This is a genomic window from Zoogloea dura, assembly GCF_012927165.1.
Taxonomy (GTDB): domain Bacteria; phylum Pseudomonadota; class Gammaproteobacteria; order Burkholderiales; family Rhodocyclaceae; genus Zoogloea; species Zoogloea dura.
This window is the reverse complement of sequence record NZ_JABBGA010000001.1, coordinates 341180-568452: the sequence shown is the minus strand read 5'-3', so window position 1 is coordinate 568452 and position 227273 is coordinate 341180. Positions and strand designations below refer to the sequence as shown.

The 227273-nt window shown below is 64.2% G+C and carries 200 protein-coding genes, 2 tRNA genes and 3 riboswitches (2 of these 205 running past the window's edge); of the genes, 123 read left to right on the top strand and 79 right to left on the bottom strand.

Features of this window, described 5'->3' with window-relative positions; all coding sequences use genetic code 11:
• The 4 genes from HHL15_RS02505 to HHL15_RS02490 all read right to left on the bottom strand — a co-directional run.
• Nucleotides 1–175, bottom strand: the 5' end (the start) of a protein-coding gene (locus HHL15_RS02505; protein ID WP_169144215.1) for an ArnT family glycosyltransferase. It extends 1472 nt beyond the left edge of the window; the window shows 175 of its 1647 coding nt (coding positions 1–175); the start codon lies at nt 173–175; the stop codon falls past the left edge of the window.
• A gap of 82 nt (nt 176–257) precedes the next feature.
• Nucleotides 258–476 carry a 50S ribosomal protein L31 gene (rpmE, locus tag HHL15_RS02500; protein WP_169144214.1) on the bottom strand — a complete coding sequence of 73 codons (219 nt, stop codon included), beginning with the start codon at nt 474–476 and terminating at the stop codon, nt 258–260.
• A 97-nt stretch (nt 477–573) separates the two neighbouring features.
• On the bottom strand, nt 574–1845 hold the full coding sequence (locus tag HHL15_RS02495; protein ID WP_169144213.1) for a peptidase U32 family protein: 1272 nt from the start codon (nt 1843–1845) through the stop codon (nt 574–576).
• A 37-nt stretch (nt 1846–1882) separates the two neighbouring features.
• A complete protein-coding gene (locus HHL15_RS02490; RefSeq protein ID WP_169144212.1) occupies nt 1883–2887 on the bottom strand; it encodes a DnaJ C-terminal domain-containing protein in 1005 nt (334 codons plus the stop codon).
• A gap of 50 nt (nt 2888–2937) precedes the next feature.
• Between HHL15_RS02490 and HHL15_RS02485 the strand changes: the two genes are divergently transcribed.
• Nucleotides 2938–4116, top strand: coding sequence for a right-handed parallel beta-helix repeat-containing protein (locus HHL15_RS02485; RefSeq protein WP_206198540.1), 1179 nt, complete (start codon nt 2938–2940; stop codon nt 4114–4116).
• Here the strand turns inward: HHL15_RS02485 and HHL15_RS02480 are convergent.
• The 3 genes from HHL15_RS02480 to HHL15_RS02470 all read right to left on the bottom strand — a co-directional run bounded on the left by HHL15_RS02480 (nt 4113) and on the right by HHL15_RS02470 (nt 8902).
• On the bottom strand, nt 4113–5648 hold the full coding sequence (locus HHL15_RS02480) for a SpoVR family protein (protein WP_169144211.1): 1536 nt from the start codon (nt 5646–5648) through the stop codon (nt 4113–4115). The two genes, HHL15_RS02485 and HHL15_RS02480, sit on opposite strands and share 4 nt — an antisense overlap.
• Nucleotides 5645–6913: a YeaH/YhbH family protein gene (locus tag HHL15_RS02475; protein WP_169144210.1), complete on the bottom strand. Its 1269-nt coding sequence runs from the start codon at nt 6911–6913 to the stop codon at nt 5645–5647. Before HHL15_RS02475 ends, HHL15_RS02480 begins: the two co-directional genes overlap by 4 nt.
• 66 nt (nt 6914–6979) lie before the next feature.
• On the bottom strand, nt 6980–8902 hold the full coding sequence (locus HHL15_RS02470) for a PrkA family serine protein kinase (RefSeq protein WP_169144209.1): 1923 nt from the start codon (nt 8900–8902) through the stop codon (nt 6980–6982).
• A gap of 394 nt (nt 8903–9296) precedes the next feature.
• Here HHL15_RS02470 and tig point away from each other — a divergent pair, with 394 nt between their 5' ends.
• The 13 genes from tig (at nt 9297) to HHL15_RS02405 (ending at nt 26780) form a co-directional block, all read left to right on the top strand.
• Nucleotides 9297–10598 (top strand): trigger factor, encoded by a 1302-nt coding sequence (tig, locus tag HHL15_RS02465; protein WP_169144208.1) that lies wholly within the window; start codon nt 9297–9299, stop codon nt 10596–10598.
• A 21-nt stretch (nt 10599–10619) separates the two neighbouring features.
• Nucleotides 10620–11264, top strand: coding sequence for an ATP-dependent Clp endopeptidase proteolytic subunit ClpP (clpP, locus tag HHL15_RS02460; protein WP_169144207.1), 645 nt, complete (start codon nt 10620–10622; stop codon nt 11262–11264).
• A gap of 43 nt (nt 11265–11307) precedes the next feature.
• Nucleotides 11308–12579, top strand: coding sequence for an ATP-dependent Clp protease ATP-binding subunit ClpX (gene clpX / locus HHL15_RS02455; protein ID WP_169144206.1), 1272 nt, complete (start codon nt 11308–11310; stop codon nt 12577–12579).
• Between the two features lie 86 nt (nt 12580–12665).
• Complete coding sequence (lon, locus tag HHL15_RS02450; RefSeq protein ID WP_169144205.1) at nt 12666–15086, top strand: endopeptidase La; 2421 nt, start codon at nt 12666–12668, stop codon at nt 15084–15086.
• A gap of 102 nt (nt 15087–15188) precedes the next feature.
• Nucleotides 15189–15263: transfer RNA gene (locus HHL15_RS02445), tRNA-Arg, on the top strand.
• Nucleotides 15264–15462: 199 nt separating this feature from the next.
• The gene (locus HHL15_RS02440; protein ID WP_169144204.1) at nt 15463–16704 is read left to right on the top strand and encodes a tyrosine-type recombinase/integrase; all 1242 of its coding nucleotides are present in this window, start codon (nt 15463–15465) and stop codon (nt 16702–16704) included.
• Between the two features lie 113 nt (nt 16705–16817).
• Nucleotides 16818–17669 carry a hypothetical protein gene (locus HHL15_RS02435; protein ID WP_169144203.1) on the top strand — a complete coding sequence of 284 codons (852 nt, stop codon included), beginning with the start codon at nt 16818–16820 and terminating at the stop codon, nt 17667–17669.
• A 121-nt stretch (nt 17670–17790) separates the two neighbouring features.
• Complete coding sequence (locus HHL15_RS02430) at nt 17791–18021, top strand: hypothetical protein (RefSeq protein WP_235943174.1); 231 nt, start codon at nt 17791–17793, stop codon at nt 18019–18021.
• 274 nt (nt 18022–18295) lie between these two features.
• Entirely contained in the window at nt 18296–18631 is a 336-nt protein-coding gene (locus HHL15_RS02425) for a hypothetical protein (RefSeq protein ID WP_169144202.1), read from the top strand.
• Nucleotides 18631–21696, top strand: coding sequence for a DUF927 domain-containing protein (locus HHL15_RS02420; protein ID WP_169144201.1), 3066 nt, complete (start codon nt 18631–18633; stop codon nt 21694–21696). The genes HHL15_RS02425 and HHL15_RS02420 overlap by 1 nt, the downstream gene beginning before the upstream one ends.
• Before the next feature lie 565 nt (nt 21697–22261).
• Nucleotides 22262–22816 carry a hypothetical protein gene (locus HHL15_RS02415; protein WP_169144200.1) on the top strand — a complete coding sequence of 185 codons (555 nt, stop codon included), beginning with the start codon at nt 22262–22264 and terminating at the stop codon, nt 22814–22816.
• A gap of 210 nt (nt 22817–23026) precedes the next feature.
• Entirely contained in the window at nt 23027–23284 is a 258-nt protein-coding gene (locus tag HHL15_RS02410; protein WP_169144199.1) for a hypothetical protein, read from the top strand.
• Nucleotides 23285–23345: 61 nt separating this feature from the next.
• The gene (locus tag HHL15_RS02405) at nt 23346–26780 is read left to right on the top strand and encodes a tape measure protein (RefSeq protein ID WP_169144198.1); all 3435 of its coding nucleotides are present in this window, start codon (nt 23346–23348) and stop codon (nt 26778–26780) included.
• Nucleotides 26781–26800: 20 nt separating this feature from the next.
• Here the strand turns inward: HHL15_RS02405 and HHL15_RS02400 are convergent, their stop codons facing one another.
• Nucleotides 26801–27193: a hypothetical protein gene (locus HHL15_RS02400; protein WP_169144197.1), complete on the bottom strand. Its 393-nt coding sequence runs from the start codon at nt 27191–27193 to the stop codon at nt 26801–26803.
• 345 nt (nt 27194–27538) lie between these two features.
• On the opposite strand from HHL15_RS02400, the gene HHL15_RS02395 reads away from it, so the two are divergent.
• The 9 genes from HHL15_RS02395 (at nt 27539) to HHL15_RS02355 (ending at nt 35680) form a co-directional block, all read left to right on the top strand.
• Nucleotides 27539–27970 (top strand): DUF3077 domain-containing protein, encoded by a 432-nt coding sequence (locus tag HHL15_RS02395; protein WP_169144196.1) that lies wholly within the window; start codon nt 27539–27541, stop codon nt 27968–27970.
• A 2-nt stretch (nt 27971–27972) separates the two neighbouring features.
• Nucleotides 27973–28221 carry a hypothetical protein gene (locus HHL15_RS02390; protein WP_169144195.1) on the top strand — a complete coding sequence of 83 codons (249 nt, stop codon included), beginning with the start codon at nt 27973–27975 and terminating at the stop codon, nt 28219–28221.
• A gap of 298 nt (nt 28222–28519) precedes the next feature.
• Nucleotides 28520–28852: a hypothetical protein gene (locus HHL15_RS02385; RefSeq protein WP_169144194.1), complete on the top strand. Its 333-nt coding sequence runs from the start codon at nt 28520–28522 to the stop codon at nt 28850–28852.
• 85 nt (nt 28853–28937) lie between these two features.
• On the top strand, nt 28938–29345 hold the full coding sequence (locus HHL15_RS02380) for a hypothetical protein (protein WP_169144193.1): 408 nt from the start codon (nt 28938–28940) through the stop codon (nt 29343–29345).
• Complete coding sequence (locus HHL15_RS02375; RefSeq protein WP_169144192.1) at nt 29342–30922, top strand: YfjI family protein; 1581 nt, start codon at nt 29342–29344, stop codon at nt 30920–30922. Before HHL15_RS02380 ends, HHL15_RS02375 begins: the two co-directional genes overlap by 4 nt.
• Nucleotides 30923–31072: 150 nt before the next feature.
• The gene (locus HHL15_RS02370; protein WP_408065712.1) at nt 31073–31543 is read left to right on the top strand and encodes a Mu transposase domain-containing protein; all 471 of its coding nucleotides are present in this window, start codon (nt 31073–31075) and stop codon (nt 31541–31543) included.
• Nucleotides 31544–31598: 55 nt separating this feature from the next.
• Complete coding sequence (locus HHL15_RS02365; protein ID WP_169144191.1) at nt 31599–32684, top strand: AAA family ATPase; 1086 nt, start codon at nt 31599–31601, stop codon at nt 32682–32684.
• Nucleotides 32677–34926, top strand: a complete 2250-nt coding sequence (locus HHL15_RS02360) for a S8 family serine peptidase (protein WP_169144190.1) — start codon at nt 32677–32679, stop codon at nt 34924–34926. The genes HHL15_RS02365 and HHL15_RS02360 overlap by 8 nt, the downstream gene beginning before the upstream one ends.
• Before the next feature lie 190 nt (nt 34927–35116).
• On the top strand, nt 35117–35680 hold the full coding sequence (locus HHL15_RS02355; RefSeq protein WP_169144189.1) for a recombinase family protein: 564 nt from the start codon (nt 35117–35119) through the stop codon (nt 35678–35680).
• A gap of 963 nt (nt 35681–36643) precedes the next feature.
• Here the strand turns inward: HHL15_RS02355 and HHL15_RS26750 are convergent.
• From HHL15_RS26750 to hemP, 3 genes are all read right to left on the bottom strand, one after another.
• Nucleotides 36644–36769, bottom strand: a complete 126-nt coding sequence (locus tag HHL15_RS26750; protein WP_268967069.1) for a hypothetical protein — start codon at nt 36767–36769, stop codon at nt 36644–36646.
• A 260-nt stretch (nt 36770–37029) separates the two neighbouring features.
• Complete coding sequence (locus tag HHL15_RS02350; protein WP_169144188.1) at nt 37030–37260, bottom strand: (2Fe-2S)-binding protein; 231 nt, start codon at nt 37258–37260, stop codon at nt 37030–37032.
• A gap of 85 nt (nt 37261–37345) precedes the next feature.
• The gene (gene hemP, locus HHL15_RS26995; RefSeq protein ID WP_408065716.1) at nt 37346–37420 is read right to left on the bottom strand and encodes a hemin uptake protein HemP; all 75 of its coding nucleotides are present in this window, start codon (nt 37418–37420) and stop codon (nt 37346–37348) included.
• A 353-nt stretch (nt 37421–37773) separates the two neighbouring features.
• On the opposite strand from hemP, the gene HHL15_RS02340 reads away from it, so the two are divergent.
• Nucleotides 37774–39678: an ATP-binding cassette domain-containing protein gene (locus HHL15_RS02340; protein WP_169144187.1), complete on the top strand. Its 1905-nt coding sequence runs from the start codon at nt 37774–37776 to the stop codon at nt 39676–39678.
• A gap of 13 nt (nt 39679–39691) precedes the next feature.
• Here HHL15_RS02340 and HHL15_RS02335 read toward each other — a convergent pair whose 3' ends face one another.
• Complete coding sequence (locus tag HHL15_RS02335; protein WP_169144186.1) at nt 39692–40603, bottom strand: HDOD domain-containing protein; 912 nt, start codon at nt 40601–40603, stop codon at nt 39692–39694.
• A gap of 168 nt (nt 40604–40771) precedes the next feature.
• On the opposite strand from HHL15_RS02335, the gene HHL15_RS02330 reads away from it, so the two are divergent.
• The 3 genes from HHL15_RS02330 (at nt 40772) to HHL15_RS02320 (ending at nt 44933) form a co-directional block, all read left to right on the top strand.
• Nucleotides 40772–41767, top strand: a complete 996-nt coding sequence (locus tag HHL15_RS02330; protein WP_169144334.1) for an oxidoreductase — start codon at nt 40772–40774, stop codon at nt 41765–41767.
• A gap of 23 nt (nt 41768–41790) precedes the next feature.
• Nucleotides 41791–42972 carry a GGDEF domain-containing response regulator gene (locus HHL15_RS02325; protein ID WP_169144185.1) on the top strand — a complete coding sequence of 394 codons (1182 nt, stop codon included), beginning with the start codon at nt 41791–41793 and terminating at the stop codon, nt 42970–42972.
• Between the two features lie 68 nt (nt 42973–43040).
• Nucleotides 43041–44933, top strand: a complete 1893-nt coding sequence (locus HHL15_RS02320) for a propionate--CoA ligase (protein ID WP_169144184.1) — start codon at nt 43041–43043, stop codon at nt 44931–44933.
• 118 nt (nt 44934–45051) lie between these two features.
• Here the strand turns inward: HHL15_RS02320 and moeA are convergent, their stop codons facing one another.
• Nucleotides 45052–46305, bottom strand: coding sequence for a molybdopterin molybdotransferase MoeA (gene moeA, locus HHL15_RS02315; RefSeq protein WP_169144183.1), 1254 nt, complete (start codon nt 46303–46305; stop codon nt 45052–45054).
• Between the two features lie 277 nt (nt 46306–46582).
• Here moeA and HHL15_RS02310 point away from each other — a divergent pair, with 277 nt between their 5' ends.
• The 8 genes from HHL15_RS02310 (at nt 46583) to HHL15_RS02275 (ending at nt 53134) form a co-directional block, all read left to right on the top strand.
• A complete protein-coding gene (locus HHL15_RS02310) occupies nt 46583–47056 on the top strand; it encodes a 4Fe-4S dicluster domain-containing protein (protein WP_169144182.1) in 474 nt (157 codons plus the stop codon).
• An 11-nt stretch (nt 47057–47067) separates the two neighbouring features.
• Nucleotides 47068–48915: an aldehyde ferredoxin oxidoreductase family protein gene (locus tag HHL15_RS02305; protein WP_169144181.1), complete on the top strand. Its 1848-nt coding sequence runs from the start codon at nt 47068–47070 to the stop codon at nt 48913–48915.
• Between the two features lie 69 nt (nt 48916–48984).
• Nucleotides 48985–50271, top strand: a complete 1287-nt coding sequence (locus HHL15_RS02300; RefSeq protein WP_169144180.1) for an NAD(P)/FAD-dependent oxidoreductase — start codon at nt 48985–48987, stop codon at nt 50269–50271.
• Complete coding sequence (locus HHL15_RS02295) at nt 50268–50519, top strand: MoaD/ThiS family protein (RefSeq protein WP_169144179.1); 252 nt, start codon at nt 50268–50270, stop codon at nt 50517–50519. Before HHL15_RS02300 ends, HHL15_RS02295 begins: the two co-directional genes overlap by 4 nt.
• An 83-nt stretch (nt 50520–50602) precedes the next feature.
• Nucleotides 50603–50833 (top strand): hypothetical protein, encoded by a 231-nt coding sequence (locus HHL15_RS02290; protein WP_169144178.1) that lies wholly within the window; start codon nt 50603–50605, stop codon nt 50831–50833.
• Nucleotides 50834–50890: 57 nt separating this feature from the next.
• Complete coding sequence (locus HHL15_RS02285) at nt 50891–51595, top strand: ABC transporter permease (protein WP_169144177.1); 705 nt, start codon at nt 50891–50893, stop codon at nt 51593–51595.
• Between the two features lie 10 nt (nt 51596–51605).
• Complete coding sequence (locus HHL15_RS02280; protein WP_235943172.1) at nt 51606–52337, top strand: ATP-binding cassette domain-containing protein; 732 nt, start codon at nt 51606–51608, stop codon at nt 52335–52337.
• The gene (locus HHL15_RS02275; RefSeq protein ID WP_169144176.1) at nt 52319–53134 is read left to right on the top strand and encodes a substrate-binding domain-containing protein; all 816 of its coding nucleotides are present in this window, start codon (nt 52319–52321) and stop codon (nt 53132–53134) included. The genes HHL15_RS02280 and HHL15_RS02275 overlap by 19 nt, the downstream gene beginning before the upstream one ends.
• A gap of 30 nt (nt 53135–53164) precedes the next feature.
• Here the strand turns inward: HHL15_RS02275 and xpt are convergent, their stop codons facing one another.
• On the bottom strand, nt 53165–53776 hold the full coding sequence (gene xpt, locus HHL15_RS02270; protein ID WP_169144175.1) for a xanthine phosphoribosyltransferase: 612 nt from the start codon (nt 53774–53776) through the stop codon (nt 53165–53167).
• A 77-nt stretch (nt 53777–53853) separates the two neighbouring features.
• Nucleotides 53854–55194 carry a TAXI family TRAP transporter solute-binding subunit gene (locus tag HHL15_RS02265; protein ID WP_169144174.1) on the bottom strand — a complete coding sequence of 447 codons (1341 nt, stop codon included), beginning with the start codon at nt 55192–55194 and terminating at the stop codon, nt 53854–53856.
• Between the two features lie 177 nt (nt 55195–55371).
• Between HHL15_RS02265 and HHL15_RS02260 the strand changes: the two genes are divergently transcribed.
• From HHL15_RS02260 to HHL15_RS02235, 6 genes are all read left to right on the top strand, one after another.
• Nucleotides 55372–56346, top strand: a complete 975-nt coding sequence (locus HHL15_RS02260; RefSeq protein WP_169144173.1) for a tRNA dihydrouridine synthase — start codon at nt 55372–55374, stop codon at nt 56344–56346.
• Nucleotides 56347–56355: 9 nt separating this feature from the next.
• On the top strand, nt 56356–57051 hold the full coding sequence (gene trmB, locus HHL15_RS02255) for a tRNA (guanine(46)-N(7))-methyltransferase TrmB (protein WP_169144172.1): 696 nt from the start codon (nt 56356–56358) through the stop codon (nt 57049–57051).
• Nucleotides 57048–57767, top strand: a complete 720-nt coding sequence (locus HHL15_RS02250; protein ID WP_169144171.1) for a UPF0149 family protein — start codon at nt 57048–57050, stop codon at nt 57765–57767. Before trmB ends, HHL15_RS02250 begins: the two co-directional genes overlap by 4 nt.
• A gap of 3 nt (nt 57768–57770) precedes the next feature.
• On the top strand, nt 57771–58103 hold the full coding sequence (locus tag HHL15_RS02245; RefSeq protein WP_169144170.1) for a YkgJ family cysteine cluster protein: 333 nt from the start codon (nt 57771–57773) through the stop codon (nt 58101–58103).
• 110 nt (nt 58104–58213) lie between these two features.
• Entirely contained in the window at nt 58214–58717 is a 504-nt protein-coding gene (gene lysM / locus HHL15_RS02240; RefSeq protein ID WP_169144169.1) for a peptidoglycan-binding protein LysM, read from the top strand.
• 104 nt (nt 58718–58821) lie between these two features.
• A complete protein-coding gene (locus HHL15_RS02235; protein ID WP_169144168.1) occupies nt 58822–59040 on the top strand; it encodes an RNA-binding S4 domain-containing protein in 219 nt (72 codons plus the stop codon).
• 15 nt (nt 59041–59055) lie between these two features.
• Here HHL15_RS02235 and gstA read toward each other — a convergent pair whose 3' ends face one another.
• Together gstA and HHL15_RS02225 are read right to left on the bottom strand one after the other, a co-directional pair.
• On the bottom strand, nt 59056–59667 hold the full coding sequence (gene gstA / locus HHL15_RS02230) for a glutathione transferase GstA (RefSeq protein WP_169144167.1): 612 nt from the start codon (nt 59665–59667) through the stop codon (nt 59056–59058).
• Between the two features lie 24 nt (nt 59668–59691).
• Nucleotides 59692–60111 (bottom strand): YchJ family protein, encoded by a 420-nt coding sequence (locus tag HHL15_RS02225; RefSeq protein WP_169144166.1) that lies wholly within the window; start codon nt 60109–60111, stop codon nt 59692–59694.
• Nucleotides 60112–60281: 170 nt separating this feature from the next.
• Between HHL15_RS02225 and HHL15_RS02220 the strand changes: the two genes are divergently transcribed.
• The 17 genes from HHL15_RS02220 (at nt 60282) to HHL15_RS02140 (ending at nt 83736) form a co-directional block, all read left to right on the top strand.
• Nucleotides 60282–62828, top strand: coding sequence for a sensor histidine kinase (locus HHL15_RS02220; RefSeq protein WP_169144165.1), 2547 nt, complete (start codon nt 60282–60284; stop codon nt 62826–62828).
• 14 nt (nt 62829–62842) lie between these two features.
• Nucleotides 62843–63232: a response regulator gene (locus HHL15_RS02215; protein ID WP_169144164.1), complete on the top strand. Its 390-nt coding sequence runs from the start codon at nt 62843–62845 to the stop codon at nt 63230–63232.
• Nucleotides 63233–63437: 205 nt separating this feature from the next.
• On the top strand, nt 63438–66035 hold the full coding sequence (gene acnB, locus HHL15_RS02210; RefSeq protein ID WP_169144163.1) for a bifunctional aconitate hydratase 2/2-methylisocitrate dehydratase: 2598 nt from the start codon (nt 63438–63440) through the stop codon (nt 66033–66035).
• A 168-nt stretch (nt 66036–66203) separates the two neighbouring features.
• Nucleotides 66204–66542, top strand: a complete 339-nt coding sequence (locus HHL15_RS02205; RefSeq protein ID WP_169144162.1) for a hypothetical protein — start codon at nt 66204–66206, stop codon at nt 66540–66542.
• A 24-nt stretch (nt 66543–66566) separates the two neighbouring features.
• On the top strand, nt 66567–68633 hold the full coding sequence (locus HHL15_RS02200) for a TIR domain-containing protein (protein ID WP_169144161.1): 2067 nt from the start codon (nt 66567–66569) through the stop codon (nt 68631–68633).
• Between the two features lie 10 nt (nt 68634–68643).
• Nucleotides 68644–71751 carry an nSTAND1 domain-containing NTPase gene (locus HHL15_RS02195; protein ID WP_169144160.1) on the top strand — a complete coding sequence of 1036 codons (3108 nt, stop codon included), beginning with the start codon at nt 68644–68646 and terminating at the stop codon, nt 71749–71751.
• Between the two features lie 352 nt (nt 71752–72103).
• Entirely contained in the window at nt 72104–72727 is a 624-nt protein-coding gene (locus HHL15_RS02190; protein WP_169144159.1) for a MerR family transcriptional regulator, read from the top strand.
• Nucleotides 72724–73926, top strand: a complete 1203-nt coding sequence (locus tag HHL15_RS26340; protein WP_169144158.1) for a methyl-accepting chemotaxis protein — start codon at nt 72724–72726, stop codon at nt 73924–73926. The genes HHL15_RS02190 and HHL15_RS26340 overlap by 4 nt, the downstream gene beginning before the upstream one ends.
• Before the next feature lie 11 nt (nt 73927–73937).
• Entirely contained in the window at nt 73938–74306 is a 369-nt protein-coding gene (locus HHL15_RS02180; protein ID WP_169144157.1) for a response regulator, read from the top strand.
• A 30-nt stretch (nt 74307–74336) separates the two neighbouring features.
• The gene (locus HHL15_RS02175) at nt 74337–74651 is read left to right on the top strand and encodes an STAS domain-containing protein (protein ID WP_169144156.1); all 315 of its coding nucleotides are present in this window, start codon (nt 74337–74339) and stop codon (nt 74649–74651) included.
• A 17-nt stretch (nt 74652–74668) separates the two neighbouring features.
• Complete coding sequence (locus HHL15_RS02170) at nt 74669–76888, top strand: chemotaxis protein CheA (protein WP_235943171.1); 2220 nt, start codon at nt 74669–74671, stop codon at nt 76886–76888.
• 25 nt (nt 76889–76913) lie between these two features.
• The gene (locus HHL15_RS02165) at nt 76914–78518 is read left to right on the top strand and encodes a methyl-accepting chemotaxis protein (RefSeq protein ID WP_169144155.1); all 1605 of its coding nucleotides are present in this window, start codon (nt 76914–76916) and stop codon (nt 78516–78518) included.
• 3 nt (nt 78519–78521) lie between these two features.
• On the top strand, nt 78522–79067 hold the full coding sequence (locus HHL15_RS02160) for a chemotaxis protein CheW (RefSeq protein ID WP_169144154.1): 546 nt from the start codon (nt 78522–78524) through the stop codon (nt 79065–79067).
• A gap of 56 nt (nt 79068–79123) precedes the next feature.
• A complete protein-coding gene (locus tag HHL15_RS02155) occupies nt 79124–81295 on the top strand; it encodes a methyl-accepting chemotaxis protein (RefSeq protein ID WP_169144153.1) in 2172 nt (723 codons plus the stop codon).
• A 12-nt stretch (nt 81296–81307) separates the two neighbouring features.
• Complete coding sequence (locus HHL15_RS02150; protein ID WP_328824978.1) at nt 81308–82144, top strand: CheR family methyltransferase; 837 nt, start codon at nt 81308–81310, stop codon at nt 82142–82144.
• A 3-nt stretch (nt 82145–82147) separates the two neighbouring features.
• Nucleotides 82148–82651 (top strand): chemotaxis protein CheD, encoded by a 504-nt coding sequence (locus HHL15_RS02145; RefSeq protein ID WP_169144152.1) that lies wholly within the window; start codon nt 82148–82150, stop codon nt 82649–82651.
• Between the two features lie 14 nt (nt 82652–82665).
• Nucleotides 82666–83736: a protein-glutamate methylesterase/protein-glutamine glutaminase gene (locus HHL15_RS02140; RefSeq protein WP_169144151.1), complete on the top strand. Its 1071-nt coding sequence runs from the start codon at nt 82666–82668 to the stop codon at nt 83734–83736.
• A 192-nt stretch (nt 83737–83928) separates the two neighbouring features.
• Here the strand turns inward: HHL15_RS02140 and HHL15_RS02135 are convergent, their stop codons facing one another.
• From HHL15_RS02135 to HHL15_RS02125, 3 genes are all read right to left on the bottom strand, one after another.
• Complete coding sequence (locus tag HHL15_RS02135) at nt 83929–84891, bottom strand: alpha/beta hydrolase (protein ID WP_206198537.1); 963 nt, start codon at nt 84889–84891, stop codon at nt 83929–83931.
• Nucleotides 84888–85922: a zinc-binding dehydrogenase gene (locus HHL15_RS02130; protein WP_169144150.1), complete on the bottom strand. Its 1035-nt coding sequence runs from the start codon at nt 85920–85922 to the stop codon at nt 84888–84890. The genes HHL15_RS02135 and HHL15_RS02130 overlap by 4 nt, the downstream gene beginning before the upstream one ends.
• Before the next feature lie 180 nt (nt 85923–86102).
• The gene (locus HHL15_RS02125) at nt 86103–88985 is read right to left on the bottom strand and encodes an adenosylcobalamin-dependent ribonucleoside-diphosphate reductase (RefSeq protein ID WP_169144149.1); all 2883 of its coding nucleotides are present in this window, start codon (nt 88983–88985) and stop codon (nt 86103–86105) included.
• A gap of 458 nt (nt 88986–89443) precedes the next feature.
• Here HHL15_RS02125 and HHL15_RS02120 point away from each other — a divergent pair, with 458 nt between their 5' ends.
• Both HHL15_RS02120 and HHL15_RS02115 read left to right on the top strand, forming a co-directional pair.
• Nucleotides 89444–91057, top strand: a complete 1614-nt coding sequence (locus HHL15_RS02120) for a methyl-accepting chemotaxis protein (RefSeq protein ID WP_169144148.1) — start codon at nt 89444–89446, stop codon at nt 91055–91057.
• Between the two features lie 129 nt (nt 91058–91186).
• Entirely contained in the window at nt 91187–93808 is a 2622-nt protein-coding gene (locus tag HHL15_RS02115; RefSeq protein ID WP_169144147.1) for a sensor domain-containing diguanylate cyclase, read from the top strand.
• 31 nt (nt 93809–93839) lie between these two features.
• Here the strand turns inward: HHL15_RS02115 and HHL15_RS02110 are convergent, their stop codons facing one another.
• From HHL15_RS02110 to HHL15_RS02095, 4 genes are read right to left on the bottom strand one after another with little or no spacing between them, the layout of a single operon-like run.
• Complete coding sequence (locus HHL15_RS02110; protein ID WP_169144146.1) at nt 93840–94409, bottom strand: DUF3299 domain-containing protein; 570 nt, start codon at nt 94407–94409, stop codon at nt 93840–93842.
• A gap of 2 nt (nt 94410–94411) precedes the next feature.
• On the bottom strand, nt 94412–95698 hold the full coding sequence (locus HHL15_RS02105; RefSeq protein ID WP_169144145.1) for an ABC transporter permease: 1287 nt from the start codon (nt 95696–95698) through the stop codon (nt 94412–94414).
• The gene (locus tag HHL15_RS02100; protein WP_169144144.1) at nt 95695–96429 is read right to left on the bottom strand and encodes an ABC transporter ATP-binding protein; all 735 of its coding nucleotides are present in this window, start codon (nt 96427–96429) and stop codon (nt 95695–95697) included. The genes HHL15_RS02105 and HHL15_RS02100 overlap by 4 nt, the downstream gene beginning before the upstream one ends.
• Before the next feature lie 5 nt (nt 96430–96434).
• Nucleotides 96435–97766, bottom strand: coding sequence for a dihydroorotase (locus HHL15_RS02095; protein ID WP_169144143.1), 1332 nt, complete (start codon nt 97764–97766; stop codon nt 96435–96437).
• On the opposite strand from HHL15_RS02095, the gene HHL15_RS02090 reads away from it, so the two are divergent.
• A complete protein-coding gene (locus HHL15_RS02090) occupies nt 97761–97916 on the top strand; it encodes a hypothetical protein (protein WP_169144142.1) in 156 nt (51 codons plus the stop codon). The two genes, HHL15_RS02095 and HHL15_RS02090, sit on opposite strands and share 6 nt — an antisense overlap.
• Here the strand turns inward: HHL15_RS02090 and thrS are convergent.
• From thrS to hisI, 4 genes are read right to left on the bottom strand one after another with little or no spacing between them, the layout of a single operon-like run.
• A complete protein-coding gene (thrS, locus tag HHL15_RS02085) occupies nt 97909–99840 on the bottom strand; it encodes a threonine--tRNA ligase (RefSeq protein ID WP_169144141.1) in 1932 nt (643 codons plus the stop codon). The two genes, HHL15_RS02090 and thrS, sit on opposite strands and share 8 nt — an antisense overlap.
• 2 nt (nt 99841–99842) lie before the next feature.
• On the bottom strand, nt 99843–100949 hold the full coding sequence (locus HHL15_RS02080; protein ID WP_169144140.1) for a CobW family GTP-binding protein: 1107 nt from the start codon (nt 100947–100949) through the stop codon (nt 99843–99845).
• Nucleotides 100946–102181 carry a zinc metallochaperone GTPase ZigA gene (gene zigA / locus HHL15_RS02075; RefSeq protein ID WP_206198536.1) on the bottom strand — a complete coding sequence of 412 codons (1236 nt, stop codon included), beginning with the start codon at nt 102179–102181 and terminating at the stop codon, nt 100946–100948. The genes HHL15_RS02080 and zigA overlap by 4 nt, the downstream gene beginning before the upstream one ends.
• Complete coding sequence (gene hisI / locus HHL15_RS02070) at nt 102178–102639, bottom strand: phosphoribosyl-AMP cyclohydrolase (protein ID WP_169144138.1); 462 nt, start codon at nt 102637–102639, stop codon at nt 102178–102180. Before hisI ends, zigA begins: the two co-directional genes overlap by 4 nt.
• A gap of 71 nt (nt 102640–102710) precedes the next feature.
• On the opposite strand from hisI, the gene HHL15_RS02065 reads away from it, so the two are divergent.
• Nucleotides 102711–103196 (top strand): Fur family transcriptional regulator, encoded by a 486-nt coding sequence (locus HHL15_RS02065; protein WP_169144137.1) that lies wholly within the window; start codon nt 102711–102713, stop codon nt 103194–103196.
• A 174-nt stretch (nt 103197–103370) separates the two neighbouring features.
• Here HHL15_RS02065 and HHL15_RS02060 read toward each other — a convergent pair whose 3' ends face one another.
• Nucleotides 103371–104036: a hypothetical protein gene (locus tag HHL15_RS02060; RefSeq protein WP_235943170.1), complete on the bottom strand. Its 666-nt coding sequence runs from the start codon at nt 104034–104036 to the stop codon at nt 103371–103373.
• Nucleotides 104037–104271: 235 nt separating this feature from the next.
• On the opposite strand from HHL15_RS02060, the gene HHL15_RS02055 reads away from it, so the two are divergent.
• The 10 genes from HHL15_RS02055 to HHL15_RS02010 all read left to right on the top strand — a co-directional run bounded on the left by HHL15_RS02055 (nt 104272) and on the right by HHL15_RS02010 (nt 111661).
• Nucleotides 104272–104775: a hypothetical protein gene (locus tag HHL15_RS02055; protein ID WP_169144136.1), complete on the top strand. Its 504-nt coding sequence runs from the start codon at nt 104272–104274 to the stop codon at nt 104773–104775.
• Between the two features lie 34 nt (nt 104776–104809).
• The gene (locus tag HHL15_RS02050) at nt 104810–106495 is read left to right on the top strand and encodes an ABC transporter ATP-binding protein/permease (protein WP_169144135.1); all 1686 of its coding nucleotides are present in this window, start codon (nt 104810–104812) and stop codon (nt 106493–106495) included.
• A 163-nt stretch (nt 106496–106658) separates the two neighbouring features.
• Nucleotides 106659–107222 carry a lipid-binding SYLF domain-containing protein gene (locus tag HHL15_RS02045; protein ID WP_169144134.1) on the top strand — a complete coding sequence of 188 codons (564 nt, stop codon included), beginning with the start codon at nt 106659–106661 and terminating at the stop codon, nt 107220–107222.
• Between the two features lie 36 nt (nt 107223–107258).
• Nucleotides 107259–107474 (top strand): glycine zipper 2TM domain-containing protein, encoded by a 216-nt coding sequence (locus HHL15_RS02040; protein WP_169144133.1) that lies wholly within the window; start codon nt 107259–107261, stop codon nt 107472–107474.
• Between the two features lie 78 nt (nt 107475–107552).
• Nucleotides 107553–108632 (top strand): flavodoxin family protein, encoded by a 1080-nt coding sequence (locus tag HHL15_RS02035; protein ID WP_169144132.1) that lies wholly within the window; start codon nt 107553–107555, stop codon nt 108630–108632.
• Nucleotides 108633–108687: 55 nt separating this feature from the next.
• Nucleotides 108688–109260, top strand: coding sequence for a hypothetical protein (locus tag HHL15_RS02030; RefSeq protein ID WP_169144131.1), 573 nt, complete (start codon nt 108688–108690; stop codon nt 109258–109260).
• A gap of 141 nt (nt 109261–109401) precedes the next feature.
• A complete protein-coding gene (locus tag HHL15_RS02025; protein ID WP_169144130.1) occupies nt 109402–109833 on the top strand; it encodes a PRC-barrel domain-containing protein in 432 nt (143 codons plus the stop codon).
• A 99-nt stretch (nt 109834–109932) separates the two neighbouring features.
• Nucleotides 109933–110493 carry a sterol desaturase family protein gene (locus HHL15_RS02020; protein ID WP_169144129.1) on the top strand — a complete coding sequence of 187 codons (561 nt, stop codon included), beginning with the start codon at nt 109933–109935 and terminating at the stop codon, nt 110491–110493.
• A 97-nt stretch (nt 110494–110590) separates the two neighbouring features.
• Complete coding sequence (locus HHL15_RS02015; RefSeq protein WP_169144128.1) at nt 110591–110878, top strand: hypothetical protein; 288 nt, start codon at nt 110591–110593, stop codon at nt 110876–110878.
• A 72-nt stretch (nt 110879–110950) separates the two neighbouring features.
• Nucleotides 110951–111661: an alpha/beta fold hydrolase gene (locus tag HHL15_RS02010; protein ID WP_169144127.1), complete on the top strand. Its 711-nt coding sequence runs from the start codon at nt 110951–110953 to the stop codon at nt 111659–111661.
• A 47-nt stretch (nt 111662–111708) separates the two neighbouring features.
• Here the strand turns inward: HHL15_RS02010 and HHL15_RS02005 are convergent, their stop codons facing one another.
• The gene (locus HHL15_RS02005; RefSeq protein ID WP_206198535.1) at nt 111709–113451 is read right to left on the bottom strand and encodes a PHA/PHB synthase family protein; all 1743 of its coding nucleotides are present in this window, start codon (nt 113449–113451) and stop codon (nt 111709–111711) included.
• Here HHL15_RS02005 and HHL15_RS26740 point away from each other — a divergent pair.
• The 17 genes from HHL15_RS26740 (at nt 113443) to HHL15_RS01925 (ending at nt 129934) form a co-directional block, all read left to right on the top strand.
• Entirely contained in the window at nt 113443–113568 is a 126-nt protein-coding gene (locus HHL15_RS26740) for a hypothetical protein (protein ID WP_268967068.1), read from the top strand. The genes HHL15_RS02005 and HHL15_RS26740 overlap by 9 nt on opposite strands.
• A gap of 168 nt (nt 113569–113736) precedes the next feature.
• Nucleotides 113737–114381 (top strand): PAQR family membrane homeostasis protein TrhA, encoded by a 645-nt coding sequence (gene trhA / locus HHL15_RS02000; RefSeq protein ID WP_206198534.1) that lies wholly within the window; start codon nt 113737–113739, stop codon nt 114379–114381.
• Nucleotides 114382–114394: 13 nt separating this feature from the next.
• Complete coding sequence (locus HHL15_RS01995; protein WP_235943169.1) at nt 114395–116554, top strand: sensor domain-containing protein; 2160 nt, start codon at nt 114395–114397, stop codon at nt 116552–116554.
• A 195-nt stretch (nt 116555–116749) separates the two neighbouring features.
• A complete protein-coding gene (locus tag HHL15_RS01990; protein ID WP_169144123.1) occupies nt 116750–117430 on the top strand; it encodes a substrate-binding periplasmic protein in 681 nt (226 codons plus the stop codon).
• A gap of 125 nt (nt 117431–117555) precedes the next feature.
• Nucleotides 117556–118557, top strand: coding sequence for a hypothetical protein (locus HHL15_RS01985; protein WP_169143775.1), 1002 nt, complete (start codon nt 117556–117558; stop codon nt 118555–118557).
• 79 nt (nt 118558–118636) lie between these two features.
• On the top strand, nt 118637–119152 hold the full coding sequence (locus HHL15_RS01980) for a DUF2799 domain-containing protein (protein ID WP_169144122.1): 516 nt from the start codon (nt 118637–118639) through the stop codon (nt 119150–119152).
• Between the two features lie 96 nt (nt 119153–119248).
• Nucleotides 119249–120004, top strand: coding sequence for a glycosyltransferase (locus HHL15_RS01975; RefSeq protein ID WP_169144121.1), 756 nt, complete (start codon nt 119249–119251; stop codon nt 120002–120004).
• Nucleotides 120005–120021: 17 nt separating this feature from the next.
• Nucleotides 120022–121017: a UDP-glucuronic acid decarboxylase family protein gene (locus HHL15_RS01970; RefSeq protein WP_235943167.1), complete on the top strand. Its 996-nt coding sequence runs from the start codon at nt 120022–120024 to the stop codon at nt 121015–121017.
• Nucleotides 121018–121217: 200 nt separating this feature from the next.
• Entirely contained in the window at nt 121218–122660 is a 1443-nt protein-coding gene (gene atzF, locus HHL15_RS01965; protein ID WP_206198533.1) for an allophanate hydrolase, read from the top strand.
• Nucleotides 122661–122737: 77 nt separating this feature from the next.
• Complete coding sequence (locus tag HHL15_RS01960) at nt 122738–123862, top strand: BMP family ABC transporter substrate-binding protein (protein WP_169144119.1); 1125 nt, start codon at nt 122738–122740, stop codon at nt 123860–123862.
• A gap of 15 nt (nt 123863–123877) precedes the next feature.
• On the top strand, nt 123878–124912 hold the full coding sequence (locus tag HHL15_RS01955; RefSeq protein WP_169144118.1) for an ABC transporter permease: 1035 nt from the start codon (nt 123878–123880) through the stop codon (nt 124910–124912).
• Entirely contained in the window at nt 124905–125840 is a 936-nt protein-coding gene (locus HHL15_RS01950) for an ABC transporter permease (RefSeq protein WP_169144117.1), read from the top strand. Before HHL15_RS01955 ends, HHL15_RS01950 begins: the two co-directional genes overlap by 8 nt.
• Before the next feature lie 37 nt (nt 125841–125877).
• Nucleotides 125878–126561, top strand: coding sequence for a biuret amidohydrolase (gene biuH, locus HHL15_RS01945; RefSeq protein ID WP_169144116.1), 684 nt, complete (start codon nt 125878–125880; stop codon nt 126559–126561).
• Between the two features lie 4 nt (nt 126562–126565).
• A complete protein-coding gene (locus HHL15_RS01940) occupies nt 126566–128146 on the top strand; it encodes an ABC transporter ATP-binding protein (protein WP_169144115.1) in 1581 nt (526 codons plus the stop codon).
• Between the two features lie 7 nt (nt 128147–128153).
• A complete protein-coding gene (locus tag HHL15_RS01935) occupies nt 128154–128819 on the top strand; it encodes a cysteine hydrolase family protein (RefSeq protein WP_169144114.1) in 666 nt (221 codons plus the stop codon).
• Between the two features lie 10 nt (nt 128820–128829).
• The gene (gene hpxZ, locus HHL15_RS01930) at nt 128830–129216 is read left to right on the top strand and encodes an oxalurate catabolism protein HpxZ (protein ID WP_169144113.1); all 387 of its coding nucleotides are present in this window, start codon (nt 128830–128832) and stop codon (nt 129214–129216) included.
• A gap of 4 nt (nt 129217–129220) precedes the next feature.
• A complete protein-coding gene (locus HHL15_RS01925; protein ID WP_169144112.1) occupies nt 129221–129934 on the top strand; it encodes a GntR family transcriptional regulator in 714 nt (237 codons plus the stop codon).
• A 32-nt stretch (nt 129935–129966) separates the two neighbouring features.
• Here the strand turns inward: HHL15_RS01925 and HHL15_RS01920 are convergent, their stop codons facing one another.
• From HHL15_RS01920 to HHL15_RS01910, 3 genes are all read right to left on the bottom strand, one after another.
• A complete protein-coding gene (locus tag HHL15_RS01920) occupies nt 129967–130542 on the bottom strand; it encodes a TMEM165/GDT1 family protein (protein WP_169144111.1) in 576 nt (191 codons plus the stop codon).
• Between the two features lie 5 nt (nt 130543–130547).
• Nucleotides 130548–130722: riboswitch (yybP-ykoY riboswitch) on the bottom strand.
• Nucleotides 130723–130779: 57 nt separating this feature from the next.
• The gene (locus HHL15_RS01915; protein ID WP_169144110.1) at nt 130780–131478 is read right to left on the bottom strand and encodes a M24 family metallopeptidase; all 699 of its coding nucleotides are present in this window, start codon (nt 131476–131478) and stop codon (nt 130780–130782) included.
• 37 nt (nt 131479–131515) lie between these two features.
• Nucleotides 131516–132589, bottom strand: a complete 1074-nt coding sequence (locus HHL15_RS01910) for a flavin reductase family protein (RefSeq protein ID WP_169144109.1) — start codon at nt 132587–132589, stop codon at nt 131516–131518.
• Between the two features lie 115 nt (nt 132590–132704).
• Between HHL15_RS01910 and pdxR the strand changes: the two genes are divergently transcribed.
• The 12 genes from pdxR to kdpE all read left to right on the top strand — a co-directional run bounded on the left by pdxR (nt 132705) and on the right by kdpE (nt 146910).
• The gene (gene pdxR / locus HHL15_RS01905) at nt 132705–134183 is read left to right on the top strand and encodes a MocR-like pyridoxine biosynthesis transcription factor PdxR (protein WP_169144108.1); all 1479 of its coding nucleotides are present in this window, start codon (nt 132705–132707) and stop codon (nt 134181–134183) included.
• A gap of 238 nt (nt 134184–134421) precedes the next feature.
• Nucleotides 134422–134514, top strand: a complete 93-nt coding sequence (gene kdpF / locus HHL15_RS01900; protein ID WP_169144107.1) for a K(+)-transporting ATPase subunit F — start codon at nt 134422–134424, stop codon at nt 134512–134514.
• Complete coding sequence (kdpA, locus tag HHL15_RS01895; RefSeq protein WP_169144106.1) at nt 134511–136307, top strand: potassium-transporting ATPase subunit KdpA; 1797 nt, start codon at nt 134511–134513, stop codon at nt 136305–136307. The genes kdpF and kdpA overlap by 4 nt, the downstream gene beginning before the upstream one ends.
• 10 nt (nt 136308–136317) lie before the next feature.
• A complete protein-coding gene (gene kdpB, locus HHL15_RS01890; RefSeq protein WP_169144105.1) occupies nt 136318–138396 on the top strand; it encodes a potassium-transporting ATPase subunit KdpB in 2079 nt (692 codons plus the stop codon).
• A 16-nt stretch (nt 138397–138412) separates the two neighbouring features.
• Nucleotides 138413–138988 carry a potassium-transporting ATPase subunit KdpC gene (kdpC, locus tag HHL15_RS01885; protein ID WP_169144104.1) on the top strand — a complete coding sequence of 192 codons (576 nt, stop codon included), beginning with the start codon at nt 138413–138415 and terminating at the stop codon, nt 138986–138988.
• Nucleotides 138989–139014: 26 nt separating this feature from the next.
• Nucleotides 139015–139905, top strand: a complete 891-nt coding sequence (locus HHL15_RS01880; RefSeq protein ID WP_169144103.1) for a TorF family putative porin — start codon at nt 139015–139017, stop codon at nt 139903–139905.
• Between the two features lie 25 nt (nt 139906–139930).
• Nucleotides 139931–140395 (top strand): PTS sugar transporter subunit IIA, encoded by a 465-nt coding sequence (locus HHL15_RS01875; protein WP_169144102.1) that lies wholly within the window; start codon nt 139931–139933, stop codon nt 140393–140395.
• Nucleotides 140396–140400: 5 nt separating this feature from the next.
• Nucleotides 140401–141231, top strand: coding sequence for an acetylglutamate kinase (gene argB / locus HHL15_RS01870; RefSeq protein WP_169144101.1), 831 nt, complete (start codon nt 140401–140403; stop codon nt 141229–141231).
• Nucleotides 141218–141520 carry a hypothetical protein gene (locus tag HHL15_RS01865; protein WP_169144100.1) on the top strand — a complete coding sequence of 101 codons (303 nt, stop codon included), beginning with the start codon at nt 141218–141220 and terminating at the stop codon, nt 141518–141520. The genes argB and HHL15_RS01865 overlap by 14 nt, the downstream gene beginning before the upstream one ends.
• Before the next feature lie 320 nt (nt 141521–141840).
• Nucleotides 141841–143478, top strand: a complete 1638-nt coding sequence (locus HHL15_RS01860) for a CorA family divalent cation transporter (RefSeq protein WP_169144099.1) — start codon at nt 141841–141843, stop codon at nt 143476–143478.
• Nucleotides 143475–146216 carry a two-component system sensor histidine kinase KdpD gene (kdpD, locus tag HHL15_RS01855; protein WP_169144098.1) on the top strand — a complete coding sequence of 914 codons (2742 nt, stop codon included), beginning with the start codon at nt 143475–143477 and terminating at the stop codon, nt 146214–146216. Before HHL15_RS01860 ends, kdpD begins: the two co-directional genes overlap by 4 nt.
• Complete coding sequence (kdpE, locus tag HHL15_RS01850; RefSeq protein WP_169144097.1) at nt 146209–146910, top strand: two-component system response regulator KdpE; 702 nt, start codon at nt 146209–146211, stop codon at nt 146908–146910. Before kdpD ends, kdpE begins: the two co-directional genes overlap by 8 nt.
• 19 nt (nt 146911–146929) lie before the next feature.
• Here the strand turns inward: kdpE and HHL15_RS01845 are convergent, their stop codons facing one another.
• From HHL15_RS01845 to HHL15_RS01835, 3 genes are all read right to left on the bottom strand, one after another.
• The gene (locus tag HHL15_RS01845; protein WP_169144096.1) at nt 146930–148153 is read right to left on the bottom strand and encodes a type II toxin-antitoxin system HipA family toxin; all 1224 of its coding nucleotides are present in this window, start codon (nt 148151–148153) and stop codon (nt 146930–146932) included.
• Nucleotides 148143–148478, bottom strand: a complete 336-nt coding sequence (locus HHL15_RS01840) for a helix-turn-helix domain-containing protein (RefSeq protein ID WP_169144095.1) — start codon at nt 148476–148478, stop codon at nt 148143–148145. The genes HHL15_RS01845 and HHL15_RS01840 overlap by 11 nt, the downstream gene beginning before the upstream one ends.
• Before the next feature lie 122 nt (nt 148479–148600).
• Entirely contained in the window at nt 148601–149725 is a 1125-nt protein-coding gene (locus HHL15_RS01835) for a helix-turn-helix transcriptional regulator (protein ID WP_169144094.1), read from the bottom strand.
• Between the two features lie 308 nt (nt 149726–150033).
• Here HHL15_RS01835 and HHL15_RS01830 point away from each other — a divergent pair, with 308 nt between their 5' ends.
• Nucleotides 150034–151299, top strand: a complete 1266-nt coding sequence (locus HHL15_RS01830; RefSeq protein ID WP_169144093.1) for a hypothetical protein — start codon at nt 150034–150036, stop codon at nt 151297–151299.
• Between the two features lie 509 nt (nt 151300–151808).
• On the opposite strand, the gene HHL15_RS01825 is transcribed toward HHL15_RS01830, so the two are convergent.
• The 17 genes from HHL15_RS01825 to HHL15_RS01750 all read right to left on the bottom strand — a co-directional run bounded on the left by HHL15_RS01825 (nt 151809) and on the right by HHL15_RS01750 (nt 171328).
• Nucleotides 151809–153938 (bottom strand): TonB-dependent receptor, encoded by a 2130-nt coding sequence (locus HHL15_RS01825; RefSeq protein WP_169144092.1) that lies wholly within the window; start codon nt 153936–153938, stop codon nt 151809–151811.
• 3 nt (nt 153939–153941) lie between these two features.
• Complete coding sequence (locus tag HHL15_RS01820; protein WP_169144091.1) at nt 153942–154301, bottom strand: (2Fe-2S) ferredoxin domain-containing protein; 360 nt, start codon at nt 154299–154301, stop codon at nt 153942–153944.
• Nucleotides 154298–155296, bottom strand: coding sequence for a precorrin-3B C(17)-methyltransferase (gene cobJ, locus HHL15_RS01815; protein WP_235943166.1), 999 nt, complete (start codon nt 155294–155296; stop codon nt 154298–154300). The genes HHL15_RS01820 and cobJ overlap by 4 nt, the downstream gene beginning before the upstream one ends.
• Nucleotides 155293–155763 (bottom strand): cobalamin biosynthesis protein, encoded by a 471-nt coding sequence (locus tag HHL15_RS26195; protein WP_206198532.1) that lies wholly within the window; start codon nt 155761–155763, stop codon nt 155293–155295. The genes cobJ and HHL15_RS26195 overlap by 4 nt, the downstream gene beginning before the upstream one ends.
• On the bottom strand, nt 155760–156530 hold the full coding sequence (locus HHL15_RS26190; RefSeq protein ID WP_206198531.1) for a cobalamin biosynthesis central domain-containing protein: 771 nt from the start codon (nt 156528–156530) through the stop codon (nt 155760–155762). Before HHL15_RS26190 ends, HHL15_RS26195 begins: the two co-directional genes overlap by 4 nt.
• A 745-nt stretch (nt 156531–157275) precedes the next feature.
• Nucleotides 157276–158040, bottom strand: a complete 765-nt coding sequence (cobI, locus tag HHL15_RS01805; protein WP_408065711.1) for a precorrin-2 C(20)-methyltransferase — start codon at nt 158038–158040, stop codon at nt 157276–157278.
• A gap of 12 nt (nt 158041–158052) precedes the next feature.
• Complete coding sequence (gene cbiE / locus HHL15_RS01800; protein ID WP_169144090.1) at nt 158053–159366, bottom strand: precorrin-6y C5,15-methyltransferase (decarboxylating) subunit CbiE; 1314 nt, start codon at nt 159364–159366, stop codon at nt 158053–158055.
• The gene (locus HHL15_RS01795; RefSeq protein WP_169144089.1) at nt 159353–160504 is read right to left on the bottom strand and encodes a cobalt-precorrin-5B (C(1))-methyltransferase; all 1152 of its coding nucleotides are present in this window, start codon (nt 160502–160504) and stop codon (nt 159353–159355) included. The genes cbiE and HHL15_RS01795 overlap by 14 nt, the downstream gene beginning before the upstream one ends.
• An 8-nt stretch (nt 160505–160512) precedes the next feature.
• A complete protein-coding gene (locus HHL15_RS01790) occupies nt 160513–161190 on the bottom strand; it encodes a precorrin-8X methylmutase (RefSeq protein WP_169144088.1) in 678 nt (225 codons plus the stop codon).
• Between the two features lie 10 nt (nt 161191–161200).
• Nucleotides 161201–162052 (bottom strand): sirohydrochlorin chelatase, encoded by an 852-nt coding sequence (locus HHL15_RS01785; RefSeq protein ID WP_169144087.1) that lies wholly within the window; start codon nt 162050–162052, stop codon nt 161201–161203.
• Complete coding sequence (gene cobM / locus HHL15_RS01780) at nt 162049–162855, bottom strand: precorrin-4 C(11)-methyltransferase (protein WP_169144086.1); 807 nt, start codon at nt 162853–162855, stop codon at nt 162049–162051. Before cobM ends, HHL15_RS01785 begins: the two co-directional genes overlap by 4 nt.
• A gap of 3 nt (nt 162856–162858) precedes the next feature.
• Complete coding sequence (locus HHL15_RS01775; RefSeq protein WP_169144085.1) at nt 162859–163485, bottom strand: energy-coupling factor ABC transporter permease; 627 nt, start codon at nt 163483–163485, stop codon at nt 162859–162861.
• A gap of 223 nt (nt 163486–163708) precedes the next feature.
• A riboswitch (cobalamin riboswitch) is annotated at nt 163709–163929 on the bottom strand.
• A gap of 55 nt (nt 163930–163984) precedes the next feature.
• Nucleotides 163985–164332, bottom strand: a complete 348-nt coding sequence (locus HHL15_RS01770) for a hypothetical protein (RefSeq protein ID WP_206198530.1) — start codon at nt 164330–164332, stop codon at nt 163985–163987.
• Nucleotides 164329–164778, bottom strand: a complete 450-nt coding sequence (locus tag HHL15_RS01765; RefSeq protein ID WP_169144084.1) for a MotA/TolQ/ExbB proton channel family protein — start codon at nt 164776–164778, stop codon at nt 164329–164331. Before HHL15_RS01765 ends, HHL15_RS01770 begins: the two co-directional genes overlap by 4 nt.
• A 3-nt stretch (nt 164779–164781) precedes the next feature.
• Entirely contained in the window at nt 164782–169155 is a 4374-nt protein-coding gene (locus tag HHL15_RS01760; RefSeq protein ID WP_169144083.1) for a cobaltochelatase subunit CobN, read from the bottom strand.
• A gap of 132 nt (nt 169156–169287) precedes the next feature.
• Nucleotides 169288–169509: riboswitch (cobalamin riboswitch) on the bottom strand.
• A gap of 44 nt (nt 169510–169553) precedes the next feature.
• Nucleotides 169554–170456, bottom strand: coding sequence for a DNA-3-methyladenine glycosylase family protein (locus HHL15_RS01755; protein WP_169144082.1), 903 nt, complete (start codon nt 170454–170456; stop codon nt 169554–169556).
• Nucleotides 170453–171328, bottom strand: a complete 876-nt coding sequence (locus HHL15_RS01750; RefSeq protein ID WP_169144081.1) for a methylated-DNA--[protein]-cysteine S-methyltransferase — start codon at nt 171326–171328, stop codon at nt 170453–170455. Before HHL15_RS01750 ends, HHL15_RS01755 begins: the two co-directional genes overlap by 4 nt.
• A gap of 260 nt (nt 171329–171588) precedes the next feature.
• On the opposite strand from HHL15_RS01750, the gene HHL15_RS01745 reads away from it, so the two are divergent.
• On the top strand, nt 171589–173574 hold the full coding sequence (locus HHL15_RS01745; RefSeq protein ID WP_169144080.1) for a heparinase II/III family protein: 1986 nt from the start codon (nt 171589–171591) through the stop codon (nt 173572–173574).
• Between the two features lie 49 nt (nt 173575–173623).
• Here the strand turns inward: HHL15_RS01745 and HHL15_RS01740 are convergent, their stop codons facing one another.
• On the bottom strand, nt 173624–174475 hold the full coding sequence (locus tag HHL15_RS01740; protein WP_169144079.1) for an HDOD domain-containing protein: 852 nt from the start codon (nt 174473–174475) through the stop codon (nt 173624–173626).
• A gap of 260 nt (nt 174476–174735) precedes the next feature.
• Between HHL15_RS01740 and HHL15_RS01735 the strand changes: the two genes are divergently transcribed.
• The gene (locus tag HHL15_RS01735) at nt 174736–175590 is read left to right on the top strand and encodes an endonuclease/exonuclease/phosphatase family protein (protein ID WP_169144078.1); all 855 of its coding nucleotides are present in this window, start codon (nt 174736–174738) and stop codon (nt 175588–175590) included.
• A gap of 51 nt (nt 175591–175641) precedes the next feature.
• Here HHL15_RS01735 and HHL15_RS01730 read toward each other — a convergent pair whose 3' ends face one another.
• Nucleotides 175642–176163, bottom strand: coding sequence for a gamma carbonic anhydrase family protein (locus tag HHL15_RS01730; RefSeq protein ID WP_169144077.1), 522 nt, complete (start codon nt 176161–176163; stop codon nt 175642–175644).
• 206 nt (nt 176164–176369) lie between these two features.
• Here HHL15_RS01730 and HHL15_RS01725 point away from each other — a divergent pair, with 206 nt between their 5' ends.
• From HHL15_RS01725 to HHL15_RS01715, 3 genes are all read left to right on the top strand, one after another.
• Nucleotides 176370–177161: a crotonase/enoyl-CoA hydratase family protein gene (locus tag HHL15_RS01725; protein ID WP_169144076.1), complete on the top strand. Its 792-nt coding sequence runs from the start codon at nt 176370–176372 to the stop codon at nt 177159–177161.
• A gap of 3 nt (nt 177162–177164) precedes the next feature.
• Entirely contained in the window at nt 177165–177521 is a 357-nt protein-coding gene (locus HHL15_RS01720) for a nucleotide pyrophosphohydrolase (protein WP_169144075.1), read from the top strand.
• Between the two features lie 81 nt (nt 177522–177602).
• On the top strand, nt 177603–178448 hold the full coding sequence (locus HHL15_RS01715) for a 23S rRNA (adenine(2030)-N(6))-methyltransferase RlmJ (RefSeq protein ID WP_169144074.1): 846 nt from the start codon (nt 177603–177605) through the stop codon (nt 178446–178448).
• 845 nt (nt 178449–179293) lie between these two features.
• On the opposite strand, the gene HHL15_RS01710 is transcribed toward HHL15_RS01715, so the two are convergent.
• The 5 genes from HHL15_RS01710 to HHL15_RS01690 form a co-directional block, all read right to left on the bottom strand.
• On the bottom strand, nt 179294–180589 hold the full coding sequence (locus HHL15_RS01710) for an acetyl-CoA hydrolase/transferase family protein (protein WP_169144073.1): 1296 nt from the start codon (nt 180587–180589) through the stop codon (nt 179294–179296).
• A gap of 135 nt (nt 180590–180724) precedes the next feature.
• Nucleotides 180725–182020: a DUF1615 domain-containing protein gene (locus HHL15_RS01705; protein ID WP_235943165.1), complete on the bottom strand. Its 1296-nt coding sequence runs from the start codon at nt 182018–182020 to the stop codon at nt 180725–180727.
• Nucleotides 182017–182256, bottom strand: coding sequence for a hypothetical protein (locus tag HHL15_RS01700; protein ID WP_169144072.1), 240 nt, complete (start codon nt 182254–182256; stop codon nt 182017–182019). The genes HHL15_RS01705 and HHL15_RS01700 overlap by 4 nt, the downstream gene beginning before the upstream one ends.
• Nucleotides 182257–182331: 75 nt before the next feature.
• Nucleotides 182332–183339 carry an inorganic phosphate transporter gene (locus HHL15_RS01695; protein WP_169144071.1) on the bottom strand — a complete coding sequence of 336 codons (1008 nt, stop codon included), beginning with the start codon at nt 183337–183339 and terminating at the stop codon, nt 182332–182334.
• A gap of 8 nt (nt 183340–183347) precedes the next feature.
• Nucleotides 183348–183974 (bottom strand): DUF47 domain-containing protein, encoded by a 627-nt coding sequence (locus tag HHL15_RS01690; protein ID WP_169144070.1) that lies wholly within the window; start codon nt 183972–183974, stop codon nt 183348–183350.
• Between the two features lie 327 nt (nt 183975–184301).
• On the opposite strand from HHL15_RS01690, the gene HHL15_RS01685 reads away from it, so the two are divergent.
• Entirely contained in the window at nt 184302–185516 is a 1215-nt protein-coding gene (locus HHL15_RS01685) for an HD-GYP domain-containing protein (RefSeq protein WP_328824977.1), read from the top strand.
• Between the two features lie 42 nt (nt 185517–185558).
• Here the strand turns inward: HHL15_RS01685 and HHL15_RS01680 are convergent, their stop codons facing one another.
• From HHL15_RS01680 to HHL15_RS01665, 4 genes are all read right to left on the bottom strand, one after another.
• Complete coding sequence (locus HHL15_RS01680; RefSeq protein WP_169144069.1) at nt 185559–187373, bottom strand: DEAD/DEAH box helicase; 1815 nt, start codon at nt 187371–187373, stop codon at nt 185559–185561.
• Nucleotides 187374–187488: 115 nt separating this feature from the next.
• A complete protein-coding gene (locus HHL15_RS01675) occupies nt 187489–188193 on the bottom strand; it encodes a glutathione binding-like protein (RefSeq protein ID WP_169144068.1) in 705 nt (234 codons plus the stop codon).
• A gap of 36 nt (nt 188194–188229) precedes the next feature.
• A complete protein-coding gene (locus HHL15_RS01670) occupies nt 188230–188589 on the bottom strand; it encodes a ribbon-helix-helix domain-containing protein (protein ID WP_169144067.1) in 360 nt (119 codons plus the stop codon).
• Between the two features lie 105 nt (nt 188590–188694).
• On the bottom strand, nt 188695–189273 hold the full coding sequence (locus tag HHL15_RS01665; RefSeq protein ID WP_169144066.1) for a DJ-1/PfpI family protein: 579 nt from the start codon (nt 189271–189273) through the stop codon (nt 188695–188697).
• 174 nt (nt 189274–189447) lie between these two features.
• On the opposite strand from HHL15_RS01665, the gene HHL15_RS01660 reads away from it, so the two are divergent.
• Nucleotides 189448–190146, top strand: a complete 699-nt coding sequence (locus tag HHL15_RS01660; RefSeq protein WP_169144065.1) for a fumarylacetoacetate hydrolase family protein — start codon at nt 189448–189450, stop codon at nt 190144–190146.
• A gap of 13 nt (nt 190147–190159) precedes the next feature.
• Here HHL15_RS01660 and queD read toward each other — a convergent pair whose 3' ends face one another.
• Both queD and HHL15_RS01650 read right to left on the bottom strand, forming a co-directional pair.
• Complete coding sequence (gene queD, locus HHL15_RS01655; RefSeq protein ID WP_169144064.1) at nt 190160–190612, bottom strand: 6-carboxytetrahydropterin synthase QueD; 453 nt, start codon at nt 190610–190612, stop codon at nt 190160–190162.
• A gap of 142 nt (nt 190613–190754) precedes the next feature.
• Complete coding sequence (locus HHL15_RS01650; RefSeq protein ID WP_169144063.1) at nt 190755–191057, bottom strand: helix-turn-helix domain-containing protein; 303 nt, start codon at nt 191055–191057, stop codon at nt 190755–190757.
• Between the two features lie 269 nt (nt 191058–191326).
• On the opposite strand from HHL15_RS01650, the gene HHL15_RS01645 reads away from it, so the two are divergent.
• Both HHL15_RS01645 and HHL15_RS01640 read left to right on the top strand, forming a co-directional pair.
• Nucleotides 191327–192556: an aspartate kinase gene (locus tag HHL15_RS01645; RefSeq protein WP_169144062.1), complete on the top strand. Its 1230-nt coding sequence runs from the start codon at nt 191327–191329 to the stop codon at nt 192554–192556.
• Nucleotides 192557–192602: 46 nt separating this feature from the next.
• A tRNA-Ser gene (locus HHL15_RS01640) sits at nt 192603–192696 on the top strand.
• A gap of 186 nt (nt 192697–192882) precedes the next feature.
• On the opposite strand, the gene HHL15_RS01635 is transcribed toward HHL15_RS01640, so the two are convergent.
• From HHL15_RS01635 to HHL15_RS01620, 4 genes are all read right to left on the bottom strand, one after another.
• Nucleotides 192883–193815, bottom strand: a complete 933-nt coding sequence (locus HHL15_RS01635; RefSeq protein ID WP_206198529.1) for a recombination directionality factor — start codon at nt 193813–193815, stop codon at nt 192883–192885.
• A 66-nt stretch (nt 193816–193881) separates the two neighbouring features.
• Entirely contained in the window at nt 193882–194892 is a 1011-nt protein-coding gene (locus tag HHL15_RS01630; protein WP_206198528.1) for a YqaJ viral recombinase family nuclease, read from the bottom strand.
• A 540-nt stretch (nt 194893–195432) separates the two neighbouring features.
• Nucleotides 195433–195966, bottom strand: a complete 534-nt coding sequence (locus tag HHL15_RS01625; RefSeq protein WP_169144061.1) for a hypothetical protein — start codon at nt 195964–195966, stop codon at nt 195433–195435.
• 604 nt (nt 195967–196570) lie between these two features.
• On the bottom strand, nt 196571–197539 hold the full coding sequence (locus HHL15_RS01620; protein WP_169144060.1) for a DUF932 domain-containing protein: 969 nt from the start codon (nt 197537–197539) through the stop codon (nt 196571–196573).
• On the opposite strand from HHL15_RS01620, the gene HHL15_RS01615 reads away from it, so the two are divergent.
• The 6 genes from HHL15_RS01615 (at nt 197538) to HHL15_RS01590 (ending at nt 205944) form a co-directional block, all read left to right on the top strand.
• Complete coding sequence (locus tag HHL15_RS01615) at nt 197538–197933, top strand: hypothetical protein (RefSeq protein WP_169144059.1); 396 nt, start codon at nt 197538–197540, stop codon at nt 197931–197933. The two genes, HHL15_RS01620 and HHL15_RS01615, sit on opposite strands and share 2 nt — an antisense overlap.
• A gap of 608 nt (nt 197934–198541) precedes the next feature.
• Complete coding sequence (locus HHL15_RS01610; protein ID WP_169144058.1) at nt 198542–198802, top strand: helix-turn-helix transcriptional regulator; 261 nt, start codon at nt 198542–198544, stop codon at nt 198800–198802.
• A gap of 347 nt (nt 198803–199149) precedes the next feature.
• A complete protein-coding gene (locus tag HHL15_RS01605) occupies nt 199150–200202 on the top strand; it encodes a hypothetical protein (protein WP_169144057.1) in 1053 nt (350 codons plus the stop codon).
• Nucleotides 200199–201431 (top strand): YagK/YfjJ domain-containing protein, encoded by a 1233-nt coding sequence (locus tag HHL15_RS26860; RefSeq protein WP_169144056.1) that lies wholly within the window; start codon nt 200199–200201, stop codon nt 201429–201431. Before HHL15_RS01605 ends, HHL15_RS26860 begins: the two co-directional genes overlap by 4 nt.
• Nucleotides 201432–201537: 106 nt before the next feature.
• Complete coding sequence (locus HHL15_RS01595; protein ID WP_206198527.1) at nt 201538–201939, top strand: H-NS histone family protein; 402 nt, start codon at nt 201538–201540, stop codon at nt 201937–201939.
• 519 nt (nt 201940–202458) lie between these two features.
• Entirely contained in the window at nt 202459–205944 is a 3486-nt protein-coding gene (locus HHL15_RS01590; protein ID WP_169144055.1) for a PAS domain-containing hybrid sensor histidine kinase/response regulator, read from the top strand.
• Between the two features lie 42 nt (nt 205945–205986).
• Here HHL15_RS01590 and HHL15_RS01585 read toward each other — a convergent pair whose 3' ends face one another.
• Nucleotides 205987–207915 (bottom strand): sensor domain-containing diguanylate cyclase, encoded by a 1929-nt coding sequence (locus HHL15_RS01585; protein ID WP_169144054.1) that lies wholly within the window; start codon nt 207913–207915, stop codon nt 205987–205989.
• A gap of 317 nt (nt 207916–208232) precedes the next feature.
• Here HHL15_RS01585 and HHL15_RS01580 point away from each other — a divergent pair, with 317 nt between their 5' ends.
• The gene (locus HHL15_RS01580; protein ID WP_169144053.1) at nt 208233–209402 is read left to right on the top strand and encodes a methyl-accepting chemotaxis protein; all 1170 of its coding nucleotides are present in this window, start codon (nt 208233–208235) and stop codon (nt 209400–209402) included.
• 246 nt (nt 209403–209648) lie between these two features.
• The gene (locus tag HHL15_RS01575) at nt 209649–212702 is read left to right on the top strand and encodes a PAS domain S-box protein (RefSeq protein ID WP_206198526.1); all 3054 of its coding nucleotides are present in this window, start codon (nt 209649–209651) and stop codon (nt 212700–212702) included.
• 46 nt (nt 212703–212748) lie between these two features.
• Here HHL15_RS01575 and HHL15_RS01570 read toward each other — a convergent pair whose 3' ends face one another.
• The 4 genes from HHL15_RS01570 to HHL15_RS26855 all read right to left on the bottom strand — a co-directional run bounded on the left by HHL15_RS01570 (nt 212749) and on the right by HHL15_RS26855 (nt 217143).
• On the bottom strand, nt 212749–213150 hold the full coding sequence (locus HHL15_RS01570; protein WP_169144052.1) for a bacteriohemerythrin: 402 nt from the start codon (nt 213148–213150) through the stop codon (nt 212749–212751).
• A gap of 282 nt (nt 213151–213432) precedes the next feature.
• Nucleotides 213433–213585: a hypothetical protein gene (locus HHL15_RS01565; RefSeq protein ID WP_169144051.1), complete on the bottom strand. Its 153-nt coding sequence runs from the start codon at nt 213583–213585 to the stop codon at nt 213433–213435.
• A gap of 556 nt (nt 213586–214141) precedes the next feature.
• A complete protein-coding gene (locus HHL15_RS01560; RefSeq protein WP_169144050.1) occupies nt 214142–215632 on the bottom strand; it encodes a diguanylate cyclase domain-containing protein in 1491 nt (496 codons plus the stop codon).
• Between the two features lie 287 nt (nt 215633–215919).
• Entirely contained in the window at nt 215920–217143 is a 1224-nt protein-coding gene (locus tag HHL15_RS26855) for a tyrosine-type recombinase/integrase (protein ID WP_169144049.1), read from the bottom strand.
• Between the two features lie 304 nt (nt 217144–217447).
• Between HHL15_RS26855 and HHL15_RS01550 the strand changes: the two genes are divergently transcribed.
• Together HHL15_RS01550 and HHL15_RS01545 are read left to right on the top strand one after the other, a co-directional pair.
• Nucleotides 217448–219400, top strand: a complete 1953-nt coding sequence (locus HHL15_RS01550; RefSeq protein WP_169144048.1) for a helicase-related protein — start codon at nt 217448–217450, stop codon at nt 219398–219400.
• Nucleotides 219401–219417: 17 nt separating this feature from the next.
• Nucleotides 219418–220026 (top strand): 3'-5' exonuclease, encoded by a 609-nt coding sequence (locus tag HHL15_RS01545; protein WP_169144047.1) that lies wholly within the window; start codon nt 219418–219420, stop codon nt 220024–220026.
• Between the two features lie 39 nt (nt 220027–220065).
• On the opposite strand, the gene HHL15_RS01540 is transcribed toward HHL15_RS01545, so the two are convergent.
• From HHL15_RS01540 to HHL15_RS01530, 3 genes are all read right to left on the bottom strand, one after another.
• Complete coding sequence (locus HHL15_RS01540) at nt 220066–222108, bottom strand: hybrid sensor histidine kinase/response regulator (protein WP_169144046.1); 2043 nt, start codon at nt 222106–222108, stop codon at nt 220066–220068.
• A gap of 11 nt (nt 222109–222119) precedes the next feature.
• The gene (locus tag HHL15_RS01535; RefSeq protein ID WP_169144045.1) at nt 222120–222956 is read right to left on the bottom strand and encodes a phosphate/phosphite/phosphonate ABC transporter substrate-binding protein; all 837 of its coding nucleotides are present in this window, start codon (nt 222954–222956) and stop codon (nt 222120–222122) included.
• Between the two features lie 84 nt (nt 222957–223040).
• Nucleotides 223041–223712 carry a hypothetical protein gene (locus HHL15_RS01530; protein WP_169144044.1) on the bottom strand — a complete coding sequence of 224 codons (672 nt, stop codon included), beginning with the start codon at nt 223710–223712 and terminating at the stop codon, nt 223041–223043.
• Between the two features lie 125 nt (nt 223713–223837).
• Between HHL15_RS01530 and HHL15_RS01525 the strand changes: the two genes are divergently transcribed.
• On the top strand, nt 223838–224815 hold the full coding sequence (locus tag HHL15_RS01525) for a LysR family transcriptional regulator (protein ID WP_169144043.1): 978 nt from the start codon (nt 223838–223840) through the stop codon (nt 224813–224815).
• On the opposite strand, the gene HHL15_RS01520 is transcribed toward HHL15_RS01525, so the two are convergent.
• Entirely contained in the window at nt 224790–226448 is a 1659-nt protein-coding gene (locus tag HHL15_RS01520; RefSeq protein ID WP_169144042.1) for a thiamine pyrophosphate-binding protein, read from the bottom strand. The two genes, HHL15_RS01525 and HHL15_RS01520, sit on opposite strands and share 26 nt — an antisense overlap.
• Before the next feature lie 150 nt (nt 226449–226598).
• On the opposite strand from HHL15_RS01520, the gene HHL15_RS01515 reads away from it, so the two are divergent.
• Nucleotides 226599–227273: the 5' portion of an NAD-dependent succinate-semialdehyde dehydrogenase gene (locus tag HHL15_RS01515; RefSeq protein WP_235943164.1), read on the top strand. It continues 765 nt past the right edge of the window; the window shows 675 of its 1440 coding nt (coding positions 1–675); the start codon lies at nt 226599–226601; the stop codon falls past the right edge of the window.

The following is a 227273-nucleotide window of genomic DNA, read 5'->3' as shown; positions in this document are numbered from 1 at the left end:
GCCAGCCTTCCCCGCGGAGCATGGCGTGGATCGGCCCGAGGTGGGTCAGGTCGTCGCCCCGCCAGGGGAGATGCCCGGTGGTGCCGACCAGCAGGTAGACGGCCAGCAGCACTGCCAGCGGCCAGCCGGTCAGGGGCGAGGGGAGGGTGAAGCGCTTGGCTGCGTCGTTGTGCATGGCGTGGCGGGTAGGGGATTCAGGCAACAAAAAAGGCAGCCGTGGCTGCCTTTTTCGGTCGATCCCGGCGATTGCGCTGTGATCAGCCCAGACGCTGAACGGAACCGTACTTTTGACGGAAGCGCTCGACGCGACCGGCGGTGTCAACGATCTTCTGCTTGCCGGTGTAGAACGGGTGGCAGAGGGAGCACACTTCCACGTGGTACTGGGGCTTGCCCATGGTGGAGCGGGTGGTGAAGGTGCTGCCACAGGAGCAGGTCACTTGAACTTCGGTGTATTTCGGATGGGTATCGGCTTTCATCACTTTATCCTTTGGGTCCGTGGGTGGTGAATTTGGCCACCCGAGAATTCGGTATTCTGAAGTATTTCAGCGTTTTATGCAAGATTCTTCAGCCTGGTCAGGCTGCCTGGATGAAGCGCGCGACAAAGGCTCCCACGCTGTCGGCCGGCAGGGGCAGCCAGGCGCGGTGGTCGCTGCCCGGAACCCGCTGGATGGCCTGGCCTGTTGCGTCGGAAATGTGGGTGACCTGAACTTCCCGATTGCCTGCAGGGTGGATGAGTTCCAGGCGGTCCCCGACGCTGAAGGCGTTCTTCGAGGCGATCTCGGCCAGGCCGCGGGCTTCGTCGTAGCCCACCACGTCGCCGACGTAGAGGCTGCGTCCCGACTCGGAATGCCCGCGCAGGTAGTTCTGGGTTTCATGGGGCGTATGGCGTTGGTAGAAGCCGTCGGTGTAACCCCGGTTGGCCAGGCCCTCGAGCTGTCCGAGCAGGACCGGGTCCAGGCCGCGCCCGGCCACGGCGTCGTCGATGGCCTGGCGGTAGGCCTGGCAGGTTCGTGCGACGTAGTAGGGGCTCTTGGTGCGGCCTTCGATCTTGAAGGAGTCGATGCCGATCTCGACCAGCTTCTGGACATGCTCGATGGCGCGCAGATCCTTTGAATTGAGGATGTAGGTGCCATGCTCGTCCTCTTCGATCGGCATGTATTCGCCCGCACGCTTGTGGGGCTCCTCGATGAGGTGCACATCGCCGGCGCCGCAGGTTCTGGCTTCGTGAGTCTTGAAGTCCCAGCGGCAGGAATTGGTGCAGCTGCCCTGGTTGGGATCCCGGTGGTTGAAATAGCCGGAGAGCAGGCAGCGGCCGGAGTAGGCGATGCACAGGGCGCCGTGGATGAAGACTTCCAGCTCGGTGTCCGGGCAGTCTTGGCGGATGCTGCTGATCTCGTCGAGGGAGAGCTCCCGGGACAGGATCACCCGGGAGATGCCGGCCATCTTCCAGAAGCGCACGGCAGCCGCATTGACCGTGTTGGCCTGCACCGACAGGTGGATGGGCATCTCGGGGAAATTCTCCCGGATCATCAGGATGAGGCCCGGGTCCGACATGATCAGGGCGTCGGGCCGGAGGGCGATGACGGGCGCGATGTCCTTCAGAAAGGTCTTGATCTTGGCCCCGTGCGGGTAGATGTTGGCGACGACATAGAATTTCTTGCCGAGGAGGCGGGCCCGGCGGATGCCGTCGGCCAGTACCGGGATGTCGCCGAAATCGTTGTTGCGCACTCGCAGGGAGTAGCGGGGCTGGCCGGCATAGATGGCACTGGCGCCAAAGGCAAAGGCGGTGTCCAGCATGGCCAGGGAGCCGGCTGGTGCGAGGAGTTCCGGAATCTTGTGGGGCATTGCTCTGTGGGTTTTCGGATGTTCGTTGTTGTGTGGTTCAGGCGCCGGCGCGCTGCTGGTCTCGCCAGCGGGCCAGGGTCGGGCTCTGGTCGTCAAGCTGCTGGCACATGACCTGATCGGCCATTTCCAGCAGCGCTTTCTGTTCATTGGTCAGAAAACGGGGGTACTGCACCTGGAGGTGTACGACGAGATCACCCGTGCGTCGTTTTTGCCGCCCGGGAAAACCGGCGCCGGGCACCACGATGCGGGTCTCGGTGCTGCTTTCGGGGAGCAGGACGTCGATGGGCGTGCCGAGGGTGGGAACCCGGATTTCACCGCCGGCCAGGACGCGGAAGACGCTGACCGGCATGGACAGGTGCAGGTCGTGGCCCTCGAGGCGGAACAGGGGATGGGGTCGTGCCCGGAGTGCGAGATACAGGTCGCCGGGAACGCCACCATCGGGTGCCGGGCCGCCCTGGCCAGTGATTCTCAATTCTTCGCCGGGCAGCATGGCGGGAGGAAGGGTGACGGAGAGTTGCCGCTCCGCCGGGTGCCAGCCTCGCCCGTCGCATTCGCTGCAGCGGGTATCGGTGAAGTAGCCCCTTCCGTTACAGGTCGGACAGGGCTCCAGCCCTTGCGGGCTGCGGATGCGTCCGCTGCCGTGGCAGGCGCCGCACATGGTGGTGCGCCCGTAGCTGCGATGTCCGCTTCCCTCGCAGGGAGAGCAGGGTACGCGGCCGTCCACGGTCACTTCTGCAGAGCCGCCGAGGGCGGCTTCCTCCAGATCCACTTCCAGCTCCATGTGGCGGTCTTCACCCCTTGGCCTGGGCGGAGGGGCTTCATCTGCCGGAGCGTCGTCCGCCGGGGTGTCCGGTTCGGTGTAATGCGCTTCTGTCAGGCGTTCGAAGGCCTCCCGCGCAAGGCGGAATTGTTCGTGGGCGCCCGGATCCGGGTTGCGGTCTGGATGCCAGCGCATGGCCATGCGCTTGAAGGCCCGCTTGATCTCGGCGGCACTGGCGTCGGGTTTGACGCCCAGGATCTGGTGGAAATCGATTCTCGACATTTCGGTATTCTAAGCGGTGAGACCGATTCTTGGATGGAGCAGGGTAAATCATGGTGCCAGGGCGGCAGATTCTGGCGGGCCTGTGTGCTTGCCTGGCGGTGGGGCTGGCAGGCGCCGAGACCCTCAGGGTGGGGCCTGGTGAGGCGATCGCAACGATTGCCGAAGCGTCCCGCCGGGCCCGGGATGGGGATGTGGTGGAGATTGTCGCCGCGACCTACCGGGGAGATGTTGCTGTCTGGGAGCAGCGCACGCTGACGATCCGCGGCGTGTTGGGTCGTCCCCGCCTGGTGGCCGACGGCCGGATCGCCGAGGGCAAGGGCATCTGGGTGATGCGCGGTGGTGACATTCAGGTGGATAACGTGGCCTTCGAGGGCGCGCGGGGGCCCAATCTGAATGGCTCGGGCATTCGGCTGGAGGCCGGGCACCTGCAGGTGCGCAACTGCCTGTTTGTCGATAACGAAATGGGGATTCTGACGGCGAATCAGCCCGGGATGAGTCTTGAGGTGGAGGATTCGGAGTTCGCCTATGGCGTGTTGCTCGCCAGGCCGCGGATCAGTCACTTGCTGTACGCGGGACGGATAGACCGTCTCGAGGTGAGTGGCAGTTACTTCCACCATGGTCGGATCGGACATCTCTTGAAGAGCCGTGCGGCGGCAAGCCGGATCCGCTACAGCCGCTTCAGCGACGAGGTGGGCGGACAGGCCAGCTACGAGATGGATTTTCCCGAAGGGGGAGAGGTGTTGCTGCTGGGCAATGTCGTCTGGCAGGGCGCGGCCACCGAGAACAGGCGCCTGATCGCCTTTGGGGCTGAAGGCCTGCGTGGGGACAGGCATGAGCTGGTGATGGTGGCCAATACGCTGGTCGACGATCTGCCGGGGGGCGGCGAGTTCGTCGCCATCTGGGCACCTGAGCGTGTCCATGTTGTCGCAGCACACAACCTGCTGCTTGGCGGCTGTGTGGGCGGGCCTTGTCCGGATGCGGTGTTCCGCCGCGAGGAGGATGCGGGCGCCGGCTGGACCTGGCTGTCTGGCGAGGACAACCTGCAATTGCATGACGCCGCACAGGTGGCTGGGTGGATTGAACGTGGCTTGCGGCCCGGTGCCGGCGATCATGTTCCGTCGCGTCCGGCGGAGTCTGGTCCTGTGTTGCTGCCGGACCAGGAACTCATGCTGCCTGTGGGTACCCGGCCGGCAGGGCGGAGGGAGGCGCCGGGTGCCCTCGGGCCCTAGTTCTTGTCGGTGCGCCGCCGGTCCTGGCGGCATTCGTGGAGCAGTTCGATGCGCCCGTCCTCGTGGGCCACCTCCATCCGGACCACAAAGCCCCACAGCCTTGCCACGTGCTTAAGGACTTCGTCGGCCTCCCCGTTGAGAGGCCGCCTCAGGTAAGCCTGATGACGTAGCGTGAGTGAGCGGTCGCCGCGCAGATCGACGTTCCAGACCTGCAGGTTGGGCTCGCGACTGCCCAGGTTGTAGTTGTCGGACATGATCTCCCGGACCTTCCGGTAGCCCGCTTCGTCATGGATCGCCGAGACCTTGAGCTTGGCTTCCTTGTCGTCGTCGAGAATGGCGAACAGGCGGAAATCGCGCATGATCTTGGGGGACAGGAACTGGGCGATGAAGCTCTCGTCCTTGAAGTTGCGCATGGCAAAGTCGAAGGTTTCGCGCCAGTTGCTGCCGGCCATGTCGGGGAACCAGTAGCGGTCTTCGTCGGTGGGGTTCTCGCAGATGCGGCGGATGTCCTGCCACATGGCAAAACCCAGCGCATAGGGGTTGAGGCCCCGGTACCAGGGTTCGCTGTAGGCCGGCTGATAGACGACGTTGGTGTGGGAGTGCAGGAACTCCATCATGAAGCTGTCGGTCAGCAGGCCCTCGTCGTAGAGCGTGTTGATGAGGGTGTAGTGCCAGTAGGTGGCCCAGCCTTCGTTCATCACCTGGGTCTGGCGCTGGGGGAAGAAATACTGGCCGACCTTGCGGACGATGCGCACGACTTCCCGCTGCCAGGGTTCGAGCAGGGGGGCGTTCTTCTCGATGAAGTAGAGCAGGTTCTCCTGGGGTTCCGGTGGGAAGCGGCGTTCTTCCACGGTCTGGGCCTTGATCTGCTGGGCGGGCAGGGTGCGCCACAGGTCGTTGACCTGGCTTTGCAGGTATTCGGCGCGCTCCCGCTGGCGGGTCAGTTCCTTGGACAGGGACAGCTTGGCCGGGCGCTTGTAGCGGTCCACGCCGACGTTCATCAGGGCATGACAGGAGTCGAGCAGTAACTCGACCTCTTCCTCGCCGTAGCGCTCTTCACATTCGGTGAGGTAGTTACGGGCAAAGATCAGGTAGTCGATGATCGCATCGGCATTGGTCCATTGCTTGAAGAGGTAGTTGCCCTTGAAGAAGCTGTTGTGGCCATAGGCTGCGTGGGCGATGACCAGGGCCTGCATCGTCATGGTGTTTTCTTCCATGAGGTAGGCGATGCAGGGGTTGGAGTTGATGACGATCTCGTAGGCCAGGCCCATCTGGCCACGTCGGTAACCCTTTTCGGTGTGCAGGAAGCTCTTGCCGAAAGACCAGTGGTGGTAGTTGACGGGCATCCCGACCGACGAATAGGCGTCCATCATCTGCTCGGACGTGATCAGCTCGATCTGGGTGGGATAGGTGTCGAGGCCGTATTCCCTGGCCACCCGGTCGATTTCGGTGTGGTAGGCCTCGATCAGCTCAAAGGTCCATTCACCGGGAGCGGGCAGGGGGTGCCTGCGCTTCTGTTTTTTTGCGCTCATGCCAGTTTCTTTTTGAAGAGTTCACGGAAGACCGGGTAGATGTCCGGCAAGCCTTCGATGTGCTGCATGGCGAAGTTGGGGTGGGCGCCGTTGAGCTTTTCGTATTCTCTCCACAGGTTCTGGGGTTCGCCCGGGGTGATCTCGATGTAGGCGAAGTACTGCACGAAGGGCAGGATGGTGTTGGCCAGGAGTTCCCGGCAGTGCGGGGAGTCGTTCTCCCAGTTGTCGCCGTCGGAGGCCTGGGCGCCGTAGACATTCCAGGCCCCGTTGAGATAACGGGCGTGGAGGATGTCCTTCATCATCTCGAGGGCGCTCGAGACCACCGTGCCGCCGGATTCCCGGGAGTGGAAGAAGTCTTCCTCGTTCACTTCCTTGGCCACCGTGTGATGGCGGATGAACACCACCTCGATGTGCTCGTAGGTGCGCGTCAGGAAGAGGTAGAGCAGCATGAAGAAGCGCTTGGCGGTGGCCTTCTTGTCCTCGTCCATCGAGCCGGAGACGTCCATGATGCAGAACATCACGGCCTGGGTGGTGGGCTTGGGCACCTTGACCCGGTTGTTGTAGCGCAGGTCGAAGGTGTCGATGAAGGGGATGGCTTCGATCTTGGCCCGCAGGATGCCAATCTCGTCTTTCAGGCGCAGCACCTCGGGGTCGTCCGGGGGGCTGGTCTCGAGCAGGGCCTCAAGCTCCTTTTGCAACTCCCTCAGCCGGCCTTGGTAGGGTGAGGCGAGGGCGAGTCGACGCCCCAGTGCGCCGCGCAGGGAGCGCACCACGTTGATGTTGGCCGGCGTGCCGTCATTGGTGAAGCCGGCCCGCTGGCTCTTGTATTCGTGGATCCGGGCGAGCTGAGTCTTAACCAGGTTGGGCAGGGCGAGGTCGTCGAAGAAGACGTCGAGGAACTCCTCCCGCGACAGGTTGAAGACGAAATCATCCTCGCCTTCACCCTCGTTGCTGGCCTTGCCCTTGCCGGTGCCTCCACCTCCGCCGCCCTGGGGGCGATTGATCTGATCGCCGGATGAAAACTGGTCGTTGCCGGTGAATACGGTTTCCCATATGCCGCCGCGCCCATGGTGAAACTGGGGTTCGGAGAGGTCCTTGGCGGGGATGGAAACGCTTTCGCCGTTATCCAGATCCTTGATGGAGCGGCCGGATATGGCGTCGGCCACGGCCTCGCGGATCTGGTTCTTGAAACGGCGCATGAACCGCTGCCGATTGACAGCACTTTTGTTTTTGCTGTCGAACCGGCGGTCGATGATACGGACCATTCGAGCCTCCCGGGTTGTTGGCGTGCACCGGGCGGCCGACGGGGTGGTCGGCTGCCCGGCAAAGCGTCAGGACGACTTGCGGACGCGCAGATACCATTCGCAGAGCAGTCGGACCTGTTTCTCGGTGTAGCCCTTTTCGATCATGCGGTTGACGAAGTTCTGGTGCTTCTTCTGATCGTCGCCACTGGCCTTGGCATTGAAGCTGATGACCGGCAGGAGGTCTTCGGTGTTGGAGAACATCTTCTTCTCGATCACCGCCCGCAGCTTCTCGTAGCTGGTCCAGCTGGGGTTCTTGCCGTTGTTCTTGGCCCGCGCGCGCAGCACGAAGTTGACTACCTCGTTGCGGAAGTCCTTCGGGTTGCTGATGCCCGCCGGCTTCTCGATCTTCTCGAGTTCGTCGTTGAGGGCATTGCGGTCGAGGATCTCGCCGGTGTTCTGGTCACGGTATTCCTGGTCCTGGATCCAGAAGTCGGCGTAGGTAACGTAACGGTCGAAGATGTTCTGGCCGTATTCGCTATAGCTTTCCAGATAGGCGGTCTGGATCTCCTTGCCGATGAACTCGGCGTAGCGCGGCGCCAGGAATTCCTTGATGAAGGCCAGGTACTTGGCCTCATGCTCGGGCGGGTATTGCTCCTGGGCGATCTGCTGTTCGAGCACGTACATGAGGTGCACCGGGTTGGCGGCGACCTCGCGGTGATCGAAGTTGAAGACCTTGGACAGCACCTTGAAGGCAAAGCGGGTGGACAGGCCGGTCATGCCCTCATCGACGCCCGCGTAGTCGCGGTACTCCTGGTAGCTCTTGGCCTTGGGATCGGTGTCCTTCAGGTTTTCGCCGTCGTATACGCGCATCTTGGAGAAGATGCTGGAGTTCTCGGGCTCCTTGACCCGCGACAGCACAGCGAACTGGGCCATCATGCGCAAGGTGTCCGGCGCGCACGGGGCTTGCGACAGGGAACTGTTGGCGAGAAGCTTGTCGTAGATGCGGATCTCGTCGGAGACGCGCAGGCAGTAGGGCACCTTGACGGTGTAGATCCGGTCGAGGAAGGCCTCGTTGTTGCGGTTGTTGCGGAAGGCGACCCATTCGGATTCGTTCGAGTGGGCCATCACGATACCGTCGAAGGGAATTGCCCCGAAACCTTCGGTGCCCTTGTAATTGCCTTCCTGGGTCGCGGTGAGCAGCGGGTGGAGGACCTTGATCGGCGCCTTGAACATTTCGACGAACTCGAGCAGGCCGCGGTTGGCGAGGCACAGGCCGCCGGAATAGGAGTAGGCGTCGGGGTCATCCTGCGAATACTGCTCGAGCATGCGGATGTCGATCTTGCCCACCAGCGAGGAAATGTCCTGGTTGTTCTCGTCGCCCGGTTCGGTCTTCGCGACGGCAATCTGGCGGAGCACGGAGGGGCGCAGCTTGACGACCCTGAATCTTGTGATGTCACCGTTGAACTCGTGCAGGCGCTTGACCGCCCACGGGCTCATGATGGTGTTGAGGTAGCGACGGGGGATGCCGTAGTCGTCCTCGAGGATCGCCCCGTCCTCGGTGGGGCTGAAGAGCCCGAGGGGGGATTCGTGAACCGGCGACCCCTTGATGGCGTAGAAGGGAATGTTCTCGACCAGGCTCTTGAGCTTTTCGGCCAGGGAACTCTTGCCGCCGCCCACCGGACCGAGCAGGTAGAGGATTTGTTTCTTTTCCTCCAGGCCCTGTGCTGCATGTCGGAAATACGACACGATGTTCTCGATCGACTCCTCCATTCCGTAGAAGTCCCGGAAGGCCGGATAGATCTTGATCATCTTGTTGGAGAAGATGCGCGACAGGCGCGGGTCGAGCCGGGTGTCGACCAGCTCCGGTTCGCCAATGGCCTGCAGCAGACGCTCTGCCGAAGTGGCGTAAGCCATGGGATCGGTCTTGCAGAGTTCCAGGTATTCCTGGACCGACATTTCCTCTTCCCGGGCAGACTCGAAACGGGCCTGGAAGCTAGTGAAGATACTCATCTCATGTCTCCTGGGGCACATCACCCGGACCGGGGCGCCGGGCTCGCCATTGTCTGTCCGTGAACAGACGGCTCGTGACGCTGATACTTGAGCACTTCGCCCGGCCGGTCATTTCCGAAGACATGGCCGAGCATGAATCTATTTCATCCCATCTGATATCCAAAGGCTAGGGGAGTTCCACCCCCGCTGGTTCAGTTTTTCACAGATGAGGGTCGGAAGCCAAGCACTGGCGCGGGGGCTGCGAGCGGACCCAGGGCCTGTGTTAGACTAAAGGTTTTTCCGACGACTGTTCGAACAGTTTCATTAAGGGAATGCGTGGGAAGGCACATGTCTTGCTAAGCTTTTCCTGTCCTGTTCGTAAGGCGTTATTGTTAAGACCGATCAGGGAATTTTCATGAGCAACCAGGTTACCGTGAGCGCGCTGGAGCGCCGTATCGACATGTCCGTGCCGCTGGCCGAGATCGACAAGGATGTGGAAGCCCGTCTGAAGAAGATGGCCCGCACCGCCAAGATGCCGGGCTTCCGCCCTGGCAAGGTCCCGTTCCGCATGGTGGCCCAGTCCTACGGCCCGCAAGCCCGTTCCGAAGCCATCGGCGCCGCTGTCGAGAAGGCGCTCGGCGAGCAGATCCGTTCGCAGAGCCTGCGCGTGGCTGGTTACCCGAACATCGAGCCGAAGGAGTCCACCTCCACCGAGGCGCTGGAATTCACCGCCGTCTTCGAGGTCTACCCGGAGATCGTCATCGGTGACGTGAGCGGCCAGGACGTGGAGCGTCCCCAGCTTGAGGTTGGCGATGCCGAAGTCGAGAAGACCCTCGACGTGCTGCGCAAGCAACGCACCATTTTTGTGCCCGCCGAGCGTGCCGCCCAGGACGGCGACCGTGTGCTGATCGACTTCACCGGCCGCAAGGACGGTGTGGAGTTCGAGGGTGGTCAGGCGACCGACTTCCCCTTCGTGATCGGCGGCGGCCAGATGCTCAAGGATTTCGAAACCGCGGTGCTGGGTCTCAACGTGGGTGAAAGCAAGACCTTCGACATGACCTTCCCCGAGGACTACCACGCTGCTCACCTGGCCGGCCAGACCGTTCAGTTCGAAGTGGCCCTCAAGAAGGTGGAGGAGCCCAAGCTCCCCGAGATCGACGCCGAGTTCGCCAAGACCCTGGGCATCGCCGACGGCGACGTGGCCAAGATGCGTGAAGAGGTCAAGGCCAACCTGGAGCGTGAAGTGAAGCGCCGCATCCAGGCCAAGATCAAGGAACGCGTGATGAACGTGCTGATCGAGACCCACCCGATCGAAGTGCCGAAGGCGCTGGTCGAGCAGGAGTCCGCCCAGCTTGCTGAAAACGCCAAGAAGGATTTCGAGGCGCGTGGGATGCAGACCAAGAACCTGCCGATCGAGACCTCCTGGTTCGCCGAGCAGGCCGTGCGTCGCGTCAAGCTTGGCCTGATCATGTCCGAGCTGGTCAAGAGCAAGGAGCTGCACGCCAAACCCGAACAGATCCGCGCGATCATCGAAGATTTTGCAGCCAGCTACGAAGACCCGAGCGAGGTCGTGAGCTGGTACTACTCCCAGCCCCAGCGTCTGGCCCAGGCCGAGGCGCTGGTGATCGAGGACAACGTGGTGGAGTGGGTCGTCAGCAACACCAAGACGGTCGACGTCGCCACTTCTTTTGACGACTTGATGGGTAATGCGGCTTAATTCCGCGGAGAGCAACGGCAAATGAATCCACTGACACCCCCGTTTTCCCGTAGTGAATGGGATCCGGTCGGCCTCGGCCTGATCCCCATGGTTGTCGAACAGAGCGGTCGCGGTGAGCGCTCCTACGACATCTATTCACGCCTGCTCAAGGAGCGGGTGGTGTTTCTGGTAGGGCCGGTCAATGACGTGACCGCCAACCTGATCGTCGCCCAGCTGTTGTTCCTCGAGTCCGAGAACCCGGACAAGGACATCTCCTTCTACATCAACTCCCCCGGGGGCTCCGTCACGGCGGGCATGGCGATCTACGACACCATGCAGTTCATCAAGCCGAACGTGAGCACCCTGTGCATCGGGCAGGCGGCCAGCATGGGCGCCTTCCTGCTTGCCGCCGGTGAAAAGGGCAAGCGTTTCTCGTTGCCCAATTCCCGGATCATGATCCATCAGCCGCTGGGCGGCTTCCAGGGGCAGGCCTCGGATATCGAGATCCATGCCCGGGAGATCCTGTCCCTGCGCGCCAAGCTCAATGACATGCTGGCCAGGCACACCGGCCAGACCGTCGAGCAGGTTGAGCGAGATACAGACCGGGACAATTTCATGTCCTCGGAAGACGCCGTGCGCTACGGTATCGTCGACAAGGTGCTCTCCAGCCGCAGCGATGTGGGCTGATCATCTTTCGGCGAGCAATAAGTAACAGAGAGAAAGGGCTGTAATGGCGGACAAGAAAACGAGCGGCGAAAAGCTCCTGTATTGCTCGTTCTGCGGCAAGAGCCAACACGAGGTCCGCAAGCTCATCGCGGGCCCGTCCGTGTTCATCTGCGACGAGTGCATCGAGCTGTGCAACGACATCATTCGCGACGAGATTACTGCCGACACGGGCGGTGCCAAGGGCGTAAAGGGTGAATTGCCCTCGCCCAAGGAAATCAGCGCCATCCTCGACCAGTACGTGATTGGTCAGTCCCCGGCCAAGCGCATCCTGTCGGTGGCGGTTTACAACCACTACAAGCGCCTGCGCCACCTGTCCAAGACCCACGACGACGTCGAGCTGTCGAAGAGCAACATCCTGCTGGTCGGCCCCACCGGCTCCGGCAAGACGCTGCTGGCGCAGACCCTGGCCCGCCTGCTCAACGTGCCCTTCGTGATGGCCGATGCGACGACCCTCACAGAGGCTGGCTATGTGGGCGAGGACGTCGAGAACATCATCCAGAAGCTGCTCCAGAAGTGTGACTACGAAGTCGACAAGGCGCAGCAGGGGATCGTGTACATCGACGAGATCGACAAGATTTCCCGCAAGTCCGACAACCCGTCCATTACCCGCGATGTGTCCGGCGAGGGCGTGCAGCAGGCCCTGCTGAAGCTCATCGAGGGCACCATTGCCTCGGTGCCGCCCCAGGGTGGCCGCAAGCATCCGAACCAGGATTTCGTGCAGGTGGACACCACCAACATCCTGTTCGTCTGCGGTGGCGCCTTCGACGGCCTGGACAAGGTGATCCGCAACCGTACCGAGAAGTTCGGCATCGGCTTCGGGGCCGAGGTCAAGAGTCGCGAGAACAAGGACATCTCCGAGGCTCTGCGCGAAGTGGAGCCGGGCGATCTGATCAAGTTTGGCCTGATTCCCGAGCTGATCGGCCGCCTGCCGGTGGTTGCCACGCTGCAGGAACTCGACGAGGAAGGGCTCATCCAGATCCTCGTGGAGCCGAAGAATGCGCTGATCAAGCAATATCAGAAACTGTTTTCCATGGAAGGCGTCGAACTCGAAGTGCGCCCGGCGGCCCTGCAGGCAATTGCCCGCAAGGCCCTCAAGCGCAAGACGGGTGCCCGTGGCCTGCGTTCCATCCTTGAAGGAACGCTGCTCGACACCATGTATGAATTGCCGTCCATGGAAAATGTTTCCAAGGTTGTCATCGATGAAGGCATGATCGAAGGTGGCGCAAAGCCGATCCTGATCTACGCCGATCAACCTAAGGTCTCCGGCTCCAACTGACCTCAAGCAGAAGTTTTTCGCAGGACTGCTTGAATTGATGTCACTAGGGCCCCATATGGGGCCTTAGTGCCTTTAAAGGAAAAATCATGTCGAGCACGCTTGACCTCCCCGAAGAACAGATCGAACTCCCGCTGCTGCCCCTGCGCGACGTAGTCGTGTTCCCGCATATGGTGATCCCGCTCTTCGTGGGTCGCCCCAAATCCATCAAGGCGCTCGAGAACGCGATGGAGGCCGGCAAGAGCATCCTGCTGGTCGCCCAAAAGTCGGCTGCCAAGGACGAGCCTTCGGCCGAAGATCTGTACGATCTGGGGTGCATCGCCAACATTCTGCAGATGCTGAAGCTGCCCGACGGTACCGTGAAGGTGCTGGTTGAAGGCGTCCAGCGTGCCCGCGTGATATCGGTCGAAGATCTGCGCACCCTGTTCGTCGCCAAGGCGCAACCCCTGCCGCCTGCCGAAGCCCCGAACAACGAGGTCGAGGCCATGCGCCGGGCCATCATCAGCCAGTTCGACCAGTACGTTAAGCTCAACAAGAAGATTCCGCCGGAGATCCTCAGCTCCCTGTCGGGCATCGAAGAGCCGGGCCGCCTGGCTGACACCATTGCCGCTCACCTGCCGCTCAAGCTCGAGCAGAAGCAGGAAATCCTCGAGATGTTCGATGCCGGCGAGCGGCTTGAGCGTCTCCTCAACCAGCTCGAAACCGAACTGGACATCCTCCAGGTCGAGAAGCGCATCCGTGGCCGCGTCAAGCGCCAGATGGAAAAGAGCCAGCGCGAGTACTACCTGAACGAGCAGGTCAAGGCCATTCAGAAGGAACTCGGCGAGGGCGAGGACGGCGCCGACCTCGAGGAGATGGAGAAGAAGATCAAGGCTTCCGGCATGACCAAGGAAGCCATGGCCAAGGCTCAGGCCGAGCTCAAGAAGCTCCGCCTGATGTCGCCGATGTCGGCCGAAGCGACGGTGGTCCGCAACTACATCGAGACCGTCATCGGCCTGCCCTGGAAGAAGAAGTCCCGCATCAGCAAGGACCTGGCCGAGGCCGAAAAAGTCCTCGACAAGGAGCACTACGGCCTCGAGAAGGTCAAGGAGCGCATCCTCGAATATCTTGCCGTGCAACAGCGCGTGGACAAGCTCAAGGCGCCGATCCTGTGCCTGGTCGGCCCCCCGGGTGTGGGCAAGACCTCTCTCGGGCAGTCCGTGGCCCGTGCCACCAACCGCAAGTTCGTGCGCATGAGCCTGGGCGGTGTGCGCGACGAGGCCGAGATCCGTGGCCATCGCCGCACCTACATCGGCTCCATGCCGGGCAAGATCCTGCAGAACATGTCCAAGGTGGCCGTGCGCAACCCGCTGTTCCTGCTGGATGAAGTGGACAAGATGGGCCAGGACTTCCGTGGCGATCCGTCGTCTGCCCTGCTCGAAGTGCTCGATCCGGAACAGAACTCGACTTTCGTCGACCACTACATCGAAGTGGAATACGACCTGTCCGATGTGATGTTCGTGGCCACCGCCAACACCCTCAATATCCCCGCGCCGCTGCTCGACCGGATGGAGGTCATCCGCCTGTCGGGTTACACCGAGGACGAGAAGGTGAACATCGCCCAGCGTTACCTCGTGCCGAAGCAGATGAAGAACAACGGCATCCAGCGCGAGGAGTTGTCGGTCACCGAAGACGCGATCCGCGACATCGTCCGCTTCTACACCCGTGAAGCGGGTGTGCGGGGCCTCGAGCGCGAGATTTCCAAGGTCTGCCGCAAGGTGGTCAAGGCATTGGTGCTGGGCAAACGCAAGGCCAAGGTCATCGTCAATGCCAAGAACATCGACAAGTATCTGGGCGTGCGCAAGTACACCTACGGCGTGGCTGAAAAGGAAAATCAGATCGGCCAGGTGACCGGGCTCGCATGGACGGAGGTGGGCGGAGAACTGCTGACCGTCGAAGCCGTGGCACTGCCGGGCAAGGGCAAGATCATTACGACCGGCAAGCTCGGCGAAGTCATGCAGGAGTCCATCCAGGCCGCCCTGTCGGTGGTACGTCGGCGGTCCAGGTCGCTGGGGATCCAGGAAGACTTCTACCAGAAGTCCGACATCCACATCCACCTGCCGGAAGGCGCGATTCCCAAGGATGGTCCGTCCGCCGGCATCGCCATCTGCAGTGGCCTGGTTTCCGTGCTCACCGGCATCCCGGTGCGCTGCGACGTGGCCATGACCGGCGAGATCACGCTGCGGGGCGAAGTGCTGCCCATCGGCGGTCTCAAGGAGAAGCTGCTGGCGGCGGTGCGTGGGGGTATCACCACGGCGCTGATTCCTCAGGAGAACGTCAAGGATCTCACCGAGATCCCGGACAACGTCAAGAACGCCCTGGAAATCATCCCGGTGAAGTGGATCGACGAAGTTCTTGAGCACGCCCTCGAGCGCAAGCCCGAACCGCTGCCCGAAACGCCCGCCGGTGAGGTCCCCGTTGCCGCCGCAACCCCTGAAGCAGTGGAGAACGGTGGCGTCGTCAAGCATTGACGAGCAACGGGGATGAGCGCGGCTGCGTTCATCCCCGGCATGGAACCCAAAATTCGGGTGGCGCGCCCTGAGTCCAGCAGGCTAAAATGCTGGGCTGTCCACCTCTCCGTAGTTCAATGGATAGAACGGGCGCCTCCTAAGCGCCAGATACAGGTTCGATTCCTGTCGGGGGGACCACACTGCTGCATCACGCAGTGTCAGGTAGAAGCAGAAGCACACGAAGAAGCCCGCGATTGCGGGCTTTTTTGTTTTCCGGGCGTATCATCTTGAGTCAGGCGGTCGCATCCCATCGCACAGATTCTGTCGGTACACATGACGGTACTTTCAGATACCGTCGCAGCGATGCGTGTTGTGTACCGTCAAACCAGGGGATGCGATGCTCAACGACACCCAGTGCAAGCAGGCGAGGGCTGCCGAAAAGGCGCTGAAACTTGCCGATGAGAAGGGCCTGTACCTGCTCGTTTCCACTGCGGGCGCGAAGTACTGGCGCATGGACTACCGGTTTGCGGGCAAGCGGAAGACTCTAGCGCTGGGGGTCTATCCCGAGACCCCACTCAAGCTGGCCCGCCAGAAACGCGACGAAGCCCGCCGCCTCCTGGATGCCGGCACTGATCCCAGCGAAGTGCGGCGCACCGAGAAGATCGCCCGCAAGGTGGCGGCCGACTCGTCCTTTGAGGCGGTGGGCCGTGAGTGGCACGAGAAGCAGAAGGGGGAGTGGGTCGAGACCTACGCCGCCAAGGTGCTCACCTCTCTGGAGCAAGATCTCTTTCCCAGCCTCGGGCGGCGCCCGGTCGGCGAGATCAGCGCCGCGGAGATGCTGGCCACGCTGAAGAAGGTGGAGGCACGCGGCGCCCTCGAAACCCTCAAGCGGGTCCGCCAGCGGGCCAGCGATATCTTCCTCTACGCCATCGCCACCGGCCGGGCGGAGAACAACCCGGTCACCGGCCTGCACAAGGCATTGAAGACGGCCTCGGTCACACACCGACCCGCTCTGCGTTCAACTGACCTGCATGAGTTCTTCATCCGCCTCGATGCGGTCCGTGTCACGGTCATGGTGAAGCACGCCATCACTTTGCTGGCGCTGACCTTCCTTCGCCCTGGCGAGCTGCGGGGCGCCCGGTGGGAGGAGATCGACCTCGATGCCGGCGTCTGGGTCGTCCCGGCCGAGCGGGACCGTACTCGCGGCCTAGTGGGCATGAAGATGAAGGAGGACCACACCGTGTCCTTGTCCTCCCAGGCGGTGGCGGTGCTGCGAGAGATGCACAACATCACCGGCTTCCGGGATCTGGTCTTCCCCAACCGGAACGATCCGAAGCGGCCCATGAGCAACGGCACCATCAACAGCGCCCTGCGGGCCATGGGCTACGCCGGGGATGAGGTGACTGGGGCAGGGTTCCGGACCACCGCAACCGGGGCGCTCCTGGAGATGGGGTGGCGCCCGGAGGTCATCGACCGGCAACTGGCGCACCGGGAGCGGAAGGAGGTCTTCGGAGCGTACTCCCACCAGGCGGAGTACCTTGCAGAGCGCCGCAAGATGATGCAGCAGTGGGCCGACTGGCTGGACGCTGCAAAGAGTGGGGCCAAGGTCATACCCTTGCATGGGCATGCCGCCGCATGACCTGACGATTAGCCGAGCAGCACGCCGCGCCTAGGTCGGCCAACCGAAAACGGGGACACCATCCCCCCGCTGGCGCGGCACCTTATTCGATGGGTGCCGATGGAGCACGATCAATGCCTAGTGAATCAAGCTTTCTTGAATGGCTTGAAGCCGCTGACATCTTGATGGTAAGGGATTCCGAAATACGCGCAGCCGGATGGCCTAGCGCTTTCAGTTTGAATGATCTGGCGTATCTGCAGTACCCAGACACTACAGCCAACGACTTTCGCTTACGCATAAAACAACAGGACGCCCGTGATCGTTTGATCGAGGCGATGAAGGCGAGCATTGCCACGGGAGCGCTCAAGGCAGAAACCTGCAGGAAGGAAATCAAGAAGGCTGCGTTCCAAGCCCCGCAACCCTCGGCCGGCCTGGGTTCCGTGGCGTGGCAGTCACGTGATTTCGACAGGCAAGACGAACAGAGGGCCGCTCGAGCTCGCTACGACGCTCAGCCGGATGTGACCATCGTTGCTGATGAGGTGGTGACCCGCGAGGCATTCGCTGCATGGGGAGGTTTGCCCGATCAGAAGCAAAGCGAGCATGTGCGGGCTTGGATTCGCCCTCTTGGGCGGGCTGAAGAGGCGCACCAGGGAAGTGTCGAAGCAAATAAGGTGAAGCGGAAAACCAAGGGCGATCTTGTAGAGGACTGGATACGCGAATGCGAGCGCCGCGCCAAAGATATTGGAGAACTCTTCGACAGGGCAAAAATGCCCGGAACAAAGGCTGAGTTCCTCGAGCTGTTGAAGGCCCTCGACCGCGAGTTCGAGAATATGAACACAGTTTCTAGCCTGGAAACGTATCTAGATGGTCGGTACAAGTGGTCGGGAGGGCGGCCGAAGTCTGCAAAGCCACTGTACGCCCGCCTTTTCCCAGAGTCTCGCATCCTCAACCCTGGGGTAGTTTTGCCCCTACAGATGAAGCCGTAAATCATTGATTTTCAAAGAGCCGCTCTGGGGTACTCTGGGGTAGTTTGGAACCTCCCCTAGAGTACTGATTGAAAATAGATGATTAATGTTCGGGTCGTTCTCACAAAGAGGCGACACGAACATGAACCTTCGAATCATCCCGGCCGCCAGCAGTTTAGGTACCGCCGAACTCGCTGAATTGCTCCGGTCAAAGGGCTTGAACATCAAGCCCGCCAGCATCCGCCGCGCGCATTGCGTGAAAGGCGAATACCTGGGGCTAACTCCACGGAAGCTCCCCAACGGCCGTTTGCTTTGGCCGGGTGATGCAGTCCGGCGCCTGCTTTCTGAGGGTGTGCAGGAGGGGCAATCGTGAAGCTCCGCCCTGCCTCCTCTGCGATGGCGCCAGCCTCAGGCCTGCCCACCCCGGCCGATGCACCTCTCCCCGATGCACTCCGTAACTTCGATGCCCTGCCGGACTCGGCCTTTGTCCGTATTCCAGTGGTGGCGAGCCTGTTTGCCTGCTCTCCGGCCACTGTGTGGCGTCGGGTAAAAAAGTGCGCGCTGCCAACTCCTCGGCGTCTCTCTGTGGGCGTCACGGCCTGGCGCGTTGGTGAGCTCCGTGCGGCCCTCCGCGGGGAGGCGTGGCGGTGAGTCTCCTTCAACTGCAAGGCTCGGATGGCCGGGTTCATGAGGTGCTTGTCGAGTGGGACAGCTGCCGCGAGCAGTGGCACTGGGTTGGGTTGCAATTCGACTTTTGGGCTTACCCGATTGCGGGGGGCGACGATATCGACGACCTGAACGGGCCGACCACGTGCTTCCAGGCGGAGGTCAGCCGTTGGAGCGACGACAGCGGTTGCACCGTGCTCCTGACGATCACCTGCCCGCCTTCTGGCGAGCTCACCGAGGATCTCTTTGCATCCGCTTGTCTCAAGCAGCTTGGCCGCTTCTGGGATCTGTTCGGGGAACTTGAGGGCGCCGAGTGATGCTCGCAATCGATCTTGGGCAGATCCTGGCCCAGTTCCGCCAATCCGCAGAGGCCCGTGGGCTCCGTCTCCCTGACCACATCGAGGCGGATGGCAGGCTCCACCGCTGCGAGCTGCGGGACGGACCCAGCGGGAAAAAGGATGGTGCCTACCTGCTTCACCCGGATGGTGTGCCGGCCGGTGGCTTCCAGAACTTCAAGGATGGCCTGGATTGGGAGAACTGGAGGGCCGACATTGGCCGCCATCTCACCCCCGAAGAGGAGGCCGCCTACCGTGCCCGGACCGAAGCCCAGCGGGCCGCCCGTGAGGCCGAAGCCAAGGCCAAGCGGGACAAGGCCCGAAAAAGAGCGCATGCGATCTGGAACGGCGCCAAGCCGGCCCAGGACGATCATCCGTACCTGCTCCGAAAGGGTGTGCCGTCCTACGGTCTGCAGGTGGGCTCCTGGCCAAAGTGGGATGACCACTTGCGGGACTGGCGCCGCATCCCCAATGCCCTGCTGGTGCCCATGCGCAGCCCTTCGGGCACTCTGCACAGCCTGCAGGCGATCTTCGCGGACAAGGTGGACGGCCGCGACAAAGATTTCCTGCCCGGTGCCCTGAAGGCGGGCAAGTTCCACCTGGTCGGCGAAATCTCCCCGGATCTGCCCCTGTGCGTGGCCGAGGGCTACGCCACCGCGGCAAGCCTCCACCAGGTGACCGGCTGGACAGTGGCCGTGGCCTTCGACGCGGGCAGCCTCGAAGCCGCCGCCAAGGCCCTCCAGGAGGCCCATCCGCAGGCCCGGTTCATCCTGTGTGCGGATGACGATGCCTTCGGCCATTGCCAGGCCTGCGGGGCGCCTGTTCGCGTGGCAGACGGTGACGCCTGCCCGGCCTGCGGCCAGCCCCACAAGTGCCGCAACGCGGGGCAGATCCGTGCCCGGGAGGCTGCTGCTGCGGTTGGTGGCGTAGTGGCCTTGCCGGCCTTCATTGATCCGGACGGACGGTGGCAGGCCTACCAGGAGACGGGCAAGGCTCTGACCGACTTCAACGACCTGGCCAACAGCACCCATGAGGGTGAGGGGCCGGATGCCGTGCGCCGGATCCTGGAGGCTGCGCGGGCGTCGCTGCCGGCCCTCGAGGGCGACGAGCCACCGCAGCCGCAGCAGGCGGCCGCACCTGCCGCCGACATCCACGCCAAGGCGCCGGAGCCTGTACCGGCGCCGCTTGCCGAAGAAACCCCGAAGCCCACCCGAATAGCCCGCAGCAAGGCCAAGGGCAAGGCCGGTAGCGTGCAGACGCCTGCAGCCGGCGGCGAACTCTTTGAGCTGCGCGACGGGGCCGAGGGCAGGGGGGTGTATCGCCTGAAGGTGGAGCGCCGGGGCGAGGGCTGGGAGCAGGTCGAGCAGTTCGTCTGTGCGCCCCTGGAAATCACCCACATGGTGCGGGATGCCCGTGGTGAGAACTGGCAACGCCTGGCGACCTTCAACGACCACGACGGACGGCGCCGGCGGGTGCTGGTGCCCGATGAGATGCTGGAAGGCGATGGTGCTGCCCTGGCCAAGCTGCTGCGGTCGCAAGGCCTGTTCATCGGGGACAACAAAGGCGGGCTCCTGAAGATGTACGTGAACCGCTCCCGCCCGGCCACCCGGGCACGCTTGACCAGCCGTATCGGCTGGCATGAGGACGTGGAGGAGCCGGGGCGCTGGTCCTTCGTCCTGGGTGGTGATCGGGATCCGCTGGCTCCCGAGGGGGCAGAACTGTGGCTGCACCAGGCCACGGGCAGCGGTCACGCCCAGTTCAAGCAGGCAGGCACCCTTGAGGACTGGCGCGCCCATGTGGCGGCCCTGGCCGTGGGCAATTCCCGCCTCACCTTTGCCATCTCTGCGGCCTTCGCAGGGGGCCTGTGCTGGCTGCACCCGAACGTGCCCGGCGGCTTCCACTGGACCGGCGGGAGCAGCCTGGGCAAGTCCGGCCTGCTGTTCGCGGCGGCTAGCCTTTGCGGCCCCAAGGAATACCGGAAGACTTGGCTGCAGACAGGCACGGCCGTAGAGATGCTGGCCGCGGGCCACTGTGATGCCCCTTTGTTGCTGGACGAACTCAAGCAGGCTGGTAACCCCCGCGACGTGGCCCAGGCCGCCTACATGCTCGCCAGCGGGCAGGGCAAAGGACGCGGCCAGGCCGGCGGCGGCCTGCGGGAAACCGCGGCCTTCACGCAGCTCTTCATGTCCAATGGAGAGCTTGGGCTCACGGCCTTCCTCGAGGAGAACCAGGAGCGGGCCTATGCCGGACAGGAGGTGCGCTTCTGCGAGCTGCCGGCCGATGCGGGGGCCGGGTTCGGCTGCTGGGAGAATCTGCACGGCCTGCCTGATGGCGCCCGCTTCACCGAGGCCGTGCAGAAGAACGCGAGCCGACACTATGGCGGCGCCTATCCCGAGTTCATCCGCCACGTTCTGAAGAACCGCGACGCGATGCCCCACCAGTTCGAAGAACTGCGCCGGGAGTTCGAACAGCGCGTACTGACCAGCAAGGCAGGTGGCCAGGCCGTTCGGGCCGCCACGCGCTTTGCTGCGGTGGCCTATGCCGGCGAGCTTGCGACGGAGTGGGGCATTACCGGATGGAGCAAGGGGGAAGCGATCAAGGCCGCCTTCCGTCTCTTTCGCGATTGGCTGCAAGCCTTTGGCGGCGAGGAGAACCGGGAGCCTCGCCGCATGGTTGAGCAGGTCCAGGCTTGGATTCAAGCGAACTCCGGCACTCGGCTTGAGGACCACCGCCGGCCCAGCGTCACCGACACCCATGCCCCGCGGACCATGAACCGCGCCGGTTGGAAGAGGCCGACCAGGGAGACCGCAAGCCTCAACGAACCTGATCAGGTGTTCGAGTACCTGATCTATCCGGCCGTGTTCCGCTCCGAGCTCTGCAACGGATTCGACCCATCAGCGGTGGCAAAGGAGCTCGACAGACGCGGCTTGCTGGTGCGCAGCAAGGACAGCCTGATGCAGAAGTTCCGGGAGCCTGGGGCTGCCAAGCCCGGGTGGTTCTACGTCATTCCATCGGCAATTCTCGGGAGCCTGGACGATGAGCACTGACTGGGGCGCATTGATGGACGAAATCATGCCCAATCCGCCGCAAAAGGCTGGTGACGGCCGTTTGTTCCAGGAAAAACCTGGAACAAACCCCGAGGGGGTTGGAACAGATTTCCACACCCAAGGCGCTGAAAGAAAAGAGAAAAATTTTTCTGTTCCAAGTGTACCGGGTGTTCCATGCAGTTTTGAAGAGACGAGGGAGGATGTGTGTGCAAATCACGCGCCAGCGTCATATTTGAGAGCGCCGGGGGAGGTTGGTAGAGGCCCCTCTGCGCCATCGGACATCGGGTCCATTCCGGCCTGTCTCTCATGCGAACACCTCAAGCGCCCCGGCCTGTCGGACGGATTGTGCGGGGGTGACCGACTGGACCTGCCTCCGGCCTATGGTCCTGGTCATCCGCTCCGCCGCCTGCCCGGCGACGGAGGTGCCGACTGCCCGAGGTGGGTGCTGCACTGGAGTTTTCCGCGGGTCCTCCCCAGGCATTTCACTCAGGGTACGGAGAGCCCCGCCCTTTGTGTAGGTAATGGGGTGGGAAGTTAGTGAATGGCTGACCGGAGGCATGACGAGATGACAGACCCAGTCTATGGGCAACCAGGTGGGGCTTCAAAGCCGGCGGTGTCAACCTCGGCCCCGCTGGCATTCGATCCCGCCGACCTGGCCCAGGGGGTACGGGTGACCCAAGCGGACTTTGCCCGCATGACCGGGGTCAGCCGCCAGACCGTAAGCCAGTGGGTGAAGCTGGGCAAGATCAAGACGGTGTTCCCGGATGGCCGGCTGGATCCGGTGCGGGCGGCCCGAGAGGTTATCAGGAACACCAACCCGGCCAAGCTGCGCGCCAAGGTCTTCAAGGTGGCAGCCGAAGACGCCCAGGCCCTGCGGATCCGCCTGGCCGACCTGGAGCGCCGGCATGCGGAAGCCCTGCGAGTCCATCGTGGCCTGATCCAGGCGCTTGAGGACGCCGGGATGCCCGGCTTTCAGGTGGAGTACCTCCTTTGGCTGGCGCAGGAAGGGCTGCGCCACGGTGACCCCGACCCCGAGGACGAGGCGCCGGCCCCTGATGGCCTCCCGCTTTTCGATCCCGCAAGTCTAGCCCAAACCGCGGACAAGGAGCCCGACGCATGAAAGACCCCTTGGAACAGTTGGAACACCTGGAACACAAGCCGAAAAGCCGCGCCGGAACTGGCTTCCAAGGGCAACAGGGTGTTCCAGGTTATTGATTGTTAACTTGGAACACTTGGAACAGATGGGCTCCGGCCCCTTGTTTCGCAAGCTGGCGCAGCACCCCCTCCACCCGGCTTTTTTGACTTCATCTCCCCACTTGGAATGCACACCATGAACACACGCCACGACACCCCGATGACCGTCATCGACGCGACCCTGCAGGACAGCATCCGGGCCCTCGGCCTGGAGCTGACCGCCTCTCAGAACCCGCTGCGGATCGCTGTCGGACTGGTGCTTCGCTGCCATCCAGAAGCGGTGCTCGAGCACATCAAGTCCGACCTGGCCTGCGTGCGTGCTTTCAGCCCTGAGCGGGGCGAGGAGATTCTCCGCGACCTTGCAAGCGCCACCCGTCGCACCACCGGGGCGTAGCGCAATGCGCCCCCTATAGCTCCTTTCTCCCTCCCTATCCTCCCTTTCTGGAGTCATCCTCATGGCCTTACTCAGCGACGACGAAGTCAAACTCAGGCTCTCAGTCGAAACCATCGGCGCCGGTGGCGTCACCACCCTGGCGGACAAGATCGACGCGCTTGCCGCTGATGCAGGCAACGCCGCGCCGCACTTCCAGGACCTGGCCAATGAGGTCCGAGCCCTCGGCCAGCAGCAGATCCGCGTGGCCGGCCTGGAGGCGGCCATTGCCAGTGCCAAGCAGGCATGGGCGGCGGTCAGTGAGGCCCGGCATGAAGTCCAGGCCCTGGATAAAGCCCTGGCCGATGCCAAGGGCGCGGGCGCCAACAGTCAGGCCATCAGGGTTCTGCAGGCGGAGCTACGGGCCGCCAATGGTGAGCTGGCCGCCTCAGAAAAGGCCTGGAGCCGGCAGAAGGATGTTCTGGCCGAAACGCGGGCGGCGGCCGCTGGCGTGGGGGTGGATACCCGGAACCTAGCCGGGGAGCAGGCCCGCCTGTCTGGCGCCCTCGCCAGCGTCACGCAACGTGTGGAGGCACAGAAAGCCGCCCTCGAAACCGAGCGGGCTGCGCTGGAGGCGGTGCAGGTGGCCGCCCGGGCGCAGGCAAACGAAGAGGCACGGCTGGCGGAGATCGTGGAGGTCAGCAAAACCCGCCAGAAGCTGGCCGCCCAGGAACTGCTTGCTGCCGAAACCAAGGCCTATGCGGAAGCGGAAGCCGCCGCGGCCCGCGCCTCCGCTGCCCGCGAAGCGGAAGCCAAAGCCGTCGAATCCTTCTCGGCCCGGACCAAGAAAGCGCTTTCCGACGCCTTCTCGACGACGGGCACCCGGAGCACGGCGGAGATTGAGGCCGACATCCTGCAGGTGAATCAGGCGCTGCTGAAGCTCGGCGCCAATGCCAAGGTCTCGGGGGCCGACTTCGATCGGGCCTTCGAGTCCGGACAGGCACGCATTGCCGTGCTGCGTGCCGAGATGGACGGGACGGGCGCGGCCACCTCGCGCTTGAGCGCCTCCACCAAGACCCTGGCGGGGGAGTTCAAGGGCCTGGTTGCCCAGCTCGGCGGCGTCTATCTGGCCTTCCAGGCCGGCGGGATGTTCGTCACCGCCAACGCGCAGGCCGAGAGCTTCGCCCGGACCATGCAGCTCCTCACCGGATCGAGCGAGAAGGCCGCCGCCGAGATGGGCTATGTGCGTGATGCCGCCAATCGGCTGGGCATCGAGGTCAAGGAAGCATCCAAGTCCTACACTCAACTCGTTGCCGCAACCAAGGGCACCGCGCTCGAAGGCGAGGGCGCCCGGAAGGTCTTCGAGTCGGTGGCCGGTGCCATGGCAACCTTGGGCAAGAGCAGCGCCGAAACCAACGATGCGCTGCGCGCCGTCAATCAGATGGCCAGCAAGGGCACCGTGCAAATGGAAGAACTGAAGGGGCAACTGGGTGAAGCCCTTCCCGGTGCCCTGAAGGCGGCTGCCAACGGCGCGGGCCTCACCGTGGCCGAGCTGTCCAAGATGGTGGAGACCGGCGGTGTCCTGGCGGAGGACCTGCTGCCGGCCCTGGCCAAAGGCCTGGATGAGATGTACAAGACCGGCACCGCCAACAATGACACCTTCGTGGCGAACTGGGCGCGGCTGAAGAACGCCATTACTGACACCTTCCAGGTTATTGGCGATACCGGGCTGTTCCGTGCTCTAGTCGTTGTCGTCGAGCAGGTCGGGCTTGCGGTAGGGGGGCTTACCGGCGCCTTTGTACTTCTCGGAAAGATCTTCGGGATCACCGCTGGGGCTATTGCTACCTTCGATTGGAAGCATCCGATTGATTCTATGGTTCGGTGGAGGGACGCAGTTAGCCAGACTGCCGACGATATCCAGAAGAGTCTGGACAAGCAAAAGGCAGCCGCCCAAGGCGCAGCCGACAAGCAGAAAGAGGCTGCAGATGCAGTCGAAGAATCTGGGAAGAAGGCGGCCTCTGCAGCAGGAGACTGGCTGAAGATCGAGAACGCCTATACCCAGGTGGAGCAGTCCAGCAAGAAGCAGATCGACAACCTCAAGACGCTGGCGGCGGCCCGGGATTCGGAGGCTGCGTCCATGAAGGCCTATGCCGACACCTTCGGCACCCAGGTCGAGAAGCTGGACGCTGCATCCAATGCGGCCAAGGAACATGAGGGCGCGCTCGCCGCCCTGAACGCCCAGGTGCGGGCCGACCTGGAAATCTCCAGGGCCAAGCTGGCATCCCTGGAGCAGGAGCGGGACGCCGATGGCAAGCTCACCGAGAGCAAGGAGAAGCTCCGCGAGAAGCTGGAAGAGACGGTCAAGGCCAAGCAGGCGGAAGCTGATCGGACCACCCAGGCCACGGCGGCGGCGCACTCGGCCACACTGCAGGCGGAAGCCGCGGCCAGCGTCTATGCCGACCACTCCAAGCAGGTCTACGCCCTGCGGGATGCCTGGCAGGCGGCCGAGGCCGAATACCAGCGCTTGGTCGCCCTCAACGCTCAGGGCGTGAATCTTGCCGAGGAGATGAAGGCTGCCGACGAAGCCAGGGCAAAGGCCTTGCTGCTCTACCGCGACGCCTTGAGCGACGCCACCGCCGCGGCGGAACGGCACGTTGCCGCCGAGCGGCAGGCCGCCAGCCTGCAGCAATCGGCCCTGCAGAACGATCTGTACCGGGCCAATACCATCCTTGAGGTGGCCAAGCAGCGGGGCAACGAGAAGGACATTGCCGAGGCGCAGATTGCCGTGTGGCGGATTGAGCTCCAGATCAGTGAGGCTCAGGCAGCAGCTGCACGCCTGGAGGCGGAAGCCATGTTGCTGGTCGCCAAGGCAAAGCGTGTAGAACTTGAGGCCTCCGGAGAGCTGACCGAAGCCAAAAAGGCAGAGTTGGCGGTGATGGATGCCAACATCAAGGCCAAGCAGTTGGAGGCGGAAAAGTTCGATCTCATAGCGGATCGGATGAAGAGGCTGGCCTATGAAACAAAGGAGCTCAAATCCAGTATGTACGACTTGTCGGAGAGCACCGACCGGGTCGCTGACTCTGCCGATAACGCAGCAGCATCCTACGATGGCCTGACTGCCTCAATCCGCTCGGCCGGGGCCGCCAGGGACGGAATGGTGCGGGACTCTGCCGGCAATGTGCTCGAAATAATGGTGGACACCCCTAGGACCGTGGCTGAGCGGCTCAAGTCGCTCGGCGTCGATGACAAGCGCGCCAACCAAGCAGCCCGGCAGTTTTTTGACGAGTACGGCAACACGCAGAACACTTACGGTCGATTCTTGGACGATGCTATTCAAGCCGAAGCCGACCGCCTGCTGGGGCGCGGTGCCCAACAGGCCTCAACGCCCGTTGTACGAAACGTGCAGGTGTTCCAGGTGGATCTCTCGACCAATACCGGTACGTCGAGCATCAGCGTCAGCTCAGCCGACGATGCAAAGCGCCTGGTGTCTGCGCTCCAGGAATTGGCGGCACGCTCCTAGCCCCCGTGGGGCCCAAAGCCTCAAAGCCCCGGCTGGGCGCTGATGTTGGGCGTCACAATGGCATGCCAGCGCCGGTGGCAGGGCTGGCATAAATAGGATTGGGGCCAGCGCTCGGCCTCGAGCCCGAAGAGGGCAGAGGGCGCCCAATGGTGGTTCTCGGCGCCCTCGGCGCCGCAGACTACGCATTTCGGGCGCTTCGCCTGATAGGCGGGCGGGATCTCCAGAATCTCGATGCCGGCCGCCAGCGCTTCGGCAGCAGCGGCTTTATCGATGAAATCCTTTGTGCGTTCTCCGCAGTGGGCACACACAAAGAGGTGCGTCTTCTGACCGCCCAGGTTGATGCAGCGGCGGATGTTCCAGTGATCTTTCGTCCCGCAACGCTTGCAGGCTTTATCCGGCCATCTGATTGACATGATGAACACCTCCTGGCCGGCTCAACGGGCGGTCGACACCAAAGGATGACAGCGGCGTTCGTTTTTTTGATGTTCGCCCTGCTTGACACGCCCGGGGCATGGCGCCCATCATCCTGCTACCGCTGAGACAACAGCGGTACGGGCTTGGCGGCCCGGATGAAATAGGCGGACAACCGCTCCGCGCGGTTTTTTTACGTCCGCAGCATGGTGTCGCCCCTATGGGCGGGCCGTGTGGGAGGGGAAACCCTGCCGGTTCCTATTTGCCGGTCCGCCAACCTGCACGGTTCCGCCCCCCAGCTTGGCGGCTGGGAAGCGGAGTTAGAAACCGCAAATAGGAGCTTCACCATGTCACTCCCTACCCATGGTACGTCTGCAGCATCCACACGCGTTACTGCGCTTCATCACTTCTTTGGCATTTCCGGCTACGAGCTGTTTGCGGTTCGGGAAGGCGTCCTCATTGCGGATGCGCTCCAGCAAGCCGCCCATCTGATGACCTCGGCCGTCGATGCCGCCTACCGGACGGCCGACGAGGCCGGCACGCCAACCGCGTTTGCTGCGGCCTATCTGGCTGAAACGGCACTGGGCTGCGTCCGGGCCGCCGCCGATGCCATCGTCCGTGAAGATCAGGCCATTCCCAGCGATCCGGCCGGCTTCCTCCGGGAGGCCATCGAGGACAGCCGCCAGAAGGCGAGCCAGGCCAGAACGGCGAAGATGCGGACCTATCACGAAGGCCGCGTCTCCGCGTTTCAGATCGCCATCGCTGCGCTGGAGGGCTGATCATGGCTGATACAACCAAGGTGATGGCCGAAGCGCCGTCGCAGCTCGAAGAGCGCCTGGAAGATGGTCTGCGCTGCAGCTTCAGTGCGTTCCAGCAGCTTGCCACGCTGTTCTTCGTCGCCAAGAACATGGCTCCAGAGCATTCCCATTTGTGCAAACTGCTGGAACTGGGGTGGCATGTGGCGGGTGACATGGAAAACCATGTCTGCGGCATTCTCGATCAACTCTCGTCCCCGGGGGTGCCGGAATGAACGCCCGTCACCCTCACGGCGCCATGCCGCGGCCTTCGCTTCCGCTACCTGCCAGGGCTGGGCGGCCCACTGCACGTCATCCCGGCCTGATCGTCCGCGAACCGTTGGCCATTGGCGATCGCGTTTGCGACCGCCACACCGGCCGCGCGGGAACCGTGATGAAGGTTTATCCGGACGGCTCCGCGTGCGTCACTTGGGACGGCAAGCCAGCGCCGCTGAGTCTCGGGCATGAGCGCGTACCCCGATCCTTACTCATTGTCTTGGGCGCCAGCGTCAATGAGAGCGAAGGGGGTGAAGCATGAGCTGGGTTACTGACGCATTTGCGGTGCTCTTCCGCCACGCTGAAGACCGCCTGACGCTCGATGAACTGGATGAGCTGTCGAACCTCGCCGGAGTTGCTAGTGAAGAGGCTCAAAACCTCTCCCACATCTGCGAGGGGCTGGCGGGGCTCGTCCTTGCTGACGGCGGTTCAGAAGGCCCGGGGGCTGGCAATTTCCAGTCGGCTGCGAGTGTGGCCGATCTGTTGTCCCATCTCGCGCATAGTCTGGATGTCATCTCCGGAATGATCGATGCGGGTCAGGCTGCCCAGCACCGGGCGCAGGTTCTCCGTGACCAGGAGGTGCCGGAATGAACACGCTCACCCTGTACCGGCTCCTGCGCCGCTTCACGGGCCCGGCTCGGGCTTACCGCCTCACCTTTGCCAGGAGGGCTTGGCCATGACCATGCCCGACACGGCTCCCCATGCTTTCTGGCGATGCTCACCCGGTAGGCGCCTTCCTGCCCATGCTCGCGACTTGGCGGACGCCCGGGCCCGGGATCTGGTCCCGGCCCAGCGCCAGGTCGTCGTCTATCTGGACCGCTGGCCAGCGGGGCCGGTGACGGTCCTGGGGCCCGCCATCTGCTGCCCGCCGGACTTCCACCCTGGCCGCCTGGACTGGCGCTATCTGGCGGCCCTGTCGGTGCTGGTGGTGACCCAGCCGGCGCCGGACCCGGAGCGCCTGCGCCACCTCCTGGCGGAGCTGGTGGCGGCCCGGCCGAAGCGGCTCATCCTGCTCCGCCCGGGCAAGGTGCCGGCGGCCGAGTTCATCATCAGCGAGGCCCACGGGGTGGAGGTGCAGCCATGAAGGCCCCGCCGCCCTATGAGCCCGCCCGCCTCGAGGAGCGGGCGGCCCTGGCGCCGGCTCTGGGCGACCCGCGAACCTGGCCGACTGCCAGCTGGCCCGATCCCCAGCCCTTGCCCGAGGGCCTGGCGCCGGTGGCCCCCTTCGATTACGCCCTGTTGCCCGATCGCCTGCGCCCCTGGGTGCAGGACGTGGCCGATCGCATGCAGTGCCCACCGGACTTCGTTGCCGTGCCCATGGTGGCCGCCCTGGGTAACCTGATCGGCCGCCGCTGCGCCATCCGCCCGCAGGCCAGGAGCGACTGGCAGGAGTTTCCCAACCTGTGGGGCTGCATCGTGGGCAGGCCAGGGATGATGAAGAGCCCGGCCATGATGGCCGCCTTGGCCCCGCTGGTGCGCCTGGAGGCCCGTGCCCTGGAGGAATGGACCGCCGCCCAAGGGCAGTGGCGGGCCGAGTCCGAGATTGCCAAGGCCCGGGCCGAAGCCCGCAAGAGCGAAGCCACCAAGGCACTCCGAAAGAACCCCAACGCCCTGGTGGACGTGGCCAGCTTCCTCCTTCCCGATGCCGACGAAGCCCCCGTCCTGCGCCGCTACACCGTGGCCAGCGCCACCGTGGAAGCCCTGGCCGAGAAGCTCATCGAAAACCCCCGCGGGCTTCTGGTGGTGCGGGACGAACTGCCCGGCTGGCTTGCCGGCCTGGACCGGGAGGACGCCACGGAATTGCGTGCCTTCCTCATGACCGGCTGGAATGGCAAGGACGGCTGGACCTTCGACCGCATCGGGCGGGGCCACCGGCGCGTGCCGGCCGTGTGCTTGGGTGTGATCGGAGGCGCCCAGCCGGGCCCCCTGGGCGAATACCTGCGGGCCGCCATGCGCGGTGGGGCGTCGGATGATGGCATGCTCGCCCGCTTCGGCCTGCTGGTGTGGCCCGAGACCGGCGGGGCTTGGAAGAACGTTGATCGCTACCCGGACGGCCCAGCCAAGGACGCCGCCTTCCAGGTCTTCGAGGAGCTGGACGCCCTGGATCCGCAGGCCCGCGGGGCCGAGCAGGAGGCCCCGGACGGGCCGCCCTTCCTTCGCTTCGACCCGGAAGCCCTAGAGGCCTTCACCGAATGGCGCACGGGCTTTGAGGCGGAGCTGCGCACGGGGGAGATGTATCCCGCCCTGGAGTCGCACCTCGCCAAATACCGGAAGCTGGTGCCGGCCCTGGCCCTAGCCTTCCACCTGGCGGACGGACACCACGGTCCGGTGGGCTTTGCCTCCACCCTGCGGGCACTGCACTGGAGCGTGTATCTGCAGACGCATGCGCGGCGCTGCTATGGGGTCGCCCAGTCGGGCGAGGCGGACACGGCTCGGCGGATCCTGGAGCGGGTGAGAAAGGGGGATCTGGCTCGGGATGGGTTCGGGAGCCGGGACGTGTGGCGGCCGGGGTGGTCAGGGCTTGCCGATCAGAAGCGCGTGACGGAAGGGCTCGGGCTGCTGGTGGAGCTGGGGCACCTGGAGGAGTGGCAGGAGCCGACCCGGGGGAGGGTCAAGACGATGTACGTGGTCAATCCGAAGTCCATGCCTGTACGGCACTGATGGATATTTTGCCCATGCACGCCATGGGTGGAGCTGCCAAAACTGTCTTAAGGGGCTTTTGGCAGTTTTGGCAGTGCGAGCAGGACGCGTATCCGGGATTGAAGCCTGTCGTCGGATAAAGCACTGGATTGTGATTCCTGCGCCCTGCCTGTGCGAGATAGCCGCACGGGGCACCATAGGGACTGCCATGTGAGCTTCGAGTGCGGGCTCTACTCGGTGCCCTTCGCGTTGGTGGGCAAGCGGCTGTGGCTGCGCGCCACCGACAGCGTGGTCACGGTGCATCGGGACTTCCAGCCGGCGGCCATCTACGCCCGCAGCCTCCGGCCCGGCGAGCGGCGTACCGTCGTCAGCCATCTGCCGCCCGAGGCGCAGACCTTCTTCGCTCATGACCGCATCTGGTGTCTGCAGCAGGCTGCTGGCGTCGGGCCGGCCTGTGCCGGGCGCATCCGCCGTCTCCTCTCGGACCGGATCAGCGAGCGCCTGCCCGCTGCCTTGTATGTTCCTGTGCGCAACCGCAACTCAGAGAGTAACCAGCTCTCGGCTTTGAATCCGTCGATGAGTCAGCTTCCGGATGGACGGCAGTGCCTTTTCTTGCACGAGCGCTCTAGCGCCATGCTTTAAAATGGAACATAATGTTAGAAATGTTCCAACAAGTTCCATTTTGAACCATAAGACAATGAAAGAAGAGCTACGCAAGGAATGGTTTGCGCTGATGCAGGAAGGCGCCAGCGGTCACGCCACTCGCTTCAAGCTGCGCGGAATGCGGCTTGCTCAGTTGATGCGAAAGATAGCCCCGGACCTTTCAGAAGCAATTTCTGCGGGGTTGAATGCTGCTCCGAGCTCCTTGACCCGCTTTGCCCCAAATGTTGTTCCGAGATCAGATGCGCCAGAAGTGCTGATTATCGAAGAGCGCCCTGTGTTGCCACAGGAGCCCATCTGGCCCGACATGGTTGAGAGCAATTTGCATCGATTGACAGCCGAGTGGTCGTCGCTATCAATATTGCAAGAGGCCGGATTGTTGCCTGTGCGAACCGTCCTTCTGCATGGACCTCCGGGCGTTGGCAAAACACTGGCTGCACGTTGGGTCGCGCTGAAATTGGGATTGCCGCTGGCCACGTTGAACATATCCGCCACCATCAGCAGCTATCTCGGGAAGACAGGGCAGAACATCACTCAAGCTATCGAGTACGCACGGACGACGCCTTGCGTACTGTTTCTTGATGAATTCGATGCCTTGGGGAAACGCCGCGATGATCAGCAAGATGTGGGTGAGTTGAAGCGCGTCGTGAATGTGTTGCTACAAGCGGTGGATTCGTGGAGTGGCCCGTCGCTCCTGATTGCGGCTACCAACTTTGAGGACTTACTTGACCCGGCGATGTTGCGCCGCTTCGAGTTGAACATCCGGTTCCCGGCCCCTGCGCGCGACCAGATCGTTCAGATTCTCAGGGCGCTGGATGTGCCTAGTCCATTGTCGACTTCCCTTGCGCCAAAGCTCGAGGGGCGCCCGCTGTCAGATGTGACCCGCTTGGTCACGCAGGCCAGAAAGCGCGCGTTGCTGGATTGCATGAATTTCACGACGGCTTTGCAGCTGTGCGCGCAGGAACTGCAGCAGCAAAAATCAAGCAGGCAGGCCCGCCGTGAGATGGTTCGCCTGCTCCATGCCGACGGACAAAGTGCTCACCAGATTGCTCGCCAGCTGCGCACCACCCATACCACTGTCTTGCGCGATCTGAAGGAAATCCAAGGAGAGAATCATGGCTGAGCCTACGGGAAATCTGTTGATTGGCAAGGGCGAACAGCTCTTCGAAAACGGTGACTGGTCGGGATCAAGCCGGAAGAAGCCGCTGCCCTACACAATCGAGCATCAGCGCTCCCTCTTGGGGCCGACGCTGGACAAACTGGCCCAGACTGCGCTGCACCAGGATCCGAAACTTGCCCCGCGCAGAGAAATTGCCGCCAAGCTCACCATCCATCCTGAATTTCTGGCCAAGAGCTATTTTCCTGAGTCGTTGTTGAAAAACACTGGGTTGAGGCTTTTGGGGTCGCGCGCTGTCGATGTTACGCCGCGCAAGATGGTGTACGGAAAGCCACCAAAGCGTATGCCGACCGCCACGCTCATCGTGGCGGGCACCGCTGAAAACTTTGTAAGGGCATCAGCGTTGCTTGCCGACGCTGCGACACCCAAGACGGTGCAGGATGGCTTTGCTCGTTTGGAGAGCATTGATCCGTTTTTGCCGCAGGATCGTAAACAGGGGCTGGATTTCACGAAGTTTGATGGCGGAGTTGAGGTTGTGCTGCACGCCGCAGTCCACGATCCGGATATCAACCGTGCCTTCTTTGACCTCGCGCGGGGGCTGAACGCCCGCTTCGATGATCGGCGCGCCAGGACAATTGGTGGGTTGACCTTCTTGCCGTTGCAGATCGGAGCAGACGCTGCGCGGGAATTTGTCGGCGTCATCGAATCCTTCACCCATTTGCGGGCCGTTCGCAACATGCCGGTTCTGACCGATGATCCCATCGCTCCGGATCAGGGGCTAACCCGATCGCTGGCGTTCGCCCCGTCGCTTCCTGAGGCGGCGGCCATGGATGAGTCTCTCAGGGCTGTGATTTTCGACGGTGGTTTCACCCCGAAACTGTTGCCGTGGGTGAACGCGCTCAATGCACCGGATCTGGCTGCGGCCGAGCCTAGTCATTTGGAGCACGGCCAAGCGGTAACGTCGGCCTTCCTTTTTGGCGCCATTGGGCCGACGCAGCACACTATTGCGCCGCCTTACTGCAACGTCGACCATGTGCGGGTGCTTCCCAGTACCTCGGGCGACATGCAGGCTGCCGACGTTATCGACAGGATCATCAGCACCCTGCAGGCAGCGCGGGATAGCGGGTATCCCTATGCGCTTGCGAATTTGAGCCTGGGGCCTCGTGTTCCTATTCTGGATGATGATCCTCACGAGTGGACAGTGCGGCTGGACGACTTCCTGTCTTTGGGAGATCTGTTCATGACCGTGGCAGTGGGCAACGATGGTGACCAGGGCACGGATCTGGGGCGTATTCAGCCGCCCGGAGATGCTGTCAATGCCTTTGCGGTGGGCGCCAGTGATGATCACCACGGCAAGGCGGCGCGGGCTTTTTATAGTTGCGTGGGGCCAGGTCGTAGCCCCGGTTTGGTCAAACCCGACGCGGTGGCCTTCGGCGGATCAGCCACTAACCTGATGCGTATTGTCGATCCTGCTTCTCGCGTCATCCGCCATCGTGCCGGGACCAGCTATGCAGCGCCTCTGGCCTTGCGGCTGGCTGCAGGCGTACGGGCGACAGTGCATGAGCCGATCGATCCGATCATGCTACATGCCTTGCTGGTTTCACGCGCGCAGTTCAATCCGCACAGGCATGATCAGACAGAGGTCGGCTGGGGGGTGCTTCCCGCCGATATCGATGGCATTCTCTATTCGCCTGAGGACGAAGTCGTGGTCATGTATCAGGGCCTTATTGCAAAGGGAGCGCCCTTGAAGGCCAAGATTCCGCTGCCGTCAGGATTGCCGCCGGAACTCAGGATCATCATTGGGGCAACGTTTGCCTATCGGGCTCCTGTGGATCCGGCCCACCCCGTGAGCTATACCAGGGCGGGCCTCGAGATCCGTTTCCAGCCAAATGGGAAAAAGTCGAAGAGTTTTTTCAGCAAAACTAAGTTCGATGCAGAGCAGACCCTGCGGGGGGATGCACTGAAATGGGAGACTTGCAGGCATCATCAGCGCAGCATCGAGGTCAGCGAAATGACTGATCCCTGCTTCGTGATCCGTTATCAGGGGCGCGACGAGGGGGCCCCTGATGCAGACGTCTTAAAAGACGCGGATGGCGAACCGTTACCCGTCGAGCAGCAGCCGAGCGCGCTCCCCTTTGCGTTGATCGTCCGCATCAAGGTGCCCGAGGTGAATGATCTTTCCGCGCGCGTACTCAATCAATTCAATGTACTTAGCAGGGTCATGCTGCGCGCGCAAATTCAGACGTAAGTGTGCCATCGGAAGCAAGCCTGGGCGCGCAGTGGGATTTCTTACTGAGCATGTTGGATTAAGGACCAAAACCCAAACCTTTTGAGCCGCCCCAGAAGACCCCGCTGCGATATGGTTCAAAATCGTTGTTTTGGATTTTGAGCTAGGTTAATATGTGAGCCATAGATTTTGATCCACATAGGGGCCTGCCATGTCCGCCATCGTCGCCTACACCCGCGTCTCCACTGACGACCAGACCTGCGAGAACCAGCGCCGCACCATCTCGGCCCGCTACGCCGTAAGCAAGTGGTTTTCTGACGATGGGGTGTCGGGCGCTGTCGCCGCGACTCAGCGGGCCGCCCTTTCGGCGTTGCTCGCCTACGTGCGGGAGGGGGATGTGGTCGTGGTGGCTGCAATCGACCGCCTCGGCCGAAATACCCTGGATGTGTTGAGCACGGTGGAGGCCCTCAAGGACAAGGGTGCTTCGGTCGTCTCGATGCGGGAGGGCTTCGATCTGGCAACGCCTGCGGGGAAGCTCATGCTGACCATGCTGGCCGCCGTAGCGGAGCTGGAGCGGGAGAATATCAAGGCGCGGCAGATGGCAGGCTTGGAGCGAGCAAGGGCGGAAGGTCGGCCCCTAGGTCGGAAGAAGACCATTGATGATGCCGATGTTCGAGCCTGGCGGACCGAGAAGGGGGCCAGCATCAAGGCGACGGCTGAGCATTTCGGTATCTCGGCCGCAAGCGTGAAGCGCGCATGTGTGCCGGCCTGCTGAGTGTCTGTCTCGGTGGTCGTTTCTTTGAACTGCATCCTCAGCAGCCTTCAGGCGCGAATGGAGAGCGATGGGCCTTGCAGCTTCAGGCGGCCGAGAGGTCGTGGTTTAACCGTGACGGTATTTTTGACGGTACTTATCACAGATCTAATTGAAAGATCCGCATATTTAAAGGGTTTTCAGTTGCTATTGGATTCCTGTCGGGGGACCACACTGCTGTATCACGCAGTGTCAGGTAGAAGCAGAAGCACACGAAGAAGCCCGCGATTGCGGGCTTTTTTGTTGCTCAGGGGTATCTGCAGTGTCAGGAGCCCTTACCGAATCGCACGCATTCTGGGGGCCTTTCCGGGGGCCCTTGAGAGGCCCCCAGCACTGAGCGATAAAAAGGGCCCCCATGTCCCTGGCTGATACCGCCATCCGCAAGGCTCTCCCAGCCGACAAGCCCTACAGGCTGTCCGCGGAGACTTTGAGTTACATAGAGGCCTGCCGTGTCCGCCATCGTTGCCGGTTCCCGTGTCTCCACTGATGTTCAGACCTGCGAGAGCCAGCGCAGCACCATCTCGGCCTGCTACGCCGTAGGCAAGTGGCTTTCGGGTGATGGGGTGTCGGGTTCGGTCGCTGCTACCTGGCGTGAAGGTCTCGCAGCGCTTCTTGCCTACGTGCGGGACGGGACGGCTTCGATCTGTCCACGCCTGCGGGCAAGCTCGTGCTCACCATGCTGGCGGCCGTTGCCGAACTGGAACGGGGAATATCAAGGCGCGCCAGAGCGCTGGACTGAAGCGGGCGCGGGTCGAAGGCAAGCACCTCGGCCGCAGGAGAACGGGGGATGACTCGGCCGTGATGGCTTGGCGAGTTTAGAACTCCGCAAGCATCAAGGCGACGACCGAGCACCTCAAGATCTCGGTCGTGCGCGTGAAGCGTGCTTGCACGAAGGGCTGACTTGACGTCCGCCGCGAGCGGGAGAGCCTAATGGGTGATGAACGGCACGACGTCATGGGCGTGCTTTTTGGCCAGTTTAGCGGCCTTTTTTTCCTTTGGGTTCATGACGGGTTGCTTCTTCGTTTCCTTGTTGCTCTTCTTCACTTTGTTCATGACAGTACTCCTGACAGGTCCAATCAAACGCTGGACGCAAAGTCACTATAGGCTGAAGAAGGGCTGAAAACCGCTATGGGAAAAATATAGCTTGCCCATGTCGTGCATTAATGAGGGGGGCTTTGCAGCCAGCCTGCGCGAAGCAAGGCAGTTTGCTGCCCAAAGCCAGTAGGGCGGGGGAGAAGTCCGGCGGGGTCAAGGTCGGCAGGTTCGGGATGAGCCTGCGGGATGAATCCCGTCGTGAATGAGCAGCAAGGTCGTCAGGCTGCCTTTCTGAGCAGGATATAGGCCGGGCTCTGCGCTGCATTGGGGGAGTTCGGGCATACCTGACCAATCGCATCGTCGAGACATTGCTTTGCGCATTTGGCGCAGCGACCACACTCTTCCGTCACGCCCAGTTGTTCGCGGAGATCACGAAGGCGACGTGCTCCGCCGTGGACGGCGGTTTCGATGTGCTTTTCGGTCACTGCGCGGCAGACGCATACATACATTGTCGTATTTCCTTCAAACCGTACTGGGTACTGTCCGCGGCGGCTGGAGCGCTCAGTCGCGTTGGAACGGATTCGAGCGGCCCGTTTACTTGGTGAGGATCAGTTTGCCTGTTCGCGTTGCTCTCAACGCATAAACCATGCCCTCATGCTCGATGAACACGCAGGCGCGATTGTTGAAGAGTTCCTTGCTGCGGATCGGTGCATCAAGCTCTCCTGCGGGAGGCCGGGCGGGCGGCGTGGTGCCGGGCGTATCGGGGAGGGGGGCTGATCGTTCCACGGGTGTTGAAATAGAATGCGAATAATTCGTATTTAACTAGTGCTGGGGCGGCAAGTCAACAGCTTTGATGGTGGTGGGGCTTTTGTCGTACCTCGAGCCCGTGCCCGGCGCGCTGCGGGCTGGATGTGTCGGGCCAGCGAGGGGGCTGACAGCGGTCCGGTGCAGGGCGGGTGCCGCGTCGTAGGGCTTGCCGGGTACAATGCAAGGTTTTCCGCAAGCCTTCCAGCCGCTCCGAAATGCCACTTATCACTCTTGATGACGCCTGCCTTGCATTTGGACACGTAGCCTTGTTGGACAAGGCCGCCTTTCAGCTCGACCCCGGCGAGCGGGTGGCGCTGATCGGGCGTAACGGCAGCGGCAAGTCCAGCCTGCTCAAGACCCTCGCGGGCCAGGCCAGCCTGGATGATGGGCGACTCTGGCGGCAGCCCGGGGCGCGGATTGCCTATGTGCCCCAGGAGGCCGATTTTCCGCTGGAGCGGAGCGTCTTTGACACTGTTGCCGATGGTCTGGGGGAGGTCGCCTCGCTGCTGGTGGACTATCACGCGGCCATGATCGCGGTGGCCGACGATGCCAGTGAGGCTGCCCTGAGCCGCCTCGAAACCCTGCAGCACCGTGTCGAGGAGGCTCAGGCCTGGCGTATGGAGCAGCGGGTGGAGCAGGTGCTGGCGCAGCTCAAGCTCTCGGGCGAGGCCATCACCGGCAGCCTGTCGGGCGGTGGTATCAAGCGTGTCGCACTGGCCCGTGCCCTGGTGGGCGAGCCGGAGATGTTGCTGCTCGACGAGCCGACCAACCACCTCGACATCGATGGCATCCTGTGGCTGGAGGAACTGATCAGGAGCTTCCCCGGGGCGGTCGTGGTGATCACCCACGACCGGGTGTTCCTGGACAACATCACGACCCGTATCGTCGAGCTCGACCGCGGGATACTCAACAGCTATCCGGGCCGTTTCAGTGACTACCAGGCCCGCAAGGCAGAGCAGCTCGATGCGGAAGAGAAGGCCAATGCCCGCTTCGACAAGCTGCTGGCGCAGGAGGAGGTCTGGATCCGCAAGGGCGTGGAGGCCCGGCGTACCCGCAATGAAGGCCGGGTGCGCCGCCTGGAATCCCTGCGGCGCGAACGCAGTGCCCGTCGCGATCGTTTCGGGAACGTCAAGCTGGCCCTCGACCGGGGCGACGGCAGCGGGCAGATGGTGGCGGAGCTCGAGAACGTCGAAAAGCACTTTGGCGATCGTTGCATCGTGCGGGATTTTTCGACGCGCATCCTGCGTGGCGACCGGATCGGCCTGGTGGGCTCGAACGGTGCCGGCAAGACGACACTGCTCAAATTGATCCTGGGCGAGCTCGAGCCGGATGCCGGCCGGATCCGCCGGGGCACGCGCCAGACGGTAGCCTACTTCGACCAGCTGAGGGCCCAGCTCGATCCCGAGGCGCCGCTGACCGAAGTCATCAGCCCGGGCTCCGACTACGTGGAGATTGCCGGCCACCGGACTCACATCATCGGTTACCTGGGTGACTTCCTGTTCTCGCCGCAGCGCGCCCGCTCACCGGTGAAGTCCCTATCGGGCGGCGAGCGCAACCGCCTCCTGCTGGCGCGCCTGTTCGCCCGTCCGGCCAACGTGCTGGTGCTGGATGAGCCGACCAACGATCTCGACATCGAGACCCTGGACCTGCTTGAAGACTTGCTGGCCCAGTACGACGGTACGGTGTTCCTGGTCAGCCACGACCGGGCATTTCTGGACAACGTGGTGACCCAGGTGATCGCCGCCGAGGGCGACGGTTGCTGGAAGGAATACGCGGGGGGGTACGAGGACTGGCTGAGGGTCCGCCCGGCCGTAGCCACGGCGGCGCCCGCCACACCCAAGCCGGCGCCCGTGCGCAAGGAGGCCCCGGTGGCGGTGGCTGCCAAGCCGGTGAAGCTGTCCTGGAAGGAGCAGCGTGAGCTGGACGCGCTGCCGGACCGCATCGCCCAGCTGGAAGAGGAGCAAGGGGTGATCCAGGCGCGTCTCAATGATCCGGCGACCTACAAGGATGCGGGCCAGGACGTGCCAAGCATGAACGCCCGGCTGCAGGCCATCGACGACGAACTCGAGGCGGCCATGCTGCGCTGGGAAGAGCTGGAGTCGCGGGCCGCCGGCAAATAGGCCGGCGCCGCCTTCAGGCCATGGGGGGCGGCGTGGCCGTGGACAGCGGCGGCAGGGCGCCTTCTGCCTTGCCACCGGCCTGGAGCAGGGTTTCTATGGCCTCGTGGGGCGCCGCCAGGCGATGCAGCAGGTGCTCCCGGCCGATATGCAGCAGCTCCTCGATGGCCGCCAGATCGTCGGGGATCGCGGGGTTGTCCCAGCCCTGGGCCGTATGGCGGGCCAGGCTGTTGGCCAGTTGTACGGTGCGCACGCGGGGGTTCTGGATCTGCCGCTCGTCCATCATGGAGATCAGCAGCTCCGGCAGGTGCCACTCCCGGACCAGCGCCAGGTGCAACTCCTTTGCCGAGAAGTTGAACACGGCCCGCTGGGCGGCGCTGGAGCGCAGGTTCTTGTCCATGCGCTGCAGATCATAGACTTGCTGGGTCAGCTCCGGGGCGAAGCACCAGCACAGGATGTCGGTCACTTCGTGGAGCAGGGCCGCCACGGTGATCTCATCCACATCGAGGTCATGACGCACGATGGCCCAGTCGCGGGCATAGTGCGCAGCGCGGCGCGCCCGGCCGATCACCTTCAGGACACCTACCAGGGCGTGGGTGTGGCCGGAAAGCTGGCTCTCAATGGTCGGCAGATCGGAGAACTCCCGCAGAAACGGCGAGATCCCCATCATCATGATGGCGCGTTCTATCGTCGTGATGTCGTGGTTCTGGCGTGCCCGCCGGTGCTGCTCGATATGGATCAGCACCTTGAGTGTCATCATGGGATCGCTCAGCACCAGGGCCGCGACCGTTCGGCCGTTGATGCTGTCCTCCATCTCCCGCATGGCCTGCAGTTCCTTGACCGTGTGCTTGAGAACGGGGATGGCCTCCCGGCTCAGAAAGCTGTTGTAGGACTCGATACTGTCCAGCGGGCTATTGATGAGGGTCATGGTCGATGTCCGGCGGGCGATGTTTCCATTTACGGCACGGCGCCTCGTGGATTGAGCGCTGTCGGCACCTCCCGGAATCGACGGTCGGTGCCAGCGCTATAATCGGGCCACAAACAACAAGGGCGCCCCCGGGTGCCTGCTGACGAGGAGAAATGCATGTCCAGCGCAGTGTCCCCCTTCAAGGCGTTCGTGATTCGCCAGGATGAGAACCGCAAGGTCGTTTCGGCCATGGAAACCCTCGCGGTCGATGCGCTCGACGCGGGCGAGGTTCTTGTCAAGGTGGCTTACTCCAGTGTGAATTACAAGGATGCGCTGGCCGCGACCGGCGCGGGCAAGATCATCCGGCGCTTTCCCTGCGTGGGCGGGATCGACCTTTCGGGCACGGTGGTGGAGAGCAGCGACCCGCGCTTCAAGGCGGGTGACGAGGTGATCGCCACCAGTTTCGACATCGGCGTTGCCCATCACGGCGGCTACGCGGAGTACGCCCGCATCCCGGCCGGCTGGGTGGTGCCCTTGCCCGCCGGTCTCAGCCTGTTCGACGCCATGGCGCTTGGCACTGCGGGCTTCACCGCCGCGCTGGGAGTCGTGCGCATGGAGGACAACGGCCTGCGCCCCGAGAATGGCCCGGTGATCGTCACCGGCGCAAGCGGCGGTGTTGGCGGGCTGGCCATCGACATGCTGGCCGGCCTGGGCTATCACGTCGTCGCACTGACCGGCAAAGCCCATGAAGAGGACTACCTGAAGTCCCTCGGTGCGGCAGAGATCAAGCTACGCGATACCATCGACCCGGCCAAGACCCGTCCGCTGGATGCCGGCCTGTGGGCGGGGGCGGTGGATAACGTTGGCGGTGACATTCTGGCCTGGGTGCTGTCCACCATGAAACAGGCGGGCACCGTGGCGAGCATCGGCAACGCTCAGAGCATCCAGTTGCCCACCACCGTCTTCCCCTTCATTTTGCGTGGCGTCAGCCTGCTTGGCATTGATTCCGGCTACATGGGCTTCCCGACGCGTGCCCGGGTATGGGACAGGTTGGCGACGGACCTGAAGCCGCGGCATCTGGCGTCCATGACCCGCAGTGTGCCCTTTGCCGAGTTGCCTGGCGTCTTCGACGACTTCATCGCCGGCCGGGTCAAGGGGCGCACGGTGATTGCCGTTAATGGCTAGAGTCACTCTTGAGCGAGCCCAGCATGAATGAAGACAGCGATCAGGCCCTGCCGCGGGTCTTGATCATCGATGATTCCCGGATGGTGCGTGCGTCCATCATCCGGCATGTGCGGGATCGCTTCGAGGTGCGGGAAGAAGCGGATGGGGAGGCTGGCTGGCAGACCCTGATGGTGGACCCGACGATTCAGGCGGTGATCACCGACATCGGCATGCCCCGCCTGGATGGCTACGGCTTGCTGGAGCGCATCCGCACGTCCCGCATCTCCCGCATCAACACGCTGCCGGTGGTGGTGATCTCGGGCGACGACGAGCCCGAGGTGAGGGTCAAGGCCAAGAGTGCCGGGGCCACCGACTTCATCTCCAAGAGCATCGGCAACGTCGAGTTGCTCGCCCGCCTCGAGGCGCTGACCCAGCTGGCCCGAACTCAGCGGGACCTGGAGGAGAGCAGGGCGGCGCTGGCCACCGCGAGCCCGGTCGACCCCTCGTCCGGGCTGGTGACGCCGTCCTATCTGCATTACCACGCGGCCCAGGAGCTGTCCCTGGCTCAGCGCCGCCATGGCGACCTGTCGGTGATGGTCATCGAGATCGATCAGTTCGACACGCTGGTGGCCCGTTACGGTGCCCATGTGGCGCAACTGATCAACCGCAAGCTGTCGAAGATCCTGGCCACCAAGCTGCGCCAGGAAGACAGCGTGGCCGAACTGGCGCCGGCCCGCTTCGCCGTGGTATCGCCCAGCACCAACATGGAGGGGGCCTGTGCCTTCGCCATGCGCCTGCGCACGGCCATCGACCACATCGTGATGACCTACCGCGAAGAGCGGATCCGCATCCAGATCACCATCGGCCTGGCGGCCACCGAGCCCGGCAAGAACCAGACCGTCAGCCACCTCATCGGCCTGGCGGTGCAGCGCATTGCCGCGGGTCGGGCGGCAGGCGGCAACCGGGTCATGGGCGAGCAGGGTGAGATCACGCAGGACATGGTGCCCGCCGGCACCCGGTCGCCGGTCAGCATTGACCAGTATTTGCTGCAACTACGCACCGCCGGCCTGGATCCGCGGCTGCGCAAACAACTTCCGGATGCCATACGGACACTCTTGCCCCTGCTGGAATTGATAGAATCCGAGTTCTCCGCCGGTCTGCCGCTTGCCACCCTCGCACGCGTCGCAGAAGCCGTGCAGGGGAATGCAGCACCCAAAAATGAATAAAAAGGCGGGCGCCATGACGCAACGCCATCAACGGCAGTGGTTTGACTATTCAAAAAGGGAGAGGACCCATGGCTTCATACAAGGAATTTCACCAGCGCTCCATTGAAGACCGCAACGGCTTCTGGGGTGAGCAGGCCCAGCTGATCCACTGGAACAAGCAGCCCGAACAGATCTACGATTTTTCCAAGCCGCCCTTCGTCAAGTGGTTCGTCGGCGGCGAGACCAACCTCTGCTACAACGCAGTCGACCGTCACGCGGAAACCAACCCGAACGGCAAGGCGCTGGTTTACATCTCCACCGAGACCGACGAGGAGAAGATCTACTCCTTCTCCGAACTGCGCACCGAAGTCATGCGCATGGCGGCGATCTACCAGGAACTCGGCGTCAAGAAGGGTGACCGCGTCCTGATCTACATGCCGATGATCGCCGAAGCCTGCTTCGCGATGCTGGCGTGCACCCGCATCGGTGCCATCCACTCGGTGGTTTTCGGCGGCTTCGCCTCCCACTCCCTGGCCACCCGTATCGACGATGCCAAGCCCACCGTGATCGTGTCGGCCGATGCCGGCATGCGTGGCGGCCGTCCGGTGCCCTACAAGCACCTCCTGGACGAAGCCATCAGTCTGGCCGAGCACAAGCCCGCCAAGGTCCTGATGGTCAATCGTGGCCTCGACAAGGACATGGCCGTGGTCGCCGGTCGCGACGAAGACTACGCCACCCTGCGCACCAAGCACCTGGATGCCAATGTGCCCGTTACCTGGCTGGAAGCTTCCGAGCCCAGCTACATCCTGTACACCTCCGGCACCACCGGCAAGCCCAAGGGCGTGCAGCGCGACACCGGCGGCTACGCGGTGGCGCTGGCCGCGTCGATGAAGCACATCTACTGCGGCAACGCCGGCGAGACCTTCTTCTCCACCTCCGACATCGGCTGGGTGGTGGGGCACAGCTACATCATCTACGGCCCCCTGATCGCCGGCATGGCCACGATCATGTATGAAGGCACGCCGCTGCGTCCCGACGCCGGCATCTGGTGGAAGATCTGTCAGGATCAGGAAGTCACCGTGATGTTCAGCGCGCCCACCGCCATCCGCGTGCTCAAGAAGCAGGACCCGGCGTTGCTCAAGAAATACGACCTCTCCAGGCTGCGCGCCCTGTACTGCGCCGGCGAGCCGATGGATGAGACCTCCCACCAGTGGATGATGGACGAGCTGGGCATCCCGGTCATCGACCACTACTGGCAGACCGAGACCGGCTGGGCCATGCTGTCGCTGATGCCTGGTGTCGAGAAGCACGATGTACAGCTCGGCTCCCCCGGTTTCCCGGTGTATGGCTACGACGTGCGCCTGTTCCGCGACGATGGTTCGGAGTGCGGTCCCAATGAGAAGGGCATCGTCGGCGTGGTGCCGCCGCTGCCGCCCGGCTGCCTGTCCACCATCTGGGGTGATGACAAGCGCTTCGTGTCCACCTACTTCACGCTGTTCCAGGAGCCGCAGGTGTATTCCAGCTTCGACTGGGGTATCAAGGACGATGCCGGCTATTACAAGATCCTTGGCCGCACCGATGACGTGATCAACGTCGCCGGCCACCGTCTTGGCACCCGCGAGATCGAGGAGGCCGTGCAGGCCCACCCCGCGATTGCCGAAGTGGCTGTTGTGGGCGTGGCCGATCAGCTCAAGGGCCAGATGCCCATGGCCTTCGCCGTGGTCAAGGATCCGGCCAGCGTGGATACCGCCGAAAAGGTTGCTGCCCTGGAAAAGGCGGTCATGAAGCTGGTCGATGGCAGCCTCGGCGCGATTGCCCGTCCGGCCCGCGTACACTTCATCTCCGGTCTGCCCAAGACCCGCTCCGGCAAGATGCTGCGCCGCTCCATCCAGGCACTGGCGGAAGGCCGTGACCCGGGCGATCTGACCACCATCGAGGATCCGAGCACCCTCGAGCAGATCAGGGCTGCGCTGACGACCTGAGGCTTTTTACGAAGCAAGTGAAAATGGCCAACCGGGCGACCGGTTGGCCATTTTGATTTTTGGGGATCCGTGGTGTCTGCCGTATCAGCACGCGGCGTGCAGTACTCTCGTGGGGGAATCAGACCAGGCCGTCGAACAGCTGGACCTGAACCGTCTCACCGGGCACCACATCACCCCGGTGCTCGTGGAGGACGATGAAGCAGTTTGCCTCCGACATCGAGCGCAGGATCCCCGAGCCCTGGGCCGAGGCCGAACGGACCTGCCATTGGCCGTCTTCCAGGTACAGCCGGCCGCGCAGGAACTCCTTGCGGCCGGACAGCTTGCGGATCGGGCTGGTACAGCTCGCCTGCATCAAGGGGCGCTGGGGCAGCGGATCCTGGCCGGCAACGCGGAGCAGGGCGTCCATCACGAATTGGTAGTAGGTGACCATCACGGCCACCGGGTTGCCCGGCAGGCCGAACATCCAGGTGTCGCCGATCTTGCCGAAGGCCATGGGGCGGCCGGGCTTGATGTCGATCTTCCAGAAGCTCACCTCGCCGAGGCGGGCCATCAGTTCGCGAATGAAGTCCGCTTCACCGACCGATACCCCGCCGGTGGTCAGGACTACGTCCGAACAGGCGGCAGCATTGCGGAAGGCCGCCTCGAGCTCGTCGGGACGGTCCGGGATCACGCCCATGTCCACCAGCTCGCAGCCCAGGCGCGTCAGGGCTCCATGCAAGGTGTAGCGGTTGGAGTCATAGACCTCGCCGGGGGCAAGGGGGCGGCCGATGGTGGCCAGCTCATCGCCGGTCGAGAAGAACGCGACCCGCAGGCGGCGGGTGACACACACCTCGGCCAGCCCCAGGGATGCCGCCAGACCCAGTTCGGCCGGGCCCATCAGCTTGCCGCGGGGGATGGCCACGGCACCCTCCGCCAGGTCCTCACCCGCGCGGCGCACGTTCTGCCCCTTGCGGATGCCGGCCGGTACCACCACCGTGTTGCCTTCGGTGCGGACGATCTCCTGCACGACGATGGTGTCAGCACCCATCGGCATGACGCCGCCGGTCATGATGCGCACCGCCTGTCCTGCGCCAACCATGCCGGAGAAGCCGCGTCCGGCAAAGGCGGTGCCGACGACCTGCAGATGCACTTCGCCGTCGCCTGAGAGGTCTTCGGCCCGCACGGCATAGCCGTCCATGGCCGAATTGTCGTGGGCTGGCACATTGCACGGTGCGATGACGTCGGCGGCCAGGATGCGTCCCAGGGCCGCGCGGATGGCCACCTTTTCCCAGCCGGAAAGGGGCGTGACGGTACTCAGGATGATCTGCCGGGCTTCGTCCACCGACAGGGTCTTGCGGGCGCCCGGCGAGGCGCAGCCATTGTCCACACTCATGTAAGGCTCCGGATCAAGGTGAGCCCGATTAATAGCACACTCGCCGGCCCTCGCGCATTGACCTGGTCAAGGCCGTTTCGAATGACGCGGCGCGTATTGACAAGCGTTGGTTGCGGGATAAGCATCCGGAGGTGGTTTAACCATGCCCCTTTTGGCGGGGTGAGGTCGAACTGGATGGAGAATGACCCGGAGGCCGCCAGCCGCAGGCAACTGCGAGCCGATGATCCAGCAGTGATCGCGCCTACCGGTCCAGAAATCAACGAGGAGGAGTCGATCGATGTGGAAATCCCTGCACATTGACCCCAAGAAGTGCACCGGCTGCCTGCAGTGTGAAATGGCATGTTCGGTCGAGCACACCGGGGTCATCAATCCGTCCAAGTCCCGCATCAAGGTTTTCAGTTTCGAAACCGAGGGGCGCAAGGTTCCCTATACCTGTACCCAATGCACCGAGGCCTGGTGCCTCAATGCCTGTCCGGTCGATGCGATCCGTATCGACGCAGCCACTGGCGCCAAGGAGGTCCATGACGATGTCTGCGTGGGCTGCAAGGTGTGCACCATTGCCTGTCCCTTCGGAACGGTGAATTACAACCAGGACACCGGCAAGGTCCAGAAATGCGACCTGTGTGGCGGCGATCCGGCCTGTGCCACCGCCTGTCCCACCGGCGCGATCACTTATGTGGATGCCGACTGGACCGGCCTTGACCGCATGCGTGCGTGGGCCGCCCGCGCCAATACGGCCGTTTCGGAATAAGGGGAGAGACCATGGGCTGGAACAGGAAAGTACTGCGGGTCAACCTCACCGAAGGGACCTGCACGGAAGAGCCGTTGAACATGCAGTGGGCCGACGAGTATCTCGGGTCGCGGGGGCTGGCCACCAAGTACCTGGTGTCGGAGATCGACCCGAAGGTCGATCCCTTGTCGCCCGAAAACAAGATGATCATGTCCACCGGGCCGCTGACCGGCACGCCGGCCTCCACCGGCGGGCGCTACACGGTCGTCACCAAGGGGCCGCTGACCGGCGCCATTGCCTGCTCGAACTCAGGCGGCTTCTTCGGCGCCGAGATGAAATTTGCCGGCTGGGACATGATCATTCTGGAGGGGCGCTCGCCCACGCCGGTCTACCTCTACGTCGAGAACGACAAGGCCCAGCTCATCGACGCATCCGACCTGTGGGGCAAGAGCTGCTGGGAGACGGAGGAGGCCATCAAGCACCACCACCAGGATCCTCTGGTGCGCGTGTCGTCCATCGGCCTCGCCGGCGAAAACCAGGTCTTGTTCGCCTGCATCGTCAATGATCTGCACCGCGCTGCCGGCCGTTCCGGAGTGGGTGCGGTGATGGGCTCCAAGAATCTCAAGGCGGTGGCCCTGCGTGGCACGAAGGGCGTGTCCGGCATCAAGGACATGAAGGCCTTCATGAAGATCACCGCCGAGAAGAAGAAGGTGCTCGCCGACAACGCCGTCACCGGGCAGGGCCTGCCGAAGTTCGGCACCCAGGTGCTGATGAACGTGATCAACGAGATGGGCGCCTTGCCCACCCGCAACCACAAGGACGTGCAGTTCGAGGACGCTGGCAAGATCTCCGCCGAGGCGATGCACGAAAAGCGGCCCACTGACGGCAAGACCCACCTGGTGACCAACGCCGCATGCTTTGGCTGCACGATCGCCTGCGGACGCATCTCCGAGATTGACAAGGGGCACTTCACCGTGGTCAACAACCCCAAGTACTGGGGGGCGTCCGGCGGCCTGGAATACGAGGCGGCCTGGGCCCTCGGCGCGGCCAACGGGGTGGGCGACCTGGAGGCCCTGCAGTACGCCAACCTACTGTGCAACGAGCAGGGCATGGACCCGATCTCCTTCGGTGCCACCATCGGTGCGGTGATGGAGCTCTACGAGATGGGCATCCTCACCAAGGAGCAGATCGGCATCGAGGCGGAGTTCGGCTCGGCCGAGGCACTGGCCCGCCTGACCGAAATGACCGCACGGGGCGAAGGCTTCGGCAAGGAGATCGGCCAGGGCTCGCGCCGGCTGTGCACCCAGTACGGCCACCCGGAGCTGTCCATGACCGTCAAGGGGCAGGAGTTCCCGGCCTATGACGCCCGTGGCATCCAGGGCATGGGCCTGACCTACGCCACGTCCAACCGGGGCGCCTGTCACCTGCGTTCCTACACCGTGGCCTCCGAAGTGCTGGGCATCCCGGTCAAGACCGATCCGCTCACCACCGAGGGCAAGCCCGAACTGGTCAAGGCCTTCCAGGACGCCACGGCGGTCTTCGACGCGGCGGGGATCTGTGTCTTCACCTCGTTCGCGTGGACACTGGCCGACGTACAGCCGCAGATTGAAGCCGCCTGCGAAGGCGACTGGTCGATGGACAAGCTCAATGAAATGGGTGAGCGCATCTGGAACATGGAGCGCCTCTTCAACAACGCGGCTGGCCTGACCCGCAAGGACGATGACCTGCCGCCGCGTCTCAAGACCGAGCCCGCCAAGGTGGGGCCGGCCAAGGGGCTGGTCAGCGGCATCGACAAGATGCTGCCGGAGTACTACAGCATCCGTGGCTGGACGGAAGAGGGTGTTCCCACCGCCGCCACGCTGGCACGCCTGGGGCTCTGACCTGACGCTCGCCTGCCGATGCCGTCCCGCGGGGCGGCATCGGCACAATCCTGTTTCGAGGAATCACCCATGAAACACCTAATCCTGGGCAATGGCCCGGCAGGCGTGGTGGCGGCCGAGACCCTGCGCAAGGCGGCCCCCCGCGACGAGATCGTGATGGTGGGCAGCGAGGACGAGCCGTCCTATTCACGCATGGCCATCCCCTATCTGCTGGAAGGCAATATCGACGAATCGGGGACCTGGCTGCGCAAGACACCAGACCATTTTGATCGTCTCGGGGTGCGCCAGTTGCGCGGCCGTGCGGTGGCGGTCGATACGCAGCAAGGCAAGGTGCTGTTTGCCGACGGTCATTTCGAGACCTACGATCGGCTGCTCGTGGCGACGGGCTCCCATCCGGTGCGGCCACCCATTCCCGGCGTGGATCTGCCGGAAGTGCAGACCTGCTGGACCCTCGCCGATGCCCGTGCCATCGCCAGCCACGCAAAGCCTGGTGCGCGTGTGCTGCAGCTGGGGGCCGGCTTCATCGGCTGCATCATCATGGAAGCCCTGGCCAAGCGCGGTGTGTCCCTCACCGTGGTGGAGATGGGCGACCGCATGGTGCCGCGCATGATGACCCCCAAGGCAGGTGGCATGATCAAGCGCTGGGTCGAGGAAAAGGGCATCCGGGTTGTCACTTCCGCAGGCGTGGAGCGTATTGAACGTGCCGATGGCGGTGATGCCCCCCTGCTGGTGAGCCTGTCCACCGGCGACAAGCTGCCTTGCGATCTGGTCATCGTCGCTGCTGGGGTGGCGCCCAACGTGGCCTTCCTGGATGCGACTCCGGTGCATGTGGCCAAGGGCGTGCTCGTGGACGCCCGTATGGAAACCTCGGTGCCGGGCATCTTTGCGGCGGGTGACGTGGCCGAGGCTCCCGACCTGTTCACCGGTGCCCACTTGGTGTCGGCGATCCAGCCCAATGCGGCTGACCAGGCCCGTGTCGCGGCGATCAACATGGCCGGCGGTAACGGGCGAATGCCGGGTGTGCTGGCCATCAACGTGCTGGACACCCTGGGCCTGATCTCCACCTCCTTCGGCCAGTGGTGGGGAGACCCCGAAGGGCAGGGGGTCGAGCAGGTGGACGAGGCGGCCTTCCGCTACCTGAGCCTGCAGTTCAAGGGCGATGTGCTGATCGGTGCCACCTCTATCGGCATGACCCAGCATGTAGGCGCCTTGCGCGGCCTTATCCAGGGGCAGCTCAGGCTCGGTGCCTGGAAGGATCACCTGCTCAGCGCGCCCCAGCGCTTCTTCGAGGCTTACCTGGCGGCAACCCAGCCGGACGCGGTGGCCCGTCATCACCCGGTGGCCGCTTTCGCATGAGGGTCGTCTTCAAGCTCTTCGCGTCGCTGGCCGACCTCCTGCCGGCCGGGCGGCGCGGCAATATTGTGGAAATCGACGTGGCGCCCGAGACGACGGTGGGAGATCTGATCGTCCGTTACCGGGTGCCCGAGAAGAGTGCCCACCTGGTCCTGATAAACGGCCATTACATTCCGCCGGCCGCCCGTGCCGGACGGGTTCTGCAGGACGATGACGAGGTGGCCATCTGGCCGCCGATCGCCGGGGGCTAGATTTGGCTGCTCAGGCGAATGAAGATGCGAATGGCGGTTTCGTGAGGGAGCTGGGGGCGAGTCCGGCCGAATTCCAACGAGGCTTGTACCTGGCACTGCCCGGTGGCGTGTCTTCACCTGCGCCGCTGGTCTATCGGGTGGATGACGGCGAGGCCGTGCTCGAAGTGGCCCTCACCGCCATGCCAGACCGGCGCATCGGCCAGTTCTGCATTCCGGTGACCCGGGCCCGGCTGCGTTTCCTGGCCGGCGACACGCAGGCCTGCAGCCGGCTGCTGTCGCGCCTCGATCTGGCCATGCAGCGCGGAGGGGGCTGAACTGCGCTGCCGCCTTCCGATCCTCGCGCCTTCTCCGGCGCCTCTTTCCGACCATTCATGAACGCGTTCAGTCTCGCCATTTCCGAGGCTTTTGCCCTGCTCGCCGGTTTCGACCATCGCGTCGCCGAGATCGTCGGCCTGTCGTTGCAGGTCAGTGGCCTGGCGGTGTTGCTGGGCACCCTGATCGGTCTGCCGCTGGGCGCCTGCCTGGGCGTGGGGCGCTTCCGGGGGCGGCAACTCCTGGTGATCGCCCTCAATGGCTGCATGGGCCTGCCCTCGGTGGTGGTGGGGGTGGTGGTGTATCTGCTGCTGTCCCGCTCGGGGCCGCTAGGCGACCTCGGGCTGCTGTATTCCCCGACCGCCATGGTGCTGGCCCAGACGGTGCTGGTGGCGCCCCTGATGGCCGCCATCGCGCGCCAGACCATCGAAGATGCGTGGCACGACTACGAGGAAGAATTCCGGGTGCTGCGCCTGCGCTGGATCGACAGCGTGCGGGTGCTGCTCCACGACTGCCGCCACTCCCTGCTGGTGGCGGTACTGGCGGGCCTGGGGCGGGCCATGTCCGAGGTCGGCGCGGTGATGATCGTCGGCGGCAACATCGACCGCTCGACCCGTACCATGACCACTGCCATTGCCCTGGAAACCAGCAAGGGCGACCTGCCCCTGGCGGTGGCCCTGGGCCTGGTGCTGCTGGCGGTCATCCTCGTCCTCAACGGCCTTGCCCTGGTGGTGCGCCAGTGGGCGATGCGGCGCTATGCCTGAGCGGACGGCCATGAGCGATGCCGCGCCGATGTTTCCGTTGCGGGTGCGCGACTTGCGCTGGGAGGCGGGCGGAAGGGCCATCCTGGATGGTCTCGACCTGGACCTGGCAGGCGAGGGCATCACCATCCTGCTCGGCCCCAATGGTGCCGGCAAGAGCGTGCTGCTGCGCACCCTGTGCGGCTTGCTCGAACCGCAGGCCGGGACGATCGACTGGGGCGGTGGCCGGCGCCCGGAGTCCGGCGTGGCCATGGTCTTCCAGCATGCGCGGATGTTGCGCGACTCGGTGTGCGGCAACGTGGAGCTGGCCCTGCTGCCGGCGCGCCTGGCGGCGGGTGAGCGGAGGGAGCGGGCCCTGGCCGTGCTGGAGCGGGTCGGCCTGGCGCAGCGTGCCGCGGACAGCGCCCGGGCCCTGTCGGGGGGCGAGCGCCAGCGCCTGGCCCTGGCCCGCGCCTGGGTGACCCAGCCGCGCCTGCTGTTGCTGGATGAGCCGACCGCCAGCCTGGACCCTTCGTCGGTGGACCGCATCGAGCGCATCGTGCGCGAGATCCGCACCGAGGGTACCCGCATCCTCATGACCACCCACAACCTCGGCCAGGCCACGCGACTGGCCGACGACGTGGTTTTCATCGACGCCGGCCGGGTGTGCGAGCACGCACCGGTCCAGCGTTTCTTTGCCCGCCCGGCCTCCCAGGCCGCGCGTCTCTATATCCAGGGAGAACTACCATGGCGAATGGCCTTCTGAAATTCCTCGGCTGCGCGGCCGTCAGCGTGATGGCCTGGGTGTCTCCTGCCCAGGCGGGGGAGACCATCGTGCTGGCCTCGACCACCTCCACCGAACAGTCCGGCCTGTTCAACTTCATCCTGCCGATCTTCGAGAAGGACAGCGGGATCGCCGTGAAGGTGGTGGCCCTGGGCACCGGCCAGGCCCTTGACGTGGGGCGCCGTGGCGATGCCGATGTGCTGCTGGTGCACGACCGGGCCGCCGAGGACAAATTCGTTCAGGACGGCTTTGGAGTGGACCGCAAGGATGTGATGTACAACGACTTCGTGCTGGTCGGCCCGGCAGCCGATGCGGCCGGTGTGAAGGGGGCGAGGGATGCCACCGATGCCTTTGCGCGGATTGCCCGCAAGGGCAGTCCGTGGGTGTCGCGGGGGGACCGCAGCGGCACCCACGCGGCCGAGCTGCGCTTCTGGGGTAGTGCAGGCGTCGAGCTCAAGGGACAGCCCTGGTACAAGGAGGCGGGAGCCGGCATGGGGCCGACCCTCAACATGGCAGCCGGCATGGGCGCCTATACCCTGGCCGATCGGGGCACCTGGGCGAGCTTCAAGAACCGCCAGGATCTGGCGATCCTGTATGCGGGTGACCCCAAGCTCTACAACCCCTATGGCGTGATGCTGGTGAATCCCGCGCGCCATCCTCACGTAAAGAAGGGCGCGGGCGAAAAGTTCATCCAGTGGATCACCTCCGCGGAGGGCCGTCGTGCGATCTCGGCTTACAAGATCGGCAACGAGCAGCTGTTCTATCCTCTGTCCCGCTGACGCGAAAGGGGCAGGGCGGGCAGCGGAGAGTCAGGCCTCGACCGGCTGGGTGAGTACCGCGTGCGTCTCGGCCAGGCGCTCCACCTGGGCCAGGGTTGCCACCGGCACATTGAGCGCCTGGATGTGTTCTCGGCCATGCTTGAAGCGCTTTTCGACGATGAAGCCGGCACCCATCACCTCGGCGCCGGCCTCCCGGGCCATTTCAATCAGGGCGATGGCAGTACGGCCGTTGGCCAGGAAGTCATCGACAATCACCACGCGCTGGCCGGCACCTAGATAGCGTTGCGACAGGACCAGCCGGGTGTGTCCGCCCTTGGTGGGGGACGGAATGATGCGCGAGATGGAGGGCGACTCCACCTGGGGCGAGTACTTCTTGGCGTATATAAGGGGCACGCTGAGGGTCTGGGCCACCACCAGGGCCGGGGCGATGCCGCTGGCCTCCGCCGTGAGCACCACGTTAGGCTGGAAATAAGACAGGCGACGGGCCAGCTCGTGGGCCATTTCAAAGATGAAGGCCGGCTCGATGCGGTGATTCAGGAAGTGGTCGATGCGCAGGATCTCACCGTTTTCGACGGTGGCTTCAGTTTCGATGCGCCGGACGAGGGGCGGGTAGGGGGCGGTCAGATCTAGGTGCGGACTCATGATGGAGCTCTTGTGCGGGTCTCGGGGACCGGTGTCAGGGCGACCCGGCCATGTTGTTGAGTGTAGTGGTTTGACTTTCAGCCACCTGTGGCGGTTTCCGCAAGTGACCTCAGACGGTGGCGCACCAGGGCAATATGTTCGCGCAGGGTGTAGAGCTCGTTGGAGAATGCCAGTGGCAGCTTGCGGTGGCTTGCCCGCTGCTCGATGCGGTCCAGGCGGTCGATGAAGCCCTCGATGGCGGTCAGGTCCTGACGGGCTACGGGATTGCGGTCGATCTCCGCCTCGAGAAACTTGAGTTCGCCGTACCAGCGATACACCCGTGAGCGCATGCGCCAGTTGTAAAGGGCCGGCAGCACCTTGGTCAGGGGGATCACCACGGCGATCAGGGGCAGCAGCATCACGAACAGCCGATCGATCAGCACGGCCAGCCAGAACGGCAGATAGCGCTGCAGCAGGGGCGGGCCGCTCTCGTAGAAACGGCGGGCAGAAGGGTGCAGCGGCAGGGAGTGATCCTGCGGGCTGGGAAAGGCGCCGGGGCCGTTGAGCAGCCCGGGCACGCCGTGAATCTCGCGGGCATGCCGGAGCAGCAGGGTCACGATGGCCGGATGGATGTCGGCTTTCACCACCAGGTTGGCGGTGGCTGCCACCAGCTGGATATCCCGCGGGGGCCGGTCGGCCTGGATGTCGATGGCCCCGCGGGGCAGGGTGACTTTGACGAGGTGGGGAAAATGGCGCCCGTAACCTTCCGCCTGGGCAAAGTTGAGCAACTGGATGCCCTCGCTGTGCAGCAGGGCATCGACCACCGGAGCCTGCGGGGCGCCGACCACAAAGAAGGCATCCACCTCGCCCTTGCGCAGGGCCTCGACCGCGTCCATGCCACCGAGCGGCACCAGCCCGGGATCGTCCGTCCTGAAACCGTTGGCGGCCAGCATCTGCAGTGCGAACAACTGGCCCCCACTGCCATGGACGCCGATGGCAATGCGCTTGCCGCGTAGTTGCACGACCTTGTCGAGATCCTCCTTGCCCCGGTGGAATACCCACACCGGCTCGAGATACATGGAGCCCAGGGTGGCCAGGTCTTCCGACTCCGGCTCGTTGGCGATGCCGCCCTGGATGAAGCCTACATTGACCTCGTCGTCGGTCTTCAGGCGGAGCAGGTTTTCAACCGCGCCGGAGGACGGCCGCAGCTCGACCTCGATGCCCTCCTGGGCGAGCTTTTCCCGGTAGCGCTGGCCGAAGTAGTCATATGCGCCGCCGGCCGCGCCGGTGGTGATGACGATGCGGCTGGGCGGTGCCGGCCGCACGAACTGCCAGGCCAGCACAAATGCGGCCACCACCAGCAGCAGGGCGGGCAGGGCGAGGACCAGCAGGTCGCGGCGACCCGGCGAGTCGCCCTTCGGGCGGATCAGGCGTTGCATGGCGCGATGTTCCGGCTATTGGGGACGGTCGCGCATCTTACTCCTGCACGGCATCCGGGTGCGCCGCAAAGCCCTATGTTGCGGCGCGAAACTCCGGTACATTGCGGCCCCGGCCCGCGCACCCGAATTGTGGTGCCGCCCGCCTTTTCCGGTATCGCTTTCCTCTGTCGCTGCGCCATGTCCCGGTTGCTTCTCGCTCCCCTTGAAGGTCTCGCCGACGATGTTCTGCGCGAGGTGCTCACGCGCGTGCCGGGCTACGACTACGCGGTGACGGAGTTTGCACGGGTGTCCGGTTCGGTCTTGCCGAAGCGTTCCTTCACGCGCATGTCGCCGGAGCTGAAGAACGGTGGTGCCACCTCGTCCGGCACGCTGGTGCGGGTCCAACTGCTGGGTTCGGATCCGCCCTGCATGGCCGACAACGCCGCCCAGCTGGTGGGCCTGGATCCGCCGGGCATCGATCTCAACTTCGGCTGTCCGGCGCCAACGGTCAATCGGCACCGGGGCGGGGCGGCCCTGCTCGACGAACCTGAATTACTGCATGCCATCGCCCGGGCGGTACGGGCCGCGGTACCGCCGCACATTCCCTTCACGGCCAAGATGCGCCTGGGCGTGGAGGACACTGGCAAGGCCCTCGATTGCGGCCGGGCCCTGGCTGAAGGCGGTGTCGATGGCCTGGTGGTGCATGCCCGGACCAAGGCCGACGGCTATCGCCCGCCGGCCCACTGGGAGTGGGTCGGGCGCATCGCCGACGTGGTCGGCGTGCCGGTGGTGGCCAATGGCGAGGTGTGGTGCGAGGACGACTGGCGGCGCTGCCGCTCGGTGAGCGGCGCCACGGACGTGATGCTGGGCCGCGGCGCAGTGGCCGACCCCTTCCTGGCGCGGCGGATCCGCCTGGGCGCGCGGGCAGCGCCCGACCGCGCTGCCGAATGGACCGAACTGCTCCCCTTGCTGGGAGAGTTCTGGCTGCGCGTGCTGGCCAAGGTGGAGGCGCGCCATGCCCCGGGGCGGCTCAAGCAGTGGCTCAACCTGCTGCGTCGCAATTTCCCCCAGGCGGAAACCCTGTATACCCTGGTCCGCGGCGAGCGCGATCCGCTGGCGGTGGCTCAGCTCCTGCGCCTCCATGGTGTCCCGCTGCAGCAGGCCGCCGCGTAGAATCCGCCCATGTACGCCAACTCCCGAATTCCCGAAAGCGCCCAGCCGGGTGTGCACGAGCACCTCCTCGAGCGTGTCGCCAAACATGCTGGGTCCGACTTCCGCAAACCCTTCCTCGATTACAACAAGGCCGCGTTCGCCGACAGCCTGGCCGGCTGGGATGGCCACGCTCCGCTGATCCTCGACGCCGGTTGCGGGGTCGGGCACAGCACCATCCAATTGGCCCGGGCCTTTCCCGACCACTGGGTGATCGGCGTCGACCAATCGGAAGACCGCCTCAGCCGCAAGAAGCCTTATCCCGATGCCTTGCTGCCGAAGAACATGGTCTTCGTGCGGGCCGACCTGGTTGATTACTGGCGCCTGATGGCCGAGGCCGGCATCCGCCTGGCCCGCCATTACATCCTGTATCCCAACCCCTGGCCCAAGATCGGCCACCTGAGCCGGCGCTGGCACGCGCACCCGGTCTTCCCCTTCGTGCCACGCCTGGGAGGCCGCCTGGAATGCCGCAGCAACTGGAACATCTACGTGGAAGAATTCACCGAGGCGCTGGGGCTGTTGATCGGCCGGCCGGTGCCCTGGGAATCTTTCGAGGCACCGTCGCCCCTGACACCCTTTGAACGCAAGTACCGGGATTCCGGCCAGACCCTTTACCGGTGTGTGGTGGAGCTCGATCCCCAACCAGAACTGGAGGAAAACCCGTCATGAACGCACCCCGATCCCTGCCCCTGAACGACGATGAACTCGAGCAGCTCGAGGAATTGCTGGTCTCCGACGACGTGCCGGCCGACTGCATGAACCTCGAGATGCTGGACGGCTATCTGGCCGCCATCGTCGCCTCGCCGCTGCCGATCCCCGTCGAAAAATGGCTGCCGCCGGTGTGGAGCGCGGATGAGGAGGAGCCCGGCTTTGGTGGCGGGGCCTCCTTGCAGAAGGCCATCGAACTGGTGCTGCGCTACTACAACGACCAAGTCGCGGCCATCGGCGACGCGGAAGGCGACGAGGAGGGCGAGGCCGAAGGCTGGCAGCCTTTCTGCTATGCCCAGGGCGGCGATGACGACCCCCTGATCGGCGAGGAATGGACTGCTGGCTTCGAGCAGGGCTTCGAAATGTGGGCTTCCGACTGGCCGGACCGTGTCGGCGATACGAGCATTGCCGAGAGCTTGCTGGAGAGCATTTTCGGGCCCGACGAGGAAGACGATGAGCCGGTGAGCACGGATACGGATGCCCTGCTGGCCGAACTCGAGCAGAAAGGTATCGCCGTACAGCACCTTTACCAGGCCTGGCGTGCCCTGGGCCTGCCGGCGCCGGAACAGGTCGAGGTTGGCGCCGCCGTCCAGGCGGCGGGTTCGGCCGTCGGTCGTAATGAGCCCTGTCCCTGCGGTAGCGGCAAGAAGTACAAGAAGTGCTGCGGAGCGTCCTGATCCATGGCTGACCCCTGCCTCAGTTGCGGCGCCTGCTGCGCGAGCTTCCGGGTCGACTTCCATGTCTCCGACCTGGATTCGCAGCCTGGTGGCTGCGTGCCGGTCGCCCTGACGGTGCCGGTCACGGCGAGCCTGATGCGCATGCGCGGCACCGACGACGGCCCGCCGCGCTGCATCGCCCTGGTGGGAGAGGTCGGCCACCAGGCGCATTGCAGCATCTACGCGAACCGTCCGGGGCCGTGCCGGGATTTCGCGCCGTACGCGGCATTGGGGATCGGTGACGAAGGCTGCGCGCGGGCTCGCCGGCGCCACGGCCTGGCGCCTCTGGGTGCGTGACATAGTGCCGCTCCGGGCGGCGCTGTGACATGCCGACACAAAACCGTGATGTCATTGTCAGCCTGACGGGCTTAGGCTGGGCGCTCCCTCATTTGTGCAAGGAGTGTTTCATGGGTCTGCTTAGTTTTGTACGGGATGCCGGCGAAAAGCTCTTCGGCCGCAAGGACGTGGAGCAGGCTCAGGCCTCGGCGTCGGGTGGTGATGCGGCAGCGGTCGACAAGCTGGCCGAATTGAACACCAAGGCAGCGGCTTCGATCACGGCCTACGTGGCTGCCCAGGGCTTCGACACGAGCGCCCTGGCCATTGCCTTCGATGGCGCCAACAGCGCGGTGTCGGTGAGCGGCACGGTGGCGGATCAGGCCACCCGGGAGAAGATCCTGCTGTGCTGCGGCAACGTGGATGGCGTGGAGCATGTGAATGACGGCCTCCAGGTGCTCAACCCGGAGCCGGAAGCCCGCTTCCATACCGTGGTACGTGGCGACACCCTGTCGGCCATTGCCAAGACCTACTATGGCAATGCAAATGCCTACATGAAGATCTTCGAGGCCAACAAGCCGATGCTGGGCAATCCGGACAAGATCTATCCGGGGCAGACTCTGCGCATTCCTGCTTGATCCTGCCTGATCCGGCGTCTGCCGGAACAGGATTGGCGGATTGTGCCGGCTCTGACACAATCCGCCGATTCTTTCAGTATTACTTCATCCATCGGAGCCGCCCCATGACCATCCGTTTTCCCGTTGAAGGTGAATTCATCCAGCTCGACCAGCTCCTCAAGGCCGTGGGCCTGTGCGGTTCCGGCGGCGAGGCCAAGCAGCGGGTTGCCGATGGCGATGTGCAGGTGGACGGGGAGATCGAGAATCGCAAGCGGGCCAAGCTGCGCCCCGGGCAACGGGTCGATTTCGCCGGAGAGACGATCGAACTCATCCCCCAGGGCTGAGCGGGAACCGGGCGTTCAGCCCTTCTTCAGGCCTTCGGCCTCCAGCGCCGCCTGAACGCTCGGGCGGGCGGCGATGCGGGCCGAGAATTCAGCCAGGCTGGGCCAGGCCGCAAGATCCACCTTTACCATCGGGGCCCAGCCCAGCACCACGAACAGGTAGGCATCCGCCACCGTGAAGCCTTCGCCCACGAGGTAGGGGCGGCTTGCCACGGCTGCGGCGGCCACCGGCAGCCGGCGGGCGAGCATGGCGCGGGCGGCTTCCTGCATCTCCGGAGTGGCGGCGGGGTTGAACAGCGGGCTGAAGCTCTTGTGCAGTTCGGTGCCGATGAAGGTCAGCCATTCCTGCACGCGGGCCCGCTCCAGCGTGCCGACGGGGGGCAGCAGCCCCTTTTCCGGAGCCTGGTCGGCCAGGTACTGGACGATTGCCGGGCCTTCGGTGAGTAGCTCGCCGTTGTCCAGCACCAGCGCCGGTACGTAGCCCTTCGGGTTGATCTCGGCGAAGTCCTGCCCCGACTCGGTCTGCCGATCGCGCAGGTTGACCCGCTCGATGGAAAAGTCGAAGCCGGCCTCCCGCAGCACGATGTGGGGGGAGAGGGAGCAGGCGCCGGGCGAATAGTAGAGCTTCATGCTGTGTCTTCCTGTCGTTCTTCTTCAGTTGGAGTGGATGTCGCCATCCGTGTATAGCCAGCGCCCGTCCTCGCGGACGAAGCGGCTGGTTTCATGCAGGCGGTGGGCTTTACCGCCAATCTTGTAGCGGGCCACGAACTCGACGCAGGCGTGATCCGCGTCGATCGGCCGGAATGCCTTCACCTGCAGCCCAAGCCATTTGACCGGCGGGTCCTGGCCCAGATCCTGGGCGGCAGGGCGGTGCGCTGCCTGCCAGGTGACCAGCAGGTAGTCGTCCCGGCCCAGTGTGTAGGCGGTATAGCGGGAGCGCATCAAGGCCTCGGCGTCGGGGGGCGGAAGGCCCTCGTCCAGGTAGCGGCCGCAGCAGCGGGCGTATTCTGCGGGGGCGCCGCAGGGGCATGGAGATGGCATTGCGCAGGGCGTGGTCCAGTAAGGGAGCGTCATTCTGGATCGGCGGCGGCCTGCCGATCAAGACATGCTTGTGCTTCAACCCTTGAGATTTTCCGGGCCCGGCCGATACACAAGCGCTGATCGGCCCGAATGTTAGCGGGGCGGTCTGTTCGATGCGCACAATTATCGGCACCCCGCAGGAGGGACCGACCGAGGACAGAGCAATGGGACCAAAGAGCTGGTTGGGCGGAATCCGGGGCAAGCTGATCGCCATCTTCGTCGTCATCAAGGTCGTGCCCCTGCTGTTGCTTGCGGTGCTGGCCTGGAGCATGGCGCAGAAGCTGGGCAGTACGGTCAGCAGCCAGGCCGGGGCGATGGCGGAGTCCATGCTGGCCACGATCAAGGAGGTAGGTGACGAGGCGACGGGCGATGCGATCAAGGCGCTCGACGACCGTGCCCGGGAAGACATCGAACGTCTGACCACCGACACCGCTCGCGCCGTTGCCGCCTTCCTGTATGACCGGGACGCTGACATCCAGCAGGCAGCCCAGGTGGAGCCCGCTGAAGCGGCCTACCGGAGCTTCCTGCAGTTCCGCAGGCGCAACATCTACAAGCACGGGCACTGGCAATTGTCCGAGGACCAGAAGCGCTGGCAGCCTGCCGCACCAGAAAGCTGGGACGAGGCCCTGGCCGCCGATCCCGCCCAGGCGCTGCCGGACAATGCGAAGGCCTTCAGTGCCCGCCCGCCGGAGTTCATCGGCCATGCGGAGAAGCGCCCGCTGTTCGTTGAGATGAGTTTCATCGACCTGCAGGGCCGGGAGAAGATCAAGGTCACCACCAGCGATCTCACCTCGAGTCAGCTGCGTGACGTGAGCAAGCCGGCGGAGACCTTTCTCAAGGCGGAGCGCTACTGGCCCGAGCTGCAGAAACTCAAACCCGGGGGGATCTATGTCTCCGAGGTGATCGGCGCCTACGTCGGAAGTAAGGTGATCGGCCCCTATCTGCCGGCGAGCGCCCAGAAGGCCGGGGTCGAGTTCAAGCCGGAAGAGTCGGCCTATGCCGGCACCGAGAACCCGGTCGGCAAGCCGTTCCGGGCCATCGTGCGCTGGGCTACGCCAGTGCTGCGAGGGGGCAAGGTCGCAGGCTATGTGACCCTGGCACTGGATCACGATCACATCCGCCAGTTCACCGACCGGATCAGCCCCACCGACAGCCGCTACACGCCGATCAACGATGCCATCGTCGGCAACTACGCCTTCATGTGGGATCACCGCAGCCGCGCGATCTCCCATCCCCGCGACTATTTCATCCCAGGCTATGATCCGGCCACCGGTGACCCGGTGGTGCCGTGGCTCGACCAGGCGCTCTACGAGGCCTGGCAGGCCTCCGGCAAGTCGTCCCGGGAGTTCCTGGCCGACGTGAAGGCGTTTGATGATCAGTCCCTCAAGAAGAAGCCGGCCGTGGCCTTGGTCAAGGCCGGAACGGTGGGGCTGGACTGCCGCTATCTGAACTTTTCCCCTCAGTGTGCGGGCTGGAACCAGCTGACCGAGAAAGGCGGCTCCGGCTCCTTCGTGATCTTCTTTTCAGGTCTCTGGAAGCTCACCACGGCGGCGGCCATTCCCTACTACACCGGCCAGTATGGAACATCGCAGCGGGGCTTTGGCTTTGTCACCATCGGCGCCAACGTGGATGATTTCCACCGGGCAGCGACCGAGTCCGCCAAGCGCATCGGCCTGACCATCGCCGAGCGCGACAAGTCCTTCCAGGCTCAGCGCCAGGGCCTGCTGGCGTCGATCGAATCGAATCTGACCCAGACCGCCGGCGCCCTGGCGCTGTCAACGGTGTTGATGATCGCCTTGGTCATCGTGGTGGCGATCTGGATGGCCCAGTTCATCACCCGCCGCATCACCGGCATGATCCACGGGCTTGGGCGCTTCCAGGAAGGCGATCTGGCGCACCGCCTGGATGTCCGCTCGGATGACGAAATGGGGCAACTGGCCCGTTCGTTCAACAGCATGGCCGACGAAGTCCAGCTCTCGTTCAAGCGCTCCGAGGAAGCCAGGGCCCGCGCCGAGGAGGCCAACAAGCTCAAGTCCGATTTTCTGGCCAACATGTCCCACGAGCTGCGTACGCCGCTCAATGGCATTCTGGGCTATTCCGAGCTGCTCCAGCTGGAGCTGACGGACCCCGCCCAGCAGGAGTTTGCCGCCACCATCCACAGCTCCGGCGAGCACCTGCTCGACATCGTCAATGACCTGCTGGACCTGGCAAAGATCGAGGCTGGCCGCATCGAGCTCAAGCTGCTGCCCCAGGAGGTGGTCACCCTCGCATCCGAGCTGGTGAACAATCACAAGGTCCACGCCCAGGTCAAGGGGCTTGCCGTTGAGCTGGAGATTGCCGACGACGTGCCGGCCGAGATCGTCACTGACGCCCAGCGGGTAAGGCAGATTCTCAATAATCTCTTGAACAATGCGATCAAGTTCACTGACAATGGGCAGATAAGCTTGAGTATCCGCCGCGAAGGCAATCGGCTCGCCTTCGTGGTCTCGGATACCGGCCGGGGTATTCCCCCCGATGCACTGGAACAGATATTCGAGAAATTCCGGCAATTGGACCAGTTTGTGACCCGAGACCAAGGTGGCACCGGCTTGGGCCTGGCCCTTGCCCGTGAGCTTGCCCATCTCCTTTCCGGCGACCTGGTGGTCCAGTCGCGGCCCGGAGAGGGGTCGTCCTTCATCCTTTACCTGCCTGTTGTCGAACAGGTGTCCTGACAGGCCAGCGATCCATGAGCTCTTCCCCGTCCTCTACCCGAAAACGGGTACTCGTCGTAGACGACAATGCCATCAACCGCCGCCTCGCCGTGGCCTTCGTGACCCGCCTGGGCATGAGCTCGGAGGAGGCCGAGGATGGCCCCGCCGCGCTGGCCCGCCTTGAGGCGGAGCGGTTCGACATCGTGCTGCTGGACATCAGCATGCCCGGCATGTCCGGCGAGGAAGTGCTGGCCAGGCTCCGTGCGGACGTCAAATTCAATGGCCTGCGCGTCATCGCCTATACTGCCCATGCACTGCCGGAAGAGAAGCAGAGCCTGGTCGAGGCGGGCTTCGACGACCTGCTGATCAAGCCGATCAATCTCAAGGCCGTCGAAAGCGTACTGGCCGACTATCTCCAGTCCTGAGCCGGCAGGCAAGCTCCGGTTTGCAGGATTTTTGTGCGCCCGCACAATCGGAGCAGAAATAAAATATAATATATATAAGACTTGGCGCCACCGATTCAACAACAAGGTGCCAGTCCATTCGGGAGAGGCGCTCCGGGCCCGAAACGGCCGGTCGCTCCAGTCAGCAAACACTGTCACGTAACCACCGTCTAGGAAGGATCTACCCATGCTTGAAGCCTATCGCCAGCATGTTGCCGAGCGCGCAGCCCTCGGCATCCCGCCGCTGCCCCTGTCGAAGCAGCAAACCCAAGCCCTGGTCGAACTGCTGCAGAGCCCGCCGGCCGGTGAAGAGGCTTTCCTGGTTGAACTGCTGACCTACCGCATTCCCGCTGGCGTAGACGACGCCGCCAAGGTCAAGGCCGAATTCCTGGCCAAGGTCGCCAAGGGCGAGCTGGCCGTTGCGCTGGTGTCCCGCGCCAAGGCCACCGAGCTGCTGGGCACCATGCTCGGCGGCTACAACGTCAAGCCGATGATCGACCTGCTTGGCGATGCCGAAGTGGGCGGTGTGGCTGCCGAAGGCCTCAAGAAGACCCTGCTGGTCTTCGACTTCTTCCATGACGTCAAGGAACTCGCCGACAAGGGCAACGCCAACGCCAAGGCCGTGCTGCAGTCCTGGGCCGACGGCGAGTGGTTCACCTCCCGTCCCGAAGTTCCGGCTTCCCAGAAGCTGACCGTTTTCAAGGTTACCGGCGAAACCAACACCGACGACCTGTCTCCGGCGCCCGATGCCTGGTCCCGTCCGGATATCCCGCTGCACGCCCTGGCCATGCTCAAGAACCCGCGTCCGGGTATCGAAGCCGATGAGCCGGGCTCGCGTGGCCCCCTCAAGCAACTCGAAGCGCTGGCCGCCAAGGGCAACCTGATCGCCTACGTCGGCGACGTGGTGGGCACCGGTTCTTCCCGCAAGTCCGCCACCAACTCGGTGCTGTGGTTCACCGGCGAAGACATCCCCTTCGTGCCGAACAAGCGTTTCGGCGGCGTCTGTCTGGGCTCCAAGATCGCTCCGATCTTCTTCAACACGATGGAAGATGCCGGCGCGCTGCCGATCGAAATCGACGCCGGCCAGATGGACATGGGCGACGAGATCGAGCTGCAGGTCGACCAGGCCACCGCCAAGGTCACCGCCCTCAAGAACGGCGCCGTGATCGCCGAAGCCCAGCTCAAGACCCCCGTCATCCTCGACGAAGTCCGTGCTGGCGGCCGTATCCCGCTGATCATCGGCCGTGGCCTGACCACCAAGGCGCGTGAAGCCCTGGGCCTGCCCCCGTCCACCCTGTTCCGCCTGCCGCAGAACCCGTCGGATGCCGGCACCGGCTACTCCCTGGCCCAGAAGATGGTCGGCCGCGCCTGTGGCCTGCCGGAAGGCAAGGGCGTGCTGCCCGGCACCTACTGCGAGCCCAAGATGACCACCGTCGGCTCCCAGGACACCACCGGCCCGATGACCCGCGACGAGCTGAAGGACCTGGCCTGCCTCGGCTTCTCCGCCGACCTGGTGATGCAGTCCTTCTGCCATACCGCGGCCTACCCGAAGCTGGTGGACGTGAAGATGCACCGCGAGCTGCCGTCCTTCATCTCCACCCGTGGCGGCGTGTCCCTGCGCCCGGGCGACGGCGTGATCCACTCCTGGCTGAACCGCCTGCTGCTGCCCGACACCGTCGGCACGGGTGGCGACTCCCACACCCGCTTCCCTATCGGCATCTCCTTCCCGGCCGGCTCCGGCCTGGTCGCCTTTGCCGCAGCCACCGGCGTAATGCCGCTGGACATGCCGGAATCCGTGCTGGTGCGCTTCAAGGGCCAGATGCAACCCGGTATCACCCTGCGTGACCTGGTCAATGCCATCCCCCTGTACGCCATCAAGGCCGGCCTGCTGACCGTCGAGAAGAAGGGCAAGAAGAACGTCTTCTCCGGCCGCATCCTCGAAATCGAAGGCCTGCCCGACCTGAAGGTCGAGCAAGCGTTCGAGCTCTCCGACGCTGCCGCCGAGCGCTCGGCCGCCGCCTGCGCGATCGCCCTGAACAAGGAGCCGATCGTCGAGTACATGCGTTCCAACATCACCCTGATGAAGTGGATGATCGCCGAAGGCTACGAGGATGCCCGCACCCTCAAGCGTCGCATCAACGCCATGGAAGACTGGATCGCCAACGGCACCCTGCTGAAGGGTGATGCAGGCGCCCAGTACGCCGCCGTGATCGAGATCGACCTGGCCGAAGTCACCGAGCCGATCCTGGCCTGCCCGAACGACCCGGATGACGTGAAGGTGCTGTCCGAAGTCGCCGGCGACAAGATCGACGAAGTGTTCATCGGTTCCTGCATGACCAACATCGGCCACTTCCGCGCTGCCGGCAAGGTCCTGGAAGGCAAGTCCGACATCCCGACCCGTCTGTGGATCGCGCCGCCGACCAAGATGGATGCGCTGATCCTGACCGAAGAGGGCTACTACGGCATCCTCGGCAAGTCCGGCGCCCGCATGGAAATGCCCGGCTGCTCCCTGTGCATGGGCAACCAGGCGCAGATCCGCAAGGGTTCCACCGCGATCTCCACCTCCACCCGCAACTTCCCGAACCGCCTGGGCATCGACACCCGTGTCTACCTGGGCTCCGCCGAACTGGCCGCCATGTGCGCCCTGGCCGGCCGGATCGTGACCAAGGAAGAGTACATGGAGCAGATCAAGGTGGTGAACGCCAAGGCCGCCGAGATCTACCGCTACATGAACTTCGACCAGATCCCGGCCTTCACCGAAGTGGCGGATACCGTCGAGATGTAAGCATCATCCACCTGTGGCGGGTCGCGACCCGCCCGGCGTGAAACGAGGCCCCTGTCCGGAAAACCGGCAGGGGCCTCGTTGCATTCAAATGCGCCTGAAGTCCCGATTCCATGGACATTCCCCCGTTTGCGCCATATAAATGAATCAGCGCATTGAAGGGGGAACTGGATGATGTTCTTGAAGTGGCGTGCCCGCCGGATCCTTCCCCTTGTCGTGCTGGCATGCCTGGGCGTGTCATGGGAGGCGGGCGCCTACTGCACCACCCGCGAGCGGATCCAGCTGCGTAACGAGGGGGTGCCCCCCCTGGAAATAGATCGCCTCTGTGCCGCGCCACCCCAGCAGGGGGTGGCCCCGGCGGTGCCCTTTCCCCAGCAGATGCCGCGGCCACGTTTCGCTTCCATGTGCGTGACCAATGCCGGCCCCTGCCCGATGGCGGTGGCCATGCCCGTCGGCGCGTCCTGCGCCTGCTATACCCCCTGGGGTGCGGTCCCCGGGGTGGCCCAGTAGGGATGGCCCGATAAAGGAGGGCGTATGGCCGACATCTTCCTGAGCTACGGACATACCGACAAGGCTCGGGCGGAAGCCCTGGCGGAGGCTTTGTCAGCGCATTTCTCGGTGTGGTGGGACAAGGACCTGGATGCAGCCTGCGCCTGGCGCCAGGAGCTGGAGGAACAGATCGACACCGCGCGTTGCGTGGTGGTCTTGTGGAGCGAGGCCGCCCGCAGCAGCGACTTCGTCCGCTCGGAGGCCAGCCGTGCGGCCCAGCGCCGGACCCTGCTGCAGGTGAGCCTGGACGGAGAGGATGTGCCCCTGGGCTTCACCGAGTCCCAGTGGATCAACCTGAAAGCCTGGAGCGGCGAGGCGGACGACCCTGGGCTCAAGGCCCTCGTGGTGGCGCCCATCGAGAAGCGGGTACGTGGCAGTCGCTCGGCCCTGTTGGTCGGCGTCGATGCCTATGCCCACGGGGCGGGCTTCCAGGCGCCGGCCTCGGCCTCGGCCAACGTGGAGGCGATGCGCCGCCTCCTGGCCGAGCAGGAGGACGCCCACTTCGAGGTGGAGACCCTGGTCAATCCGGCAAAGACCAGCCTGATGAAGAGCCTGCAGAAGGCCTTCAAGGATGCCTCCCCGAACGACACCGTGGTGCTCTACTACTGTGGTCACGCCAAGCTCTCGGCGCGGGGCGATCTTTACCTGTGCCCCAACGATGCCGAGCTCGACTACCTGGACGCCACGGCGATCTCCATGGAGTGGATTGCCAAGCGGGCCCTCAACGAAAGCGGTGCGTCACAGCTGGTGATCCTGCTCGACTGTATCTTCAGCCTGGTTCCGGAAGCCAGTGGGCAGGTGGATATCCCGTCCATCCTGGTCTCCAACCTGGGGCAGGGCCAGGGCAAATACGTGCTCTCGGGCTGCACGGTGCTCGACAAGGATGTGGCGGAGCGGGGCGCCGGGGTGTCGCGCATGGTGCGCTGGTTCGTCCATGGGGTGGAGACCTTCGAGGCCGATGATGGCGACAACATCCTGACCGCCGACGAGATCTGCCGCTACGTGCAGGGCCGCATCGACCAGGACGCGCCCGAGCTGCAGGCCCTCAGCAAGGGCTTCAACACCAATTCAAGCCGTGGCGAGATCGCCCGGCGCACCACTGCGGCGCCGACGGCAACGGCCCTGCGGGGTAACCGTGAGTTCTTCCTGGCCATCCGGGGGGCACTGGATGAGGGGCGCCTGGTCCCCCTGCTCGGCGATGGTGTGTTCGGCAGCGGGCCGCTAAGTGCCTTCCGGCTGGTCAGCGCGCTGATCGAGACGGCCGGCCTGGAGGCCGGCATGCGACTCGACGAGCGCTATCCGCTGGCGACAGCCGCCGAATACCTGCTGCTGGTCTTCGGGGGAGAGCGGGGTGCCTTCCTCCGCCGTCTCACCGCGGTGCTGAAGGAGCAGAGCGCCGGCTTCGTGCCAACCCAGACCCACCGCTTCCTGGCGGGCATGACAAGCCCGTGGATCATCGTCTCCGCCAGCTACGACTGGGTGTTCGAGAGCCTGCTGGAGCAGGCCGGGCTGCCGTTCACAGTGGTGACCCACATTCTCACCGCCGATGAGGACGGGCTGGACGGTCGCCTGCTGGTGATCCGGCGAGGCGGACAGACGCCGTCCGTGGACATTCAGCTGGCCGACAACTGGCTGCTGTCGGACCTGGGCGAACACGGCGACCGCATCATCTACAAGATCGTCGGGTCGCCGTTCGCCAACGAGCTGGCCGACCGTCGCTCCGGCATCGATACGGTGGTGATCACCGAGAGCGACCACATGACCTTCCTCGGCCGTCTCGAGAACGAGCACACCAAGCCGCCCAGCGCATTTTCCCGGCGCTTCCAGAAGAGCTCCCTGCTGTTCCTAGGCTACAACCTCGATGTCTGGCACTACCGGCTGATGGGGCACATCTTCAGCAGTGAAGGGCAGGTCCGGCCGCGCCGCCGCTACGCCGTGCGCACCGCCGTGTCGCCCATCGAGGAGCGCTTCTGGGCGCAGCTGGTGGCCGCCGAGGACCGGCTCCAGTCGGACTGCGAGGCCTTCGTGCAGACCCTCGGCCAGTTCAAGTAGAGGGTGAGCCATGTCTGATGCGCCGCTCAGCCAGTTGCCCGTCGATGTGAACGAGCCCTATATCGGCCTCAAGCCCTATACCGAAGCCGAGCGGGACCGCTTCTTCGGGCGGGAGCGGGACGCCCAGCTCCTCATCAACAAGCTGTTCTCGCATCCCCTGACACTCCTGTACGCCCCGTCAGGAGTGGGAAAGACATCCCTGCTGCGGGCGCTGGTGATCCCCAACCTGAAGGCCGAAGAGGCGCAGGTGGTGTATTTCGACAAGTGGAACACTCCTGACCCCTGCAGCGCCCTGGCTGCCCTCATCCGCCAGGGCGAGGCGGGCGCGCCCGGACCGGGCCAGCTGGTGGATGCGGCCCATGATGCCCTGGCCCGCGATGACAGCACGCTGGTCATCATGCTCGATCAGTTCGAGGAGTACCTGCAGCGCTATGCGGCCAATCTCGGGCTGCTGCCGGCGGCGCTCGGGGCCCTGCTGCGCACGACGCTGGACGTGCGCGTGGTGCTGTCCTTCCGCGAGGAGTTCCTGGCCAGCGTGGATGCCTGCCTGCGCGGCCATGTCCTGGCCTTGTTCGCGTCCACCTACCACTTGGAGCATCTCGACCGGGAGCGCGCGCGCGAGGCCATCGTCTGTCCGGCACGCAAGTACGGTGGTGTCTGCGACGATGAACTGGTGGGCCGCCTCCTCGACGACCTGGCGCCGGGCGATCCGGAAAAGTCCACCGGGCGCCTCTTCCGCGGCGGCATCGAACTACCCTTCCTGCAACTCATCTGCCGCAGCCTGTGGGAGCGGGGCAGGGCTGCCGGGCACAGCGGCCTGCGCATGGACGATTACCGCGCGTTGGGCGGGCGAAAGGGCATCGTCTCGGCTTATCTGCAGAGCGTTACCCGGAACTTCGGGCTCTTCCAGCGCCTCGATGCGGCCCAGGTGCTGAAGGCCCTGGCGCCCCGCAGCGGGGTCAAGATCGCCTACCCCCTGGAAGCCCTGGCGGCCCAGGCCGGGACATCCGAGCAGCGCACCCAGAAAGTCCTCGACATCCTGCGGGAACACCGCATCGTGCGCACCCGCGATGCCGCCGGCGGGGTCAGCTACGAATTGCAGCACGACGCCTTCATCGAGATCGTGCGGCCCTGGGCTGACGCCTGCTTCAAGCGGCGCAACCGGCTGATCGGCAGCGGTGTGGCCTGCGTCATGGTGCTGGCGACAGCCCTCAACATCGTCATGCTGGACCGGGACCGGGACGAGGCGGAGGCCCGGCGCCGCGCCGTCGAGGTGAGCGAGCGCATCGAGGTGGATGCCCGCCGTGCCCTTGAAGAGGCGCTGACCCTCGCCAACGGCTCCGCTGACCATGCCGTGCGCACGACCCTGCGCCAGGCCATTGCAGCCTTCCTGCAGAACCCGGCCTTGCCTCCTCACCCGGGCGGGGCGGTGGCGGCGGGCTTCAGCCGGGACGGCAAGTGGCTCTTCAGCGCCGGAGAGGACGGTGAGGCGCGACTCATCGATGCCCGCACTCTGGCGCTGCAGGCGCGGATCTCCCATGCCGGCCCCCTGTCGGCGCTTGCCGCCAGTGCCGATGGCAGCCGCCTGGTCTCCGCCGGGCGGGACGGCATATTGCAGGTCTGGGACAGCGCCGGGCGCATCTTGACCCGCTGCGGGCACGCTGGCGGGCCGGCGTGGACCGATGCCGACATCAGCCGCGACGGCAAGCGGGTGGTGGCAATCCGGGAGTCGGAGGACGGTATGGCGCCAGACCTGCTGCTCACCTCTGCCGGTGCGGCCTGCCAGCTCACCCGTTTGGCGGGGCACTTCGGCAACGTTGCCTCGGCCAGTTTCGATGAGAGCGGCGACCGGGTGCTGTCCTTCGGCAACAATGACAACACGGCGCGGGTCTGGGACGCCGGGCTCGGTTCCTTGCTGGCGACCCTGACTCACCCGGACGAGGTGTTGTCCGCCAGCTTCTCGCCTGACGGCAAGGAGATCGCCGTGGCGGTGGCGGACGGCAGTGTCTACCGTTGGACCCCCTGGGGGCGGCTGCTCGGCAGGCCGCTCGAGCTGCCGCTGCCGGTGCGCGCCGATCTGCCGCCGGCCCTTGCCACGGCTGCCCGCCATTCACCGGACGGCCGCCTGCTGGCCGTGGCCAGCTCCGACGGTGGTGTGTACATGTGGACCCTGCAGCCCGGCGAGGAGAAGCCGCTGGATGGCCCCGTGATGCTGCCGGGCAATCGCTCGGGGACCGCGCTGGCCGTGTCCTTCAGTCCGGACGGCAAGCGCATCCTTTCCTTCGGCACGGACGATACCTTGCGGGTCTGGGAAGCGCCGTTCCACTTCCAGCCCCGGGAATTCCGCGGCCACAGCGCTGCCATGCGCAATGCGGTGTTCTCACCCGACGGCGGGCGGGTGCTCAGTGCCGGGGCCGATGGCGGGGTCAGACTATGGCGCATGCCCGTCACCGACCTCCTCACCCCTCAGGGCAACGGACTTGTACTGAGTGCCGACCGGCGCCACAGTTTTCGCACCGCCACCGGGCAATTGTTCGCCGGCGAGGGGGACGCACCACCCCGCAACCTGCTGAAGCCAGGCGAGAGCGTGCGTGTAGCCGTATTCAGTCCGGATGGGCGCTGGTTGGCACTGGGCATGCATTCGGGCCGGCTGCGCGTCGTCTCCCTGACGGGAGCTGCGGACTCCTTCGAATTCGATGACACGGGCAGCCCCATCGCAGCCCTGGCCTTTGATCGACGGGGCCGGCGTCTGACCACTGGCGGCACGGACGGATATCTGCGCTTCTACGCCATGGACGATGCCAAGGCTGACCCGGACGGGGTGCTCGCGCACACCGGACCGGTGGTGAGCGTGGATGTGGCGCCGGATGGGGCTTACATCATCTCCACCGGCGCAGACGGGGCGGCCCGGGTGTGGGACTGGCAGCGCCACGCCCTGAGCACCCTGGAGGGCGGCGCCGACCGCGTGCGCGATGCCCGCTTCAGCAGCGACGGCAAGCGCATCCTCCGCCGCAATGGCGACCGCATCACCACCTTTGACGCCGAGGTCTGGGCGCGCTCCGACGCTGAGCTCATCGACTTCGCTCATCGCCTGCTCGGCAAACCCCCCTCTCCCTGACCGACGGTCGTTTCCGGGGGGCAAGCCCACCCCCCCGGCGCATCCCTTTTTCCATGAAACGACAAAAACGATAAAAATGGCTTTTCGATTTTTGTCGATCTTGCTGCGTCCTCAGCCTGCGTTCTGGCTCGATTTCAGACGGCATCCTCCGTTTTATACGTATCAAGTCTATGAATAAATTAAATAAATTAATTTATTCAGATGTTTTGAGGCGTTTTTTGTGCGTTCCGAAAATCCACTCTGGCTGTAAGAAGTCGTCCGATAGATTGATGTAAATCATATAAAAACAATAAATAACAAAATAATTTACATTAATATCAAAAACGTTAAAATTAAAAAAACTGACAAATATATGAACAAGCCTCTTTTTACTACCTCCACGTGCTCTCCCCGCGAGGCTGCCCGGCAACTCGGGGTCAGTGTCCGCACTGCTCAGTTGTGGGTGGAGGAAGGGCGCCTGCAGGCGTGGAAGACCCCGGGCGGGCATCGCCGGATTCTGCTGGACTCGGTTGCCCGGCTACGCGATGAGCAACTCCGGGTTGGTCGGGTGCTGGAGCAGCCTTGCCACGTGATGATTCTTCATGAGGATCCCAATGAAGGCGCTGCACTGAGGGATGGCGTCCAGCCTCTACTGCCCGATTGCAGGGTGTGGGTTGTCGAAGACGGTTATGAGGGGTTGATCCGGATTGGCGAGAGCCGTCCCGAAGTGTTGATCACCCATTTGATGGTGAGTGGCCTGGACGTGTTTCACATGGTCCGGGCGCTACTGGGCCATGCACGGGACAGGGCGATGCTCATCGTGGTGCTGGTGGATACGGACGCCGGACGCAGCGGAATCCGGGCCCGCCTGCCGGACGAAGCAGTGATCGTGCGTACCCCGGTGGATGGAGGCGAACTGGCAGAGTTGGTAAGGGCATTCCTGCGCAACTGGCGCAAGAGGAGCACGTTCAGTGGCGGGCTGGAGGAGGGGCGATGAGCTATTCGGATGCAATGACCTTGGTGGCTGATAGTGGTGTGTCGGGCAGGCGCATTCCTTGGGGCTGGCTGGCGATCGGTGGTTTCGGGGCGGGGCTCCTGCTTGTACTGGGAGGGATAGGGCCGCTGACGCTGGGTGGCGCCGTGCTTCAGTGTGGTGTGGCGCTGTTGGCCGGCATGGCCAGTGAGCGGAGTCATGCTCAAACGCTTGAGCGGCAGCGCCGCCACGTGGGTGAGCAGGCGCTGTGCCAGGCGCAGGAGACGCCCAGGATCGACGGGCTCGACAGTCTGTGCGGTCGGGTTCTCCCGTTGTGGCGCGGCGAGGTCGAGGTCGTACGAGGGCAGACCGAGGATGCGATCACGGGTCTGTCCCGCCGTTTTGCCGATATCTCGCGCCGCGTCGAAACCTCGGTCCTTGCCACCCGCGGTGCAGGTGAGCAGGACCTTGTCTCCCTGCTCAATGCCAGCGAAAGCGAACTGGACGAGATTGTCGGTGCCTTGCGGCAGGCTCTTCAGCACAAGGAGGTGCTGTTGGCCCACGTCGTCGAACTGGGTGGCGTGACATCCACCCTGGAGCGGATGGCGGGTGAAGTCGGTGACCTGGCAAAACAGACCAATCTGCTGGCCCTCAACGCCGCGATTGAAGCGGCCCGGGCCGGCGAGGCGGGGCGCGGGTTTGCCGTCGTCGCCGATGAGGTGCGGAAGCTCTCCACCGCTTCTGGCGAAATGGGCAGAAAGATCGCCGAGACGGTGAGAACGGTCACCGGAACGATCGGAGAGACGCTTGAGGTCTCCCGTGACTCGGCCCGAAGTGACGAACTCCTTGTAAGCACATCAAGCCAGCAGATCGGACAGGTGGTGCAGCGCCTGAGGGCCGCGGCAGCGGCGCTCGTGGATTCATCGGCAGCGATGGCCAAGGAGGGGCAGGCGGTGGGTGCCGAGATCGGCGATGTGCTGGTCGGATTGCAGTTCCAGGACCGGGTCAGCCAGGTATTGGCGCATGTCACGGGAGACATGGCCCGCCTGGAAGAGCGCCTTCGCGCAATGCAGGACGATCTGCATTCGGGGCGGCGCCCCGAGGCGCTGGATGGCGACACCTGGACACGCGAAATGCGCCGGACCTACACCACTGCGGAGCAACACGCCTTGCACGGAGACGGCAATGCAGCCCCGGAGCCCGCGGGCATCACCTTCTTTTAAAGGATAGAAACATGGGAAAGACGATCATGATCGTCGATGACTCCGCCTCCCTGCGGCAAGTCGTCGGTATCGCGCTGAAGGGCGCCGGCTATGAGGTGCTCGAAGGTTGTGATGGCAAGGATGCCCTGGCCAAGCTTGATGGCCGGAAGGTCCATCTGATCATCAGCGACGTGAACATGCCGAACATGGATGGCATCAGCTTTGTGAAGGCCCTGAAGCAACTGCCGGCCTACCGGTTCACGCCGGTCATCATGCTGACCACCGAAGCCGGTGACGACAAGAAGCGCGAAGGGCAGGCCGCGGGTGCCAAGGCGTGGGTGGTGAAGCCCTTCCAGCCGCCGCAGATGCTCAATGCGGTCTCCAAGCTGATTCTCCCCTGATCCATGTGTGGCCTGCTGGAGGAAACACCCATGAACGAATCGGAACAGCCCTGCCTGGCCGTCAGCCGCGTGGCGATCGCTGGGGAAATGACGATCTTCACCGCACGGGACTGGCGTGACCGTCTCCTGTCTGCGATGGAAGCGCCGGGTGATGTGGAACTCGACCTGGGAATGGTCAGCGAAGTGGATGCCGCGGGCATTCAGCTGCTGGTGTCCCTGGTCCTCGAGGCGAGGGCAACGGACCGCGCATTGCGCCTGGTTGCGGTTGCCGAGCGCATCACCGAAGCCTTCGAGTTCTGCCGCCTGACAGACTTTTTCCGGGAGGCGCTGCCTGCGCAGGCCTGATGCAAGGAGCGACGAACATGAGCACGAACATGGACGATGCACTTCAGACCTTCATCGTCGAAAGCCGCGAGTTGTTGCAGACGATGGAGGCTTCACTGCTGGAGATCGGGCAGGGAGGTGACGACACCGAGAACATCAATGCGATTTTCCGGGCGGCACATACGATCAAGGGCTCGGCGGGACTCTTCTCGCTGGATCCGATCGTGGCCTTCACCCACGTGGCCGAGAGTGTGCTCGACAGGGTCAGGGCGCAGCGTATTGCCATGGATCCGGCTCTGGCTCGGCTCTTTCTGGACGTGTGTGACCAGATGGGCGCCCTCGTCGAAAGGGTGGCCTCGGGCCTGGAGGTGAATGGAGAGTTGCAGGCCCGGAGCGATGAACTGGCCCGCCAACTGAGCCACCATCTGGAAGGGACCGCGGTTTTCCCGGTTGCGGGCGACTGGCCTGATGGCGCGCCGGCCCAGGTGGCCCCCCCCGTCTTCGGCCCCGGTTGCGTGACGAGCGGCCTCTGGCACATCTCCTTGCGTGGTGGTCCTGATCTGTTGCGCTTCGGCCTGGACCCCTTGTCTATCCTGCGCTATCTGGGCACCTTCGGCCAGATCGTGAGCCTGGAGATGGTGCTGGCGGGTATTCCGCGTCTGAATCAGCTTGATCCCGAGACCTGCTACATGGGGTTCGAGTTGAGTTTTGCCAGCAAGGCCGATGCGCAGACCATCGAGGATTCCTTTGCATTTGTCCGTGACGATTGCACGGTGAGGCTGATTCCGCCATACGGCCCGATCGCCGATTACCGCGCGTTGTTTGCCGACATGCCCGAGGACAGCCTGCTGCTGGGGCAGATGTTGCTGCGCTGCGGTTCCTTGACCCAGGCGGAGCTGGCACAGGCGCTGGCGACCCAGGAGTGGTTGGCGGAGGACGAGGCCGGCCAGGCTCCCGCTCCGCGTCTGGGTGAGGTACTGGTGGATCAGCAATTGGTCGAACAGCCAGTCATTGACGCTGCGCTCGAGAGGCAGCAGCAGGTCCGCCAGACAAAAGGGGCCGAAGTGACCCTGATCCGGGTCGATGCGGCCAAGCTGGATCAACTGATCAATCTTGTCGGCGAACTCATCATCGCCGGCGCCGGCGCCCAGCTGGCTGCGCGTCGCTTCAAAGCTCCCGCCCTGGTGGAGGCGACCGGGGTGCTGTCCCGTCTGGTCGAGGATGTAAGGGATTCCGCGCTGACCCTGCGCATGGTGCAGATCGGTGCGACCTTCAACCGGTTCCGGCGTGTGGTGAGGGACGTGGCCATTGAGCTGGACAAGGACATCCAGTTGGATATCCGTGGGGGAGAAACCGAGCTGGACAAGACGATCGTCGAGAAGATCGGTGATCCCCTCACCCACATCGTCCGGAACGCACTCGACCACGGCATTGAATCGGCTGCAGATCGAGTCGCGCGTGGCAAGCCTGCACAGGGGAGGCTGATGCTCAACGCCTTCCACGAGTCAGGCAGCATCGTGATTGAAGTCAGCGATGACGGTGGTGGCTTGAAGAAGGAACGCATCCTCGCCAAGGCGATGGAGCGGGGGCTTGTGGCTGAAGGGCAGGGCTTGTCCGACAAGGACATCTTCAACCTCGTATTCGAGCCTGGCTTCTCGACGGCGGAGCAGGTCAGCAACCTGTCCGGGCGCGGCGTCGGGATGGACGTCGTCAAGCGCAACATCCAGGCGCTGCGAGGCACCGTGGATCTGGAGAGCAGCGAGGGGCACGGTACCACCGTGCGCATCCGCCTGCCGCTGACCCTGGCAATCATTGACGGCTTTCTGATCGGTGCCGGACCTTCATCCTACGTGGTGCCGCTGGAGCAGGTGGTGGAGTGCATCGAGCTCCCGCTTGCCGGTCAGCTTGCCTCGGGTGCCAACTATCTGAATCTGCGGGGCGAAGTGCTGCCCTTCATCCGCCTGCGTGATCTCTTCGAGATCCCGGGAGAGCCGCCTCGCCGTGAAAACGTGGTGGTCGTGCAATACGCCGGAGAGCGGGCAGGGCTGGTGGTGGACCAGCTGTTCGGCGAATTCCAGACCGTCATCAAGCCGCTCGGCAAGGTCTTCAGCCATATCCGCTGCATCGGCGGATCCACCATCCTGGGCAGCGGCGAGGTTGCCCTGATCCTCGATGTTCCCGGTCTCGTGCGGCATGTGACCGCCCGGGAGACCGGCCTGTCACGTTCCAGGCAAGGCTCGCTCGCCGCGACCGCCTGAGACCACCTTTGGAGGAGACAAAATAATGACCGTAATACGAAAGATGGTCGTGCTGCTCACTGCGACGGCACTGGGGATCCTGATCCTGGGCGCGACCGGCCTGTACCAGATGAAGCGCATCTACGAGGTCACGAACTACACGAACGCGAACACCGTTCCGAGCATCCTCCTCATCGATGAAGCTGCTGTTCCGGCTGCAACCATGCGGACCCAGGTCTGGCAGCACATGGCGCAAAGCGATTCCGGCCGGATGGCCGAGATCGAGCAGCGCATCCTGGCCAATCGGCAGAAAGTGAGCGATGTCCTCAAGCGGTACGAGTCCCTGGTGTCGGACGACAAGGACCGTGCGCTGCTGGCAGCAGACCACAAGGCCGTGGCGGACTACGATCAACTTCGCGAGAAGGTGATGGCCCTGTCACGTGCCAACCGCAACAACGAAGCCCGTGACCTGCTGATGGACAACCAGGCCTTGCTGGGGCGCATCGCCGAAGCCTTCGATGATCATCGCCAGTACAACGCTGAGCTGGGCAAGCGATCGGCGGAGGATGCCGCCGCCACCCAGAGCAGTGCAGTCTGGCTGGCGGCTGTGATCTCCCTCATCACCCTGGTCGGCGTCATCGGCATCGGGATCGCCAGTACCCGCAGCCTGCTGCGCCAGCTTGGTGCCGAGCCCGCCCTGGTTGCACAGGCCGTGCAGCGCATTGCCGGGGGCGACCTGACGACGGCGATCCCCATCCGTGCGGGGGATAACGCCAGCCTGGCCGCCAATCTCAAGGGCATGGTCGAGCGTCTCTCGGGGATCATCGGTGAGGTGCGCAGCACGGCAGACTCGCTCAGTTCCTCGTCCGAAGAAGTCAGCGCCACGGCGCAGAGCATTTCGCAGGGGGCGACGGAGCAGGCGGCCAGCGTGGAGGAGACTTCCGCCTCCATGGAGCAGATGTCTGCTTCTGTCGGGCAGAACAGCGACAACGCCAAACTCACCGACAGCATGGCGGCCAAAGCGGCGAAGGAAGCCGTGGAGGGGGGAGAGGCGGTGCGTTCGACGGTTGCGGCCATGAAGAGCATTGCCGACAAGATCGGCATCGTGGACGACATTGCCTACCAGACCAATCTCCTGGCGCTCAATGCGGCGATCGAAGCCGCCCGGGCCGGCGAACACGGGAAGGGCTTTGCGGTTGTCGCGGCGGAGGTGCGCAAGTTGGCGGAACGGAGCCAGGTGGCGGCCCAGGAAATATCGGAGACCGCCAGGAGCAGTGTGGCCCTCGCTGAAAAGGCCGGAGATCTTTTCGAGGTCATCATTCCGAGCATCACCAAGACCTCGGATCTGGTGCAGGAGATCAGCTCGGCGTCCGAGGAACAGACCTCCGGTGTCGGACAGATCAATGCGGCCATGACGCAGTTGTCCCAGGCCACCCAGCAGAGTGCATCGGCCTCCGAAGAGTTGGCAGCCACTGCGGAGGAGATGAGTGCCCAGGCCGAACAACTGACCAAGACCATGGCCTTCTTCAAGCTGGAGTCCGCTCCGGCGCAAGGGGCTGGCCGGAGCCGGATGGCGCGGGTCGAGCGTCGCAGCAGCGCGCTGGCGAACACGCCGCTGTTCGGATCGGACTATGTCCAGTTTGAGGGCTGAGCCATGGGCGAGCTGATCAAGGCGCCCGAAAGCGGCGCAGGGCTCACGGAGCCCAGGCAGTACCTGACCTTCACCATAGGCGGCGAGATGTTCGCGGTGGAAACCCTGAGCGTGAAGGAAATCATCGAATACGGCCAGGTCACCTGCATCCCGATGATGCCCGCGAGCATCCGTGGCGTGATCAACCTGCGCGGTTCGGTGGTGCCGGTCATCGACCTGAAGGCCCGCTTTGGCGGGCGCGCCACGGAGGCAACGCGGCGTACCTGCATCGTGATCATCGAACTGGATGACGACGACGATCACCAGGTGGTCGGGATCGTGGTCGACACCGTGAGCGAAGTCCTGGAGATCCCTCCGGCCGATATCGAGGCGCCTCCGGCATTCGGGGCGCGTATCCGTGCCGACTTCATTCGCGGCATGGGCAAGATCGAAGGACGTTTCGTGATCCTGCTCGATGTGCACGCGGTGCTGTCCACGGACGAGTTGTCCCTGTTGTCGGAGATGGCCCAGGCAGTGCCCTCTCAGCATACGCCGTCGCCTGTCGCATGAACCTGCTGCACCGTCAGCACCCAGTGGCTACGGCCCCTGCCCAAGGAGAGATCACCATGAGCGTAACCCGAAGAATGACCCTGCTGGTATTGGTCGCCCTGCTGGGCGTGCTGGGACTGGCCATGATCAGCACAAGTCAGATGAGCCGTCTGCTGGCCGTGACGGATGAAAGCGGGGCACGCAGTCTGCCCGGTGTGCTTGATGTGGTGACCAACCGCGAGCAGTTCAGCAGGATCCAGCTGGCCATGGCAAAGCTGGTCGCCGGAGAGCAGCCTTCGCGCTTTGCCGAAGTCGCCAAGTCGATGGGTGAGGCTGCCAGGGGCCTGCGCAGCGGGCTTGAGAAAGGCGCGGCAAGCGCCAGCGACGAGCGTAGCCGCCGCCTCTTCGAGGAGGAGCGGGCACTCTTCGGGGAGATCGAACGACGCATGGTTGAGCTCCTTGAGGCTGAGCGCGCGCATCACCGGACTGAAGCGCAGGAGGCCTACCAGGCCTCGCAGCCGCTGGGCGACATGCTGAAGGCCCGGCTTGAAGAGCATCTGGTGCTTGCTGAAGGGCTCGCCCGGCAGTCTGCCGATGAGGCCCGGCGAATCCATGACAGCGCGATCCTTTTTCTGGGGGTGACGGCTGTGCTGGTGGTGCTCGGTGTGGGATGCCTGGGGTTCTTCACGACTCGCGGGCTGATGCGCCTCCTGGGTGGGGAGCCAGGTGCGGCAGTTGAGGTGGCGAAGAGAGTGGCGGCCGGTGACCTGAGCACCCCCATCGCGCTCCAACCCGGCGACACCAGCAGCCTGATGGCGGCTCTCAAGGGCATGACCCTGGGACTCCAGCGCCTGATGGACGAAATGAAGCACATGTCCCTTGAGCACGACCGGGGCGATATTGACGTGGTGATTGACACGTCCGTCCTCCAGGGGGCGTTTGCCGAGGTTGCCCAGGGCGTCAACAGCATGGTGGCCGGGCACATCGCAGTGAAGAAGAAGGCCATGGCCTGCATCCGGGCCTTCGGAGAAGGCAATCTCGACGCGCCGCTGGAGGTATTCCCGGGCAAGAAGCGCTTCATCAACGACAACGTGGAGCAGCTCCGCGCCAACATCAAGGCCTTGATCACCGACGCAGCTACCCTGGCCCAGGCCGCCACGGCGGGCTGTCTCGATACGCGTGCCGACGCGACACGGCACCAGGGGGACTTCCGTCGCATCGTGGAAGGGGTGAATGGCACCCTGGATGCCATCGTCGGACCCTTGGCCGAAGTCATGACGGTGATAGCCGCCCTTGAGCAGGGTGATCTGACCTGCAGTGTGAAGGGCGAGTACCGTGGGCAGCTGGGTGAGCTGAAAGAGGCGCTCAACGGTACGCTGCGCAAACTGGCCGGGGTGATCGCCGAGGTGAGGGTGACATCCGACGCAATCAGCAGCTCGTCCGAGGAGGTCAGTGCGACGGCCCAGAGTCTCTCCCAGGGGGCCGGCGAGCAAGCGGCCAGTATTGAGGAAACCTCCGCGTCCATCGAGCAGATGTCGGCTTCGGTCTGCCAGAACAGTGACAACGCCAGGCTGACCGATGGCATGGCCTCCAAGGCGGTCACCGAGGCCCGGGAAGGTGGCGCAGCGGTCCGGTCGACGGTGGAGGCCATGAAGAGCATCGCCGACAAGATCGGCATCGTGGACGACATCGCCTATCAGACCAATTTGCTGGCCCTCAATGCGGCCATCGAGGCGGCTCGTGCCGGTGAGCACGGCAAGGGCTTCGCCGTGGTGGCAGCTGAGGTCCGCAAACTGGCCGAGCGCAGCCAGATTGCAGCCCAGGAGATATCCGAGACCGCGAAAGGCAGCGTTGCCCTGGCCGAGCGGGCGGGGGCGCTCCTCGAAGTGATCATTCCGAGCATCAGCAAGACCTCGGATCTCGTTCAGGAAATCAGCTCCGCATCCGAAGAGCAAGGCTCAGGGATCAGCCAGATCAACCTGGCCATGGGGCAGTTGTCCCAGTCCAGCCAGCAGAATGCCTCGGCTTCCGAAGAGCTCGCGGCGACAGCCGAGGAAATGAACGCTCAGGCCGAGCTGTTGAACCGTGCCATGGCCTATTTCCGGCTCAATGGGGACGAGCGGCAGGCTTCTGCCGCAAGGGAGGCGGCCCGCAGGCGCCCTGCGGTGAAGCGGGATGCGGGAATGCGCTCTGCTGCCAGCAATGGCAGTCGCGTGCTCGAGGCCGACTATGTCGAATTCGCGGCTTGACGGAACGTCATCGTGACGACGCTTGCTGTCGACCGGGTCGCCGGGGAAAGCGGCCCGCTTCACGAACGGGAATTCCGGCTCTTTCGGGATCTGATGTATCGCCATGCCGGAATCAGTCTGACTGATGCCAAGAAACAGTTGGTGGCGGGGCGCCTCGCCAAGCGCCTGCGTCACTTGAATCTGTCCAGCTATGGTGACTATTTCCGCCGGCTTCAGGCCGATGGGGGGGAGATGCAGACGGCGGTCGACCTGCTGACCACCAACGAAACCTATTTCTTCCGCGAGCCCAAGCACTTCGACTTTCTCCGTGACGGCATCCTGCCAGGCCTGAAGTCGAAAGGGCCGGTCAGGGTGTGGAGCGGTGCGTGCTCGAGTGGTGAGGAACCCTACACGCTTGCCATGGTGATGGCCGAAGTCCTGGGCGGGCGGCCCTGGGGGATCGTTGCCTCGGACTTGTCCTCCAGGGTGCTGGCCACCGCGCGGCAGGGGCGCTATCCGATCGAGGATGCGGCAGGCATTCCCAGGCCGCTGCTCCGGAAGTACTGCCTCAAGGGTGTCGGGAGTCAGGAGGGCACATTCATGATCAAGCCGGAATTGAGGGGGCGGATCGAGTTCCGGCAGGTGAATCTCAATGCCAGTCTGCCCGACCTCGGTGTCTTCGATCTGATCTTCCTGCGCAACGTGATGATCTACTTCGATATCGAGACCAAGCGGCAGGTGGTGCGACGCATTCTGCCCCTGTTGCGGCCGGGGGGGCATTTCGTGGTGTCCCACTCGGAGAACCTCAATGGCGTGTCCGATGCGCTGAAGGCGGTGCGGCCTTCCGTCTACTGCAAACCGGAGGCCTGATGAGTGCGCCGACCCGATGACGTGGTCGAAATCTTCCTGCGGCCCGGAGAACTGTATTTCGGGGATCGGCATACCCGTCTACGTACCGTTCTCGGCTCATGCGTGGCGGTGGTGTTCTGGCATCCCCTCAAGCTGCTTGGAGGCATGTGCCACTACGTCCTGCCCACTCGCAGCCGTCCTGCTCCTGCTCCGCTGGACGGGCGCTATGGCGACGAGGCCTTCTGCCTGATGCTGCAGGAGATCCGTGCGGCGCACACCCTGCCTGCAGAGTATCGGGTGAGGATGTTCGGGGGTGGAAACATGTTCCCCGGCATGAGTTGCAATCGTGCCCCGATCGGCCCGCAGAACGTTGCCGCAGCGAGGGCCCTGATGAGGCAGCACTGTCTGAACTGCATTGGTGCCCACGTTGAGGGTATCGGTCACCGTCACCTCCTGTTTGATGTCTGGAGCGGACGGGTCACCCTTGAACATACCGGACCCCAGGACGGGGTGACGGCGTGCCGTTGAAAGAAGGAGTCTCAATGTCAGCCATCAAGGTCATGATCGTCGATGACTCGGCGGTGGTCCGCCAGGTGCTCTCCGCGGCCCTCGATGAAGATCATGCCATCGAGGTGATCGGTGCCGCTGTGGATCCGGTCTTCGCGCTGGAAAAGATGAAAGTCCGCTGGCCGGATGTGATTGTTCTCGATGTAGAGATGCCACGCATGGACGGCATCACCTTTCTCCGCAAGATCATGGCGGAGCGACCCACTCCGGTGGTGATCTGTTCGACCCTCACCGAACAGGGCTCGGAGACCGCTTTGCAGGCGCTGGCCGCCGGAGCGGTGACGGTGGTGGCAAAACCCAGGATGGGGCTCCGTCAGTTCTTGCTCGACAGCTCCGACGATCTCGTCACTGCAGTGAAGGCCGCGGCGCGGGCGAATGTGCGCCGTCTTGCAGTAGCACCGGTGATCACGCCACCGCCGCGACTGACTGCGGACGCGATGCTGCCCGCCGGCGGTGCCATGGCATTGACCACCGAGATGGTGGTGGCCATCGGCACCTCGACGGGCGGCACCCAGGCCCTGGAGGCCATCCTGCGTGCCCTGCCCAGGCTGTGCCCGGGGATCGTCGTGGTGCAGCACATGCCCGAGAAGTTCACCGGGGCCTTTGCCCAGCGTCTGGACTCCCTGTGCGAGGTCTCGGTGCGCGAGGCGCGGCATGGCGACCGGGTGATGCCCGGCCGGGTTCTGATCGCCCCAGGGGGCAAGCACATGCTGCTCAAGCGCAGCGGCGCCCAGTACATGGTGGATGTCGTCGATGGCCCGCCCGTGAGCAGGCACCGTCCTTCGGTGGATGTCCTGTTCCGCTCTGCTGCCCGTTTTGCCGGAAAGAACGCCGTGGGCATCATCATGACCGGCATGGGGGATGACGGCGCCCGCGGTCTGAAGGAGATGCATGATGCAGGAGCCTGGACCCTGGCTCAGGACGAAGCGAGTTGCGTGGTTTACGGCATGCCCAAGGAGGCGGTGAAAATGGGCGGAGTGGATCGGGTGCTACCTCTCAGGGACATCCCGGGCGCCATTCTTGGTCGGGGCAGCCGACGGGCCTGACCCTGCCGGCTGCCGGCAGGGGCCTTCCTGGCTGTCCTGGCCTGTGCAGTCGTAGATGCCACTGAAGTCCTCGTCCTTGAAGGCGGCGTGGGAGGCGGCGCAGGAGCAGGCTAGGGCTGTGAGCAGGGTAAGGCGGTACAGGGGGACATGGGGTAGGCAGGGGCGTCTCTGAAGGCAAAAACACAATGTGGATCACTGGAGCCTGCGTGCGATCCCGTTGTCCAGACTGCCGAGAAAGCGTTCGACTGCACTGGTATAGGCGCCCGGCTGACCGAGTTGTGCATTGATGTCGCCGTGGGATAGGTCCTCGCGCAGCACCTCGGCGCGGACGCCAAGCTGGCCGGCTCTTGCAGCGAACAGGTCGGCCTGCAGGCAGGAGTCGTCGCGGCGGGTCGAGCAGACCGACAGCAGGGGGGCGGCGCCTGGGGCGAGCGCCTGGATGGGCGACATGGCCTGCCAGTACACGGGATCCTTTCCGAAGGGGGCATCGTAGAGCGGGAGGTGGCGATGGTTCATGATGGCCGTCACGTCCATGGCCGCGCTGTCGAGGGCGACGGTGCCTATCACCGGGCGCAGTCCGGGCTCACCGGTGTAGCGCGGGGCTGCACCGAGCAGGGCGACCAGGTGAGCGCCGGCCGAGTGGCCCATCAGCACGAAGCGCTGCGGGTCGCCGCCCCAGGAGGGCGCCTTGTCCTGAGCCACCGCCAGCGCCCGGGCCACGTCCTGCAACTGCGCGTCGGGTGCGGCATCCGGAAGCATCCGGTAGTTGGTGGACACCAGGATGAAGCCGCGGCTCACCCAGCGGGCGACCTTGGCGTCAACGACGCGCCCCATCTCCTTGTCGCCCCATTTCCAGGCGCCGCCATGCACCACGAAGATGACCGGGGCGGCCTCTGTCCGGGCCGGTAGATAGACATCGAAACGTTGTGCCGGGTGGGAGCCGTAGGCGATGTTGCCCAGATGCTGTGCTCCGGACGGCAGGTTTGCCTCGCCTGGTGCAGCTGAGGCCTGACGCTCGGCTCGTATTTCGCGAAGGCGATCGCGGAGCGGGCCGGCCCCTGCAGCCTGTGCACTGACGGCGAGCAGCAGGGCCAGCACCATTCGTTGAAAAGCGGCTCCCCGGCGGGCCGCGGCCCGCGAAGCGGTAGTCTTCATTGTTTCAGCGTCAGTCCGATCTTGCCGAACTGTAATCCCGACTCCAGCCTGCTCAGGGCCTCGTGGATGCCCATGATGGTGAAGCGGCTGTCGATCACCGGCACGATGCCCTGTTGTTCGATGAAGGCCAGCATGTCGTTGAACTCGGAGAAGTCCCCGTGGGTGGACCCGAGAATCTGCAACTGCCTGATGAAGATTCGACGCAGATCAGCCGGAGGCTGGTCGCCGCTGGTGGCGCCGCAGGTAACCAGTCGGCCGCCGCGTACCAGGGACCTCATGGCTGCCGGCCAGACGGCTTCACCGACGTTCTCGATGACGACGTCAACGCCGCGGCCACCGGTGAAGGCCAGCACCGCCTTGGCGATGTCTTCGGTCCGGCTGTTGACTCCGTGATCGGCGCCCATCGCCACGGCGCGTTCGAGCTTGGCGTCCTCGCGGGAGGTGACGATGACCCGGGCCCCGGTGGCCTTGGCCAGTTGCAGTGCGGCCAGCGATACGCCGCCCCCTATGCCGAAGACCAGCACGGTCTCCCAGGGCTTCACCCGGGCCTTGGTGAACAGCATGCGCCAGGCGGTGAGGTGATTGACCCCCAGGGCTGCGGCTTCGACGAAGTCCAGGTGTACCGGCATGGGAAACACGTTGCGGGCGGGCAGGCTGACCCACTCAGCGAAGCTGCCGTCCCGGTGTTCTCCGAGGAACTGCATCCTGGTGCACAGCACTCCTTCACCACGCAGGCAGAACTCGCAGCGGCCGCAGTTCAGGCCAGGATGCAGGACGACCCGCTGGCCCGGCTTGAGCAGGGCTTCGTCCACGTCGACCTCCTCGATCACGCCGGCGCCATCCAGGCCCATGATCTGGGGCAGACTGTGGGTGATGCCTGCACCGCTGTTGCGCATGTACAGGTCGACCTGGTTGAGGGTGGCCGCATGCAGGCGGATCAGCACCTCGCCCGGACGGCGCACCGGACGCTCACGCTCGCCGACCTCGACCACTTCATTGCCACCGTGACCGGTGATGAATACGGCTTTCAATTGTCGTTCTCCTGTGGTGGATGGCATGGAGTGAGTGCCGCTGTGTCCAGACAGGACGATATAACAATATGTTTACGTAAGTCCATGTGAGAACCAGGCTGCACTTCGTCATCGTCCTGCGCAGAAAAAAGCCCACCTCCTTGCGGGGTGGGCCTCAGGTGCCGCGCCTTGGTGTGTCCGTCAGCCGCAGGTGCCGACGGCGCCGCAGGCGGTGCAGAAGTCGCAGCCGTCCTTGCGGATCACCGAGTAGTTGCCGCACTCGTTGCAAAGGGAACCCTGCATCAGCTTGGGCTCGTTGGTGTCACGGGGCGACTCGAGGATGCCCATCTCGCGGGTCGGGTAGCCGGCTTCGTCGAGCACGCCCAGCATGGCGTAGCGGTGGATGATCAGCGCAGCCAGGTAGGCCACGGTGGACGGCCAGTTTTGCTGGCGGCGGGTGCCCGGCACGAAGGCCATGAAGTCGCCGAGGGGTTCCGGGTAGTCGATCAGCTTGCGCAGCTTCATGCCGATCCAGGCCGGGTCCATGACGCGCATGTCAAGGGACAGGATGCGCGACAGGCCGTCCAGGGCGCGCGGGTAGTTGCCCGACAGCCACATGGAGTAGGGGCGGGTCACGCCGTCTGGCAGGGTGATCTCTTTGAGGCCCAGCACGAAGTCTTCGCCGGTGGCCGGGTTCTGGATGTCCACCGTCCAGGACAGGGTGCCATCGGTGCCGGTCTTGGGCTCCTGCAGGCTGAACACGCTGTCGAGCACCGGGGTCGGCAGGTCACCCTCGAGGGCTTCCAGCCTTTCGCAGCGGTAGCGCACCACCTGGGCGAAGGCAGACACTACGCCAGGCATCAGCTTCTGCTCGCCATGGGGCGGGAAGCGCAGTTCGAAGGACTTTTCGCCGACCGTCTTGGCCAGGGTCTCGAGCTTGAGCTTGAGCCAGCCACGGTCGTTGGCGCGCATGTCCATGGACAGGGTCTTGGCCACGGCACCCAGGCCGCGGGGCTGGTCGGCGCCGTTGACCCACACCTCGAAGGGGAAGGCGCCACGGGCGGGGCTGTCCTCGACCGGGTCCATGTGGCCCACGAAGAGGGCGAAGTTGCCCTGCGGCGTGTTGAGCATGTAAGTCCAGGCGGCGTTGCCGTCCGGCAGATCCGGGCGGCCGGGCCAGCGCAGGGAGGACAGCACCGGGGCCGGCAGGCTCTTGATGGACAGGCGGCGGTTGGTGTCGTCAGACATCTCCACGTCCTGCGGCTGCTTCTGCTCGGAGCTGGGGCTGACCGACAGCACAGAGCCGAGGACGCTGTTCGGGCGGTAGGTGGCCAGGCCCTTGAGGCCGGACTTCCAGGCGTCCAGGTAGAGGTTCTCGAACTCGGTGTAGGGGTAGTCCTCGGGCACGTTCACCGTCTTGGAGATGGAGGTGTCCACGTAGGGTGCCACTGCCGCGACCATGTCCTTGTGGGCCTTGGCGGAGATCTCGAGGGCCGTCACGAAGTACTCGGGCAGCTTGGTGACGTCACCACCCATGTGCTTGTACAGGCGCCATGCGTAGTCCTCGACGGCGTGCTCCTTGAAGGTGCCGTCGGCCACACGCTTCTTGCGGGTGTAGGTGTAGGAGAACGGCGGCTCGATGCCGTTGGAGGCGTTGTCGGCGAAGGCCAGGCTGATCGTGCCGGTGGGGGCGATGGACAGCAGGTGGGAGTTGCGCAGGCCGTGCTTGCGGATCTTGTCCTTGACCTCGGCCGGCAGGCGCGAGGCGAAGTTGCCGCCGGACAGGTAGAGGTCGGCATTGAACAGCGGGAAGGCACCGCGCTCCTTGGCCAGTTCGACGGAGGCCAGGTAGGCCTGGTCGCGCATGTACTCGGAGATCTTCGTGGCCATGGCCAGGGCGGCGTCCGTGTCGTAGCGCAGGCGCAGCATGGCCAGGGCATTGCCGAGGCCGGTGAAGCCGAGGCCGACGCGACGCTTGGACTGGGCTTCGGCGTGCTGTTGCTCCAGGGGCCAGTGGGTGGCCTCGAGCACGTTGTCCAGCATGCGGATGGAGGTTTCGACGGTCTTGCCGAAGGAGGCGAAGTCGAAGGAGGCCTTGTCGCTGAAGGCGTCCTTGACGTAGAGGGTCAGGTTGATCGAGCCCAGGCAGCAGCAGCCGTAGGACGGCAGGGGCTGTTCGGCGCAGGGGTTGGTGGCCTCGATGGTCTCGCAGTAGTAGAGGTTGTTGTCCTTGTTCATGCGATCGAGGAACAGGATGCCCGGCTCCGCGTGATCGTAGGTGGAACGCATGACCTGGTCCCACAGCTCGCGGGCACGCACCTTGCGGTACACCCACAGGCCGTCATCGCGCTGGTAGCCGCCGGCCGCCTTGATGTCGGCGGAGGGCTCTGCCTTGTGGGCGAGCTCCACGTCGCCGTCGGCTTCGACGGCCTGCATGAACAGGTCGGTCACTGCGATGGAGACGTTGAAATTGGTCAGGTCGCCGTGGTCCTTGGCGTGGATGAACTCCTCGATGTCCGGGTGATCGCAGCGCAGTACGCCCATCTGGGCACCACGGCGGGAGCCGGCGGACTCGACGGTCTCGCAGGAGCGGTCGAACACGCGCATGTAGGACACCGGGCCCGAGGCGTTGGACTGGGTGCCGCGCACCATCGCGCCCTTGGGGCGGATAGAGGAGAAGTCGTAGCCCACGCCGCCACCGCGGCGCATGGTTTCGGCGGATTGGGCGAGGGCGGTGTAGATGCCGCAGCGGCCGTCCACGGATTCGGTGATGGAATCACCGACCGGCTGCACGAAACAGTTGATCAGGGTGGCTGCCAGGTTGGTGCCGGCGGCAGAGTTGATGCGGCCGGCGGGCACGAAGCCGCGCTCCTGCGCCTCAAGGAACTTGGTTTCCCAGAACAGGCGCTTTTCTTCCGACTCCATGGCCGCCAGGGCACGCGCCACGCGCAGACGAACATCGGCAATGGTCTGCTCGTTGCCCTTGGCGTATTTCTCGAGCAGAACCTCGCCGGAGATCTCCTGCGGTTCGAGATTGGCGGCGGTGGCGGGCTGGACTTTTGCGGGTTTCGTCGTGGCGGTCATGGCGCGTTGCGGGCCTCTTGGATGAGTGATTGGAAGCGATTTAATTCGGCGCATAGCTTACCCCGAAGGAGAAATTAGACCAAATTTTTTAAATGTTTAAAAACAAATACTTAAAAAAATCAATAGTGCGGATAAACTTTTTTTTCTACTACATTTAGTAGTGTTCCTGTCATTGAAAATCAAGGGAAATCTTGATCGGAGTGGCCCAGTGCCTTGATTTTTCGGGGAAATGCCGGGGGCTGAAACGACCTCCCTTGCGGCAGGTGGGGGCTCGCCGCCTGTCCATCGGGGATCCCCTTCGAGGCCGGGCGCAGGACGCCATGGGTGGTGGGGCGGGTGAGTGTGATCTGTGATTTACATCACAAAAATAAAGTGAATTATTCTGCCGTTCGGCCGTAAGTCGTGCAGAGGTCCGACTCAAGGGAGGGGGACGCCAATCGAACAAGGGATCGCTACTCATGACCATTTCCCAACGACTTATCGCAATCGTCGGTGCCGCCATTCTTGCCCTCGCCGTCATCACCGGCAGTTCTTACTACCAGATGGGGCGGGTTTTCGATGATGCCAATTACAGCAACATAAACGTGATCCCCAGCATGGAGGTCCTGTCGGCCGCGATCGCGGAAACAGGCAAGCTGCGCGTGCAGACTTATCGGCATGTGCTGAGCACGGATCCCAAGGAAAAGGTCGAGATCGACAAGGGAATCGTCAGTGCCCGCGAGTCCATCGAGCAACAGTTCAAGGCGTATGAGCCGCTCCTCTCCGATGATCAGGACAAGCAGCTGTTGCGGGCGGAACGTGAGGCGCTGGCCGCCTACAACAAGCGTGTCGATGAGGCCCTGGCCCTGTCGCGACAGGGCCAGACGGAAGAGGCCCGCGCCAGACTCGCTGTCATCGCGCCGGATGCCGCACATTTCGGGGACCAGCTCAATGCCCACATGAAGTACAACGAATCCCTGGCCAGGCTCAGCGCGAAGCAGGCGCTCGCCACGCGGGACAGCGCAACCTGGATCAGTCTCGCGGTGTCGCTTGCTGCCAGCGTCGGCCTGGTCCTGCTCAGCCTGACAACCATTCGCAGCATCACCTCGCGGATCGAACGGGCCAACCAGTCGGCTGCACGCATTGCCGCCGGAGATCTTGGCCGCGACGGCACCCTGTCCCTGGGCAACCAGGACGAGATCGGCAAGCTTCTTTCGTCACTCGAGTCGATGCGTGCCGATCTGGCCAGAACCATCGGTGAGATCACCTCGGAGTCCGAGCAGGTCGCACAGTCCGCCAGCCAGCTCTCCAGTGCGGCCCAGCAGGTCTCCATCAGCAGCGAGCAGCAGTCGAGTGCCACTTCGTCGGCCGCCGCGGCCGTCGAGCAACTCACCGTGAGCATCGACCACGTGGGGACCAGCGCCGATGATGCCAACCGGCGCGCCAGGGAGTCCGAGGGTTTGGCTGTCCGCAGCGGGCGGGGCGTGGATGACGCCGCCCAGCAGATCGGGCAGGTGGCCAGCCAGGTCGAGAACACGGCACAACAGATTCAGACCCTGTCCCAGCAGGTCCAGCAGATCGACAGGATCACGGTGGTGATCCGCGAGGTGGCCGATCAGACCAATCTGCTGGCCCTCAACGCGGCCATCGAAGCTGCCCGGGCCGGAGAGCAGGGGCGCGGCTTTGCGGTGGTGGCGGATGAGGTGCGCAAGCTGGCCGAGCGCACCACCAGCTCGGTCCAGGAGATCAGTTCTGTCATCGGCGCCATCCAGCACGGGGCGTCGGAAGCCGTGGCCAGCATGCAATCGAGCCGCAGCCTGGTCAGTGCGGTCGTGGTGGATGCGGCCAGGGCCAGCGAGTCGATGGGCGAGATCCGCGAATCGGCGAGCACGATGCAGCTCGCCATCGGTGGTATCAGCGATGCACTCAGGGAGCAGCGCGGGGCGTCCACGGACCTCGCGCGCAATGTCGAGTCCATCGCCCAGATGTCGGAAGAAAACTCGGCGGCGGTCGGCGAGGTGGCCCGCACCGCCAATACCCTGCAGTCAGTGTCCAGCAGCCTGAAGAGCAGCGTCTCGCGTTTCAAGCTCTAGGCCGGTCGGGAGGCGCCGGGATACGCCGCTCCAGGCAGCGTATCCCGGCAGTCGGAAGAGCACGACGTTGAGCGCGTAAGATGATCGAGGGGCCCGGTACCCTCTCCTGCTGTTGTCCTGAAGTACCGTATGGTCTTGTTCCAGATGAGTCATGAGTCCCAAGCGGGCAGCCCTGCACTGGTGAGTTCCGGCTTGGGGATTGGAATGCTGGCAGCGTCGATCATGCCGGTCTTCCTGTCCGTCGTAGTCTGTCTCGTATTCTGGGCACACCTCTGGCAATCCGCCGAGCATACGAGATCGGCGTCAGTCAGGCAGATTGCCTCGCGAGCGGAGGAGCTGGCTTTGGCTGAGGCAGCCAAGGCTGAGGCGATGATCCTGTCCGTCGATCTGGCTCTCATGCAACTCAGGGAGCAGTTCGTACCCGGTCGGGATAGCAATCAGGCAGCGGAATCTCTCATAAGCCGATTTCCCAATGGAAGCCTTGTCCAGATCGCCGTGATCGATTGTGACGGCTATCTTGCCTGGTCGTCCTTGGTTTCAGGCCATTCTTCTGGGGTGGCCTCAAGGATCTATCTGGGGGACCGGAGGCACTTCAGCATCCATAAGACCAGGAAGATCGACGATCTGTATATCAGCGAGCCCGTATTGGGACGGGCCAGCAATCAATGGTCGATCCAGTTCAGCCGACGGATTCATGCTGGGCCGTATCGGGGAGGAGTAATCGTAGCCTCAATTTCTCCCGCCTACTTCTCGAGCATCGGCGTGGAGGCTGCAAAGCAGAGTGGGAACGTCGTCGCCCTCTTTCTGTCCGACGGCGCATACCTGGTGCGCTCGATTCACCTTGAAACAGTGTTGGGGCGTCGAGCTCCTCAAGACCTCCCCTTTCTCGATGAAATGGCTGCGGGGTCCGGGCTCTACCGGGCTCGTTCCCCAATAGACGGTATTCAGAGGAGCTATGCCTGGAGCAGAGGCCACGCATACCCAGTCGTTACGGTAGTTGGAATCAATGAGGTCAATGCACTTCGCGCTGTTGAGGATGAATTGGAAAGGTCCCGGGTGCGAGCGCAAGTCTGGACCACGGTCGTCATACTCGTTTCGTTCCTGCTTTCATCCTTCATCTATCGGCTCGCCAGGAGCCGGGCACGCGTTGAGGAGAGCGAGCGCAGGTACCGCGCCTTCTTCGATGGAAATACTTCGATAAAACTGGTTGTAGACCCGGAGTCAGGGCAGATCCTGGATGCGAACAAGGCAGCAGCCCACTATTACGGATACGATCTGGACACGCTTCGATCGATGCATATCTTTGAGATCAACATGCAGGCCTCCGATCTGGTGAGGGAGCAGTTACGGCATGCGTCATCGGCAAACGTCGTCTGCAGGAATTTCCGGCACCGGCTCGCCAGCGGGGAAATTCGGGATGTGGAAGTGTATACAGGGCCGGTGGGCCTGAACGGGAAGGTCGTTCTTTATTCCATAATCCACGATGTTACCGAGAGGGCCATTCTTCAGCGCAAGCTGTTGCAGAGCGAATCCCTTCACCGCAGTCTGTTCAAGACCATCGCAGAGGGCATTATCGTTGTCGGCCCTGAAGGGGATATCACCGCGTGGAATGAAGCGGCACTCGGAATCCTGTGTATCACGCCGGAACAATTGGTGGCGCGGGAATACGCGCTGCGAGGACCCAATGGTGCGCGGCTCGACATGGATGACTTTCCATCAGCCCGAACCCTGCGCGGAGAGTACATCCGGCAGGCAATGTTCAGCGTTCGTTGCCCGGATGGCGCTGACCGCTGGGTGATCGTGAATAGCAGGCCGCTCGAGGGCGACTTGGAGATGAAGTGTTCGGCTGTGGTCTCCTTCAGTGACATCACGGATCTCGTTCAGGCCGAGGAGTCCTTGCGCCTGTCCCAGTCGGTGTTCGAGGCTGCCCTGGAGGCGATCATCGTGACGGACTCTGCAAACAGGATCATTGCCGTCAATCCGGCGTTCACCAGGCTCACCGGCTACGAGCCGCACGAGGTCATTGGACGCGACCCGTCCTTGCTTGCCAGTGGCGAGCATTCCAGGTCGTTCTATGAGCAGATGTGGGCAGGCCTGAATATCGTCGGCCACTGGGAAGGGGATCTGCACAACCGCCGGAAGGACGGAACGGACTATGTGGAGTCCATCCGGATTTCAGTCATACCGGAACGACCCGGGCATGAGCGGCGGTACGTCGCCTTGTTCAGTGACGTTACCGAGAAACGGCGGATGGATGGCCTGGTGTGGAGGCAAGCCAATTATGATGTGCTGACGGGGCTGCCAAATCGTCAGCTTTTCGAGGACAGGTTGGCACGATCGATCGCACACGCCCACAGGCACAAAGGGGGGGTGAGCTTGCTGTTCATCGACCTGGATAGATTCAAGCCGGTCAATGACCGATATGGACATGCCGCAGGGGATGAGTTGTTGAAACAGGTGGGAGGGCGGCTGGCGAAGGCCTTCCGGGAAGACGACACATTGGCCCGGATAGGCGGTGACGAGTTTGCCGTTGTAGTGAACGAAGCAATCTCGGATTCTGCCTTTGCTGCCCTCGAGGGCAAGATCAACAGGCTGCTTGAAGAGCCGTTCGAGATCTTCTCGCACCGTGTCGTGGTGGGATGCAGCGTAGGTATGGCAACCTATCCCTCAGACGCAAGCTCTCTGGATGCACTGCTCTCGTTGTCGGATTCACGCATGTACGAACGCAAGAGCCAACGTCGCAGGGCCTGATCTTGCCCGGGGGCCCGGAACTGGGATGACGTCACTGTACATAGGGTCGGGTCGTGTCGGCGATCAGGCGGTAGCCGGCCTTGCCCATCCCCGTTTCCGTTTTCCCGACCCGGAGCGTACCGCTCACCCAGACCGGGTCGAAGGTCTGCAGACGGTCTGGCGCCTCTCGGGTGATCACGTGAATCATCTGATTGGCGGGGGGAGGAGGCGCGTGGATGCAGGCGCCAAAGTAGGGTACGAGCAAGTACTCGCGGGCCTGCTCTCCCTGGTGGTCGAGGGGGATGGCGAAGCCGGGCAGGCGCACCCGGCGCCCGTCCAGAGACGGCTCCACGGGGGCTTCGTCCCAGGCCTGGCGGATCTGCTCCAGCGCTGCGATGGCGCGAGGGTCGTTGTCGCTCAGGTGGGAGACATCAAGTTCCCGGAGGGGGCCCATCGGGTCCCAGCCCGGGGGGATCAGATCCGTCCAGGCGAGGGGGGCGTAGCCGCCTTGCCCCGCAGAGAGGGTGAGCGGAAGCCACCCGTCTGTCGGGGGGCCTGGTGTGTCCCGGGACGTGATGAGCAGCGGGGCGAGCAGCAGCAGGGCCAGCAGGTTACGACGCATGCTCAGAGACGGGGTGTCAGGCCGTCAGCGATGGACAGGCGGGCAGCACGCCACGCCGGTATCAGGCCGGCCAGACTCCCGGCAGCCAGCAGTAAGGCAAGCAGCGCGATTTCGTGCCCGCGCGGGCCGACGTGCCAGCCCAGACCGTAGTGCAACCGTAGCCAGGGGGTGAGGAGGAGCCCGCCGGCTTCGACAAGTGCCAGCCCGGCCAGCAGTCCTGTGATGGTGAGGGCAAACGCCTCCACCATCAGCAGGGCGACCACGTGGCGGACGCCGGCTCCCACCGCCCGCAGGATGGCAAGTTCCCTTCGACGTTCGCCGAGACCTGCAAGGATCACCGCGACCAGCCCTGTCAGGCTGACCAGCGTGACAAGGCCGCCCAAGGCTTTCAGGGTGCGTTCGATCTGTCCTAGCAGTTGCCACAGGGAATCCAGGCCGGGGCCCGGCAGGATGGCCATCAGAGCCTCCCCCGGGGCCTCGGCGATCTGCCGTTGCAGACGCAGTGCGTCGGTCCGCTGGTGCAGACCGATCAGAACCGCATCCAGGCTGCGGGGTCTGAGGTCGAATTTGCCGACCTGTTCGGCGGGAATGTGCAATCCGGGAATCGGCACGCCCCCTTGCCAGTCCAGGTGGAGCGCAGTCAGGGAGTCCAGGCCGATCAGTACGCTCCGGTCAACAGGGCTTGCCGCAGGGGCGAGCACTCCGACGACGCGGAAGGGCTTGTCCTGATGCGTGCTGGTCCGTTGATCGTCATGCCCGTCATGTGTGTCGGGCAGGCTGCTGCCATGACTCAGGATGAGGGATGTGCCCGTCTGGTAGCCGAGGCGACGGGCTACCTCGGCCCCGATGACGGCCTCGAACAGCCCGGCAAAGGGGCGGCCAGCACTCAGTGCGAGCGGGGCACCATCCGCGTTCCGCATGTGCTGGAAATACGCCGCGGTCGTACCGATCACCGGGTAGCCCCCGTGGGTGTCGCCCAGGGCCAGGGGTACGCTCCAGGCCACACGCGGATCGCGGGCCAGCTTCACGTGGCTCTCCCACTGCATGGTGGCGGTGGCTTCACCCATGTGGAACAAGGCCCGCAGCAGCAACGGGAGGGTGCCGCCTCTTGGGCCCACCACCAGATCCACCCCGGCGCTCGTTCGTGAAAGATCCCGGCGGGCGCTTTCGCCCATCCGCCCCACGGCCAGCACCAGGGCGGTGGCCAGGGTGATTGACAGGCAGGCCAGGGCCAGGCTCGTGCGCCGGTTCCAGGCGCTGGCCAGGGCGAGGTCGAGAATGGCCCTCATGCGGATGGCAGCTTCAGGTGATGGGTGAACCCGGCGGCAAGACCTGGGTCGTGGCTGACCAGGATGACGGCAGCGCCACAGCGTCCGGCTTCATCAAGGAGCAGGCGAAACAGTTGGGCGGCATTGCGTGCGTCGAGGGACGAGGTGGGCTCATCGGCGAGGATCAGGGACGGCCGGCCCAACAATGCCCGTGCCGCCGCCACGCGCTGCTGCTGGCCCACCGACAGCTCGCAGGCGCGCCGGGCGGCGAGGGAGGGCGGCAGCTCGAGCGTGTCCAGGAGACGCTGGGCTTCCGAACGGGGGGTTGGGATGCAGCGAGCGTGGCGTGACGCCGAGAAGCGGCTGGCTAGCAGGACGTTGTCGAGTACGGAGAGGTAGGGAAGCAGGTTGAACTGCTGGAATACGAATCCCAGGCGGTCTGCCCTCAGCGCGTCGCGGGTGCTGGTCGGGAGGTGGGTAAGTGATTGACCGAACAGTTGCAGTTCGCCAGCCTGGGCCAGCAACAGGCCGCCGATCAGGTTGAGCAGGGTGGTCTTGCCTGCGCCGCTCTCTCCATGGAGGAAGAGATGCTCACCGGCGGCCAGTTCGAGTGAACGCAGATTCACGGCGGGAACGAGGCAGCCTGGCCAGCAGAAGCGCAGGTTGCGGATGAGAACCGCCGTCTCGGTGGCTGGATGGTAGGGGGCCACCGATGAGCGATCGGCTGGCAAGGGCGCGGGAGATATGGCCATGGCGCTCAGCGCGTGAACTCGAGAGGGAGGCCGCGGCAACCCTGCATCAGGCATCCCCGGTGCCAGGCCAGCCGCCCCGATACCACGGTGCTGCGTACCCGGGAGCGAAAGTGCCTGCCCGCGAAGGGTGTCCAGCCGCAGCGGCTGAGGATGGGGGCTGCCTCCACCGCGAAATGCCCATCGTCCACCAATGCCAGGTCGGCCCAGTAGCCTTCCCGGAGGTAACCCCTCTCGCGGATCCGGAACAGCTCGGCCACCCCGTGGCTGCAGCGGGCCACCAGGGTGGGCAGATCAAGGAGACCGTCATGTACCAGCTCCAGCAAGGCGGGAAGTGCATGCTGGGCGAGGGGCAGGCCGGCCGGCGCGAGGCTGTAGGGGGCGGCCTTCTCGGCAAGGGTATGGGGCGCATGGTCGGTGCCGATCACGTCTATCCGGCCTGTCGCCACTGCGTGCCGCAGGGCAACGCGGTCGTCACGTGACTTCACCGCCGGATTGCACTTGAGATGGCTGCCCAGCGCTTCGTAATCCTCATCGTCAAAGTACAGATGGTGGACACAGGCCTCCGCCGTGATCTGCTTGCCGGTGACCGGCCCTGGCTCGAAGAGGGCCAGCTCCCGGGCAGTGGACAGGTGCAGCACATGGAGCCGGGTGCCATGGCGACGAGCCAGATCCACCGCGAGGGTCGTGCTGCGCAGGCAGGCTTCGGCGCTGCGGATCAGGGGGTGGGCCGCGAAGGGGATGGCATCGCCATGCTGGCGCCGCCACTCCGCCTCATTGGCGGTGATGGTCTGGCTGTGCTCGCAGTGGGCCAGCAGGAGGGTCGGTACGCTGGCGAACAGGCGTTCCAGCACCATGGGGTCGTCCACCAGCATGTTGCCCGTGGAGGCACCCATGAAGACTTTGACGCCGGCAATGAGGCGCGGGTCGGCACGTGCCACCGCATCCAGGTTGTCGGTGCTGACACCAAGGTGGAAGGCAAAGTTGGCGTGGCTGGAGGCCGCCGCGAGATGACGCTTGGCAGCCACGGCGGCCATGTCGAGGGTGGGGGGCCGGGTGTTGGGCATGTCCATGAAGCTGGTGATGCCCCCGGCCACTGCGGCAGCGGATTCGCTGGCGATGCAGCCCTTGTGGGTGAGGCCGGGTTCGCGGAAGTGCACCTGGTCGTCGATCATGCCCGGCAACAGCCATGCGCCTGCCGCGTCGATCTCGGTGTCGGCACAGGTGTCGATGGCAGGGGCGATGCGGTCGATGCGCCCGTCGGCAACCAGCAGGTCGCCGGTCGTGATGCGGCCTTCGTTGACCAGGCGCGCGTTGCGGATCAGGAGTCGTGCTTGCATGCTCAGGCCCCGTTCCGCGGCGCCCTGCAGCCCTGCACCCGCGAAGGGGTGGTGCGTGCCAGGTCCTTTGATGACCCGGTAGTGGTGGCGGCGCAGCAGGGCGCTTCGATGGGGTTCTTGCGCATCATCGTGGCGGCGGTGCTCAGTTGAGGGGGGCGATGTCCAGGCCGGGCTGGCGGGCCTCGCGGCACAGGTGGGCGACCAGGGCAGGGAGCTCGAGGCTGCTTGCCGTGGTGTTGCCGCGGAGGCGCAGACTGACCCGCCCTTCCGCCTTTTCCCGATCACCGACGACCAGCAGGAAGGGGAGCTTCTGCAGGCTGTGTTCGCGGATCTTGTAGCTGATCTTCTCGTTGCGCAGGTCGATGCCGGTACGCAGGCCAGCCTGTCTCAGGGCACGCTGTACGTGCCGGGCATAGTCGTCCTGGCCCTCGCTGATGGTCAGGACCATGGCCTGTACGGGGGACAGCCAGGCAGGCAGCTGGCCGCCGAAATGTTCGATCAGGATGCCGGTGAAGCGCTCGAGGGAGCCGAACAGGGCACGATGCAGCATGACCGGCCGGGCCCGATTGCCGTCGGCGTCGATGTAGGCGATGTCGAAGCGCTCGGGGAGGTTCAGATCCACCTGCAGGGTGCCGCATTGCCAGTCGCGGCCGATGGCGTCACGCAGTACGAACTCCAGCTTGGGGCCGTAGAAGGCCCCTTCACCGGGATTGAGGCGGTGGGGGATGTCCATCTGCGAGAGCGCACCGGCGAGGGCGGCTTCCAGCGTGTCCCACAGGGCATCGCTGCCGATGCGGTTGGCAGGGCGGGTACTCAACTTGACCGTGATGTCGGTGAAGCCGAAATCCTTGTAGATGTCGAAGATCAGGGCGATGGTCCGGGCACATTCGCCGGGCATCTGCGCGGGCGTGCAGAAGATGTGCGCGTCGTCCTGGGTGAAGTGGCGGACGCGCAACAGGCCATGCAGGGCGCCGGAAGGTTCGTAGCGATGCACCTTGCCGAACTCGGCCATGCGCAGGGGCAGGTCCCGGTAGCTCTTCAGGCCATGGGCGAACAGGGAGACGGCACCGGGGCAGTTCATCGGCTTGAGGGCGAGCACCCGCTCGTCCTCGGTGACGGTGGTGAACATGTGGTCCCGGTAGTTGAGCCAATGCCCGGACGTTTCCCACAGGGCCCGGTCCATCACGTCGGGGGTGTTGACTTCAACGTAGCCCGCGGCGTCGTGCCGGGCACGCATGTAGGCGATCAGTTGCTGGAAGAGCGTCCAGCCCTTGGGGTGCCAGAACACCGAGCCCGGCGCGCTGTCCTCGAAATGGAAGAGATCGAGGTCGGCAGCGAGCTTGCGGTGATCCCGCCGGGCAGCCTCTTCCTGGCGGACGAGGTAGGCGTCGAGGGCCTCCGCGTCGGCCCAGCAGGTGCCGTAGATGCGCTGCAGCATCGGATTGCGCGCATCGCCTCGCCAGTAGGCCCCCGCCACCTTGGTGAGCTTGAAGGCACGCAGAAGCCCGGTGCGCGGCACGTGGGGGCCGCGGCAGAGGTCTTCAAAACTCCCATGGCGATAGAGGGAAACGGCTTCTCCTTCGGGAATGGCACGCACGAGTTCTGCCTTGTAGTGCTCTCCCTGGCGTTCGAAGAGGGCGATGGCCTCGTCTCCCGGGACAACCCGGCGGGTCACCGGCAGGTCGGCAGTGGCCAGCTCGCGCATGAGGGCTTCGATCCGCTCCAGATCGTCGGGCGTGAAGGAGTGCTCGCAGGCAAAGTCGTAGAAGAAGCCATCCTCGATGATCGGCCCGATGGTGACCTGCGCATCGGGGTGGAGTGTCTTGACCGCCATGGCCAGCAGATGCGCGCAGGAATGCCGCAGGATCGCCAGCCCTTCGGGATCCCCGGAGGTGATGAGCTGCAGGGCTGCATCTTCTTCAATCAACGCGCCGACATCCACGATGCGGCCCGCCACACGGGCGGCGACGCTGTTGCCGGCAAGGCTGGGGCTGATGTCTTCGGCGACGCGCAGGGCGCTGACGGCTTGGGGGTAATGGCGCTGGCTGCCATCGGGCAGGGTGATGCAGGGCATGGTCAGGCTGGGTCGCTGGCAGTGGGGGAGGGGATCCGGGCTCCGGCCTGGGCCGGCTGCACCCGGCGCAGGGGCGAGAGGGCGTCTTCGATGGTGTCGCGGGAGAGCTCCCGGACGATGAATACCAGCCGGCTGCGCTTGTCGTCGAAAGGGGGGGAACTCGGCCAGGCGTCCAGGGGAATGGGCGGATAGGCGATGTTGTGAACCCCGTGCACCACCCAGGGCCGGTCGTCCCCGACCACGTTGATGAGTCCCTTCACACGTAGCACGCGGTCGCCGACGGTCTCCAGCAGCTCGCCCAGGGTGTCGGCGAAGCTCACCCAGGGCAGGGGCGCGTCGAAGATCACGGTGAAGCTGTGAATGTCCCCGTCGTGCGGGGAGGGAACCGCGGCCCGGGTGCCCTTGGGGGTGTAGCGCAGGCCTGCGGTGGGTGGTGGGGCGAGCCAGCGGACCACGTCGGGTGCCTTGCCGGCCGGGTCGTAGAGGCCGCAATCCACCACCGAGGCAACGGCCACTTCGCCCCGCCGCACATAGATCCGCGGGGCGCCCGGGTTGAGGGTGGCCAGATCCCGATCGAGCGCGTCCACGTCTTCCCGGCTCGCCAGATCGCACTTGGTGACCAGCAGGCGGTCGGCCATCACGATCTGGCGCAGGGCTTCCCGCTGGCGCTGGATCTGCTGGCGGCCGAACATCGCGTCCACCGCGGTGACGATGCCGTCGAAGCGGAAGCGTTGGGCCGTGAAGAAGTCGTTCATCAGGGCCTGGATCACCGGTGCCGGGTCTGCCAGGCCGGTGGTCTCGATGAGCACCCGGTCGAACACCGGCACGTCCTTGTTCAGTGCCCGCAGGAACAGGTTGCCCAGGCTGCGGGTGAGCTCTCCACGCACGGAGCAGCACAGGCAGCCTGAATCCAGCAGCACCAGGTTGTCGTCGATGCGCTTCACCAGATGATGATCGACACCGACTTCGCCGAATTCGTTGATCAGCACGGCGGCCTTCTGCATCTCGGGCTGCTTGAGCAGGTGGTTGAGCAGTGTGGTCTTGCCAGCCCCGAGAAAACCGGTGAGGAGCGTGATGGGGACCCGGCTGTCGCTGGTCTGGCCGCTCATGCCGAGGCCTCGCTGTCGGGGGCAAAGGCCCAGCGGGGGAAGGGATCGGGCAGATGTGTCCATGCCTCCGGGCCGTGGTTGAATTCAGTCTCATGGAGCAGGCAGGCGTCGAAGCGGGCGCGGAGGGCGGCTTCGTCCATCTGCATGCCGATCAGGACAAGTTCCTGCTGCGCATCGCCGACGGCCGGGTCCCAGCGGGCCTCGATCGCCGCCCGGCCTTCTGCATCTCCGGGCCACTGTTCGCGGGGCACGGCCGCCCACCAGAGACCACCCAGCTCGTGGCGGATCACCGGCCCGGCCTGGGACCAGCTCCCTACCATGGCGGGCCGGCTGGCGAGCCAGAAATAGCCCTTGGAGCGCACCACCCCGGGCCATTCCTGATTGATCCACTCATGGAAGCGTTCGGGATGGAAGGGCCGACGGGCGCGATAGACGAAGCTGGTGATGCCATAGGTCTCGCTTTCGGGAACGTGCTCTCCGCGCAGTTCCGCGAGCCACCCGGGGGCGCTGGCCGCCGCTGCGAAGTCGAAACGGCCGGTGTTGAGGATGCGCTCGAGAGGAACCCGCCCGAACTGCGCGCGCACGATGTCGGCGCGGGGGTTGAGGCGCTTGAGCAGGTTTTCCAGACGGCGCAGTTCTGCGTCATCGAGGAGGTCGGTCTTGTTGAGGACGATGACGTCGCAGAACTCCACCTGGTCCACCAGCAGATTGACCACCGTGCGGCTGTCTTCCTCGCCCAGGCTCTCACCCCGATCGGCCAGGTAGTCGGTGGAGCCGTAGTCTCTCAGGAAGTTGTAGGCATCGACGACCGTCGCCATGGTGTCCAGGCGGGCGAGATCGGAGAGGCTGGAGCCGGTTTCGTCCCGGAAGGTGAAGGTCTCGGCCACCGGCAAGGGCTCGGAAATACCGGTGGACTCGATCAGCAGATAGTCGAAGCGCCCCTCGGCGGCGAGGCGGCGGATCTCGATCAGCAGATCCTCACGCAGGGTGCAGCAGATGCAGCCGTTGCTCATCTCCACCAGTTTCTCTTCGGCGCGTGACAGGTCGGCCCCACCCTCGGCCACCAGGCGGGCATCGATGTTCACTTCGGACATGTCATTGACGATGACCGCGACCCGCATGCCTTGCCGGTTGTGCAGGACGTGGTTGAGGAGGGTGGTCTTGCCTGCGCCGAGAAAGCCGGACAAGACGGTGACCGGCAGGCGGTCCTGGAGCGTGAGGGAGGGACTCATGGGCATTCCTCGGGAAAGTTGGGGAGAGCCGGGGTGGGGAGTGCCGAGGGGGGAGTCGGCAGGGGAGCACTCAGGACCTCCACCCGATCGCCTCGGACTCCGTTGTAGAAGCAGCTGCGCCGGCCGGTGTGGCAGGCGCCACCCAGTTGGTCGACCTGCATCAGAAGGGCATCACCATCGCAGTCGAAACGCATATCCACCACCCGCTGGCGGCAGCCGGATGTTTCACCCTTGCGCCACAGGCCGCGGCGAGAGCGGGACCAGTAGCAGGCCTGGCCGGTGGCCAGGGTTTCCTCGAGCGCGGCCCGGTTCATCCAGGCCAGCATCAGGACGTCGCCGCTGTCGTGTTGCTGGGCGATCGCGCAGATGAGCCCGTCCGCGTTCCAGGGAACGGTCTCAAGGAAATCAGGGAGGGGAACACTGCTGCCCGTGGGGGCATGCTCGAGTCGGGCTAACATTGGGCTTCAATCGTGAATGATAGTGTGGATGCAATGTTATAACATTGCATCCACATCGCCAAATATTGCCCATGGACAACAACACGCCTTCCGAAACCGGTCCTGCAGACGAGAGCCCGATCCTTGATCAGGTGGAGGCTGTCTGCCGCTCCCGTGGTGCCAGCCTTACGCCGATCCGCCGCATGGTGCTGGCGATCCTGATCCGGTATCCGAAGGGGCTCAAGGCCTACGACTTGCTCGACCGGATCAAGGCGGACAAACCCGGCGCCTCACCACCCACCGTCTATCGGGCACTCGATTTCCTGATGGAGCAGGGCCTTGTTCACAAGGTCGGGCGGATGAATCTTTTTGTCGCATGCAGTTATCACTGCCACCATGAACGTTCGCCAGGGTTGTTCCTGGTATGTCCCCGCTGCAGCGGAGTGACCGAATTGCAGGACGATCAGGTGATCCAGGCCCTCACGGACAGTCTTGCCGCGGCGGGGCACCGGCTCGAGAGCCAGGAGGTGGAGATCGGGGCGATCTGTCCCAAGTGTCAGCTCGCTGGTTCTGCCTGACGCGACACGGAGAGCGTTGAGGCTGTTGGATTGATGTTGTGAGCTTGCCCAGCAGCCAGAGGAGTGGCAGGACAACGACGAGCGTGTGCAGCATGGTGATCTCCCTTCATGGGGCGCCCTTCCGGCACGGGACTGCGCCCCGGGGCTGGCGGACATCCGCCAGCCGGACTTCATTCACTGGCCGTAGTGGCTCTTGGCGTCCTTGATGCAGGCAGCCTTGGGGTCACCGGACAGGGCATCACACTTTTCCTTGGCCACCGCATAACCGGCATCACGCTTGTCCGAGGCTGCGTCCTTGCGGGCGCTGCTGGTCTTGTCCTGCGCCGCCATGTTGGCTTCGCTGGTCTTCTCGCGCGCCGCGGTGTTTGCGTCGGAGGTCTTTTCGGCCACCTTGGCATCGGCCTTGGCGCTTACATGGGCTGCCTTGGCTTCCTTGCGGCAGACGTCCCTGGCGTTGCCGGCCATGTCGTCGCACTTTTCCTTGGCGACTTCATAGGCGGCATCGGCCTTGGCCAGCCGGACTTCGTAGTGGTGTTTGACCGACGGCTCGTACTTCGCCTCGAGTTCGGCCTTCGCGATGTTTCCGCGGCCCTTGGCTTCTTCTATGCAGATATCCTTGGCGTTATCGCCCTTGCTGTCGCAGGCGGCCTTGTCGGCTGAATACTGTCGGGAGATGGCCTCCTTTTCAGACTTGTATTCGGCTTTCGAAAGCGGCGCGCCGATCGCGGTGCTGCCAAAGGCAAGAAACATGGCGCTGGCGAGGAGGGCTGATTGCAGGTTTTTCATGATCGATCCTTCAGGAGTGTTCCGGTTTGCTCGAATGAGTCCGGTGTCGAGCAAGGATGGGGCCGCTGCCAGCCGGAGTCGGTACGCTGACGCACTGACCCTGCAGTTGGCCAGGGCTGCCGGGAGCCCGTGATGGCAGGACGCTGCCCTGGCGTCCCGGGGAAGCTCCGGGTGTGCTGTGCCACGTGTGTTCGTCAGCGGACAGACAGGCGCCGGGCTCCTCTCTAGGCTCATTCCACCGGGGTGCCCGCTCCATCGGGTCGGGGCCTCTCAAGGAGGAGCCACCGTGATGGACAACACTTCTGCATCTGACTTCCAGGGTGCCCGCCCGCCCCTCGGGCACACGCTGCGTGCCGGCCTGTTCGGCTTGCTGTTGCTGACTTCCGGCCTTCCCGTCCTGGCCGGCGAGTGGGGCATGCAGCAACTCTACTGCTCATCCGGCGGGTTATCTGGCAGATCAGCCGGCCCATCACCGAGGGCTGTCGAGTGGATGAGCGGCGGCGTGGGCGCACCGGATCGTGACCGGCTGCGCGCGATGGCGGGCTCCTACAACGTGCTGATGGTGTTCAGTGACCGTCAGGGGCATTACCTCGCCGATGTGCCCTTTGCGGTGAAGGCCTGCAACGGCCGCCCCGTGCATGCCGATGTCAGCGAGGGGCCGTTCCTGTATCTCCGCTTGCCGCCTGGCTGCTACCGGATGAGTGCCCGCCTCGACGACGCCTGGAGGAGCCAGCCGCTGCAGGTGGGAGCGGGCGCGCGTCTGGTCCGGATGTCCTTCATCAGTCGCCAGTGAGTGCCACTGCGGGGCATATTGCCGGCCCGCGTTAATGATTGTCCTTGATCGGGCTCTCCTGAAGCGCTTCTGCGCAATCGCCGCGCCCTACTGGTCGGGCGAGGAGAAGCGCCTGGCCCGGGGGCTGCTGGCCTTGCTGGTGCTGCTGTTGCTTGGTCAGGCGGTGTTCGCGGTGCTGCTGAACGAGCAGACCGGAGAATTCACGTCTGCACTGGCGGCGAAGGACGAGTCGCGTTTCTGGACCTCCATCGCACGATGCCTGGGCGTGCTGCTGGTGGGTGTGCCGGTGCACGCCTTCTATTACTACGTGCGGGACAGGCTCGGGGTGCATTGGCGGCGCTGGCTGACCCGTCGCTACCTCGACGCCTACCTGGCGAAGCAGGTGTATTTCAGGCTCGATGCCCGGTCCGGTATCGATAATCCCGACCAGCGGATTGCCGAGGACATCGGCACATTCACCCAGAAGTCCCTCCAGTTCTTGCTGGTGGTGGCCGGGGCCTTGCTCCAGTTGCTGGCCTTTTCAGGGGTGCTCTGGTCGATTTCGCGTGAGCTGGTCCTGTTTCTCTTCGTCTATGCGATCGTCGGGACGATCGTCACCGTCCTGCTGTTCGGCAAGGTGCTGATCGGACTCAACTTCTACCAGCTCAAGCGGGAGGCTGACTTTCGCTTCAGCCTGGTACGGATTCGCGAGAACGCGGAAGCCATCGCCTTCTATGCGGGAGAGCAACTGGAGGCACGCCAGGTCGAGCGTCATTTTGGCGAGGTGTTCAGCAACTATCTCCGGCTGATCCGCGTTCAACTCCGGCTCAACCTGTTCCAGTACGCCTTCAGCTTCCTGACCGTCATCCTGCCCAGTGCGATCATCGCCAGCCGGGTGCTTTCCGGCGAGCTCGAGGTGGGACGGGCGATCCAGGCCGCGGGTGCCTTTGCGGCGATCCTGGCGGCGCTCACGGTGATCGTCGACAACTTCGACAGTTTCAGCAAGTTTGCGGCCGGTATCGAGAGGCTGGACAGCTTCGCCCATTTCATGGATGCGCGGGAGGGTGGCGATGAGGAACACATCCGCTTTTCCACGGACACGCGGGTGCTTATCGACAACCTGACGCTGTGGACCCCGCAACGGGAACGCACCCTGATCACCGGGCTGAGCATGGTGATAGAGCCGGGCGGAAGCCTGATGATCGTGGGCAGCAGCGGTTGCGGCAAGAGTTCGCTGCTGCGTGCCATTGCCGGGCTATGGCCCTCCGGGCGCGGACGCATTGCCCGCCCGCCGGCCGGCGACATGCTGTTCCTGCCCCAGCGTCCCTACATGCTGCTGGGCAGCCTGCGCAGCCAGCTCCTGTATCCGCGGGAATTGCCCAGGCGCGACGACGAGGTGCTGTTGGCCATGCTCCGGCAGGTCAACCTGCCCGATATCGCCGAGCGCTTTGGCGGCCTGGACGCCGAGCTGGATTGGGCCAAGGTCCTGTCGGTGGGCGAGCAGCAGCGCATTGCTTTCGCACGGCTGCTGCTCGCCCAACCCCGCTACGCCATTCTTGACGAGGCGAGCAGTGCCCTCGATGCCCTGAATGAAGAGCACCTGTATGGCTTGCTCGCCGCCAGCGGCATCACCTACGTGAGTGTTGCCCACCGCCCGTCGCTGCGGTTCTATCACCGCCGGGTGCTGGAGTTCGGCGATGACGCACGCTGGGTGCTTTACAGCGTGAGCCGCGGCGTCTGATCGCGCCCAGGGCCGGGCCAGGGGCAGGCAGGCATGCCTCTCGGTTCGTTAGCGCACGGTATGGCTGCGGCGAGTGGCGCAGCATGAAGGCTCGCAGTGCCCGGTCCACCTTACGCTTGGTCGGCACCGCACCCGATGACCGAACCGTGTGAAGGAAAAGACCATGCCGACCGTAAGACGCAGTTTCAACAAGCTCATCCTCGTGACTGCCGCCTCCTTCTCCCTTGGCGCCTGGAGTGTCCCTGCATGGGCCGCCAGTGCCGACGATTTGAACAAGGACGCCGCCCAGGCCCTGCAGACCCTCTACAAGACCAGCCCCGCGGCAGAGGTGTTGTCGAAGAAGGCCCAGGCCATCCTGATTTTTCCCAAGATCATCAAGGCGGGCCTGGTATTCGGTGGCAGCTACGGGGAGGGCGTTCTGACCCGGGAGGGCAAGACCATCGACTACTACAACTCGGTATCGGCGTCCTGGGGCCTGCAGGCAGGGGCCGAATCCTATGGCTACGTGGTCTTCCTGATGAGCGAAAAGGCCGTGGCGTATCTCGACAAGTCCCAGGGCTGGGAGATCGGCGTGGGCCCGACGGTGGTCGTGGTGAATGAGGGGATCGCCAAGAACCTCTCTTCGTCGACCCTCAAGGACGATGCCTATGCCTTCATTTTCGACCAGCAGGGTCTGATGGCCAGCCTCAGCATCGAAGGAACCAAGATCACCCGCATCAAGCGCTGATGCCGGCGGGTGATTCTTCTCGAAAGGAGTCCTGTCATGAAACGTTTTCAAAAACTCACCCTGTGTGCCACGGCAATGACGCTGGTCATGAGCCTGGCCAGTTGTGCAGGCATGTCTGCACGCGATAAGAACACCGCCGTCGGCGCTGGTATTGGCGCCGTGGGAGGTGCTGTATTGACGGGTGGAAGTACCGCCGGAACCGTCGGTGGTGCCGCTGTTGGCGGCATCATCGGCCACGAGATCAAGAAGTAGGCGAGACGGCGAGTCCCGCAGTCAGGCAGCCAGGTACACAGAGTGTGCCTGGCGCCCGGCAGACACACTGGAGCCACAATGATCAGCGCACCCAAGCCCCGCCTGGGTCAGGCACCCGCCAAGCTCGGGCGTGATGAATTCCATCTGCAGTTTCAGCGCAGCCATCGCGACGCTGCATTCGATGAAGTCCGGGATGCACTGGCCTCGGTCGAGGAGGTGGCCTGGGACAACTACACAAAGGGCCACAAGGTTCTCCTCACCGAAAAGGCCGGCCCGGGATTTGCAGACCCGGACTATGCACTCTCGGTTGAATGGAAAACCACGCGTGACCGCCTGCTGGCGGCGGAGGTGAAGCAGAAGGATCCGGCATCGCCCTCGCGGGTCCTGCTGATCTGCGGTTCCGCCCGCAATGACGGGAGTTGCGCCAGCGAAATATCCAAGACCTTCCGGATGAGTCAGTGGGCGCGGGAGTGCCTGGAGGCCGACGGCATCGAGGTCGACCTGCTCGATCTCAGTCTTCTGACCTCTTCCTATGATCTTCACATCCACCCCTGCAAGGCCTGCGTATCCACGGCAATGCCGCTGTGCCACTGGCCGTGCAGCTGTTACCCCAACCACGGCATGCGCCAGACCAACGACTGGATGGCGGAAATCTACGAGAAGTGGGTGGCCGCTCACGGCGTCATCATCCTCACGCCGGTCTATTGGTATCAGACGCCTGCCGTCCTGAAACTGATGATCGACCGCCTGGTCTGCGCCGACGGTGGCAATCCCGACCCCACCACGACGCAGGGCAAGAAAGCCGAATTGGCCAAGGCGCTCGAGCTGGCCGGCTGGGACTATCCCAAGCACCTGGCGGGCCGCGCCTACGGCCTGGTCGTGCACGGGGATGTGGCCGGCATCGAAGGTGTCCGGCGGGGCCTGTCTGACTGGCTCGACTGGATGGGCCTGATCGACGCGGGAGCCCTCTCGCGGCTTGATCGCTTCATCGGCTACTACGAGTCCTACGCCGCAAGCCATGAGGCACTGGATCTCGACACGATGGTCCGGAAAGAGGTCCTCAACGTGGCCAGCGCCGTGGCAAGCACCGTGGCGAAGTTACGCACCGGTGGCCTGACCGCGGCGGATGCAGGATTGCGTCCACCCCGCCCTAAGTAAGGCCTCATGCGATGCCCGGGCCCGGTGTTTCACCCTTATTCACAAGGAGTCTCTCATGAACAATCTGATCGAATCGGGTACGACCCGCGGGCCCTCCCAGGGGGCTCCGGAACTGGCGGAAGAACGCCAGACCCATGTGCTGTCCGCCGTCTATCCGAGCCGCGACGAGGCCGAGGGTGTGCGCCAGCTGCTTGAGGAGCGGGGCATTCCTGCCGCGGAGATCCGGGTCTTCCATGCCGCCCCGGGACCGGTGGTGGGTGAAGTCAGTGACGATGTACTCAAGGACATCCTGGTCGATGGCAGCATCGGTACGGCGATGGGCACCGGGGTCGGCGCTCTCGGCGCCCTCGCCATTGCGGTCTCCGGCATGACGTTGTTTGTGGCCAGCCCGGTGGTGGCTCCCCTCGCCATGCTCGGCTGGTTCGCCGGCCTCGGTGGCATTGTCGGGGCGGCGGTGGGTGCCAACCGCAAGGAAGGTCGTTTCTCCGAACTGGTGACGGATGCGATCCAGGCCGGCAACACCGTGGTGGTGGTCCGCACCCACCGCGAGGCCGACCGGACCCTGGCCAGGGCCATCCTCGAAGCCTCATTCCGGGGCCGGGAGGGCACGACCACCGAAGTCTCTTGAGCCGATCGGCGGTTCCTGCGCCCTGCATGTGGCCTACCCAACAGACCACGCTGTGCCGGGCGCCTATCCTGGTTCTGGGGGCGTCATCGGCTTGGTATGACGTTCCGGCTGTCTCCCCAAGCGGATTATCAGGAGTTTGTCATGAACTACGAAGAACGCGACCCTTACGGTATCTACAAGGCCAACACCAGCGGAGGGATCGGACTCGATGCAGGGAAGGGGCCCGGGCCGGCCCTGATGGGGGCCGACACGCTGATCGGCAACGATGTGTATAGCCGCAAGGCCGAGATGCTGGGCGAGGTGAAGGAGATCATGCTCGACATGCGCACCGGGCGGATTGCCTACGCGGTGCTCTCCTTTGGAGGATTCATCGGCATGGGCGACAAGCTTTTCGCCATACCGTGGGAGGCCTTGACCCTCGACACCATGAACAAGCGCTTCGTGCTCGATGTGGAGAAGGAGCAGCTCGAGCGTGCTCCGGGATTCGACAAGGAGACCTGGCCCGACATGGCCAACCCGGAATGGGCCGAAGGCATCCGCGCCTACTATGGTCGTCCGATGTACGCAGCCTGATGTCCGAGACCCGCTTTTGAGTCATGCCGCCGCCGAACGGACAGTCTGCTGTCGGTGGCGGGATTCATGCCCCCGGCCAGACGTCGGGGCACGCCACATATGAGTGAATTCCGGCTCTGTGCGGCAACGGCCGTCTTTCCCCAGTCCTTGCTGATTCCGTCGGTGGCCATCTGCGTGCTGGCAGGCTTCTGGCTGCGTCTGCAGGATGTCCGCTGGGCCCTCGGCGGCGGCATGCTGGCGGCCGGACTGATCACCTGGACGTTGGTGGAGTATGTCGCGCACCGCTTCATCCTGCACCGGCTCGAGCCCTTCCGGCGATGGCATCTGGAGCACCACCGTGAACCTGATGCGCCAATGCGCACGCCGGTGCTGTTCAGCCTGGCATTCGTGCTGGTGCTGCTCATCGTTCCTTTCCTTCTTTGGGCCGACACTGGTTCCGCCCTGGCGTTTTCCGGTGGCTTGCTTCTGGGCCATCTGGTGCAGGAGTCCGCGCATCACAGGATGCATCAGGCGACGCGCCCGGGAGCGGGCTGGCTGGCCAGACGACAGTGCCTCCACGCCTTTCACCACCATGACGACGACGCCATGGCCTTCGGCACGCTGACCGCCTTCTGGGACCGCCGGCTGGGGACTGATCCCGGGCGACACCCGCTCCGGTAAGTGCGATGGCGTACCGACAAGCCATGCGAACCCTGCCACTGTACCTTCACCGTTGCACCGCACTCACGCAGGTCACGGAACTCAGCCGGAGATGAGCATGAACCAGCCTGTCGAACCGCGCATACCGGGCGAAGGCCCGATGGACGCCCCCGAATGTCGCAAGCCGGACCCCGCGGAGTCTGGCCGGACATTCCTCAGGGCTCGCCCCGAGCTCCATGCCAGGTACGCCATTGGCGATGTCCTGGTCCAGCCGATGCCCGAAGGGGCGGTCATGGACCCCGGCCTGCCAGCGCCGAAGCTGGATGCGGCTCACGCAATTCACGCGGTGATCCGCGACGAGGTGGAGCGCCACGTTGAGGCCATCATTTGTGACAACAAGGCTTGAAGTGGGTAGCCAGTGCCATCGGTACAGGCCGTCACTGATGAGCACACCCGCATCGGCCGTCGAGGCTTTCCCATGAAACCGAAACCCCATGTCCTTTTCCTGCCCGGTCTGCTCAACGACGCCAGTCTCTTCCAGTCGCAGCTCGATGCCCTGGGCACCGTGGCGACCACTGCGGTGGCCGATCTGACCCTCGCCGAGTCCCTCCCGGGGCTGGCAGAAGCCGTGCTCGACCTGGCTCCGAAAGAACCGTTTGTGCTGGTGGGCCTGTCGCTGGGTGGCTACGTGGCCTTCGAGATCATGCGCAGGGCTCCCGGGCGCGTATGTGCGCTGGCGCTCATCGATACGTCGGCCAGACCCGAATCCACCGAGGCTTCAGCAGCGCGCAAGGCCGTGATGCAGCTCGCGGAAACCGATCTCGAGGCCGTTTTCGAACAGATGCTGCCGCGTCTCTCCCATCCCGAACGGATGGACCTGCCCGCGGTACGCGGGGTCATCCACTCGATGATGACCGGTCTCGGCAAGGACGTCTTCCTGCGCCAGCAGCGCATCATCATGACTCGCCCTGACAGCCGTCCGGACCTTGAGCGCATCGAGTGCCCGACACTGGTCATATGCGGTCGTGAAGACCTCATCACCCCGCCCGAAATGGCGGAGGAGATGGCCCGGGGGATTCGGCACGCGCGGCTCTGCATGGTGGAGAAGAGCGGGCACCTGTCCACGCTCGACCAGCCCGACGAGGTTGCGCGCCTGCTCCTGGAGTGGGTCACAAGCCTGAGCACCTGAAAGACCACGGAGGAGGGCGGAAGCTGCTCCGCCCCTGGCCGTGCGCTTCAGGTCTGCAGCACATGAGTGCCGGGGGCTGCGCACAAGGGGGCGAAACCGGCGCCGGCCTTGCCCATCGGCGGTGCGGCAACAGGCTGGCCCGAGCGGGCATCCAGCCACGCGGTCCATTCCGGCCACCAGGATCCGTCATGGATCGGGGCGGCCCTGAGCCATGCCTCCGGGTCGAAATAGCGGCCGTCGTGGGGGCGGGTGAGCACCTGGTAGCTGCGGCCCGCTACGCCGGGCGGATTGACGATACCCACGTTGTGACCGCCGGAACTGAGCAGGAAGGTGACGGGTACGTCGGCGAGCAGGTGCAGCTTGTGCACCGAGCGCCATGGCGCCACGTGGTCGCGCAGGGTGGCGACGCAAAAGATCGGGCAGGTGATGTCGGTCAGTGCCACCGGCAGGGTGCCTACGGGGTAGCGGCCGCTGGCCAGATCATTGTCGAGGAACAGGCGCCGCAGGTATTCGGTGTGCATGCGGTAGGGCAGGCGGGTTCCGTCGGCATTCCAGGCCATCAGGTCACTCAGCGGGCGGCGTTCGCCCATCAGATAGTCCTTGAGCAGTCGCGACCAGACGAGATCGCGGGAATTGAGCAGCTGGAAGGCGCCGGCCATCTGCGTGGTGTCCAGGTAGCCCTGGTCCCACATGATGTCCTCCAGGAAGCTGACCTGGCTGTCGTCGATGAACAGGGCCAGTTCTCCCGGCTCGGTGAAGTCAGTCTGGGCCGCCAGCATCGTCAGCGAGGCCAGGCGCTCGTCGCCGTCGCGCCCCATGGCTGCGGCGGCAATCGTCAGCAGGGTGCCGCCCAGGCAATAGCCGGTGGCATGGATGCGCTGCCCCGGCACGACGCTGGAGACCGCATCGAGCGCGTCCATCACCCCCAGGCGCAGGTAGTCATCCATGCCCAGGTTGCGATCCTGATGGCCAGGGTTGGCCCACGAAATGGTGAATACCGTATACCCCTGGTCCACCAGGAAACGGATCAGGGAGTTGCCCGGCGAAAGATCGAGGATGTAGTACTTCATGATCCACGACGGAACGATCAGGATCGGCTCGGGCCTTGCCTGAGGGCCGGCGGGGGCGTACTGGATCAGTTCGATCAGGTGGTTGCGGAAGATCACCTGACCCGGCGTGACTGCCACCTCGTGTCCGGGGCGGAAGGCCTGTGCTCCCGGTGGACCTGATTTCGACTGGCGTTGCTGCACATCGTCCATCAGGTTGTGCAGGCCCTGGACCAGGTTGGCGCCGCCGGTCTGGGCGGTACGTTCCAGCACCTCCGGATTGGTCCACAGGAAGTTGGCTGGCGACATCAGGTCCAGCAGTTGGCGGATGGTGAAGCTGACGACGTTTTCATGATGGGGCGACACCCCGCGCACGCCGGTCGATGCCTTCTTCCACCAGGCTTCGGTGAGAAGGAAGGACTGGCTCCAGATATTGAAGGGCCACGCCTGCCAGCCCGGGTGGGTGAAGCGGCGGTCGGGCAGGGATGGATCAAGGCCCAGGGTGCCGGGAGGGCGTGGGGCCTGCTGCAGGCGGCCGGGGAACCGCATGAGGGCTTCGACCAGCTCCCGGATGAGTCCGGCCTGCTCTGCCGGGTTGCGGGAGAGGTGCATGAGCCAGTCTTCAAAAGCCATGGCCAGCGCTGCGGGCGAGATGCCACCGGTCAGATGCGCGAGCTGGGCGTGGGTGAGGCGGTCCAGATTGCCGCCCGGCAGGGGGAGTCCGGTAGTGGGGACATGGCTCATGAGGATTCCGTTTTCCTGGGTGAGGATGACGCGAGCCATCATCCCCACCTGTCGGCGCTGCGTCTGTATGGCAGCGCACCAAGCCTGGCGCAGGCGGCAGGCGCCGAGACCCTGTAGCCTGAGTGCGTCAGCGCACAGAGTGGGACGGAGACCCGTCGCATACTGGGCGGGCTGATCAACTTCCACGGAGGTTCCGCGTCTTTGCGTGTATCTGCAGAACGGCCGGCTCGCCGGTTACCGCACCTTGCTCCGGCGGCGTGCATGACATGAATGGAGGGAAGCAAGATGCGTGATCGCCCCCAGTCGGCTGCAGAAGAGCTCGCCAACAGCATCAGTCATGGGCTCGGCTTTGTCCTGGCCCTGATTGCCGCGCCGGATCTGATCGCCTCCAGCGCCCAGCAGGGAAGGCCGGCGAACATCCTGGGGGCCTGTGTCTTCGCCGGCACCATGGTGATGCTCTACCTCAGTTCGATGCTCTACCACGCAGCCCCGGCGCACAACAGCCGGGCCAAGCGGCTGTTGGGAAAGCTGGACCACGGCGCGATCTACCTGTTCATTGCGGGCAGCTACACCCCCTTTGCGCTGGGCGTGCTCGACGGCGCCTGGGGCTGGACGCTGCTCGGGCTGGTGTGGGGGCTGGCGGCAGTCGGTCTGGTCCTCAAGGCCCTCGACCGCTTGTCCAACCCCTACCTCTCCACCGGGCTGTACCTGCTGATGGGCTGGCTGGTGGTGATTGCCGCCGTACCGCTGATCGAGCGGGTCTCCCCGACGGGGCTGGCGTGGCTGGTCGCCGGGGGGCTGGCCTACACGGGAGGCGTGGTCTTTTACCTGACCGACGCCCGGCTGAAGTTTGGCCATTTCATCTGGCATCTCTTTGTGATGGCGGGAACCAGCTGCCATTTTTTTGCCGTGCTCTGGTATGCCGGCTAGTCGAGGAGACGCAATGACCATGCAATCCGCCATACCGCCGGCCGGTGAAGACGGTGCCGATAGCCGGGAGGATGCCGAGCCTTACTTCCAGGCGCTTGTCGAAACTTCGCCACTGGGCATCTTTGCCATTGATGCGCAGGGAATCTGTGTCTATGCCAATCCTTCCTGCTGCCGGATTGCCGGGCCGGGGGGCGAGCCGCTGGAGGGCTGCGACTGGCACCACTTCCTCTGCCCTGAGGATCGCCTGCAGGCCTCGGCCGCATGGACGGCGACCACGCAGCAGGGCATCCCCTTCCGTCTCGAGGCCCGCTGGCTGTGTGCCGACGGCAGCCTGTCGTGGGTCCGGCTGAACGCTGCCGTCCTGCCGGGCGCCAATTGCCGGCCCGGCCATGTGTTGACGGTCGAGGACATCTCCGATCGCAAGGCCGCCGACGAGGTGCTGCGGCTGGCGGAGGAGGCCTTGTTCGCCGAGAAGGAGCGGGCCCAGGTCACGCTCAACTCGATCGGCGATGCGGTGTTGACCACCGACATGCCGGGCAAGGTCACCTACATGAACCTGGTGGCGGAGAAGATGACCGGCTGGTCGCGGGCCGAAGCGCTGGGCAGGCCCCTGGCCGAGGTATTTCACATCGTCAACGGGCTCACCCGCGAGGTGGCTGCGGATCCGGCACGGCGTGCCATGGCCGAGGACCGGACGGTGGAACTGGCAACCGACTGCGTGCTGGTGCACCGGGATGGCTCGGAATCATCCATAGAGGATTCAGCAGCGCCGATCCACAACCGGGACGGCCGGGTCAGCGGAGCCGTGATCGTCTTCCACGATGTCAGCGAGTCCCGCGCCATGGCGGCCAGGATGTCGCATCTGGCACATCACGACTTTCTTACCGGGCTGCCCAACCGGGCGCTGCTGACGGAGCGCCTGTCACAGGCCATCGGCCTGGCGCGGCGGCGTCACAAACAGGTGGCCCTGCTGTTTCTCGATGTCGACTACTTCAAGCATATCAACGACTCCCTCGGGCACCGGATCGGCGACCTGCTGCTGCAGGCCCTGGCCGAACGCCTGATCGCCTGCGTACGGACGACCGATACGGTGTGCCGGCAGGGGGGCGACGAATTCGTGATCCTGCTGTCGGAGGTCGAACACATCGATGACGCCACCCGGGTCGCCGAGAAACTGCTCCAGGTCTTCTCCTTGCCCCAGCTCATCGATGGGCACGAACTCCACGTGACCCTGAGCATCGGCATCAGTGTCTATCCGGACGATGGTGACAACGCAGAAGCCGTCATGCAGAACGCCGATACGGCGATGTATCACGCCAAGGCGCGGGGCCGGAACAACTGCCAGCTGTTCCGGCCTGAGATGAACACCCGTGCGGTACAGCGCCAGTTCATCGAGAGCGGCCTGCGACGGGCCCTGAAGCAGGGGGAGTTCCTCCTGTATTACCAGCCGAAGATCGATCTGCACTCGGGGACGATGACCGGCGCCGAAGCGCTCATCCGCTGGCAGGACCCGCAACTGGGCCTGATGCAGCCGGCCCAGTTCGTCCCCATTGCCGAGGAGTCAGGGCTGATCGTGCCGATCGGCCGCTGGGTCATGCGCGAAGCCTGCCGGCAACTCAAGGCCTGGCAGGATGCCGGCCTGCTGGCGGTACCGGTATCGGTCAACATCTCGGCGGTGGAATTCCGCCACAAGAGCTTCCTGGAAGGCGTCGCTCTGATCCTCTCGGAGACCGGCCTGTCCCCGGAGCTTCTCGAGCTGGAGCTCACCGAGAGCATCCTGATGCAGGATGCGGAGGCTTCGGCCCTGGTGCTGACTGCTCTCAAGCGCATGGGCATGCAACTGGCCATCGACGATTTTGGAACGGGGTATTCGAGCCTGAGCTACCTCAAGCGCTTTCCCATCGACACCCTGAAGATCGATCAGTCCTTTGTTCATGATGTCGCCACCGACGCGGATGACGCGACCATCGTCAGTGCCATGATCGGCATGGGCCGCAGTCTCAAGCAGCGGGTCGTCGCCGAGGGCGTTGAAACCCTGGAGCAGCTTGCCTTCCTGCGTGCCCACCAGTGCCACGACGGCCAGGGTTTCCAGTTCAGCCAGCCCTTGTGCGCAGAGGATTTCCGGCGCTTGCTGGGCAGTGGCACCAGGGTGACGACGCCACACTCCCAGTGATTACCTTCACGGGGGGCAGTCGAATGGAGGGGCCACCCCCTGTTTGACGAGGAGACGATTGCCTATATTGTGTGAATGGTTATCTCAAATGGTGTGCGGAAAGTCTCAAGGGCGCTTGTCGCAGGGATCGTTCTGGCCTGCTCGAGCCTGCTTGCGCTTGCCACCTCTGTGCAGGCCGCTGAGGCCGAGGGGCAGGTGCTCCACTTCTACACGACCGAGGTTCCCCCCCTTGCCTTTACGGACAAGGATGGAAGCATCACGGGTTACTGCGTCGAAGTCGTCAGGGCGCTTCTGCGGCGTACGGGGGATCGGGGTGAAATCGTCAGCCTGCCCTGGGCGCGTGCCTACCAGACAGGCCTCAGCGAGCCCAATACCGTATTGATCTGCCCGAAGCGCACCGAAGAGCGCGAAAGGCTCTTCCAGTGGGTCGGTCCCCTGTACAGCACTTCGACCGAGTTCTTCGCGCGCACTCAGGATCGCGTCCGCATCGACAGCCTGGAGGAGGCTCGCAGGGTGAATAGTGTCCTGATCCCGCGGGACTTCTATCCCGTACCCAATCTTCAAAGGGCAGGATTCCAGAACCTGTACCTGACCGCGTCGCCGCAAGCCAGTGTGCGCATGCTCCTCGGCGGGCGTGCGCCCGTCATGGTCCTGGACAGGCTCATGCTGCCTGATTTGCTCAAGCAGGAGGGGGTGCCCACGGATGCTATCGAGCGCGTGTTTGCCCTTTCGCCCGACACTGGTTACCTGACCTTTTCGCGCGACTTGCCTGCAGCGGTGGTCAGGCGCTGGCAGTCCGCCCTGGACGACATGCAGCGGACGGGGACCCTGGGTCACTTGAAGCGGCGATGGCTGGGCGGCGAGCCTCCTCGGTAGCCACCGTGAGCGGGGGCGGGCGTTTGCGGCCTTGGGACCCGCCAAATTCTGTTAGTGTCCCTCCAGTTTCAAAGTCATGCTTTTTTCGGGATGGCTGCATCAATTATTCGGGGAGGTAAAACAACATGTCTGAGCATGCTTTGATGCGCGCCTGCGTGCACTTCTGTGCGTGCGTGCTGGTGTCGCTGGCGGCCATTCATCCGGCCTGGGCCGAGTGGCAGCAGGGTGAGTACCGGATCATCAGGGCGCAGTACGGCACAGCCGAGCGCAATGTGGACGTGACCGCGAGGCTCAAGGAACTGGCCCAGCGCGACGAGCGCTTCCGGCTCGGCAATAGTGTCTTCGGCGTGGATCCGGACCGGGGGCGTGGGAAGGTCCTGCGCATCTACGCGGTGGGGCCCGATGGCCGTAACCGTACCTTCGAATACACCGAAGGCAGCTGGGTGGATGGCTCCCAGTTCGAAGGCTGGCGCGGTGGCACCTGGGGGGACGGCGATCGCAACGACAACGGGCATGCGGGCTGGGGTGACAGGCCGGGCCATCAGGATGGTCGTGATGGCGAGTACCGGATCCTCCAGGCCCAGTACGGCACGGCCGAGCGCAACGTGGATGTGACATCGCGGCTCAAGGATCTGGCCCGTCGCGACGAGCGCTTCCGCCTGGGCAACGACACCTTCGGTGTCGATCCGGACCGGGGGCATCGCAAGGTCCTGCGGATTTATACGGAAGGTCCCAACGGTCGCAACCGTACCTTCGAGTACACAGAAGGCAGTTGGGTGGACGGTGCCCAGTTTTCCGGCTGGTCGGGGGGCAACTGGGGGCAGGGCGGCTGGCGCGGTGGCTGGGGCGGCGAGCGGCCGGGCTATGGCAATGGCTACGACAACAGCAGCCGGAGCGGCCTGCAGATCCTGCGCGCCGAGTACGGCGCCAGCAACCGCAGGATCGACATCACCTATCGCCTGCAACAACGGGTCAGTCAGGGCCGCCTGAATGTCAAGGTGGACAACGAGACGGCGGGTGACGACCCCGCTGAACGCCAGGACAAGAAGCTGTGGATCACCTACAGCGTGGATGGCCGTGAAATGAGTCGGGTGGTGAAGGAAGGCCGCTTCCTGATGCTGCCCTGATTGGTCCTGACCCTCTGGAGCCAGTTGCGCCATGCGCCCCTTTGCTGCTGCGTGTACCGTAATACTTGCCGTTCTTGCCTTGAGTGCTTGTGCGACCCTCGACGAAAAGGAATGCCGCTCCGTCAGCTGGCGCGAGCTGGGAGTCAGGGATGGCCGCATGGGCTATCCGGCGGGCCGGCTCGCCGAACACCAGGAGGCCTGCGCAGAATTCGGCATCCGTCCCGACCCTGGGGCCTATGCGCGCGGGCGCCTGGACGGCCTGGAAAGCTATTGCCAGCCGCGCAACGCGGTGCGCGAGGGGTTGGCCGGACGTTCCTATCAGGCCGGGGTCTGCCCGCCCGGCAGGGAGGCGGCGTTCGTTTCCCTGCACCGGGCCGCCTACGAAGTTCATGAGTCCCGGGCGCGTATCTCTACCCTTAACGGGCAGTCCGATTCGATCGAGCGGGAACTGCGCAGTGACAAGCTGAGCGACGAGCGGCGTGCCCGCCTGCGCCATGAACTGCGCGAACTGGATCGCGACCTGCGACGGGAGCGTGACCAGTTGCGCTGGAAAGAGAGCGATCTGGACCGGTTGTCGGGGCGTCTGGCGTACTGAACCCGGCTCGTCCGGTGGCGGCTTCACGCCCGCGGCCGGGGGCGCGTGCCCGGCCTCCCTGATGTAGAGTGCCTTCGTTCACCCGAAGAGGCCCTCATGCGTGTAGCCGTCGTCACCCCCTATTACCGCGAGCCGCTGGAGAAGCTCGAACGCTGCCATGCCAGTGTGATCAACCAGACCCATGCCGATGTAACCCACATCATGGTGGCCGACGGCTATCCGCGCGCCGAGGTGAATGCCTGGCCGCGCTGCCAGCACATCCCGCTGCCCCTCTCACATGCCGATTCCGGTGACGCGCCCCGCCTGATAGGTTGTGCCTCGGCGGCGGCCCAGGCCTTCGACGCCGTGCTGTTGCTGGATGCGGACAACTGGTTCCAGCCCGATCACATCGAGACCCTGTTGCGGGTCCAGCAACGCCATGCCGCATTGGTCGTGACCTGCGCCCGGCGCCTGGTGCGGCCGGATAACGGAGAGCTGCTCGGGCTGTGCGCCGAGTCCGACGGCCGCCGCTTCAACGACACCAACTGCTACCTGGTCATGGAGCAGGCCTTCTCCCTGTTTGCCGCCTGGGGTTTGCGGACGCAGCAGGTGACGCGCAGCATCGGTGGGCTCGGCGACTGCCTGTTCTGGGATGCGGTGAGCAAGAGCAACGCCCACCGGGTCCATTCGCCGCTGGCCACGGTCAACTACGAAACCTCCTTTGCCATCCACTACCTGTCGCGCAAGCTGCCGCTGCCCGACTTCGCCAAGGTGAACGTCTGGCTGCCGGCCGAGGAACGCTACCGCCAGACCAGCTATGCCGAATACCGCGACCTGGTGGCCGCCGGCCACACCGCCGATCAGGGCTATTGATGCCTCACCACACCACCATGAACACAAAGGACGCACCGGCCATGTCGCACATCGTCGTGACCGGCGGGGCCGGTTTCCTGGGCTCCCACCTGTGCGAGCGCCTGCTCGGCCTGGGGCACCGGGTGTTGTGCATTGACAACCTGCACACCGGCAGCCGCGACAACATCGCTCCCTTGCTGTCCCATCCGGACTACCGCTTTGTCGAGCATGACGTCACCCGCCCCCTGGTGCTGGAGGAGCAGGTGGATGAGATCTACAACCTGGCCTGCCCGGCATCGCCGGTGCACTACCGCAGCGATCCGGTGGGCACCCTGAAGACCTCGGTGCTGGGGGCGCTCCATACGCTGGATCTGGCGCGGGCGCACAAGGCCCGCATCCTGCAGGCCTCCACCAGCGAGGTGTATGGCGATCCCGAGGTGCACCCGCAGTCCGAGAGCTACCCCGGCAACGTCAATCCGACCGGGCCGCGGGCCTGCTACAACGAGGGCAAGCGCTGCGCCGAGACCTTGTTCTTCGACTATCACCGGGAGTACGGCGTGGATATCCGGGTGGCCCGGCTGTTCAACACCTACGGGCCGCGCATGCTGCCCGAGGACGGGCGGGTGATCTCCAGCTTCATCGTCCAGGCCCTGCGCGGTGAACCCCTCGGGCTGTTCGGCGATGGCCTGCAGACCCGTTCATTCTGTTACGTGGATGACATGATCGACGGGTTGATCAGGCTCATGGCGGCACCGGCCGGAGCCGAAGGGCCGGTGAATCTCGGCAACCCCCGGGAATTCACCATCCTCGAGCTGGCCCGGCAGGTTGTCGCCTTGACCGGGGCTGCATCGGAGCTGGTCTTCAAGCCCTTGCCCGGTGACGACCCGCGGCTGCGTCAGCCGGACATCCGGCTGGCCCGGCGGCTGCTGGACTGGCAGCCATCCGTCGAACTGGACGAGGGGCTGGAGCGGACAGTCGCCTGGTTCGAGCGGCAGCTGGGCCTCGCCCGTTCGCGCAGCGCCACGACAGCCTGACGGTCGGGTGCGGCGCCCGGCCGCGCACTGTGCTTGTGCCTGAAGGCGCGGCCTCTCCCACTGACGGTGCAGCGCACCATCCGGCGGATTTTCCATTCGTTTTGTAAGTAGCTGATTGCTATGAGGAAGCCTGAAAGGCTTCAAGTGGCATGCATGCTGCTTATTTGGATTCCATCTTGTATCCAAGATTGGGTCCTCAAGTGAATGCCAGTCTGCCGCCGGTTCTGACCATTGAATTCGTGCTTGAAGGCTACCGGAACGGAAGCTTCGTTCCGAGCGAGCTGATCAGGGCGGTGCTGGCCCGCATCGCCGCGGCCGACGACCCCACGATCTGGATCAGCGTGGCGACGGACAGCGGGCTGCGGGCAAGGCTGGCCGGGATGGATGCGCGGCTGCGTGCCGGCCCCGCCGCGGTGCTGGAGGCCGAACCTCTGTTCGGCGTGCCCTTCGCGGTCAAGGACAACATCGACGTGGCAGGCTTCGCGACGACGGCTGCCTGCCCGGCCTTTGCCTACCTCCCCGAAGCCTCGGCAGACGTGGTGCAGCGCCTGGAGGCGGCGGGTGCCATTGTGGTGGGCAAGACCAACCTGGACCAGTTTGCCACCGGCCTGGTGGGGACCCGCTCGCCCTATGGCGCGGTGCAGAGCCCCTTTCATCCCGACTACATCTCCGGCGGTTCCAGCTCCGGCTCGGCGGCGGCCACGGCACTGGGGCACGTGGCCTTTGCCCTGGGCACCGACACCGCCGGGTCGGGGCGGGTCCCGGCGGCCTTCTGCAACCTGGTGGGGCTCAAGCCCACGCCTGGCCTGCTCTCCAGCAAGGGCGTGGTGCCGGCCTGCCGCAGCCTGGACTGCGTGTCGGTATTTGCCCACACGGTGGCGGAGGGCTGGCGGGTCATGGGGCTTGCCTGTGATGGCGGCACTGCGCCTTCCCGGGGCTTGCCGCCGCGGGAGCTGGTGGCGGGCGTTCCGGCGGGGTTGCAGGATGAGCTCGACCCCCAGGCCTGGGATGCCTTCCAGTCGGCGCTCGTGGCACTGGGCGACGGGGACGGGCCCGGCTTCGAGGAGGTGGATCTGGCGCCCTTCCACGAGGTCACCTCGCTCCTGTACGACGGCCCCTGGGTGGCCGAGCGCCGGGCCGCACTCGGGAGCTTTTTCGATGCCCACCGCGACGGGATGGATCCGGTGGTGGCCGCCATCATCGCCTCGGCCGACGGCATGAGCGCCGCCGATGCCTTCCTGGGGCGCTACCGCCTCGACGAGCTGACGCCGGTCTGCCTGGACGTCTTCCGGCATGTCGACGTGCTGCTGGTACCCACCACGCCCACCACCTATACGAGCCGGGAGGTCGCCGAGCGCCCCTTCGAGCGCAATGCCCGGCTCGGGCGCTTTACCAATTTCGTCAATCTGCTGGGCCTGAGCGCCCTGGCCATGCCCGGGCCGTTCCGGGCGGACGGCCTGCCGGCGGGGGTGACCCTGATCGGCCCGGCCGGCGCCGACCACCTGCTGGCCGAGATCGCGCGCCAGTGGGAGCCGGCCCTGCATGCCCGGCTGGGGGTGAGCTTCCGGGTGCCGCCGCGCTGCACGGCGAGCCTGCCGCCCTTGCCCTTTGCCGAGCCGGCGGGCAGCAGGCGAAATCCTTGATTTGCTGCGGCACGGCGCTGGCCGTCACCGCTGATAGCCGTCCCCCCATTCCGAACCGACAGAAAGAGAGCTGAACCATGTCTGCATCCCGCATCCAGTCTCATCGTCGCAATCTGCTGCGTCTCCTCGGCGCCGGCGCCGCCACCCACATGCTGCCCTTCGGCATCGGGCGGGCCGCTGCCGCCGACAAGCTGGTGGTCGGGGTGATCTATGTCGGGCCGCGGGATGATTTCGGCTACAACCAGGCTCAGGCCCAGGCGGTGGCGGTGATCAAGAAGCTGCCCGGGGTGAAGGTCATCGAAGAGGAAAAGGTGCCCGAGACGGTGGCGGTGCAGAAGACCATGGAGGCCATGATCAACCAGGACAAGGCGACCCTGATCTTCGCCACCTCCTTCGGCTACTTCGACCCCCATGTGCTGAAGATGGCCGAGAAGTATCCCAACGTGCGCTTCGCCCATTGCGGCGGGCTGTGGACCGAGGGCAAGCACCCGAAGAACGTCGGCAGCTTCTTTGGTTACATCGACGAATGCCAGTACCTCAACGGCATCGCCGCGGCCTCGGCGAGCAAGGGCAAGAAGCTCGGCTTCATCGCCGCCAAGCCGATCCCCCAGGTGCTGCGCAACATCAATGCCTTCCTGCTGGGGGCCCGCTCGGTGGATCCGAAGGCCACGGTGCGGGTCATCTTCACCGGTGACTGGTCCTTGCCGGTGAAGGAGGCGGAGGCCGCCAACAGCCTGATCGACCAGGGCGTGGATGTGCTGACCTGTCACGTGGACAGCCCCAAGGTCATCGTCGAGACGGCAGAGCGGCGGGGCGCTTTCAGCTGCGGCTACCACGCCAGCCAGGCCAAGCTGGCGCCCAAGGGCTACCTGACCGGCGCGGAGTGGGACTGGCAGACGCCCTATACCCAGATCATCAAGGCCACCATCGAGGGCAAGCCGATGGTCAACTTCCTGCGCGGTGGCTTGAAGGACGGTTTCGTCAAGCCCTCGCCCTTCGGCCCTGCGGTGTCGGCCGAGGCGCGCAAGAAGTCCGACGCGGTCAAGGCGGCGATGATGAAGGGCGACTTCCCCATCTTCAAGGGCCCCCTGGTGGACAACACCGGCAAAACGGTGGTGGCGGCCGGCAAGGTGCTTGGTCAGCAGGATCCGCTGCTGGAGGGCATGAACTACCTGCTCGATGGCGTGATCGGCCAGATCTGAGCGACGGGGGCCGCCATGAACGCCGTCCGGACCCTTGCCGCGCCCTTCATGCCCTTCACCGCGGCGGTGCTGGCCGCGGCGCTGCTGTTCGCCCTGTTCCTGGCCGCCCAGGGTTTCCCCGCCATGGAGGCGCTGGAGCTGGTGGTGGAGGGCGCCTACGGTTCCTCCTTCGCCTGGCAGAACACCTTGTCGCGGGCGGCGCCACTGATGCTCACAGCCCTCTGCGTGGCCCTGCCGGCCCGTGCCGGGCTGGTCATCATCGGCGGGGAAGGGGCCCTGGCGGTGGGGGCGCTGGCGGCGGCCGTGGTGCCTGCGGCCTGCGCAGGCTGGCCGGCGCTGCCGGTCCAGCTGCTGATGGCGGCGGCGGGCTTCATCGCGGGCGGAGCCTGGATCGCCCTGTCGGCCTGGCTGCGCCACGCGCGGGGCATCAACGAGACCATCTCCAGCCTGCTGCTGGCCTACATCGGCATCGCCCTCTTCAACTTCCTGGTGGAAGGCGTGCTGCGGGACCCGGCCAGTCTCAACAAGCCCTCCACCACTCCCCTGGCGGAGCCCTTCCTGATCGGCGCGATGCCGGGGATGGAGGTGCATTGGGGGCTGTTCTGGGGCGTGTTGATCTGCCTTGCGATGGGCTTCCTGGTGCGCCAGACGGTGTTCGGCTTTGCCGTCGGGGTGGTCGGCGGCAATCCCAGGGCCGCCATGATGGCCGGCCTGCCGGTGGGCGGGCTGATCCTCACCGCCTGCTTCCTCGGCGGCGGAGCGGCCGGCCTGGCGGGCATGCTGGAGGTGGCGGCGGTGCACGGCAGCGCCAATGCCGCGCTGCTGGCCGGCTATGGCTACGCCGGCATCCTGGTGTCCTTCGCGGCCCGCCACAACCCGCTGGGCATCATCGCCTGCGCCATCCTGGTGGGCGGCATCGGCGCGTCGGGCAGCCTGCTGCAGCGCCGCATCGACCTGCCGGACGCGGCTACCCTGGTGCTGCAAGGGGGCCTGTTCGTGGCCCTGCTGGCCTTCGAAACCCTCAACCGCAAAGGAGTCCGTCGTGTCTGATGGTGGTGACAGCCTTGCTTTCGGCAGCCTGGCGCTGGCCTTGCTGGGGGGCGCGCTGCGGGTCAGCACGCCGTTTCTCTTCGTCAGCCTGGGGGAGTGCATCACCGAGAAGTCGGGGCGCATCAACCTGGGCCTGGAAGGCATCCTCGTGCTCGGGGCGATGAGCGGCTACGGCGTCTCGCTGGCCAGCGGCTCGCCCTGGCTGGGGGTGCTGGCGGCCGGCCTGTGCGGGCTGATGATGGGGCTGCTGCATGGCGGCCTGTGCTCCCTGGCCAAGGTCAATGACATTGCGGTCGGCATCTCGCTGATGCTCTTTGGCACCGGCCTGGCCTTCTTCCTGGGCAAGCCGCTGATCCAGCCCCAGGCGCCGATGCTGCCGTCCCTCGAGCTGGGGGCCTGGAGCGACAGCGCCCAGCTGCAGTCGGCCCTGCGCATCAATGTGCTGCTGCCCCTCGGCCTGCTGCTGGCGCTGCTGCTGCACTGGGGCTTCCGGGCCAGCCGCTGGGGCCTGGCCCTGCGCCTGGTGGGCGACAACGCCGCGGCCGCCCGTGCCCTGGGCTACCCGGTGGTGCCCATCCGCATCGGCGCGACGGCGGCGGGCGGCTTCCTGGCGGGGGTCGGCGGTGCCTTCCTGTCGTTGTATTACCCCGGCAGCTGGAACGAGGGCCTGTCCAGCGGCCAGGGGCTGATGGCGGTGGCGCTGGTCATCTTCGCCCGCTGGAACCCCCTGCGCTGTGCGCTGGCCGCGCTGCTCTTCGGCGCGGCGGGGGCCCTCGGTCCGGCCCTGCAGTCGCAGGGCATCACGGCCGGCTACTACCTCTTCAATGCGGCGCCCTACGTGCTGACCCTGGCCCTGATGGCGGCCAGCTGGACGCCCGGCCGCAGCCTCGCCGGGGCCCCGGGCGAGTTGTCCCTCACTCAACGCTAACCCAACGCTGAATCAACGCTGAACCCGGAGTACGACCATGACAGACTTCAGCCTCGCGGCCGATCCCTATCCCTGGCCCTGGAACGGTGACCTGACGCCGGCCAACACGGCGCTGATCATCATCGACATGCAGACCGACTTCTGCGGCGTCGGCGGCTACGTGGACAAGATGGGCTACGACCTGTCCCTGACCCGCGCCCCGATCGAGCCGATCAAGGCGGTGCTGGCCCGCCTGCGCAGCCTGGGCTTCTTCATCATCCACACTCGCGAAGGGCACCGCCCCGACCTGGCCGACCTGCCGCCCAACAAGCGCTGGCGCTCCCAACGCATCGGCGCGGGAATCGGCGACAGCGGGCCCTGCGGCCGGATCCTGGTGCGCGGCGAGCCCGGCTGGGAGATCATCCCCGAACTCGCGCCGCTGCCCGGCGAGGTGATCATCGACAAGCCGGGCAAGGGCTCCTTCTACGCCACCGACCTGGAGCTGGTGCTGCGCACCCGCGGCATCCGCAACATCATCCTGAGCGGCATCACCACCGACGTGTGCGTGCACACCACCATGCGCGACGCCAACGACATGGGCTTCGAATGCCTGCTGCTGGAGGACTGCTGTGGCGCCACCGACCACGGCAACCACCTGGCGGCGCTCAAGATGATCAAGATGCAGGGCGGTGTCTTCGGTGCCGTGTCCGACTCGGCCAGCCTGCTGGCGGCCCTGGGCTGAGGCCATGGATCCGCTCACCCACTCCCTCACCGCGGCTGACCTGCAGCACCGCGGCGCTGCCGTCGAGGCCTTCCGGGTCACCAAGCGCTTCGGTGCCTTCACCGCCCTCGACGCGGTCTCCATGAAGGTGGAGGCGGGCAGCTTCCATTGCCTGCTGGGCGAGAACGGCGCCGGCAAGAGCACCCTGGTCAAATGCCTGGTGGGCTACCACCCGCCGGAGGAGGGCGGCTTCATGGTGGACGGCCGCGAGCAGGACATCCGCAGCCCGCGCGACGCCCAGCGCCTGCGCATCGGCATGGTGTACCAGCACTTCACCCTGGCGCCGGGCATGACGGTGGCCGAGAACCTGCTGCTGGCCCGCGGCGACCTGCCCCTGCGCATCGACTGGCGCCACGAAAAGGCGGCCCTCGCCGCCTTCCTGGACAGCACCCCTTTCCGCCTCGACCTGAACGCCCTGGTGGCCGATCTGGCCGCCGGCGAGAAGCAGAAGCTGGAGATCCTCAAGCAGCTCTACCTGGGCCAGCGCCTGCTGATCCTCGACGAGCCGACCTCGGTCCTGACCCCCGGCGAGGCCGACGAGGTGCTCGGCCTGCTGCATGGCATGACCCGTGACGGACGCCTCACCGTGCTGATGATCAGCCACAAGTTCCGCGAGGTGAGCGCCTATGGCGACGGCGTCACCATCCTGCGCCGCGGCAAGCTGGCAGGCAGCGGGCGGGTCGGCGATCTGAGCACGGCAGAGATGGCCGAGATGATGGTGGGCAGCAGCGTCGCGGTGAGTTCGGGGAGGCGCCGCTGCGCCGCCGACCAGACCCAGGCCATCGGCGAGGTCCGGCTGGACGTGGAGGGGCTCCACGCCGACAACGACCGGGGCACGCCATCGGTGCGCGGCCTCGACCTGAGCGTGCGGGCCGGCGAGATCGTCGGGGTGGCCGGGGTGGCCGGCAACGGCCAGAAGGAGCTGGTCGAAGTCCTGCTCGGTCAGCGCAAGGCCAGCGCCGGGCAGGTCCGGGTGGCCGGCGAGGACTACCAGGCCAGCCGCGCGCAGATGCGCCGCCACGGCGTCTTCAGCCTGCCGGAAGAGCCTCTGCGCAATGCCTGCGTGCCGGCCATGAGCGTGGCCGAGAACATGGGCCTGCGGGATTTCGACATCGCCCCGTATGCGGGCGGCTGGCTGAGCCTGGGCTTCCTGCGGCGCGGCGCCCTGACCCGCCGGGCGAAGACCCTGATCGAGGCCTTCGGCGTGCGCCCGGACGATCCCGCCGCCGCCATCGAGAACCTGTCGGGGGGCAATGTGCAGCGAGCCGTGCTGGCGCGGGAGCTGTCCGGCCCGGTGCAGCTGCTGGTGGTGGCCAACCCGGTGTTCGGGCTGGACTTCGCCGCCACGGAGGCCATCCACCGGCGCCTTGACCAGGCCCGCAACGAGGGGGCGGCGATCCTGCTGGTCAGCGAAGACCTGGATGAGCTGCTCGAGCTGTCCGACCGCATCGTGGTCATGTCCGAGGGCGTGATCGCCTACGAGGCCCTGGCGGGCCAGGCCGATGTGGCCGCCATCGGACGTTACATGGCCGGCCACGGCCACTGAGGAAATCATGCCGATCATCCATGCCCAACCCTTCGACTACATCTTTGAGCCGGCCCGCAGCGCGCTGATCGTCATCGACATGCAGCGCGACTTCATCGAACCCGGCGGCTTCGGCGAGAGCCTGGGCAACGACGTCTCGCTGCTGGCCGCCATCGTGCCGACGGTGGCCGCGCTGCTGGCCCTGTGCCGGCGCCACGGGATCACCGTGATCCACACCCGCGAGGCGCATCGCCCGGACCTGTCCGACTGCCCGCCGGCCAAGCGGGAGCGGGGTGCCGCCAGCTTGCGCATCGGCGACCCCGGCCCGATGGGGCGCATCCTCGTGGCCGGCGAGCCGGGCAACGACATCCTGCCGGCGGTGGCGCCGCTGGCCGGTGAGATCATCATCGACAAGCCGGGCAAGGGGGCTTTCTACGCCACCGCGCTGGGCGAGATCCTGCGCCTGAAGGGCATCACCCACCTGATCTTCGCCGGCGTCACCACCGAGGTCTGCGTGCAGACCACCCTGCGCGAGGCCAACGACCGGGGCTATGAATGCCTGCTGATCGAGGACGCCACCGAGAGCTATTTCCCGGCCTTCAAGGCGGCCACCCTGGAGATGGTCCGCGCCCAGGGCGCGATCGTTGGCTGGACGGCGCCGCTGGCGGCGCTCGCGGCGGGCCTCGAAACCTGAAGGAGCCTGTATGAGCCTGTCCCCTGCAGTGAACCTGCCCCACGTTGCCAAAGCCATGGCCCAGGTCTTCGAACGCTACGAAGCCGCGCTGATCGCCAACGACGTGGCGGTCCTCAACGAACTTTTCTGGGACAATCCGCTGACCGTCCGCTTCGGCATCGCCGAGATCCATTACGGCGCCGAGGCGATCCGCCGATATCGGGAGCTGTTCGTTCCCCCCGCCAACATGCCGAGACAGCTGCGCAACCTGGTGATCACCACCTTTGGCGAGACCTTCGCCACCGCCGACGTGGAGTTCCTGCGCGACGGTGATCCCGTGGGGCGCCAGAGCCAGACCTGGGTGCTGTTTCCCGAGGGCTGGCGGGTCGTCTCGGCCCACGTGAGCATGCTGACCTGAGCCCATGGGCAATACCAGCCGCCCCAAAGAAAACGCACTTGCCTCCCGGATCTACCAGCAGCTCAAGGACGAGATCTTCTCCTTCCATCTGCTGCCGGGTGACCGCTTCACCGAGACCCTGATCGCCGAGCGCTACGGCGTATCACGCACACCGGTGCGCCACGCCCTGTACCGCCTGGAGCGGGAGGGCTTCGTGCAGGTGTATTTCCGCAGCGGCTGGTCGGTGCGCAATTTCGATTTCGACCGTTTCGACCAGCTCTACGACCTGCGCACGGTGCTGGAACTGGCCGCCGTGCAGCGCATCTGCGAGGCGCCGGAGACCGCGGACCTGAGCGCCCTGGCCGACATCTGGCTGGTGGACAAGGCCGAGCGCCTGCCCGATGGCCAGCGCGTGGCGGCCCTCGACGAAGCCTTTCACCAGGGCTTGATGCAGGCCACCGGCAACCGCGAGATGGCCGCGGTGCACCAGGAGGTGACCGAGAAGATCCGCGTCATCCGCCGCCTGGACTTCACCAACCCGGCGCGCATCCAGGCGACCTACGACGAGCACGCCCAGCTGCTGCGCCTGCTGATCCAGCGCAAGACGGCCCAGGCCGGCATCCTGCTGCGCTCGCATATCGAGGCGAGCAAGGCCGAGGTGCGCAAGATCACCCTTCACCATCTGCATGCCGCCCGCCAGGAGAGTCTGGCACGGGCTGGCGCGGTGCAGCCGGGCTAAGCTCCGCCGCTTCCTCGCCGGCCCGGCGGTGTTCAAAGGCCGAGACCTTCGCCCGCACCGAGCAGGGTGGCCACCCCGAGCACCGCAAAAATGGCCGCGGCGATGCCATGCACCAGGCGCACCGGCATGCGGTGGGCAATGCGGTCGCCGAGAATCACTGCCGGCACATTTGCAATCATCATGCCAATCGTCGTGCCGGCCACCACCACGGCCAGGTTCTGGTACTGGGCGGCCAGCGCCACCGTGGCGATCTGCGTCTTGTCGCCCATCTCGGCCAGGAAGAAGGCCACCAGGGTGGTGCCGAACACGCCCATGCGGGCCAGCTTGGCATCCTCCTCCTCGAACTTGTCGGGGATCAGCGTCCAGATCGCCATGCCGATGAAGGACACGCCGAGCACCCAGCGCAGCGTCTGCGCGCTGACCAGGTGGGTGATCCACTCGCCGACCGCACCGGCGCATCCGTGATTGACCAGGGTGGCCACCAGGATGCCGACGATGATGGGGACGGGCTTGCGGAACTTGGCCGCGAGGATGAAGGCGAGAAGTTGCGTCTTGTCGCCGATTTCAGCGAGGGCGACGATGCCCGTGGAGACGAGGAAGGCTTCCATGATCTGATTCCCTGGCCGGACGGAGACGGATGACCACCACGCCCGTCCGGCCAGTCCGGGGGCGAGGGTGGTCAAAGGTCTTGCCAGGTTCGGGAACTGCCTGCGCCATGGCTGGTTGGCCAAGTATGTTGACGCAGGCTCCTTCAGGTAGAAGGTCGGCTACTCCCCAATGACGGGGCGCATGGTACGCAAAAGCGGCAGCGCCGTCTATCGTCGGGGTGCGGCCCGTCCCGGCGATCAGAAGTAGCTGTCTTCCAGCAGCAGGTCTTCGAAGAACGCACCGTAGGCTTCGCTCGGGTGGCGGATATGGATCTCCAGGACCCACAGCAGCCGCGAGGGTGCGAAGTCGGCCTCGGCCAGGGGCCCTTCATGGATCGCCGCATGGGGAAAGTCGGCGATGCGATGGCCGGAGAGGTCCATGTTGAGGACCCAGCCGCGGGCGGCGGCGCAGGACACCGCATAGTCGTAGAGGGCGCGTCCGGTCGCTCTTTCGCTCAGCCATTTGCGCCGCACCTCGTGGAAGATCGCGCGGGCATCGGCGGCGCAGCGGGCCTTGTCGGGATCGCTGCCGGTCACGAAGCTGTCGCCGCCGTCGCCTTCCCAGTCCTTCCAGACCGGACCGATGTCGATGAAGAAGAGATCATCCTCGCCCAGCACCACGCCGGGGTCGGAGGGCGCACCGAAGGTCTTGGTGGTGTTGCTGCCGAAGCGCACATAGACATCGTGCCAGCCGCGCAGCATGCCGGCTTCGGCGAGGAGGTCGCGGGCCATCTCCACGGCGTCTTCCTCGAACATGCCGGGCTGGACGGCGGCGGCGATGCGCTCGATCGCCTGACGGGTCAGGGTCCGGACGTGGAGGAGGCGTTCCGGATCAAAGGCGGGGCCGACGCCCTCGAGGCGGGCCTGGTCCGGGCTGCTGATGGCTTGGGTGGTCATGGGGTGGATCCTTTCACTGGGTGGTGGAAAAAGCGTTTCAGGGGAGTTCGATGCGCAGGCCGTCGAGGGGCGCTTCAAGGCAGATCTGGCAGGCCAGGCGCTGGTCGGGGCCGCTCTCGAGGGCGGCGAGGAGACGGGCCTCCTTGCGTCCGGCCGGCGGCAGGGCGGCCCGCCAGGCCGGATCGATACCGATCCGGCAGGTGCCGCAGGCGGCCTGGCCGCCGCACACGCCCTGCAGCAGGCCGGCAGCGGCCAGGGTGTTCAGGACCGTGCTGCCCGGGGGGGCTGCGAGCCTGCGGGCGGGCGCCTGTGGAAGCGCCACCTCGAGGCTCAGGCTGGCGTCGCTGGAGGACATCGGCGCGGCGGCCTGTGCCACGAAGGCGTCGGCGTGGAAGGCATCCGGCGCGAGCCCGCAGGCGGCCACCAGCAGCATCCGCGCCGCGTCGACCATGGCCGATGAGCCACAGGCGATGACGCGGGCGCCATCCAGCCTGGGCAGATCGTCCGCTGCAGCCGCCTGCACGTAACCACGGCGGCCCCTCCAGGGCTCGGCGGGTGCGGCGAGCACCGGGGTGAAACGGAAATGGGCATGGCGGATGGCGAGGGCTGCGAATTCCTCGCCGAGGTAGAGATCCGGCTGGTCCAGGCCGCCCCAGTACAGATGCACCGGATGCCCGCCCGCACCGCCCAGGTGGCGGGCCAGCATGGCGCGGATCGGTGCGATGCCGGTGCCGGTGGCCAGCAGCAGGAGCGGGGCCCCGGCCGTGTCCGGGGGCGTCCACACGCAGTCGCCGTAAGGCCCGCCGATGTCCAGGAGGGCGCCGGGGCAGGCTGCATCGCTGCGCAGCCAGGTGGAGAAGCGGCCGCCGGGCAAGGTCCGGATGTGCAGTTCGAGGCGGCCGTCGCCCTGGCAGGCAGCGGCGGGGGAATAGCTGCGCGCAGTGCCGTCCGGCAGGCGGACGGTGACGAACTGCCCCTCCCGATAGGTGAGTGGCGGGCCGGCGATCTGGCTCAGTTCCAGGCGCAGGACTTCATGGTTGAGCGGGGTGAGCGCTTCCAGCCGGAAGGGCTGGAGGCGGGCCTGATCGGGTGGCGGTGCGGTGCGGGGCATGGGGGCGATCTCGGGTGCTCATCAAGGCCCCCATGCTAGGATTCTGCTGGCCCACCAAAAACCGCCAGTTTCTGGAAAATGACTGGTCCAGATAAAACCCAAGCAGGTGCCCTCCATGCTCCGCCCCTGGAAGATGAAGCTGGCGATCCAGCGCGACCACACCTTGCCGGTGCATCTGCAGATCGCCCAGTACCTGGCCGACGAGATCGGTCGCGGCCGCCTGGTGCCGGGCTCGGCCTTGCCGGGCACGCGGGAGGTCGCCGCCGACCTGGCTGTCAATCGCAAGACCGTGGTGCTGGCCTTCGAGGAGCTGGCGGCCCAGGGTTGGGTGAGCACCCAGGGGCGCCGCGGTACCTTCGTGGCGGCCCGACTGCCCGGCCCGCCGCCGGAGGTGCCCACGGCCACGGCTCGCCCGATGGCCTCCGGTGAGCCGCCCTACCGGCTGTACGGGCGGCCGCTGGAGCGCCCCCCGGCCGTCGGGGAGCAGGCCGCAGTCACGTTTTCGGATGGGGTGCCGGACGCCCGGCTGATTCCCTATGACGTGCTGGGGCGCGCCTACCGGCGGGCCCTGATCGATACGGCACGGCACAACGGCCTGGGCTACGGCGACCCCCGTGGCGACCCGGCCTTGCGCCAGTCCGTCGCGCGCATGCTGGCCGAGGAGCGGGGCTTGCAGGCCGGGCCCGACAAGGTCTGCATCGTGCGGGGCAGCCAGATGGGCATCTACCTGGCCGCCCGCCTGCTGGTGAGGCCGGGAGACCACGTGGCGGTGGAGGCGCTCAGCTATCCGCCGGCCCGGGAGGCTTTCCGGGCGGCCGGGGCGGAAGTGCATGGCCTCGCCATGGACGCCGACGGGATGCGGCCCGACGAACTCGAGCGGCTGTGCCGCCGCACGCGCATCCGTGCTGTGTATCTCACTCCGCACCATCAGTTTCCGACGACCCGGCTGATGCCGGCCGAGCGGCGCGTGCACCTGCTGATGCTGGCCGAGCAGTTCGACTTCGCCATCGTCGAGGACGACTACGACCACGAGTTCCACTTTTCCCACCGGCCGATGTTCCCCATGGCCAGCGTCGACCGCTCGGGCCGGGTGATCTACGTCGGCTCGCTCTCCAAGGTGCTGGCGCCAGGGCTGCGGGTCGGCTACGTGGTCGGTGCGCCGGCCTTGATCGACCGCTGCGCGGCGGAGATCCTGCTGATCGACCGGCAGGGCAATCCGGTGACGGAGCGGGCGGTGAGCGACCTGATGGACAGCGGCGAACTGAAGCGCCACATCCGCCGCGCCCTGCGGGTGTATGAGGCGCGGCGGAGCCTGATCGCCGGCCGGGCGGCGCAGCTGCCGCCCCAGGTGGATTTCACCCTGCCGCCCGGCGGGCTGGCCCTGTGGTTGCGCCTTGATCCGGGCGTGGACGATGAAGCCCTGATCCGGCTGGCGCGGGAGGAGGGGGTGCAGATTCCTTCGTCCCGGCCTTTCTGTGCCACCGGCGACCTGCCCGGGGGGCTGCGCCTGGGCTATGCCAGCCTGGCGCCGGCCGAGATCGAAGCCGGCCTCGACGGGCTGGCCCGGGCCCTGGCGCGCTTGCCCGTCGCCTGAGGATGCCGGGCCCGGCAGGGTGAGCCTTTCGCGGGCTTTCCCGGCTTTTTTACAGGTCCTTTACAAGGCCACCATCCCTTTTGCGAACGTTTTGATACCGCCCTGCCTAGCATGACGGTACTCAATTCCGTGCTTCGAAAGGGACATTCATGGACTTCACATACCTCGCGATCACCGCCGCCATGGTGGCGCTGGTGATCGGCCTTGCGGTCGGATGCGACCGCCTGGGAGGCGGGCGATGAGCGGGCTCTACGTGCTTGGCGCCTGCATCGCCGCGGCGCTGCTGGTCTATCTGGTGGCAGCCCTCCTCAAACCGGAGAACTTCTCATGAGCACCCACGCCTGGCTCCTGCTGGGGGCCTTCCTGGCCGTCCTGCTGCTCGCGGCCAAGCCCCTCGGCCTCTACATCGCCTACCTGATGGAAGGGCGCCTGCGCATTGGCCGTCCCCTCGAAAATGTCGTGTACCGCCTCGCCGGCGTGCGCCCCGACGAAGAGATGGGCTGGCTGCGCTACGCCCTCGCCATCCTGCTGTTCAACGCCCTCGGCGTGCTGTCGGTGTATGCACTGCAGCGCCTGCAGCTGGCACTGCCGTTCAACCCGCAGCAGATGCTGGCGGTCACGCCGGATTCGGCCTTCAATACCGCGGTGAGCTTCGTCACCAACACCAACTGGCAGGGCTATGGTGGCGAATCCACCCTGGGCTACCTGGTGCAGATGCTTGGCCTGACGGTCCAGAACTTCCTGTCCGCGGCCACCGGCATCGTCGTCGTGATCGCCCTGATCCGCGGCCTGGCCCGCCATAGCGCCGCGACCGTCGGCAATGCCTGGGTGGACCTCACCCGCGCCACCCTCTACCTGCTGCTGCCCCTGTCCTTCCTGATCGCCATCGTGCTGGCGGGGCAAGGGGTGATCCAGAACCTCGATCCCTACCGGGAGGTGACGACCCTCGAAGTCACCCGTTATGAAGCCCCCCGGCTTGACGCCGCCGGCCAACCCCTGACCGACGACAAGGGCGCGGTGCTGACCGAGCCGGCCCAGACCGCCGTGCAGACCCTGGCCATGGGGCCGGTGGCATCCCAGGAGGCGATCAAGATGCTCGGCACCAACGGTGGCGGCTTCTTCAACGCCAACTCGGCCCACCCCTATGAGAACCCCACGCCCCTGAGCAACTTCGTCCAGATGCTGGCGATCTTCCTGATCCCCGCCGCCCTCTGCGTGAGTTTCGGCCGCATGGTCGGGGATGGCCGGCAGGGCTGGGCGGTGCTGGCCGCGATGACCCTGATGTTCGTGGTGGCGGCCGCTGCGGTGATGAGCTTCGAGCAGCAGGGCAATCCGCGCCTGGCCGCGCTGGGGGTGGATCAGCTGGGTGGCCCGCTGCAGTCCGGCGGCAATCTGGAAGGCAAGGAGGCGCGCTTCGGCAGTGCCGATTCGGCCCTCTTCGCGGCAGTGACCACGGCCGCCTCCTGCGGCGCGGTGAATGCCATGCACGACTCCTTCACCCCCCTGGGCGGCCTGGTGCCCCTGGTGAACATGCAGCTCGGCGAGGTGATCTTCGGCGGGGTCGGCACCGGGCTCTACGGCATGCTGGTGTTTGCCATCCTGGCGGTATTCATCTCCGGCCTGATGATCGGGCGCACGCCGGAGTACCTGGGCAAGAAGATCGAAGCCCACGAGATGAAGATGAGCGCCATCGCCATCCTGGTCACGCCGCTGCTGGTGCTGCTGGGCACTGCCATCGCGGTGATGAGCGAGGCGGGCAGGGCGGGTATCGCCAACCCGGGCGCCCACGGCTTCTCGGAGATCCTCTACGCGCTCACCTCCGCCGCCAACAACAACGGCAGCGCTTTTGCCGGCCTGTCCGCCAACACCCCCTTCTACAACGTGCTGCTGGCGCTGGCCATGTGGTTCGGCCGCTTCGGCGTGATCGTCCCGGTGCTCGCCATGGCCGGGGCCCTGGCTGCCAAGAAGCGTCTGCCTGCCGGTGCCGGCACCCTGCCGACCCATGGCCCGCTGTTCGTCACCTTGCTGATCGGCACCGTGCTGCTGGTGGGGCTGCTCAACTACGTACCGGCCCTGGCCCTCGGGCCGATCGTCGAGCACCTCGTGCTGTGGCTGGGTGCCTGAGGAAAAGACCATGACCAAGAAGACCTTCAAGCTGTTCGACCCCGCCCTGGCCGTGCCGGCCATCGGCGAGGCCTTCCGCAAGCTCAACCCGGCGGTGCAGTGGCGTAACCCGGTGATGTTCGTGGTGTACGCCGGCAGCATCCTGACCACCCTCCTGGCGCTGCAGGCGCTGGGCGGGGAGGGCGATGCGCCGGCCGGTTTCATCCTCGCCATTGCCGTGTGGCTGTGGTTCACCGTGCTCTTCGCCAACTTTGCCGAGGCCCTCGCGGAAGGCCGCAGCAAGGCCCAGGCCGCCTCCCTGCGCGGGCTCAAGCGCGAGATCTGGGCCAAGAAGCTGCTCGAGCCCCACTACGGCGGCAAGTGGCAGCTCGTGCAGGGCAATGACCTGCGCAAGGGCGACGTGGTGGTGGTGGAGGCCGGCGACATCGGCCAGTCGGTGATCCCTGCCGACGGCGAGGTGATCGAGGGCGTCGCCTCGGTGGACGAGTCGGCCATCACCGGCGAGTCGGCCCCCGTGATCCGCGAGTCGGGCGGCGACTTTTCGGCCGTGACCGGCGGCACCCGGGTGCTCTCCGACTGGATCGTGCTGCGCGTCACCGCCAACCCGGGCGAGACCTTCGTGGACCGCATGATCGCCATGGTGGAGAACGCCAAGCGCCAGAAGACACCCAACGAGATCGCCCTGACCATCCTGCTGGTGGCCCTGACCATCGTCTTCCTGGGCGTCACCGTGACCCTGCTGCCCTTCTCGCTGTTCAGCGTCGAGGTGTCCGGCGCCGGCCGGCCGGTGAGCATCACGGTGCTGGTGGCCCTGCTGGTGTGCCTGATCCCCACCACCATTGCGGGCCTGCTCTCCGCCATCGGCGTGGCCGGCATGAGCCGCATGATGCAGGCCAACGTGATCGCCACCTCGGGCCGCGCGGTGGAGGCGGCCGGCGACGTGGATGTGCTCCTGATGGACAAGACCGGCACCATCACCCTGGGCAACCGTCAGGCGTCCGCCTTCCTGCCCGCCGAGGGGGGGGACGATGCCGAACTGGCCGACCTGGCCCAGCTCGCCTCCCTGGCCGACGAGACACCGGAAGGGCGCAGCATCGTCGTGCTGGCCAAGCAGAAGTTCAACCTGCGGGAACGGGACATCCATGCCCTGGACGCCCATTTTGTCCACTTCTCGGCCCAGACCCGGATGAGCGGTGTCGACCTGGGTGACAAGCAGATCCGCAAAGGCTCCGCCGACGCCATCCGGCGCCAGGTGGAGAGCCTGGGCGGCAGTTTTCCCGCCTCGGTCAGCCACCGGGTGGACGAGGTCGCCCGGCGCGGCAGCACACCCCTGGTGGTGGCCGAAGGCAAGCGCGTGCTCGGCGTCATCGAGCTCAAGGACATCGTCAAGGGCGGCATCCGCGAGCGCTTCGCCGAACTGCGCCGGATGGGCATCAAGACGGTGATGGTCACCGGCGACAACCGGGTCACCGCGGCCGCCATCGCCGCCGAGGCCGGGGTGGACGACTTCCTGGCCGAAGCCACGCCGGAGGCCAAGCTGGCCCTGATCCGCCAATACCAGGCCGAAGGCCGCCTGGTGGCGATGACCGGCGACGGCACCAACGATGCCCCGGCGCTGGCCCAGGCGGACGTGGCGGTGGCCATGAACACCGGCACCCAGGCCGCCAAGGAGGCCGGCAACATGGTGGACCTGGACTCCAACCCGACCAAGCTGATCGAGGTGGTGGAGACCGGCAAGCAGATGCTGATGACGCGGGGCTCCCTCACCACCTTCAGCATCGCCAACGACATCGCCAAGTACTTCGCCATCATCCCGGCGGCCTTCGTCGGCACCTATCCGCAGCTGGCGGCGCTCAACGTGATGGGCCTCGCCAGCCCGGCCTCGGCGATCCTGTCGGCGGTGATCTTCAACGCCCTGATCATCGTCTTCCTGATCCCCCTGGCCCTCAAGGGCGTGCGCTACCGCCCCCTCGGCGCAGCCACCCTGCTGCGCCGCAACCTGGCCGTCTATGGCCTCGGCGGCATCCTGGTGCCCTTTGCCGGCATCAAGTTGATCGATGTCTTCCTGGCCGTCACCGGCCTGGCCTGAATCCGGAGAACCCAGCATGAAAAGCCTTCTGCGTCCCGCCCTCAGCGTGTTCGTACTGCTCAGCGCCATCACCGGGCTGGCCTACCCCCTGGCCGTCACCGGCATCGCCGGGGCGGTCTTTCCCGAGCAGGCGGCCGGCAGCCTGATCTTCAAGGACGGCAAGCCGGTCGGTTCGCGCCTGATCGGCCAGCCGTTCAGCGACCCCGGGCATTTCTGGGGCCGTCCCTCCGCCACGGCGCCCCAGCCCTACAACGCCGCCGCCTCGTCCGGCTCGAACCAGGGGCCTCTCAATCCGGCCCTCGAAGACGCGGTGAAGGGGCGCATCGCCGCCCTGCGGGCCGCCGATCCGGGCAATGGCGCCCCCATTCCAGCCGACCTCGTCACTGCGTCCGGCAGCGGCCTGGACCCTCACATCAGCCCCGCCGCGGCCCTCTGGCAGCTGGGCCGGGTGGCCCGCGCGCGCGGCCTGCCCGAAGCGCAGGTCAGGGCGCTCGTGGATGCCAATACGGAAGGCCGCCAGTGGGGCTTCCTGGGCGAGGCCCGGGTCAATGTCCTGGCACTCAACCTGGCGCTGGATGCGCTGAAACGCTGACCGAATCACCCTGAGGAGCACCGATCTTGTTCTACACGCACACCCTTGTAGTAGTCGCCTGCGGCCTTGCCGCGACCTTGAGCGGAGGGGCCGCGCAGGCTGCTTCCGAGGCGTCGGAAGCGCTGCAGTCACCTGAGGCCGTGACGCCGGCGCCCCTCGTCGCCAACCTGGGGCTGTTCAGCAGCTACCGCTTCCGGGGCCTGGACCAGAGCTTCGGCCGGCCCGCCATACAGGGCGGCTTTGATTACACCCACCCGTCCGGCCTCTACGCGGGCAACTGGAACTCCAATGTGAGCAGCGGGGCAGGCTACCCGGAGGGAAGCCTCGAGATGGACTTCTATGCCGGCTATCGCCATCAACTGGGCGACGTGGGGCTGGACGTCGGAGCGCTCTACTACGCCTATCCGGGGAGCCGCCTCGACCATGCCTATGCCGGCGTCAACCGCCGTCATCCCGGCGGCACCTCGAGCGGCAACGTGGACAACGGCGAGGTTTACGTGGCCGCGACCTGGAATGCCATCACCCTCAAGTACTCCCACGCGGTGACGGACTACTTCGCGATGCCGGGCACCCGCGGCACGGGCTACCTCGATCTGTCGGCCAGCCGCGACCTGGGAGACGGCTACAGCCTCGGGCTGCACGTGGGCCGCCTGCTGATGCGTGACTTCGCCTACCTGAATGCTGACGGCTCCACCTACGACGGCCGCTACACCGACTGGCGCATCGGCATCACCCGGGACATGTCGGGCTGGATCCTCGGCGTGGCCTATGTCGGAACGACGGCCCAGGGGCGCTGCGCCAACGGCGAGTTCTACTGCTTCAGCAGCAGCATGGCGAGCGACGGCACGGGGAATGGATCGCGCAGCCGCGATGCCGGCCGCGGCACGGCGGTGCTGTCGCTGAGCCGGAGCTTCTGAGCATGGGCACGGAAAGGAAAAAGTCATGATCACGCTTTCGGACATCCTGCTGCCGGAGGACATCCTCCTCGACCTGGAGGTCGGCAGCGCCGCGGCACTCTTCGACGAGGTCGGCCAGAACATGCAGCGCTGGCATGGTTTGCCCCGCGTCCAGGTGGCGGCAGCCCTGAGCCAGCGGGAGCGCTTCGGCTCCACGGCCCTGGGCCAGGGGGTGGCGATTCCCCATGGTCGCCTGGCCGGTCTGCGCCAGACTCATGCGGTCTATGTCAGGCCGCGCCGCCCGCTGCCTTTCGATGCGCCGGACGGCAAGCCCGTGTCGGACTTCATCGTGCTGCTCGTCCCCGAGCGCGCCACCGAGGAGCATCTGGGCATTCTGGCCGGAGTCTCCGCCCTGTTCACGGATCCGCGCTTCCGCGCGGCCTTGCATGCCTGCGATGATCCCCATGGTGTGCGGGCCCTGTTCCGCTCCTGGCTGCCGGCCGCAGCGTGACGCCCATGGCTCCCACCCATCTCACGGCGGCAGACCCGGTGCGCCCCTTCGGCAAGCTGCAGGCGCGCATCCTGGCCGAGACCCTGCCTTACCTGAGGGCCTATCACAGCAAGATCTTTGTCGTGGACTACGGCTTGCGCGGTACCGGCGATCCTGCGGCCTGGAACAGCCTGGGGCGGGATCTGGCGTTGCTCAGCCTGGTGGGCCTGCGACTGGTGGTGGTGCACCGCGGCGGCGCCCTCAACGGCGAACTGGTCAGCCTCATCAATCGCCATGGCGGCCGGGCGGTGGGCGTGTCCGGGCTGGATGGCGGCTTCCTGCAGGCCTACGCCGCCCCCCTGGCGGCGATGGGGGACCATGCCGGGGAGAGTGTCCGGGTCGATCCGGAGCTGCTCCAGATGTACTTCGGACGCGGGCTGCTGCCGGTCGTCCGTCCGCTGGCGACCGGGCCGGACGGCCAGGCGTGTCCCGTCGATGGAGGGCGCACGGCTGCGGCCATCGCCACCCGGCTGTCTGCCGCCAAGCTCATCGTGATGGGTGACGCGCCGGGAATCCTGGGCGAGCGGGGGCGAGTGCTGCACCGCCTGTCGGCGAGCGAGTTCGAGGCTCTGGCTCCGATGGGCGAGCACCGCCATCTGGCCGAGGCGCTGCGGGCGGGCGTGGGGGCCGTGCATGTGGTCGACGCCCGACGCCCGGAAGTGCTGCTGCTCGAGATCCTGACCCGGGACAGCCAGGGCAGCCTGGTGTTGCCCGACCCGGCGGCCGGGGTCATCGCCCGCAGCGCGCAATACCTCGATCTTTCACAGCATGGAGATGAGTCGCATGAAACCCATTGATTTGTGTATCGGCATTGCGGTCCGGGAGGGCGGCTATGAGGTGGCCACCCTCGAGGCAGGCGGCGCGCCGGCAAGCTACGGTTTTCCCCCGTCGGCGCTGGGGCAGGCAGTCCTGAAGGTCTTCCTGGCCGGCCAGGAGCGCCATCTCCGGCTCGCCGTCTCCGGCGATGCGGCAATGGGCTGCGCGCTCAGCCTCGGTGGTGGAGGGGACCGCGATGTGTACATCGTGGCCCGCCGGGTGGCGGACCAGGCCGCCGAGCTGGCTCGCTACGCCTCCCGGGCACCCTGAGTCATGCCTATCCATGTCTGCCCGGTATGCGGGTGCCGGCACGAAGTGTCGAGTGTGCTGGACCGTCTTGCCTATGGCCGCTTCCTGACCTGCTCGCCGAAATGCAAGACATCCCTGGCCGGGCTGGTCCGCCTCCGAACGCTCGCCGAGATGGCCGAGGCGGCCGGGCGCTTGCGCCGGGCCCGCCATGCTGCGCTTGGGGACAGCAGGCTGCGGAGCGATACGCAGGCGTGCCCGGACGCCCCGAAATGACAGACAATCCGGCCGCGGGTGCCCACCTGGCCGGCCGCACAACAAGAAGAACACGCAGAGGAGACGCCATGCTGTCACAACCGGATCACGTGGTCCGCCATTTCCGGGATGTCCTGGTCTGGCCGGTGCAGATACGGCCGGGTTTCAGCGGGGGTGAGATCGGCCGCCTGCACGAGCTGATAACCGGCGACGGCCGCTGGGCCCCGGTGGACGACGAATTCACCACCGATCCGGCGGATTTCCAGGAGCGCCACTACAAGGAGTTCGTCGCCTTCCTGCCCTATGTTCAGCGCTTCCTGTACGGCGACAGCCGCTCCGGCGTGGCGGCGGAGGCGGCCCGGCCGGCGTCGATGTCGGTCTACCGGCGTACCGACGTGGCCGGCCTGCGGGTGACCCTCAGGCCCGGTGAGGCGCCGATCGCCCTGCGCGTGGCCCACGTGGACCTGTATCTCTTCCTCGACATGGACGTGGCCCTGCTCAACGTGGAGGTGGCCGCCGACGATCTGCCCCTGGCCACCGCCCTGGAGTTGCTGTACCGCTTCGGGCGCGCCTACCCGACCGGCTGGGATGCCAACGGCCAGGGCGTGCATAACGTGCATCGTTCGGAGCTGCTGGGGCACGACGGGCAGATCCTCGCCACCTCCGACTCCGAGCAGCGCGACCGCTACCTGCACTTCGTGTGCGCCAAGCGCGCGCCCCGGGTCGGCGCCCTGTGGGCCTGGCTGCTGCAGCCCCTGGTGCAGGACCAGGAGGACCTGCCGGGGGCGCTGCGCTATCGCCTGATCGAGTACTACCGCATGCCGATGATGGCCTTCCTGGCCCTCGATGACCCGCGCGCCCTGACCCGCGAGGACTTCATCCGGATCGGCTTCGTGGCCAACCTGCCGGCCCGCGACCCGCTGCCGGTGCGCGACCCGTCCGTGCTGCGCTTCGAGCGCCTGCATTGCGAGGACCGTTTCTGGACCGATTCGGAGGAGGGGCCCAACAGCCGTTTCCTGTGCACCGGCAACGCCCTGGTGCTGGTGGGCGACGCCCGCTCCGAGTATTTCCGCGACCCCGACCACGGCTTCCTGGCGCGCTTCCGCCACCAGTACTTCCTGGTCTTCATGATTGCCCATTTCCACCGGGCCGCGCTGCTGTCCTTCTCCGACGGGCTGGCTGACGCGGTGAACGACCTGGACGTGCGCGACGCCGAGTCGGTGCGCCGCTTCAAGCGCCGCATCCGGTTGTCCTTCGAGGCCTTCCTGCGTTTCACCCACCGCTATTGGTTCCACGAAGTGTCCGAGCAGGGCCTGGTGCAGGCCTTGTTCCAGCGCACCACCGGGCTGCTGCGCAATGACGAGCTGTTCGCCGACGTGAAGGAGCAGGTGCGCGAGATGAGCGCCTACCTGGACAGCGACAGCCAGCGGCGCCAGTCGGGCACCGTGCTGCGCCTGACCGTGGTGACCATCTTCGGGCTGATCGCCACGGTGGTGACCGGCTATTTCGGCATGAACCTGTTCAACTTCCCCGAGGTGGCGGACTCCCGCAAGCTGCTCCAGTTCGGCGTGGTGACCGGCAGCACCCTGTGCATGGTGTTGTTCGCGGTGGCGCGCTCCAAGCGCCTGTCGGATTTTCTTGAAGCGCTGTCCGACGAGCGTCTCGACGGCAAGGCCAAGTGGGCTTCACTGGTCCGGGTGTTCCGGAAGGCGGACGAATCACGATGAAGGGCAAGGATCCCCGGGACGATGGCCGCCCCGATCCGGATGCGCTGCTGGCCCGCGTGCAGCAGGACGAGGCGCGGGCCCAGCGCGGCCGGCTGAAGATCTTCTTCGGCGCCTCGGCCGGTGTCGGCAAGACCTGCGCCATGCTCGCCGCGGCGCGTCAGCAGCTGGAGCAGGGTGTCGACGTGGTCATCGGCGTGGTGGAGACCCATGGCCGGGCCGAGACCCAGGCAATGGCCGCCGGCATCGAGTGCATCCCGCCCTTGTCGGTGCCCTACCGGGGGCGGATCCTGGCCGAGTTCGATCTGGACCGGACCCTCGCCCGCAAGCCGGCCCTGGTGCTGGTGGACGAGCTGGCCCACTCCAACGTGGCCGGCTCCCGCCACCCCAAGCGCTGGCAGGATGTGGAAGAACTGCTCGCCGCCGGCATCCACGTTTACACCACGATCAACGTGCAGCACCTGGAGAGCCTCAACGACGTGGTCAGCGGCATCACCGGCATCCGGGTGTGGGAGACGGTGCCGGACCGGGTCTTCGACGAGGCCGACGAAGTGGTGCTGGTGGATCTGCCTCCCGACGAGCTGCTGCAGCGCCTGCGCGAGGGCAAGGTCTACCTGCCCAACCAGGCCGAGCGGGCGATCCGCAACTTCTTCCGCAAGGGCAACCTGCTGGCCTTGCGTGAGCTGGCCCTGCGCCGCACCGCCGACCGGGTGGACGAGGATGTCCAGCAATACCGCCGCGACCAGCTGGTGGCGCCGGTGTGGCAGACCCAGGATTCCCTGCTGGCCTGCGTCGGGCCCGGCGCAGGCAGCGAGAAGATCGTGCGTGCGGCGGCCCGCATGGCAGGGCGCCTGGAGGCGCCGTGGCATGTGATCCACGTGGAGACGCCTGCCCACGCGCGGCTGGGCGCCGGGCAGCGCGAGCGCATCCTGCGCACCCTCAAGCTGGCCGAGGAACTGGGCGCCAGCACCGCGACCCTGTCGGGCGCCCAGGTCGAGCAGGAGGTGGTGGCCTACGCCCGGGCCCACAACCTGTCGCGGGTCCTGGTGGGGCGCGATGAGCCGCCGGCATGGCGCTTCTGGCAGCGCTCGGTGGCCGACCGGATCGGCCGCATCGCCCCCGACATGGACGTGATCCAGGTGGCGCTGGCTGGCCGCGAGGACTCCCGCGCCGAGCCTGCCGCCGGCCAGCCTGAGCCGCCGACGCTGGCATGGCGGGACTACCTGCTGGCGACTGCGGTGTGCGGCCTGGCCGGCCTGATCGCCGCGCCCCTGACCTCGCTGGTGGATCTCGCCAACATCGTGATGGTCTTCCTGCTTGGTGTGGTGGTGGTGGCGGTGCGCTGCGGACGCGGCCCGGCGGTGCTGGCCTCCTTCCTCAGCGTCGCCATCTTCGACTTCTTCTTCGTGCCGCCGCGCCTGTCCTTCGCGGTGAGTGACGTGCAGTACCTGATGACCTTCCTGGTGATGCTGGTGGTGGGGCTGGTGGTGGGCCAGCTCACCGCCGGCTACAAGTACCAGGCCCGGGTGGCGGGGCGCCGGGAAGCGCGGGTCCGGGCCCTCTACGAAATGTCGCGGGATCTGTCCGGGGCCTTGCTGCCGGAGCAGATCACCGAGATCGGCGAGCGTTTCCTGGTGGCCGAGATGGGGGCCCGGGCGGCCTTCCTGCTGGCCGATGACGATGACCGGCTGCAGGCGCCGATCTTTGCCTCGCCGGGCTTTCCCGCTGTCGAACCGGGCATTGCCCAGTGGGCCTTCGACCACGGCGAGGCAGCCGGGCAGGGTACCGACACCCTGCCGGCCAGCCCGGTGCTCTACCTGCCCCTCAAGGCGCCGATGCGCCTGCGCGGCGTGCTGGCCCTCGAGATGCGCGATCCGTCGCGCCTGCTGATCCCCGAGCAGCGGCGCCTGCTGGACACCTTTGCGTCCCTCATCGCGATCGCCCTGGAGCGGGTCCATTACGTGGATGTGGCCCGCCTGACCACGGTGCAGATGGAGTCGGAGCGGCTGCGCAACTCGCTGCTGTCGGCCATTTCTCATGATCTGCGGACCCCCCTCAGCGTGATGATCGGCCTGGCCGATTCCCTGGCCCTGACCCGCCCGCCGCCCACCGGGGAGCAGGCCGGCATCGCCGGCCAGTTGCGGGAGCAGGCCCTGCGGATCAATGCCCAGGTGGACAACCTGCTCGACATGGCCCGCCTGCAGGCCGGCCGGGTCCAGCTCAACCGCCAGTGGCAGCCGCTTGAGGAGGTGATCGGCAGCGCCCTCAAAGGCCTGCGTCCCGCCCTGGCCGGGCATGTGCTGCATGTCGGGCTGGACGAGACACTGCCGCTGGTCGAAATGGACTCGGTGCTGATGCAGCGGGTCTTTTCCAACCTGGTGGAGAACGCGCTCAAATACACGCCGCCGGGCAGTCATATCGACATCCGGGCCTTCGTGGTGGATCAGCGCCTGGAAGTCCATGTCGAGGACGATGGCCCCGGCCTGCCGGAGGGGCGCGAGGAGGCGATCTTCAAGAAGTTCGAGCGGGGCCGCGCCGAGAGCGACACGCCGGGGGTCGGGCTCGGCCTGGCGATCTGCCGGGCCATCGTCGAAGCCCACGGCGGCGAGATCCACGCGCGCCAGCGGGCCGGAGGCGGCGCCTGCTTCGTGTTCACCCTGCCCCTGGGCCATCCACCGCCCCTGATGGACGACGAGCGGCTCCCCGAAGTGGAAACCAACGAGAGGATGAAGGATGTCTGAACCCAGCCCCAAGGTCATCGTCGTCGAGGACGAGGCCAGCCTGCGGCGCTTCGTGCGCCTGGCCCTCGAGGCCGAAGGCTGCGAGGTCTTCGAGGCCGACTCGGTGAAGCGCGGGCTGATCGAGACCGGCACCCGCAAGCCCGACCTGCTGGTCCTCGACCTGGGCCTGCCCGACGGCGACGGGGTCGACCTGATCCGTGAGCTGCGCAGTTGGTCCGACATGCCCATCATCGTGCTGTCGGCGCGCACCGCTGAGGAGGAGAAAGTCCGCGCCCTAGACGCCGGCGCCGACGACTACCTGACCAAGCCCTTCGGTGCCGCCGAACTGATGGCCCGGGTGCGGGCCCAGCTGCGCCGCCGCTACCGGGCCGGCTCGGACGCGCCGGCGCAGATCGTCTTCGGCCCGGTGCGGGTGGACCTCGGGCGCCGTCTGGTCGAGCGGGACGGCCAGCCGGTGCATCTCACGCCCATCGAGTTCCGCCTGCTGGCCTACGTGGTCAGCAACCCGGACTGCGTGCTGACCCACCGGCAGCTGCTGAAAGCCGTGTGGGGCCCCTCCCACGCCGACGACAGCCATTACGTGCGGGTGTACATGGGGCATCTGCGCAAGAAGCTCGAAACCGACCCGGCCAACCCGGACCACCTGCTGACCGAGCCCGGGGTGGGCTACCGCTTCGTGATGCAGGGGGGGTGATGGGGCAGGGGGCTGCAGTTCAGTTCCCCGCCGGGAGCGCCTGGAAGACGTGCTCCAGCGCGTGCAGAGCCTGATCGTCGAAGCCTGCTTCGTAGAAGACGTCCCGCCAGTGATCCAGCACCTTCCGTTGGATATCGTGGAGGGTTGCCAGCGCCTCGTCCCGCTTGAGGGTGAAGGCCTCTGCCACACTGGCGAGATTGGCGATCGTGCCGGCGCCGGAGTCACCCGTAAGCATGGCGTGATGGTGGATGGCGTGGCGCTGGAGGCTGGGCACAATGTCGTAGGCCGGGGCCAGTTCAAAGGTGTCACCCCGGACATGGACCAGGCCGTGGTTCAGTTCATGATCATCCACGTTCCTGACGACGCAGTTGAAGGCCATGCGCCGGAACAGTTCCTGGCGTTGCTCGGCCGTGCAGCCATAGCGCGGCATCCAGCGGGAGAGGCGGGCATAGGAGGGTGTGGAGACGCCGACGTAGGCCGGGTCGGCATGGAACACGCTGCGTGCGCTCAGGAAGCCGCGCCGACTGATGTGGCCGCCTGCCACCTCCCGGTCGAAACGCCGGACCAGGCAGACGTCCCGGCCATTCACCTCCCGGATCACGGTCTCGGCCGTCGAAATGCCGCAGAGCCGACCCAGTTGCAGGGTCGCGTGCTCCAGGCGCGGAATGCTGACGAGGGGCGCGTCGTCAATGCTGGGAAACTTGGCGATCCAGACTGCCTCGTCTTCGAACACATTGCATTTCGGGCGCGCGCCGCCGGTGCCTGGGTGCAAGGCCTTGAGCAATTCACCATCCACCGGGCGATCGGACTCCACGTTCTCGGCCGCGGTGAGCAATTGCGCCAGGGAAAACTCCCGGCTCGATTGCTCCTGCGGTGCTTCCGTTGAACGGGTGGAGTAGGCGAGGGCACCCGCGCGGCCGGGATCGTTTCTGAGAATGTAGCCGCGCGGATAATCCTGTTGCCCGACCAGCCGGTCTATCACCTTGACGCCCCAACGGTCCGGGCAACTGTCCAGGATCACGCCGGGAAAGCCGCTCAGGGAAGTGAAGCTGTATTCCCCCTTTTTCAGCGGCAGCGTCAGGGGGTCGAGGGGGATTGCGTCCGGGCGCTCCAGGTAGGAGCGTCCGTAGGTGAAGCGGCCCACCTTGCCAGCAGCCGTCTGTGACAGGCCGAGGCGGCCTGCCACGACCGGCGCTTGCCGGCCTGGGAGATAGACCCAGACGAAGAGATCGTCAGAAGTCATCGTCCGCCTTCCGCTGGACGTACACGCGCTTCTTCGCCGCATCGAGCGCCAGGGACAGACCGTCGCGATCCAGCCCCGGGTCGGCGATCAGCTCGACCTCGCCGGCCAGGCCGAGCAGCCAGAGGACCTGCAGAACACTCCCTATGGCGACCGTCTCTTCACCTCGCTCGATCGCCTGGATGGTCGAGCGGGACAAGCCGCTGCGCCCGGCCAGGTCTTCCTGCCGCCATTTCCGGAAGACCCTGGCGGCACGGATTCGCCCGCCCAGGCGCTGGGCGATGTGGAGAACCTCATCAGGGCAGGGGTGGGTTTTTGTGCTTGCCATGAAAAGCATTATTGGGAGTAAAGCTCTTTATGGCAAGCTTGATGCGGATTGCGAGTGAGCCCTGTGTACAGCGTTGTTTCCGGCGGCGCCCCGGCAGAGAGCAGGCTATTCCATCTGCCGAATCATTCCCTCACAACCGGCACCCCTCCGATCAAGCCTATCAAGCTTGCCTGCCTGTCGGTCCCGGTCTTGGACAGCACCGCCCGCAACTGGGTCTTCACCGTGGGGAGCTTCAGCCCCGCATTCTCGGCATAGACCTCCAACGACTCCCCCGCCGCCAGCGCCCTCGCAAGGCGGGACTCCGCCGGGGTCAGCCCGAACAAGGCCATCAGCTGTCTGGCTGTTGCCACGCGTCGACGTTCGATGGGAGCGATCAGGCACAGCAGCAGCCCCTCCGAACCCAGCGCAGCGAAGACGGAAGCCGGCTTGGCCCGGAGCAAGGTCAGGCTGCAGCGCCGCACCTGGCTCCCATCGCTGCCGAGCAGCAAGGAAACGGGCTCTGCAGACCGGCCACAGTGCTCGACCATCGCCGCAAGATGGCTTCGAAGCGATGGGTCTGCGCACGACAACACCCCCTTTCGCACACAAACGAGATCGCCATCCCGCAGCATCTGCTCCCCACGGCGGTTGCTGCTGCGAACACGGCCCACTCCATCAATAGCGATAACCGCAATCGGTGTCGTATCCAGCGCAGCGGATACGGCGTTTGCGTCCTGCAGGTGCGACTGGAGGCCATCCATCAGCCGCAGGGAGCGGCCCAGGTGCGGGGTCAGGCGCCTGAGCAGTGATTCATGCTCCGGTGTGAATACACCACGGTCTGCCCCGCGCTGCAGACCGAAGACGTAGTCGTGGTCCTCCGCCCGATACGCGCAACCCCCGATCACATAGCGCAAGCCTTCAGGCAGCAGGAAGTCTTGGTAGAACTCGCTGCGCGAAACGAAGCGCTCGTCGAAGTGCTGCACGCAGGTGTAGATCTCGCCCGGTGGTGTCCGCCGCACCAGGTCGGTCCTTGGGTCCAGTGCACCGTAATGGGATTCGTAGCGGATTGGCGCCTCGGCGCTGACGCGGGTGCCGCCAATGGAAAGGAAATGTGCTCCTTCCTCCGGCCGATGCGCTATCCGCATCATCGTCCACGCATCGACCCCAACCAAATTCTCCAGCGATGCAAACACTGCGGGCCAGGCCGTCGGTGAGTGCGAAGCCTCGTAGATCTGGCCAACCAGTTCATCGTAATCGTCCGGATTCATTCTCTCCTCCTATTGCCAGTTCTTATTAAGCAAATGGTATGCCGTTAGGTGGCTATGTTCTTCATCCATATGGATGATGAGTACATATTGGATGGTGGATATATTGAAGTCCAGGGAAAATCAAACGGCATGGATGAAGGGCGGGTTCCTCAATCCGCTTTCAATTTTAAAAATGTGTCACAAGAGCGGGGGACGTCTTGAATAAATCTTGATCTTCGTGACGCGGGAGCCCTGCGTCTGGAATCCGGATCGCTGAATAGGTATTTCAGTGATCTCTCGAAAGCTCTATTTCTTGCACGGATCAAATCATGAAAAAATATAAATTAATCGGTCTTGCAGTTGCCGTTTCGACTGTGTCTTCCGTGGCATCTCACGCTGCAGATCCTTTGAGCATCTCTTTCGTTCAAAACGGCCAGACTGCTGCGGCAGGGTTTTCTTCCTTATCCGAACTCTTCGACCTGGCCAAAAACGAATCAGCCATTCAGCAACGTTTCGGCACCATCAACTTCAATGCGGATCAGGCTTCGTCCAGCACGATCAACTACCTGGGCCTGAACTGGAACTTCACCAGTTCCGTCTATACGGGCAACGCCCAGTCATTGAGCTTTTCGGTGCCGGAGCTTGGCATCAGCGAGGTTTTCGTGGGGTTGGGGGGCACGGCCAATGATGCTCGCAAGGACGCCTATAATCAGTTGGTGAATTACCTGAAGGCCAACTCGGGGAGCGTGTATACGCAGATCCAGAAGTGGGTCGTGGCCAAGACTCCGAACAGCAGCATCGCCGGTAATCCGGGGTCGATCCAGACCCTTCAGGCTGCAGCCGATTTCGACCTTGGGGTCACGAGTCTTGCCTCGCGGGTGATCTCTCCTGGGAATGGCGATGCCAGGATCCCGAATCTGATAGGTCTTGGATTTACCTACGGCCATTTCAAGCAAGGTGACATTGAAACCTCCACCAAGACGATTCCCTTGTCCTACACGTGGAGGTCCGATTCCGATTCCAGGAGGCAGGTCATCATCTCCGCACCGATCACATTGGGTTCGGTGGGTAAGGCCAGCACCTATGCGGGCCAGTTCAGCCTGGCGACCCGTATCCCCGTGAGCAAGAGCTGGACGCTGACGCCGGCTGTCGGCTATGGGCTGGCCGCTTCGGTTGATCTGGCGCAGGCCGCCCAGCAGATGTCGGCCTCATTGAGCAGTGCCTATGTGCTCTCCAGTTCTGCCGATGGCAATACGCTTGCCATCGGCAACATGGTGGGGCATTACCGGACGCTCAAGCTGAAGGTCGACGACTATGAGTTCGATCCCAAGGTCGCGAATACGGTGTTCCGTAATGGCGTCATGTACACGATTCCGTTTTCGGCAGGCGGACACAAGATGGCCACCGAATTCACCTACGTAAATACCCTCTTCACCGGCTCGGAGACTTACACCAAGAGCCAGAATGAAGTGGGCTTCACGGTCGGGACGGATCGCGAATCAAAGGGGCTGGCAAGCTATCTGAGGGGAGGGCTGGCACTTGTCCAGGCCAAGAATTCCAATGGCTGGCGTTTGAGTTTCGGGTATTGGTTCTGATAGGGCTCCGCCCCCAACAGGCTGAAGCGCAGGCCCAAAGTGGACAGCATTCCCCCCGGCCAGTTACACATTCACGGGACGGTCTAGCGACAGGCGCTCCTCGAGTTGCTTGAACTACTCCCGAACATCGTTCAGCTGAGGCTGCTGCTGCTCATGGACGAGCCGCGGAGTACGGCAAAAAAGCCTGCCTGGCCTCGCTGCGCGTAAAGGAATTTACCCTCAGAAGGAAACCGGTCTCCCCCGGAGGGCAACAAGTTGGGCCCGGACATGAACCCACTGGGCTCGGGGGGAAACAGGTTCGGCTTGGAACCGAACAAGTTCGGTCCGGAGGTGAACCCACTGCCTCCGGAGGGAAACAAGTTCGGCTCAGCGCTGAGCAAGTTTGGCCCGGAGGGGAACCCACTGGCCTCCGGAGCCGAACACGTTCCCCCCGGAGCCGAACCGGTTGGGCCCGGAGCCGATATGACTGGGCTCCAGGGGCAACTTGCGGGTGTCGGATGAATCCGCCCCTATAGGCTGAAGCGCAGGCTCAGCCTTACGCTGCGCGGTTCCAGCGGGTGCACCAGCCGGCCGTCGATGGCGCCGCCGCTGCCGCAGCCGCCGGTGCCGGCCAGGGCTTCGCTGCGGGTGCAGGCGCCGCCCCAGTACTCGATGTCGTTGGCCTTGCGGTCGAACAGGTTGAGCACGTCCACAGTCACCTGGAGCTGCTTCGAGACGCGGTAGCCGGCTTTCAGGTTGAGCATGCCGAAAGCGCGGGATTTCTGTTCGCCGGTCTCCTCCAGATCGTAGGCGCCGATGTAGCGCCAGCGCAGGCCGCCGAACCAGGGGCCGCCGTTGTCCATGCCCAGGCCGGCCGAGGCGGTCAGCGGGATGGCGTTGGGGACCCGGCGGCCGCCGTTGTCGGGGTTGGCGGCGTCGAAGCGGGCGCGGGACAGGGCCACGTCCAGGTCGGCGATCCAGCCTGGTGCCGGCACGAAGTAGTTGGACCACTCCAGGCCGTAGCGGTGGGACGCACCCTTGGGTTCGGTGATGCCCTCGTCGCCGATGAAGACCAGCTCGGAGGCCAGCTTCATGCGCCAGATGGACAGGCTGGAGTTCCAGCCGGGCAGGGGGGTGGTACGGATGCCCAGCTCGCTGCCGCGGGCCTTGACGATCAAGGGCACCGGGTCGGCGGCGCTGCCGTCCTGGGGATTGTGGCGGGCGGTGGCGCCGCGGGCGTCGTTGCTGTGGAAGCCGTGGCCCCAGTTGGCGTAGAACTCGGTGGGGCCGAGCAGGGGGAAGGGGCCGAACACCGCGCCCAGCTTGGGGCTGGTCTGGCGGGCGCGGACGCTGCCGCCGTTGTCCATGTTGTACACACCGCCGCGGGCCGTGGCGTCGGCATGGATCTCGTCGTAACGGGCGCCGAGGCTGGTGCGCAGCCACGGGGTCCATTGGGTGCGCGCGTCGGCGAACAGGGCGTAGGCGGTCTCGGTGATGCGGTCCTCGCGCACGGTGGCGCTGCGCTGGCGGTTTTCGGTGGTGTACAGCCCGACCTTGCCGATGCGGTCCTGGCGCAGCTGGGCGCCGACGCTGACTTCCGAGTCCTTCCATTCGGGGCCGAGGAACCAGCTCTGGCGGGCTTCACCGCCCCACAGCAGGCGTTCGTCGGCCTGTTCGTGCTGGTCGCCCTGCAAGCCGCCGATGTAGCCGGAGGGGGCCGAGAACAGGTTGAGGCCGTAATCCACCACGTAGACGCTGGCCCGGGTGGCGTCCCGCTCGCCGCTGCGGGCCCATTCGCCGGACAGGCTGTAGCGGTGGGTCTGGCCGCCGTCGTTGGGGACGAGGGTGCCGTAGCGGCCGATCTCGCCGCTGCGGATGGCCCGCTCGGGGACGTGCTCCGAGGCGGTCCAGTCGGCCTTGTAGAGCATCGCGGTCAGCGCAAAGCCGTCGGCGGCAGTGCCGGACGACAGGCGGAACACCGCGTTGCGCTTCTTCAGCTTCTCGGGCTGGTCCCAGGGGCCGTCGTTGCCGGCCAGTTCGATGCCGGCCAGCAGGTCGAAGCCGTTGTCGAGGCGGGTGCTGCCGGCGCTGAGCAGGCGGCGGTAGTTGTGCTGGCCGATGGACAGGTCCACGAAGGGCGCGGCGAGGCGGCGCTGGTAGTCGATGCGGGCGCTGCCGCTGGTGGCGAAGTCGCCGTCCTCGGCTTCGTACACGCCCTTGCGGTACTTCACGCTGCCCACCAGCTCGGGGATCAGGAAGTTCAGGTCCATGTAGCCCTGGCCATGGGCGTGGGACACCATGTTGATCGGCATGCCCATCACCCGGGTGGCGAAGTCGCTGCCGTGGTCGAGGTTGAAGCCGCGCAGGAAGTACTGGTTGGCCTTGCCGTCGCCGGAGTGCTGGGTGACGATCAGGCCGGGCACCACCTCCAGCACCTCGGCGGGTCGCAGCAGGGGGCGGCTGGCCAGCTGGCGGGCGGTGACGGTGCCTTCGCTGGCGCTGTCGGCGACGCCGATCAGGTCGGTGTTGCGGGTGCTGACGGTGACTTCCTGCAGGGTCGGGATGCCGGCGGCGTGGGCGGCCGGCGTCGCGAAGGCAAAGAGCAGGGCCGCGCCGAGGGCGGGATTACGGAGAGCAAAGGGGCGCGTGAGTGACAGCATGGCTTACTCGGATGCGGTGGATGTAGGGCAGGCCGTGGCCTGGTGGAATACGTGATCGCTGACCGGCTGGCCGCCGACCAGGTGCTCGCTGACGATGCGGTCCATCACGGCGTCGGTGACCCCGTAGTACCAGGTGCCGTCCGGCTGGACGCACAGGATCGGTCCGCCCTTGCAGGCCGCGAAACAGGCTGCGCGGGTGCGCTTGACGCGCAGCTCGCCGCTGTCCAGCCCGGCTGCCTTGAACTTTGCGCCGAGGCTGTCGAAGAGCGCCTGGGCGGCGCCGTCGGCGGCGCAGCGGGGGCCGGTGCACAGCAGCAGGTGGCGGTGGTAGCCGGCGATCTTCGGCTTGATCGCTTCGCTCATGCCCCGGCCTCCTCGCCGGCGGCTTCGGACAGCGGCTCGGGGGATTCGAGGGGCTCGGCCAGCAGGGCGGCGATGTAGTCCTCGGGCAGGCGGTGGATGCGTGCCAGCTCGGCCGCGCCGAGCCCGCTGGCATGGATCCCGGCCAGCCAGCCGGTGAGGCCGCTGCTCAGGGAGCGGCCGGGCTTCTCGCCCTCGTGCGCCGTGCCGCTGTCCACGTCGTACTTGTTGGCGTAGCCCCGCGGCGTGACCATCAGGCCGTGGCGGATGAAGGTGCTGGAGTTGCCGATCAGCACCGTGGACAGCATGCCGATGTCGCACTCGGTCATCTTCTCGAGGGTGGTGAATTCGATCCGCTGCTTGGGCCGGTAGGCCGACTTGACGATGGCCACCGGGGTGTCCGGGCTGCGGTGGCGCAGGAACAGGCGGCGCGCCTCGACGATCTGGCGGGTGCGGCGGCCGCTCTTGGGGTTGTACAAGGCCACCACGAAGTCGGAGAAGGCCACCGCCTCCAGGCGGCGGGCGATGACCGGCCAGGGGGTCAGCAGGTCCGACAGGGAGATGGCGCAGAAGTCGTGGGTCAGCGGCGCGCCGACCAGCGCGGCGCAGGTGTTGATCGCCGAGGCGCCGGGGATGATCTCGACCTCGATGTCCGACTCCGGCGTCCAGCCGGCCTGGAACAGCACCTCGAAGGTCGGCCCGGCCATGCCGTACACGCCGGCGTCGCCGGAGGAGATGAGGGCCACCCGCTTGCCCTGACGGGCGCGCTCGAAGGCCTCCACGGCCCGGTCGAGCTCCTCGGTCATGGACTTGCGGATGACCTCCTTGCCCTCCAGCAGGTCGGCCACCAGGCGGATGTAGGTGACGTAGCCGATCACCGTGTCGGCTTCGGCGATGGCGGCGCGGGCGCGGGCCGACAGGTGCGCGTGGCTGCCCGGCCCAAGGCCGACCAGCATGATGCGACCCGGGGTGGAAGTGGGAGTGGTGATGTCGTTCATCGGGGAATCCTCGCAATCGAAACAGTGGCATGGCGCCCGTCGGGGCCACGGTATTTGTGTTTTTCGAGCAGTAAGCCGCTCATGTCGGTGCCGGCCGCGAGCAGGGCGGCGGCTTCGGAGACCGAAGGCGTGCCGGTGTACTTGCGGACGGTTTCGGAGGGGTGCGGGACGGGCACCTCCGCCAGCTCGGCAGCCGGGTAGAAGCGGATCGTCCAGCCCTGCCAGCGGGCCAGGGCGTGCAGCCCCGGTTCATCGGCCTTCAGGTCGATGCTGGCCACCGCGACAACGTCCGTCAGGCTGGCCTGGCACGCCGCCAGGGCATCCACCACGGCCCAGGCCAGGGTGGACGCCGGCGTGCCCCGGTCGCAGCCGATGCCGAGGGCGATGGGCCCGACGCTGCTGAATGGATGACCTCCGCCCTGGCGGGCCTCGGTGCGAGCGCCTTCGGGCGGCCGGGCTGCGCTCATGGGCTCACCGGCGGCCGGTAGATCACCCGTTTGCCGGCCAGGCGTGGGGCCAGGGCGGCGGGCAGATCCCGGTGGCTGATCCACAGCACGGCGCCGAAGCGCTCCGGTTCCACGTCCTCGAGGCGCGAGAAGGGGAACAGATTGCCCGGCAGCGGGCCATTGCGGCCGTTGGCATGGCGGGCCCACCAGTCGGGGCTGCCGGCTTCCTGCACGAGGGCCACCGGCTCGTCGTTCACCACGGCGGCGCTGGCCCGCACGATCTCGTCGTGGCTGGCCTCGAAGGTCCACCCCAGCTCGCGGCCGAGCAGGTCCACCGCCAGGGTCTGGCGGGCATCGGAGGCGGTGGTGAGCACCGCGGTGGCGTCGAGGGCCCCGGCCAGCACGCCGGCCAGGGCGTTGGCGCCGCCCAGGTGGCCGGACAGCATGGGGATCACGAAGCGCCCGGCCTCGTCGATCACCACCACGCCGGGGTCGGACTCCTTGCGCGCCAGGTAGGGCGCCACCAGCCGCACCATCGCCCCGAGGGAGACGATGGCGACGATGCCATCGAAGTTGGAGAACAGGATGGGGATCTGCTCGGCCGTCTTGCCTGCGTAGCAGGCGTTGGCGCCGGGTGCTGCGGCCTCGGCCTCAGCGGCGAACTTCTCCGGCGCAAACAGCCGGGCGCCGGGCAGGGCCGCAATGACGTGGCCGGCCAGGGCGATGCCGTGGCGGGTGATCGACACCACGGCGATGCGTTCGGAGGGAAAGGGCAGGTGCTGGGTCATGGGGGTGTGATGGGTGATATGGAGGGTGTTGTAGGGGTGGCTTCAGCCCGCTGTTTGTGCCTTTTGTCTGGTCGGTTTTCCCTTTTTCCGCGTTGAATTGGCCGGGATTTCGCCCCGGCGGGCGACTCACTTCTTTGCTTCGCCAAAGAAGTAAGCAAGAAAGGCGACCCGCCTCCCCGGTCGTTCGCGTTGCGAACGACTCCCCTGCGCTGCTCGCATCGGGCGGCCGGCGCGGAACTCGTCGGCTACGCCTCCTCAGACAGCCGCGCCGGAAAGCCCCGCCCGCTGCTGTGCTGCTCGGCGGGTCAGAACGGGCTTTCAGCAAGCACCAAGCCTCTACGGAAAGACCGGTGGATGCGAGACGCTGGGGTTCTGCTTGTGCGTTGATCATCACGCCCTGCTTCAGCAAACGCGCGGTGTTTGCGAAAAGCCCGTTCCGACCCGCCGAGCAGCGGAACGGCAGGCGGGGTAGTCCGGCGCGGCTGTTTGAGCCCGAAGGGCGAGTTCCGCGCCGGCCGCCTGGCGTGAGCAGCGCAGGGGAGTCGTCCGCGCAGCGGACGACCGGGGAGGCGGGTCGCCTTCTTTGCCTCCTTTCTTGGCGAAGCAAGAAAGGAGGTCGCCCGCCGGGGCGAACTCCCGGCCAATCCAACGCTGAAAAACGGAAAGCCGCCCAGTAGAGGCACACCAGCTTTGATCTGACACCCGCGGGCGGCTGAAGCCGCCCTTGCACGTCCCCATAGCGCGCTTACAGCCGCTTCCTGCAGCCACGGCGCAGCTCGCCACGTACGCGCTCCGGGTTGCGGACCAGCAGCAGGGACAGGTAATTGACCTTCTCGCCGGCCAGGCCGGCCACGTCATGGACGATGCGTTCCTCGGGGGCGCCGACCTTCTCGATGAAGCAGGCGTGCTGCAACAGGCCGCGCTGGCGCAGCAGCTCGATCAGCTCGTCGAGCAGCGGTTTGACCTTGAGCAGCACCAGGGTGTCGAAGTCGTCGATCAGGCGGGCGATCACCTCGATACCGTAGGCGGCCGGGATCACCGCGAAGGTCTCGTCCTCTTCGGCCAGCGGGGTGGCGGTGATGGCGGCCGCGGCGGCGAAGGCGCTGACGCCGGGGATGGTGTCCACCTCGACCTCGGGGGCTAGCTCCCGCACCACCCGGGCCAGGTGGCCGAAGGTGGCGAAGGTGGAGGCGTCTCCTTCCACCAGGAACACCAGGTCGCGGCCTTCCCGCAGCAGCTCGACCGTGCGGGTGGCGGCACGCGACCAGGCCCGGGCCAGGGCGACCGGGTCGCGGGTCATCGGGAAGACCAGGGCTTCCGCGTCAGCGGGCACGTGCAGGCCGCCCCGCTCGACGATGCCGAGGGCGTAGGACGCCGACTCGGCCTTTTTGACCGGGTAGAGCCAGCGGGCTCCGGACTGCAGGGCATCCCAGGCCCGGCGGGTGATCAGCGCCGGATCGCCGGGGCCGAGGGAGGCGCCGATCAGGCGCCCGGGAGGACGGGGGGTCATCGTGCTCATCATTCAGATGGATTGGGTTTGAGCCGGGCTTGCCGCGGAGACGATCCACACCGGGTTCTGGGCGGCGAGGCGGTGCATGGCGAGGATGGGCTGGCTGCGCGCGGCCTGGAGCTGGATCACGTCCCAGCTGGCGCCGGCTTCAGTCAGCGTGGTGGTGGCGGTGGCCAGGTTCTCCAGGGTCACGAAGTTCATCACCAGGCGGCCGCCCGGGCGCAGGCGGGCCAGCACCAGGCGGATCAGTTCGGCCAGCTCGCCGCCGGAGCCGCCGATGAAGACGGCATCCGGGTCGGGCCAGGCGTCGAGGCCTTCCGGCGCCTTGCCTTCACTGAGGCTGTAGTTGTGGGCCCTGAAGCGGCGAGCGTTCTCGCGCGCATTGGCGGCGTCGCCGGGGTTCTTCTCGATCGCCCAGACATGCCCGCGGGGGGCCAGGCGGGCGGCTTCCAGCCCCACCGAGCCGGAGCCGGCGCCGATGTCCCAGACCACGCTGTCACTGCGCAGGCCGAGGCGGGCCAGGGACACGGCACGGGCTTCCTGCTTGGTGATGAGGCCCTTCTCGGGGGTGCGCTGCACGAAGTCGGCGTCATCGAAACCGAAGCGCGGCCGGCTGTCCGGCGGGCCGCAGCGCTCCAGCACGACGATGTTGGGATCGGCGAATTCGCGGGCGGCGGCGTCGGCGAGGCTCAGGTCCGCGTGCACCGACTCCTCCGGCAGCTCCAGGCAGGCCGCCACGGACAGGCGGAAGTCCTCGCCGTAACCCGCCGCGATCAGGGCGCGGGCGATGCGCGCCGGGTTGTTGGCGGGACTGGTGAACACCCCCATCAGCGGCGCAGCGGTGGTGGCTTCTGCGGCGGCCTGCAGCAGGGGGTAGAGCCCGTGGTCGGGCCCGGCGCCGGGCTGCCATTCGCCTGCGTCACGGCTGTGCACCGAGACGATACGCGCCGCCTGCCAGGGCTTGCCGAGGCGGGCGAAGGCCAACTGCAGGGTGGACACGGCAGGCAGCACCTCCACCTGGCCGGCGCCGAGTTTATCGATCAGGAAGGCACCGATGCCGTGGCACAGGGGGTCGCCGGTGGCCAGCACGACGCAGCGCTGGCCGGCGCCCCGCGCCGCACGGACCCACTCGGGGACACGGCCGAGAAGGCCGTCCATCGCCCGTTGTTCCACCCGGGAGGGGAGGCGGAGGGCAACGAGTTCAAGCGTGCGGCGGGCGCCGATTAACAGGTCACATTCAATCAGGTGGGCGCGGGCCAGATCGCCCAGGCCGGCCCAGCCGTCGTCGAGGATGCCGATCAGGCGGCAGGGTTCAGGCGAGTTCATGTTCTTCCAGGGTGACGATGGGCACGCCCTCGAAATTGCAGGCGAGCACGGTGAGGCGGTGGGGGCCGGGGTAGCGCTGGCGCAGGCTGTGGATGGCGCGGGCGGCGAGGGCCCGGTGGAAGGCCACGGCGAGGTCCAGCTCGGCCAGGCGTTCGGCGGCGAAACGGGCGGTCTCGGCGGCGCGGATCTCGTCCACCAGGTCGGGCGGCGCGCCCACCTCGGCGGCGGCGGCGGCGATCAGCTCCCGGTCCACCTCCTCGCGCCAGGCGTGGGTGACCGACAGGCCCTGGGCGATCTTGGTGAGCTTGCCGACCATGGCGCCGACGATGATGTGCTGCATGCCCTGCTTCACCGCGGTCTGGAAGGCGGCCTTGACGAAGTCGCCCATCTGCACGAAGCAGGCTTCGTCCAGCTCCGGAAAGCAGCGCATGGCGCACTTCTCGGTGCGCCCGCCGGTGGTGAACACGACGCTGGTCTGGCCCTGGTTCGCGGCCACGTCGACGGCCTGCACCACGCTGGCCCGGAAGGCCGCGGTGGAGTAGGGCCGCACGATGCCGGTGGTGCCGAGGATGGAGATCCCCCCCAGGATGCCAAGCCGGGCGTTGAGGGTCTTGGTGGCCATCACCTCGCCACCCGGTACCGAGATGGTCACGGCGAGGCCGTCGCCGGCGGCCAGGATGGGGGCGCCGGCGGCCCGCACGTTGTCGGCGATGTTGCGGCGGGGCACCGGGTTGATGGCTGGGCCGCCGACCTCCAGGCCCAGCCCGGACTTGGTCACCACACCCACGCCGGGGCCGCCGCGCAGCACGATCTCGCCAGCGGCGCCGGGCAGGCGCTCGACCTCGGCGGTGAGATGGGCGCCGTTGGTGGCGTCGGGGTCGTCACCGGCGTCCTTGATGCTGACCGCCCGGGCCCGCAGGCCGTCGGTCCACCCGTCGGTGATGGAGAAGCGCACCCGCTGGGTGTTGGGCAGCACGCACTCGATCGCCTCCGGCACCCGCCCGTGCACCAGCCCGAGGGTGGCGGCGGCTGCGGCGGCAGCGGAGTTGGCGCCGGTGGAAAAGCCCGTGCGGTTGCCGCGATCCCGCTTGGGGTCGCCCTTGCGGACTTTTTCGGGGAGGACGTGGCCGGCTGTCATGGCAATCCTCAGGCGTCCTGGCGCTGGCGCTCTTCGGCCAGGCCAAGCAGGGCGTGGAGGGCCGCCACCACCAGGGTCGAGCCGCCCTTGCGGCCGCGGATCGCCACCCACGGCACGTCGGCCACGTCCATCAGCAGGTCCTTGGACTCGGCGGCCGACACGAAGCCCACCGGCATGCCGATCACCAGGGCCGGCCGGGCGCCTTCCTCGCGGATCAGGCGGACCAGCTCGATCAGCGCAGTGGGCGCGTTGCCGATGCCCACCAGGGCACCGTCGAGCAGGCCCAGGCGGTGGGCCTTGCGGATCGCCTGCACGGCGCGGGTGGTGTCCTCGGCGCGGGCGGCGGCGATCACGTCCGGGTCGGAGATGAACTGGTGGGTGTGCATGCCGAAGTGGCCCAGGCGCGGCGCCGACAGGCCGACGCAGATCATCTCCACGTCGGCCACCACCGGCGCGCCACCGGCCAGGATGCGCGCCACCCCGGCGTTGATGGCGTCCGGGTGGAAGGCGGTGAGGCCGTTGAACTCGAAGTCGGCGTTGGCGTGGATCATGCGGCGCACCACCGGCCATTGCTCGGCCCGGTAACCGTGGTGGCCCACCTCCCAGTCGATGATGGCGAAGGAGTCATGCTCGATGGCCCGCCCGGCAGCGGTGAGTTGTTCGGTGACGGTGTTGAAGGTGGACATGGATGTCTGCCTATGCGTGGGCGTGGTGTTCGTGGCCGTGGTGGTGCAGGTGCTCCGCCTCGGCGGCCTGGCGGTACTTGCAACCGTCGCATTCGAGCAGCCCGCCCTCGGCCAGGTCGGCGCCGGCGACGCGGGTGTCGAGGAGGTCGAAGATGCCCCGGTCGAAACCGAAGTGCCCGCCCAGGGCAAAGGCGATCTGCGGGTACTGGGTGCGCAGGCGCGCCACCTGGGCCTGGATGCGATCGATCAGCACGCCGCTGAAGAGGTACACCGGCACGATGCAGATCTGTGCCATGCCCAGGCGCGCCTGGCGCTGTACCACGGTCTCGAGGCGTGGCCAGGTGACGCCGGTGAAGGCCAGGTCCACCAGCTCGTGCTCGTTGTCCTCGAACAGCCAGCGTGCCATGCGCGCCAGTTCGCCGTTGGCACCGGCGTCGGATGAGCCTCGGCCGAGCAGGATCACCCCGGTGGTCTGGGGGTCGGGCACGGCCAGGGCATGCATCAGGGCGTCGAGCTGAGCCTGCAGCACGGCGAGGATCTCGCGGCCCATGCCGAGGTGGCGGGTGCAGCTGAAGCGCACCCCCGGGTGGCGCTGGCGGGCGGCCTCGACGGCGGCCGGCAGTTCCATCTTCACGTGGCCGGCGGCGTTGAGGATGAAGGGCAGCACCACCACGTGGCGGCTGCCTTCGGCGGCACGGTCGAGGCCTTCGTCGAGCAGCACCTCGGCGTGCTCGATGAAGCACACGTCGATGCGCCGGCCGACGTGGCGCTCGCGCCACTGGGCGGCAAAGCTGAGGATCTCGTTGTTGCCGTCCCGGTTGCGGGAGCCGTGGCCGACAAGCAGCAGGGTTGAGTCGTTCATGGGGTCATCTCCGGGGAGGCGGTGGGCAGGCTGGCCTTGCGGAAGCGGTGGCCGAAGGCGGGGTCGTAGAGCTTGGAGCGGGCGAGGGTCGGCCAGTCGGCGGCGCTCAGGGTGGGGCCGGCGACGATCATGGCCTGGCTGGCGATCTTCGCGTCCTGGCAGCGCCGCTTGATGTCGGCGAGGGTGCCGCGGACGATCTTCTCCTCGCCGGGCCAGCTGGCCTTCTGCACCACCAGCATGGGCGAGTCCTCGGCCCAGCCGGCGTTACGCAGGGCCCGCTGGACTTCGTGCAGCAGGGTGATCGACAGGAAGATGCAGAGGGTGCTGCCATGGGCGGCCAGGGCTTCGAGGGACTCTCCTGGCGGCATCGGGGTGCGGCCCTCGACGCGGGTCAGGATCACCGTCTGGGTGACTTCAGGCAGGGTCATGCTCTCGCCGGCGGCGGCCATCGAGGCGAAGGCCGAGGACACGCCGGGCACCACCGCCCATTCGATCGCGGCGGCGCTGAGCGGCCGGGTGAGTTCCTGCAGCGCCCCGTAAAGGCCGGGGTCACCGGTCTGCAGGCGGACCACCGTGGCGTGCCGGGCAGCCTGTTCGAGCAGCCAGGCGGTCATCTCCTCCAGGGTCATGTCCTTCGAGTCGCGGATCTCGCAACCGGGCGGCGAGAACAGGGTGGCCGCCTGGTTGACCAGCGAACCGGCGTACAGGATCGCGCCGGCCTCGGAGAGCAGGCGGCGGCCCTTGAGGGTCAGCAGCTCGGGATCACCCGGCCCGGCGCCGACAAACCAGATCTTGCCGCTCATGCTTCAGTGCGCCCGGGCGGCGAAGCAGAGGCGCAGCACCGGGTGTGCCGGCCGGCCGTGCAGGGTGCGCAGGACGAGCAGGGTGACCAGCGGTTCGATCGCCACGATGGCCGCGTAGGACAGGGCGAAGGCAGCCCAGGCAGAGACAGGGGTGGCGACCTCGCCGATGGCCAGCCAGAAGCCCACCATCAGGGTCACGCCGCTGTAATAAGCCGCGTCCAGCTTGAGGATGCTGCGCACCGAGAGGGCGCCGAGGCGCTTGCCGAGGGTGGCATGCACGACGACCAGGGGCAGGGCCAGGGACAGGAAGTTGATGCCCAGGTGGACCAGATCGGTCGGCTCGAAGAGCAGGCCCTGCACCAGCAGCCCGACGGCAAAGCCAAACAGGGCGGGCAGGAAGCCGAAGGACAGGTAGATCGGCATGGCGCCGAGGAAGTGCAGCTCGGATGGGCCGACCCGCAGGTGGAAGGCCTGCATCGCCAGGCTGAAGAACACCGCGGCGAGCAGGCTGCGGACGATCAGCTGCGGCTGGCGCAGGAGGTGGACCGACTGGCTCCCCAGCAGGGCGATGGCGCCGGCATTGGCGGCGAGGATCTTGGCATTGGCGACGTACCCCGGTTCGATGTGCATCTTGCTTCCCTTCGTGACGGATGGACGAAGTGCGGCAAGGCAACGGGGGGCAGGAAGGACAAACGAAAAAACGGACCGGTGGCCAGGGGCCGGGCAGGCACATGCCGGGATCGGGAGCGGTTCAACGCGGGGTCATGACGGGTGCATGACGAGCGAAGAACGGACGGACGAAGCGGCTGGGCGAACCCATCGGTCGGTTCCGCCCACACCCCGGGGCCAATACCACACCACAACGTCAGAGGCCGGTCTTCTGGCTCGCCTTCTTCCTCGTCTGCCAACCTTCCCGCGTGCTGGGCACGCAGTGGCGTAAAGCAGAGTTGTCAGGCTTACAGCAGCGGGGGCTGCGCCGGAATGGGCGTGAGGGCTGGCTCACGACTTCACCGGACTTCCCGTTTCACCTTGCCCGCGGAAAGCGGGCTCGGCACCTGTGACGCGGCGCAGTCTAACCGCATGCACCGGGACGGTGCAAGCCTTCCGCTAGGGAAGGACGCTGGAATATTCAGGGTGCAGTCTTGCCCGCAGCAGGCTCGATCAGGATCAGCTGGCCGGTCTTCGGATCGCGGAATACCTCACCGACCCGGTCCATGCCGGCGCCGGCCTGGCCCTGACCGTCGGCCGGGCGTTCGATGGCGCGGCCCTTGTCCACCGGCCTCGGTGTGGACAGGGCGCCCTGGGTGCTGGCGGCCAGCGCCGCGAGCAGGCCGCAGGCGAAGACCAGCATCACATCCACCAGATTCACCAGGCTGGCCCGCGGGTCTTCGTCCCGGTCGTCGAAGCGGGCATCGAGGCGCGAGTAGAGGCGCAGGCGCTTGCGCGGGGGCTTTTTTTGGGGATGGGCCGCCTTCATGCGTCGTCCTCCAGCTCCAGGGTCTCCAGCAGCTCCTCGTACCAGCGGCGGCGCAACTTGCCGACCACCAGCCCGCCGATGCCGGCGACGAGGCCCAGCACGGTGGCGTCGAAGGCCACCGTGACGGCGCTGGCCAGCTCGCCCGGGTTGCCCTGGCCGAGAGCGGCGAGGCCCGGTCCGAGAGGAATGATGGTGGCCATCAGGCCCAGCATGGGAGGAATGCGCGCCAGCAGATCGGCCCGCTCCAGCCGGTGGCGGGCGATGCGCTGGATCAGTGGCAGATCGCCGGAGGCGGCGAGGCGCTGGAGGCCCCACAGCCGTTCGCCGACGGCCAGCCCCGCTTCGGCGAGGGCGATGGCGCAGGCGGCCACCAGGGCCAGCAGGGCCGGGGCGAGGAGCCAGGTGACGGCCTGGTGCAGCCAGGCCAGGGAAACGATGTCGTGCATGGATCAGCCTTTCTTGGGGGAAGGAATGCGCCGGCTCCAGGCGAGCCCGAGCAGGAACAGCAGGGGCGCGCCGGCCAGCAGGGCGGCGGGAAGATCCGGCGCGCGGGTGGGCGGCCGGGCGTGGAGTTCGAAGTAGCGCGCAGGGGGCGTCTCGGCTGGAGGCGGAGGGGCTTCCGCGGCGGGCGGCGGTTTCTGCCCGGCGGCCGCGACCGCCTTCTGCGTGGTGGCGGCTGCGGCGCGGGGGCCTGGCGCCGGCATGGCGGGTGTGGATGCAGCCGCGGCCGGCAGTTCGCCGCGGGCCCGGGCCAGGGCCACGCCGAGGGCTTCTGCGTCAGCCTGGTCGATGCGTGGCGCGAGCCAGGTCCACATGGGGTGATTGGGCGCGGTGTGGCCACTGCCGGGCAGGCCGTTCTTCGCTACCAGGCGGGCCAGCTCGCCACCCATCTGGCGCAGGGTGGCCTCGTCGGCCTGCCAGAAGCCCTTCTCGGCAGCCACCATGAAGATGGCCAGCATCTGCGCCTTGACGTGGGCGTTGTGGCCCTGGGCCAGGAAGCGCGGCAGGCCGAGCTTCTGCTTGTCGTCGAACCAGGTTTCCTTGACCTCGTCCCAGGCCCACTGCTTGATCAGGTCGGGCCGGGTCACCTGCCAGCCCCACAGGTTTTCGAGGAACTCCTGGCCCATCGTGCGGGCGCCGGCATAGCCGTGCTTCATCAGGGGCTTGAGCCACTCGGGGTTGAGGTAGCGGCCGCGCAGTTCCGACAGCAGGGCGGTGGCGAGGGGTTCGACGGCTGGGTGGGCCGGGTCGGCGTGCTGCAGGATCAGGCCTTCCGGGCGACGCCCGGTGAGGGTTTCGACGCCCACCGAGAGACCACCCAGGTAGTCGAAGGCGTCGTTGTTGTCGAGCAGCCCGTAGAGGTTGCTGGCGCGGCCGTGGTAGCTGCGGGCGACCCCGGACAGGGCCGTCTCGAAGGCCTGGTGGGCGGCGTCACCGGCACTGTCAAGGCCGTAGGCGTGGCCCATGCGATTGAGGTAGACGCGGCCCAGCTCCTCGCGCTCGCGCCAGGCGCCGGAGCGTTCGGCGAGGCGGTTCACGCCGGCGCTGTAGGCTCCCGGGGCGTCGCCGAAGATGCGCAGCGCGGCGGCCCGGCCAGCGTCGACGGGGGGCAGGCCGTTGCGGGCGAGCTGCGCGGTGCGGTCCATCCAGGCCTGCGCCGCCAGGTTGTCGGCGAGGGGCTGGCTGCCCTGCGCGACCTTGCCGAGGGGCGCCAGGGCGGCGGCGAGGGCCTCGGCCAACTCCGGGTGCTGGCGCGCCAGCACTTCACCGGAGGCGGCCAGGGCCAGCCGCCCGGCCCGGTCGATCTGGTTGAGGAGGTTGGGGTAGAGGTCGCGGAACAGGCCCGAGGTGGTGACGATCACGTCACGCCGCGGCGTGTCGGCCAGGAGGCGCACGTCGGTGACGATGCCGCGGGCGTTCCACACCGGCTCGGCACCGAGCAGGGACAGGCAGAAGGCGACCATCGCCCCTTCGTCGCGCACCGCGTCGGAGGCCCACAGGATCACCGCGTCGCTGTCGGCGGTGCCGACGGCCTTGCGTGGGCGGGCCATGGCCTGTCCGGCCAGGCGGGCGCCGAGGGCCTGGCCCAGGCGGGTCGGCAGGATGTCGCCGTCCACCGCGTGGAAGTTGCGCCCGGTGGGCAGGGCGTCGGGCGAGCGCAGGGGGTCGTTGCCCTTGCCCGGCGGCACGAAGCGGCCGGCCAGGCCGGCGAGCAGGCCTTCCATCTCTAGGCGTGGCGAGTCGGCCAGGCGCCGGGCGATTTCGTCGTCGTAGCCGCCGGCCACCTGGGCCATGGAGTCGGCCATCAGCTTGAGGGATTCCTGCGTCCAGTCCTGCCCGAAGACGTGCAGGCCGTGGGGCATGAACTTCTCCTGCAGCTTGGTGAGGTAGTGGCCGACCTCATGGGCCAGCAGGTCGTCGTCGGCGTCCTCGAAGCCGATGCCGCGCACCTCCAGCACGTCGGCCATGGAGGCCTCCAGCTCGGCCCGCAGGTTGAGGGCCGTCACCTGCTGGCGCATGGTGTGGGCGGCCTGGGCCTTGAGGCTCTCGCTGTTGGCGGCCTCGAAGCTCTCCACCACCTGGCGTAGCTCCAGCAGCTTGTCGTAGAGCGGCGTGGCCGAGAGCGGCGGGGTGAGGTGGTCGACGATCACCGCGAGGCCCCGGCGCTTGGCCTGGATGCCTTCGCCGACGCCGTCAACGATGTAGGGGTAGATGCCCGGCAGATCGGCGGCGATCAGGCTGGGGTAGTCGTCGGCGGTCAGGCCGACGGCCTTGCCGGGCAGGAATTCATAGGTGGAATGGCGGCCCAGGTGCACCACCGCGTCGGCCCGGAAGACGTCGCGGATCCAGTGGTAGAAGCCCAGGAACTGGTGCGGCGGCGACACGCTGGTGTTGGCGTGGAGCAGCTCCTCGTCCACCTCCCAGCCCCGCGGTGGCTGGGGGCCGACGAAGATCTTGCCGAAGCGCAGGCCGGGCACCAGCAGGCGGCCGTCACTGACCATCACCTTGCCGGGCGCCGGCCCCCAGCCGCGCAGGCCTTCGATGCCGTGGCCGACCAGGCGCAGGGCCAGGGCGGAGAGGCTGGCACAGCTGCGCCGCGGGGTGTCGGCGAGGCAGTCGCGGTAGCCGTTCTCGAGCTCGCGCAGGCCGGCGATGGCCTCGGCCCGCCGGGGATGGTCGGCGCCTTCGGCGAGGTGGTGGAGTTCCTTCATGGCCGACTCCACCCGCTTGCGGCCCAGGCTGCGTTCCCCGGCCCGCTCGGCTTCGAGCACCTCGGCATGCAGGCGGCCGAGGGGGCCGGACACCATCTCGCCCTGGACCCGCTCCGGCAGGGTGCCGAACCAGCGCCGGTAGTCGGCGGCGGAGAGGCCCTGCACCGTGCGCGACAGCTCGCGCAGGGCGGTCTTGTCCTCCGGCAGGTTGACCCCGTGGGCCATGATCTGGTCGAGCAGGGCCTCGGCGGAGGCGGGCAGCTCGCCGGTGTCGTAGCCCTCGGCCTTGAGGCGCTGCAGCAGGGTGAACAGCGAGGCCGGCACGTCCAGGTTGTCGGCGCCGATGTTCTGGCGGCCCGGCGGATGGTTGTAGTAGATCACCGCCAGGCGCTTGTCCCCGTTGGCCTTGGCGCGCAGTTGCTGCCAGCGCACCACGCGGCTCACCAGGCGCTGCACCTCGGCGGGGATGGCTTCGGTGCGGCGTAGCTCGACGCCGGTCTGCGGGTCGATGCGGCCGGCACCCACGGCGGATACGACGACCGGCTGGCCGATGCCCTGCAGTTCAGGCAGGGCCACCCGGTACTGCACGGAGTCGACAGGCAGGCCCTCGGCCGACAGGCGCCACTGGGTGGCGCTGCGCTCGGTGAGGCGGAGGGCCTTGAGCACTGGCACGTCGAGTTTCCTGAAGGCTTCGGTGACGGCCTCGCGGTTCTCGGCGGCGCCCACCACGAAGTCCTGGATCACGACTAAGGCGGCAGGCCGGGCCGGGGCCAGCAGTTCCGGCAGGCGTTCCACCGCCTCCCGTGAGCTGCCACCCCAGCGGGTCAGCACCTCAGCGCAGGGCAGCCCCTGGCGACGGGATTCGGCACACAGGGCGGCGGCGCTGCCGGATTCGATGTTGGACAGGTCGAGCACCGCGAGGGCCGGGCCGGCGGGCAGCAGGCCGGCCTTCCAGGCGTCGGCGTCGAGGCGTTCCTGGTCGCCGACGCGCAGGCGCAGGGTGGGCTCGGGGCTGGGTGGGGGCAGGGGCTTGCCGTCCAGCAGGTGGGCGAACAGACGGGCCAGGTTGTCCTTGCCACCGGCTTGCCAGGTCTGCCGGGCGGCGAGCCAGCGGGTGGCGGCCGGGTGGGTTGCAGCCGCGGCGAGGGCCTCGGTGGCGGGCGTCTCGGTGGCGGGCGTCTCGGTGGCCAGCTGGCGCAGCGTTTCGGCTGGGAAGGTCGCCAGGCTGCCGGCGCGGCTACGGCTCAGCAGGCTGAGGCGCTGCTCGCCGTTCATGGCCAGCACGGTGGTGGCACGACTGGCCGGCAGGGCGTCGATCAGGCGGCGGGCCGGATCGCCGAAGGCGGACACCGCCAGCACTGCATCGGCTTCCAGCCACTGGCGCAACTGGCGGTCGCTGGCGGCCATCAGCTGGGTCGGAGTGCGCAGCTGGATGCGGTCGCCCGGATGGCGGGCGAGGTGTTGCCGGGCGGCTTCAACGGCTGCCGGGGCAGCCCGGTCGGTAACGACTCCGAACAGGCTGGCGGCCGGCGCCGGCAGGGCATACAGGAGGGCCGCCGCGGCAAGAAGCCGGCGGACAGGGGCGCTGCGCAGCGGGAGGGTGATGGACATGTCTTCGCGATTCCGCAACAGGGCGGGCACACGGAGACGGAGCGGAACGAGAGCACGGGACGAGGCCGGCGCGACGGGCCGGGGATCGTGGAGGAGCGCTTCGCTCGCCACGCCCACACCCCGGGGCCCGGCCGAACAGGAGGTCCTCGGGCCGGTCTTCTGGCTCGCCATCGTTCTTCTCCGTCCGGCCTTCCCGGGCAGGGCCCAGTGGCATGAGTGGACGGAGTCGTCAGGCTTACAGCAGCGGGGGCTGCGCCGGAATGGCCTGGGTGCCTGCGCACCGGGGCTTCACCGGACTTCCCGTTTGGCCCGGCCGCAACATGCGACACAGGCACCCGGAGGAACAGGGCCGAAGCCTACGGTAAAGCCTTGCACCGGGCAAGGCGCGCGGCGGCGGCTCAGGCCTGGATCTGCCACAGATGGGCGGCGACCAGGGAGCGCCAGGGGGCGAAGGGGGCCAGCCAGGCGTCGGTGTGGCGCGGGTCGGGGTGCGCTGCGTCGCCCTCGCCGCCGAGCAGCTGGCCGAGGCCGCGGCGCACCGCGGCGTCGCCGTGCAGGGAGGCGTCGAGGTGGCCGAAGCCGCGCAGCAGGGTGTAGTCCACCGTCCACGGGCCGATGCCGCGCAGGGCCAGCAGGCGTTCGCGGAGCAGGGCGGGGGCGGCCGATTGCGCCCACCAATCGTCCAGGGGCAGTCGCCCGTCGACGATCTGGCGGGCAATCTCCAGCAGGGTGGTGGCCTTGCTGCGCGAGAAGCCGGCAGTGCGCAGTTGTTCCTCGGAGAGGGCGGCCACGGCCTGTGCGTCGGGATAGCAGGCCAGCCCGTCGGTGGTGTGCAGGGCGGTGGTCTCGATCAGGCGCCGGCGGATGCCGAGGGCGGCGGCGACGCTGATCTGCTGCCCGGTGACGGCCCAGCTGAGCGCTTCGAAGGGGCTCGCCGCCTGGCTCAGGCGCAGGCCGGGGCGCCGGGTCAGATGAGGGCCGAGCAGGGGATGGCTGCGCCAGGCCGCCTCGAACGCTTCGACCGGCTGGTCCAGTCCCAGGAAGCGGCGTCCCCAGGTGGCTAGGCCGCTGCGTTCTGATGGGCTGACGGCGCTGATCCGCAGGCTGGCCGTGTTGCCTTCAAAGGACACCTCCAGGCGTGCCGGCGTGCCGTGCCAGACGATGCCCTTGCGGAGCGTGCCGCCCGTGACCTGCTCGGCCAGCCCCAGGCGGTCGCGGCTGTGGAAGGCCAGGAAGTCTGCCTGGCGGTAGGCGGGCGGCAGCGTGAGCGTGACCCAGCCGGCGTCCTGGCTGGCTTTCATGCCGCGGGCTCGTGGCCGGCTTCGCGGCGCAGCAGCTCGGCCTTGCGCGCGATGCCCCAGCGGTAGCCGGCCAGGGCGCCATCGCTGCGCACGACCCGGTGACAGGGGATGGCGACGGCCAGCACGTTGGCGGCGCAGGCGCTGGCCACGGCGCGCACGGCTCGCGGCATGCCCAGCTGGCGGGCCAGTTCGGTGTAGCTCAGGGTGCTGCCTGCGGGGATCCGCATCAGGGCCTCCCAGACCCGTTGCTGGAAGGCGGTGCCGCGGATGTCGAGGGGCAGCAGGTGGGCGCCCGGGCCGGGGGTCTCCATGAGGCCGGCAATGCGCGCCATGTGCCGGGCGAACTCCGGGTCGTCGCCGATCAAGCGGGCTTTCGGGAAGCGGTCCTGCAGCTCCTTCACCAGCTGTTCGGGGTCGTCGCCCAGGGCGATGGCACAGATGCCGATGGGGCTGGCGGCCACCAGCAGGGCGCCGAGGGTGCTCTGGCCCAGGGCGAAGCGGATCTCGGTGTCGACGCCGCCGGCCCGGTAGCGCCCGGGCGTCATGCCAAGGCGGCCCGGCGCTTCGGCATGGAAGGCGGCGGCCGAGGTGTAGCCGGCGTCATGCAGGGCGGTGGTGACGGTGACGCCGGGGCGCAGCCCGTCGCGGACCCGCTGGGCACGCAGGGCGGCCGCATAGGCGGCAGGGGTGACGCCGGTGGCGCTCTTGAACAGGCGATGCAGGTGAGACGGGCTGACGCCCAGGGCCTCGGCCAGAGCGGTCAGGCGCGGGGCCTGGTCCGCGGCTTCGAGCAGGCGGCAGGCCTGTTCCACCAGCCCGGCCTGGCGTTGGGCCAGGGCCTGGTTGTCCGCAGTGCGTGTTGCGATGTCCATCTCTTCCTCCTTGCCAGCACGTGCCCATCAATGTAGCCGGCACCGCGCGCACGCGCATCCGGGATCTTGCTTTCCGTGGCAGGAAGGCCGCTGGAATGCGGGGGGGCAGAGTCGGATGGTATTTGCGGTATTGATGATTTTTAAGAATTTAAAGAATTTCTCCCGATAGATGGCACTTATCACAGTTTGCCAGGAGGCCTGCGGCTATGATTTTTTCCGTCGGGTGCTGATGCCCGGAGTGGATAGAGGAACAGGGAGTAATGGAAGCAATGTCGAGCCTGACCCGGGTAGGGTGGTACTGGAATCAATTGCGCGGCCTGTCCGCGGACATCGTCGAGCGGGCGGGCTCCAGCGCCAGCCGTGCGATGACCCGCCGGCCGGTGGTGGACACCGTACCCCTGCCTCGCCCCGTGCTGCCCGAGCCGACCTGGCTGTCCTTGCAGGTCCCATCCCGCCGCGGGCTGGTGCTGCGGCGTGCCGATGAATTGCTCAAGGGCACGTGGCGCCTGCTGTCGCGGCCCGTCGAGCTGGCCTTTCCGCCCGAGTGGAACCGCAATCCGGCCAGCGGGGTGGGCGTGCAGTTGAGCGTCGGCCGGCGCTTCTCGGTGCGCGACATCGAGACCACCGGCGACTACAAGTATCTTCTTGAGATGCATCGTCACCGGGAGCTGGTGGTGCTCGCCCAGGCCTGGCAGATGAGCGGCGAGCGGCGCTACCTGGATGCCCTGGGCGACCTGCTGGGCAGCTGGTTTGCCCAGTGCCCCTTTCCCCATGGTGCGGCGTGGTCGTGCCCCGGCGAGGCGGGCATCCGCCTGATCAACTGGGCACTGGCCTGGCAACTGGTGGGTGGGATCCGCTCCCCGCTGTTCGACAATCCGGTCGGCAAGGTATTGCGTACCGACTGGCTCAACAGCGTGTGGCGCCATGCCGAGTTCATCGATGCGCACCCGGGGAGGCGGGCCCTGGGGGATAACACGCGCATCACCGAGCTGGCCGGTTTGTATATTGCCGGCGCGACCTGGCCCCATTGGGACGAGGCCGCCAGCTGGTGCAGCACGGCCCGGGAAGGGCTGGAGAAGGAAGTCCTGCAGCAGGTCGGCACCGATGGTGTGTGCCGCGAGCAATCGATCGGCGTGCAGCAGACGGTGTGGGACTGCCTGATGTTTGCGGGCCTGGCATCGCGCAGCACCGACACGCCGTTCTCGGGCAACTATTGGCAGCGCCTGGAGGCCATGCTGGAGTTCCTGGCGGCGATCATGGATGCCGGTGGACATGTGCCGCAGCTCGGGGACACGGACAGCAGCCAGATTTCCGGGCTGGCACTGGGCAGTGGCAGCTGCGCCTTCCATGCCCAGCTGGCGACAGGTGCCCTGCTGTTCCGCAACGCGTCCCTGGCGCGCAAGGCAGGGGTGGTTGATCCGGTGACCGAGTGGCTGCTCGGCGAATCGGCCTGTGCGGAATTCGACGGCCTGATGCTGCAGGGTGCCGTCGCTACGCCGCGGACCGATTTTGCGGAGGGCGGGGTGTATGTGCTGGGCTCCAGCCTCGATACCCCGGGCGAGTTTCGCGCCGTGGTGGATGCCGGGCCTCTCGGTCTGGCCGGCGTGGCGGCCCATGGACATGCGGATGCGCTGTCCTTCACCTTGTCGATCGCCGGCCGGGAATTTCTGGTCGATCCCGGCACGGGCACCTACCTGGGAGCGGAGAGCTGGCGCAACGGTTTCCGCGGGACGGCCATGCACAACACCCTGAGCCTGGACGGGGACGACCAGGCGGTGTCTGGCGGTCGCTTCGTCTGGACCCGGCGCTACCAGGCCCGGGTGGTCGAACGTAGCAGCGATGCCGGTGACGAGCTGCTGGTGGCGGAGCACGACGGCTACCGGCGCAAGCCGGGGCGACCGGTGCACCGCCGGGCCTGGCGGTTCGAGCGCCACAGCGCGACCCTGTCGGTGACCGACAGCGTGTCCGGCAACGGCCTTCAGGATGTCCGCCTGCACTGGCATTTCAGCGAGGAGTGCAGCGTTACGTGCATGCCCGAGGGCCTGCACGTGAGCAACGGGCCGGTGTGCCTCGAGATGCTGTTGCCGCCGGGAGGGGAGGTCAGTGTCCTGCACGGGTCCGAGAGCCCACTGACAGGATGGGTGTCCCGCGGCTATGACCAGCGTGTGCCGAGCACCACGGTGATCTGGCGGGCCCGGCTGGCGGCAGGTGCGCCGGTGGAAACCGTCTTCAGGCGTCTGTGTTGAGCGGAGCTGGCGGATTGCAACAGGGCAGCGGAAGCTGCCCTGTGTCGTTTCAGCCCTGGGCCGGGAAGAACAGGGCTATCACCGAATCCTGCTCACCCTCGGCAATGCCGCGGATGTGGGCCAGCTTGTCGGTGTCGAGTTCGAGGCTTGCGGCCACCATGGGGTCGATGAGGGCCAGGGCGGCCGCGTCGGGCTCTGCCTCTCCGCCAGTGGCGAGGATCTGGTTGGCGATGTGGATCAGGGCGGCCTCGGTGACGTGGGGGCCCGCCAGCGCAGGCCGGATCTGGGCGCCGATGGCGGCGGCAAAACCATTGGGCAGATGCCAGGCGTTGGCGAGTGCCGCGCCCACCTCGGCATAGTCGCAGCCGACGATCTCCTGCTCCATCTCGTGGACCGGGGCCTGTGCCTTGTGGGCCGCGGCGAGGGCGGCGTCGGTGGCCTCGGGGGCCGCCTGGAACATCACCAGGTGGCCGATGTCAGCCAGCAGCCCCTCGACGAACATGCGTTCCGGGTCGCCGGTGCCCAGCGTCTTGGCGCCCGCCCGCGCCGCCAGGCCGCGGAACACGCAGTCCTTCCAGAACTTGATCATGTGCATGCGCGCCGGGCGGACGCCCGAAAAGGCGCCGATTACCGAGGTGCTCAGCACCAGATCGTGAACCTGCTGCATGCCCATCAGATTGACCGCCCGCCCGATGGTTTCGACCTTGCCGGGGAAACCATAGAGCACGCTGTTGACGGCCCTGAGGACCCGCGCCGTGATGCCCGCGTCGCTGGACACGGCGTTGGCCAGGTCCTGCACGGAGCTGTCCGGGTCGTCGAGCAGGGCGCGGATGCGGTGATACACGGCGGGCAGGCTGGCCAGCCTCTCGACGCAGGCAACAAGCTCCTGGGGAGTACTCATGGCGATCATTCTCTGGCGGGTGACCAGAGGGTTTACGGCGGTGGGGGGCGGCTCTTGAGTATCAGGCTGGAATTCGCCGGTTTTGCCTTTCGTGACAAAAATCCTGTTTCGATCAATGACATGCGTTACTTTCGGCAATTGCGCACGCTATTGCGGGTTTTGCGCGGGAGCGGCCCAAGGCGGCTTGATATCCTCCTGCCTGTCAGTCCGGCCAGGAAAACTCCCGTGCCGGGATGCGTTCACGGAGAACGGATTTTTCGATGAAGCTATTGAGCTGGAACATTCAATGGGGACGCGGCGCCGACGGCGTCGTGAATCTTGATCGCACCATTGCGGCAATCCGGATGCTGGGCGATTTCGATGTGATCTGCCTGCAGGAAGTGGCGGTGGGCTTTGCCGGACTGCAGGGAGGTGTGGCGGTGGACGGGGTGGCCCGGCTCGCAGCGGCCTTTCCGGGCTACGCGGTGCATTTTGCCGAGGGCGTGGATCTGCCGGATGGTGCAGGCGGGCGCAGTCGCTTCGGCAACCTGAGCCTGTCGCGCCTGCCGGTTGGCCAGGTCTTCCGCCACAGCCTGCCGCGGCCACCGGAAGAGGGCATGCCGAGCATGCCGCGGGTGTGTCTGGAGCTGGTGGTGGACGGGCCGCAAGGCCCCTTGCGGGTGCTCAACACCCACCTGGAGTACTACTCGCGGATCCAGCGCATGACCCAGATCGCGGCGCTGCACACCTTGCAGTCCGACGCGGTGCGTCTGGCCGGCATGGCGCAGGCAGATGGCCGGGAGCGCAGCGACTCGCCCTTTGCGGTGTGGCCGAGGCCTGCGTCGGCGGTGATCTGCGGAGATTTCAACTGCGAACCGGGCAGTCCGGAGTATTACCGGATGACCGCGCCGATCAGCGCCGATGTGTCGGGCTGGGAGGATGCCTGGTGCGCCTGCTACGGGGAGATCCCGCACCTCGGCACGGTCGGCCAGAACGGTGCCGAATGGCCGGACCGCCCATATTGCTGCGACTATTTCTTTGTCAGTGCCGACCTGGTGGATCGCATCGAAGCGGTGGCGGTGGACCAGGCCACCGCGGCGTCCGACCATCAGCCGGTCATGCTGGCCCTGCTGTAAGCCCGGTCTCCCCGGCCTGTGCCCGACGGGGCCGGGCCGGGGGCAGGCGGCTCAGAGCTTGACCAGATCCGCCTGGTAGCGCAGCGCGTTGGCGACGTAACCGTCGGCGCTGGCCTGGAGGCGGCTGATCTCGTGGTCGGTGAGCTCGCGGATGATCCGGCCCGGCGAGCCGCAGACCAGCGAACGGTCGGGGATCACCTTGCCTTCGGGGATGAGCGAGTTGGCGCCGATCAGGCAGTGCTTGCCGATCACCGCGCGGTTGAGCACCACGGCGTTGATGCCGATCAGGGAGCCTTCCCCGACCGTACAGCCATGCAGCATGACCTTGTGCCCGACGGTGACATTGGCGCCGATGTCGAGGGGCACGCCGTCGTCGGTATGCAGCACCGAGCCGTCCTGGATGTTGGTGTTCTCGCCGATGGTGATGGGGTCGTTGTCCCCACGCAGGATCGCGCCGAACCACACATTGACGTTCTTGCCGAGACGCACGTCACCGATGACGGTGGCGGTGTCGGCAATCCAGACTCCCTCCTGCAACTGCGGAGCACGCTCTCCGAGGCGGTAGATCGGCATGTTATTTTCCTGTTTTAGTGAAGTTCAGCCGTGCCGCCGAATGGCCAGCCGAAGAGCGCGCCATAATAACAGGGTAATGCTGCAGCGCAAGCGGAAAATCGGTGTCACGACAGCGCTTTCCGCAAGGGAAATAAGGGCTTAGGCCCACCGCCGGGGCATGCAGGCGATGGCTGGGTGGGGCTCGGCGAACAATCAGGGAGACAGGTATGACAGATCAGGAGTTTGTGGTTTTCAAGCAACAGGATGGCATCGTCACATTGACCCTCAATGCGCCCGATGCGCGCAATGCGCTGACCGGCCCGGAGCAATGGGATGCAGTGGTGGCGGCCTGCGAGCGGGTCCAGCGTGATCCGTCGGTCAAGGTGGTGATCCTCACCGGCGCAGGCAGCGCCTTCTGTGCCGGCGGCAACGTCAAGGACTTCCGCGACAAGCGCGGCCTCGCAGCGGGCACCGGGATGGAGGTCAAGGAGGCTTACCGCAACGGCATCCAGCGCATTCCGCTGGCCTTTTATCGCCTGGACGTGCCGACCATCGCGGCGGTGAACGGCCCCGCCATCGGCGCCGGCTGCGACTTGGCCTGCATGGCCGACATCCGCATCGCCTCCGAGAAAGCCCTGTTTGCCGAGAGCTTCGTCAAGCTCGGCCTGATCCCCGGCGATGGCGGGGCCTGGCTGCTGCAGCGGGTGGTGGGCTACGCCCGTGCCGCCGAGATGAGCTTCACCGGTGACGCGCTGGATGCGCGTCAGGCCCTCGAGGCCGGCCTGGTGTCGCGGGTGGTGGCGCCGGAGAACCTGCTCGACGAGGCGCTGGCGCTGGCCCGGCGCATCGCCGCCAACCCCGGCCAGGCCCTGCGGATGACCAAGCGCCTGATGCGCGAAGCCCAGACCAGCCGCCTCGACACCGTGCTGGAACTGTCGGCGGCCTACCAGGCCCTGACCCACACCTCGGCCGAGCACGACGCGGCGGTGGCGGCCTTCCTTGATCGCAAGAAGGGCTGAGGCATGGCCGGCGACCTGGACGATCTCACCCGGCGGGTCGCCGCCTTCCGGGATGCCCGCGACTGGGCCCAGTTCCACTCCCTGCGCAACCTGATCGTGTCCCTCAACCTGGAGGCGGGCGAGTTGCTGGAGCTGACCCAGTGGAAGGACGACGCCCAGGTGGCGGCCCTGGCCGAAGACCTGCACGGCCGCGAAGCACTGCAGGACGAATGCGCCGACGTGCTGCTGTATCTGCTGCTGATCGCCGACAAGGCGGGCATCGATCTGGAGGCGGCGGCCCTGGCCAAGCTGGCCAAGAACGAAGCCAAGTATCCGGTGGAGCGCTTCCGGGGCTCCAGCCGCAAGTACAACGCTCCTTAGCCCGGGAGTGGGGCGGGCAGGGGGCGGAGGTGATAGCATCGCGCCCCTGATCCACCGTTCCCGCTTCCGCGGAGACCCGCCATGCTGAGTTATCGCCACGCCTTCCACGCCGGCAACCACGCCGACGTGCTCAAGCACTTCGTACTTGTCCAGTTGCTCGAGTATTTCAACCAGAAAGACAAGCCTTACTGGTACATCGACACCCACGCGGGTGCCGGCTGCTACTCGCTGGACGAGGCCTTCGCCCGCAAGAACGCGGAGTTCGAAGACGGCGTCGGCCGCCTGCTCGGCCGCAAGGACGTGCCGAAGCCGCTGAAGAGCTACCTCAAGCTGGTCAGGGAACTCAACGACACCGGCAAGCTCAAGCTCTATCCCGGTTCGCCGTGCTGCGCCGCGCCGCTGCTGCGGACCGACGACCGGATGCGCCTGTTCGAGCTCCACCCTGCAGACAACCGCCTGCTACGCCAGACCTTCGACGAGGCCCACGGCAAGGCCATCGTGCTGGAGCAGGACGGCTTCACCGGGATCAACGCCTTCCTGCCTCCGCCGTCACGCCGTGCCCTGGTGCTGATCGACCCCCCTTACGAGGTGAAGAGCGACTACCGCACGGTGGTGAGCTCTCTCAAGGAATGCCTGCGCCGCTTTCCGACGGGCACTTACGTGGTCTGGTACCCCCGGCTGCAGACCATGCTGTCGCGCGAGCTTCCCGACAAGCTCAAGCGCCTGCCCATCACCAGCTGGCTGAATGTCAGCCTGGATGTAAGCAAGCCCTCGGAGGACGGCTACGGCATGCATGGCAGCGGCCTGTTCGTGATCAACCCGCCGTGGACCCTGCCCGACACCCTCAAGACCGTCATGCCGTGGCTGGTCCAGGTGCTGGGCCTCGACGACGGTGCAGCTTTTGGCCTGGAGTACGAGATCCCCTGAACGCGCGAGGGCGGCGGACGCCGCCAGCAGGGGATTGATCGACGCCCGAGAGCGGCTGAAGAGGGTGTTGCCCAGGGCGTGTTGGTGGTCACTACACTGCGTCTGCGCCTTTACTGGTTGGCTTTCCGTTGTTTGACGTTGAATTGGCCGGGAATTCGCCCCGGCGGGCGACCCCTTTCTTTGCGTCGCCAAAGAAAGGGGGAAAGAAAGGCGACCCGGCTTCCCCGGTCGTCCGCGTTGCGGACGACTCCCCTGCGCTGCTCGCATCGGGCGGCCGGCGCGGAACTCGTCGGCTGCGCCTCCTCAGACAGCCGCGCCGGAAGGCCCCGCCCGCTGCTGCGCTGCTCGGCGGGTCAGAACGGGCTTTTCGCAAACACCGCGCGTTTGCTGAAGCAGGGGACGATGATCAACGCAAAAGCAAAACCCCAAGGTCTCGCATCCGCCGGATTTTCCGCAGAGGCTCGGTGCTTGCTGAAAGCCCGTTCCGACCCGCCGAGCAGCGGAACGGCAGGCGGGGTAGTCCGGCGCGGCTGTTTGAGCCCGCAGGGCGAGTTCCGCGCCGGCCGCCTGCCGTGAGCAGCGCAGGGGAGTCATTCGCGTAGCGAATGACCGGGGAGGCGGGTCGCCTTTCTTGCTCACTTCTTTGGCGAAGCAAAGAAGTGAGTCGCCCGCCGGGGCGAAATCCCGGCCAATTCAACTCAAAACAACGGAAAGCCCTTCAGTAAGCTACCCCAGCTTCGCATACAGAGTGCCCGCCCGCCGATGCCACGGGAGCACGTGCCGGCTCGAAAATGACAAAGCCCCGGACATGCCGGGGCTTTGTCATTGCTGCCGGAGGCAATGGCTTACAGCAGGTGCATCTTCTTGGCGGCTTCGGTCAGCTCGGCCCGGAAGTCCGGGTGGGCGATGCCGATCAGGGCCTGGCAGCGTTGCTTGGCGGTCTTGCCGCGCAGCTGGGCCACACCGTATTCGGTGACCACGTAGTTGATGTCGTTCTTGCTGGTGGACACGTGGGTGCCGGGGGTGAGGGTCGGGGCGATGCGCGAGATGGCGCCGTCCTTGGCCGTCGAGGGCAGCACGATGAAGGCCTTGCCGCCGTTGGAGCGGTTGGCCGCGCGCACGAAGTCAGACTGGCCGCCGGTGCCGGAGTAGGGGATCGGGCCGAGGCTCTCGGAACCGCACTGGCCGAGGAAGTCGATCTCCAGGGTGGCGTTGATGGCCACCAGGTTGTCGTTCTGGCCGGCCAGGTAGGGGTCGTTGGTGAAATCGACAGGGTGCATCTCGAACATCGGGTTGCGGTCGATCCACTTGTAGAGCTTCTTCGAGCCCAGGGCGAAGGTGGCCACCATCTTGCCAGGCAGGTAGTTCTTGCGCCGGTTGGTGACCGCGCCGGATTCGATCAGGGTCAGGATGCCGTCGCCGATCATCTCGGTGTGGATGCCCAGATCGTGCTTGTGGGTCAGCTGCATCACCACGGCGTCGGGGATGCCGCCGTAGCCGATCTGCAGGGTGGAGCCGTCATCGATCAGGTCGGCCACGTACTTGCCGATGGCTTCCTGCACGGGGCCGATGGTGGGCAGGCCCACTTCCAGCACCGGCTCGTCGTTCTCGACCAGGGCGCTGACCTGGGAGATGTGCAGGTGGCAGTTGCCGAAGGCGAAGGGGACGTTGGGGTTGACCTCGATGACCACTGCGCGGGCCTTGCGGATGGCGGCCATGGTGTAGTCGGCGGCGATGCCCAGGGAGAAGTAGCCGTGCTGGTCCATCGGCGACACCTGGGTGAACACCACGTCGGCCGGCATCAGGCCGCGGTCGATCAGCTGGGGCATCTCGGAGAAGTAGCTGGGCGTGAAGTCCACCACGCCTTCGCGGAAACCCGGGCGGGTCGCGCCGCTGAAGAAATAGGCGGTGTGGCGCACATGCTCGGCGGTGGTCGGGTCCAGGTAGCCGAACTTGCGGACGGCGAGGATCTGGGACACCTGCACGTCGCGGAAGTCGCGACGGTGTTCGGACAGGGCGGTCAGCAGCGCCGGCGGCTCGGCTACGGCGGTGGGCACGACGATGGTGTCACCGTTCCGCACAAGGCGGATGGCTTCCGCCGCGGTCATGCGCTTGGCTGCGTACTGTTCCTGAGGGTTCATGCGTTTGATCTCCCGTGGTCGTTGTTTTGGCGCAATTAAACCATGCCTTGGCGGCATATCCTGTACTGGATTGTAATGCCCCGGATGCACGCTAAATCTGGCCTGGATCAAGGAAACGCGAGCGCCTTGCCGGCCTCAGGGGGTGGCCGCCCGGTTGCGTCCCAGGCAGGTGCGATGCCGCGCGTCGACGCGTTCGGCAAACCAGGCGGTGGTGAGCTTGCGCTGGATCTTGGGGCTCTTGAGGTCGATGCGCGGCAGGGTCTCCCGCGGCAGGCGGGCGCCTGCATCACCGTCGGCGAGGGCGAAGACGCGGCCGTACAGCGGGGTCTGGGCGAAGCGCGAGACCTTCTCCAGGCGCAGGTCGCGGAGCATCTCCGCCCGCGTGAAGCCGAGCCGCGGGCCCAGCCTCTCGAGGGCCTGCAGGGTGGCGCTGGGTTCGGCGGACGGATTGCCGTTGGTGTAGCGCAGCAGGTCGCCGTCGAGCGCCAGGGCCTGGCCGCCCAGGCGCGCCACGGCTTGCTGGAAGGCCGCGTTGCGGCTGCTGTAGCGCCCGGCATTGAAGTCGGCAAAGCGGTACAGCGGCTGGGTGTAGGGGGCAGGATAGTCGAGCAGGATGGCAATGCCGAAGTACAGGCCGCCGCGGCGGGAGAATACTTCGTCGCGAATGCTGCCCTGGCGCGGATAGGGGTAGCCTTTTTCCTTCACGTGGTCTTCGGCAAAGGCCACGCTGACCTGCATAGGCCCGCCGGTGCGCACCGGGTTGTAGCCGCCGAGCAGGTCCCTGCCGTGGGGGAACTCCGAGATCATGTCCTCGAAGAGGCGGTTCATCTCCTTCTCGGTGCGCAGGGCGTCGATGCGTGTGCTGTAGCTGCGGCCGTCCGGCGAGCCCTTGAGCAGGGCCGCGTCCACAAGCAGCTTGGGCAGGTGCAGGCGCTCGCGCCGGGTGTCGATCTCCTTGCGCACGATGCGGCCCAGGCCGGGGACTTGCGGGTCGGCCTGAAAGGTGGATTCCTGTTCGATCACCGCCACCGCGGCGCAGATGTTGTCCGGCGTGGGGGCGATGCGCAGGGCGGCGAAGGCCGAGAAGATGTCGGCCGCCCAGCCGTCCCTGTCCTTCACCGCAGGGGGCAGGAAGCTCGACACCAGGGCGCGGCCCTCCCGCTCGTCGGGGTAGGCCGGCGCTGCGGGCCGGGGCGCGGCGGGGGCCGGCTGCATGGGCGGCGGCGCCTGAGGCGCGCTGGTGGCGGGCGGCAGGGCGCGCGGCGTGTCGGACGGGACGGCCGGCGGCATGATCGGGCGGGCCGCCTGACCCGTCGCGCCGGGCGCCGGGGGCAATACCGGCGAGGGTCGGGACTCCACCGGGCCGCTGCTGGCGCAGGCGCCAAGCAGCAGCGGCACCAGGAGGCAGGCGCCAGTGCGCAGCAGCCTCAAGACTTGCCCGCCGACTTTTCCTGTTCGGCGATGCGGCTCAGGCTGCGGGTGTAGAAGGCTGCGTAGCCTAGCCCGAGCAGGGCCATGATGCCGGTGCCGAGCACCGCGCCTTCGGCAGGCTGCCCGGCCGCCACGTTGGCGACGAAGGAATAGCCGAGCACGCAGGCGGCGGCGAAGCCACCGATGATGCGTACGAGGGCGAAGGTTTTCTGCTGCTTGAGGGTGGGTGTGGCCATTGCGGGAAGCGTCGTGAAATCCAGGGTGCCGCGAGGATCGGGCCTTGGCCCGTCCCCGTCAAGCACCCGGGAGGCTTACATGATGCTGCGGCCGAGCCAGTAGCCGCCTGCCGCCACCAGGGCGGAGCAGGGGATGGTGAGCACCCAGGCCCACACGATGTTGCCGGCCACGCCCCAGCGCACGGCCGCGGTGCGGCGCACCGAGCCAACGCCGACGATGGCGCCGGTGATGGTGTGGGTGGTGGATACCGGAATGCCGAGGCTGGTGGCCAGGAACAGGGTGATGGCGCCGCCGGTTTCGGCACAGAAACCGCCGACCGGCTTGAGCTTGGTGATGCGCTGCCCCATGGTCTTGACGATGCGCCAGCCACCGAACAGGGTGCCGAGGCCGATGGCCATGTAGCAGGTCACCACCACCCACATGGGTACGGGGTCATTGGTGGCGGTGACGCCGGCCGCCAGCAAGAGCATCCAGATGATGCCGACCGTCTTCTGTGCATCGTTGCCTCCGTGCCCCAGGCTGTAAAGCGCTGCGGAGACCAGTTGCAGGCGGCGGAACCATTTGTCCACCCTGCGCTGGGTCTTGTTGCGGCAGACCCAGGCGACTATCACCAGGATCAGTGAGCCGAGCAGGTAGCCGAACAGCGGCGAGATGATGATGAAGGAAACGGTCTTCCAGATGCCGCTGGCAATGAGCGGGTCTGTTCCGGCCTTGGCCATGGCTGCGCCGACGATGCCGCCGATCAGGGCGTGGGACGAACTGGACGGGATGCCGTAGTACCAGGTGACCACGTTCCAGGCAATGGCGCCAAGCAAGGCGCCGAAGATGAGGTAGTGGTCCACCACTGCAGGGTCGATGATGCCCTTGCCGACGGTGCTGGCCACCTTCAGCTGGAAGACGAAGAGAGCGACGAAATTGAAGAAGGCGGCCCAGGCCACAGCCTGGTGCGGCTTGAGCACGCCGGTGGAGACGACGGTGGCGATGGCATTCGCCGCGTCGTGAAAGCCATTCATGAAGTCGAAAAGCAGGGCGATGACGACCAGCCCGGCGATGACCCAGAATCCGATCTGTACGGGTTCCATGGCAGTGCTCAGGCGTTTTCCAGCACGATGCCTTCGACGATCTTGGCGACGTCCTCGCAACGGTCGGTGATGGATTCCAGCTGCTCGTAGATGGCCTTGAGCTTCATGACCTGCAGGGCATCGCGCTCGTCGCGGAAGAGGCGCGACATGGCGCCGCGCATGATGCGGTCGGCGTCGGTTTCTAGGCGATCGATCTCCTGGCAGGTCTGCAGGATGGCGCTGGCGTTGTCCATGTTGGAGATCAGGCCGACGACGATCTTGACCCGGGTGCAGCAGGACAGGCTGACGTTGGCCAGCTGGAGCGCTTCGGGGGTGATGCGCTGGATGTGATAGAGGGTGGTGCATTCCGCCACGTCCTGGACGGTGTCCAGGATGTCGTCCATGGCGTTGATGAGGCTGTGGATCTCGTCCCGGTCGAGGGGCGTGATGAAGCTCTTGTGCAGCTGGGCGATGGTTTCGTGGGTGATCTTGTCGGCCGCCTGCTCGATGCCTTCGATGGCGCCGATGTGCTTTTCTGCACTGGCAAGATCCTCCATCAGGGCGACGAGGGCCTGGCCTCCGAGGACGATTTGCTCCGCATGGGAGTTGAAGAGTTCAAAAAAACGGCCCTCTTGGGGCAGCAGGCGTCCGAACATGAGTATGAAATTGTTTCGAAAAAATGACTGTAATGGGAATTTTAACAGAGCGTTCATGGATTCACCTGTTCGGCGAGGCAGACTGTAGGGCGATTACAACGACCGATGGGGACTTCAGTCACGGCAGGGATGGTCGTTACCCGGGAAAATCCATCGCGGGGTTTCCAGCTGGAAGCCCTGAACACCCTGGAGCTGGGCATGCCACTGGCAGGTTTGACACTATCCGAACTGATCGGGGCTCTGAGCCACGCCCTCGATATCACCGAGGGGCAGCCCGAAGGTCATTGCGTGCGTTGTTGCTGGATCGGCATGCATGTGGGCAGAACCATGGGTCTTTCCGATGAGGCCCTGTGGGAGCTGTACTACACGCTCCTGCTCAAGGACCTGGGCTGCAGCAGCAACGCAGCGCGTATCTGCGAGCTGTACATGACCGACGACCTGAGCTTCAAGCGGGACTTCAAGACCGTCAATGGGCGCCTGCCCAAGGTGCTCAAGTTCGTGATTGGCCATACCGGGCTGGGGGCCGGGCTGACCGAGCGTTTCAAGGCGATCGCCAACATCTTCCAGAACGGCGACGAGATCGCCCAGGCGCTGATCGAGACCCGCTGTACCCGCGGCGCCGACATTGCCCGCCAGTTGCGCTTCAGCGAATCCGTGGCGATGGGCATCCACGCCCTCGACGAGCATTGGGACGGCAGCGGTCGTCCCGGCCATCTGCGCGGCGAGCAGATCCCCGTTTATGCGCGGATCGCCCTGCTGGCCCAAGTGGTGGATGTGTTCAATGTTTCCGACGGGATGGATGCGGCCTGCTGGGAGATTGAGGACCGCTGCGGCAGCTGGTTTGATCCGGCTGTCGTGGCGGCTTTCCGGCAGTGCGCGGCGCAGCCGGAGTTCTGGGAGCGGCTGGCCGATACACGGCTCGACCGGGCCGTGTTTGCGCTGGAGCCCGGACGCTACGTGATGCCCCTGGATGAGGACTATCTGGATGAGATCGCGGCGGCCTTCGGTCAGGTTGTGGACTCGAAGAGCCCCTACACCGCGGGCCACAGCGCACGGGTGGCCTTGTACACCGACCGGATTGCCGAGGAACTCGGGATGCCGCCGGCACGCCGGCGCTGGCTGAGGCGCGGAGCCCTGCTGCACGACATGGGCAAGCTGGGGGTCAGCAATGCAATCCTGGACAAGCCGGGCAAGCTGGACGCGGACGAATGGGCGGCGGTGCAGCGGCATGCCCGCTATACCGAGGCCATCCTGTCGCGCATCAGGGCGTTCGAGGAGCTGGCTGTCGTTTCCGGGGCGCATCACGAGCGCCTGGATGGCAAGGGTTATCCGCGGGGCTTGAGCGGGGACGGGATCTCGCTCGAGACGCGGATCATCACGACCGCCGACATCTTTGATGCGATCACCGCCGAGCGCCCCTACCGCGGCGCGGTGCCGATCCCGAAGACGCTGGAGATCATGGCGGCGGAAGTCGGCAAGGCGATCGACGCCCGCTGCTTCGATGCCCTGAAGCGGATCGTCGATTCCCTGGAGATGGTGTGAGCGCGGGCCGGGGGCTGCGGGAGCCCCCCCCGTGGCGGTTGCTCAGGGCTTTGGCTTGCGGGGCTTGAAGTCCTTGTTGCCGGCGAAGCCATCCTTGCGGAAAGGCTTCTTGCCGGCCGGCGCACCTCGGCCAGGACCACCAGGACCGCCGGGGCGGCCACGCTCGCGGGCGGCTTCCTCAGGGCTGGCGAGGCGGATGTTGAGCTGCTGCTGGCGAACCCGGGCCTTGCGCAGGATCTGCAAAACCTCGTTGGGCAGGTCGGGCGGGAGCTCTACCGTGCTGTAGTCTTCGAACAGGTTGATCTGGCCGATGAAGCGGCTTTCGATGCCGGCTTCGTTGGCGATCGCGCCGACGATGTCCTTGGGCGAGGCCATGTGCTCGCGGCCCACGTCGATGCGATAGCGGGTCAGCCGGCCTTCCGCGTAGTCACGGCGGCGCTCGAGGATCTCTTCGCGGTTCTCGCGCGGCTCGCGGGTGTCCCGGACGGGACGGTCCGGCTTGCCGGCGGCGAGCTGGGCGATGTCGGGACGCCCGGTTTCGGGCATCTGCAGCGGGCGATCCTTCTGGGCCAGGAAGGCCAGCGCTGCGGCCACTTCGCGGATGTCGACATCGTGCTTCTCTTCCATGCCGGCGACCACGTCGAGAAAGAAGCTCAGGTCTTCGGATTCGAGCACGTCGGCGACCTGCTGGCGGAAGGCTGCGACCCGCTTGTCGGCCACAGCCTCGCGGCTGGGCAGCTTGAGTGCTTCGATGGGCTGCCGGGTGGCACGCTCGATCTGGCGCAGCAGGTGGTTCTCACGCGGGGCGACGAAGAGGATCGCGTTGCCGGCGCGGCCGGCACGGCCGGTGCGGCCGATGCGGTGCACATAGGCCTCGGTGTCGTAGGGGATGTCGTAGTTGATGACGTGGCTGATGCGCGGCACGTCGATGCCGCGGGCAGCCACGTCGGTGGCGACGACGATGTCGAGGGCCTTGTTCTTGAGCTGTTCGATGACCCGTTCGCGGAGCTGCTGGGTCATGTCGCCGTTCAGGCAGGCGGCCGCATAGCCGCGCGCTTCGAGCTTCTCGGCGAGCTCGACGGTGGCCGTCTTGGTGCGCACGAAGACGATGGCGGCGTCGAACTCGTCCTCGACCTCGAGAATGCGGGTGAGGGCGTCGAGCTTGTGCGGGCCGGCGATCTGCAGGAAACGCTGGCGGATGGTGGAGACCGTGGCCGTGGCGGCCTTGATCTTCACTTCCTTGGGATCACGCAGGTAGCGATGGGCAACCCGCCGGATCGCGTCCGGCATGGTGGCCGAGAAGAGGGCGGTCTGGCGCTCGGCGGGGAGGTGCTCAAGGATCCACTCCACGTCGTCGATGAAGCCCATGCGCAGCATTTCGTCGGCTTCGTCGAGTACCAGGGTGGTCAGGCCATCGAGGTTGAGGCTCTTGCGCTCGATGTGGTCCATGACCCGGCCGGGGGTGCCGACCACCACGTGGGCGCCGCGCTGCAGCTGACGCAGCTGCACCACCATGCTCTGGCCGCCGTAGATCGGCAGCACATGGAAGCCGGGCATCTTGCTGGCGTAGCGCTGGAAGGCCTCGGCCACCTGGATGGCGAGCTCGCGGGTCGGCGCGAGGACCAGCACCTGGGGATTGCGCTTGTTGATGTCCACCCGGTCGAGGGCGGGCAGGGCGAAGGCGGCGGTCTTGCCGGTGCCGGTCTGGGCTTCGCCGAGGATGTCGTGCCCGGCCAGGAGGTGGGGGATGCACGCCGCCTGGATGGGCGACGGGGTTTCGTAACCGATCTCGGCCAGGGCCTCGAGGATGGGAGCCTGGAGGTCGAGCTGGTCGAATCGTTCGATGGGTTCTGTCATGGAAACGGGATGCGCGGGCCGGTTGGAAGGTGAAGCGGTCTTGGGCCCGGTGTAAGAAACGGCTTCAGAGACCACGGGATTTTACCGGAAGCGACCCGCACGTGCCGAGCTAAGATCATCCTTTGTTTACGGTTTTTGCATCCTGGCCAAAAAGAACCTGCTTGGCGGCCTCGTCGAGGGGGGCCGGTTTGTTGATCTGTTCCGCCAGGGCGTAGGCACGCACGGTGGCCGGTCGCTGGCGGATGGCTTCGAACCAGCGCGCCAGATGGGGGAAGTCGGCCAGGCTCTGGCGCTGGCGCTCGTAGGGCACGATCCACGGGTAGCAGGCCATGTCGGCGATGGAGTAGTCGTCGCCGGCGATGAAAGGGCGATCCGCCAGCCGCTTGTCGAGTACCGCGTAGAGGCGCCCTGTCTCCTTGACGTAGCGGTCGATGGCGTAGGGGATGGGCTCGGGCGCATAGACACCGAAGTGATGATTCTGGCCGGCCATCGGGCCGAGTCCGCCCATCTGCCAGAACAGCCACTGCAGGGTGTCCAGGCGCACTCGCGGGTCAGCGGACAGGAAGCGGCCGCTCTTTTCGGCCAGGTAGAGCAGGATCGCGCCAGACTCGAAAAGGGGAATGGGCGCGCCACCGTCTGCCGGTTCGGTGTCCACGATGGCCGGGATGCGGTTGTTCGGGGCAATGCGCAGGAAATCGGGCTGGAACTGCTCGCCCTTGCCGATGTTGATCGGCAGGATGCGGTAGGGCAGGCCGCTCTCTTCGAGGAAGAGGGTGATCTTGTGGCCGTTGGGCGTGGTCCAGTAATAGAGGTCGATCATGCGAGGTATCCTGTAGGCAAGGTTGTCCGGCGGCAATCACTGGGGGGCGGCGGCCGGTCCGGTGGCCAGCACCCAGGCGGGATCGAGGCTGCGGATGGGCGTCCGGACATCCGCCGGGATCCGGCCAGCGAGCTGGAGTTGCTGGTAGCGCATGCAGGAGACCCTCAGGAAGGACGAGAAGTTCGTGGCATCGTCGAGGCGGCCGCTGGCCAGGAGTTCGTCGTAGAGGCGGCCCACCAGCTGCGGTACGCTGAGCCCGTCCCGTTCGCCGATTTCTTCGAGCACCTGCCAGAACAGGTTCTCCAGGCGCAGGCTGGTGGCGACACCGTGAAGCCGGATCGAGCGGCTGCGGGTGGCGTAGAGCGCCGGGTCGGCACTGATGAAGATCTGGCACATGGCTGTGACTCCGCAAACGGGAACGCCCCGCCGGATCATTCTAGGTCCGGCGGGGCGCTTGGGGGGATCAGGGCGAACACTGATCGGCAGGATCCCGGATGTCGCTCAGAGGCTGATCCGCGTGCCGAGGACCGACAGGAACTGGGCGATCCAGGCCGGATGGGCCGGCCACGCGGGGGCCGAGACCAGGTTGCGGTCGGTCACCGCCTGATCGATCGGGATGTCTGCATAGGTGCCGCCGGCAAGCTCCACCTCGGCCCGGCAGGCCGGGTAGGCGGAGCAGGTGCGTCCTTCGAGCACGCGGGCGCCGGCCAGCAGCTGGGCGCCGTGACAGACTGCGGCGACGGGCTTGTCCTCTTCGAAGAAATGGCGCACGGCGGCGATCACGTCCGGGTACATGCGCAGGTATTCAGGGCCGCGCCCGCCGGGGATCACCAGTGCGTCATAGTCCTCCGCCCTGATCTCGGCGAAGGTGGCATTCAGCGCGAAGTTGTGGCCGCGCTTCTCGGTGTAGGTCTGGTCGCCTTCAAAATCGTGGATGGCGGTGGCGATGGTGTCGCCGGCCTTCTTGCCGGGGCACACGGCGTGGACGGTGTGGCCCACGGCCAGCAGGGCCTGGAAGGGCACCATGGTTTCGTAGTCTTCGCAGAAATCGCCGCAAATCATCAGGATCTTCTTGGCCATGCCGGTCTCCTCGGGGGTGATGGTGTGAGCGGAGTGTGGCGCGTGCTCAAAGGTTGCGGGTGGTAGCGGGTTAACACTTGCAGCGACGCACCTGCAAGTGCGCGGGTGCAACAGCGGCGTGCAGCATCGGCCGGCTTTGTTCATGATGCGGGTTTTCGTCAGGAGCCGCCTTCCATGACCTTCGTCATTGCACAGCCGTCCGTTCCCGCCCTGCCGGTGGTGGGGAGTGACGATCTCTTCCCGGTGCGGCGCATCTATTGTGTGGGTCGCAACTATGCCGCCCATGCGCGGGAGATGGGCTCCGACCCCAGCCGCGAGCCGCCGTTCTTCTTCTGCAAGCCGGCCGACGCCGTGGTGCCTGTGCCACCGGATGAGTGTGTCGAATGGCCGTACCCGATGGCCACGTCCAATCTCCATCACGAGGTGGAGCTGGTGCTGGCGGTGGGGCGTGGTGGCGAGAACATCGCGGTGGAGCAGGCCCTGACCCATGTGTGGGGCTATGCGGTGGGCCTGGACATGACCCGGCGCGACCTGCAGGGCGTGATGAAGGATCAGGGGCGCCCCTGGGAGATCGGCAAGGCTTTCGATCGTTCCGCGCCCATCAGTCCGTTGGTGCCAGCCACGGCGCTGGCCCGGCCGGAGCGCGGCGAGATCTGGCTCGATGTGAACGGAGTGCGCCGCCAGCAGGGCGATCTGGGTGACATGATCTGGTCGGTGGCGGAGGTACTTGCCAGGCTCTCGGGCTGGTTCCGGCTCGAGCCCGGGGATCTGATCATGACCGGTACGCCCGAGGGCGTTGGTGCCGTGAAAGCGGGAGACAGGATCGAGGCCGGGGTGGAAGGCGTGGGTAGGCTGCGCCTGCTGGTGACCTGACCCGGCTGGTGTGTCAGCCCCGCTCGCTGCGCAGGGCGTCGGCCCAGCAATTGGGCGTTTCGAACAAGCGCACGCGCTCCAGGCGGAGGTGGTTGCCGTAGCTGTCCCGGTACAGGGGGTCGAGAATGCGGAAAGCCTCGGCGGCCAGGTTCTCGGCGGTGGGAACCACGTCGAGGATCACTGTCTTGTGGCCGGGCATGGACTGCAGGAAGCTGACAACGGCGGTGTCGCCGCGGTAGGCAAGGAAAGCGTGGTCCCAGACGTCCACTACATGCTGCTTGGCAATCGCCTTGACGTCGGCAAAATCCATGACCATGCCGTTCACGGCCTCGCCATCGGCCTTGATGATTTCACCGGACAGCGTGATCTCCAGCCCGTAGCGATGGCCATGGAGATGGCGGCACTGGCTGGCGTGGTCGGGAATGCGGTGACCCGCGTCGAATTCAAGGCGGCGCGTGATACGCATCGAACAACACCGAAGAGGGGGAAGGGGGCCGCATTATAACGCAGCGGGCACCCGCCTCGCTTCAGGGGGCGATCTCCGGAGGAAATGCCATTCCGACGGCTCCCGGCAACTGGCGCTCGGCCTGTCACCGGGAGTGGCCGGCTCAGTGGGCAACGCGTTCCTTCTTCTTGGCGCGCGCTTCCTTCTTGAGGGTCTTGAACAGCTCCGGGTTGGTCGCCTTCAGATACTCGACCACATCCACATCGTCCTTCTTGATCTTGCTGATATCGACTTGCTCGATGTGAACAAGGCGCAGCAGGGCTTGGACGGGGCGGGGAATGTTGCGGCCGCTCTCGTAGCGGGAGCCGCCACTTTGGGTCACACCGATCTTGGACCAGAACTGGGACTGGTTCATGCCCAGCTTGCGACGGATCTCGCGCACATCAACTTTTTCAGTAGTTTTCATATCTGCCATCCTCAGGGGTTGCTCTGTCAGCTTTAACAAGCTTCTAGGTGTTGTTGAATATAACTTTCGTTATATGTCGAAAAGTATAGATCAGAGTCGTCTCGTAATACAACGCTATATTTGCTTTGGCTAGGGTTTTCCACATTGAGATTTCGTGAAAAGCGCCACACCGACATCCGGATACTCCCCCTGGGCGCAACGAGATGCGCGAAACCCCGTTATCCGATAAGATCACGGGTTTTCCACATCCTCCCTTCTTAGAAGTCAAGATGGCGCTCATAGTTCAGAAATATGGCGGCACTTCCGTCGGCAACCCCGAACGGATCAAGAACGTGGCCAAGCGGGTCGCGAAGTTCCATGCCCAGGGACACCAGATGGTGATCGTCCTGTCCGCGATGAGCGGCGAGACCAACCGCCTGATCGCCCTGGCCAAGGAAATCAGCGCCAGTCCCAGCCCCCGTGAACTCGACGTGGTGATCTCCACAGGTGAACAGGTCACCATCGGCCTGCTCTCCATGGCGCTCGAGGAAATGGGCATCAAGGCGCGCAGCTACACCGGCGGCCAGGTGCGCATCCTGACCGACGACTCCTTCACCAAGGCCCGCATCCTCGACATCGATGGCGACAACATCCGCCGCGATCTCGATGCCGGTGCCGTCGTCGTGGTGGCGGGGTTCCAGGGTGTGGACGAGGCTGGCAACATCACCACCCTCGGCCGTGGCGGCTCTGATACCACCGGCGTGGCGCTGGCCGCGGCCATCAAGGCCGACGAATGCCAGATCTACACCGACGTGGATGGTGTGTACACCACCGACCCCCGCGTCGTGCCCGAGGCGCGAAAGCTGGATACCATCACCTTCGAAGAGATGCTGGAAATGGCCAGCCTCGGCTCCAAGGTGCTGCAGATCCGCTCGGTTGAATTCGCCGGCAAGTACAAAGTCAAGCTTCGTGTTCTCTCCAGCTTCCAGGAGGAAGGTGAGGGCACCCTGATTACCGTAGAGGAAGACAAGAACATGGAACAGCCGATCATCTCCGGCATCGCCTTCAACCGTGACGAAGCCAAGATCACCGTGCTGGGTGTTCCCGACAAGCCGGGTATCGCCTACCAGATCCTCGGCCCGGTGGCGGATGCGAATGTCGATGTGGACATGATCATCCAGAACGTGGGCCACGACGGCACCACCGATTTCTCCTTCACCGTCAATCGCCCCGACTACGACAAGGCCATCAAGATCCTCGAAGGCGTGCAGGCCCACATCGGTGCCCGTGCGATCCAGGGCGACCGCACCATGGCCAAGGTCTCCATCGTCGGCGTCGGCATGCGCTCCCACCCGGGCGTGGCTTCCCGCATGTTCCGGACCCTGGCCGAGGAAGGCATCAATATCCAGATGATCTCCACCTCCGAGATCAAGATTTCCGTCGCCATCGACGAGAAATACCTCGAGCTGGCCGTGCGCGTGCTGCATCGCGCTTTCGGCCTCGATCAGGCTCCAAATTGATTTGACGTAACGCTGCGCCTTGTCTATAATGCGCAGCTCTTGCGGAGGAGAGTTGGCCGAGAGGTCGAAGGCACTCCCCTGCTAAGGGAGCATGCGAGCTAAAACTTGCATCGAGGGTTCGAATCCCTCACTCTCCGCCAAGAAAAACAGAGAAGCCCATGATTTTCATGGGCTTTTTTGTTTTTGTCGTTCGCCGGCATGCCATTGAGTGTGCCATGGCATGTTAGCTTCAGTTGGCTGAGGTTGGATTGCGCTGGATGCCGCAGAGCATCCGGCGCTTCGTGCTTACCGGAAGTTGCAGACGAATGGTTTCGGATTGGATTCGACTAGCCGCGACCTGCAGTGTCTCGGCCAGTATTCCGTACCTCACTCAACCGTGTACCGAGACGGCCATGAAGCGGATTCTTGCCTATCTCGGATGAACTCGGCTCGTCATTAGTTGCATCAGCCGTTTCCGCACCGATGTCTGGGCAGAACTCCTCGACCACCGCACTACCATCCTCTTCGACTTCTTCAAACGCACCGTTGGCGAATCCGACCCGAGCTGCAAGATCCAGCCCTGCTTGGTCGAATCCCGCGTTTCGTCTGCGTTCCCGCTCTACCTTCGCCTCGGTCAGCGCTTCCGTCAGCGTCGTCCCCGTGCGAACAGTCACGTCTACATAGTAAATCGGCGTCCGGTGAGATTTGGTCGTTGATTTACCCCGCAAACGTAGTTCCAGCGGCAAGCACGACAACATCCCTCCCGACAGTGCGAAGAAGTAGGTGAGTCGCGCCATCAAGGTTCTGATGCTGTTGAATCCCGTTGTCCGAAAGACGAAGGTGCCCAACTCGTCCTCATCCCCGATCCGAACGTTCAGTCGGCCATACGGTTTGCAGATTCCTTGCCCGAACTCGCACGCATAAGGCGTAGGACAGGGAAGTGACTCGATACCCGAAGCCGTCACCCGTTTGCATGTCTCCCCGCTTCCGACACACACTTGCCGTCCGCTGCTACGGTCAAACAAGGTGTAGTTTGCACGCAGGTTCAGATCCACTTCGTCAAAGAGCAGGCGGATGGGAATGGCTCGCAGCTTTGCGCCTGGCGTTTTTCTCAGCGATTCATCCAGCGGGTGATGGACCCAACCTTCCCGAGTCTGAATCTGTGTCGTGATAGTGAACTCGTCGTCTTTCTCCGGGAGTCGTTTTCCTTGTTTCTCTACCACCTTGCCGATGGAGATCCGGCCGATTGCCGGTGGCGTGATGGCCAGTCCTTTGATCATGCTCGTATCCTTTCGATCGTTCATAGCGCGAAGCCATGTCCTTCAAGGACATGGCTTCGCTATGGATCACACATTGACGACGAAGCGCCGGTAACCAGGTTTTGGCTGCGAGTAGCGCAGCAGTAGAGCAGGGTGGTCGTTCTTGAGTGCGGCCATATCGGTGCTCGTACCATCCTTGGTCCGCTTCCAGGTCACATCACCCGTCTCAAACAGCGCTCGTGTGGCATCGCCCATCCGTTCCTGAATACGCTGCCGGAGTTGTGCTTCTTGATCTCCCTGGTCTTCCAGGACCTTGCGAACCGCAACCAGGTCAGAGAACAGCGCGGACATTTCCATGTCACCGGTGAAGTCCAGCACTCGACCAGAGTCCTGAGGGTAGAGCGCCCGAAGTGCTCGATCTGCAGACTCCGATCCATCCGCTGGTGGCGCTTCATCCGCCTCAACATGCGCCCAGAACTGTGCTTCGAGTTCGATCAGCTGCGCGATCACCGTTTCATCCCGCTCGATGCGGTGAATCTGCAATTCTTGACCACCCAGCAGAACCGCCACATCCGCAGCTTGTTTTCCAGTTACAGCAAGCTGATGCATCACCTGCAGTTGCACGTACTCGGGAACACCATCCCTCCAGAGACGGGATCCGTGGATACCGGCTGTCTTGCATTCAAGGATCTGAACATCAGAGGTACCCACGATTTCCCGGTCGATGTTGGCGAGCATCCAAGCATGTTCAGGGTGCTGAAGAACGGCGTTGACCTTGCGTACTTTGTTGCCAGACCGCTTGGTGTAGTGCGCTGCAACAATGGGCTCCAGCAGTGTTCCCCAGTAGGTAGGACTCGTTTCATCCGACGGGTCAATACGTGGGAGTTCCGCATCACGGCCGGTCTTTTCAAGCCAGAGCTCGAGCGGCGACTTGTAGGGATTAAGCCCAACCGCAGCAGCGGCATCGGAACTCCCGATACCTTGCCGGCGGACATTCAGCCACTGATCCCGGGTGAGGTTGTTGGTCTTGACGAGTTTGAGGGCTGTAAAGTGCGGCGGCTTAGATGTAAATTGCTGACTTGCGGTCATGATGATCATCACCTCTAACGTAAAATAAAAATCCCCGTTCGGCACGAACCGAACGGGGATAAGTAGGACGAGGGTGTAGTTAGGTACAGAATTAGGCCAGTGCCATCAGTTAATTTTATATATCAGTCATCAATGAAATTGGGTTGAGCTAATCATTAGGTCGATATGAATTTGTGAAGCTGTTTTATTGCCTTGATGCGATGCGCGATGGAAATGGACCTTGGTGTATTGATATATATATAATCTGATCGCCTAATTTTCTTTCCATAGTGCACTGTTGCACTTCGGGCATTTTACACCTAGGCCGTTTAGGAAACTGGCACTAAAGCGACGGCTAATTGCTGCCGCTCCTGCATCCAAATCAATACCTTTTCCTTTTAGAACTGCTTTGGCTATCTGTCCGAGAACGAGTCCAACCATTGAGGTGTTACTTTCCGTTCGCCCGCATTTTTCGCATTTGAATGACATGGTGTCTCAATTAATTGCCAGTTAATATAATGAGTTTGCTAAAAAATTGTTTGACGACGTTGGTCTCGAAAATTCCTATTATCAATTCCCTTGCTCTTCGAGCGCAAGTATTGCTTCCTTAACTCTGTCAATGTCGCTTTGGGCGTCCTTGCGTGCGTCAGAATCAAGGTCAAGGCCTGAGGAGTTTAAGAACCAATCAAGTCTATTGTTTGCCTTTTTTAATAGATTTATCCGGTTTTTTAAGTCGTTGTCCGCACTAGGAGCTTCTTTATTCAAGAGGTGATCGATTTGTCTTCGGCTCAATGAAAGGCCATTTCGAACCTGTTCAAAATAGGCCTCATGTCTGTCTTCTGGGAGCTGTCCTGATCTGTATAAATCTCCCATTTTTTTGACTGATAAAAACCCTGCGTCGGGTATTCCCTCCTCGAGCACGTACTTTCCGACTTTTACAGCTCCGGTTGCTACTTCCTTGGCCGAATCAACGAGATATTTGGCCGGGTCTTGCTTGATTTCCTTGATTGTGTCTTTCCCTATTTCGTTTAATTCTTTTCCGAGGTTGGATATTTCACCTCCAATATCCTTGCCAAGTTGCTTTAAATCATCCCAAAATGCCATTTTGTTCTCCTTGTGTAACTACTTTTCGTGAGTGCCTGAGAGAAAATATAAAATAGTTTTTTCTGTGGTTGTGATAGGGGATGTATGTAGATCTTGGCTATGACACATCTCGCACTTTGTTGGTGGTTGGGCAACAAGTGCGTCCGATTTTGATGAGAAAATTGTTTTCCAGCCACATCGGCTACACTCAATTTTTAATGATTCAGGCTTTGTCGGCATTTCAGCGGATAGGTGAAAATTGATATTTCCAGTTTTTCTTGAGTTATTCAGCTGTTCGATTTTGTCTGCCGGTGAGAATTTGACATGCTGACTTGATGGTGAACGGTAAGCGCAGTGACAGCTTTATAGGGAAATCCAAAAAATCACTTGAAAATTGCAATTTTGATGAGAATTGTTATTTTTTAACAATTTTGTTTGTGATTTTTCGCTTTCTGTTTGTGATTGATTTCACTTCTTCACTGAGTGCTCTACTTCTCTATGGATTGATAAAGATCGCGGCCTGCTCGTGCTACCCAGAAGCATTGAACGCCGGATATGAATACCCCCGTGGGGAGAAACCAACGGGGGTGAGGAGAGAAGAAGGTCAGGAAGAGAGGAGTGGGTGTCAGGCAACCATCGCTATCGCCTCATCGAGTGCCCGTTGCTTGATTGCCGCACCTTGGCCAAACCACGCACTGTCCATGCGGTACTCAGCACTACGAGCACGCTTTTCGTGATCGATGTACTCCGTAATGGAGCACAACAATCCCCAGGCTGTCCCCTTCGCCGCCGCGAGCTGAGCACCACGACCGTTGCCGTCATACATGGACTGAACCTTCTTCAGCGCACGTTCGTTGATGAGATGATGCTCCGCATCTGGACGGGTATCGCTGTTGCACAGCACACGCAGGAAGTAGTTCATCGCCTCGTGGCTCTTTACCTTCCGTTCGGAAAGCGTTTTCATCCGGTACATGAAGCTGTCCCACTGGGACACCGCGATCCCGAGTTGCTTCTTTACCGCCTGAGGATCGAAGCTCGTGCGATGGGGCACCTTGATCGCTGACGTCGCACCATCAATGGCAATGGTCAGGGTGTTATTGCAGACCACGCGAATCGTCGTGGGTGTCGCCGTGGTTGCCAGCGTTCCATCGCAGGATGTCGCCAGAAGCAGATACCCGCAGATACGATCAGATCCCTTGAGCACTGTCTCCTTGTTCGTGCGAGCCAGCGCCCAGAACTTCCGACCGCCTTTCAAAACGCCGGCAGTCTCGAGCTCATACCCTGAGACCTCCGTGAGATCCCGGTAGAACTCCAGGACTTCCATCGGCTGAACGACCTGGTAGCGGTCGCTGACAACCGACAGCGCGTCCTGCGTGTCGCTCCGGTACAGCACCTTCTGATCAGAAAAGGTCTTGATGGATCCGAGCGCGCCGGCACGCTCCGTCATGAAGCAGACCGGTGAATCGAGAATCTGCCAGTTCATGCCGGCTTTCTCCGCCCAGACTTCGATAGGTTGATGGGCCGGCAGTGCGTGGCCCAGTTGATGCCAGGGAACGTCTCCGACGTAGGCCATGGATTCGACAAGATGTGCCATGAGGACTCCTAAAGACAAAAAGCGGATGCTCCAATTAAGGAGCATCCGCTATGAGCAAAAATTCAAGATCAACAGCCGACGTTCGTGGCTATCGGGCACCAATACTGAACGTGTGGTTGCACGCACCGCATTGATAGTTGTTGAGGACGCGTTCATCCACGACCTCGCCAAGCTTCGCGCCTGTGACACCTCCTGCGGCACCACCCATCAGGCCACCCAGAATGGCGCCTGCGAATGTCCCGACGCCAGCACCGACCGGCCCGAGCGCGCTTCCCACCGTACTGCCTATCCGTGCACCTTGAAGTGCGCTAGCAGCGCCGCTGACAGCACCACCGAGGAGTCCAGCCGTTCCTCCCACCTTCTTTCCACGATCCAATCGCCGGATCTGAGGTGATTCGCACATCGGACAACAAAGCTGCATCTGTCTTTCCTTCCTGATTGAAGATCATTCGGTGACCAGGAACAAAGATCCTGGCCGTGATTTCAGACACTTCGCTGGGGAAGTGCCGAGGAAGGTATGTGTGACTGAAAAAATTTAGGAAAGGGAGATAATATTCAAAATGAGATTATATGGACTTGGTTCGTTACTTGAGATGGATGGCATGCATACTTATCCCGAAAGCCTGTGGGTACTGACGCATAGCATGGATGGCTTCGTGCCTGAGCTCTTGTTTAGTGTGACTTAAGTCACGACCATTTTCGATGGATCTGTGTATGTTAGGCCCTCTGCCGAGCTAACAGCGGCAAGACACCCAAACTCAAAAGAAAACCGCATCACAGTTACGGAGATTTTCATCGGGTAGTTAAAACCCGTGGAATTCGGTCGTAACGCCACGAGCTGCACTCCAAAGCTCATTCACAGTACGTGTTTCGTAGGACTTCCCCTGCGCGTTAAGTTTTATGGGTGTGCTCTATAGCCTAACACGCAAGTCTGAATGATCGTTGTAGTGCCCCAAAAGTTAGGCATTCGGATCGCCGAGTGTCAAGCAGTGGAGGTGCGGTATGTCCTGCAGTACAAGAGCTTTTATCCGACTTCCCCGTTTGTGTACCATCACGGGCCTCTCTCGTTCGTCCATTTATCTGCGGCTAGGTTCTGGAAAGTACTCCGATCCAGAGTTCCCTCGTCCAGTGTCACTGTCCCCAACTGGCAAAGGCGCAGTGGCGTGGGACCTAGATGAAGTTGTCTCCTGGATGGAGAAACGTCTCGGTAGAAGAGGATCTAGTCCCGATCCGATCCTTGGCCCGACGGCTGCAGAGGGATAACTCTACATTTACAAGAAAAGCAAAGTCTGCGGAATCTGTCGAGAGTCCGACTCCTTAAGTCTCGACAGATTCCGAGGATCTGTCACGTCTTTTGCTATGGATTAAATATTATCTAGTCCAGTTCAGAATAGACGCAGTGCATAAATACAGCTGACGAAAGACGATAGATTGTTTTCCTTGATTGCAAGTAAGTGACTATGCCTAAGTAATATATAAAGCAAGTGCCTTGAGATAGCAGTGATACGGGGGGTGGTTGAGTCGTGATGATATCGAATTGTCGATATGCGCTTTTCGCTCTATCTGAGTGCGTACCGCATTGACTAGAATTTATGATTGAAGGATTTGAAATGGATCTGAAATATCCAATTTCAGAAGATGATTTAAGAAAATCCATGGTGGTTGCGTTGAGCTATGTGCAAGTCGACGCTAGTGGATCGAATAATTGCGTTCTGAGAAGCCAATATCTGAACGATATTCAAATTGATATGCTCGTTATGGCCTACGCGATAGGTAATTTATTAATTGATAGAAAGACGAATGAGCATGGAAATCTGAGTGTTAATGATGCTAATGATCAAGTTTATGACCTTGTCTATGCATTGTTAAAAATGAGAATTGGGTCAGGAAAGAGCATTTCAAGAGTCTTGATGAGGGTGCTCCCTTTTTTCAGCTTGGTGGAATCTGTAAGTCAGCGAATGGGAGTAGGGTTGGTTGGGGTGTCTGGAGTTTCAACAAGAATTGTCACAGATCTGGGGCTTAAGGAAGGAGATTTAGTTAAAGGCGTGGTGCACCGGGTTTTTGAAGAGTCCAAGTCGATTCCTACTTCCTTGAAGGCCTATCGACGCCGAATCTCAGGAAGCCTTAAGGCTGTACACAGATTCGTTAACGTCGTTGAGACTCAATGGCCCTTGTCTGTTGTTGTTAGGTTGGATCATGTTCGAGTCTTGCCAAAGATCTCAAGTGCTCGCGACATTGAGATTGATGTCGATCGGTTTGTCGAAGATCTGCGATGCATTGATGTGAGTCAGGATCTGTTGGGGTTTGCGTATAACGTAGATTTTCTACCAGAAATGGGAAATAGGTTGCATGGCATATACTTTGTTAGGCCGGACTGCTCTTTCTTGGATGTTAGGTCTTTAATCGCTCGTGCGTGGAGTGACTCGACAAAATTCGGATTCACCTCGCCATATGAACTGAGACATCAGAGTGAATTGGGAGAGTCTGGAGAAGGGGTGTTGGCTGACGTCAAGCATGATCTGCTACAGCGTGTCGTTGAAATGGCTTCGGTTGATGAGGTTTTTTACAAGAGAGATAGATCCTCTGCCGGGTTTAAGGTGTGTGGAATTAATGCATCTTTTTCGAAGAGTGAGAAGTTCGAGCTTTTTGAGGTGAAATTGTGAGTCCGATTGATAAATCAATATCTGATGATGCGAACTACTGTAAAGAAATCGGTGCGCTGATAGCGGATTCGGACGCTGTTGCTTCCTTGAGTTTAGATAGAGACTCTCTGGTTCGCATTTTGAAAGATATCGGTCAGTTTGTACTGATATCACTTCGCGATGATTCTTTGCCTTTTGTTCCTAAAGCTATCTCAGGGGGTAAGCAAGGTGCTGACGCATCAAGGTTGGCAAAAGTATATGCACCTAGATTGCCCATAATGATTCAAGTGGCAAGTCATTTGACTTCGGAGAATGAGTACGAAGTTCTTGTTGAGGTGTTCTGCAAGTGCGCTAGAGAGTTGAATGAAGTTTCTCTCCGGCACATTCTTTCTTCAGCCGCCTGGTATGGAAGGCGATCGTTGTCTAGCACGAAAGAGTCACTGCAATGTGACGAGATTTTCAACGAATTTGTCGATAGGGTTCGAGTTGTAGGGAGCTCTTGTCGTGCATTAGAGCGTCATAAGGAGGTCAAGCGCGATGCTGAATCGAGATACCGAGAATATGTCTTGTATTTGTTGGCGTTAATGATGCATTGCGGTCGCATTGTTGTGCTTCGACTTGATTTGGGGTATCGAAAAGACGCAAAACTGGATGCTAGTATGGATACGCTCAATGATGACGTTGCTCGCCTGCTCCATAACCGACGGTCGAACAAGATATTTCGAGGCTTACTGGGCTATGTGATAAAGATGGAGTGGGGTGTGGAAAGAGGAGCGCATGCGCATGCGTTGATTATTCTTAATGCGATGCATCGAGACGGTCGAAAGCACTCTTATTTGGCTGAAAGTATAGGAAAATATTGGAAAGAGGTTATAGCTAAAGATCGCGGCGTATTTCATAACTGCAACCAAAATGAGTCTGCTTATGAAAGATTCGGGAAAAATGGAATTGGTCTGATTGATCTGGTGGATGGAGATAAGTTTATGAATCTTGTCAAATACGTCCTCCCGTATCTGTGCAAGAGCTCGTCGGTTGCTAGGCCGAAAGCGAATCCAGCTATGAGAGTGATTCGACGGGGCCTGCTCCCGAAAGAATGCAAAAGCACGGCACCTAAGTTTAGAAACAAGGTGCGCGTAGAGCTTTCAGATGCACTAAGAAATAGCATCCAGAAATTTCTTGATCCTGTCAAAGATCATCCGCTGATGACCAAGAGAAAGTACTGCATGGTCGATCGAGGAAGCCGTAGGTAACATTTGTGAAAGACAGATTGATTTTTGCTATGAGTTGTGGTTTTATCTCGTATGAGTAATGAGTCTTGATTGATAAGTTTTTACTTATTCCCTGATAGGTATTCATATGCGCGATATTGCGGTTATACAGTCTGAAGTTGATGATCTCGAGAAGCAGCTGGGCGTTTTGATGCATGATCTGGATCAGAAAAAAGCTGAGTTAAAAAAAGCTAAAGACGATGCCTCAGCGCAGGCTTTGAAAAGAATAGTTGATGAGTTGAATGGACTCGGTTTTAGTAAAGAGGAGCTTGCAAATGCGCTGGGGATGACTGTAAAGCCCAATTCTGGTATTTCAAAAAAAGTACGCGGTGAGCGTGGATCTGCTGAGGCTAAAGTCAAGGGTAACCCGAAGTACCAGAACCCTGACGATCATGATCAGACTTGGACTGGCATGGGGCGGCAACCAGGGTGGATTAAAGCTCATCTCCAAAGTGGTGGGTCTCTAGAGAGTTTATTGATAAAGTCGTGAAGCATGCACGATTAACAGGCATCCTGGCTGTTTGACAATAAGTTAGTTTGAACGGCTCTGTTACTATACTGCTTGCGTCGTGGATATTTGCGCAGATGGAGTTTTGAGGGGAAATGTTACGTTTCGATCAGTGCCCACAGATCGTCGTCAACAATTGCTTTGGCCATGTCCTTTGCTCAAAGAAACAAGGCCAAGGTTAACCAAATCAGGCCTGTGTGAACAGGGGGGAATGGCTATTTTTTGTTAGGGCTTCTTTGCGTCGCGATTTGGCTCTTCAACTCCTGTTCTCGCGCTTGAGATGCTTGAAGAGCCTGTAGGCGGTGTTCGTATTCTTTGCAGCTGATCCATATTGACCTTCTCCATCCGTTGGGTGTGGACGACATGGTACCCGTATCGATCGTCGGGCAGGTGTGGGCCGCGAAGGCTCGCGTCAGACCATCGGTCAAGTTTCACACTGATGCATCGTCATCATGGATGATGTAGCCTTGGTGATATGCCTGCGTAACACTAGGAAAACGAATGATGCTCGAAGTGCGCATGTCAGTAGGCCTTGGGGTTCGGTTGCGTGTCCTTTCCGTCGACCCGAACGTCGCTGATCTGCTTGGCTATGGCGTTGACGACCTAGTTTGTGGCTCGGTGCACCTATGTCGTTTGATACATCCTGACGACTCGGATATCGTTCAGCAGATGTTTCATCCTGGTCCCACCTCGGCACCTCAATCGACCAATATCCGGATTCGACACTTGGATGGGCGTATCCGCTGCATACGGGCAGAATATTCACGCTGCACGTCTCACAGTGGTGGCGTCGAGCTGCATTTGTTGCTCCAAGATGCGAAAAGTCTGCCACGCACGATGCCGGACGCCGCCAGCATTCCGACGCTTCGGGCGATGCTCGAGAACACCGATGATTTCATCTACTTCAAGGACCGGAACCATGTGTTCACCGGAGCCAGCCAGACTTTAGTTTCTCTGTGTGAGCCGGTCTCGCATTGGACCGACTTCATCGGAAAGACAGACTACGACGTTTTTCCTGAAGCCTATGCTGACATTTATTACCGCCTGGAGAAGACGGTTTTCAATGGCTGTGATAGTGCTCAGGATATCCAGCAGACCCTGACCCGGGACGGTAAGCGGGGTTGGGTGGATAACCGCAAGTACCCCATCCACGACGATGCTGGTGTTCTCATCGGCCTGTACGGCGTTGCGCGAGACATCACCGAGATCAAGCAGGCACAGGCCAACCTGGAGCACTACAGCGATCAACTGGAAGAGCAGGTACAGCAACGCACTATAGAGCTCAGCGCGATCTTCGACGCAGCGCCCATCGGCATCGTGCTTCTACGAGACAGGGTCGTGCTGAAGTGCAATCGTGCGTTCGAGAGCTTGTTCGGCTGTGCGGAAGGTGAGTTGATTGGGCAGTCGACGAGGGATTGGTACAAGAGCGCCGACGAATTCATGGCGGCGGGAGAGCATGTCTATGGATCCTTGCAAGGTGGAGTTACCGTTCATCGTGAACAGGAACTGCTCCGCAAGGACGGCACCCGCTTCCTCGCACATATCTCGATTCGTCTTCTGGTGCCCACCGATCCCTATGGTGCGGCTCTGGCCACCATCGCGGACATCACGCAAGAGCGCGCGATCGCCTGCGAGCAAAAGGCCGTCTTCGATGCGGCGACGGTGGGTATCATCCTGAGCCGCGATCAGCTCATCGTCCATTGCAATCAGACCATGGAAGAGCTGTTTGGCTATGAATCGGGAGAGTTGTCGGGCAAAGCCACGAGCATCCTGTACCCGGACCCGCTCATTCATGCAGAGGTTAATCAGAAGCTGACCGCCGCGCTTACCGAGACAGGCTACCTCTCAGAAGAGCGCCAGCTCGTGCGCAAAGATGGAAGCACTTTTTGGTGCCGCATGAGTGTGAGAGCCTTGTATCCCAACCATCCTGAAAGAGGTTTTGCGGGTACTTTTGAAGACGTTAGTGTTGAACGTCGGGCATTAGAAGAAATGGCCAGTGCTCGCAATATCGCTGAGGATGCAGCAAGCACAAAGGCCGCCTTTCTCGCGAACATGTCTCACGAGATTCGTACTCCGATGAATGCCGTGATCGGCATGACTCACTTAGCAATAAAGGCCAATCCTCCACCAAAGGTTCTTGAGTACCTGGAAAAAATCAGTGGGGCCAGTCAGCACTTGCTCTCTGTCATTAACGATATACTCGATTACAGTAAGCTCGACGCTGGAAAAACTATCCTTGAACATGATAATTTTTCTTTGCAGAAGGTTATCGATGACCTTTCGTCTATTTTCGGCGAAAAAGCGGCGGGTAAAGGACTGGAGTTCGTTGTTAACATCAAACCTGATGTCCCGCTTCAACTGGTTGGAGATGTATTTCGCCTTGAACAGGTCTTGATTAACTTGATCGGTAATGCGATCAAGTTCACTGAAACTGGTTACGTTGAGCTTATTGTATCAGTAGAGGAGAGATCAGCGGAGTGGTGCATTTTTAAGTTCTCTGTTTGCGACAGCGGAATTGGAATTTCCGAGACACAGCAGCAAACACTTTTCAAGAGCTTTCACCAGGCGGATACGTCAACAACCCGGCGCTTCGGCGGTAGTGGGCTAGGTCTTGCCATCGCGCTGGGACTAGCTCGCCTAATGTGCGGTGATATCACTGTCGAGAGTCTACCTGGGCACGGTTCCGTGTTTAACTTTACCGCTCGGCTTGACGTAGGGGAGAATCGTGAGAGCGAGTTTTTGGACCACCCGGATTTGCGCGTTTTGCGTACCCTAATCGTGGATGACAACACCCATGCACGTGAGGTTCTTGAGGAGATGTCGTGCAATATGGGTTTTAGTACCCGGTCTGTTGCTACAGGTGAGGATGCGCTGGCGGAAATTCAGAGAGCGGAGCTGGCAGGCAAGCCTTATCACCTGATAGTCCTTGATTGGAAGATGCCGGACATGGATGGGATTCAGGTCGCTCACGAGATTCCTGCAATGCTTGGTCACGAAGCTCCGGCGACCATCATCGTAACGGCCTACGACCGAGACGAAGTTACTAGCGTTGCTGCAAAGGAAGGGGTCAAGGAAGTTCTGACCAAACCCGTCACAGCGTCTACGTTGTTTAACGCTGTGATGCATCAATTTGGAAGGGTGTCGGAATCCCCGTCTGTATCCGCTGTTGGTGCGGAGATTACTGGAGTGGCCGCGGAGTTTCTAGGCAGGAGAGTGCTGGTTGCGGAAGACAACGAGCTGAGCCAGGAGGTGGCGAAAGGGTTGCTGACTTCTTTGGGCATTGATGTTGACATCGCTTCCGACGGTGCATGTGCCGTCGAAATGGTTCAACAGGCCACCTATGACCTGGTCTTCATGGACATGCAAATGCCGGTAGTGGATGGATTGGCAGCAACCAGGATGATCAGAGCCATCGAACGTTTGAAGAGTCTTCCCATCATAGCAATGACAGCAAATGTCATGGCTTCGGATCGACAGCACTGTATTGAAGCTGGGATGAACGATCATATCGGCAAGCCCATCGACCCTTTGAAGCTCAATGCGATGCTGAGAAAGTGGCTGGTGGGGCAGGTGCCATCGCATGTGTCCGATGAGTCTAAAGAGACTGTACCAGATGGCTCTTCGATCGAAGAATGTGCTCCGCAAGCTCATCTCGATTATCAAAGAGGTCTACGTCAAGTTTCGAACAATGAAGAGTTGTATTACCAAGTAATAGAACATTTCGTTTTCAGACACGCCGGCGCAGTTGAGCAGATCATTGCCGCCGTGCGAAGCGAAGATTGGAAGGGCGCCAGATTTCTATCTCACAATCTCAAGGGGACCTCATCACAGATTGGTGCGACGTCTTTGAGAAAATTCGCTGAACGCCTACAGAATCTCACTGAATTCGAACAGGCAGGTGAAGAGCTTGAAACTACGCTACAGGGTGCTCGACAGGAGTTACTCGAAGTTATTCGAGAAGCGCATATATTTCTCAGTCAAGCATGACTCTAAAATGAGAACTAAATACTGAGCACCAACTTAGGGAGATTACTTGAAATAGGGAGACAAAACGCAACCCTTGCCAGCATGTTTAGCCCGATACATCCAATGATCGGCTTCTTTGAGTAGAGCAGCTGGCGATTGCTCCTCTCCAGGGATATGGACAACCACACCAATACTTGCGCCGACTTGCACTTCGTGATTGTTGTACTTCCAGGAAGCAGAAATTGCTTCCAAGATTTTTTCAGCAACGCGTAAAGCGTCTGGATAGCCTGCTATCAATCCTTCAAGTACTACAGCAAATTCGTCACCGGCAAAGCGTACCGCGCTGTCTGTCTGGCGAATGCATTTTTTGATTTCCGTCGCAACCCGACAAAGCACTCTGTCACCCGCCTCATGACCGAAGCTGTCGTTAACCTCCTTGAATCCATCCAAGTCTAGGAAGAGCAATCCTAGATGTTTCCCACTGCGGTCTGCTCTTGCTATTGCCCGAGGGAGCATCTCTGCCAAGGCCCTGCGATTGTACAAGCCCGTCAAGGCATCCTGACGGGCCTCATGTTCCCGACGAATCTCAGCATCTTTCCGTTCGGTGATGTCGTGCAAAAAGGCGCTATAGATAATCTGGCCGTCGATATCCAGAGCTTTGATCCGGGCTTCGACCGTCAGAGTTGATCCATCCTTGCGTCTGGCTGGGATCTCAAGGCGCTGATCCAGCATGCGGGTCAGCCCGCCAGCGCGATACCGGCTTACGCCCGAGCGATGCATTTCGGCCATGCTCAGTGGAACGATGAGGTCTTCCAGGGGACGCCCGATGGCCTCGCCCATCTGCCAGCCAAAGATGTTCTCGGCCTCACGGTTCCATGCGGTGACTAGGCCCGCCTGATCCAGGGCGATATACGCATCGTACGCATTTTCGAGTACCGTCCTTAGTTCCGCCTCGCGCTTGCGAAGCTGCCGTTCGGAGTCCCGCTGTTGGTCGATCGCCTTGATCAATCGCCCGTTGCTTTCCAGCAACTCCGCAGTCCGTGCCTCAACCTTGCTCTCCAGACCGCGCTGCAGCGCAATCAGCCTTTCCTCCGCGACCTTTTGGGAATCGATGTCCTTGACAATGGACACAAAATACTCTATCCGACCCGCGTCGTCGGTCTTCTTGGTGACACCCAGATCGATCCAGACCGGCCGCCCATCCTTTCTCAGGTATCGCTTCTCCATGTGATAGTGATCGATCTTGTCATCGATCAACTGCCCCAATAGCAGCAAATCCGTGCTCAGGTCGTCTGGATGGGTGATGTCCTGGAAGGTAAGCCCCATCAGCTCGTCAGCCCGGTACCCAACGATCTTGCAAAGCGCGTCATTCACACTGATCCAGGCGCCGTTCGCCGCAACAATTGCAATGCCAACCGAAGCCAGCTCGAACATCGAACGATAATGGGCCTCGTTGGCCCTGGCCACATCCCGCGAGCGCTCAAGGCGATCACTCGTCGATGAAAGACGCTCTCTCAGCCGGATCTCGTTGCTGACAAGCGCGGCGAGATCACACAAGGTGTCCAACTCTTCCTGAGACAGGTTATGCGGCTTACTGTCGATGGCACACAGCGTACCGAGCCTGTGGCCCGAAGACGACCTGATTGGAGCGCCAGCGTAAAAGCGGATGTTCGGCGCATCCATTACCAGCCTGTTGTCCGCAAATCTAGGGTCCAGCTGAGCGTCGGGAACGACGAGCGGACTATCCTGCAGGATGGTGTGAGCGCAGAATGCGTGATCTCGGTGGGTCTCCCGCACATCCAGTCCCACTTTCGACTTGAACCACTGTCGGCTTTCATCCACCAGTGAAACCAGCGTGATGGGCACCTGCAGAGACCGCGCGAGAAGCTTGGTTATGCGGTCGAATTCCGGTTCGGGCGGCGTGTCCAGCAAATCGAGGCTGCGCAAAGCGGCTAGCCGTTGCTGTTCATTGGGAAGGAGCGGCGCGATCATGTGCAAGGCTGTAATCGATAGAAGCCATCTTGGCTAAGAGTAGGTTACTGGTGCCATGAAAATCACGAATTTTTTCCTGGATCTGTGATTAATTCAATACGTGTAGGCACATCGTGCGTCTCGCCGGTACTGAAGGTGCCATTCTGCTGAATGGATCGATTGTAAGCCGCAGGTAGATCCGTGACGGTGTGACTTGACGCCACTGAAATTTTCTTGAAATGAGCCAGGAGCCGTTCGACGGCCATGATTGAGGACTGATAGCTTCTGGTGTCTTTGTGTTCGAGTTTTATAATATACCGCTCGAACGGGGAAAGCTCATGTTCAACGCAAAATTGAAGGCCAGAATCGCTGAACTCGAGAAGGTTTTCGCCGAGCTGTCTGCAATCAGTGCTGCGGTGGATCAGTCAACTGCTGTCGTCGAGATGAGCCTTGATGGGGTAGTCATCGCAGTAAACAAGAACTTCTGCGATTTGATGGGCTTCCAGCACGATGAAATTGTAGGGGAGAAGCATGCCAACCTGTGTGACTCGGAGTATGTTCTTTCGGAAAGCTATCGGCTTTTTTGGCAGGAACTACGAGTCGGCAAGTTCTTCCGAGGTCGGGTCAAGCGTCGTCACCGAACGGGCCGGATCGTCTGGTTGGAGGTGACCTACAATCCAATCAGGGATACCAAAGGTGCGATCACGAAAATCATTAAGTTCGCGTCGGATATTACGTCAAGCGTTGAAGAGTCCGCACGGGTACAGGCGCTGGTCGAGGCTATTGAGCGCTCCATGGCCGTTGTTGAACTTCGTCCGGATGGAACGGTACTTAGGGCCAACCACAACTTTTTGAGCGTAATGCAATACCCAGAGCGCGAGATTGTCGGGCAGCACCACAGGATGTTCTGCGATCCTGAGTATTCAAAAAGCGCTGAATACGACGCATTTTGGCGAGAGCTAAAAGCCGGGAGATTCGTGAGCGGACAGTTCTGTCGGATCAACAAGTCGGGTGAGAAAGTGTGGCTTGAGGCGAGCTACAATCCCGTTATGGGTTTAGACGGAAAAGTAGAGCGTATAGTCAAGACCGCAGTTGATGTAACACAGAAATTCCTACGAAATGAAGCGGAGAGAGAAAGCGCCGAAATGGCATCAGCGGCTGCGGTTGAAACTGAGCAGATTTCCGGAGAAGGTGAGGCCGTAATCTTGGAAACTGTGTCGAAAATTCAATCTATCGCCAATGATGTTGAGCGCGCAGCCGCGGAGGTATTTGCACTTGGTCAGCGCACCAACAGCATTTCCTCCATCACAAATACGATCAAGGAGATTGCAGACCAAACTAATCTCCTGGCCTTGAATGCTGCGATCGAAGCGGCACGTGCCGGGGAGTCTGGTCGTGGATTTGCCGTTGTTGCGGATGAGGTTCGACGTCTCGCGGAGCGAACGGCTAGTTCGACGGCCGAAATTACGAGATGGTCAACTCCATTCAAAGTGAAAGTCGAAAAGTAACCGAGAACATGAAAAGTGGTCTGGCGCAGGTCACGGAAGGGGGCGCGCTCGCGAACGCAGCAGGAAGCATAATAATGCATATTCGAAACGATGCCCGACGCGTTGTAGCAGCGGTTCAGGCGATTTCTATTGAAATTGAAAAGAATTGATTCTAATGAAGATAATTGGTTTCTCGAGTTCTAATGTATTCGGCTGGATCTGATTCAGAATGTCTTTTTGCTGATAGCTTTGAATCCCCTGGATATCATGAATTTTAGCTCCCTGTCATTGAAAAAGCGCTTCTGGATCGTTTTATTGATTGTCTTTGCTCCGATGCTCACGTTGGTAGTTTACGACTATTACGCGGAGCGTCAGGCGTCGATAGATCGGATCGAGACGCAAGCCAAGCTAATGATGTCCAGCTTGCGAGTCGAGCAAGAAGCGGCTGCGCGACAGGTCAAGCAGTTGCTATCCATCATGGCTAAAGCTAACGAAATGCGAGACCTGGATCATGCTGAATGCAACGAGTTAGCGAGCCGTCTGAATGCTTCTGCTGAAAATTTTTCAAATATTGGTGCAGTTAGTTCGCAGGGTGATGTTTTTTGCAGTTCTTTAGGAGTTAAGTCCCCTATTAATGTGCAGGATCGAGCGTGGTTTCAAGAAGTTAAAGCAATCCATGGCGTAACCCACGGTCAATTTCTAGTTGGAAAGATGTCCGGATTGCCAGTGGTTACGTTTGGCTTTCCTATTCGTGATTCTTCGGGAAAATTTATTGCAGCGGTTTTTGCTTCGAGTGGCATTTCGTGGTTTGATAATTTGACGGCTCGATACGATTTGCCAGAGAATTGGTCGAGCAACTTGTTTGCCGCGTCTGGTGAAGTGATTTCACGATATCCAAATCCCGAGAAGTGGCGAAACAGGCAATTGCTAGAGGAAAGCAAGAGTCGCCTGAAGGACGCGTTGGAAAAGCAGAAAAGCCGAGTCGTTATGGTGGGGTTAGACGGCCAGGAACGACTATTTATACTTGAGCCGCTCGAGATTGCAAATAAGCAACTCATTGCTAGTGTTTCTGCTCCCATCGGCATGATAATGCATGACATTGAACGTACGTTCTTGTTGCGTTTAGTTTTGCTTTTGGGAGTATTTGGTCTTTCTCTCAATCTTGCCTATCGATTGCTATTTAGGCCATTGAAGGTATGGCTTGATAGTATCAATAGCGCCGCAGAGAAAGCCGGCTCTGGAGATTTGGGGGTACGGCTCGCGACTGTTAATATTCCCGACGAGTTTGCTAAGCTGAGTTCGTGCTTTAACAAAATGGTTGGTACTCTACAGTCTCAGGTTGAAGAGATTAAATTGAGTGAGGAGAGGTATCGCGCTCTTTTTCAGGGTAGTCGCTGTGTGATGGTGATCATCGACTCTGTCACGGGAGTCATAGCAGGCGCGAACAATGCAGCAGTGCGCTATTACGGCTGGAGTCTAGAGAAGATAACTCGCATGCATATATCGGAGATCAATATGTTGTCTCCAGATAAGATTTATGCGGAGATGCAGTTAGCAAGGCTTCAGAAACGCGACCATTTCCGTTTTCAGCATAGGCTCGCAGATGGCTCTGTGCGGGAAGTTGAGTTATTTAGCGGTCCGATTGAAATCGGTGGTCGAGACTTTCTTTATTCGATCGTTCATGACATTACAGAAAGAGTTCTTGTTGAGAACGAGATAAAGAAATTATCGATGGCCGTTGAGCAAAGTCCGGAAAGTGTCGTTATTACGAACTTGAATGCGGAAATTGAGTATGTTAATGACTCTTTTCTTCGGGCGACGGGTTACGATAGAGTAGATGTCATTGGAAAAAATCCACGTATTTTGCACTCTGGAAAAACTCCGCCTGAACGATATTTAGATCTTTGGAACGCATTGACGGAAGGACGTTCGTGGAAAGGTGAGTTTCACAATAAGCGTAAAGACGGTTCAGAGTATTTTGAGTTTGCAACTATCACGCCTGTTTCAGACTCTTCGGGGAGGGTTACTCATTACGTCGCTGTTAAAGAAGACATCACGGAACGTAAGCGCGTTGCGAGGGAGCTTGACGAGCATCGTCATCATCTTGAAGAGCTTGTGCAAGTTCGAACTACTGAACTTTATCAGGCTAAGCAGCAGGCGGAAGCAGCTAACAAAGCAAAGAGTGCTTTTCTCGCGAACATGTCTCACGAGATTCGAACGCCTATGAACGCAATTGTAGGCCTCACTCACTTGCTACGCGCGCAAGCTACACCGCTCCAGGCTGAAAGACTTCGTAAGATCGATGCCGCTGGTAAGCACTTGCTTTCAGTTATAAACGATATTCTTGATATGTCGAAGATTGAAGCCGGCAAGCTGCAATTGGAGCAAAGGGACTTCAATCTGTCTACTGTGCTCGATAACGTCAGCTCCATCCTCGGTGATGCCGCACACGCGAAAGGACTTTTTATTCGGATCGATACGGATTCGGTGCCGGTGTGGTTGCGAGGTGACGTCGTTCGACTTCGTCAGGCTATTCTCAACTACGCCAGTAATGCCATAAAGTTCACAGAGAAAGGTGGCATCACGCTTTCAGCGGAGCTCATTGAAGATGCAGGAGATGAGGTGATCGTTCGATTTTCGGTCAGTGATACCGGTATCGGTATAGATGCAGATAACCTATCTCGACTTTTTCAGTCATTTACTCAGGCTGACGTTTCCACCACTCGCCGCTACGGTGGTACTGGTCTCGGGCTATCTATTACCCGACATCTGGCCGAATTGATGGGTGGTGAAGCTGGTGCGGAGAGCACTCCAGGCAAAGGTAGCACATTCTGGTTCACCGCTCACCTTCTAAGAGGATATGGCGTCCTGCCTGAAAAGGAGAAGGATGAACAGATAAACGCGGAACAACGATTACGCGAATGTGGGGATGGCTACTGTCTGCTGCTTGCGGAGGATAATGCGGTTAATCGCGAAGTGGCGCTTGAATTACTTCATAGCGTTGGCTTGGTAGTTGATGTGGCAGAGGATGGCAGTGAAGCAATTGAGAGAGCTAGGGAGCGATATTACGATCTAGTGCTTATGGATGTCCAGATGCCCAGCGTTGATGGTTTAAAAGCTACTCGCGAAATTCGTGTATTGCCCGGCTGGGCTGAGATTCCGATTTTGGCGATGTCTGCCAATGCTTTTGATGATGATCTGAGATCAGCTCTTCAAGCAGGAATGAATGATTATGTCACCAAGCCGGTTGATCCCGAGCAGTTTTTTTCTACCCTTCTAAAGTGGCTAACCATTCGTAAGCACCCGGCAATCTTCTCTTGACCGTTCTTCTGCGGGTACTTGAAGAATAGACGCCCATGTGGTTGCACTAAATGATTCTCGGAGTGCGAAAAGTCTCGTCGGTCTCGATAAGGTGCGTTGTCGCCCAATCTATGAGAACTCGGCATAGGCCTTCACGATCAATCGTCCTTCCTATGGACGCCGAGACAAGAAGTTCGGTGATCTGCTCCCGGAAATGTTGGTGCTCCGCCCGATGCCAGGGCAGCGTTGGGTCTTTCCCTGCGGCAAGCACAGCTTCTTCAGTCGAAAAGAGTTCGTCTGCCGTCGCTGCCAGTCGATTGAGGCTCTCATGAAAGTCTTGGCTACTCAATCCGGCTACGTCATAAGCCTGAATAGTTTTGCGTGCCAGTACCAAAAGCACTTGGTGCAGGTAGTCAATGTTTGAGTTACCTGTTCTGAGATTGATATTCCACTCTGGAATCCGAATCATGACTTGTTTAGCTCTCTGTCGTTGTCGTTATTGGCTCGGTGGGAAGCGACACCTTCTACGCGTTGGGTCACCCGACCACCTACCGAGTAGGGGTTAGTCTATACCTCAAGTTATTCACGTCGCTATCTCCTTCAGCGACCACTGCAGCACCTTTATGCAGTTCCAACCGGATGGGGCGTATCTACCTGTGGGTAAAGCTGCACCGGGACAAAGCCGCCCATCGGCTCGGATGACGCCACACGTAACGGCAGACAGGACAACTCGGGCGGCTGGATGCCTTGCTCATGCATCCAGCGTCGCAACTGGTTGGCGTTGATTCCGTTCGCCAAGGCCACCCCGCTGACCGACGCGCTGTGCTTCGCACGCTTCGATCAGGGACTGCTTGAACGCTTCAGAATGGGTGCGACGGGTACGGCGCGGCGGGGTGAGGGTCATGGAAGTGTCCACTTCTAATGCGTAGTGGACACTATGGTTAGCGAGCTAAGCGGCTGGGGGGAAGTACGATCTCCGGGTGCATACAGGCGAAGTGCATGAGATAACAAAAAGGGACTGCCCAGCATTCTGAGCAGTCCCTATCCCCTCCAGCAGCAGGAATGCGATCATGTTGGTTGTCTTGGTGATGCTCTTCCTACTCTCCTCCGTATCTCTTGAGATGATAACACAGATGGATGGCTTTGTACGGGAAAACCCGTACAAGGGTCTCCCCAAGAACAAAAAAAAGCCTAGGCACACTGGGGCCTAGGCTTAATCCACACCAAAGGAGGAGGGTGGAGGAGACAGCTTTAATAATACTGTCATTGACACCGTTGTGAACTTGATTGTTTTTATACGTCGATAAAAACATCTTTGTCAAAATCGGGTGGTAACCGAGCGCCCACTTACCCAACTGTATAAGTTGCTCCTGCGCGTCCCATCTTGAAGGATGTGCCTAAAATGCGGATTACACCGTAGCGCGCGTCCGTGGTCGATCCCTATGTAGTTCCCAGGTGGACTATGTAACGGTCGGAGATTCCTTTCCCCTAGCTAAGTACAGTTGATAGCTACCCTTACCGGCGGATTTAACCCGGTAGAGAGTTTCGTCTGCATGGTGCAAAAGCTCATCTAGTGTGTGCCCATCTAGGGGGTACAGACTGATCCCGACGCTGGCAGACACATGGACCGACTCGCTACCATTGGCGTTTTCGAGGGTGATCGGATGCCGAATCGTCCTGATGATCCGGTCTACGTAGGTCAGTTGTCCGCCAGCGTGTTGCACTCCGTTGAAGAGGATGACAAATTCGTCACCACCAACACGCGCTACGGTGTCGGCAGCACGCAGTTCCTTGAGGATACGCTCTGCGGTGACTTGTAACACGTGGTCACCGGCAGCGTGACCAAAGTGATCATTAATCGGCTTGAACTCGTCGAGGTCTAAATAGCACAGCGCAAGGAGAGCGCCGTCTCGGTTTGCTTGAGCAACGGCTTGCTCGAAGCGGTCCTTGAGCAGTAAGCGGTTGGGTAGTCTTGTGAGCGCGTCGTGATGAGCCCAGTGCTCCATGGCATTCTGGCGCTGAATCAACCCTCCTACGCTAGAGAACACCGCGACGTAATGTCCAACGTCTCCGTTTGCGTCACGGACGGCGGAAAGTGTGAGCCATTCGGCAGTGATTTCCCCACTTGGGGTTCGACTCTGGATGGTGCCGCTCCAATGACCCGTACTACTCACCGTGCTCCACGCGACAGGAGCACCCTCATCATCACCGAGCCCAGATTTTAGGGCGCCGAGCGGCATGCCCAGCAAGACAGACCTCTCTATCTCACAACTCATGCAGAACGCTGGATTGGCGTCGATGATGTTTCCAGCGGCATCGACGATGCAGATGGACTCCAGCGTGTTATCGAACACACTACCTGCCAGTTGTAACTTGGCTTCCAACTTCTTGCGTGTTGCCAGTTCCTTGGCTAACTGCATTGTGCGGCTCGAGAGACGGTCATACATGGCTAGCACTGTCTCAATCAGTGCTCTCACCGCAGTGTTCATCGAATCACTGCTCTGCTGCTTGGCGTCTTCAGGCCGCTGACCACGCTGGATGGCGATTACCGCCTGAGCCATGCATCGATCGTTGTAGAGGATATGAAATGCGAGCCATTGGCACAGGAAACTGAGTATGCCGTCGATGGCCATGTCGTCTGACATGCCATCGTGGCTACTACGCAGGCGCATCACCTCCGCGATGAAGGTCTGATGCGTTCTGCGGTGTTCGATTTCCCAAGGATCGTCTGGCATAACTTCACGCCAGATGGCTTCTTCTGTGGCGAAGTGGTACTCGGCGTAGGCCGTGAGTTCATCGAAGATTTCATCTAACCCAGGTAGGTCGGCTTCGTAAGCCACATGACCGGCTAGTCGGTTGATCAGCTTCACCAGTTGTTGGTGCTGTACGTCGATCTCCGGGATTCCAGTCTCTAAATTCGCGCTCCAGGGGAATATTTCCACGGTGTTCATGCCAGCCCCTCTCCCTGTTTGCGAATTTTTACAAGATTAGCAAATTTTTGGCAGCCGCTTGCGTTATTGGCGATTTACGCATCTAGGATGTCTCTCGCCCGGTGAGCAAGCTGCTGCCAGTCTCCACTCAAGACTCGAAAGCATCTTCTGTACCCAGCCCGAAACGCAACAGGGACGCCTACTGTTCCGCCGCATTCCTCGAGACGTCCGACAACGCCAGCGATATTTAGTCGCGAAGTGGGTTCAGATGATGAAAAATACTCACCTGAACTTGATTCGTGGTGGGTTTAAGACTTGATAACATTGAAATTTTCCCCGCTGAGATACCTAGCCCAAGCATTCATCAGCTCTCGACGCTGCTCCAGTAGATCCGTCCGGTGGTAAGCGGCTTCAACTTTGTCTTTGATGGTGTGTGCTAGCGAGCGTTCGGCCAAGTCTCGAGAGTATCCCTGCTCACTGCACCAGTCCCGGAAGCTAGATCGAAACCCATGAGCAGTTGCGACTCGTCCAGGCGTGTCGCTGTGAGCTTTGAGTCGCCGAAGCAGGGAAGTGATGGCCATGTCCGAAAGTTCTACTCGATCGCGGACCGACGGGAAAACGAGTGTTTTGTGTTGATCTCTTTGCGCCTCAAGGATGGCGATAGCTCTTGGTGACAAGGGAACGCGATGAGTGATCTTCGCCTTCATCCGTTCTTCCGAGATCGTCCAGACCTTGTTCCTCAGATCGACCTCAGCCCAGGACATCCCACGTGCTTCGCCAGAGCGGCAAGCAGTCAAGATGATGAACTCCAGCAATGTGCGTGTCACCTCAGGTCGGTTGCCCGGCCTGAGGTGCTTTTGGATGAAGTCTGGAATGTCTCGCCACGGCATAGCCGGATGGTGTTGTGTCCGAATCGCCTTGCCAGGTTGTTGAGCTAGTAGGTGTCCTACGACGTCGACAGGATTCGACTGGCAGTGCCCATGAGCCCACCCCCAAGCCATCACCGCATGGATGCGTTGTTTGACTCGACTTGCCGTCTCCGCTTTAGTCAGCCAGATCGGTTTCAACACCTCTGCAACGTCGCCAGGCTGGATCTCGTTCAGTACCTTGCTACCCATTTTGGGAAAAACGTACTCCGTGAGCGTGTTGATCCACTGCATTCCATGTTTAGGGTTCTTCCATCCAGGTAGGAGATCCCTGTGAAGCGTCTCCGCAGCTATTTTGAAGGTCGGGATCGTGGGTGTGGCTTCAGTCTTGAGCTTGATCCTCTCCTCGAGTGGATCCTTACCCTCGGCGAGCTCGATGCGCATCGCAGATGCACGTTTTGCCACCTCTGCGATGCTGATCTCTGGGTAGGCTCCAAGTCCGGCGTTCCGACGCTTGCCTGTCACTGGGCTGACGTAGCGAAGCACCCACTTGCCGCGTCCCTTGCTTTGAGTGGCGTGGAGTGCAAGGCCAGTGATCCCGCCGTGGGGGATGGCGGGATCGTCCGGTTTGATGTTTCGGGCCTTGGTGTCGGTAATGATGGCCACGGGTGGCTCCTGAGTGGTGTGCCATCCAGTATGCCACGAAGGGCTGGCTTGAGCTGGTTGTTGTTGGATCTGCTTGGATATAGATTCATATAGATGTACAATAAATCAACAAGTTAATATTCACTCTTGGAATTTCTAGGACTTTGTTGGACAGTGTCAAGGCGGACTCACTCTCCGCCAAGACCTGTTTCAAGCAAAAAGCCCTGAGCAATCAGGGCTTTTTGCTTTTCCGGACAGCGCGCTGCGCTGTTGATCTCCCGACCAACGCGTGGCTCTGCTTCCAGACGCCATCACACGAACCGACATGGACGTTCCAGCAAGCTGCCCGGCGATGGATCTTCGCTTTGCCCGGACAATCAGTGCCAACAGGGTCTGGCTCGCGGCCGGCCGGCGGGTGAACCTGCAAGGTGCGGAATACCGGATCTTCGGCTTCATCCCCGAGACCTGCCTGGGGCAGGCGGCGCACTGGCGCCGGCGGCCCGGCGAGATCAGGGACGGTCTGGAGCAGGCCATGCTCAAGGAACACGGGCCTCGCCTGGAGCAGGCGCTCGAGTCGGCCATCGCGGAGATTGCCGCCTATCTGGATGCCTGCGTTACCGAAGGCCTCCAGCCCAATCTGCGCAAGCTGCGCGACGACTGGTCCGGCGGTGACCTGGACCTGGCCGGCGTGGGCAAGGGGCTGGCTCAGTCCCTCAATGACCTGCGCGCCAAGCGGCGCCACCGGGACCTGGCGGCGCAGATCGGGCGCAGCCTCAAGCTCTCCGATTATCCCGATACCTTTCCGGCCCGGCGGCGGCGGCGCAAGCTGATCGCGGTGCTGGGGCCGACCAACTCCGGCAAGACCCACGATGCCTTCGAACGCCTGGCGACGGTGTCCTCGGGCGTCTACCTGGGCCCCTTGCGCCTGCTGGCCCTGGAGGCCTTCACCCGCCTGAATGAAGAGTTCGGCGTCAGCGCCTCGCTGATCACCGGCGAAGAGCGCCGCCTGGTCGAAGGCAGCCGGGTCACCGCCTCGACGATCGAGATGCTCGATCCGTCCGAGGAACTGGAGGTGGCGGTCATCGACGAGATCCAGATGCTCAGCGATCCCGACCGGGGCTGGGCATGGACCCAGGCGGTGGTCGGGGCCAATGCGGCGGAGGTCTGGCTGGTGGGGGCTCTCTCGGCCGAGCCGGCCATCGTGGCTCTGGCGGCCCGCCTGGGCCTGCCCCTGGAGATCCGCCGCAAGACGCGCAAGCATCCGCTGGTGGTTGGCCAGCCGCTGGCCGGCGAGCCTGCCGGCGCGCTGCGCAGGGCGCGGCCGGGTGACGCCTTCATCGTCTTCTCCCGGCGTGATGCACTGAACCTGCGCGATGACCTGCTGGCCCTGGGCAAGTCGGTCGCCTGCATCTACGGCGCCCTGTCGCCCGAGGTGCGCGAGCGTGAGGCGCGGCGCTTTGCCGAAGGCGGGGCGGACATCCTGGTGGCCACCGACGCCATCGGCATGGGCCTGAACCTGCCGATCCAGCGGGTGGTGTTCACCGCCATCCAGAAGTACGACGGGGTGACGCGGGACACCTTGCCGCCCTCGCTGCTGCAGCAGATCGGCGGCCGGGCAGGGCGCTTCGGGCACCAGGAGGAGGAGGGCGTGGTGGCCGGGCTGACTCCGGCCGAGCACGCCGTGGTGACCTCGCTGATGAAGGCGCCTCAGCCCTTCCTGGAGACCCAGGGTTTCCAGATAACGGCTGGCAGCGCCTATCTTGAGCAGATCGCCCGCATGTCGGGTGACAGCCGCCTCGAGGCCCTCCTGTCCCTGTTCCAGTTGCATGCGGATTGCGGCGATGGCTTCTTCAAGCCCCATGTGCCGGAAGAGCAGCTGGCCCGCGCCGCGCAGCTGGATTGCATGAAGAACCTGTCGCTGCAGCTCAAGCATGTGTTCTCGATGGCGCCCATGGCGTCCCAGAACGAGACCATCGACGGCGTGTGGCGCGGCTGGGCCTATGCAGCCCACCAGGGCAAGCGCATCCGCCTGGATTTCCTGCCGCCTTCACCGCAGCGGGCCTCCCTCGAGGAGGCCGAGATCACGGTGCGCCTGCTGGCCGCCTATCGCTGGTTCGGCTACCGCCTGCCGGAGTTGTTTGTTGACTATGACCTGGCCGAGGAACACCTGGCGCCGTGGATCGGTGTGGTGGATGGCCACCTGCGCAGCCGCTACCGGCAGGGGGTGGGTGGCGGGCGCAAGGGTGTGCCGAGCTGGTACTGGCCGGTCAGGCGCTGAGCGGGAGTAACGCAGACATGGAAATTGTTGCTGTCATCGACTTCGAGACAACCGGCCTGTCGCCCGCCCAGGGCGACCGTGCAACCGAAATCGCGGCGGTGATCGTGGAGGATGGGAAGGTCGTGGATCGCTACCAGAGCCTGATGAACGCCGGTGTCCGGATCCCGTCCTTCATCGAATCGCTGACCGGCATCTCCGACGCGATGATCCGCCAGGCGCCGCCGGCAGCAGAAGTCATGCAGGCCGTCTCGGATTTTGTGGGCGACCTGCCGCTGGTTGCCCACAACGCCTCCTTCGACTGCAAGTTCTGGGATGCGGAGCTGGCGCGCATCCAGCGTGGTCGTCAGAAGGACTTCATCTGCTCGCTGCTGTTGTCGCGGCGCATCTTCCCCCAGGCGCCGAGCCACAAGCTGTCGGCCCTGATCGAGTATGCGAGGCTCCCCGTCGCAGGCCGTTACCACCGCGCGCTGGCCGATGCCGAGATGGCGGCAAGCCTGCTGCTCAGGCTCGAGGAAGAGCTGCAGCAGCGCCATGGCGTGACCGAAGTGTCCCCTGACTTTCTGCGCCAGATTCAGCGGGTGCCCAAGAACCAGCTGGCGAAGTGCATCGCCAGCCGGCGTCGCTGATATGCGATGCCTGCTGCCAGGGTAGGCCGCACTACAGGCTCATCGAGGGGCCGAGGCGGTCCAGTGATCGACCTTCTCGAACAGCGCTTCCGCGCTGATCGGCTTGGTCAGGTAATCGTCCATGCCGGCCTCGAGGCAGAGCTCCCGGTCGCCCTTCATCGCGTTGGCCGTCATGGCGATGATGGGGGTGCGGGGGCGTGCGCCTGATGCTTCCAGCGCACGGATTCGGCGGGCCGCTTCGAGGCCGTCCATCACCGGCATCTGCATGTCCATCAGCACCAGGTCGAAGTGCTGCTGCTGCAAGGTCTGGATGGCGAGCTGACCATTGTCGGCGAGCTGCACGCTGCAACCGCGCCTCTGCAGCAGCTTCATGGCGACGACCTGGTTGATGGGGTTGTCCTCGACCAGCAGCACCTGTTTGCCTGCGGCATCGTCGTCGGTGTCCGGCGGCGAGGCGGGCAATGGCGCTGCAATCGCGTCCACCGCGGCGGGCAGGCAGGGCAAGGTGAAGGAGAAGGTCGAGCCGGAGCCCTTGACGCTTTCCAGGTGAATCGTACCGCCCATCAGGTGCACCAGCCGGCTGGAAATGGACAGGCCCAGGCCTGTACCGCCGAATTTGCGGGTGATCGAGGTGTCCTCCTGGGAGAAGGCCTCGAACACGTTGGCCTGGGCTTCCGCAGTGATGCCGATGCCGGTGTCGCGCACCGCGAAGCACAGTTCGTCGGGCCCGGCCTCGCTGCCAGGGCGGCGGATGACGCTCAGCCCGACCTCGCCCTGGTGGGTGAATTTGACGGCGTTGCTGAGCAGGTTGAGGAGCACCTGACGTACCCGCACCGGGTCGCCCATGATGGCAGCGGGCACCTGCGGGTCGATGCTCAGCGAGAGCTTGAGCCCCTTTTCCTCACCCTTCAGGGTGATCGAACGCAGGCAGTCCCGTGCCAGCGAGGGCAGGTCGAAGACGATGCGCTCCATCTTGAGCTTGCCGGCTTCGATCTTCGAGAAGTCGAGGATGTCGTTGATGATGGTCAGCAGCGCGTTGGCCGACGAGCTGACCACCTCGAGGTAGTCCCGCTGCTCCTCGGTGAGCTCGGTGTCCAGGGCCAGTTCGGTCATGCCGATGATGCCGTTCATGGGGGTACGGATCTCGTGGCTCATGTTGGCCAGAAAGTCGCTCTTGGCGCGATTGGCGGCCTCTGCAGCATCCCGGGCATGTTCCAGCGCCAGGCGCCCGGCCTCGCGCTCGGCGACGAGGCGGCCGATGGCGGCGGTCAGGCTCTCGATATCGCCCTCCGTCGAATTGGCGGGCGACTCCGGCAAGGCGCGCAGGCCGGCCAGCAGTTCGCGCAGGGAGACCAGGGCCGTTTCCCGCTTGGCCAGCTCGCGCCCGAGGCGGGCGGCGGTCTGGTTGAGCACGTCGAACATTGGCCGGAACTCCAGCGGCAGGTCGGCGAGCTGCTCCTGGTGGCTGCTGACCAGGCCTTCGGTACGCGGCGCCTCGAAATGACGGACGCGCTCGAGCGTCCCGAGCCAGTGCCTGAGCGGGAACCAGATCAACACCAGTCCGCCGGAGAGGGCGAGGAGGGTGAGCAGCAGCGCATTGCGGAAGAGCTCCCACAGGCCGCCGGCGATGAAGTCCACATCGAAGCCGAGGCGCAGCACGCCGTAGTCCCGTCCGCCGGCCGAGATGACCCGGTTGACCTCATACAGACTGCCCGCCACCTTGGCGCGCAGCCAGGCGGGTGCCGCTGCGGCGGGTGGGATGCGGCTCTCGCTGTGCAGCTTGCCGCCCGACAGGTCGATGAAGTTGGCTTCGGCGAACTGCGAGCCGACGATGGACTTATCGAGCACGCGCTTGATGGTGTCGTAGTCGCCGATCACCGCGCTGTCGGTGATCGGTTGCGCGATGATCTCGATCAGCATCGTCGCCGACTGCTGGACCGACTCAAGCCCTTCGGAGAACTGATGGGTGTAGAAAACTGCCAGCCCGCCGCCGAAGAAGAACAGCAGGGCGACCGAGTACAGCGCGTAGATGCGTGCAACCAGAGACTTGGGCAGCAGGTACCGGAGCGGATTCCGAAGCATGCGCGACGGGCTCAGCGCAGGCTGGCCGGCGCGGTCTGGTAGAAGCGCCGATAGGCCGCGTAGTCGGCGCTGCTTGCGGGCACGAAGTAGGCGTCGTTGTCGAGGCCCACCTCCTGCGATGCGCGATGCAGGATCTCCTTGCCGCGCGGGTCCTTGTGCATGTTCAGAAAGGCGTTGCTCACGGCCTTCACGTCCTTCTCGGGCACCTTGCCGGAGGCCATCAGGGCCAGGTCCTGGTAAGGCTCGGAGGTCCACAGGATGCGAAACTTCTTGTCCTCGCGATTGGCGTAGCCCTCGATCAGCATCGAGTTGCTGCCCGTGGCCCGAGCCTTGCCGGCAAACATCTGGGCGATTGCGGCATTCTGGTTGCCGCCGAACACCGGCTTCACCTCGATGCCCCTGGACAGCAGGTGGGCGTAAGGCACTTTGTAACCGATGAAGGCCTCGGGGCCGGCGAAGGCGACCTCCTGTCCCTTCAGCTGTTCGATGCTGCTCACCGGCGAGTCGGCGGGTACGGCGATCTGGCCGTGCAGGGGCGGCGCGTTCCGGCGGCCGAACACCTTCCAGCCCAAGGCTTCGCGCTCGGGGCTGAACAGGTGGTTGCTGAAGATGAACTCCACCTCCTGCGCCAGCACGTAGCTGGTGGTGTCCGCCGAAGTGCGCCCGATCTTGAGCTGGAGCTTTACGCCGCTCTTGTCCGAGACGTACTGGATGATCGGATTCCAGTAGGCCGCCGTCTTGTTGATGTCCCACTGGTTGATGGGAGAGAAGCGGTAGCCGGCGTCCTGGGCGGTGGCAGGGGCGATCCCTGCCATGAGCAGGACGAACGAGGCGAGAAGACGGCGCATCGTGAAATTTCGTAACGGAAGGTCGTCCATTATGCCTCCACCCCCTCCCATCACCCAAGGTTGCCAGGGCGCGCCGGGCCGCGTTCAGCGTGTCAGGCGCCGGATCTCGCCGCCGCAGCTGGACGCCACCCGGGCGTACTCCTCGGGCGTGTCGATGAGGGCCTGGGTCTGGTCCACCTTGTTGATCATGCGCTTCACGTAGGGGGCCCAGCGCTCCTCGAGTTCCTGCTGGATCCGGTTGCGGGCCTGGCCAACCGGGCCGCGCCAGGGGTCGCCGGTGACGAAGCGCCGCTGCAGGGTCTCGCGCAGCTCGGACTCGATGCCTGCGAGGTGGTCCTGGTAGGCCTGCACATGCCGCAACTCATGGCGGTGGATCTCGTTCCAGGCGCAGCTTCCTTTCGGAAATTCCCGGGCCACGTAAACGGTCATGGGGCTGAAGCCGTAGGTCACGGTGAGCTGGGGGCTGGCGCATTCCCAGCGGCCGCCGGGGTCGACGTAGGATACGATCCGCGTCTGGAAGCTGACGACGGCGGTGCCGCGCGTCAGGCCGAGCACCTGCATGCCCGGGCGGGTGCCCGTCGGCCCGAGCAGGGTGAGCGTGCGGAAGCTGCTGCGGAGGTCGAGGGAAAAGGCTTCCTGGTGGCGCAGCAGCGTCACGGTCGGTTTGGGCAGGCGCTCGCAATTGTCGGCCCGGGCTTTGCATGGGGCCTGTGACAATGTGCCCAGCATGAGCAGGATCAACGCACGGTGATTCATCGGGTTCCATCGGGGCCGCCAGTGCCATCGACCCGGGGCCGGCGGTCTGATTCGGCGCAGGCCGGTTGTCGGAGAACCCGCATTTTCCTCTCTATTTCTCCTATCCGTGAGCAGGTGCCCCGAACATGAACTCCGACGATCTGGAACTCTTTGCCCGGGTGCTGCGGGCCGGCAGCCTGTCGCGCGCCGGGATGGAGCTGGGGATCGACCCGTCCACGGTGAGCCGGCGCGTGGCCCAGCTCGAGAGCGAGCTGGGGGTGCGGCTGCTGCATCGCAGTGGGCGTGGGGTGTCGGCCACCGATCACGGGCGCCAGTTGCTGGGGTATGCGGAGACGGTCGGCGATCTGCTGGCGCAGGCCGGTGACCGGCTGCGGGATCCGGCCATCAACGGGCCGGCGCGCCTGCACCTCGGCGCCCAGCCCACGCTTGCGCGGATTCTGTTCGGTCCGCTGGCCCACGCCCTGCAGGCCCAGTACCCGCAGACCCGGCTGCGCTTCGTGGAGGCGCTGGGCAATCAGATCCTCGACAACCTGGGGCATGGTGACCTGGATTTCGCCGTGATCTACCTGCCCGAGCAGATCGGTGCCCTGCAATTCGACCTGCTCCTCGATGAAGGGCTGCACCTGATCACGCCGGCGGGTGCAGGCCCGGCCGGTGACAGCCTGGAGGTGGCGCGCCTGGGCGAGTGGCCGCTGATCCTGCCGAGCACGCCCCACGGCATCCGCCTGCTGGTCGAATCGCTGGCGCTGCGCCATGGCTTTACGCCGGACATCGTGCTCGAGTGCGATGCCTCCATCTCCCTGACCAAGCGGCTGGTGATGCAGGGCTGCGGCTGCACGGTGCTGCCCCTGGCGGCGGTGAGCGAGGAGCTGGCGGACGGCCGTCTGCGCGGCCTGCGCCTGGTGGGGCCCGAGGTACGCCGGCGGGTGGGTATCGTGCCCGGGCGCAATCGGGTCATTCCATCGGGGCTGTGGAAGATCATCGGCCTGGTGAAGGCCGAGATCGCCCGGATCGTCGAGGCCGGCGCGTGGCCCGATGCGGTGCTCCACCAGGCCGCGCTGGCCGACGCCCTGGTGCCTAACCCAGACGCGCCTGCGGAGTGATCTGCCGGGGATCGACCCGCAGCTCGATCAGGGCGGCCACACCGGCGGTGCGGGCCCGCTCGAAGGCGGCCGGGAAGTCTTCGCTGCGGCAGACCTGCTCGGCGTGGGCGCCAAAGGCCCGGGCCAGAGCCACGAAGTCCGGATTGGCCAGGTCGGTGGCGATGGGGCGCCCCGGGTACTCCCGCTCCTGGTGCATCCGGATGGTGCCGAGCATGCCGTTGTTCACCACGATGGTGATCACGGCGGCGCCGTACTGCAGTGCCGTGGCCAGCTCCTGCGGATACATCATGAAGCAGCCGTCGCCGGCCAGGCACACCACGGTCCTGTCCGGGTGGTGCAGCTTGGCGGCGATGGCGGCGGGCAGGCCGTAGCCCATGGCGCCATTGGTCGGCGCCAGCTCGGTGGCCGGCTGGCGATAGCGGAAGAAGCGGTGCACCCACACCGTGTAGTTGCCGGCGCCGTTGGCCAGGATGGCGTCGTCGGGCAGCGTGTCATCCAGCCAGGCCATGACCTGGCCAAAGTCCACGCCGTCGATCGCGCCGGTTGGTGTGGGGGGCTTCGAGTGGGCCTGGTAGTCGGCGCGAAGTGCCTGAGTCCATTCCCGCCAGGGAGGCGCGGTGATCGGCTCGAGGGCGGCCAGGGCCTGCGCCATGCAGGCCACGCCGGCATTGATCGGCTGCGCGGCTTGGTAAGTCCGCCCGAGCTCGTCCGGGTCGGCGTGGATGTGGATGAGTGTCTGGCGTGGTGTGGGGCTTTCGACGAGGGTGTAGCCTGACGAAGTGGCCTCCCCCAGGCGGGCTCCAAGCACCAGCAGCAGGTCTGCGTTGCGCACGTGGTCGGCCAGCTTGGGCGAGACGCCGAGGCCGAGTTGGCCGACGTAATGCACATCGCGGTTGTCGAACAGGTCCTGTCGACGGAAGGAAGCCGCCACGGGCAGATCGTTGGCAAGCACAAAGCGCCGCAGCGCGGCACAGGCTTCTGGCGTCCAGCCCGTGCCGCCGGCGATCACCAGTGGCCGCCGGGCTGCGGCGAGGCGTACGCGCAGTTCGGCCAGGTCTTCCGCCGCCGGCGCGGCACGGGCGACCCGGACCGGCGGCGCATCGGCCACCCGGGCATCGCCGAACAACACGTCTTCCGGCAAGGCCACCACGACCGGCCCCGGGCGCCCGGACAGGGCGAGGCTGAAGGCCCGCGACACGAGTTCCGGCAGGCGCTGAGTACTGTCGGCCTCGAGCACCGCCTTGGCCATGTCGCCGAACATCAATCGGTAATCCACTTCCTGAAAGGCGCCCCGGCCCAGGAAGGCCGAGTCGGCCTGGCCGATGAACAGGATCATCGGCGTCGAGTCCTCGGCGGCGGTATGCACACCGTTGGCGGCATGGCTGGCCCCTGGCCCGCGGGTGACGAAGCAGATGCCAGGGCGCCCGCTGAGCTTGCCGAAGGCATCCGCCATGTTCGAAGCCGCGCCTTCGTGGCGCGTCACGATGGTACGGATGGCAGGCTGCTCACGGAGGGCATCAAGAACCGGCAGATAGCTTTCGCCGGGCACGCAATACACCGTGTCCACCCCGTTTCGTGCCAGTGCGGCAACCAGGATCTGGCCGCCCGTGCGTGTGCCTTGTGCGTTTTCCATGCCTGCCTCCGTGTGGTGATGGACGCCAGTTTGGCCTGGATCGCGAGCTGTGGGCTTGCGGTGGATGCACGGCTGTTTTGAATCAATTGCAAGGCTCCGCGCCCAAGAGGCCACTAGAATCAGAGCCCTGATCGCCCACCTCCTGGAGCCATGATGAACTACCCCGATACCCAGCTGCTGATCGCCGGCCAATGGCAGGACGCCGCCGAAGGCCGCAGCCTTCCTGTCTACAACCCCGCCACCGGTGCCGAAATCGGTCGTGTCGCCCATGCCTCCATCGCCGACCTGGACCGGGCCCTGGAGGCTGCGCAGAGGGGCTTTGAAGTCTGGCGCGACCTGCCCGCCCTGGAGCGGCAGAAGATCCTGCGCCGGGCCGCGGGCCTGATGCGTGAGCGGGCCGACGGCATTGCCGCCCTGCTGACCCAGGAGCAGGGCAAGCCCCTCGCCGAGGCACGCATCGAAACCCTGGCGGCGGCCGACATCATCGACTGGTTCGCCGACGAGGGCATGCGGGTGTATGGCCGCATCGTGCCGTCCCGCAGCTTCACCACCCGCCAGCTGGTGATCAAGGACCCGGTGGGGCCGGTGGCGGCCTTCACGCCCTGGAACTTCCCGATCAACCAGGTGGTGCGCAAGGCCGCCGCCGCCCTGGCCACCGGCTGTTCCATCCTGGTCAAGGCCGCCGAGGAAACCCCGGCTGCGCCGGCCGAGCTGATCCGCGCCTTCGTGGATGCGGGCGTGCCGGCGGGGGCGGTGGGCCTGGTGTATGGCAACCCGGCCGAGATCTCGTCCTACCTGATCGCCCACCCGGTGATCCGCAAGGTG

Bases quoted from the DNA above. Each gene is read 5' to 3' on its own strand.
- rpmE (WP_169144214.1), bottom strand. From the start codon at position 476: ATGAAAGCCGATACCCATCCGAAATACACCGAAGTTCAAGTGACCTGC.
- HHL15_RS02495 (WP_169144213.1), bottom strand. From the start codon at position 1,845: ATGCCCCACAAGATTCCGGAACTCCTCGCACCAGCCGGCTCCCTGGCC.
- HHL15_RS02490 (WP_169144212.1), bottom strand. From the start codon at position 2,887: ATGTCGAGAATCGATTTCCACCAGATCCTGGGCGTCAAACCCGACGCC.
- HHL15_RS02485 (WP_206198540.1), top strand. From the start codon at position 2,938: ATGGTGCCAGGGCGGCAGATTCTGGCGGGCCTGTGTGCTTGCCTGGCG.
- HHL15_RS02480 (WP_169144211.1), bottom strand. From the start codon at position 5,648: ATGAGCGCAAAAAAACAGAAGCGCAGGCACCCCCTGCCCGCTCCCGGT.
- HHL15_RS02475 (WP_169144210.1), bottom strand. From the start codon at position 6,913: ATGGTCCGTATCATCGACCGCCGGTTCGACAGCAAAAACAAAAGTGCT.
- HHL15_RS02470 (WP_169144209.1), bottom strand. From the start codon at position 8,902: ATGAGTATCTTCACTAGCTTCCAGGCCCGTTTCGAGTCTGCCCGGGAA.
- tig (WP_169144208.1), top strand. From the start codon at position 9,297: ATGAGCAACCAGGTTACCGTGAGCGCGCTGGAGCGCCGTATCGACATG.
- clpP (WP_169144207.1), top strand. From the start codon at position 10,620: ATGAATCCACTGACACCCCCGTTTTCCCGTAGTGAATGGGATCCGGTC.
- clpX (WP_169144206.1), top strand. From the start codon at position 11,308: ATGGCGGACAAGAAAACGAGCGGCGAAAAGCTCCTGTATTGCTCGTTC.
- lon (WP_169144205.1), top strand. From the start codon at position 12,666: ATGTCGAGCACGCTTGACCTCCCCGAAGAACAGATCGAACTCCCGCTG.
- HHL15_RS02440 (WP_169144204.1), top strand. From the start codon at position 15,463: ATGCTCAACGACACCCAGTGCAAGCAGGCGAGGGCTGCCGAAAAGGCG.
- HHL15_RS02435 (WP_169144203.1), top strand. From the start codon at position 16,818: ATGCCTAGTGAATCAAGCTTTCTTGAATGGCTTGAAGCCGCTGACATC.
- HHL15_RS02430 (WP_235943174.1), top strand. From the start codon at position 17,791: ATGAACCTTCGAATCATCCCGGCCGCCAGCAGTTTAGGTACCGCCGAA.
- HHL15_RS02420 (WP_169144201.1), top strand. From the start codon at position 18,631: ATGCTCGCAATCGATCTTGGGCAGATCCTGGCCCAGTTCCGCCAATCC.
- HHL15_RS02415 (WP_169144200.1), top strand. From the start codon at position 22,262: ATGACAGACCCAGTCTATGGGCAACCAGGTGGGGCTTCAAAGCCGGCG.
- HHL15_RS02410 (WP_169144199.1), top strand. From the start codon at position 23,027: ATGAACACACGCCACGACACCCCGATGACCGTCATCGACGCGACCCTG.
- HHL15_RS02405 (WP_169144198.1), top strand. From the start codon at position 23,346: ATGGCCTTACTCAGCGACGACGAAGTCAAACTCAGGCTCTCAGTCGAA.
- HHL15_RS02400 (WP_169144197.1), bottom strand. From the start codon at position 27,193: ATGTCAATCAGATGGCCGGATAAAGCCTGCAAGCGTTGCGGGACGAAA.
- HHL15_RS02395 (WP_169144196.1), top strand. From the start codon at position 27,539: ATGTCACTCCCTACCCATGGTACGTCTGCAGCATCCACACGCGTTACT.
- HHL15_RS02390 (WP_169144195.1), top strand. From the start codon at position 27,973: ATGGCTGATACAACCAAGGTGATGGCCGAAGCGCCGTCGCAGCTCGAA.
- HHL15_RS02385 (WP_169144194.1), top strand. From the start codon at position 28,520: ATGAGCTGGGTTACTGACGCATTTGCGGTGCTCTTCCGCCACGCTGAA.
- HHL15_RS02380 (WP_169144193.1), top strand. From the start codon at position 28,938: ATGACCATGCCCGACACGGCTCCCCATGCTTTCTGGCGATGCTCACCC.
- HHL15_RS02375 (WP_169144192.1), top strand. From the start codon at position 29,342: ATGAAGGCCCCGCCGCCCTATGAGCCCGCCCGCCTCGAGGAGCGGGCG.
- HHL15_RS02365 (WP_169144191.1), top strand. From the start codon at position 31,599: ATGAAAGAAGAGCTACGCAAGGAATGGTTTGCGCTGATGCAGGAAGGC.
- HHL15_RS02360 (WP_169144190.1), top strand. From the start codon at position 32,677: ATGGCTGAGCCTACGGGAAATCTGTTGATTGGCAAGGGCGAACAGCTC.
- HHL15_RS02355 (WP_169144189.1), top strand. From the start codon at position 35,117: ATGTCCGCCATCGTCGCCTACACCCGCGTCTCCACTGACGACCAGACC.
- HHL15_RS26750 (WP_268967069.1), bottom strand. From the start codon at position 36,769: ATGAACAAAGTGAAGAAGAGCAACAAGGAAACGAAGAAGCAACCCGTC.
- HHL15_RS02350 (WP_169144188.1), bottom strand. From the start codon at position 37,260: ATGTATGTATGCGTCTGCCGCGCAGTGACCGAAAAGCACATCGAAACC.
- HHL15_RS02340 (WP_169144187.1), top strand. From the start codon at position 37,774: ATGCCACTTATCACTCTTGATGACGCCTGCCTTGCATTTGGACACGTA.
- HHL15_RS02335 (WP_169144186.1), bottom strand. From the start codon at position 40,603: ATGACCCTCATCAATAGCCCGCTGGACAGTATCGAGTCCTACAACAGC.
- HHL15_RS02325 (WP_169144185.1), top strand. From the start codon at position 41,791: ATGAATGAAGACAGCGATCAGGCCCTGCCGCGGGTCTTGATCATCGAT.
- HHL15_RS02320 (WP_169144184.1), top strand. From the start codon at position 43,041: ATGGCTTCATACAAGGAATTTCACCAGCGCTCCATTGAAGACCGCAAC.
- moeA (WP_169144183.1), bottom strand. From the start codon at position 46,305: ATGAGTGTGGACAATGGCTGCGCCTCGCCGGGCGCCCGCAAGACCCTG.
- HHL15_RS02310 (WP_169144182.1), top strand. From the start codon at position 46,583: ATGTGGAAATCCCTGCACATTGACCCCAAGAAGTGCACCGGCTGCCTG.
- HHL15_RS02305 (WP_169144181.1), top strand. From the start codon at position 47,068: ATGGGCTGGAACAGGAAAGTACTGCGGGTCAACCTCACCGAAGGGACC.
- HHL15_RS02300 (WP_169144180.1), top strand. From the start codon at position 48,985: ATGAAACACCTAATCCTGGGCAATGGCCCGGCAGGCGTGGTGGCGGCC.
- HHL15_RS02295 (WP_169144179.1), top strand. From the start codon at position 50,268: ATGAGGGTCGTCTTCAAGCTCTTCGCGTCGCTGGCCGACCTCCTGCCG.
- HHL15_RS02285 (WP_169144177.1), top strand. From the start codon at position 50,891: ATGAACGCGTTCAGTCTCGCCATTTCCGAGGCTTTTGCCCTGCTCGCC.
- HHL15_RS02280 (WP_235943172.1), top strand. From the start codon at position 51,606: ATGAGCGATGCCGCGCCGATGTTTCCGTTGCGGGTGCGCGACTTGCGC.
- HHL15_RS02275 (WP_169144176.1), top strand. From the start codon at position 52,319: ATGGCGAATGGCCTTCTGAAATTCCTCGGCTGCGCGGCCGTCAGCGTG.
- xpt (WP_169144175.1), bottom strand. From the start codon at position 53,776: ATGAGTCCGCACCTAGATCTGACCGCCCCCTACCCGCCCCTCGTCCGG.
- HHL15_RS02265 (WP_169144174.1), bottom strand. From the start codon at position 55,194: ATGCAACGCCTGATCCGCCCGAAGGGCGACTCGCCGGGTCGCCGCGAC.
- HHL15_RS02260 (WP_169144173.1), top strand. From the start codon at position 55,372: ATGTCCCGGTTGCTTCTCGCTCCCCTTGAAGGTCTCGCCGACGATGTT.
- trmB (WP_169144172.1), top strand. From the start codon at position 56,356: ATGTACGCCAACTCCCGAATTCCCGAAAGCGCCCAGCCGGGTGTGCAC.
- HHL15_RS02250 (WP_169144171.1), top strand. From the start codon at position 57,048: ATGAACGCACCCCGATCCCTGCCCCTGAACGACGATGAACTCGAGCAG.
- HHL15_RS02245 (WP_169144170.1), top strand. From the start codon at position 57,771: ATGGCTGACCCCTGCCTCAGTTGCGGCGCCTGCTGCGCGAGCTTCCGG.
- lysM (WP_169144169.1), top strand. From the start codon at position 58,214: ATGGGTCTGCTTAGTTTTGTACGGGATGCCGGCGAAAAGCTCTTCGGC.
- HHL15_RS02235 (WP_169144168.1), top strand. From the start codon at position 58,822: ATGACCATCCGTTTTCCCGTTGAAGGTGAATTCATCCAGCTCGACCAG.
- gstA (WP_169144167.1), bottom strand. From the start codon at position 59,667: ATGAAGCTCTACTATTCGCCCGGCGCCTGCTCCCTCTCCCCCCACATC.
- HHL15_RS02225 (WP_169144166.1), bottom strand. From the start codon at position 60,111: ATGACGCTCCCTTACTGGACCACGCCCTGCGCAATGCCATCTCCATGC.
- HHL15_RS02220 (WP_169144165.1), top strand. From the start codon at position 60,282: ATGGGACCAAAGAGCTGGTTGGGCGGAATCCGGGGCAAGCTGATCGCC.
- HHL15_RS02215 (WP_169144164.1), top strand. From the start codon at position 62,843: ATGAGCTCTTCCCCGTCCTCTACCCGAAAACGGGTACTCGTCGTAGAC.
- acnB (WP_169144163.1), top strand. From the start codon at position 63,438: ATGCTTGAAGCCTATCGCCAGCATGTTGCCGAGCGCGCAGCCCTCGGC.
- HHL15_RS02205 (WP_169144162.1), top strand. From the start codon at position 66,204: ATGATGTTCTTGAAGTGGCGTGCCCGCCGGATCCTTCCCCTTGTCGTG.
- HHL15_RS02200 (WP_169144161.1), top strand. From the start codon at position 66,567: ATGGCCGACATCTTCCTGAGCTACGGACATACCGACAAGGCTCGGGCG.
- HHL15_RS02195 (WP_169144160.1), top strand. From the start codon at position 68,644: ATGTCTGATGCGCCGCTCAGCCAGTTGCCCGTCGATGTGAACGAGCCC.
- HHL15_RS02190 (WP_169144159.1), top strand. From the start codon at position 72,104: ATGAACAAGCCTCTTTTTACTACCTCCACGTGCTCTCCCCGCGAGGCT.
- HHL15_RS26340 (WP_169144158.1), top strand. From the start codon at position 72,724: ATGAGCTATTCGGATGCAATGACCTTGGTGGCTGATAGTGGTGTGTCG.
- HHL15_RS02180 (WP_169144157.1), top strand. From the start codon at position 73,938: ATGGGAAAGACGATCATGATCGTCGATGACTCCGCCTCCCTGCGGCAA.
- HHL15_RS02175 (WP_169144156.1), top strand. From the start codon at position 74,337: ATGAACGAATCGGAACAGCCCTGCCTGGCCGTCAGCCGCGTGGCGATC.
- HHL15_RS02170 (WP_235943171.1), top strand. From the start codon at position 74,669: ATGAGCACGAACATGGACGATGCACTTCAGACCTTCATCGTCGAAAGC.
- HHL15_RS02165 (WP_169144155.1), top strand. From the start codon at position 76,914: ATGACCGTAATACGAAAGATGGTCGTGCTGCTCACTGCGACGGCACTG.
- HHL15_RS02160 (WP_169144154.1), top strand. From the start codon at position 78,522: ATGGGCGAGCTGATCAAGGCGCCCGAAAGCGGCGCAGGGCTCACGGAG.
- HHL15_RS02155 (WP_169144153.1), top strand. From the start codon at position 79,124: ATGAGCGTAACCCGAAGAATGACCCTGCTGGTATTGGTCGCCCTGCTG.
- HHL15_RS02140 (WP_169144151.1), top strand. From the start codon at position 82,666: ATGTCAGCCATCAAGGTCATGATCGTCGATGACTCGGCGGTGGTCCGC.
- HHL15_RS02135 (WP_206198537.1), bottom strand. From the start codon at position 84,891: ATGAAGACTACCGCTTCGCGGGCCGCGGCCCGCCGGGGAGCCGCTTTT.
- HHL15_RS02125 (WP_169144149.1), bottom strand. From the start codon at position 88,985: ATGACCGCCACGACGAAACCCGCAAAAGTCCAGCCCGCCACCGCCGCC.
- HHL15_RS02120 (WP_169144148.1), top strand. From the start codon at position 89,444: ATGACCATTTCCCAACGACTTATCGCAATCGTCGGTGCCGCCATTCTT.
- HHL15_RS02115 (WP_169144147.1), top strand. From the start codon at position 91,187: ATGGTCTTGTTCCAGATGAGTCATGAGTCCCAAGCGGGCAGCCCTGCA.
- HHL15_RS02110 (WP_169144146.1), bottom strand. From the start codon at position 94,409: ATGCGTCGTAACCTGCTGGCCCTGCTGCTGCTCGCCCCGCTGCTCATC.
- HHL15_RS02105 (WP_169144145.1), bottom strand. From the start codon at position 95,698: ATGAGGGCCATTCTCGACCTCGCCCTGGCCAGCGCCTGGAACCGGCGC.
- HHL15_RS02100 (WP_169144144.1), bottom strand. From the start codon at position 96,429: ATGGCCATATCTCCCGCGCCCTTGCCAGCCGATCGCTCATCGGTGGCC.
- HHL15_RS02095 (WP_169144143.1), bottom strand. From the start codon at position 97,766: ATGCAAGCACGACTCCTGATCCGCAACGCGCGCCTGGTCAACGAAGGC.
- thrS (WP_169144141.1), bottom strand. From the start codon at position 99,840: ATGCCCTGCATCACCCTGCCCGATGGCAGCCAGCGCCATTACCCCCAA.
- HHL15_RS02080 (WP_169144140.1), bottom strand. From the start codon at position 100,949: ATGAGCGGCCAGACCAGCGACAGCCGGGTCCCCATCACGCTCCTCACC.
- zigA (WP_206198536.1), bottom strand. From the start codon at position 102,181: ATGAGTCCCTCCCTCACGCTCCAGGACCGCCTGCCGGTCACCGTCTTG.
- hisI (WP_169144138.1), bottom strand. From the start codon at position 102,639: ATGTTAGCCCGACTCGAGCATGCCCCCACGGGCAGCAGTGTTCCCCTC.
- HHL15_RS02065 (WP_169144137.1), top strand. From the start codon at position 102,711: ATGGACAACAACACGCCTTCCGAAACCGGTCCTGCAGACGAGAGCCCG.
- HHL15_RS02055 (WP_169144136.1), top strand. From the start codon at position 104,272: ATGGACAACACTTCTGCATCTGACTTCCAGGGTGCCCGCCCGCCCCTC.
- HHL15_RS02050 (WP_169144135.1), top strand. From the start codon at position 104,810: ATGATTGTCCTTGATCGGGCTCTCCTGAAGCGCTTCTGCGCAATCGCC.
- HHL15_RS02045 (WP_169144134.1), top strand. From the start codon at position 106,659: ATGCCGACCGTAAGACGCAGTTTCAACAAGCTCATCCTCGTGACTGCC.
- HHL15_RS02040 (WP_169144133.1), top strand. From the start codon at position 107,259: ATGAAACGTTTTCAAAAACTCACCCTGTGTGCCACGGCAATGACGCTG.
- HHL15_RS02035 (WP_169144132.1), top strand. From the start codon at position 107,553: ATGATCAGCGCACCCAAGCCCCGCCTGGGTCAGGCACCCGCCAAGCTC.
- HHL15_RS02030 (WP_169144131.1), top strand. From the start codon at position 108,688: ATGAACAATCTGATCGAATCGGGTACGACCCGCGGGCCCTCCCAGGGG.
- HHL15_RS02025 (WP_169144130.1), top strand. From the start codon at position 109,402: ATGAACTACGAAGAACGCGACCCTTACGGTATCTACAAGGCCAACACC.
- HHL15_RS02020 (WP_169144129.1), top strand. From the start codon at position 109,933: ATGAGTGAATTCCGGCTCTGTGCGGCAACGGCCGTCTTTCCCCAGTCC.
- HHL15_RS02015 (WP_169144128.1), top strand. From the start codon at position 110,591: ATGAACCAGCCTGTCGAACCGCGCATACCGGGCGAAGGCCCGATGGAC.
- HHL15_RS02010 (WP_169144127.1), top strand. From the start codon at position 110,951: ATGAAACCGAAACCCCATGTCCTTTTCCTGCCCGGTCTGCTCAACGAC.
- HHL15_RS26740 (WP_268967068.1), top strand. From the start codon at position 113,443: ATGGCTCATGAGGATTCCGTTTTCCTGGGTGAGGATGACGCGAGCCAT.
- HHL15_RS02005 (WP_206198535.1), bottom strand. From the start codon at position 113,451: ATGAGCCATGTCCCCACTACCGGACTCCCCCTGCCGGGCGGCAATCTG.
- trhA (WP_206198534.1), top strand. From the start codon at position 113,737: ATGCGTGATCGCCCCCAGTCGGCTGCAGAAGAGCTCGCCAACAGCATC.
- HHL15_RS01995 (WP_235943169.1), top strand. From the start codon at position 114,395: ATGACCATGCAATCCGCCATACCGCCGGCCGGTGAAGACGGTGCCGAT.
- HHL15_RS01985 (WP_169143775.1), top strand. From the start codon at position 117,556: ATGTCTGAGCATGCTTTGATGCGCGCCTGCGTGCACTTCTGTGCGTGC.
- HHL15_RS01975 (WP_169144121.1), top strand. From the start codon at position 119,249: ATGCGTGTAGCCGTCGTCACCCCCTATTACCGCGAGCCGCTGGAGAAG.
- HHL15_RS01970 (WP_235943167.1), top strand. From the start codon at position 120,022: ATGAACACAAAGGACGCACCGGCCATGTCGCACATCGTCGTGACCGGC.
- HHL15_RS01960 (WP_169144119.1), top strand. From the start codon at position 122,738: ATGTCTGCATCCCGCATCCAGTCTCATCGTCGCAATCTGCTGCGTCTC.
- HHL15_RS01955 (WP_169144118.1), top strand. From the start codon at position 123,878: ATGAACGCCGTCCGGACCCTTGCCGCGCCCTTCATGCCCTTCACCGCG.
- biuH (WP_169144116.1), top strand. From the start codon at position 125,878: ATGACAGACTTCAGCCTCGCGGCCGATCCCTATCCCTGGCCCTGGAAC.
- HHL15_RS01940 (WP_169144115.1), top strand. From the start codon at position 126,566: ATGGATCCGCTCACCCACTCCCTCACCGCGGCTGACCTGCAGCACCGC.
- HHL15_RS01935 (WP_169144114.1), top strand. From the start codon at position 128,154: ATGCCGATCATCCATGCCCAACCCTTCGACTACATCTTTGAGCCGGCC.
- hpxZ (WP_169144113.1), top strand. From the start codon at position 128,830: ATGAGCCTGTCCCCTGCAGTGAACCTGCCCCACGTTGCCAAAGCCATG.
- HHL15_RS01925 (WP_169144112.1), top strand. From the start codon at position 129,221: ATGGGCAATACCAGCCGCCCCAAAGAAAACGCACTTGCCTCCCGGATC.
- HHL15_RS01920 (WP_169144111.1), bottom strand. From the start codon at position 130,542: ATGGAAGCCTTCCTCGTCTCCACGGGCATCGTCGCCCTCGCTGAAATC.
- HHL15_RS01915 (WP_169144110.1), bottom strand. From the start codon at position 131,478: ATGACCACCCAAGCCATCAGCAGCCCGGACCAGGCCCGCCTCGAGGGC.
- HHL15_RS01910 (WP_169144109.1), bottom strand. From the start codon at position 132,589: ATGCCCCGCACCGCACCGCCACCCGATCAGGCCCGCCTCCAGCCCTTC.
- pdxR (WP_169144108.1), top strand. From the start codon at position 132,705: ATGCTCCGCCCCTGGAAGATGAAGCTGGCGATCCAGCGCGACCACACC.
- kdpF (WP_169144107.1), top strand. From the start codon at position 134,422: ATGAGCGGGCTCTACGTGCTTGGCGCCTGCATCGCCGCGGCGCTGCTG.
- kdpA (WP_169144106.1), top strand. From the start codon at position 134,511: ATGAGCACCCACGCCTGGCTCCTGCTGGGGGCCTTCCTGGCCGTCCTG.
- kdpB (WP_169144105.1), top strand. From the start codon at position 136,318: ATGACCAAGAAGACCTTCAAGCTGTTCGACCCCGCCCTGGCCGTGCCG.
- kdpC (WP_169144104.1), top strand. From the start codon at position 138,413: ATGAAAAGCCTTCTGCGTCCCGCCCTCAGCGTGTTCGTACTGCTCAGC.
- HHL15_RS01875 (WP_169144102.1), top strand. From the start codon at position 139,931: ATGATCACGCTTTCGGACATCCTGCTGCCGGAGGACATCCTCCTCGAC.
- argB (WP_169144101.1), top strand. From the start codon at position 140,401: ATGGCTCCCACCCATCTCACGGCGGCAGACCCGGTGCGCCCCTTCGGC.
- HHL15_RS01865 (WP_169144100.1), top strand. From the start codon at position 141,218: ATGAAACCCATTGATTTGTGTATCGGCATTGCGGTCCGGGAGGGCGGC.
- HHL15_RS01860 (WP_169144099.1), top strand. From the start codon at position 141,841: ATGCTGTCACAACCGGATCACGTGGTCCGCCATTTCCGGGATGTCCTG.
- kdpD (WP_169144098.1), top strand. From the start codon at position 143,475: ATGAAGGGCAAGGATCCCCGGGACGATGGCCGCCCCGATCCGGATGCG.
- kdpE (WP_169144097.1), top strand. From the start codon at position 146,209: ATGTCTGAACCCAGCCCCAAGGTCATCGTCGTCGAGGACGAGGCCAGC.
- HHL15_RS01845 (WP_169144096.1), bottom strand. From the start codon at position 148,153: ATGACTTCTGACGATCTCTTCGTCTGGGTCTATCTCCCAGGCCGGCAA.
- HHL15_RS01840 (WP_169144095.1), bottom strand. From the start codon at position 148,478: ATGGCAAGCACAAAAACCCACCCCTGCCCTGATGAGGTTCTCCACATC.
- HHL15_RS01835 (WP_169144094.1), bottom strand. From the start codon at position 149,725: ATGAATCCGGACGATTACGATGAACTGGTTGGCCAGATCTACGAGGCT.
- HHL15_RS01830 (WP_169144093.1), top strand. From the start codon at position 150,034: ATGAAAAAATATAAATTAATCGGTCTTGCAGTTGCCGTTTCGACTGTG.
- HHL15_RS01825 (WP_169144092.1), bottom strand. From the start codon at position 153,938: ATGCTGTCACTCACGCGCCCCTTTGCTCTCCGTAATCCCGCCCTCGGC.
- HHL15_RS01820 (WP_169144091.1), bottom strand. From the start codon at position 154,301: ATGAGCGAAGCGATCAAGCCGAAGATCGCCGGCTACCACCGCCACCTG.
- cobJ (WP_235943166.1), bottom strand. From the start codon at position 155,296: ATGAACGACATCACCACTCCCACTTCCACCCCGGGTCGCATCATGCTG.
- HHL15_RS26195 (WP_206198532.1), bottom strand. From the start codon at position 155,763: ATGAGCGCAGCCCGGCCGCCCGAAGGCGCTCGCACCGAGGCCCGCCAG.
- HHL15_RS26190 (WP_206198531.1), bottom strand. From the start codon at position 156,530: ATGACCCAGCACCTGCCCTTTCCCTCCGAACGCATCGCCGTGGTGTCG.
- cobI (WP_408065711.1), bottom strand. From the start codon at position 158,040: ATGACCCCCCGTCCTCCCGGGCGCCTGATCGGCGCCTCCCTCGGCCCC.
- cbiE (WP_169144090.1), bottom strand. From the start codon at position 159,366: ATGAACTCGCCTGAACCCTGCCGCCTGATCGGCATCCTCGACGACGGC.
- HHL15_RS01795 (WP_169144089.1), bottom strand. From the start codon at position 160,504: ATGACAGCCGGCCACGTCCTCCCCGAAAAAGTCCGCAAGGGCGACCCC.
- HHL15_RS01790 (WP_169144088.1), bottom strand. From the start codon at position 161,190: ATGTCCACCTTCAACACCGTCACCGAACAACTCACCGCTGCCGGGCGG.
- HHL15_RS01785 (WP_169144087.1), bottom strand. From the start codon at position 162,052: ATGAACGACTCAACCCTGCTGCTTGTCGGCCACGGCTCCCGCAACCGG.
- cobM (WP_169144086.1), bottom strand. From the start codon at position 162,855: ATGAGCGGCAAGATCTGGTTTGTCGGCGCCGGGCCGGGTGATCCCGAG.
- HHL15_RS01775 (WP_169144085.1), bottom strand. From the start codon at position 163,485: ATGCACATCGAACCGGGGTACGTCGCCAATGCCAAGATCCTCGCCGCC.
- HHL15_RS01770 (WP_206198530.1), bottom strand. From the start codon at position 164,332: ATGAAGGCGGCCCATCCCCAAAAAAAGCCCCCGCGCAAGCGCCTGCGC.
- HHL15_RS01765 (WP_169144084.1), bottom strand. From the start codon at position 164,778: ATGCACGACATCGTTTCCCTGGCCTGGCTGCACCAGGCCGTCACCTGG.
- HHL15_RS01760 (WP_169144083.1), bottom strand. From the start codon at position 169,155: ATGTCCATCACCCTCCCGCTGCGCAGCGCCCCTGTCCGCCGGCTTCTT.
- HHL15_RS01755 (WP_169144082.1), bottom strand. From the start codon at position 170,456: ATGAAAGCCAGCCAGGACGCCGGCTGGGTCACGCTCACGCTGCCGCCC.
- HHL15_RS01750 (WP_169144081.1), bottom strand. From the start codon at position 171,328: ATGGACATCGCAACACGCACTGCGGACAACCAGGCCCTGGCCCAACGC.
- HHL15_RS01745 (WP_169144080.1), top strand. From the start codon at position 171,589: ATGGAAGCAATGTCGAGCCTGACCCGGGTAGGGTGGTACTGGAATCAA.
- HHL15_RS01740 (WP_169144079.1), bottom strand. From the start codon at position 174,475: ATGAGTACTCCCCAGGAGCTTGTTGCCTGCGTCGAGAGGCTGGCCAGC.
- HHL15_RS01735 (WP_169144078.1), top strand. From the start codon at position 174,736: ATGAAGCTATTGAGCTGGAACATTCAATGGGGACGCGGCGCCGACGGC.
- HHL15_RS01730 (WP_169144077.1), bottom strand. From the start codon at position 176,163: ATGCCGATCTACCGCCTCGGAGAGCGTGCTCCGCAGTTGCAGGAGGGA.
- HHL15_RS01725 (WP_169144076.1), top strand. From the start codon at position 176,370: ATGACAGATCAGGAGTTTGTGGTTTTCAAGCAACAGGATGGCATCGTC.
- HHL15_RS01720 (WP_169144075.1), top strand. From the start codon at position 177,165: ATGGCCGGCGACCTGGACGATCTCACCCGGCGGGTCGCCGCCTTCCGG.
- HHL15_RS01715 (WP_169144074.1), top strand. From the start codon at position 177,603: ATGCTGAGTTATCGCCACGCCTTCCACGCCGGCAACCACGCCGACGTG.
- HHL15_RS01710 (WP_169144073.1), bottom strand. From the start codon at position 180,589: ATGAACCCTCAGGAACAGTACGCAGCCAAGCGCATGACCGCGGCGGAA.
- HHL15_RS01700 (WP_169144072.1), bottom strand. From the start codon at position 182,256: ATGGCCACACCCACCCTCAAGCAGCAGAAAACCTTCGCCCTCGTACGC.
- HHL15_RS01695 (WP_169144071.1), bottom strand. From the start codon at position 183,339: ATGGAACCCGTACAGATCGGATTCTGGGTCATCGCCGGGCTGGTCGTC.
- HHL15_RS01690 (WP_169144070.1), bottom strand. From the start codon at position 183,974: ATGTTCGGACGCCTGCTGCCCCAAGAGGGCCGTTTTTTTGAACTCTTC.
- HHL15_RS01685 (WP_328824977.1), top strand. From the start codon at position 184,302: ATGGGTCTTTCCGATGAGGCCCTGTGGGAGCTGTACTACACGCTCCTG.
- HHL15_RS01680 (WP_169144069.1), bottom strand. From the start codon at position 187,373: ATGACAGAACCCATCGAACGATTCGACCAGCTCGACCTCCAGGCTCCC.
- HHL15_RS01675 (WP_169144068.1), bottom strand. From the start codon at position 188,193: ATGATCGACCTCTATTACTGGACCACGCCCAACGGCCACAAGATCACC.
- HHL15_RS01670 (WP_169144067.1), bottom strand. From the start codon at position 188,589: ATGTGCCAGATCTTCATCAGTGCCGACCCGGCGCTCTACGCCACCCGC.
- HHL15_RS01665 (WP_169144066.1), bottom strand. From the start codon at position 189,273: ATGGCCAAGAAGATCCTGATGATTTGCGGCGATTTCTGCGAAGACTAC.
- HHL15_RS01660 (WP_169144065.1), top strand. From the start codon at position 189,448: ATGACCTTCGTCATTGCACAGCCGTCCGTTCCCGCCCTGCCGGTGGTG.
- queD (WP_169144064.1), bottom strand. From the start codon at position 190,612: ATGCGTATCACGCGCCGCCTTGAATTCGACGCGGGTCACCGCATTCCC.
- HHL15_RS01650 (WP_169144063.1), bottom strand. From the start codon at position 191,057: ATGAAAACTACTGAAAAAGTTGATGTGCGCGAGATCCGTCGCAAGCTG.
- HHL15_RS01645 (WP_169144062.1), top strand. From the start codon at position 191,327: ATGGCGCTCATAGTTCAGAAATATGGCGGCACTTCCGTCGGCAACCCC.
- HHL15_RS01635 (WP_206198529.1), bottom strand. From the start codon at position 193,815: ATGATCAAAGGACTGGCCATCACGCCACCGGCAATCGGCCGGATCTCC.
- HHL15_RS01630 (WP_206198528.1), bottom strand. From the start codon at position 194,892: ATGATCATCATGACCGCAAGTCAGCAATTTACATCTAAGCCGCCGCAC.
- HHL15_RS01625 (WP_169144061.1), bottom strand. From the start codon at position 195,966: ATGGCATTTTGGGATGATTTAAAGCAACTTGGCAAGGATATTGGAGGT.
- HHL15_RS01615 (WP_169144059.1), top strand. From the start codon at position 197,538: ATGAGGACTCCTAAAGACAAAAAGCGGATGCTCCAATTAAGGAGCATC.
- HHL15_RS01620 (WP_169144060.1), bottom strand. From the start codon at position 197,539: ATGGCACATCTTGTCGAATCCATGGCCTACGTCGGAGACGTTCCCTGG.
- HHL15_RS01610 (WP_169144058.1), top strand. From the start codon at position 198,542: ATGTCCTGCAGTACAAGAGCTTTTATCCGACTTCCCCGTTTGTGTACC.
- HHL15_RS01605 (WP_169144057.1), top strand. From the start codon at position 199,150: ATGGATCTGAAATATCCAATTTCAGAAGATGATTTAAGAAAATCCATG.
- HHL15_RS01595 (WP_206198527.1), top strand. From the start codon at position 201,538: ATGCGCGATATTGCGGTTATACAGTCTGAAGTTGATGATCTCGAGAAG.
- HHL15_RS01590 (WP_169144055.1), top strand. From the start codon at position 202,459: ATGATGCTCGAAGTGCGCATGTCAGTAGGCCTTGGGGTTCGGTTGCGT.
- HHL15_RS01585 (WP_169144054.1), bottom strand. From the start codon at position 207,915: ATGATCGCGCCGCTCCTTCCCAATGAACAGCAACGGCTAGCCGCTTTG.
- HHL15_RS01580 (WP_169144053.1), top strand. From the start codon at position 208,233: ATGTTCAACGCAAAATTGAAGGCCAGAATCGCTGAACTCGAGAAGGTT.
- HHL15_RS01575 (WP_206198526.1), top strand. From the start codon at position 209,649: ATGAATTTTAGCTCCCTGTCATTGAAAAAGCGCTTCTGGATCGTTTTA.
- HHL15_RS01570 (WP_169144052.1), bottom strand. From the start codon at position 213,150: ATGATTCGGATTCCAGAGTGGAATATCAATCTCAGAACAGGTAACTCA.
- HHL15_RS01565 (WP_169144051.1), bottom strand. From the start codon at position 213,585: ATGACCCTCACCCCGCCGCGCCGTACCCGTCGCACCCATTCTGAAGCG.
- HHL15_RS01560 (WP_169144050.1), bottom strand. From the start codon at position 215,632: ATGAACACCGTGGAAATATTCCCCTGGAGCGCGAATTTAGAGACTGGA.
- HHL15_RS01550 (WP_169144048.1), top strand. From the start codon at position 217,448: ATGGACGTTCCAGCAAGCTGCCCGGCGATGGATCTTCGCTTTGCCCGG.
- HHL15_RS01545 (WP_169144047.1), top strand. From the start codon at position 219,418: ATGGAAATTGTTGCTGTCATCGACTTCGAGACAACCGGCCTGTCGCCC.
- HHL15_RS01540 (WP_169144046.1), bottom strand. From the start codon at position 222,108: ATGCTTCGGAATCCGCTCCGGTACCTGCTGCCCAAGTCTCTGGTTGCA.
- HHL15_RS01535 (WP_169144045.1), bottom strand. From the start codon at position 222,956: ATGCGCCGTCTTCTCGCCTCGTTCGTCCTGCTCATGGCAGGGATCGCC.
- HHL15_RS01530 (WP_169144044.1), bottom strand. From the start codon at position 223,712: ATGAATCACCGTGCGTTGATCCTGCTCATGCTGGGCACATTGTCACAG.
- HHL15_RS01525 (WP_169144043.1), top strand. From the start codon at position 223,838: ATGAACTCCGACGATCTGGAACTCTTTGCCCGGGTGCTGCGGGCCGGC.
- HHL15_RS01520 (WP_169144042.1), bottom strand. From the start codon at position 226,448: ATGGAAAACGCACAAGGCACACGCACGGGCGGCCAGATCCTGGTTGCC.